Source organism: Rhodococcus sp. GA1, from assembly GCF_024321955.1.
GTDB classification, from domain to species: domain Bacteria; phylum Actinomycetota; class Actinomycetes; order Mycobacteriales; family Mycobacteriaceae; genus Rhodococcus; species Rhodococcus pyridinivorans.
In genome coordinates, this window is record NZ_CP097186.1 from 1,665,017 (window position 1) to 1,895,702 (window position 230,686).

Here is a 230,686-nt window from a genome sequence, read left to right on the forward strand (position 1 = left end):
AATATCACTGCTCGGCATGGTCCGCGCCGGGACCGGAACGGTAAACTCTGGACTTCGAGGAGGACATGTGGATTCTGCGTCGCCGATTTCCCGAGCGGTCTCACCCGCCTCCCTACCGCCCCCTGCCGAATCGGCGTCGTTGCTGGAACGTGCCTTTCAGGACGCACTTCTACTCCCGGACGAATCCGTCATGGGTACCGAGATCGACGAGACCCGCGTGCGCCTGCTCGATGCCGCTTACGAACAGTTCTGCCGAACCGGCATCCAGCGCTCCTCGATGGAGGAGATCGCCCGCCGCGCGAAACTGTCGCGAATCACCGTGTACCGTAAGTTCGAATCGAAGGATGCCCTCGTCGACGAGGTCATCATGCGCGAGTTCCGCCGCTACTTCCTGCGTTTCCTCGAGGACATCGCCCAGGCCGACACCGTGGCCGACAGGGTGGTCCTCGGATTCGTCAGCGCGCTGCGCGTCATCCGCACGAACAGGCTGATCGGCAATCTGCTCGAGACCGAACCGGTGCTGTTCGCCGGTGCGATCGGAGGCGACGACGGAACGATGCTCGCCGCTGTCCGCCGGTTCGTCGCGGGGCAGTTGCAGCGAGAGCAACGCGCGGGAACGGTCGCCGCCGATCTGAACACCGATCTGGTGGCGGAGATGATCGTCCGCATCTCGGCATCGTTCCTCACCACACCGAGTCAGGTCGTCGACATCGACGACGACGACGCCCTGGCGTCGATCGCGCGGCAGTTCCTCGTTCCGATGGTGCTGCCGGGCTACGGGTCGACGCGGTAGTACCGCCCTTCTTCGTCCAATCGCGCCCGCAGTGCTTCCAACACCGGCCGCTGCCCCTTGATCAGTTTCGTCTCGGCGTCCGCCGCGACGATCCAGCGCGCATCGTCGACCTCCGGGATCGTGATCCGCTTACCGGACTTCGGCGGCCATTCGACCTCGCACGTGTTGCTTTCGACGAATTCCAACTCGTCCGTCGTCTCCCCCGCGTAGATGCTGACGATCTTGCCGGACGACTGCCGGTAGCGACCGAGCAACGACAGCGGCACGTCCGGCGGTTCGATCCCGCACTCCTCGGTGAACTCGCGCAGGGCGACCTCCCGGGGATCCTCCTCCGGGCCGTACTCCCCCTTCGGCACCGACCAGGCCGCTTCGTCCTTCCCCTTCCAGAACGGCCCGCCGGGGTGGACGAGCCACACGCTGAGCAGACCGGTGTCGTCGACGCGGTAGAACATCAGACCTGCGCTGGTGACGGCCATCATCGCTCCTGTATGCCTGCGACAGGTTGACGCAGAATGGTTTTCAGCTTCTCGGGAGCCGCGCGGCGAGGGTCGGACAGGTAGATCTCGTGGTGGTCGCCGGCGAACGTCACCCCTCGTTCGGGCATCACCTGCGTGTGCAGGCGCAGCAGGACAGGGCCTTCGTCGTCGTACGGTCCGATGTGCAGGATCTGCAGCGCCCTGCCCTCCGTCAGCCGGAACGGCCGCACACGCGGCAGGGACGGGAGCGGCTTCTTCTTCGCTTGGGTCTTGTCACCCGCAGCCTCGATCGCGTCGTTCACCATGTCGTCGGTGATCCAGGGAGGCTGCGCGATGAGCATGCGCCACGACCAGGAGTCCTTGTCCCGTGTGAGGAAGGTGGTCATGTCCTCGCTCCACCACAGACCCTCGAGAGGTCCGACGACGAAATCCCGGCCGAGTTCCTTCTTGGAGGTGAACTTCAGGGTGTACGCCACCGAGTAGAGGGCCTCGACGGCGTCGGCGTACTCGTCGGAACCGTTCGGATCGCCCTTGCCGTCCACGGCGAGGTAACCGAACTCGGGGACACGCACCTCGGTGAAATCCTCGGTCGAGCACGAGTACAGCTCGCGGTGCTCACGCTTGATGTCGTATTTGTCCACGGCGCCCCTTCCGTTCGAGGACGAGAATAGGCGCCCGACAGCATCCGTACGCGCGATCGACACCCCTTCGCCCCGCAGCCGATCGCGTCTAGCATCGTCCCCATGCTCGACGAGAGCACCCAGAAGACATTCGAGGAGAACCGCACCCACCTGCTGTCGGTGGCGTACCGCCTCACCGGCAGCATCGCCGACGCCGAGGACGCCGTGCAGGACGCATGGCTGCGACTCGTGGGCGCGGATGTCTCCGAGGTGCGCGACCTGCGTGCCTGGCTGACGACAGTCGTAGGACGGTTGTGCCTCGACAGACTGCGCTCGGCCGCGGTGCGCCGCGAGACCTACGTGGGCCAGTGGCTGCCCGAACCCGTCGTGGCGCCCCTCGGCTCCCTCGCTCCCCCGGACCCGCTCGACGAGATCGTGCGCGACGAGGACAACCGCCTGGCCGCGCTCGTCGTCCTCGACAGCCTGACACCGGCACAGCGCGTGGCGTTCGTGCTCCACGACGCGTTCGACATCTCGTTCGACGACATCGCCCGCATCCTCGGCGTCGCCACCCCGACCGCCCGCCAGCTGGCCTCCCGCGCCCGCCGTACGGTCTCGGCCGTTCCACCGCCGAGTTCACCGGCCGAACACGAGGAGGCCGTCGGGCGGCTCGTCGCGGCCTTCGCGGGCGCCGACCTCGACGCCGTCGTCGCCGCGCTCCATCCCGACGCCCGCATGATCGGCGACGCCGGCGGCACGACCCGTACGGCGCTGAACGTCGTGGTCGGAGCCGAGAAGGTCGCGCGGTTCATCCTCGGACTGCTGCGGCTCTACGGAGCCGAGGCGTTGACGGCCTTCGAACCGGTCCTCGTCAACGGCGAGATGGGTCTGTTGAACCGCGGTCGCCCGGCCGAGGACGGTCGGCCGGGCTTTCCTCCGCGCGTGACGGCGTGGACCGTGCGGGACGGACGGATCTGGGCGGCCTACGACATCGCGAACCCCGAGAAGCTCGGACGCGGAGTGCTCCTGCCCTACAGCATCTTCGACTAGGCGTCATGCGTTCCCGGCTTCGTCGGCCCAGGGTACCCGGCAGGCGTCCGTGCTGAATCCCTGATCGTGGATGCCCAGCGCCGAGTTCATGCGCGCACGCATGTTCTCGAGCGCGATCTGATAGGTGAGTTCGACGACGCCCGCCTGCCCGAAACGACGCTCGAGGTCGGCGACCTGTTCGTCGGTGACCTCCTTCGCCACGTCGCCGGTCATCGCATCGGCATAGGCGATCGCGGCTTTCTCGTCGTCGCTGTAGAGATCGGAGGTCTCGTACTCGGCGATGTGGGCGAGTCGTTCGGTGTCGAGTCCGTCCAGTCGCTGCAGCATCGTCCCGAAGTCGATGCACCACGAGCATCCGACGGTCCACGCCACGCGGTAGACGGCGATCTCCCGGACCGCGGCGGGCAGGACGGTGGAGGCGCGTTGGGCGAGCATCTCGTGGACTCCGCTCGTACGCATCAACCGCGGATGGTGCGCGGCCACCGCGAAGGGTTCGGGGACCGAACCGAACCTGCGGCGGGCGAGCGCATACATCGCACGGGTCATCGGACCGGTGCGGTCGGGAGCGACGGCTTCGAGTCGTGCCATGACGGTGTCCTTCCGGTGCGACCGACGGATACTCCGCCGGTTCGAGGTGGCCTACATCATGGAGACGAGGCAGACCTCACGGATGTGACACCGCGGGCGCTACGCTGCAGGAATGGCTGATTCGACGACTTCGGGACGAGTTCGTACGGTCTCCCGGTTACGACCGTTCGCCTCGACGATCTTCGCCGAGATGACCGAACTCGCCGTCCGGCACGGCGCGATCAACCTCGGGCAGGGATTTCCCGACGTCGACGGCCCGCCCGCAATGCTCGAGATCGCCCGCCGCGCCATCACCGAGGGAGTCAACCAGTACCCGCCCGGGTCCGGCATGCCGGTCCTGCGCGAGGCGATCGCCGCCGACCGCGCCGCACGGTACGGCCTGCACCACGACCCCGAATCCGAGGTGCTCGTCACCGTCGGTGCCACCGAGGCGATCAGCGCCGCCATCCTCGGGCTCGTCGAACCCGGAGAGGAGGTGCTCCTCACGGAGCCGTACTACGACTCGTACGCGGCCTCGGTGGCGCTCGCCGGCGCGACGCGACGGACCGTGCCGCTGACCCGTTCCGGGAACGGTTTCGTGCTCGACGTCGACGCCCTGCGCGCCGCCGTCACCGACCGGACACGGATGCTGGTCGTCAACAGCCCGCACAATCCCACCGGCACCGTCCACGACCGTGAAGCGCTGACCGCCCTGGCCGAGCTCGCCTGCGAACGCGAACTGCTGGTGCTGTCCGACGAGGTGTACGAGCATCTGGTCTTCGACGGCCGCACGCACATCCCGCTCGCATCGTTGCCCGGCATGGCCGAACGGACGATCACGGTCTCGAGTGCCGCCAAGACCTTCAACGTCACCGGATGGAAGATCGGGTGGGCGATGGGCCCGCGCGAGCTGATCGACGGGGTGCGCGCCGCGAAACAGTTCATGACGTTCGTCGGTGGGGCGCCCTTCCAACCGGCGGTCGCACATGCGTTGACGCACGAACAGGAATGGATCGCGTCGATGCGCGCCGACCTCGAGCGCAAGCGAACGTTCCTGTCCCACGCACTCTCCGAGGCCGGCCTGAAAGTGTTCGACTCCGCCGGAACGTATTTCGTGTGCGCCGATCTGACACCCCTCGGCCGGACCGACGCGGTGGCCTTCTGCCGGGAACTTCCGGGCCGCATCGGGGTGGCCGCGGTACCGGTGAGCGTCTTCGTGGACGACACCGCGTCATGGAACCATCTGGTGCGCTTCGCGTTCTGCAAACGGGACGAGGTGCTCACCGAAGCGGTGGCACGTCTGAACGGATTGCAGGAGGCGCGCTAGATGTTGCGACCGACCATCCCGTCGGACTTCGTGTCGCGAGCGGTACAGGTGGGAGCCGAGGAGGGCATCGATCTGCAACCGGCCCTCGAGGCAGCACGCATCAGCCGCGCGGTGCTCACCCATCCCCATGCCCGGCTCACGCCCGCCCAGGTCAGTCGTTTCACGCAGGTGGTCTGGCAGATCACCGACGACGAACTCTTCGGCATCGCAGCGGCTCCCGTGCCCCGCGGCACCTTCCGGGTTATGTGCCTGACCCTCATCCACCGACCCGATCTCGACCACGCTCTGCAACGGATGATCGAGGTGAACCATGTCATCCGGTCCCTGCCGCAGTTGAGCCTGACCCCGGGTGCGTCCACCACCTTCCTGGACGTGGAACTGCCGGAGGTCGTGGACGACAAGACCCGCGTGGTGGTGGATTTCCTTCTCATGCTGCTGCACCGCTTCGCCGCGTGGCTGGTGGGTGGGCGTGTCCCCCTCGGGTCGGTGTTCCTGCCGTACACCGAACCCGATCCCGTCCTGGCCCGCAGTTACGACGCGATCTTCGGCGTGCCGGTGACCTTCGGTGCGGGACGGGCCGCGCTCGAGATCGACAATGCTGCACTGAAGTCGCCACTCGTGCAGACCGAGGAATCACTCGAGGAGTACCTGCGGGATTCTCCGAATCTCATTCTCTCCGAACGTGAATACGAGTCGACGGTGTCGTCCCAGGTGCGGCGGATCTTCGAATCGGGCATCGACGGCCGGACGGCGACCGCCGAGGACATCGCCGGCAGGCTCGCGGTGAGCCCTCCCCATCTGCGACGCCTGCTCCGCCAGGAGGGCACGTCGCTGGGGCAGTTGCGCGAGGAGGTCCTCCGCGACCTCGCGATCGCGGGCCTGAGACGCGGTGAAGCGGTCGACGATCTGTCGTCCCGGCTCGGTTTCTCCGAGCCGAGCGCCTTCCGCCGTGCGTTCAAGAGGTGGACCGGAAACACCCCTCGCGCATACCGAGAGCACCGCTGACGCGCATCGGCTGCCGACCGTCGCGACGCCGCCGGATACCCGGCCGGTTCCGGAACGAAACTCGATTCGACCAGGAGTTATGGGCGAGGAGTCGGTACGCGGACATGTCGGGGCCCGGCTTGCATTCCTGCATTTTCAGTGGGAACGTCGGAAGTGAACCGTCATCGACTTTCGAGAGGGTGATCTACGAGCTATGCGCACGACCGTTCGCGACGACTATCCGACCCGCGGTCGCACCGCCTGCGAGTCCGTCGAGAGGAAGGATCCCGTCGTCTGGGGTTCGGCTGCCGGCGGGCCGCTCGACGCCGAGGCCGTGATCGAGTACGACCGCCGCGGGTTCCACACCGCCGAAGGACTTCTCGCCGCCCACGACGTCGGGAACCTTCTGGAGGAGACCTCACGACTCGGCCGGGAACTCGGCGACGACGACCGTGTGGTCCGCGAAAAGGGCAGCGGCGACGTCCGCTCGGTCTTCGACGTGCACCGGCTCAGCGATCTTGTGGACTCGATCGTCCGCAGGCCCGAAATCGCCGGAATCGCACGGCAACTGCTGGGATCCGAGGTGTACGTCCACCAGTCGCGGCTCAACGTCAAGCCCGGCTTCCGCGGTGGACCGTTCTACTGGCATTCGGACTTCGAGACGTGGCACGCAGAGGACGGCATGCCCAAGCCGCGTGCTCTGAGCATCTCGATCGCCCTCACCGAGAATTACGGCTACAACGGCGGTCTGATGATCATGCCGGGTTCGCACAAGACGTATGTTTCGTGTGCCGGTGAGACGCCCGACGACTACTACCGGGAGTCGCTGGTCACCCACGTTCCGCCGACAGGTTCGCCCGACGAGGACACCCTCACCCGTTTGGCCGCCGAGCACGGTATCGCGACCTTCACCGGCCCGGCGGGGTCGGCGACGGTCTTCGATTCGAACTGCATGCACGGTTCCAACGGGAACATCACGCCGTTCCCGCGCTCGAATCTGTTCGTCGTGTTCAACAGCGTCGAGAACACGCTCGTCGAGCCGTTCGCCGCCTCGAGGCCGCGTCCTCCCTATCTCGGTAGCCGCGATTTCACGCCGCTGAGGTGACCTGAGGCGAGAAGATCCCACGATGGTGGCCGGGACGGTCCTGCGGCGTCCCGGCCACCCGTCGTCAGGGGGACGGCGTGCGGCCCTTCGTGTCGATCGGCATCGCACGTCCGCCGGAGCCGAAGATCGCTCGCCGGAGGGTGAATCTGCCCAGGTCGGGGTCGTAGGGCCGGTATGCCGCATACACGAGAACGTGGAGACGTGACTGTAGACGGATGAGCCTGAGGATCTCCGGCGTCAGGCGGCCGTGCAGTTCGAAGGTGTCGATTCCCGACTGGATATAGGCCGCGTACTCACGGGGCGGGGTGTAGGCCCGACGCGGCGACAGGTCGGCGTACAGATCGGTCAGCTGGGCGATCTCGATGTCCACCTCACGCAGACACAGTGCCAGATCCAGATCCTCGTGGATTCTCGGGTCCGTACTGACGACGTCCCGGACACGCTCCCACGCCGAGCGTCGCAGTGCCATGTTCGCGCCGTGCAGATTGTCGATCCGCCGTTCCCCGCCGAATGTTCCTTGCGCGACCCGTTTGTCGATGTACCACTGTTTGAGCCTGCGGTAGGGGGAATCGTAGGAGTTGCTGAGTCCGCTGATCGCTCCCACCTCGGCGGTGTCGTCGCGGGCGAAAAAACTGCGGACGGTGTGCGCCCAATCGGGACGAACCCGCGTGTCCGCATCGATCCGTCCGATGAGATCTCCTGTGGCCGCGTCGTATCCGGCATTGCGCGCGAATGCGACACCCGGTCTTGACTCGACGATCCGTCGCACGAGGGGCTCGCCGGCGGCGATGGCTTCGATGATCTGCGCAGTGCGATCGGTCGAATTGTTGTCAACGACCAGGATTTCGTGGATCTCCGACTTCTGGGCGAGCAGCGCCGCAAGGCATTTCGCGATGTAACGCTCCTCGTTGTGGGCCGGCACGACGATCGACAACCTGTTCGTAGTCATGGAAACGACGCTACCGAACCGACGAGGGCCGGCGGTTCGTCATCGCTGACGACTCCGCCGACCCTTCGCGCCGCAGACGGTTCAGCCGCGACGGGTGCGCACGGCCTGCGCGAGGCGGTCGAGCTGCGCGGCGGTGGTGTCCCAGTCGATGCACGCGTCGGTGATCGACTTGCCGTAGTCGAGCTTGTCGGCCTCGCCGAGGGTCAGGTCCTGACGTCCCGCCTCGATGAAGCTCTCGAGCATCAGTCCGACTATGCCCTTCTCGCCGGCCTCGATGCGCTCGGCGACATCGGTGACGACGTCGACCTGCTTGTTGTGGTCCTTGCGGCTGTTGCCGTGGCTTGCGTCGATGACGACACGCTCGGGCAGACCGGCCTTGCGCAGGCGGGCCATCGTGTCGGCCACGGTCTCGGCGTCGTAGTTCGGCCCCGCGCTGCCACCGCGCAGGATGACGTGGCAGTCCGGGTTGCCTACGGTCTCGATCAGCGCGGCCTGACCGTCGAGGTCGGTGCCGGGGAAGACGTGGCTGGCCGCTGCGGCACGGGTGCCGTCGACCGCGACCTGCACGTCACCTTCGGTGGAGTTCTTGATGCCGACGGGCATGGACAGCGCGCTGCACAGCTGGCGGTGAACCTGACTCGCGGCGGTGCGGGCGCCGATGGCTCCGTAGGTGACCAGGTCGGCGTAGTACTGCGGAAGGATCGGGTCGAGGAACTCGCAGCCGACGGGCAGGCCGAGACCGGAGACGTCGAGCAGCAGCTTACGGCCGATGCGCAGACCGGTGTTGATATCGAAGGTGCCGTCGAGGTGCGGGTCGTTGAGCAGGCCCTTCCACCCGAGCGTGGTGCGCGGCTTCTCGAAGTACACACGCATCACGACGTGCAGGTCGTCGCGCAGCTCCTCGGCCTTGGCGGCCAGACGGCGCGCGTAGTCCATCGCGGCGGCGGGGTCGTGCACGGAGCAGGGGCCGACCACGACGACGAGACGGTCGTCGGTGCCGTTCAGGATGTCGACGGTGCCGGCGCGGCCCGAACGGACGGTCGCTGCGACGACGGCGTCGGGTGCGTACTCGGCACGGATCTCGGAGGGTGCGACGAGAGGGCTGACCTTGACGGTGCGCTGTTCGTCGAGATTCGACGTGGAGATTCCGGTGGTCGCGGTTCCGGTGCTGGGGCTCATCGATGATTCCTGTTCTCGGTGGTTCGGATTCCGACCCGAGAGAACCTGAGATTCCGACGAGCCGGTCTGGATCCGGCTCGTAGGTGAAGAAGTCAGCGCGCGGTCACGCCGACCGACCCACCCCGGGCCGGCCTGCTAAACCAGAAATATGCACGCTGCATAGCCCCGGACTGTACCAGGAAGGCCGATGCGCCTGTCAAATCGCCCCCGCACGGGAACGAAGAGGTGCCCCGTCAGCGTGGGCCCGTGGGCAGGACGACACGCCCGAAGGTCGTGCTCAGCACCCCTGCAGCGGAGGTGTACCAGGCGCCGGCGGCAGCGGCGAGCCCGAAATAACCCCCGACCCTCGTCGGACCGGTCTGCTCCAGTAGCGCTCCGAGGGCGAGGAAGACGAAGACGAAGACGGCGAGGAGTACCGAGAAGGTGACGAAGGGGGCCGCGCCGATCCCGGGTACCGGCTGAACGCCGTCGCTCCGAAGACGTTGCGCTTCAGGAACTCCCACATTCCGACGGCGATCGACCTCCCGAACTTCTAATGTGGCGAGCATGAGCACGCACGTCGTCCGCAGCCGCCATGTCGCTCGGGTCGTCCGATGCCCACCGCGCCGGGTCTACGAATTCGCCGCGGATCCCGACAACCTGCCGAAGTGGGCGGCCGGTCTGGCACAAAGCGAGGTGCGGCGGATCGGCGACGCCCTCGTCGCGGACTCCCCGATGGGCGAGGTCACCGTGCGGTTCGTCGGCGCCAACGATTACGGGGTGCTCGACCACGAGGTGACACTGCCGTCGGGTACGACGGTGCACAACCCGATGCGGGTACTCCCCCATCCGGACGGTGCCGAAGTCGTCCTCACCGTCCGGCAGATCGAACTGACCGACGACGAGTTCGACCGCGACACGCGCATGGTGGAAGAGGACCTCGCGCGACTCGCGGCGCTCCTCGAGTCGTGACCCTTCGGAACAGGAGAACGTGAATGGCCCGCAAGATCGCCACCAACACCGCAGTCGGCCTGCAGGAACTGCTGGACTTCGTCCGGCCCCGGCACCGAATGATCCTCATGACGCAACGCGACGACGGCACACCGCAGGCCTCCCCCGTCACCGGCGGCGTCGACGACCGCGGACGCATCGTGATCGCGACCTATCCCCGGCGCGCCAAGACCCGCAACGCCCGCAGCCGGCCCGAGGTCGGTGTCGTCGTGCTGTCCGACGACTGGAACGACGCGTGGGTGCAGGTCGACGGAACCGCGGAGGTGATCGATGCCCACGACGACGTCGAACCGCTCGTCGAGTACTTCCGCAACATCGCCGGGGAACATTCGGACTGGGACGAGTACCGGCAGGCCATGCGCGATCAGCGCAAGTCGCTGATCCGGATCACCCCGACCCGCTGGAGCCCGGTGGCCACGGGAGGCTTCCCGCCCGAACTGGCATAGATACCTCACCGCCCGCGTCGACCACGTGCCCCGCGATCCGTCGCAGGGGCACGTTGCGTTCCTCGGACAACTTCCGGAGCAGGACGAACGCATCGTCGGCACCCACCGCGAAGCGTTCCATGAGATCACCCTTCGGACCGCGCGCCGCTCGACCGCTCCCTGTTGCCGACCTCCCCCGATGCCACGCCACATACTTGCATCGACCTCCCGGCGTGCCGAAGAACCCTAGTGCGAAGAGCAGGTCGCACCGGTCACGAGCGGCCGGCGGTCTACCGCCACGGCACGCGTTCCGGGTCGCGCAGCATCCGCCGTGCCGTGGACATCCGGTGCACCTCGTCGGGGCCGTCGTAGATACGGGCGTAGCGCGCCCGCCGGTACATCCCCTCGAGCGGCGTGTCGGCGGTGAGACCGAGCGCCCCGTACACCTGGATCGCACGGTCGACGACATCGTGCAGCATCTGCGCGCCGCGGAACTTGATGAGCCCGATCCGGACCCGGGCGTCCTCCCCCGCATCCATCACCCGCGCGGCGTCCAGCGTCATCAGACGGGCGGCCTGGATGTCGGCGGCGGATTCGGCGATGTAGCGCTGGAGCTCACCCTTCTCGGCGAGCAGCGATCCGTGGGCGAAGCGGGAGTTGGCGCGCGCACACATGAGTTCGAAGGCCCGTTGGGCCTGGCCGAGCCACCGCATGCAGTGGAAGATCCGTCCCGGCCCGAGCCGGTCCTGCGCGACGACGAAGCCGTTGCCGCGTTCACCGAGCACGTTCTCCTCGGGAACGCGCGCACCGTCGTACCGCACCTCATAGTGATCGCTCGGGTCGTGCCCCATCGTGGGGATCGCCCGCACGATCTCGAGTCCGGGGGTGTCGATGGGCACGATGATCGCGCTGATGCTGCGGTGCAGCGGAGTCGACTCGGGTTCGGTCCGGGCGAAGACCGTGCAGTAGCCGGCCTGCGCGGCGCCGGTGGTGAACCACTTGTGCCCGTCGATCACCCATTCGCCGTTCTCGAGCCGGGCGGTGGTCTGCACGAGCACGGGGTCGGATCCCGCCACCTCCGGCTCGGTCATGCCGACAGAGGGCAGGATGTCGCCGGAGACGAGCCCTGGGATCCAGCGCTCGCGTTGTTCGGCGGTGCCGTGCCGCTGGATCATCAGGGCGTCCTGCATGGACACCGATCCCACCGCGAGCTGACCGTACTCGGAGCGGCCGATGATCTCGTTGAGGTAGACGAAGTCGAGGAAGGGAACCCCGCCCCCTCCCATCTCCTCGGGATGCCCCAGAGCCCACAGCCCGAGTTCCTTCGCCCTGGCCTTCAGCCCGACGAGCGCCTCGGCGGCCTTGTCGTCGTGACGGCTCAGGACGGGTTCGAGAGGAATCACCTCGTCGTCGATGAACGAACGCATGCGGGAGCACAGCTCGGCCACCCGCCCTTCGGGCCGGTTCGCAGTCATGCCCGCCAATCTATCGGCGCACACGTGCACTCACATAGCGTTCCGTCCTGTCCGGGTGTGGAAATCCGTCCGCCGGGGCATTCTGGGGCGAGTCCATCCTGCGACGCGACGAGCACGGAGGTGCCATGCCGGATCCGTCCGACCGAGTACCCGAATACGAACACACCGAAGACGGTCATCTCGTCGAGAGCCGGGCGGAGGACTTCGCCCATGCGCGCAGCCTGCCCGTCGACCCGGACTGGTTCAAGACCGCGGTGTTCTACGAGGTTCTCGCCCGCGCTTTCAACGACTCGAACAACGACGGCACCGGCGACCTGCGGGGGCTGACCGAGAAACTCGACTACATCGCGTGGCTCGGCGCCGACTGCATCTGGCTGCCGCCCTTCTACGATTCACCGCTCCGCGACGGCGGCTACGACATCCGCGACTTCCGGGCGGTGTTACCGGAATTCGGCACGGTCGAGGACTTCGTCACCTTCCTCGACGAGGCGCACAAACGCGGTATCCGCGTCATCACCGACCTCGTCATGAACCACACGTCCGACACGCACGCGTGGTTCCAGGAATCCCGGAGCGACCCCGACGGGCCGTACGGCGACTTCTACGTGTGGTCGGATGTCGACGACCGATACCAGGAAGCCCGCATCATCTTCGTCGACACCGAGACGTCCAACTGGACGTGGGATCCGGTGCGCAAGCAGTACTACTGGCACCGGTTCTTCTCGCACCAGCCCGACCTGAACTACGACAACCCCGAAGTACAGGACGCGATGCTCGACGTCCTGCGGTTCTGGCTCGATCTCGGCATCGACGGGTTCCGCCTCGACGCGGTCCCCTATCTGTTCGAGCGTGAGGGGACCAACTGCGAGAACCTCCCCGAGACGCACGCCTTCCTCAAGAAGTGCCGTGCGGTGATGGATGCCGAATATCCCGGCCGGGTGATGCTGGCGGAGGCGAACCAGTGGCCCACCGACGTCGTCGAGTACTTCGGCGAGCCCGAGATCGGCGACGAGTGCCACATGGCTTTCCACTTCCCGCTGATGCCGCGCATCTTCATGGCGGTGCGGCGACAGAACCGTTTCCCGATCTCGGAGATCCTCGCCCAGACCCCGCCGATCCCGAAGACCGCCCAGTGGGGCATCTTCCTCCGCAACCACGACGAGCTGACCCTCGAGATGGTGACGGACGAGGAACGCGACTACATGTACGCCGAGTACGTCACCGACCCGCGGATGCGCGCGAACATCGGCATCCGCCGTCGTCTGGCGCCGTTGCTGGAGAACGACCGCAACCAGCTCGAGCTCTTCACCGCTCTGTTGCTGAGCCTGCCGGGTTCCCCCGTCCTGTACTACGGCGACGAGATCGGCATGGGCGACAACATCTGGCTCGGCGACCGCGACGCGGTGCGGACCCCGATGCAGTGGACCCCCGACCGCAACGCGGGCTTCTCCCGCGCCGATCCGGGCCGGTTGTACCTGCCGGTGATCATGGATCCCACCTACGGGTACCAGGCGGTGAACGTCGAATCGCAGATGAACTCGACGAACTCGCTGTTGCACTGGACGCGGCGGATGATCCAGGTCCGCAAGCAGCATCCGGCCTTCGGTGAGGCCTCGTTCACCGAACTCGGCAGCGCGAATCCCGCGATCCTGTCCTATCTGCGCGAGATGTCGCCCGGCCCGGAACGCAACTACAGCGACGTCATCCTGTGCGTGAACAACCTGTCGCGCTATCCGCAGGCGGTCGTCCTCGATCTGTCGCGCTTCGCCGGGTGGATCCCGGTGGAGCTGACCGGGTCCGTCCCGTTCCCGACGATCACGGAGGAGGGTTACATGATCACCCTGCCCGGTCACGGATTCTTCTGGTTCGCGCTGCAACCCGATCCGTCCAAGGAGGGACCGGGCGAGCACCCGGTGAGCAGCGAAGCGGAAGCGGCGGTGCAGCCGTGACGACCAACAACGAGCTCTACCCGGACGAACGGCTCGTCGAGGATCTGCGCGAATGGATGCCGCACCAGCGATGGTTCGCGGCCAAGGGCCACACCATCACCGGGATCGGTGTCGTCCTGCGTCATCCGCTCGTGGAGGAGTCCGGTTTCGGGGCCGACCATCTGATCGTGAAGGTCTCGTTCGACTCGACCGCGGACCAGATCTATCAAGTGCCCCTCGGTTTCCGTTCCCATCTCCCCGAGGAACTGCAGTCGTGGAGCGTGGTCGGCCCCGACGACTCCCACGACCACGGCCTGCACGTCTACGACGGCCTCCGCGATCAGGAGATCCTCGACCGGTATTCGCGCAATCTGGCGAGCGGCACCCCCGCCGGCCCGGTGGATCTCCACACCGTGCCGGGTGCGGTCATCGAACCGGGCCTGCGTGGGCGTGCGCTGAGCGCGGAGCAGTCCAACACCTCCGTGGTCCTCGGAGAGAAGTTGCTGCTCAAGATGTTTCGTCGGCTCACGCTCGGCATCAATCCGGACGTCGAACTGCCGCTCGCGCTCGGCGAGGACGGATGTCGGTCGATCGCCCCGATCCGGGCATGGATCGAAGCGGAGGTCGACGGGGTCCGCACCACGCTGGCGATGGTGCAGGACTTCGCGGCGAACTCGGCCGACGGCTGGTCGATGGCACTCGGCAGTGTCCGGGACCTGCTCCTGGAAGGAGACCTGCGCGCCGACGAGGTGGGCACCGACTTCGCCGGGGAATCCCATCGCATCGGTGCGGCCGTCGCGGATGTGCACGCCCATCTCGGCTCCGCGCTCGGCACCGACGAGCGCGCCGCCGCCGAACTGGCCGAGGGCATGATCCGCCGGCTCGAGGGTGCGGCGGCCGAGGTCCCCGAGCTCGCCGAACTCACCGACGCGGTCCGGGCCCGGTTCGATGAGGTTGCGGCGCTGGGTCAGGTTCCGGTGCACCGCATCCACGGCGACCTGCATCTCGGGCAGGTGCTGCGTACCCCCGAGCGCTGGTTGCTCATCGACTTCGAGGGCGAACCCGCGAAGTCGCTCGAGGAGCGCCGCAAGCCCGACAGTCCGTTCCGGGACGTGGCGGGAATGCTGCGGTCGTTCGACTACGCCGCGCATCATTCGATCCGTGAATCCGAACAAGGCACGGCGGTGGAGTCGCAGCGGGAGTTCCGGGCCCGGGAGTGGGCCGAACGCAACTGTGCCGCCTTCTGCGACGGCTACGCAGCTGCCTCGGGCACGGATCCACGGGGCTCCGACGTCCTGCTGCGTGGTTACGAGCTCGACAAGGCGGTCTACGAGGTGGTCTACGAGGCTCGGCACCGTCCCTCGTGGCTTCATCTGCCGCTCGAGGCGATCCGTCGTCTCACCGCCCGCTGACCACCCCCCGAACGCGGGAAGGGGAGAGATGCCGTGGCATCTCTCCCCTTCCTCGTCGTGCGGGTCAGCTCACCTGGAGCAGCAGTTCGTCTTCCACGACGTCCGCCGTGACCCGGTTGCCCTCGGCGAGCGCGTCGTCGAGCAGCATGTCGGCGATGCGGTCGTCGACCACCCGGGAGATCGAGCGGCGCAACGGACGGGCACCGAACTCGGGCTGGTGACCGTTGCGGGCGATCCACGCCACCGCGTCGGCGGTGAACTCGAGGTCGATCCCCCTGCTCTGCAGCCGCTTCCGGCTGTCGTCGAGCAGCAGCTCGGTGATCCGGTGCAGCTGGTCGTCGTCGAGCTTGCGGAACATCACGATCTCGTCGATGCGGTTGAGGAACTCCGGCCGCATCGATTCGCGCAGCCGTCCCATGACCCGGTCACGCAGCGGCTTCTCGGCCGCCTCGGCGTCACCGGTGGTGAAGCCGAGCGCGCCTCCGCGGCTCGAGATGATGTCCGAACCGAGGTTGCTGGTCATGATGACGACGGTATTGGTGAAGTCCACCGTGCGTCCCTCACCGTCGGTGAGGCGACCGTCGTCGAGGACCTGCAGCAGTGTGTTGAACACGTCCGGGTGCGCCTTCTCGATCTCGTCGAGCAGCACCACCGAGTAGGGGTGGCGACGCACCTGTTCGGTGAGCTGTCCGGCCTCGCCGTAACCGACGTAACCGGGAGGGGCGCCGACGAGACGGCTCACGGTGTGGCGTTCGCCGAACTCGCTCATATCGATGCGCAGCATGGTGCGCTCGTCACCGAAGAGCACCTCGGCGAGGGCCTTCGCGAGCTCGGTCTTGCCGACGCCGGTGGGACCGAGGAACAGGAAGCTGCCCACCGGACGACGCGGGTCGCTCATGCCGGAGCGGCTGCGCCGCACGGCACGTGCCACGGCGTGGACGGCTTCGTCCTGTCCGACGACGCGCTTGTGCAGCTCGTCCTCGAGAGTGCGCAGCCTCTCCTTCTCGGCGCGGGTCATCCGCGATGCGGGGACTCCGGTGGCCCGCGAGACGATCTCGGCGATCAGCTCCGGGTCGACGGTCGGAGTTCCCTCTCCGTTGCCCTCGCTGTCGCCACCGTCGATCCGAGCCTGGACGCGAAGGATCTCGTCGCGGATGCGCGAGGCATCCTCGTACTGTTCGGCCTCGACGGCGCGATCCTTCTCCGCTTCGAGTTCGTCCAGCCTCGAACGCAGTTCGGTCACGTCGGTGCGCGGCACCCGCAGGCGCAGTCGTGCACCGGCCTGGTCGACGAGGTCGATCGCCTTGTCCGGCAGGTGCCGGTCGGGCAGGTACCGCATCGACAGGTCGACGGCCGCTTCGAGCGCTTCGTCGGTGTACCGGACCTTGTGGAACTCGGCGTACCGATCGGCGAGACCCTTCAGGATCGCGACGGCGTCGTCGCGTGCTGGCTCGTCGACCGTGACGGGCTGGAAACGGCGTTCGAGCGCCGGATCCTTCTCGATGTGCTTGCGGTACTCGTCGAGGGTGGTCGCACCGACGACATGCAGTTCACCGCGGGCGAGCTTCGGCTTGAGGATGTTCGCCGCGTCCATCGCGCCCTCGTTGCCGGCGCCTGCGCCGACGACGGTGTGGATCTCGTCGATGAAGACGATGATCTTGCCCTGCTGGGCGGTGATCTCGTCGAGCGCTGTGGTGAGACGTTCCTCGAAGTCGCCCCGGTATCGGGTTCCGGCGACCATCGCCGTCAGGTCGAGCTGGACGATCCGCTTGTCCTGCAGGATGTCCGGGACGTCCCCGTCGACGATGCGCTGGGCGAGTCCTTCGACGATGGCGGTCTTGCCGACGCCGGCCTCACCGACGAGCACCGGGTTGTTCTTGGTGCGTCGCGCGAGGATCTCGATCGTCTGCTCGATCTCGTCGGTACGGCCGATGACGGGGTCGATGCCGCCGCCGCGCGCCCGCTCGGTGAGGTCGACGCCGAATTTGTCGAGCGTCGGCGTCGGGGTCTCCTCCGCGGCGGGAGCTGCGGGGGTGGGCTGCAGTGCGGTCTGCAACGCCTGCGGGGTCACGCCCAGGGACGCCAGCAGGCGTCCGGGAGCGCGGGTCTGGTCGGCCGCGAGCGTGAAGAACAGGTGCTCGGGGTCGATGTAGGTGGAGCCGAGCGCACGCGAGAGCTGGTGCGCTTCGAGGAGTGCGGTCTTCACGGCACCGGTCAGTGCGGGTGCGGAGACGGCCTCACCGGGGCGGCTCTGCGGCAGCCGCTGGTCGACGGCGGCAGCGACGTCGGCGGGGTCGGCTCCGGCGCGCGTCATGACCGTGCGGGACGGATCCTGCTCCGCCATCGCGCGGAGGAGGTGCAGCACGTCGAGTTCCGCGTCACCACGGTCGGTGGCGTAGCGCGCTGCGTGGGCGAGGAGGTCCTGGGTACCGCGGCTCATGAAACGAGTGATGTCGATTCGGCCGGGGTCACCAGGCCCGAAGAATGCCGGCATTCCGAAGCCTTTCTGTCGAACTTGAGCCATTCTCACTCAACTAACGTGCCCAGAGCGCTCTCAATTCCCACATGGAAGTGATCCGGAACACGTATCGAGTTGTGGCCATTAATGTTGTGTACAACAAAACGGGGCGCTACATTCATTCCCGTGCCGTCTCCACTCGAACTCGACCAGCAGGTGTGCTTCGCGCTCTACCGCGCCTCCCGCACCATCACGGCCGCATATCGGCCACATCTCGATCGGCTGGGCATCACCTACCCGCAGTACCTGGTGCTCCTGGCGCTGTGGGAACGCGATGCGCGAGGCGTGCAGGATCTGTGCGACTCGCTCGATCTCGACACAGGCACACTCTCCCCCCTGCTCAAACGGCTCGAGGCCGCCGGATACGTCGAACGACGCCGGCAGCAGACCGACGAACGTCGTGTCGTCGTCCACCTCACCGAAGCGGGAGATGCACTCCGGACAGAGGCCACGGACATCCCCGGCTGCGTGACGCGGGACAGCCGGTTCGACGTCGACGAACTGGTCGCGCTGCGCGAGACGCTCCACCGCCTGACCGCCGCGTTGCAGGAAGCACCCGGCGCACTCTCGAAGAAAGGCAGGACATCGTGAACATCATCTACACCGCCGAAGCACTCGCCACCGGAGCAGGCCGCGACGGCCACGCCCGCACCAGCGACGGCAAGCTCGACCTCGACCTGTCCATCCCCACCGAGATGGGCGGCAGCGGGAAGGGCACCAACCCCGAACAACTCTTCGCAGCCGGGTACGCCGCGTGCTTCCACTCGGCACTGCAGATGATCGCCCGACAGGAGAAGGCGGACGTCAGCGACTCCGCGGTCGGCGCCCGCGTCGGCATCGGCCCGACCGACGGCGGCGGATTCGGTCTCGCCGTCACCCTCGAGGTGACTCTTCCGAACCTCCCCCGCGAGCAGGCGCTCGAGCTCACCGAGAAGGCCCATCAGGTGTGCCCGTACTCCAACGCGACCCGCGGCAACATCGACGTCACCCTCGAGGTGACGGAGGACTGAGTCACCCTCGAGGTGACGGAGGACTGAGTCACCCTCGAAGGTGACGGAGGACTGAGTCGCCCTGCGCTGCGCACATGTCCGCGCCGACCCGTAGCGTGGACACGTGCGCACGCAGGACCGGTCGCAGCTCGCGCTGTTCGCGACCGAACTCGATTTCCCCCTCGACGACTTCCAGGTCGAGGCCTGCCGAGCCCTCGAGGACGACCGCGACGTCCTGGTGTGCGCCCCCACCGGGGCGGGCAAGACCGTCGTCGGTGAATTCGCCGCCCGTCTCGCGCTCGCAGCGGGCGGACGCTGCTTCTACACCACCCCCATCAAGGCGCTGAGCAACCAGAAGTACTTCGACCTGTCGCGTCGCTTCGGCGACGACCGCGTCGGTCTGCTCACCGGCGACATCTCGCTGGACCCGCACGCGCCCGTGGTCGTCATGACCACCGAAGTGCTGCGCAGCATGCTGCACGGCGGCTCCCCGCTCCTGCACGGACTCACCCACGTCGTCATGGACGAGGTGCACTATCTCGCCGACCGCGAGCGCGGTGCGGTGTGGGAGGAAGCGATCCTCTCCCTTCCCGGTGACGTGCGGCTGACCAGCCTGTCGGCCACGGTGAGCAACGCCGAGGAGTTCGGCGGCTGGCTGCGCGGCGTCCGTGGCGACCTCGCGGTCGTCGTCGAGGAGACCCGGCCCGTCCCGCTCACCCAGCACATGCTCGCCGGCGGGCGGCTGTTCGACCTGTTGTCCCCGTCCGGCACCGTCGACGAGACCCTCGAGCGGTACATCGCCCACCGCCAGCTCGTCGAGGCCGCGCCCGGCCCCGCGACCGGCCGTGGACGACGACGGCGACGTGCGCGCGGAGCACCCGGACCGGCCGGTGCCGACCTGCCCGAGGTCGTCGCCCGGCTCGAGGCCGAACAACTGTTGCCGGCCATCTGGTTCCGGTTCAGCCGCAACGGGTGCGACGGCGCCGTCGCCGAATGCCTCGAATCGTCGGTTCGGCTCACCGAGGCGGCCGACGTCGCCGAGATCCGCGCGGTCGCCGACCGGCACACCGCAGCGCTGCCGCCCGCAGATCTCGACGCCGTCGGTCACGCCGAGTGGCTCGAAGGACTCGAACGCGGTTTCGCCGCGCACCACGCCGGTCTGATCCCGGCCTTCCGTCACACCGTCGAGGAGTTGTTCGCCCGCGGTCTCGTGCGGGTCGTGTTCGCCACTGAGACCCTCGCCGTGGGGGTGAACATGCCGGCGCGCACCGTCGTCCTCGAACGCCTCGTCAAACCCACCGCCGACGGACCGGTGCGCCTCTCCCCCGGCGAGTACACCCAGCTCACCGGTCGCGCCGGTCGGCGCGGCATCGATGTCGAAGGCCACGCCGTCGTGCTGTGGAGTCCCGAGGCCGCCCCCGCGACCGTCGCCGGCCTCGCCGGCGCACGCTCGTACCCGCTCCACAGTTCGCTGCGCGTCGGCTACAACACCGCGGTCAACCTGGTCGCCGGTCGCGGCATCCCCGGCTCCCGCGAGTTCCTGCGACGCTCGTTCGCCCAGTTCCAGGCCGAACGATCCGTCGCGGCGCTCACCGACGCCGTCCGCGCGAACACGACGGCGCTGCGTGATCTCGACACCGAACTCGGGGACGCCGAGGGCTTCACCGAGTACCGGCACTTGTGCGACCGGCTCGCCGAGGCACGACGCTCCGGTTCGGCCGAGCTGGTGACGTCGCTGGCACGGGCGGTGCGGTCGCATCCTGCACATCGACGCGGCGATAGGGAGCGCCTCCTCGCCCTCTCTGCGCGACGCGCCGCGGTGCACGGCGACACCGAACGGATGCGGTCGCAGATCGACACGGTCACCGGACGCCTCGTCGAGACCTTCGATCGCACACTGGATCTGCTCGAGGAGCGGGGTTATCTGCTCCGCGACCCGATGGGCGGGTCGGCCTACGTCACCGACGACGGTCGTCGTCTGGGCCGGATCTACTGCGCGAACGACCTTCTCGTCGCCGAATGCGTGCGGACGGGCGCGTGGTCGGGGCTGACACCGGCCGAGCTCGCCGCCGTCGCCTCGAGCGCTCTGGGCGAGACCCGGCGCCGCACCGTCGGAGTCCCGGGACGCACCACCCCGGCGATCGACGAGGCGCTGCGCGCCACCTCACGGCTGTGGAGCGAACTCGCCGGACGCGAAGAGCGTCTCGGCCTGGAAGTGGGGCCGGATCCGGATCCCATCGCCGTCGCCGCGATCCACCGCTGGGCACGCGGGGACGGACTCGCCGCCGCCCTGCGCACCGCATCGGATGCGGGGCTCTCGGCAGGCGATCTGGTCCGGCGTTATCTGCGCACCCTCGACCTCGTGGATCAGACCGGACTGTGCCGACGCGACGATCTGCCGCCGGTCTCGTTCACCCTGACCTGAGAACTGCAGGATCTACGATATCGAAAGATCTAGGGCATCGAGTACTCGACGGAGCACACCCGCTCCGACAGTTCCCACAACCTCCGCGCCAGGATCTCGTCGCATGACCGCGAGGTGGACTGCACCCGCTTCGGCCGGCCGCGCATCTCGAAGAAGGAATCCGGCCCGTAGTAGCCACCCGGCTCCGCATTCGGTGAGGTCGCCGCGTAGAGCGTCGGGAGCGCACCCTGCTGCGGGGACTGCCCGATGATCGGGGTGACGAGTTCGACGATCTTCCCGTGCCAGGACTCGCTGCGGTACTGCAGATTCGTCGACGAATAACCCGGATGCGCGGCAAGCGAACTCACGCTCGATCCGGCTGCGGTCAGGCGTCGCTGCAGTTCGTACGCGAACAACAGGTTCGCGAGCTTCGACTGCCCGTAGGCGAGCCACCGCTCGTAGCGGCGACGTTCCCAATCGATGTCGTCGAGATCGATGCTGCCGATGCGGTGCATCGTGCTGCTGACCGTCACCACCCGGTCGGTGATGCGGTCGAGCAGCAACCCGGTGAGCGCGAAGTGGCCGAAGTGATTGGTACCGATCTGCATCTCGAAACCGTCGGCCGTCCGCCGCAGCGGTACCGCCATGACGCCGGCGTTGTTGACCAGGACGTCGATACGCTCGTGCTCGGCACGCACCTCGTCGGCGAACGCACGGATCGACGAGAGATCCGCCAGGTCCAGACGGCGCACGGTGGCGCGGTCGCCGAGATCGGCCGCGACCGACTCACCCTTGGCGACATCGCGGCACGCGAGCACCACCTCGGCACCGGCGTGCGCCAGCGCCCGGGCGGTCTCTGCACCGAGTCCGCTGTTGGCCCCCGTCACGATCATCGTGCGTCCCGACAGATCCGGAATATCGTTCGTGGTCCACCCCATGCCCGCCACCCTACGGACGCGCGCCGCGTGGCGACACTCCCGTTTCCGGCGTCGACGGTCCCGATGGATCGCATCCTCGCCGTGGGGCGCACCTGCTCGTAGACTTCCCCGGAACTCACGACCGCAGGCGCGCGGGGGCGCATGCACGACAGGGAGGTTCCATCGATGGGGCACCACCCCGGACGTCCGGACCGCGAACTCGCCGCAGCGTTGCGGAACGGGGAGCCGGACGCCACGGCAGCGGTCTTCGACCGTTTCGCCCCCGGCCTGTACGCGTACGCGTGCGGCTTCGTCGCCGTGTCATCGGCCTCGGACGTGGTGTACGACGCGGTCTGGACGGCGACCGCGCGGATCCGGTCGCTGCGCGACGAGAGTCTCCTGCGGGCCTGGCTCTACGCCGTGGTCCGTGCCGAATGCATCCGCGTGCTCGAGCGCACCGGCTCCGCCCTCGAATATCTCCCCGCGGCCGACCCCGCCTATCAGGCCGCTTCCGACGTGCTCGACGTCCGTGAGGCGGTCCACCTGCTCGACGGCACCGCGCGCGAGGTCGTCGACCTGACGGTCCGGCATCACTTCTCGTCCCACGAGATCGAGGCGTTGCTCGGTTCCGCCGGCGAGGGACATGTCCTCGCCCATGCGCAGGACTTCGTCGACCGTGCGGTGCCCCGCGTGCCGAATGCGCTCGGAACGTTCTCGCTTCTCCCCTTCACCCCTCTGCCCGCGCACCTGCGTGGACGGCTGCTCACGGTGCAGCCCTCGGAGGCGGAACTGCTCGATCTCGGGCGCCGGCTCGAACCGCTGGACCGGGAGGGCTTCCCCCGTCGCGATCGTCGGGCGAAGCGCACCGTTCCCGTCATCGCGGCGTCGGTGGCGGTGTTCGCGGTGCTGGGCGTCGGTGCGTTGTTCGTGTTCCCGCAGGCCGAGCCCGTCGAGCGGCAGGTCCTGCGTCCTGCGGCCGAGCCGACGCTCGACATCGGGTCGCCGGTGGCGACGAGCACGACCGCAGCGACAACCGAGACCACGCCCACCGAGCCCGCGGAGACGACGACGGGGGAACCCGAGTTCGAAGCACCGGTGGTGACCCCCACCTCGGCAGCGACCGCCGAGCCCGCTGCGGAATCCACCGCCGCCCCCACCACCACGGCGACGTCGACCGTCGGTGGCTTCACCAGGCGCGGCGGGCCGGGTCGCGGGACCGAGCCGGACGAGGACCGCCCCCGCCGGGACACCGAGGAGAGCGACACGCCGAACACCGGGACGCCTCGCCCCACCACGGGGACGCCCACCACGCCGCGGCCGATGCCGACGCTGCCGACCTTCCCTCCGCGCGGCGGCGCATGAGGGCGCATCCCCGTCACACGGCGGAGACGAGGACGTAACACGACGGGACTACCTTCGCGGAGTCGAGCACTCGCATTCCGGGGACGAAGGAGGACCCGGTCGTGGCACCACGCCGTAGATCCGCGTTGCTGGACGAGCTCCGCGTCGACGTACCGGGCCGCCCGCAGGACGTGATCCTCGAGGAGCTGCGCCGCGCCTTACTCTCCGGAGCCGCACCCCCCGGGCACACCGATCCCCGTCGGGGAGGTCACGGAGCTGTTCGGGGTGAGTCGCATCCCGGTCCGGGAAGCACTCGAGACCCTCATCGGCGAAGGTCTCGTGACCCACCGGCAGAACCACGGATACATCGTCGCCCAGCTGACGATCGCGGAGCTGCGCGAGATGTACCTCGTCCGTGAGACTCTCGAATCGGCGTCGCTCGCCGCGGCCGTGCGCAACGCCACCGAGGAGGACGACCGGCGCGTCGAAGAGTCGCACCGTCTTCTCGAATGCGCTGTGCAGGAAGGCGACTCGCGTGGCTATCACCGCGAGAGCCGGGTAACTCTCCGGCAATATCGCTCCATTACGGTCTGCACATCGGAATTCACCACCGCCGTTGATGTTCCGTCGATCGATTCGACTCCGCCCACCGGGCTCGCACCGGGACACGGGCGGCTCCCCCTCGCACAGGAGCAGGCATGACCGAAGTGCTGACACCGAGCGCCGGCAACGTCCCCGCCGCAGCCCCGCCGCCCGCGACCGGATACGACCCGCGGTTGACCAACGACGACCTCGCCCCGCTGAAGAACCAGCGGTGGGGTTCGTACAACATCTTCGCGTTCTGGATGTCCGACGTCCACAGCGTGGGCGGGTACGTCACCGCCGGAAGCCTGTTCGCTCTCGGTCTGGCCAGCTGGCAGGTCCTCGTGGCCCTGCTCGTGGGCATCACGATCGTCTACTTCTTCTGCAATCTCGTCGCCAAGGTGTCGGCCCCCGAGACCGCCGGAACGCACTAGCCCAGCCAGGTCACGGGTGCGCCCTCTCCGGTGATCTGCCGCAGCGTCTTCGGCGTCCTCGGTGCGAACATCCCCGCGATCATCCGCGGTCTGATCGCGGTGGCGTGGTACGGGATCCAGACCTTCCTCGCCTCGGCGGCACTCGACGTGGTGCTGATCAAGCTGTTCCCCTCGCTCGCACCCTATGCGGTGGTCGAGGACTACGGGTTCGCCGGCCTGTCCGCACTCGGATGGGCCAGCTTCCTGACGCTCTGGGTGCTGCAGGCCTGCGTGTTCTGGCGCGGCATGGAGTCGATCCGGCGGTTCATCGACTTCTGCGGGCCGGCCGTCTACGTCGTGATGTTCCTGCTGTGCGGTTATCTGATCTCCCAGTCCGGTTGGAGCGCAATCGATCTGACCCTCGATGAGGTCACGCACGCCGGATGGGCGTCGGTGCCGGTCATGCTCGGCGCGATCGCCCTGGTGGTCTCGTACTTCTCCGGCCCGATGCTCAACTTCGGCGACTTCTCCCGGTACGGGATGTCCTACGCCGCCGTCAAGAAGGGCAACTTCCTCGGTCTGCCGGTGAACTTCCTGGTCTTCTCGCTGCTCGTGGTGATCACCGCGTCGCTCACGCTGCCCGTCTACGGCGAACTGATCACCCCGTGGAATCTGTACGACAACCCCGAGGTCATCCACTACACCCTGAAACCCTGGGCGCGTTCATCGGTCCGCTGTTCGGCATCCTCATCGCCGACTACTACCTCGTGCGCAAGCAGAAGGTGATCGTCGACGACCTGTTCACGATGTCGGAGAAGGGCGCGTACTTCTACCGCAAGGGCTACAACCCGGCCGCGGTGATCGCGACCGTCGTCGGCGCCGTGGTAGCGATGATCCCTGTGCTGTTCAACGATGCGCCCGGCATGGGAACCGCCGCCCAGTACAGCTGGTTCATCGGCTGCGGTCTCGGTTTCGTCGTCTACCACCTGCTCGCGACCCGTACCCGCCTCGCAGTCCGTCTCCCCGACCGGGTCGCACAGGAAGCAGCCTGATCCTCCATGTTCATCAAGGTCGTCAACCCGAACACCACGTGGTCGATGACCGCCACGATGGACCCACCCTCGATCGAGAGCCACTACGACGAGGCGCTCGCCGTGCCGGGCATCCTCACCGAGATCGAGAAGGGCGAACGCGACAGCGTCGACGGCTATGTCATCGCGTGCTTCGGCGATCCCGGACTGGACGCGGCGCGCGAGCTCGCCGGTGGGCCCGTCGTCGGCATCGCCGAGGCCGCCATGCGCGCCGCCGCGGTCCTGGGGCGCGGCTTCTCCGTCGTCACGACGCTGGCCCGCTCGACCGGACGCGCGTGGGACCTCGCGCACCGCTACGGTATGCGCGACGCGTGCCGGGGCGTGCACGCGTGCGACCTGCCGGTGCTGGCCCTCGACAGCGATCCCGACGCACGCAGGATCGTCACCGAGGCGTGCCTCGACGCCCTGAGCGAGGACGGTTCCGACACCATTGTGCTCGGCTGCGCCGGGATGGCCGACCTGTGCGCCCACATCTCCGCGGAGATCGGGGTGCCGGTGGTCGATGGTGTCGCGGCCGCGACGCTGACCGTGCCGTCGCTGGTCACGATGGGCCTGGCGACCGGCAAGCGAGGAGAGTTCGCGCCGCCCCCGCCGAAGCGCTATGCGGGACTGCTCGACGGGTTCACGACGGGCGGGTGAAGCCCGCCCCACCGTCACAGCCGGGTGAAGCCCGCCCCCTACGATCGGGACGTGCTGTCCATCCACCATGCCCCGTTGAGGAAGACCGACCCCGAGAGTCTGTATCGGATCGTCGCTCTGCGGACCGATGTGTTCGTCTTCGAGCAGGGCATCACCAGCGAACCGGAACTCGACGGCCGCGATCTCGACCCGACCACCGAACTGTTCTGGACGCGGGAGGGTGACGAGGTCCTCGCGACGCTGCGCGTGCTCCACGACGACGGGGACGTCGCCCACATCGGCCGTGTCGCCACCGCCCGGCACGCACGCGGGCGCGGCCTCGCCGCGGAGCTGATCGAGGCGGCGCTCGGGACCTGCCCGGGGGTGGTCGACATCTCGGCGCAGGCGTACCTGGAGCACTGGTACGCGCGATTCGGGTTCGTGCGCACCGGAGCGAACTACCTCGAGGCGGGGATCGACCACGTGCCGATGCGCCGCACCCCGTGACCGCGGGGCGCCCGTCGGGCGGCGGTCACGGGGTGCGGGCGACGACGCTATCAGCCGATCTCGAAGTGCACTCCGGTGAGCTTCTCCGACAATTCCCACAGCCGCGTCGCGGTCTCGCGGTCGCGGGCCCGACGCCCCACGGTGGCGACACCGGGCGCTCCGTAGAGCAGGAGACTCGGACCGATGTAGCCGCCCGCAATGCCCGGATCGGAAGCGGCGAGCACGACCGATTCGGCTCCCTGATCCGGGGTGCGCTGCAGGATCGTCTTGCCGAAACCGAACAACCGGTCGAACCACGTCCCCGTGTGGCTGCCCACCTCGGTGGCCGCGTAGCCCGGATGGGCCGCGACGGCGCGCAGCGGTGAGCGGGCGGCGGCGAGGCGTCGTTCGAGCTCGAGCGCGAACAACAGGTTCGCGAGCTTCGACTGTGCGTACCCCGCGGCGCGGTTGTACGGGCGGCGCTCCCAGTTGAGGTCGTCGAGATCGATCCGGCCTATCAGGTGGGCGGCGCTCGACACCGTGACGATGCGGCCGGTGATACGCGGCAACAGCAGTCCGGTCAGGGCGAAGTGTCCGAGATGGTTCGTTCCGATCTGCATCTCGAACCCGTCGGCGGTGCGACCCAGCGGCACCGCCATGACCCCGGCGTTGTTGACCAGGACATCGATCCGGCGATCGGCGAAGGCGTCTGCGAAGGCACGGATCGCCGAGAGGTCGGCGAGATCGAGCGACATCATCTCGGCCCGGGGGCCGATCTCGTCGGCGATGCGCTTGCCCCGGTCGGCGTTGCGACCGGCGAGGACGACGGTGGCGCCGGCAGCCCCGAGGGCGCGGGCCGTCGCTTCGCCCACACCGCTGGTGGCCCCCGTCACGACGACGGTGCGGCCGACCAGCGATGTGGTGGCGTCAGGCGCCAATCGAGGACTTGAGCATCGGGAGCATCGCCCACAGCTCGTCCTGCCAGTAACCCCACGAATGGGTACCGACGATCGGGAACGAGAAGTGTGCGGTATCGATACCCAGGGTCAGCAGGCGCACCTGGAAGGCGCGGTTCTGCGTGCGGGCGAGCGCTTCGAGACCCATGGCGTTGGTCGTGTTGAAGCTGCCCACGAGCGAGTTCGGCCGGTCGTACTGGCCGGGCAGACCGCTCGCCGCGGAGACCCACATCGGCAGTCCGCGCATCTGCGGCGCCGCGACGAACGGGTCGTGACGCAGCCACGCCGAGTCCCAGGGCGGTCCCCACATCGCGTCGGCGTTGTATCCGCCGGCGTCGAGCATGGCGAGACGGATGGCCTCGCGCATACCGGGGGCCGAGAGGTTGAGGTAACCCGAGAGGGAGCCGGCGAACTTGAACTGGTCGCGGTGGTAGGCGGCCAGGATCAGCGCCGCGTTACCGCCCATCGACAGGCCGACCACCGCGTTGTTGTTGCGGTCGATGCCGTAGACGTTCGCGAGATGGTCGGGGAGGTTCTGGGTGAGGAAGGACTCCCACTTGTAGGTGTAGGGCTGGCCGTTGAAATTGCTCGGCGCGTACCAGTCGGCGTAGAAGCTCGACTGCCCGCCCACCGGCATGATCACGTTGACGCCGTGATCGGCGAGCCACGCCGCGTTTGTCTCGTGTTCCCAGCCGCTCACATCGTCGGTGGCGCGCAGACCGTCGAGCAGATAGACGGCCTTGTTGCTGCCGTTGTTCGCCCGCCAGATGCGTACCTTGATCGCCCCGACCCCACCCGGGGCGGCGACCATGTCCTCGTGGAAGCGATCGTACGGATCGGCCGCAGCCGTGCCGGCGCCGAGCCCACTGAACGCGAGCGCCAACGGAAGGACCAGTGCCGCCACCAGCAGCCGCACGAGAGCGCGTCCCCCCCGCCGACGTGTTCCGGTTTTCGCCGACATCGTCACAACATGCTCCCCTTGCACTCCAGTAACATTCTTCACTTCCGTCCCAGGGTATCGACGGTGCAGAAACCTTAAGCAGGCTTGCACACAATCGTTATCGTGGAAAGTCCGGCAGCGTTATCGTCGGGCCTTCGGCGCTCGCATTCCGGGCGCACCGCTAACCTCCGACCCGTGCCCGAAGCTCCCCTCCCCGTTCGCGACGGCCTGAACCCCACCCGCCTGCGACTGCCGGAAAATCCCAGCTGGGAGACCATAGCGGAGTTCCTGCTCACACGCTTCCCGAACGATGCGGCGCGCATCGCGGAGAAGATCGAATCCGGCGAAGTGGTCGTACAGGACGGCACAGCGGTCACATTTTCGACCCCGTACGTCCCACGCGAATTCGTGTATCTCTACCGTGATCCGCCCGCCGAACCGCGCGTCCCCTTCGAGATCGACGTCCTCCACCGTGACGAGAACCTACTCGTCATGGACAAGCCGCACTTCCTGGCGACCACCCCGCGTGGTTCCTGGGTGACGGAGACCGCCGTGGTCCGGTTGCGCAAGGATCTGGACCTGCCCGAACTGTCCCCCGTTCATCGGCTCGATCGGCTCACGGCGGGCGTCCTGGTGTTCACCGTCCGGCGCGAGGCGCGACGCGCGTACCAGACGCTGTTCGACCGGCGTCTCGTCGAGAAGGAGTACGAGGCGATCGCCCCGGCCGCGCCGCGCCTCGACTTCCCTCGCGAGGTCCGCAGCCGCATCGTCAAGGAGCGCGGCGTGCTGCAGGCCCGCGAGGTCGACGGTCCCGTCAACGCCGTGACCTCGATCGAATTGGTGGACACGGCCGACGACCGTGCGCGTTACCGTCTGCGTCCCGAGACCGGCCGGACGCATCAACTCCGGGTACACATGAACTCGCTCGGAATCCCCATTCTCGGCGACAACCTCTATCCGGAGGTGTACGAGCTCGAGCCACAGGATTATTCGAATCCGCTGCAGCTTCTGGCCAGATCCTTGTCGTTCCACGATCCGATCACAGGTCGGCCGACCCGCTTCGTAAGCCGACGAAACCTGGCAGCATGGAGTAACAGCACACCAGGACCCCGCTGACCGGCGAGTTCTCGTCTTGGAGGTTTCCATGGAAATCGGCAGCATCTCGCGTACCTATGACGGGCGGGTGGCCCTGCGGTTCGAACGCTCGTTCCCCCACCCGCCGGAGAAGGTGTGGCGGGTCCTGACCGATCCGCAACATCTCCGCGCCTGGTTCCCTGCCGACGTCGAGTTCGCGCTCACACCCGGCGCCACACTCGAATTCCGCTCGACGCAGGAACAGACCCGCCGTTTCGGCCTGCCCGAAGGGCACACCAGCATGGGCAGTGTCCTCACGGTGCGGCCCGCACGGATCCTGGAATACCTCTGGGACACCGACGTTCTGCACTGGGAACTCACTCCGGACGGCTCCGGCGGGTGCTGGCTCACCCTCACCCACACCACCGACGACGAGGAGGACGCCCTCGCACACGGCGCCGCCTGGCACGCCGGGTTCGAGGTGGTCGAGGCCCAATTGGAGGAACGCCCGGTCGACTGGTCGATCTGGGACCGCGCAGCCGAACTGAGCACGCACTACCAGGGCAGCTCGGGCTGATCGACCGGCTCGGGACTCGGGCCGATCACCCGGGTGGAATATCCGCCTAGCGGCGCGCCCCACGTCGCGCGGGAGCCGAACCGATGCCGTCGAGGTCGCGCTCCCGCGCGGTCGTGCGCGCCACGATGCGCGCACCCCAAGCACCGATCGCGTCCCAGTCCCGGAAGTCACCGGAAGGGGCGCCGACCATCCTGACGACCATCCGTTCGCCGGTGCCGAGCACCGCCGGATCCAGCTTCCCCGGGAAGGTGCGATGTTCGACGGCCTCGATGCGTTCGGCGACGACGCACGCGTCGTAGCACGTGTTCACCGACCTCCCGCCCGAGGCGACGGGACCCGACGAGAACAGGTAGACGTCGCGTTCGCGCAGTTCGGCCGCGTGCCGGTCGGAGAACTCCCGCGCGCTGCGCAGCCAGCGACTGCGGTAGACGGCGCTGCCGAGCACCACGACGTCGTACGCGTCGACCTCGTCGACGTGCTCGGGCGCGTTCACGTCGACCTGCGCGCCGTGGTGGCGCATCGACGCGGCCAGCGCAGTCGCGATCTCCGCGGTCGAACCGTGCCGACTGGCCACCGAAACAAGAACCTTCATCACTACCTCCGGACCCGCGTCGAACCATGATCACCCCGAAACCGGGCCTTGACCAGGGCCGAAGTGCTCTTTGCCCGGTATCGGCAGATCACAGTCGGACGAATCCCCTCATATCGGACCGCGTGGCAAGGTGGAGGCAACGCGCACCGAGAGGAGCAGATGGATGCCCAGCACATCGTCGGCGACCGTCGCGGAGGAGGCGGAACGCAAGTACTCCGCCACCGGCGACCGGCCGCTTCCGGACCTGACGGGACTGCCGTCCGTCGATGCGATCGACGTCGACCGGTTCGAATTGTCGGCCCAGTACTACGACACCGCCGACCTGTGCCTGCTGCGCTCGAAGATCACGCTCCGCAGGCGCGAGGGCGGCGACGACGCGGGATGGCATCTCAAACTGCCCTCCGGTGTCGACACCCGCACCGAACTGCACTTCCCCCTCGGCGACGACTCGGCCGAGGACGTTCCCGCAGACCTCGGATCCCTGTTGCGCGGCATCCGCCGTGGCGCCCCGTTGAGCCTGGCCGCTCTGCTCGTGACCCGACGACATCGGCACCGGCTCCGGTCGTCCGACGGCGGCTTCGTCGCGGAGGTGGTGGTCGACGACGTCGACGCCGTGCGCAGCGCCGACGGATCCGAGATCCGCTGGAAGGAGATCGAGGTCGAGTGGAATTCCACCCTCGGCGACAAGACGATCGGCCGATTCCTCACAGCACTCGAGGAACGCTTCGCGGCCGTCGGGATCACCCGTTCGGAGAGCCCGTCGAAGCTCCACCGCGTGCTCGGCGACCTGCTCCCCGCCCGCCCGCCGATCGCGAAGGGCCTGATCCCGGTACGCGACTATCTCTCGAGCGAACTGCACACCCTGGGTTTGTCCGACATCGCCGTCCGCCGCGACGCACGCGACGCGGTGCACAGCATGCGCAAGGCCGCGCGGCGTCTGCGCAGCGCACTGCAGACCTATTCCGACGAGATCGTCGTGGATCCCGATCTCGTCGACGAACTCCGTTGGCTCGGAAGACGTCTCAGCCCGTCACGTGATCTCGAGGTCCAATGGGAACGGCTCACGGATCGCGTGGCCGACATCCCGGTCGAATCGCACCGGGAAGCGACGAGAGCCCGTATCGACGAGTACTTCTCGGCACGGTCGGAGGCCGCCCGCCTCGAAGCAGTCGACACACTGGACTCGGACCGGTACGTCGGGCTGCTCACCCGCCTCGACGCGGCGATCACCGACATAGCGCCCGCCACAGAAGCGGCGGGGGCACGGCCGAAAGTGGCACGGAAGGAACTGTTGCGCGCGGTCGCAGCGCTGTCGAAAAAGGTCTCGCGCCGCGTCGACAGCGTCGGCGACGCCGAGAACCCGGCGGAGCGCGACGCGCTGATGCACCGGGCACGCAAGGGCGCCAAACGGATGCGGTATGCCATCGAGGTGATCGCGCCGCTGCATCCGAAGCGTTCCGGGCGGATCCTCGACCGATTCGACGACTTCCAGGATCTGCTCGGTGAATTCCAGGACTCCGTCGTGGCGCGGGAACACCTCCTGGACATGCTCTCCGAGCAGGGCCACACCGCCGAGACCAGTTTCGGGCTCGGGATCCTGTTCCGGATCGAGACCGAGATCGGCGACGCGCAGGCCGCACATCTGGACAGCGGATGGCGGAAGGCATACCGCGCCGCTCGCCGATTGTGGACCTGATCGAGGCCGGAAGGCTCTGGTCGGGGCCTCCCCGATCGGGGATCATGAAGATCGTCGACACCGGGTCACGGCCGCGTCGTGGCGGTAACGTGGCCTCGGGCCGACCTGCGCGCGGGAAGCCGCGCGTCGCAACGAGAAGGAGACATCCATGAGCACACCGAGCACCCGCAAGGCAGTCGTCGCAGGCGTCGACGGCTCCGAAACGGCTGTAGCGGCAGCGCGGTGGGCCGGTGCCGTCGCGTCGCGCATCGGAGCACCCCTCCACCTCGTGCACTCGATGCCCCCGGAGGGCATCTTCTACAGCGAGGCCGCAGTGCTCGTGCAGTCGCAGATGATCCAGCAGCTCGAGGAGGACGGCAAGAAGCTCCTCGCCGACGCCGCCGAGCGAGTCCGCGCAGATCACCCCGAGCTCGAGATCAGCAGCTTCATCGGTCCCGGTCCCGCAGCCAAGTCGCTGCTCGAGGCCGCCGAGGACGCACGCCTGGTCGTCATGGGCGCCACCGGCGCGGGTGCGCTGGAGAACTTCCTCCTCGGCTCCACCGTTCTGCGCGTCGCGAACCATGCGCCCTGCCCGGCGGTCGTGTGGCGCGGCAACACCGATTCTCCGCTGCCCGATTCCCGGCCGATCGTCGTCGGTGTGGACGGTAGCGAATTGTCCTCTGCCGCAGTCACTCACGCGTTCCATCTCGCGTCGGCCCTCGGGGTTCCGCTGCGGGCAGTGCACTCCTGGCTCGGTGACGCCGCACTCGGTGTCGGCGCCACGGCTGCGCTGGTCGATTGGGATGCCGTGGAGACCTCGGAGACCGCGGTTCTCGCCGAGACGCTGGCCGGCTGGAGTGATCGCCACCCCGAGGTCACCGTCGAGCGTGTGATCGACCGGGGCCCGGCCTCGAAGGTCCTGCTCGCGCACCTCGACGACGCCCAACTCGTCGCAGTCGGAAGCCACGGACGTGGCCAGTTCCGCGCCGCCCTGCTCGGATCCACGAGCCAGAACCTGCTGCACAAGGCTCCGTGCTCGGTGCTCATCGCCCGCAAGGTCTAGAACCGATCGTTCCGGTCCGACGGGGATCGCTTCGACGAAGCGATCCCCGTTCACTGTTCTCGGGGCGCGATCACCAGGGCGCTGGACCGAGCATGCTCTCCAGTCGCGCCGCGTCGACGGTCTCGACACCCGTATCGATCGCCGCTGCCTCCGGCCACGGATCCCGCCGGCGGAGTTGCTGTTCGAGCACGGCAGGGGTCGCATCGGAGGCATCGTCGCCGCGCTCGGCTCGGGATGCCATCCGTTGCAACAGGATTCCCTTGTCTGCACGGCACTCGATCTCGATCACATCCACGGAAGCACCGTCCGCGACCTTGCGGGCCGCGTCGCGCTGCCCGGACGACAACCAGGTCGCGTCCAGCACGACGGATCGTCCCCGGGCCAGAGCGGTCTCGGCACGGCGCAGCAGTTCGCGGTAGGTCGCCTCCGAATGCGTCGGTGCGTACAGACCGGCATCCGTACCGTCGCCGGTGCGGTCGGTGGGTTGCAGACCCGCCAACTCCTTGCGGACGATGTCGCTGCGCACTACGTCCGCTCCGAGATACGCACCGACCGTGCGCGACAGTGTCGTCTTGCCGGTCGCGGAGACACCACCGACGAGCACCATGCGCACGCGTCCCCGGTCGAGATGTCCCTCGAGCAACTCGACGAGACCGGTCGCCGTTTCCCGCGCCGCTGCATCACCCTGCTCGTAGCGTAGGGCGGTCACCTTCGCGCGCACCAACGCTCGATAGGCGATGTAGTGGTGCACGAGAGAGGAGGGCGGGTGATCGCCCGAGACCTCACCATATTGCTCGAGCAACCGCCGTGCTGCGGGTTCGGCACCGAGACGTTCGAGATCCATTGCGAGGAAGGCGAGATCGAGTACTGCGTCGCCGTAGCGCAACTCGTCGTCGAACTCGAGGCAGTCGATGATGCGCGGACCGTCGTCGAGACAGAAGATGTCGTCGGCGAGCAGGTCGCCGTGTCCGTCCACGGCCCGGCCCGCCGCGATGCGTTCGTCGAACAGCACCGCCCGGCCGGCGAGGTAACGGTGCACGGACTCCCGGATCCGCGTCAACGCCCCGGCACGATCCGCCCCTACCTCCAGCCGGCCGAGATGGTCGAGACTGAGATCCCACAGCTCGGCGACGAAATCCGCGGAGGCACACCGGTCGATCTCGGGACCGTGCGGCGAGGAGGCGTGCAGTGCGGCGACCTGCTGTGCCACCTCGTCGATCACCACCGACACGTCCTCACCTCGGCGGACCGCGGCGGCCAGGCGCCGGTCGTCGGGCAGCCGCACCATTTCGACGAGGTGCTCGCACAACTGTCCGTCCGGGCCGTGGACGTCCGCGACGCCCAGATAGACGTCCGGTGCGAGACGCCGGTTGAGCTCCACCTCCCGGTGGCAGATCCGTTCACGGGCCTCACGCGTGCGGTTGTCGAGGAAGCCCAGGTCGAGCGGCTTCTTCAGTTTGTGCACGCGCTCGCCGACGAAGAAGACCACCGACGAATGCGTCTCCCTCACCCCCGCGTAGCCGACACCCTCCGGTCCGGCACCTGTGGTCACTGCGCCCTCCCTGTCGTCGGCGGCTCCCACCGAGTCCTCTCGTCCACCATATTGTCGTTCAGACACTCCCCCGGTGCATCTGCACAGCGCCCACCGGTGCATCCGCACAGTGTGTGTTCTCCTCCGGATCGCCCGAACGAACCGGCCGCGACAGGTAGCTTTCACACCGAGGTGACTTCTGGACGGGGTGAGATGAGAAACGATCAACAGAGCCGGGTACGAGGAGACGACACCGTGCGGGCGGACGACGGACCCACGGTGGCGGTCCTCGCGTACACGACGGCTCTCGAACGAACGATGATCGAGGATTGGCTGCGCTCGGACGAGCTTCCCGCCGAGTACCGCACGCCGACCCGCCCCGAGTCGCTCGACCTCGACTCACGGGTGCTCACCGAGGAGCTCGTGACCCGCACCGACGATCCGCTGATCCTGCCCTTGCGGATCGTGTGGCTCCCGGCGGAGCGCGACGGTGCGCGGCGTATCCGGTTCGCCGACGTCCTCGCCCTCACGAACCCACGCAATCCGAATCTGCTGCTGCAGAAATGGCTCGTGCGCAAGGGTGCCGACCGCTACCGGATCGTCGTCGCGAAACCGGCCCGCCTGTCCGAACTGCGGGACGCGCTCAGGGCGGAGGGCGGTGACGGTGACGACGGGGCACTCGCGCGGTACGTGACCCGTCGCGCCGTCGTCGCGCTCGAACGCGCGGAGCGAGCGGTGATCGGCGACCGCTACAAGGTCCCGCGGCTCGTCGCCGCCCAGATCATGGACTCGCCGATCTTCCGGCGCCGTCTCGACGAGATCGCCGCCGAGCACGGCCTCTCGCGCGCCGAGGTCGAGTCGCGGGCGCGCAGTTCCCTCGACGAACTCGTGGCCGTGCAGTCACGATTGGTCACCGACCTGTTCACGCAGGCGATGCGGCCGTTGCACGCGTCGGCATGGACCGTGCACGCCGACGAGGCCGGTCTGCGCGCACTGCGCGAGTCCAACCGCCGGTACGCCCTGGTCTTCCTCCCCTCGCACCGGTCCTACGCCGATGCCTTCGTGCTGGGCGACATCCTGGCGGCGAACGATTTTCCCGGCAACCACATCATGGGCGGGGCCAACCTCACCTTCTGGCCGATCGGTCCCGTCGCCCGCCGCACCGGCACGGTGTTCATCCGGCGCAGCTTCGCAGACGACGACGTCTACAAGGCCGCGCTCGAGGAGTACTTCGCGTTCCTGCTGAGCAAGCGGTTCAACCTCGAGTGGTACTTCGAGGGCGGCCGGACCCGCACCGGCAAGCTCCGGGCCCCGCGCTACGGATTGCTCAGCTACGTCGCCAACGCGATCCGCGGCGGACGCGTCGAGGACGCGATGCTGGTGCCGGTCTCGATCACCTACGAGGGACTCGCCGAGGTCGCGGCGGTCGCCGCCGAACAGACCGGCGCGACGAAGAAAACCGAAGGCCTGGGGTGGCTGGTGCGCTACGCCCGCAATCAGCGCAAGCGGGCCGGGAACGTGTACGTGCGGTTCGGCGATCCCGTGTCGATGCGCGAACTGCTGGTCGCCGGTGGGGATCCGGACCTGACCGCACCGGCGCCGGCAGCCGACCCGTCCGCGGCGCCGACGGATTCCGAGGAGATACGGGTGCTGCGCCGCAAGGCGCTGCAGAAGGTCGCCTTCGAAGTCGCGGTCGGCATCAACTGCAACACTCCGGTGACGGTGAACTGCCTGGTCACCCTGGCCCTGCTCGGTGTGCGCGACCGCTCGCTGACGCTCGAGGAGGTGCGGGCCGTGATCGCACCTGTCCGCCGTTATCTCGATCGCCGCGGTGTCCCGCAGGGCGGGCTCCACATCCTCGACGTCGAAGGTGGGCTCGAGGACGTGCTCTCGTCGCTCACCCACGCGGGGGTGGTCACCACCTACGCCGGCGGGGAGGAACCGGTCTACTCGATCCAGCCGGGTCAGCATCTCGTCGCGGCGTTCTACCGCAACAGCGGCGTGCACTGGTTCGTCAACCGGTCGATCATGGAGCTGGCCATCCTCTACGCGCACGCCAATCTCGGTGACGATCCTGTCCGGGTGGCGTGGGAGGAGGCGAAGAACCTGCGCGACCTGCTGAAGTTCGAGTTCTTCTTCCCCGACCGAGACACCTACGAGACCCAGATGCGCGACGAGCTCGCCTTGCTCGTCCCGTCCTGGGGCGACACGCTGCCGACGAAGGACGAAGCGCTGACCGGTCTCGTCGAGACCGGCTTCTTCATGTCGCACCGCACGCTGCGGTCGTTCTTCGACGCGCAGCTCGTCGTCGCCGAGCGCCTCGCCGTCCGGGATCCGGAGCTCGAGGTCGACCGCGCCGCCTTCCTGTCCGAGTGTGTGGCGGTGGGCCGGCAGATGCTGCTGCAGCGCCGCCTGTACGGGCCGGAATCGGTGTCGTCGGAGTTGTTCGCGTCCGCGCTCGACCTGGCGCGCAATCGAGGATTGCTCGACCACGACGAGGACCCCGAGACCGTCCGCGAGCGCAGGAAGGCATTCGCAGCGGAGCTGTCCGAGTTGGCCCAGCGGGTCGCGCTGGCCGAGTCGCTCGACGTGTCGAACAGAAAGGTGGAACGGTGAACCTCGAGCAGGCCCTCGAACGGGTGCGTACGGGTCCGCAGGGACCCGAGGTGGCGGCCTTCTTCGATTTCGACGGCACCATCGTGCACGGCTTCTCCGGTGTCCACTTCTTCCGCGACCGGGTGCTCGCCGGGAAGGTCTCCGCATCCGAACTGGCCGCGACGATGATCAACGGGATCCGCGGGACGGAGACCGAGGAGGACTTCGAACGCTTCGTCGCGATCGCCTTCAAGGCGTGGCGCGGTCACACCGAGGACGAGCTCTACGAGATCGGCCGCCGGCTGTTCATGACGACGATCGCCGGACACCTCTATCCGGAGGCGTGGCAACTCATCGGCGCGCACCAGAACGCGGGCCACACGGTGGTGATCGCCTCGTCGGCGTCCCGCTACCAGATCCAGGCCGCCGGGGACGCGCTGGGCGTCGAGCACATCCTGTTCACCCCACTCGAGGTCGAGAACGGTGTGCTCACCGGACGGGTCGACGGGAAATCGTTGTGGCGCAGCGGCAAAGCGGAGGCGGCACGCAATTTCGTCGAGACACACGGCATCGACGCCGAGGCCAGCTACACCTATTCCAACGGTGGTGAGGACGTGGAGTTCCTGGCCGTCGCCGGCAACCCCACGGCCACGAACCCCGATCGCACTCTCACCCGATTCGCCATCGAACGCGACTGGCCGATCATGCGGTTCCGGCCGCGCGGTACGCCGGGCGCCCGCGAACTCGTCCGCACCGCCGCCGCCTACGGCGGGATGTTCGGCTCGGTGTGGACGGGTCTCGGTCTCGGTCTGATCAACCGCAGCCGCAAGACCGCGCTGGACTCGATCATCAGCATCGGCACCGAGGTCTCCCTGGCCCTCGCCGGAGTGAACGTACGCATCGTCGGGGAAGCGAATGCGTGGGCCGCCCGGCCGGCGGTGTTCATCTTCAACCACCAGAGTCAGCTCGACCCGGTGGTGCTGGCCAAGGTCCTGAGGCAGGACTTCACGGGCGTGACGAAGAAGGAGATGGCCAACGACCCGTTGTTCGGGCCGCTTCTGCGGTTCGTCGGCGCCACCTTTGTCGACCGCACGAACACCGAGCGGGCGGTTGCGGCGCTCGGACCCGTCGTCGACACCCTCCGCGAGGGGACGTCGATCGTCATCGCCCCCGAGGGCACACGCTCGCTGACCCCGGCGATCGGCAGGTTCAAGAAGGGCGCCTTCCACATCGCGATGCAGGCCGGTGTCCCGATCGTGCCGGTCGTGATCCGCAACGCCGGCGAGATCCTGTGGAAGCACTCGACCCTGCTGCGGTCGGGCACCGTCGATGTGGCGGTGCTCGAACCGATCGACGTGAGCGGCTGGTCGCGGGAGGACCTCGGTGAGCACATCGCCGAAGTCGAGGACCTCTACCGCCGCACGCTGTCGAGCTGGCCCACCGACTAGATGACGAACGAGACCGTGACACCCGAGGAGCCGGACGACGGAGCCGACGAGAGCCCGCACGGTGAGAGCGGGCCGCTCACCCCGAAGCGACGCCGGTATCTCAAGTGGATCGTCGGTGCTCTGCTCGTCGTGGTGCTCACCGTCGAAATCGTGCTCGTGTGGCCGGAACTGTCCGACAGCGTCCGCGGCCTCGGGCATCTTCACTGGGGCTGGGTCGCGGCAGCGGTGTTCGCCTCGATGGCGGAGATGTCGACCTTCGCACGGGTGCAGCGGGCGCTACTGTCCGCGGCGGGTGTGAAGGTCTCGCAATGGCAATCGCTTTCGGTGGCCCTCGCGGCGAACTCCATGAGCGTGACCCTGCCGGGCGGACCGGTGGTCGGGACGACCTTCACCTACCGACAGATGCGGCGCTGGGGCGCACCCCCGGTGGTGGCGACCTGGCAGCTGGTCATGGCCGGGCTCCTCCAGGCCGCCGGACTCGCACTGCTCGGCATCGTCGGCGCTCTGCTCGTCGGCGCCAGCAACAACCCGTTCTCGCTGATCTTCTCGCTCGGCGGTCTGCTGCTGCTGGTCGTGCTCATCCAGTACGCGGCCGGCAATCCTGGTTCGTTCGAATCGATCGGCCTGATCGCCCTGCGGAGCCTGAACCGGTTGCGGAAGAAGCCGGAGCAGGCGGGTGCGCGAGCGTGGCGGAAGATCGTCGGCCAGCTGAGCGCGGTGCAACTCGATCGTCCTCATGCGGCCCGCGCGTTCGGCTGGTCGCTGAGCAACTGGGTATGCGACGGTGCGTGCCTGGCGTTCGCCGCATACGCGGTCGGTGGCGCGCCGAGCCTGGCCGGTATCGCGGTCGCCTACGCGGCCGGAACCGCCACCAGCCGTGCCATCCCGCTGCTCCCCGCCGGTCTGGGTGTCATGGACGCCGTGCTCGTGCCGGCGCTCACCGCATCCGGCATGACCGGCGCGCAGGCCCTGTCGGCGGTGGTCGTCTACCGGTTGATCAGTTTCGTGCTCGTCGCCGCGGTCGGCTGGATCGTCTTCGCATTCCGCTACCGGAACGTCGGCGAGGAGGGGGACGAGGACGAAACTCCCCCGGACCTGCGGCTCTGGGACGACGGCTGAAGGCGCCGACCCGAAAAGATCGCCCGCGCGCCGGTCGGGGCGCTAGCGTTGTCCTCCATCCGGATGAATGGAGGGACGAGGTTCGTGGCACAGCACGAGGTCACACGTAAACGGGAAGTCTGGTCGGGCCGGTCGGTGTTCATCATGGCCGCGATCGGCTCGGCGGTCGGACTCGGCAACATCTGGCGCTTCCCGTACATCGCTTACGAGAACGGTGGTGGCGCATTCCTGATCCCGTATCTGGTCGCGCTGCTGACCGCGGGTATCCCCCTTCTCCTGGTCGACTACGCGATCGGGCACAAGTTCCGCGGATCGCCGCCGCTGGCCTTCCGCAGACTGCGCCGCGGCGCCGAATTCATCGGCTGGTGGCAGGTGCTGGTGTGCTTCGTCATCGGCGTGTACTACGCGGTGATCGTGGCCTGGGCCGCGCGGTACACCTTCTTCTCGATCACCGAGGCCTGGGGCGACGACCCCGAAGGCTTCTTCATGAGTTCGTTCCTGAACCAGGACACCGATGCGACCTTCGGCCTGAGCTTCGTGCCGGGCGTCGCGTGGACGCTGCTGCTGGTCTGGATCGCGACGCTCGCGGTGCTCGCTCTCGGCGTCCAGCGCGGTATCGGCAACGCCAATCGGTTCTTCGTGCCGTTGCTGGTCCTGCTGTTCGGTGCGCTCGTCGTCCGGTCGCTGACCCTCGACGGCGCGACCGCCGGTCTCGATGCGTTCTTCACCCCGAACTGGTCGGCGCTGACCGACACCGGGGTGTGGATCGCGGCGTACGCGCAGATCTTCTTCTCGCTGTCCGTCGCCTTCGGCATCATGGTGACCTACGCGTCGTACCTGAAGCGCAAGACGAACCTCACCGGTTCGGGTCTCGTGGTCGGGTTCTCGAACTCGAGCTTCGAGGTGCTCGCCGGCATCGGCGTCTTCTCCGCTCTCGGCTTCATGGCCCAGGCGCAGGGTGTCGAGGTCGGTGAGGTGGTCGCGGGCGGTATCGGCCTCGCCTTCATCGCTTTCCCCACGATCGTCTCGGAGATGCCCGGCGGCCCGCTCTTCGGTGTGCTGTTCTTCGGTTCGCTGGTCTTCGCCGGGTTCACGTCGATGATCAGCATCATCCAGGTGACCGTCTCGGCCTTCCAGGACAAGACGGGCCTCGGCCGGGTGCCGGCGGTACTCGCCATCGGTGGTGTGTCGGCAATCGTGTCGCTGCTGCTCTTCCCCACCACCACCGGCCTGAACACTCTCGACGTGGTGGACCGCTTCGCGAACCAGTTCGGCATCGTGGGTGTCGCCTTCGTGGCGCTCGTGGTGGTCGCGTGGATCTATCGTCGTCTGCCCGAACTCCGCGACCACCTCAACTCGGTGTCGTCGTTCAAGGTCGGCACGGGCTGGATGGTGTTCACGGGCATCATCACCCCGCTCGTCCTCGGCTACATGCTGTTCAGCGAGATCCGCGACCGTGTCCGCGACGGCTACGGCGGTCTTCCCGACAGCCTGGTCACGGCCTTCGGCTGGAGCGTGCAGGCCGGCGTGATCATCCTCGCCGTCCTCCTGACGTTCATCCCCTGGCGCAGGGGAATCGACGAGGAATACGAGCTGGACGAGAACCGTCCGCCCGCATCCGCCCAGGCGCCTGCTTCGTCCGGTGCTCCCTTACCCGGACCCGACTCGTCCACAGGAGGTACCCGATGAGCACAGCGGCCGTCGCCATGATGATTCTCGCCCTCGTCACGCTGTGGGGCGGTCTCCTGCTGAGCATCCTGCATCTGCGTAAGCATCCGGACGATCCGGACTGATCATCCGCACCACCGACTCACATGGGTGTCGGTTCGGTAACACCACGGGGCGGCGCTCTGGCCGGAGCGCCGCCCTTGTGGTCTCCTGGAGCGGTCATACTCTAAACCTCTAGTTTAGAGTTAGGTAAAGCCCGTCCGGGTGTCACGACCCACAGGAGGAGAACCCCATATGAGCCGCAGACACCGCAATCGGATGCGTCGCATCTCGGCCGCCGCAGCCCTGACCGTCGCCGCAGGTCTGGCGCTTCCCACCATCGCCGGCGCCGAACCCGCACCCACGGACCCGGCAGCACCGGCGGAAGCGCCCGCCACGAGCCCGCTCGTGAGCTCGCTCGAGGCTCTCCGCGCGCTGCCCGGCGTCGATCCCACGACTCTCGCTGCCGCCGAAGCGATCGCGAACGCACGCGGAAGCGCTGTCGACGCGGCCGAAGCGACACCGCTCGGCGCCTACGAGGACGGCATGGAGTTCCTGCGTCGCCTCGGCGTCGAACCGTTCCTCTACATTACCGGCGCACCGTTCTGCACGGCCGACGGCGACCTGCCGCTGGGCACCGTGCCCGCCGTTGCGGGTGCTCTGCCCGGGCCATGGCCGAACCGCAGCCTGTCGCCGCTGCCGGGCACCCTGAACGTCGTCTCGCCCGGTGAGACGCTCTTCGCGTTCGTCCCCGTCGGCCTCGAGGAGGACGCCGACACCTCGGGCATCCAGCTCGCGTGGTTCAACGTCAACACCTTCCAGGGTGGCTTCGTCCCGATGGGCACGCCGGAGGAGACCGCGGCGGGAGCCATTCCGGCCGGCCTTCCCGTCCAGGCCCGCGGCATCGTCGAGCAGGCCATCACGACCTTCATCGCCGACACCCTGCCGCTGGGTGGCGTGCGGGTCGCGCCGGTCGAGACGGGGTCGGGCACCGTGCTCTCGGCCGTCTTCGGCAACGTGCGCAACGGCGACACGCAGTGCTTCTTCCTGCCCACGATCGGCATCGTGGACGTGCCGGCCTGATCGAACCAGAGCTCCCGAGCGGAGCCCAGAACTGCAGCGGGTGGGCGTCAGCTCGCCCGCTGCAGTCGGTTCAGCCGGTCGAACACGAGCGTGACGGCGGTGTCCATGTGCGCGAGCACATCGTCGACCGACTGCCGGCCCGCCACCCAGGCGACCAGCGCCGACATCCACACGTCGGCGATGATCCGCACGGCGTTGAGCACCTCTTCGGTGACGATGTCGATGCCTGCCGCCTGCGCGAACAGTCGGGTGAGCACCTCACCGAGACGGTCGAGTTCGGGCGCCGAGGACGCGTCGGCGAACATCGCCGCCCGGATGAGCGCGTCGTAGCGCAGCGGATTCTCGGACAGACGCGGCATCACTCCGCGCAGGACGCCCATCAGGCGCTCGGCGGCACTGTCGCCAGGGATCTCCACGGTGGTCACGGCTTCGGCGGCGGTCTCGAATTCGAGTACGAGCGCCACGACGAGCAGGTGGTTCTTCGAGGGGAAGTAGCGGTAGACCGTGCCGAGAGCGACACCGGATCGGTCTGCGACCGCCCGCATCTGCACGGCGTCGTATCCACCCTCGGAGGCGAGCTCCTCGGCGGAGGCGATGATCCGCATGTACCGCGCCCGCTGTGCCGGTCGCAGGCCCGCACCGGGCGACCGGGTGGACCCGAGGGCCGGCCGCGAGGTCTGCGTCGACGCCGACTCCTCGCCCGCGGTCTCCGTCGTCGACTGCTCCGTCATCACGCCACCTTCCGTTCATGCCCGTTTCGAGGATAGTTCAGCGTGGGACGACTGCCTTTTCGTACGGCCGACCGGCCGCAACCGGACAGGTGTCCGGAAATCTCTTCCCTCCGGATGTAGAACGCGTTACATTTTCTCCGTCACCGTCTGGAGAGGGGCTGTTGTGCGCCACGGAATCACCCTGTTCACGAGCGACCGGGGAATCCGGCCCGAAGTCGCTGCCTCGACCGCGGAGAGTCGCGGTTTCGACAGTTTCTACGTGCCCGAACACACCCACATCCCGATCCGCCGCGAATCCGCGCATCCGGGAACGGGCAACGAGACCCTTCCCGACGACCGTTACATGCGCACCCTCGATCCGTGGGTGGCGCTGGGGCTCGCAGCCGCGGTGACGTCGACGATCAAACTGGGCACCTCCGTCGCACTGCCCCTCGAGCACGACCCCATCACGCTCGCCAAGACCATCGCGAGCCTCGATCACCTCTCCGGCGGCCGGGTGAACTTCGGTGTCGGATTCGGTTGGAACGCAGAAGAACTCGCCGACCACGGCGTACCGCCGAAGAAGAAGCGCACCGCCATGCGCCAGTATCTCGAAGCGATGCAGGCGCTGTGGACCGAGGAAGAAGCCTCCTACGAGGGAGACTTCGTCGCATTCGGGCCGAGCTGGGCGTGGCCGAAACCCGTGCAGCAACCACGGCCCCCGATCTTCCTCGGCGCCGGTTCCACCGACCGCAACTTCGACTGGATCGTCCGCCACGCCGACGGCTGGATCACCACCCCCACGGAGAACAACGTCGTCGACAACGTCGCCCGTCTCCACAAGGCCTGGGCCGACGCCGGTCGTGCCGGAACTCCCGAGATCCTCGCTCTGGCAGGCCGTCACGACGCCGAGCAACTGAAGATCTGGGAGGACGCCGGGGTCACCGAGGTGATCTTCGGTCTGCCCGACCGCGCCCAGGACGACGTCGTCGCGTACATCGGCCGACTCGCCTCGAAACTCGACCACTGATCACCGACCCCGAACGGACCCCGATGAGCACCGATCTCCACCCCCTTCCCGCCGGCAGCGTCTCCACCTGGGACCACGAAGCCGACGTCGTCGTCGCCGGTTACGGCATCGCCGGTGTCTCGGCGTCCATCGAGGCCGCCCGCGCGGGTGCCGACGTGCTCGTGCTCGAGCGGACCGGCGGTTGGGGCGGTGCGGCCTCACTGTCGGGCGGCATCGTCTACCTCGGCGGCGGCACCCCGCTGCAGAAGGCCCTCGGATTCGACGACACGCCCGAGAACATGAAGGCGTTCATGCTCGCCGCGCTCGGGCCGGGCGCCGACGAAGCGAAGATCATCGAGTACTGCGAGGGCAGCGTCGAACACTACGAGTGGCTCGTGGACAACGGCGTGGTGTTCAAGGAGAGCTTCTGGGGCGAACCCGGGTGGGAGATCCCCGGTGACGACGGCCTGATGTACTCCGGCGGCGAGAACTCCGCGCCCTTCAACGAGATCGCGACGCCCGCCCCGCGCGGCCACGTCCCGCAGATGACCGACAAGCGGACCGGCGAGAAGGGTGGCGGGTACATGCTCATGCAGCCGCTCTCCCAGGTCGCCGAAAGCCTCGGTGTGCGTGCCGAATACGACGTGCGGGTGCAGCGGTTGATCGTCGACGGCGACGGACGCGTCGTGGGCCTGACGGCCAAGCAGTACGGCAAGGACGTCCACATCCGGGCCCGCAGCGGCGTCGTCCTCGCGACCGGCAGTTTCGCGTACAACCAGGAGATGGTCGAGTCGTACGCGCCGCAGCTCAGCGGTCGCCCGGGTGCGGCGATCGAGGAGCACGACGGCCGTGCGATCCGCATGGCGCAGGCGCTCGGCGCCGATCTCGCGCACATGGACGCCACCGAGGTCGCCTTCTTCGGCGACCCGCAGTTGATGGCCCGCGGCATCCTCGTCAACGGCCGCGGTCAGCGGTACGTCCCCGAGGACACCTATCCGGGCCGTATCGGTCAGCTCACGCTGCTGAAGAACGACAACCAGGCCTATCTGATCATCGACGAACAGGCGTACGAGGAGGGTTGTGCGGCAACGAGTTCGACGCCCTTCTTCCGGTTCCGTCCGAAGTGGGTCGCGGAGACCGTCGCCGAACTCGAATCCGACATGGAACTGCCTGCCGGGACGTTGCAGGCGACCGTCGAGGTCTACAACAGGCACGCGGAGAACGGCAGCGATCCGGTGCTGGGCAAGAAGAGCGAGTGGGTCAAGCCCATCGGCAGCCCGATCGCCGCGCTCGATCTCCGAAACTGCACAGCAGGTTTCACGCTCGGCGGTCTGCGCACGTCGGTGAACTCGGAAGTGCTGCACGTGTCCGGCGATCCGATCCCCGGCCTGTTCGCCGCCGGTCGCTGCACGTCGGGCGTGTGCGCGTGGGGTTATGCGAGCGGCACGTCGCTGGGAGACGGAAGCTTCTTCGGTCGCCGCGCCGGTCTGTCGGCCGCGAAGGGCTGAGACCGAACGGGTGGTTCCGGCGGCCGAGCCACCGGAACCACCCGTCAGGTCAGAACACGCGATCCAGGTCGCGTGAGACGATCCGATCGGCGCCGTACTCGGCGAGTGCCGCGATCGTCATCGACGGATTGCACGCCCCGGTCGATCCCGAGATCTTCGCGCCGTCCACCACATACAGGCCGGGCTGGCCGTGCACGCGACCGGCGTCGTCGCACACCGCCCCGAACGGCGCACCCCCGAGCGGATGGAAGGTGTTGATGTCGACGGCGTTGACGTCGATGACGATCGAGGCCGGTCCCGCGATCCGCCGGATGCGGGCCTCGATCGCGCGGGTGAGTTCCCGGTCGTAGGCCTGATCCCAGTTCAGGACCGCATCGTCGCGGCCGGCGTCGTAGTGCCAGGCTCCTCGGCCGTCGACGATCCCCAGACCGATCATCGTGGTCGTTCCCACATCGTCGGGGAACGGCACCGGGCCGGTGACGATCATCAACGGTCCGGCGGGATCGGTGTAGTCGCGCATACCCACACAGGCGGGGCCGCCCTGATGGTCGCCGGGGCTGACGAGCGGACTCGTCACGGCGAACACTCGGTCGCCGTTGTTGCCCCATCCCGTTCCGACGCCGTCGGGAAGATCGGGGACGAACCCCTTCGCCTTCGCCTTCACGAGGAGACGGGTCGTGCCGGCCGATCCGGCACCGAGGAACAGCGACTGTGCGAGGATCCGCTTGCGTTCGAGAACCTTCCCATCCGTGTGGATCCGGTCGACGTGCACGATCCAGGTGCCGTCCGGAGCGCGCTCGATGTCGCCGACCCGATGCAGCGGCTCGACCGTGACGTGCCCCGTGCGTTCAGCTTCGGCGAGATAGGTGACGTCGACCGAGAACTTACCGCCGTTGTTGACTCCGTAGATGACGTCGCCCGTCGTGTAGGACGGTTTCAGTTCCCCGGTCAGCTCCCGTCGCGCGAAGTCCCAGTCGATGCACATCGGCACCCTGAACGTGTCGTAGCCCTCCGAGCCTGCACGGTCCAGGAACTGTCGTGAGGACCGGTACCGATCGTGGTCGAGCAGATCGTCCGGGATGGTCGCGACCTGCAGCATCCGCGCCACCCGCCGGTAGTGGTCGGAGGCCAGCAGGTCGTAGTCGATACGCGAGGACACCGAATCGGAGAATCGCTGCCCGTCGGGCTGCACGGTCATGCCGTGATAGGCCAGCGAACTCCCGCCGACCCCCGCGCCGCACATGACGTCCATGCCGTTCCCCGGAACCCGTTCGATGAGCCCGGTGAACGGTTCGGTCGGGATCGGCGGAGTACCGGTCATCACCGGGGCGGACGACAACCACGACATCCGCCGGTCCGGTTGCAGCATGTGAGGGAACGTCTCGGCATTCGGTCCCGTGGGCCAGCGGATGCCCCGTTCGAGGACCAGGGTCTGCACACCGGCCCGGCCGAGATGCAACGCGGTGATCGCACCGCCGAATCCGCTGCCCACGACGACCGCCCGATGGCGCTCCTCGGTGACCTCGGCGCGTGCGCGTGGGATCGGGGACAACGACAACGCGGCAACGGCCGCACCGCCGACGACGGTTCCCCGCAGGAAGGTACGGCGGGACAGCGCAATATTCACGAAGGGCTCTCCTGGAGCGTGGTCAGACAACCGTGAGCGGGAGTGGGATTCCCCGATCTTCGAAGACGAAGGACGAACCCGTGCTGAAGCGCGTGATGGCGACCTCGTCGCACTCGTTCGCCGGGGATTCGGCACGGAACACCTCGACGACGAGAGCCTCTTCGGTCGCGGAGACCAGGCGGGTGGTGAAGTGCGGGTCCACACCGCGCACCAGAGCGTCGAGCGGACCGAGGTGTTCGGGGTCGATCAAAGTGGGCCAGGACCCGTCGTCGAAGGCGCCACCTCGCCGGTTGATCCGGAGACCCAGCGCGTCGTCGTCGAAACAGATCACCCGATCGACATACCGGTCCGGTGCCAGCATCGGGTGTACGTCGAGCACCGCGGACAGGCCGGCGAACGAGCGCGGCAATCCCAGCGCGGTACGGATGCGCTCGGACGTGATGCCGGCGATACCCGTGAGCTGCTTGCGGGTCAGCTCGATCGCGGACTGCTCGTCGGTTCGCTTGCGCACACTCATGAGGAAGCCCAGAGCGAGCAGGTGATGCTGCAGGCACACCTCCTCGGCGATGCGTACCAGGGCCGACTTCGAGAACTCGTCGAACCGGAGGTCTGCGAGGAGGGGACCCGAATAGTCGTGTCTCCCTTCGCCGTCGCGGTCGATCGGGCTCAGCTCGAGTGCCACGGCCGCGGACCGGCCGAGCGCTTCGGTGTGAGGTGCGACAGCCGGTGGTTCGTACGAGGGGTCGATGGTGACCGTCCACGCGCAGTGCGGGTGCCGATCGGCCGGCGCGCGGGGCGGCCGATGGATCGGCCGCACCCGGGCGTGCGGATTGGTGGCGAGCGCGGTGGCGTCGAAGGTCGGGTCCTCGATGTCGTGGCACATCGCGGTCACGTAGGCGTCGCCGAGGGGCTCGACGTCCATCAGCGCCCCGCAATGGTCGAGCGAGAACTCGCCGTGGTCGCGGTCGTCGACGCGATAGCGGAAGTCCATGAACTGCGGGGGCGCCCCGATATCGAGTTGCATGCCCTTGAAGATGGTGACGACGTCGTCGCCCTCGAACTTCAGGGCACGCTGCATGCGGCGCGTGTACCACGGCGACGACGCCTGCCATTCCTCGATGGCCACCTCCGCCATGCCCTCCCGACCGAACGCCGAGATCAGATGCGCCATCCCCGAACGGTCGATGAGCTGACCGCACAGCAACAGTTCGGGGACGAGCGCGGCGAGGTCGGTGCGGGAGAGCGCGGCGAACGATCCGCCGGTGTCCACGCCGGTCACCACAACGGAACCGGCGACTCGCCGACCCGGTACCAGCCGGGAAGACGCTTCTTCCCCGTCGATCGCTCGATCCGCTTCTGCATGCCGTCGGACAGCGCATCCGCCGTGATCATCTCGAGGAACAGGTGCGAGACGTTGCCGAAGTCGAAGAAGTCGCGCTGCCACGACCACTGGAAGTTGCCGCCGTACCGGAACCAGCTCCCGCCGATGCCGTGCACGGAGTAGTGCTCGCCGTTCTCGCGGGTCGCGTCGGCGATCTGCTTCCAGAACCCGATCACGTCGCCGGAGCGTTCGTCGACGACGAACTGCTGGTAGGGATACTGCCAGCCTTCGAGCCCGTCCATCTCCTGGCCCAATGCGAGGTCGCGGATCTCCTCGCGGCCCACGGCCATGAACTCGTCCTTCGGACCGTAGTTCCAGCCGTAGGTGGCGTCCTCGGTGTACAGGTCGGCCAAAGGCTTCCAGTCGCCTTCGGCCTCGGCGCGTTTGTTGGCGTCGACCCAGCGGGTGATCATCTCGTCGAGCTCGGCACGATCGAACGTGGCCATCCTGTCTCCTGGTCCTCAGTCTTCGACGATGCGAAGGGCTTGGGTGGGGCAGTACTTCACAGCTGCTCGTACGTCGGCGTGCATCTCCTCCGGCACGGGGTCGAGGAGGATCTCCACCTCACCCCGTTTGGCGACCGTGAAGGCGTCCGGGGCTTCCATCGAGCACATCGCGTGTCCTTGACACAGATCGAGATCTGCTTCGATCCTCATCCGAACCTCACTCCTGCGTTGCCGTGCCGGTGCCGGACGCCGCGCGGGTGCGACGCCGGTACCGCACAGCACACGGCTGTTCGAGCTGGACCACCATCTTCGAGTGATCGTTGCGGTAGGTCTCGGGCGGCTGGGACAGTTCGAACTCGAAGTCGCGCAGCAGAACCGAGAATATCGCCTTCAGCTGCATGAGCGCGAACGCCGCTCCCACACAGCGGTGCCGGCCCGCCCCGAACGGGATCCAGGTCCACCGGTTGACGATGTCCTCCTGGTTCGGGTCGATGTAGCGGCCGGGATCGAAGGCGTCGGGATCCGGGAAGTCCTCCGGGATCCGGTTGGAGATCGCCGGTGTCGCACCCACGAGATCGCCCTCCGAGATCCGGTATCCGGCGACCTCGAAGTCGTCGCGCGCGACCCGAAGAAGCAGGATCAGCGGCGGGTGCAGGCGCAGCGTCTCCTTGAGCACCGCCTCGAGTACCGGGATCTGCCGCAGTGCATGGAAGCTCACGCTCTCGCCGTCGGAGTACAGGACGTCGAGTTCTGCCGTGACCTGCTGCATGTACTCGGGGTTGCGCAGCAGTTCGATGAGCGCCCAGGCCGCCGTGCCGGAGGTGGTGTGGTGGCCGGCGAACATCATCGAGATGAAGATGCCGGTGATCTCGTCGGCGCTGAACCGCTCCTTGCCGTCCTCGTCCTTGATCGAGACGAGGACGTCGAGCATGTCGCGGTCCTCCTTGCCCTGCGGCGGGTTCGCGATGCGTCCGTCCATGATCTCCTGCACGAGCTCCACAAGCCCGCGGCGGGCCTCGTCGCGTCGCCGGAAACTCTCGATCGGCGCGTAGGGATCGACGAATGCCAGTGCGTCGGTGCCCTTCTCGAGGTCGTGGTAGAGGTGGGCGAACCGTCCGTCGAGCTGGTCGCGGAACTTCTTGCCGATCAGGCAGGCCGACGACGTGTAGATGGTCAGCTCGGCGAAGAATTCGAGCAGGTCGATCTCGCCTTCGTCGCCCCACCGGGCGACCATGTCCTGCACTTCGCGGTCGATGGTCGCCGCGTGACCGCGCATCTGTTCGCCGCGCAGCGCCGAATTGTGCAGCATCTCCTTGCGGCGTTCGGGGCTGGCGTCGAAGACGACACCCTCACCGAAGACCGGCTTCATGAACGGATAGGCGGCCTGCTGATCGAGATCCTCGTCCGCGGCACGGAAGAAGAACTCGTTGGCCTCCGCACCGGAGAGGAGTACGACCTTCTTGTCGGCGAGCTGGAAGACCCCGACGTCGCCGCACTCCTCGCGCACCCGGCGCATGAGCGCAATGGGATCGGTGCGCAGTTCCTCGAGGTGGCCGTGTTCGTGTTCGCCGCCGGACACACGCCGGGGCTCGACGAGTGTGGTCATGGATTGTCCTTCCGCAGGGGTGCTTCGGGTTGAACCTCGATGAGCACGATGTGGGCGCCGCGGGGGGCCGAGACGACCGAGAGCGCGGCCGCGGCGATGTCGGATGCGCGAAGGAAGTAGGGGTGTCGGGCGAAACCCCATGTGCCCCAGTCTTCGAGCATCGGTTCGAGCACCTCCGCCGGCGCGGTCATGCCGGCACCGGTCTGCGTCGGTCCGGGGCGCACGACCGACGCGCGGACACCCGTACCCTCGAGTTCCATCCGCATCTCGCGGACGAGCGCTTCGAGGCCGGTCTTGGCGGCGTTGTAGGCACCCATCCAGGGCCGGGGAAGCACGGCACAGTCGGATCCGATCACGACGAAGTCGCCGCGCTTGCGTTCGATCATGCCGGGGAGCACGCGATGGGCCAGGCGTTGGGTGCCCATCAGGTGCACGTTGACCTGGAAGGCGAACCGGTCGGGGTCCATCTCGTGGGGCAGCGCGAAATCCATGTCGCCCGCTCCCGAGACGACGATCTCCGCGGCGCCGAGAGCCTCTTCCGCTGCGGTGACGAACTCGTCGACGGATTCGGTGGACGACACGTCGAGGAAGTGGGCGAAGGCCTCGCCGCCCTCACCGCGGATCTTCTCCGCGATCGCCGCGCACTCCTCCACGCGGCGCGCCCCGAGCGCGACGGGGTGCCCGGCCTCGGCGAGCGCGTAGGCGGTGGCGGTACCGATTCCGGAGGAGGCTCCGGCGACCAGCGCGGGACGGCGTTCGGGATGGGGTTCGAATCTAGGCATGTCGTTCGGTGACCTCTACAGGAAGGGCCGCGAAGCCTCGGACGTTGGTGGAATGGACACGTTCGCAGCGGTCCTCGTCGATCTCGTAGTCGGCGACGCGCCGGGCGAACTGTTCGAGCGCGATGTTCGCCTCGAGGCGGGCCAGATGTGCACCGAGGCAGAAATGCACTCCCCCACCGAAACTGGCGATCTTCTGGGAGCTGTCGCGTCCGATGCGGAAGTCGTCGGCGGTGTCGAATACGTCGGAATCGCGGTTGGCGGATCCGATGAGCAGCAGCACCTTGTCGCCGGACCGGATGGTGGCGTCGTGCAGTTCGATATCGGCGACGGCGGTGCGGGCGACGATCTGGCTCGAGGTGTCGTAGCGGAGGGTCTCCTCCACCCACTGCGGTGCGCGAGCCGGATCGCGGAGGACCTGCGCCACCTCGGATTTGTTGTGCGCGCCCCAGTAGAGGGCGTTACCGAGGAGTTTCGTGGTGGTCTCGTTGCCCGCGACCACCATGAGGAACATGAACCCGATGATCTCGTCGTCGGTGAGCCGGTCGCCGTCGATCTCGGCTGCCAGCAACGCCGACGTGAGGTCGGAGGTCTCCTTCTTCCGGCGTTCGGCGAGCATGTCGGCGTAGTAGCCGACGAGGTGCAGCGATGCCTCCATCGCGGCGACCGGCACGTCGAGCACGCCCTCCTCGCGGTGGACGACGAGGTCGGCGAGACGGCGGATCTCGCTGCGGTCGGATTCGGGCACGCCCATGAGTTCGGAGATCACGTCCATGGGCAGCTTGCCTGCGAACTCCGAGATCCAGTCGAATTCCCCTGCTTCTGCAGCGGGTTCGAGATAGCGCAGGGTCAGTTCGAGGATGCGTTCCTCGAGGTCGGCGACGCGCCGCGGAGTGAATCCCTTGGAGACGAGCCGGCGCATGCGCATGTGGCGCGGGTCGTCCATCGCGAGGAAGGACATCACCTTGTGGGCGTTGGGCCCGTAGGCGGACGGATCGAGCGAGACACCGTTCGCACTCGAGAGTCGCGTGTTGTCGCGGAAGGCCGCGACGACGTCGGCGTGACGGGACAGGGCCCAGAACTCGAGGTCGGGGTTGTGGTAGACCGGCGCCTCTTCACGGAGGCGGCGGTAGGTGGGATACGGATCTTCGTGGAAGGCGTAGTCGTACGGGTTGAAGATCACGGGGCCGAGCGTCGGTGGATCGGGCGAAGCGGGCCCTGCGTGCGACGCGGAGCCCGGGGATGCCTGGATCATGGCTCACTCCAATAGAAGTCGGGCGGATGTCTCCAGCCTGTCGGCGAGTTTCTCGTAGGTGCCGTAGCCCATGCCGGCCCGGACCAGCGCGCCGGCGTAGAGCAGTTCGAGTGCTTCGAGTTCGTCGGGATCGGAGTCGGCGCCGAGCGCTGCCGAGATCCGGTGACGGATGTCGAGTCCGATGCGCGCACGCAGGTGTTCGACATCGGGGTCGTGACCGAGCAGTGCACTGGTGACGGCGGCGGCGAGTTCGGGTTCGTCGGCCAGCAACAGCGCGATTCCCCGCAGCACCGCGACCACCCGATCGGCACGGCTCGTGCTCTCGGCGTCGGCCGTGGGAGCGTTGGCCAAGCGACGCCAGAACACCTCGGCGACGAGGTGTTCCTTCGACGAGAAGTAGGTGTAGGCGGTGGCCGGGGCGACACCGGCGCGGGCGGCGACCATACGCACCGTCAACCCCGTGAATCCCTCCTCGCGGAGCACCTCGACCGCGGCCTGCGTGAGCCTCGCAACCGTGTCGGCCTGCTTCTCGGTCAGGCGGCGACGGGTCGATTCGAGATTCACGTTTCTGGACACGTGTCTGGACATTACTACGGTTGGAGGGGGTCGGCAATGCCCGCAGCGCGTTCATTCGGCGAATTCAGCGCTCTCGGGGGTGGATACGGACGGGCATGGACTTGATGCCGTTGATGAAATTCGATCGCAACCGCCGCGGTTCACCCGCCGGCTCGACCCGGTCGATCCGGGCGGCGAGGGTCTCGAACATGATCCGCAGTTCGAGTCGCGCCAGATGTGCCCCGAGGCAGAAGTGCACACCCGTCCCACCGAAGGCGACGTGCGGATTGTGCTCGCGCCCGATGTCGAAGACGTGCGCGTCGCCGAAGACCTCCTCGTCGCGGTTCGCGCTCGGGTAGTAGACGATCACCTTGTCGCCCCGTTCGACCTGCTGGTCGCCGATCGCGGCCGGACAGGTGGGCGTGCGGCGGAAGCCGACCACGGGCGTGACCCAGCGCAGGATCTCCTCCACGGCGCTGTCGATCAGACCGGGATCGTCCTGCAGCCGGCGCCATTGTTCGGGATGATCGACGAAGGCCTGCATCCCGCCCGAGATCGCGTTGCGCGTCGTCTCGTTGCCCGCGATGACGAGCAGGACGAAGAACATGTCGAACTCCATCTCGGAGAGCGTGTCGCCGTTCTCGCCGGGACACCCCAGCTTCGAGACGATGTCGTCGCGCGGTTCGATGCGTCGTTGCGCGGCAATCTCGTTGGCGTACAGGAAGATCTCGGCGGCGGCGAGCTCGCCGTCCTCCTGGGTGGTGCCGTATTCGGGGTCGTCCCAGCCGATCATGCGGTTCGACCAGTCGTAGAGCTTGCTGACGTCCTCGGCCGGTGCGCCGAGCAGCGCTGCGATCACCTCCAGCGGCAGTGGAGCCGAGATCGCCGGGACGAAGTCGATCACCGTGCCGTCGCGTGCGGCCTCGATCGCGGCGTCGACGGTGCGTTCGCACGTCCGCCGGATACGCTCCTCGAGCGTCTTCACCATGCGCGGGGTGAAGCCACGGCTCACGAGTTGCCGAAGGCGGGTGTGCTCCGGCGGATCGAGGTTGAGCAGCATGGACGCCTGTTTCAGGCGTGTCTCCTCGTCGAAATCGTCGATCTGGGTGGTCCCGAGGGCCGAGGAGAAAGTCGTGCTGTCGCGGGAGACCGCGATGACGTCGGCGTGCCGGGTGACGGCCCAGAAGCCTGCGCCGCCCTCCTCGGGTTGGCGGTGGACCGGACAGGTGCGCCGGAGTTCGGAGAAGTAGCCGTGCGGGACCCCCTGGGCGAAGACGTCGGGGTTCTTGAGATCTATGGGTGAAGTCGTCATGAAGCCGCTCTCGTGGGATTGTACGAATGGTATTCGTTTACAAACTACTCACCTTCGTTTGGAATGGAAGCCCCTTAGACTGCTTTCATGGCAGACGACAACTCCCGACCCGTGCGTCGGCGGACACTGACCCGCGACAAGGTCGTCGCAGCCGCGCTCGGGATCGTCGACGAGCTGGGATGGGAACAGCTCACGATGAGCACCCTCTCGTCGCGCTTGGGAATCGTCACGGCCTCGCTGTACAACCACGTCCGCAATCTCGACGATGTGCGGGCGACCGTGCAGATCCGCGCGATGAGCGATCTCGGAGCGCATCTGCGGGAGGTCGCGATGGGCCGCAGCGGCGTCGACGGGTTGCGCGCGCTGATCGACGCCCACCACATCTGGGCCGTCGAACATCCCCGCCGCTACGAAGCATTGACCACTGCACCGGTCGATCGCGACGGTCTGCTCGCCGCCGCACTGGACGCCAACGTCGCTCTGCGAACGATGCTCGCATCCTGCGGCGTTCCGGAGGAGGAGACGCTCGAGGCCGCGGTCGGCATGTTCGCCGCCCTGCACGGTTTCGCGGTTCTCCAGAGCAGCGGCTTCCTGGGCGACGAGCTCGATCTCGACCGCATCTACGAAGCGGTCGTGCGCGGAGTTCTGGCCGGCGCCTCCCTCGACCCCACGAAGACACGCTAGAGTGGCACGCATCAACTGAACACGTCCGTCTTCAGATGGAGGGGTCATGCGGACGATCGACACTCTCGGCGATCTCGTCTCACCGCTCGGTGGCACGATCAACGCCGCCAACGTCATCATGCAGCTCGCCCATCCCGGCGTCGGCCAGGGCGTCGTCGACAGCACGGTCGATACCGGCCGCGCCGATCTCCATCCGGTCAAGCGGGCCCGCACGACCGGCACCTATCTGGCGGTCGCGGTGTTCGGTAACGACGCCGACCGCGATTTCGTCCGCGAGTCGGTGCGGAAGATCCACGCGCGGGTCACGTCGCCACCCGGCGCGGAGGTCCGCTACAGCGCCAACTCCCCCGCCCTGCAGTTGTGGGTCGCGGTCTGCCTGCTCGAGTACTTCATCGACCAGCACGAATTCCTGTACGGCCCGCTCACCGAGGAGCAGTACGCCCGCATCCTTCGCGACGGCGCAACCCTCGCGACGACACTGAACGTCCGACCGGAGTCGTGGCCCACGACCCGCGAGGAGTACGAGGAACTGTGGAAGGCCGGCGTCACCGACATCTCCATGAACGAGCAGGTGCGCGAGTACCTCACCGAACTCTGCAATCTCGCGTTCCTCGAGGTGCGTCTCGGACGACTGGGCCGCGGGATCCACCGGGTGCTCGGCAGGTCGTTCGAACTGATCACGCGCGGTGCGCTGCCGCCGGAGTTCCGCGACCTCATGCACTACCCGTGGACCGCCGACGACCAGCGGCGTTTCGACCGCTATCTCGTGGCGGTCCGGCGCCTGCACCGCGTCACGCCGTGGGTGTGGCCGTTGCTGTGGAAGGCATATCTGCTCGATCTGCGCACGCGGCGACACCTCGGACTGCGCGTGTTCTGACCGGAGACCACCGGACCCTCGTCGAGACCGGTGTTGTGTGCGAGATTCGTCGAATTCCTCGCACACGACACCGGTTTCGTCCGTTTCGGACGAACCGTTGCATTCGATCGCGTCGCCGAACTATAGTCCAGACACCTGTCCAGAACCGAGGGAACGTCTGATGACACTTCGCCCTACCGACAGCTCCACCCTTCTGATCGACGGCAAGCTCGTACCCGGCAGCGGAGGCACCTTCGCGATCACCGATCCGAGCACCGAAGAACTGCTCGGCCACGCGGCCGAGGGCACCGCCACCGACATGGACGCCGCGATCGCGGCCGCGCGTCGCGCCTTCGACGACACCGACTGGTCACGCGACCACGCCTTCCGGGCCCGCTGCCTCCGTCAGTTGCGCGACGCTCTGCGCGAGCACATCGAGGAACTGCGGGAGATCACCATCGCCGAGGTCGGCGCTCCCCGATTCCTCACGAGCGCCGCGCATCTCGAAGGCCCCATCGACGATCTGCTCTACTTCGCCGACCTCGCCGAAAGTTACGCGTGGACGCAGGATCTCGGCAACGCCTCCCCCATGGGTATCCCCACCCACCGCTATCTGCTCAAGGAAGCGGTCGGGGTCGTCGGCGCGATCACGCCGTGGAACTTCCCGCACCAGATCAACTTCGCCAAGCTCGGGCCCGCTCTCGCCGCCGGGAACACCGTGGTGCTCAAGCCCGCCCCAGACACCCCGTGGTGTGCGGCCCTGGTCGGGCGGATCGCGGCCGAGGAGACCGACATCCCGCCGGGAGTGCTGAACATCGTCACCTCGAGCGACCACAGGCTCGGCGCACAGCTGAGCGAGGATCCGCGCGTCGACCTGATCTCGTTCACCGGTTCCACCGCGACCGGCCGGGCCGTGATGCGCGCGGCCTCAGAGAACCTCAAGAAGGTCTTCCTCGAACTCGGCGGCAAGTCGGCGTTCATCGTCCTCGACGACGCCGACCTGCGCGGCGCCTGCTCGATGGCGGCCTTCACCGTGTGCACGCATGCCGGCCAGGGCTGCGCGATCACCACGCGTCTGCTCGTTCCCCGCGAACGGTACGACGAAGCGGTGGCCCTGACCGCGAAGTCCATGAGCGGCATCCGGCCCGGCGACCCGCGCGATCCCGGCACGGTGTGCGGGCCGCTCATCTCCGAGAAGCAGCGACAGCGGGTGGAGGGCTTCATCCGCGTCGCCGTCGAGGAAGGCGGCACGATCGTCACCGGCGGCGGACGTCCCGCCGAACACGAGCGGGGATTCTTCGTCGAACCCACCCTCATCGCCGGCCTCGACAACTCCGCGCGTACAGCGCGGGAGGAGATCTTCGGCCCGGTGCTCGTGATCATCCCTCACGACGGCGACGACGACGCGATCCGCATCGCCAACGACTCCCCCTACGGCCTCTCGGGTTCGGTGTACGGCACCGATCCGGACCGCATCGCGCGGATCGTCGCAGGTGTACGGACCGGCACGCTCGGCGTCAACGGCGGCATCTGGTACGCCGCCGACGCCCCGTTCGGGGGCTACAAGCAGTCCGGGATCGGCCGCGAGATGGGTGTGGCCGGTTTCGAGGAATACCTGGAGACCAAGCTCGTCGCCGAACCCGCGAGCTGACCCGAACTTCCGAAAGGACTTTTCCGATGGCACGTTTCACCGGTCGCACCGCGATCGTCACCGGCGCCGCCCAGGGGATCGGCGAGGCGTACGCGCGTGCGCTCGCCGCCGAGGGCGCGAACGTGGTGGTCGCCGATATCGATGCCGAACTCGGCGAGCAGGTTGCCAAACAGATCGTCGCCGACGGCGGCATCGCGAGCTTCACGTCGGTCGATGTCTCCGACCCCGCCTCCGCCGAGGCACTCGCCGTGTCGACCGTCGAGACCTACGGCGGCATCGACCACGTGGTCAACAATGCCGCCATCTACGGCGGCATGAAACTCGATCTGCTGCTGACGGTTCCGTGGGACTACTACAAGAAGTTCATGAGCGTGAACCTCGACGGCGCCCTCAACGTCACCCGCGCAGTGTGGCCGCACATGACCAAGAACGGCGGGTCGATCGTCAACCAGTCGTCGACGGCGGCCTGGCTGTACTCGGGTTTCTACGGGCTCGCGAAGGTCGGGATCAACGGTCTCACACAGCAACTCGCCGTCGAGCTCGGCGGGTCGAACATCCGCATCAACGCGATCGCCCCCGGCCCCATCGACACCGAGGCGACCCGCACCACCACCCCCGCGAACATGGTCGCCGACATGGTGAAGCAGTTGCCGCTCAAGCGCATGGGCACTCCCGACGATCTCGTCGGCATGTGCCTGTTCCTGCTCTCCGACGAGGCCGCCTGGGTCACAGGGCAGATCTTCAACGTCGACGGCGGGCAGGTGATCCGCTCGTGACCGGCTCCACGATCGGCCGGGTCGGTTACATCGGGCTGGGCAACATGGGGGCACCGATGGCCGAGCGGCTGTTCACCCGACCCGGAGGCCTCACCGTGCTCGACGTGGTGCCCGAGGCGATGAGCCCGTTCACCGACAAGGGTGCCGCCGCGGCGTCGAACCCGGCGGAGCTGGCCGCCGACTGCGACCTCGTGTGCGTGACGGTCCTCGACGACGCCCAGGTCCGCGACGTCGTCACCGGTCCGGACGGACTTCTCGCGACGGCCCGGCCCGGCACGGTCGTCGCGGTGCACTCGACGATCTCCGACACCACCGCCGTCGAACTCGCCGCGAAGTGCGCCGAGAAGGGAGTCGACTTCGTCGATGCACCGGTCAGCGGCGGCGCCGGCGGTGCGAAGAACGGCACTCTCGCAGTGATGGTCGGCGCGACCGACGACGGCTTCGCCAAGATCGAAGAACCGTTCGGCACCTTCGCGTCGCTGGTCGTGCACGCCGGTCCCGTCGGCGCGGGAACCCGGATGAAGCTCGCCCGCAACCTGCTCCACTTCATCGCGTTCACCGCGGCGACGGAGGCACAGCGACTCGCCGAGGCCGCGGGCATCGACCTCACCGAGCTCGGCAGGGTCGTCCGGCACACCGACGCGATCACCGGCGGCGCCGGTTCGATCATGTGGCGCGACACCACATCTCCCCTCGCAGAGGACGACTCCTGGTTCCCGATCGTCTCGCGCGTGCGCGCCCTGGGTGAGAAGGATCTCGCGCTCGCACTCGATCTCGGCGATCGCCTCGGAATCGCCCTGCCGCTCGGAGCCCGGGCGCTGTCCGACCTCGGCCCCGGCCTCGGAGTCGGCACGGGCGAGATCGCACGGACCCGTTCCCGGAAGGAGCACGCATGACCGACGAGACCCGCCGCCGCGGCCTGGAGATGATGTCCAAGGTCTACGGCTGGGAAATGCAGGACGGTCCCGGTGAGCACTTCGCCGTCACCGCCGACCACTTGTTCGCGAACATCTGGACCCGGCCCGGGCTGACCATTCGTGATAGGCGACTGCTGCTGCTCGGGGCACTCACCGCACAGGGGGCCCCCGACATCGCCGAAATCCAGATCGAAGCGGCGCTGAAGAACGAGGAGCTCGACGAGCAGCAGCTCCGCGAGATCGCCCTGTTCCTGTGCCACTACGTGGGCTGGCCGCTGGGCTCGAAGCTCGACAACGCAGTGGGCAGCGTGCTGCAGCGACGGAAGGCGGCGGCCCGCTCGTGAGCATCCCCGGCGGATCCGTACCGGAGCCGGACTGTCCGGAACTCGGATTCTACGGCCTCGCCGGGCACGCCGACGACCCGAGGGCGCTGCTCGACGAGATCGTCGTCGCCGAACGCATCGGTCTCGGCTCGGCCTTCCTGTCGGAACGGTTCGACACCAAGGACGCAGCAGCGCTGGCCGGTGCGGCCGCCGCGACGAGCCGCACGCTCGGGATCGGCACCGCGGCGACCAATCCGCACACCCGCCATCCCCTCGTCACAGCGACGATGGCGACCACACTGCACCGGTTGAGCCGCGGCCGCTACGCCCTCGGGCTCGGCCGCGGCTTCGACGTGCTGTTCGCTCTCATGGGTCTGCCTCGCGTGACGTCGGCGCGGCTCGAGGACACCGTCGATCTGCTCCGGACGCTGTGGCGCGGTGACGCGGTCGTCGACCGGCACGGCCCAGCCGGCGACTTCCCGTATCTGCGACGCACCGCCGAGGACGTCGACCGCATCCCGATCCTCATGGTCGCGCTCGGCGAGCGCACGCTCGACCTGGCGGGACGCGTGGCCGACGCCGTCGTCCTGCACACAGTCTTCACCGGACCAGCGACCCAACCAAGGCCGCTGCGCGCCCAACCCCCGATTTTCTGCTCGATGTACGTCCTTCCGGGCCATATGGCAGGTAATCGACACCACGTCGGGATCAGCGACAACAGTTCGGGTCCAGCACCATCCGCAGGGCTTCGAGAGACTCGGCGCGAGGGCGGTAGAAGACGTTCATCCCGCGGCGTTCGGATACGACCATGCCGGCCTTGCGCAGTTGCCCGAGGTGGTGACTGACGGTGGATTCGGTCAGGTCGACGCCGGTGGCGAGATCGCAGGTGCACACTTCGCCGTCGTCGGCGGTGAGCAGGATCGACATGAGCTTGATGCGGACCGGGTCCGCCAGCGCCTTCAGCCGCAGGGCGAGTTCGAGAGCTGCGTTGTCGCTCATCGGCGCGGCCGAAACCGGTTCGCAGCAGATCGGGGCGCTGACGTCGATCACAGGCAGAGCTTTCGGCATGGTTCGAGCTTATCCACTTACTTGACATATGTCGAAAAGGTGGCGCATCCTGTACCCGTCCAGAGTTTCGACATATGTCACACAAGTGGAGGATGTCATGTCCCGCGCACAACTCGCCCTCAACGTCGACGACCTGCAAGAAGCGGTCGCCTTCTACTCGAAGCTGTTCGGCACCGAACCGGCCAAGGTCAAGCCGGGCTACGCGAACTTCGCGATCGCCGAGCCGCCGCTCAAGCTCGTGCTGCTGGAGAACCCCGGCAAGGGCGGCACCATCAACCACCTGGGCGTGGAGGTGGAATCGAGCGAGAAGGTCCATGCCGAGATTGCCCGCCTGACCGGCGAAGGGCTGTTCACCGATGAGGAGATCGGCACCACCTGCTGCTTCGCTACCCAGGACAAGGTGCGGGTCACCGGCCCGGCTGGGGAGAAGTGGGAGGTGTACACCGTCCTCGCCGATTCGGAGACCTTCGGCTCGAGCCCACAGCACCTCGACGATTCGGCCACCGCCGGGGGTGGGGTGTGCTGCGGCACCGCTGCGGCCCCGACCGAGGACAAGCAGGAGGCGCCAGCCGCACCGTCCTGCTGCTGAACAACACCCCTCGATGTCGGCCACCGGATTCGGATGGCCGACATCGGTGTCTTCAGCGACGGAGCCGGTCGGCGAGGTCGGTGACACGAGCGGCGATGTCGTCGCGGACCAGCCGCATCCGTTCGATGCCGTCGATGCCGCGCTCGGACGGCTCGTCGGTGTCCCAGTTCTCGAACTGTGTCCCGGGCACCGGATCGAGACGGGCTTCGCGGCCGAGGGTGACCACGAGATCGACGTCCCGAACCAGCTGGGGGTCGACCAGTGTCGGAGTCTCGCCCGCGATGTCGACACCGACTTCGAGGAGCACTTCGGCCGCCAGGGCATTGATACTGGTGCCGGGCTTCGTACCGGCGGAGTGCACCGCGACGGTGTCGCCGGCGGCGGCCCGCATCAGGCCGGCGGCCATCTGGGATTTTCCGCCGTTCTTCACACAGACGAACAGCACCGAGGGTGTGCTCACGGTCGAGGTCCTTTCACGCAGGTCGGGTGTCGAGGTCGAGGTCGAGGTCGGCGACAGCGGCCTTGGCGGTGCGGCCGACGCCGAGGAGGGTGGCCGAACCGGGTCCGGTCCAGTCGCCGTAGCCGAGCAGGTGCAGGCGCGGTTCCTTGAGTGCGCGGGTGCCGGCGACCGGCACCGTGCCGGTGTGATCGCGCAGCCGCAACGGGCGCAGGTGTGCGAGGGCGGGCCGAAATCCCGTCGCCCACACCACGACATCAGCCCGCTGGTGACGCTCACCCCAGGCGATGCCGTCGACGGTGAGCCGATCGAACATCGGCAGCGCGGTCAAGACGCCGCGCTCACGGGCGGCAAGCACCTCCGGGACCATCACGATGTCCCCCAGGGCGGCGATGCCGCCGGGATCAGTCCGTCCGGCAGCCAGGGCCACTGCACGGCGGGAGGCGAGCTCGAACAAGGCCCGGCCGTCGACGCCATCCGGCAGGAACCGCGGGGGCCGGTTGGTGACCCAGATGGTTCTCGCGGTGGTGGAGATCTCGGCGACGAGTTGAGCCGCGGAGTTGCCACCCCCGACCACTACGACGTCCGAGCCGGTGAACTCGGCCGCGCTACGGTAGTCGACGGTGTGCAACTGCCGCCCGGTGAACACATTTATGCCCGGATAGCTCGGCAGAAACGGTCGCTGCCAGGTACCGGTGGCGCTGATCACCCGCCGCGCCCGCCACTGCCCGCGGTCGGTGTCGACCAGCAGATCAGGGCCGTCGCGGCGTACCGCCTGCACCCGCACCGGCCGCTCGATCGGCAGGCCGTAGCGGGTTTCGTAGGCGGTGAGATAGTCGACGACATGCCGTGCCGGCGGGAATCCGTCCGGCCAGCGGGGCATCGGCCACCCGGGCAGGGATGCGAATTCCGCCGGGGAGAACAGATGCAGCGAGGACCACATGTGCGGCCACGCCCCACCTGGCCGTTCCTGGTCGTCGAGGATCACGAAGCGGTGCCCGGCCCGGCGCAGGTAGTAGCCGGCAGCCAGACCCGCCTGCCCACCGCCGATCACCACGACATCGACGTTCGTCATCGGAGAGCCTCGGGTCAGCGCGGGGTGGGCGGGGCGGTCAGCTCGGCGATGAGGGCTTCGACCTTGGCGCGGATCTCATCGCGGATCGGACGCACCGCCTCGAGGCCCTGCCCGGCCGGGTCGTCGAGCACCCAGTCGCGGTAGGACGTGCCGGGAAAGACCGGGCAGGTGTCCCCGCAGCCCATCGTGATGACCACATCCGATGCCTGCACCGCCGCGGTGGTGAGGATCTTCGGGTTCTCGGTAGAGATGTCGATGCCTACCTCGGCCATCGCCGCGACCGCGGCCGGGTTCACCTGTTCGGCCGGGGCGCTGCCGGCCGAACGCACCTCGATCCGGTCCCCGGCCAGAGCGGTGAGGAACCCGGCGGCCATCTGCGAGCGGCCGGCGTTGTGGACACAGACGAACAACACACTCGGTGTGCTCACGGATCAGACCTTTCGTGGCGCCGGCACCTGCGCCGACTCGTGACGGGTGAAGCGCTTCCGTAGGGCGAGGGAGACGTAGACCAGGGCGACCAGGACGGGAACCTCGATGAGCGGTCCGACCACCCCGGCCAGGGCCTGCCCGGAGGTCACGCCGAAGGTGCCGATCGCCACGGCGATGGCGAGCTCGAAGTTGTTACCCGCCGCGGTGAACGCGAGGGTGGTGGTGCGTTCGTAGCCGAGGCCGATCGCGGCGCCGAACAGGTATCCGCCGACCCACATGATCGCGAAGTACGCCAGCAGCGGCAGCGCGATCCGCACCACGTCCAGCGGGCGGGAGGTGATCTGCTCGCCCTGCAAGGCGAACAGGATCACGATGGTGAACAGCAACCCGTACAGGGCCCACGGTCCGATCTTCGGCAGGAAGGTGTCCTCGTACCAGGTGCGGCCCTTGGCCTTCTCGCCGAAGTGTCGGGTGAGGAACCCTCCGACCAGGGGAATGCCGAGGAAGATCAGCACCGATTTGGCGATCTGCCATGGCGATACGTCCAGGGCGGCCTGTTCGAGGCCGAGCCAGCCGGGGAGCACCGACAGGTAGAACCAGCCGAGCACGGCGAACATGATCACCTGGAACACCGAGTTGATCGCCACCAGCACCGCCGCGGCTTCCCGGTCGCCGCAGGCGAGGTCGTTCCAGATGATGACCATGGCGATGCACCGGGCGAGACCGACGATGATCAGGCCGGTGCGGTACTCGGGCAGATCCGGCAGCATCAGCCAGGCGAGTGCGAACATCAGTGCGGGTCCGAGGATCCAGTTGAGGATCAGCGACGAGACCAGCAGTTTGCGGTCGCCGGTGACGGTGTCGAGGCGGTCGTAGCGCACCTTCGCCAGCACCGGGTACATCATGATCAGCAGACCGAGGGCGATCGGCAGGGAGATGCCGTCGATCTCGATGAAACTCAACGCTTCACCCAGTCCGGGGATCAGGCGGCCGAGCAACAGACCCACCACGATGGCGGCGCCGATCCACACGGCCAGATACCGGTCGAGGGTTGACATCTTCCCGACGACAGCCGGGTGTTCGGTGTTCGTCGCGGTCATCGGGCCGACTCCACGGCATCGCTGGCCGGGGCACAGTCCGAACCCGGCAACACCCCTACCTCGGCGGAGAGCACGGCCGACAACTGCGCCAGGGCTGACGGGATCACCCGGTAGTACACCCAGGTCCCGCGTCGTTCGCACTCGAGCAGACCGGCCTCGCGCAGCACTTTGAGGTGATGCGAGATGGTCGGCTGGGACAGATCGAAGGCAGGGCTGACGTCGCACACGCAGCTTTCGCCGCCCTCATGGCTGGCGATCAGGCTCAGCATTCGGAGGCGCACCGGATCACCGAGAGCCTTGAACATCCGGGCCAGGTCTGCGGCCCAGTCCTCCGTCAGAGGTTCCCGTACCAGTGGTGCGCAGCAGAGGTCACCACTATCAGTTTGAATCGACACACATCAATATTGACACTGATCGAATCAGCCTGGCAAATCGTCTTGGCACGCCTGGTCAGGGCAGACCTCCTCCCACAGAACCTGACGGTTCACCTCCCTAGGATCACCGCCCATGACAATCAGCACCCAGTCCACGCCCTCTCGTGAACGACTCCTCGAGCTCATCGACGAACTGTGGGACGGATGGAATCGGTTCTTGCATCGGGACCCCAATCGTTGTGCCGACCGCGGGATACCGAACATCCACTGACCACAGCCGTGGTCATGGCCTATGAAACAGCGATCACCGCGCATTGGCTCGCCGAGGTGGGAGATTCGCGGTGATCTCCGTCAGTCCCCCGTACAACGAGTCCGGTGGCGGCGGCACGGCGTGTCCCGTCGTAGCCCGGTCGACAGATCGCATCTGGTCGGTCCTCGCGACCGTCGACGAGTCGACGCCCGAGGATCTTTCGTTCGCGGAAGCTGACCGGACGGCTCGCGACCTACCTGCAGGGCTGTGGTGACGTGCTCGTGCGTGCGAACAGCTGGGATCCTCAGGTACTGCACCGTTTCAGGGACGACGCGCAGGTCCGTGCTCATTCCGGACCGATCGACGCGGCGCCCACCGAAACGGCGCCAAGCCCACCGAGCTCGCCCCGGTCGCCGCCGCGTGGCGGACGACCCGCGACCCCGAGCGTTTCGCACCTCTACCCGCAAACCCCGGCCGGAGCGCACGATGACCGATCTGTAGTTGTCGGTGGACGACCTGACTCCCGAACGACTCTCGGCCGTGCTCGGTGGCACGGTACGCACGTGCAGGTCGAGCGGATCGGAACGGGCCGGATCGCCACGAGGACCGAGCGCGGCGACCGCATGTTCGCGGTGATGGTCGAGCGGTCGTGCGCCGCGATCCGCGATCTCGACAGTCTCACCGTCGTGTCCGAGAGCATCGGACGCCGCGATCGGTCGGTAGGGTGCTCGGGATACACCGCATCACGCGAGAAGAACGGAGATCCATCCGATGTCCCGCACCACCCTGCCCCGTGAGGCGATCGAACTCGCTGAGGCGACACCGGGTTTCATGCCCCAGGACGAGGGAACCGCACTGCACGAGGCTGCGGTGCAGTATCTCGGTGACGGCGTCGGCATCGAGATCGGCACCTACTGCGGCCGCTCGACCGTGTATCTCGGCGCTGCGGCCAAGGCGACCGGCGGCACCATCGTCACCGTCGACCACCACCACGGTTCGGAGGAGCATCAGCCCGGCTGGGAGTACCACGATCCGTCGCTGGTCGACCCGCACACCGGCCGCCTCGACACGGTCGGCGCGCTGCGGCACACCCTCGCCGACGGCGACCTCGAATCGCACGTCGTCGCGGTGGTCGGCAATTCTCCTGTGGTGGCGTCGTTCTGGCGCACCCCCGCCTCGTTCGTGTTCATCGACGGCGGACACAGCAGCGAGGCGGCCCGGGCGGACTACGACGGCTGGGCGAGATGGGTGCGCATCGGCGGCGCCCTGATCATCCACGACGTCTTCCCCGACCCGAAGGACGGCGGCCGGCCTCCGTACGAGATCTACTGTCTCGCACTGGAGAGCGGGGAGTTCGTCGAGAAGTCGGTGACGTCCTCGCTGCGGGTTCTCCAACGCACCGCCGGCACGGTCGGATCACGGCCCGGCAGCTGAACTACCGGACGAGCACCGGGCAACGCTCGGTGCAGCGGTCGGCGCCCACCTGGTCGGCGGGTGCCGCCGCATCCCGGAAGATCGCGTTTCCTCCCGTCGTGCGCGAGAGCGCGTCGGCGGCGAGGATCACCGCTGCGCTGGTCCAGGAACTGACCTCCACCGGCCAGCGCTTGCCGTCGGCGTAGACCAGACCGGTCCAGTACGAACCGTCCGGGTCGCGCAGATGCTGCATGGCCGCGAACAATTCGCGGGCACGCCCGGCGTGTCCGAGTGCGTCGAGCGCCAGGACCAGTTCGCACGTCTCGGCTCCGGTGACCCACGGACGATGGTCGACGCACCGGATCCCGAGACCGTCGACGACGAAATCCGACCAGCGTTCGCGGATCCGTTCGTGCGCATCGGTGCCGCGCACCGCTCCCCCGAGGATCGGGTAGTACCAGTCCATCGAGTACTCGGGCTTGGGCGTGAACGCCTCGGGATGCCGACGCAGAGCGTGGCCGAGACGGATCAGCGCGACCTCCCATTCGGGTTGCGCCTCACCGATCAGATAGGCGATCCGCAGACCGCACCACAGGCTCTGGTGGATACTCGAACAGCCTGTGAGCAGCGCTTCGTCGAACATCCCGCCGTCGCCTCGCGCCCAGGAGATCTGGCCGCCCGGCAACTGCATGTCGACCACGAGGTCGAGCGCTGCCCGCACCGTCGGCCACATGTGCTCGACGAACCCGCGATCACCCGTCACGAGATGGTGGTGCCATACGCCAACGGCGATGTAGGCCGTGAAATTGCTGTCGGTGTCGTGGTTCTCGACGATGTCGCCCCGGAACTGGATGGGCCACGACCCGTCGGCGCGCTGCGTCCGCCGTGACCACTCGAAGGCGGCGTCTGCCTCTTCGCGTAAACCGATGACGGTCAACGCCATCGCGGATTCGATGTGATCCCACGGGTCGATGTGCCCACCGGGGAACCACGGGACGGCGCCCGAGGGCTCCTGCATCCGCGCGATGGCCCGGCCCGTCGCCAGGCTCTGTTCCGGCGACAGCACACCCGGCACCGACGGCACCGTCACGCGCGCGGATTCACCGCGCCGCACCGGCGTTTCCCGGCTTCTCGAGGTAGAACACGACACTCTTCCCGATGACGGGATCGAGGATCTTCTCGGCCGTGCGAGTGATCCACGGGGCCTTCATAAGATCCCAGACCAGCAGCCGGTGGTACGCCTTCGTCAGCGGATTGTCGTCGTTGTCGACGCCGACGGCGCACTTGAGCCACCAGTACGGTGCGTGCAGTGCGTGGGCGTGGTCGGTGCCCGAGACCGTCAGACCGGCTGAGGCGAGTTTCGCGGCGAGTTCGTCGGCCTTGTAGATGCGGATGTGCCCGCCCTCCACCTCGTGGTAGGCGTCCGACAGGGCCCAGCAGATCTTTTCCGGCAGCCAGCGCGGCACGGTCACGGCCGCGACACCACCGGGTTTGAGGACCCGGACGAGTTCGGCGATGGCCCGCTCGTCCTCCGGCACGTGCTCGAGCACCTCGGAGATGAGCACGAGATCGAAGGTCGCGTCGTCGTACGGCAGCGCGAGCGCGTCGCCGACCTCGGCCCGGGCCAGCGCACCCTCGGGGACCTCGCCTTCGAGTTCCATCGCGACGAACATGTCGGCGACGGCCTTCATGTCGTCGGCGTTCTGGTCGAAGGCGACGACATCCGCGCCGCGGCGGTACAGCTCGAAGGAGTGGCGCCCCGCGCCGGCCCCGATGTCGAGAGCGCGTATCCCCGGTACGACGCCCAGGCGGTCGAAGTCGACGGTCAGCATCCGTTCTTCCCCTCTCGATGCGCGGCGATCGCCTTGTCGTAGATCGCGGCGGTCTGCGCGGCCACGGCCGCCCAGCTGTAGCGTTCGAGCACACGCTCGCGGCCCTTCGTGCCGAGACGCCGACGCTCGGCCGGGTCGTCGAACAGGCCCGCGAGCCCTGCTGCAAGCTGTTCGGCGTCGCCCGGAGGCACCAGCCGACCGGCGTCCCCGACGACCTCGGGGATGGCCCCGGCGCGGCTCGCGACGAGCGGTGTTCCGCACGACATCGCCTCGATGGCCGGCAGCGAGAATCCCTCGTACAGCGACGGCACCGCCGCGATCTCGGCGGAGGCGAGCAGGTCGGCGAGTTCGGTGTCGTCGATCCCGGAGACGGTGCGCACGACGTCGCCGATCGCGAGTTCGTCGATGAGCTTCTCGGTGGCGCCGCCCGGGGCGAGCTTCGAGACGAGGACCAGTTCGATCTCGCGTTCGGTGCGCAGCTTCGCGACCGCCTCGAGCAGGGTGGGAACACCCTTGAGCGGGGCGTCGGCGCTCGCGACGCAGACGATCCGACCGGGAACTCGCTCGTCCTTCCGCGGCGCGAACACCTCCGTGTTCACGCCGAGCGGGATCGTGTGGATGCGTTCGGATTCGATCCCGAAGGCGGTGCGGATGTCGTCGGCCGAGTTCTCCGACACCGTGAGCAGCGTGGGAATCTGCTGGGCCACCTTCTCCTGCATGCGCAGGAATCCGTACCAGCGCCGGAGCGTGACCTTACGGCTGAGGGTGGTCGCGGAGGCGAGATCGAGTTCGCGGTCGCGGGTGATCGGATGGTGGATCGTCGCGACGAGAGGAAGGTCCTCGGCGATGCGCAGCAAGCCGGACGCGAGCGACTGGTTGTCGTGCACGACGTCGAAGTCGCCGAGGCGGTCGCGCAGCAGTCGTGCGGCGCGCAGACCGAAGGTGCGTGGTTCGGGGAAACCGGCGGTCCACATGGTGGCGACCTCGAGGACGTCGATCCAGTCGCGGTATTCACCCAGCTTCGGGGTGCGGAACGGATCGTCGTCGCGGTAGAGATCGAGACTGGGCACCTTCGTGAGCGTCACGCCGGGGTCGAGCTCGGGGTACGGCTGCCCGGAGAACACCTCGACGGTGTGCCCCTGGGCGACGAGTTCGCGACTGAGATGGCGGACGTAGACCCCCTGACCCCCACAATGCGGCTTGCTCCGGTACGACAACAGAGCTACGCGCACATTCCACCTCGGGGTTCGCTCGGAGGGCCAGGTCACTCGGACAGATGTCCACTAGTTGTGTAGGGCACACACTAGAACATGTTTTGTGTCCTCACGATAGCGAGCCGGACCGCACCCGGTGCGGATCGGCGGTACGAGTGGGACCACGACGCAGACACCGGACCGCGAACAGGTGACGACGACGAAGCCCCGGTATCGATGTGATGCCGGGGCTTCGCCTGGAGCGACCCTGACGGGACTCGAACCCGCGACCTCCGCCGTGACAGGGCGGCGCGCTAACCAACTGCGCCACAGGGCCATGAGGAACCGGAGTTCCCACAGCTCGACCCACCGCAACCGGTGGGTCGAAGATATGAAATTGATGGTTGTTCGCCGGACAACCGTGGTGGCCAGGGCCGGGATCGAACCGGCGACCTTCCGCTTTTCAGGCGGACGCTCGTACCAACTGAGCTACCTGGCCGGACGGCACCCGAACCGAATGCCGATCGAAACTCTGGAGCGACCCTGACGGGACTCGAACCCGCGACCTCCGCCGTGACAGGGCGGCGCGCTAACCAACTGCGCCACAGGGCCATATATATTCACTTCTCACACCAAGATACTGCACACTTCGACGAGGTCGAAGCGTACCCCCTACGGGATTCGAACCCGCGCTACCGCCTTGAAAGGGCGGCGTCCTAGGCCGCTAGACGAAGGGGGCCCGATCGGATTTCTCCGAACCGCACCCTCAACGGGTTTGGCGTTCCGTTGGGAGCTTGGACAGCTTATGCCACGGCATTCGCGAATCACAAATCAGCAGGTCAAGTGGCTGATTCGTCGTTGTTGGGCCTGCTCGGCCAACCCTTCTCCCGCCACTGCGCGAGCCACTGCTCCGATGCCATCGCCTCGAGCGGCACCTCCACGCAGGCCTCGAAACGGGCGCGGACGTCGGTCTCCGGCGACGTGAGGTCGGCGAGATAGCGTTGACCGGCGAGTGACGACGCGATGGCCTCGACGAAACGCTGGAGGTCGACATCGGGCCGGAACAGGCCCTTCTCCTGCGCTTCGCGCGCCAGCTGGTAGCCGGCCCGCCCCCACAGGACGCTGCCGCGCAGCCTGACCTCCTCCGCGAACTCGGGTTCGGTGACCAGACGGAACTCCGCGGCGATGACCACGTCGTCGTGCAGAGCCGCACCGAGATCACCGACGAGACCGTGCAGCCGCTCGAAGGGGTCGAGATCGGGGACGTCCATCCACCTGCCGACGATGGCACGGTAGTGCTCGAGTCCTTCGTCGAGCACCGCCCGGGCCAGATCCTCCTTGGACGCGAAGTGAAAGTACATCGCACCCTTGGTGGCGTTCGACTGCTCGAGGATGGCGTTGATCGATGCTGCGGCGAAACCTCGCCGCGCGAATTCGGTGGCTGCCGATCGGACGATCGCAGCCCGCGTACGACGCGCACGCTCCTGTTGACGAGGCATGGGGAAATTCGGCCTTCCACGTTCCTGTGTTCCCCCACGAGACAACTCTAGTCTGCCCCCTCACAACCCCGCTTCCAGGCCGTGTTCCACCGGGTGAAATGTGAAACTCCACCCCCGACACCCGGGTTTCCACAGAACACACCGAGTGGTACGCTTTGTCCGGCTCGGGTGCGGAGCAGGGGGTGGGCACCCGAGCCTCTTTCCATTCGTCACGGGTGGCGTCCGCACCGCCGGATGTCCGATATCATCGATCGCGCAGCGTGGCTCACCCTGTGATGTGGTCACCGGACCATGCGGTCTGATCACTGCGGTGTGGTTACACTGTGCGCCCATGCCCCTATAGCTCAGTTGGTAGAGCTACGGACTTTTAATCCGCAGGTCGTAGGTTCGAGCCCTACTGGGGGCACCGGCAACGCCGGCGTCGTACACGACGCCGGCGTTCGTCGTTCCGGAACGTCCCACGGTCCTTCGTCGGAGTCCGGGTCCTTCGTCAGAGACGGTGGGAGCCGGGCGGGACGTCGTCGGTGTTCCGGCCGAGTTCCTTCTCCGCCTCACGGCGCGCCTCGAGGCGCTCCTGCTCGATCCGGCGCTGCTCGAGATCCGTGCGGGCCTGCTTCAGATCACGTCCGCGCTTGCGGTAGCGGGTGAGCGCGACGACGAAGATCACCGCGAACAGAGCTCCGACGATCGCGCCGATCAGCGTGGCGCCGCGGAAGCCGGGCGCGTCCACGTCGAGGATCCGCTCCCCCGCGTGCGCACCGTTCCCCGTACCCAGCACGACCGCCAGGGTCATGAGGTTCGGCAGGGCGACCACCAGCGCGAGCACGCCGAAGGTGATCTGCAGCCCGCGGCTGTACCGCCAGTTGCGGACCTGCCAGATCCACGCGAGCAGCGCGATGGGGATCGCCGTGCACAGGATGCCGAAGAGCAGACCCCACAGCACTCCGCGCGCGAAGCCGCCCTCGGCGAGGTTTGCGATCCGCTGCGCCCACCAGCGAGGAACGAACGCCGCCAGGGTGTAGTAGGCGATGACGAGCACGATCAGCGCCACGACCACGGCGATGGTCTTCTTCGCCCACGGCGGCAAGCCTTTCCGCGAACCGGTCTCGTCGACATTCATGTCCGTCATTTCGAACCTTCCTGGCCGATCGGTCCATGTGCACCTTCCGTGCGCATCTCACCCTACGGACCACCGCATTCGGAGCAGTGCATTCGGGCAGGTCTCTTCGCACTGCGAATTTCACCCGGTGCGGTTGCCCGTCTTTGTATACGGTGAGCCGCAGGGGTAATCGAATGTTCATCGTCCGGGGAGGAACATGCGCAGTTTCGTGGACCTGGGCCTGTTCCTGGCCGCCGTCGCTCTGGGAATCGGGTCGGTGTTGCCGGTGGTCGGCGGAATACGACCCACCGAGATTCCCCTGTCGGCGCTGCGCGACGGTTTCCCCGAGGGCGATCTCGCCGGTGTCGCGGTCCCGGGTCTACCGCTGTACGAGTCCCTCGCGGTACCGCTGGTCGTGGCCGCGATCCTGCTCCTCGCTGCCGCACTGTTCGACTCGGTGGCCGTCGGCTGGGCCGGGACGCTGATCGGTGTCGCGACGGCCGCGGTGTTCTGGACGCGTCTGTTCCAGACCCACGGCGAGTACGTCGAACTCAACCGCAGTACGACCCTGACCAATCAGAACGGGACAGTGCTCCTGCTCAGCGGCACGCTCGTCGCACTGCTGTGTTGCCTGATCGCGTTGCGCCGTTCGCCGACGAGCGCCGCCTCGCTCGACTGACGCCTCCCGCTGCAACGGGCTTCGTCCCGATACCCTCTCGGCACCGGGTGGCCACTTCGGGGCACCCACGAGCCAAGGCAGGAACGATGGCAAGTCTCGACGATCTGATGTCCCGCATTCCCGTCGACCAGGTGGCGCAGCGACTCGGTGTCGACAACGCGACGGCGGAGACGGCCGTCCGCGCCGCACTCCCCACCCTCGTCGGTGGTCTCGACGCCAACGCCCAGAATCCGACCGGGGCGGCCTCGCTGCTCTCCGCGCTGGGCAAGCACTCCGAGTCGAACCTGGCCGAAGGTCAGGTCGACGTCGACGGGATCGACACCGAGGACGGCGACAGGATCGTCTCCAATGTCTTCGGCGACAAGAAGGATCAGGTGATCTCGACCCTCGGTTCCGTGAACGGCGCCGGTGGGAACGATCTGATCGCCAAGGTCCTGCCGATCATCGCCCCCATCGTGCTGTCCTATCTCGCCAAGCAGATCGGTGGCGGTGCGGGAACGAACACCGCGAGCGCTCCGCAGGGCGGAGGTCTCGCCGATCTCCTCGGGGGTCTGCTGAAGAACGCCGGTGGTGGATCGGTCGGCTCCGGCGGTGGGATCGGCGACGTCCTCGGCAGCGTGCTCGGCGGCAGTTCGGGTGGTGGACTCGGCGGTCTCCTCGGGGGACTTCTCGGTGGAGGCAAGCGCTGAAACCCTCCGGAACCGCACGTTCCGCTCGTCCGTGTGATACGGCACGAGCGGGACGGTACTGTCCTCGAGCCGCTCGGACCTGTACCGTGATCCGGGCGAATGTGGGGGGGCCACCGGTGCACCGCGTGCCGCGGCGACGAACGGCCGGGCTCCCCTCCTCCGTAGGCCGGCGGAATACACGGACACGATGTGAGGGGTAGAAGAGTATGACGCGAGTCCTGACTCAACTGGAGCTGCTGCGAGAGTTGGAGCCTGTGGCCGAGGCGAACCTCAACCGGCATCTCTCGATGGCGAAGGACTGGCACCCCCACGACTACGTGCCGTGGGACGAGGGCCGGAACTTCGCCGCGATGGGCGGTGTCGACTGGGAACCCGAGCAGTCGAAGCTCGACGAGGTCGCCAAGGCTGCCATGATCACCAACCTCCTCACCGAGGACAACCTGCCCTCCTACCACCGGGAGATCGCCGAGAGCTTCTCGCGCGACGGCGCCTGGGGCACCTGGGTCGGCCGGTGGACCGCGGAGGAGAACCGCCACGGCATCGTCATGCGCGACTACCTGGTCGTCACGCGCGGTGTCGATCCCGTCGCACTCGAGAACGCCCGCATGGAGCACATGACGAACGGCTTCGCGTCCCCCAACTCGACTGGCATGCTCCACTCCGTCGCCTACGTGACCTTCCAGGAGCTCGCGACCCGCGTGTCGCACCGCAACACCGGTCGTGCCTGCGACGACTCGATCGCCGACAAGATGCTCCAGCGCATCGCCGCCGACGAGAACCTGCACATGATCTTCTACCGGAACATCTGCGACGCGGCGATCGACATCGCTCCGGCCCAGACGCTCGCCGCGATCGTCGAGGTGCTCGAGAACTTCCAGATGCCGGGTGCCGGCATGCCGAACTTCCGTCGCAACGGTGTGTTGATGGCCAAGCACGGCATCTACGACCTGCGTCAGCACCTCGACGACGTCGTGATGCCGGTGCTGCGCAAGTGGAGGATCTTCGAGCGAGGTCTCGGCAGCGAGGCGCAGCAGGATCTCGACAAGCTCGGCAACTTCCTCGACGAACTGGAACGTCAGGCGGGGCGGTTCGAGGAGATGCGCGATCGCTCCCTCGCCCGCGAGGCTGCCAAGCGCGAGAAGGTGGGCGCGCACGCCTGAGTCCGGATGCACACAGCCGCCCGAGTCCGGATGCACACAGCCGCCCGAGTCCGGCGGAGGTTATCCTGTGCCCGGTGCCGTTTTCGGTGCCGGGCACAGTCGTTTCCGCGGCCCATCACTGACGGGCACGCTATTTCTTTGTCACACAACGTTTTCCAGAGGTACCCATGTCTTCCCTCCGTATCGGCCCGCTCGAACTGAACAGCCCGGTCGTGCTGGCGCCGATGGCGGGAGTGACGAATGTCGCATTCCGCACGCTGTGCCGCGAACTCGAACTCGAACGGGCCGGCAGCACGTCGGGCCTGTACGTCTGCGAGATGGTCACCGCCCGCGCCCTCGTCGAGCGGCACCCGGTCACCATGCACATGACGACCTTCGGCCCCACCGAGACGCCGCGGTCGCTGCAGCTCTACACCGTCGATCCCGGCACGACCTACGCGGCGGCGAAGATGATCGTCGACGAGAACCTCGCCGACCACATCGACATGAACTTCGGATGCCCGGTCCCGAAGGTGACCCGCAAGGGCGGAGGGTCGGCCCTCCCTTACAAACGCCGGTTGTTCGGGCAGATCGTCGCGGCCGCCGTCCGCGCGACCGAGGGCACCGACATCCCGGTCACGGTCAAGTTCCGCATCGGGATCGACGACGAGCACCACACACATCTCGACGCCGGTCGCATCGCGGCCGCCGAGGGTGCCGCGGCCGTTGCCCTCCACGCCCGGACCGCTGCGCAGCGGTACTCCGGAGCGGCCGACTGGGACGAAATCGCGCGGCTGAAGGAGCACGTCACCGACGTGCCCGTGCTCGGCAACGGCGACATCTTCGACGCCTCCGACGCCGAGAAGATGATGGCGCAGACCGGTTGCGACGGCGTCGTCGTCGGTCGCGGTTGCCTCGGACGTCCGTGGTTGTTCGCCGAACTGAGCGCCGCGCTCGGCGGTCGCCCGATCCCCACCCCGCCGAATCTCGGTGAGGTGACGCAGATCATGCGGCGGCACGCCGAACTGCTCGCCGATCACCACGGCGAGGATCGCGGTCTGCGCGACATGCGCAAGCACATCGCCTGGTATCTGCGTGGTTTCCCTGCGGGTTCGGAGATCCGCAACGGCCTCGCCCGCGTGTCGACGCTCGCCGAACTCGACGACCTGCTGGGCAAACTCGACCACGACGTACCCTTCCCCGCCGATGCCGAAGGCCCGCGGGGACGTCAGGGCTCCCCGAGCAGCGTCGCTCTGCCCGACGGCTGGCTCGACGATCCCGAGGACACCTGCGTGCCCGAGGGCGCCGACATGATGCACTCGGGCGGGTAACCCGTCCCGGCATGTAGTCCCGGACGATAGACGGATCGACCGGTGGATGTCGTGCGACACAGCCGCGTCACCGTCACATGAAACAGACGATCAGTATCATTGCGGAGTCCTCGCGACGGTCGCCGGTGAGCGATCACGTGGACGACGACGGATCCGAGGCGGTGCGACCGCGGAAAGAGCAGGTATCGGTGGACGAGGAGCACGAGACAGGATCCCCGGATCCTCGCGCTCCCTGGGAACGGCCGATCGCCGACAGCAGCTACCGCGAATCCCGCTCGTCCCGCCGCAGCCGCTCGGGTGGGGTGCACCGCTCCGACGACACCGATCCCGATTCGCGTCGCCACGAGAGTGCACGCAACCGCCGGGCCGCGGACTCGGACGATCCGGAGCAGCTCACGGTCGCCGAACTGCTCGACAAGATGGGACGACGATCCGATCCGTCCCCCCGGTCGGATCCGCCCCCGGCCGATCCGCCGCACACGTCCACCTCGTCGTTGCCCCCGGCCCGTCCCCGCGACCCGGAATCCGCCCGGCACGTCGCGACCGAGGACGATGCCGGTCGAGCGGAACTCCCGCGCAGGACGCCGCCTCCGGCTGCGCCGCCGACTCCGTCGGGACCTCCCAGCCCTCCGGTGCCGCCGGCTTCTTCGGGACCGCCGACCACGGTCGCCCCCCCGGTGCAGCCCGGTGCTCCCCGGGTGCCCCCGGGACCGTCCCGGCCCCGGCCGCCGGAGAAGCCCGCCCCGCCGCACATCCAGGCTCCCGATCGGATGGCGGGCCTCCCGTCCGTTCCGCCCCCGGTACCGACTCCCCCGACCTCGGCGCAGCCCCCTCGAGCAGTGCCTCCCGCGGACTCGCGCCCGGTGCCTCCCGCGGACTCGCGCCCGGTGCCTCCCGCGGACTCGCGCCCGGTGCCTCCCGCCGGGTCGCCGCAGACCGTCAGACCGCCGCAGACGCCTCCTCGACAGCAACCGCCGATCGCGGACGAACAGCCGACCGTCAAGATCGATGCGGTGTCCCCCGAGGGCGCTGCGACGCCCGCCGAGGACGAGAACGACGACCGGACGACGGACGAGAAGGCGCACGGCTCCGCTCGGCCCCGCACGGTGGGCAACGCGACTCTCGGCCGGCTCGCGCAGAGCAAACAGCGCAAGCGGAAGCGTCTGAGGTTCGCGGCGAAAGCGGCGGTGGCGTTCGTCTCGGTCCTCGCGCTCCTCTGTAACGGTGCGGTGTGGGGATACGTCCGGTCCACGGAGGCCGGCTTCTCCCAGATCGCCGCGCTGGACACCGAGTCGGAGGACATCGTCGACCCGGTCGGTCAGACCGGCGACGAGACCTATCTGATCATCGGCACCGACACCCGCGCCGGTGCGAGCGGTGAGATCGGCGCCGGGACGGCCGACGACGCCGAGGGCGCTCGTGCCGACACCGTCATCCTCGTCAACATCCCCGCCGATCGCAGCCGCGTGGTCGCGGTGTCGTTCCCCCGCGATCTGGACGTCGATCGACCGGTCTGTCGCGGATGGGACAGTACGACCGGCGAATACGATTCCGAGCTCTATCCGGCCGCCGAAGGCGACAAGCTCAACGCGACCTACGCCCTCGGCGGACCGAAGTGCCTGGTCAAGGTGATCCAGAAGATGTCCGGATTGAGGATCGGCCATTTCGTGGGCATCGACTTCGCCGGCTTCGAATCGATGGTCGACGAGATCGGCGGCGTCGAGGTGTGCACCTCCATACCGTTGTACGACAACGAACTCGGTCCCCTGATCGAGACTCCCGGCACCCACACACTCGACGGCAAGCGGGCACTCGACTACGTCCGCGCCCGCAAGATCGACCAGGAGGGCAACAGCGACTACGGCCGGATCAGCCGGCAGCAGAAGTTCCTGTCGTCGCTGCTGCGCTCGACGTTGTCGAACAAGGTGCTGTTCGATCCCGTGAAGCTCAACGGCTTCATCAGCGCCTTCACCCGCGCGACCTTCGTCGAGAACGTCAACGCCGAGTCGCTCGTCAAACTCGGGCGTTCGATGCAGAACGTCGAGGCGGGTGCGGTGTCCTTCCTGACCATCCCCACGGCCGGTACCAACGACTGGGGCAACGAGATCCCGCGCACGGACGACATCAAGGCGATCTTCACCGCGATCATCGACGATCTCCCTCTGCCGGGTGAGAAGCGGGGGGAGGACCCGACGGAGGTCGCGTCCGCTCCCCCGGCCGAACCGCTGCCCGCCCAGCTCGCTGTCGATCCGTCGACGGTGTCGGTGCAGGTCTCGAACGCGTCGGGTCTGTCCGGGCTGGCGGCCGGCACCGCCGAGGAGGTCGCCGCCTACGGCTTTCCGGTCTACTCGATCGGTAACTATGCCTCCGGGACGAGCAAGCAGACCGTGATCCGCTTCAGCGAAGGACAGGAGACCGACGCTGCGACGGTGGCCTCGGCCTTCCCCGGTGCGGTGCTGCAGGAGGCTCCGCCCTCGGCCCAGCTGGGCAGCATCGTGGAGATCGTCCTGGGTACCAGCTTCGACGGCACCGTCGTCGCTCCCACCCCCGCGGGCACGACGCTCGCCCCGATGCAGATCCGGACCCGGTCGGAGTCGTCGGTCGAGCTCCCCGCCGATCTCGCGATCACCAACGCCGCCGACGATCTGTGCACGTAGACACCACTGTTCGGCCGTCGACGTTCACCTCTGGTTCATCCGACGCTCGCCGTTCGGACCGCTCGAGGTCGTAGGCTGTGCCACTATGCGCGTCGTCTACAACGAACAGATGGGCGAACTCGGCGATCTCCTCGGGGAGATGGCCGGGCTCGCCGGGACCGCGATGGAGCGGTCCACCAGAGCTCTTCTCGAAGCCGATCTCGCTCTCGCCGAGCAGGTGATCGACGAGCACGAGAAGATCACCGAACTCGTCACGATCTGCGAGGAGAAGGCGTTCCAGCTGCTCGCCCTGCAGGGTCCGGTCGCCGGCGATCTGCGTGCCGTCGTCAGCGGCATCCAGATCGTGGCCGACATCGACCGCATGGGTGCGCTCGCACTGCACATCGCGAAGGCGACCCGCCGACGTCATCCCAAGCACGTGCTCCCCGACGAGGTGAAGGGCTACTTCGCCGAGATGGGACGGATCGCGGTCGCCCTCGGTGCCGCCACACGGGAGATTCTCGAGACCCGTGATCCCGCCCGGGCCGCCCGCCTCCACCACGAGGACGAGGCGATGGACGATCTGCACCGACACCTTTTCACCGTGCTCATGGACCGCGAATGGGCGCACGGCGTCGCAGCCGCCGTCGACGTCGCCCTGCTCGGCCGCTTCTACGAGCGGTTCGCCGATCACGCCGTCGAGGTGGGCCGCCGCGTCATCTTCCTCGTGACCGGCAAGCTCCCCACCGAGGAGGAGATCCGTCAGCTCGTGGAGAAGGTGGACAGTCTGACCGTCTACCCGGAGCACCACCGAGCGCAGAACCCCTGAGCCCACGACTGTCGAGTGCAGTAAGCACACGAACGACGAGACCCCGACCGGACGGATCCGGTCGGGGTCTCGTGTAGGTAGTGGCGGCTCAGCCGAAGCGGCCGGAGATGTAGTCCTCGGTGGCCTTCTTGCTCGGGTTCGAGAAGATCTTCTCGGTGTCGTCGATCTCCACCAGACCACCCGGGCGGCCGGTCGCCTCGAGGTTGAAGAAGGCCGTCTGGTCGCTCACGCGCGCGGCCTGCTGCATGTTGTGCGTGACGATGACGATGGTGAAGTCCTTCTTCAGCTCACCGATCAGGTCCTCGATGGCCAGCGTCGAGATGGGGTCGAGGGCCGAGCACGGCTCGTCCATGAGCAGCACGTCGGGCTGGACCGCGATGGCGCGGGCGATGCACAGACGCTGCTGCTGACCACCGGAGAGGCCACCGCCCGGCTTGTCGAGACGGTCCTTGACCTCGTTCCACAGGTTGGCGCCGCGCAGCGACTTCTCGGCGATCTCGTCGAGGGTCTTCCGGTCGCGCACACCCTGCAGCTTGAGGCCGGCGACGACGTTGTCGCGGATCGACATCGTGGGGAACGGGTTGGGACGCTGGAAGACCATGCCGATCGTCTTGCGCACACCGACCGGGTCGACGTTCTGATCGTAGATGTCCTCGCCGTCGAGGAGGATGGATCCCTCGACACGGGCGCCGGGCGTCACCTCGTGCATGCGGTTGATCGACCGGAGCACGGTGGACTTGCCGCAACCGGACGGGCCGATGAAGGCGGTGACGTTCCGCGGCGGCACGGACAGCGTCACGTCGGCCACGGCGTGGAACTTGCCGTAGTAGATGTTGACGTCCTTGAGATCCAGACGCTTAGCCATTACCGGCTCCCTACTGGTGTATCGATGTGAGAAGAGGTCTGTGGGTTACTTCTTGCCGACCTGCGAGTACCGGCTGATCAACTTGGCCGCGATGTTGAGGACCGCGATGACCAGGATCAGGGTGAGCGCGGCGCCCCAGATGCGCTGCGAACCGGCGTCGGTCGGGTTGTTCATCTCGGCGACCATGACGCCCGGGAGGGTGCCTTGCTCACCGCCGAACAGGTCGAGATTGATGAAGGGCGCGTAGCCGACGAGGATCAGCAGCGGCGCCGTCTCGCCCATGACGCGGGCCAGGGCGAGCATGATGCCGGTGATGATGCCGGCGAGCGAGGTGGGCAGCACGATGCGCGCGATGGTCTTCCACTTGGGGACACCGAGGGCGTAGGACGCTTCGCGCAGGTCCTGCGGGACGATGCGCAGCATCTCCTCGGTGCTGCGCACGACCACCGGCACCATGAGCAGAACGAGCGCGAGCGACACCGCGAAGCCCGACTTGGGCATCCCGAAGGTCGACACCCACAGTGCGTAGATGAACAGTGCCGCGACGATCGATGGGACACCGCTGAGGATGTCGACCATGAACGTCGTGATCCGGCCGAGCCGCGACCGGCCGGCGTACTCGACGAGGTAGATCGCAACGAAGACGCCGAGCGGGATGGAGATGATCGCGCAGACGAGTCCCTGCAGGAGGGTGCCGACGAGGGCGTGGTAGATGCCGCCGCCCATCGACGAGGACGTCAGTCCGCTCAGCGAGTGCGTGAACCAGGTCGGCGAGGTCAGGGCCGGCAGGCCCTTGGCGACTACGGTGAACAGCACCCAGGCCAGGGGAATCAGCGCGACGACGACCGACAGCGTGACGAGCACGGTGGCTGCGGTGTCCTTGATGCGGCGACGCCCGCTGACCCGCTGGAAGGCCGGAGGCTTGACCGGCGAGGAGAGCGCGGTGGTCGACGTGGTGGTGGTCGACATGGATCAGTCCTTCTTTCCTGCGACGATCATGCGCGCGGCGGCGTTGACCACGAAGGTGAGCACGAAGAGCACGAGACCGGCGGCGATGTAGGCGCCCGCCTGGATGTCGTTGTTGAATTCGGCGTATCCCAGCGCAATCTTGGACGCGATGGTCGCGCCGCCGTCGAACAGCGACCAGGAGAACGCCTGCGAGGTGGTGCGCAGGATGAGGTACAGCGCCATCGTCTCGCCGAGCGCGCGGCCGAGACCGAGCATCGAACCGCTGATGTAGCCGGACTTGCCGAACGGGATGACGGTGGTCCGCACGACCTCCCAGCGGGTCGCGCCGAGTGCGAGCGCGCCCTCGATGTGGGCCGTCGGGGTCTGCACGAACACCTCGCGGCTCACCGCGGCGATGGTCGGCAGGATCATCACGGCGAGGACGATGCCGGCGGTGAAGATCGTTCCGCCGCCCACGATGGACCCGCTGCCGGTGGCGAAGAGCGGGAACCAGGCGAGGGTGGTATTGAGCCATTCCGCGACGGGGCGCAGGAACGGGGCGAGGACGAGCATGCCCCACAGGCCGTAGACGATCGACGGGACCGCGGCGAGCAGGTCGATGACATACGCCAGCGGTTTCCGGAGCCGGTCGGGGCAGTACGAGGTGAGGAAGATCGCGATGCCCAGCGCGACCGGCATGGCGAGGAACAGCGCGAAGAAGGAGACGAGCACCGTCACCTGGAACAGGTCGAGGACACCGAACGCCATGTCGGTGATGTCCTGCGTGATCCAGTCACGGCTGGTGAGGAAGTTGACCTGGTTGCGCTGCAGCGCCGGGACGGCACGCCAGACGAGGAAGACTGCGATCGCGCCGATGATCACGGAGATCAGGACGGCGGAGCCGGAGGCGAGCGAGCCGAAGATTCTGTCTCCCGGCCGCACGACTGTCTTGCGTGCCCTGTCCGGGGATGGGGGTGGGGTGCTGATCGTGTCCTCCGTGATGCCGGTTGCACCGCCCGTTCCTGAGCGGGTCGGTTCGTCGGTCGCGGTAGAGACCGACGTGTTGTGCGCGTCACTCATGTGCGCTCGCAATCCTTCTCAGCGTATTCCTCAGGAACGGGCGGGTCGATGATCCCTCGGTTACTCACCGGACCGAGGGATCGGCGGGTCATCCGGCGGCGATGGCGTCGATCGACTCGGTGAGGCGGGTCTTGAAGGCGTCGGGCAGCGGGACGTAGCCCTGCTCGGACAGGCCTTCCTGGCCCTCGTTGGCGGCGGAGATCAGGAACGACTTGACGGCCGCGGCGGTGTCGGCGTCGTAGCCGGCCGAGCACACGATCTCGTAGGTGGCCAGCACCAGCGGGTAGGCACCCTCTTCGGAGCTGCCGAAGATCGACGACAGGTCGAGCGTGAGGTCGCCCTCGGAGGCCGGGACGAACTCGGCGCCCTCGATGGCCTTGCCGGCGGTCTCCTCGGTCAGTTCGACGGGTCCGGAGCCGTTGTCGATCTGCGCGATGCTCAAACCGTTCTGGTCGGCGAAGGACTTCTCGACGTAGGTGATGGAGTTCGGCGAGCCGGAGACGGCCTGCGCGACACCCGCAGAACCCTTCGCGCCCTCACCGACACCGCCGGTGAAGTCCGAACCGGCACCGGAGGTCCATGCGCCGTTCGACGCGGTCTCGAGGTACTGCTGGAAGTTGTCGGTGGTGCCCGACGAGTCCGAGCGCACGATCGGGGTGATGTTCGCGTCGGGCAGCTCAGCGCCCTCGTTGAGAGCGGCGATGGCCGGATCGTTCCACGTGGTGATCGAGCCGTTGAAGATCTTCGCGGCCGTCTCGGCGTTCAGCACGAGCTCGTCGACACCCTCGACGTTGTAGGCCAGTGCGACCGGGCCGAAGACCAGCGGCAGGTTCCATGCGGGATTGCCGGCGCAACGCTCGGCGGCCTGTGCCGCCTGCTCGTCCTTGATGGCCGAGTCCGAGCCGGCGAAATCGATCTGGTTCGCGATGAACTGCGTGCGGCCGTCACCGGAACCGGTGGGGTTGTACGCGACGTTGACGTTCGTGCCCTTCTCGGAGCACACCGCGATGTAGGTGGAGACGAACTGGTCCATCGCGTTCTTCTGGGCCGACGAGCCGGCACCCGAGAGGTTGGACTTGCCGTCGCAGGCTGCAGCGGACGCGGACGCATCGACGTCGACCGACCCGGCATTGTTGTCGGTACCGCACGCGGCGAGCGTGAGGGCTCCAGCGGCCACAACACCGAGCAGGGCGCCATTGCGCTTGAGGTTCACCTGTTCTCCTCCGGAAGTAACTTCACACGACCGCGGCGCCGAGCGGCGGCGGCATCGAGGCGCGGGCGACGCCGGCGCCGGGTCTGCGGCACTCGACCCGCTAGTGAAGTTAGGAGGAGACGGTGGACACTCGGACTACCGAAGGTTAACGCCGGATGAACACGCCGGATACACCTGGCGATGGTGTTACGACCATCACTCGAATCCTGACCGCGATCGGCGTGTCGGGTGGCAGAGTCCACCCTTCACGCCGTTCGTCCACCCGATCGGAGAGGGTCACGCCCGGGCGTAGGCGACGTCCACGTGGAACCGCTCGAAGCCGAGTTTGCCGTAGGTGTTCAACGCCGCGGTGTTGTCGCCCTCGACGTAGAGCAGGACACCGGGCAGACCCCGATCGCGCAGATAGTGCAGACCCGCGAGGGTGAGCAGGCGACCGAGCCCTCTGCCCTGCGCGGACGAGTCGATACCCACGACGTAGACCTCGCCGAGCTGCGGGTCGGACGCCGTGGCCGGGTGCACCTTGGTCCAGTGGAATCCGAGCAGCTTGTCGGGCTCGGCGGGATCGAACGCGAGGAACAGGCCTTCGGGATCGAACCACGACTCGCGTCGGCGTTCCTCCACGTCGGCGGCCGTCCAACGCCCCTGCTCGGGATGCCACTCGAAGGCCGCCGCGTTGACGCGGAGCAGTTCGGCGTCGTCCTGCGGGCCGCCGTAGGTGCGCAGCAGCACCGAGTCGGGCACCTCGAGGGCGGGAAGATCGTCCTGCTCGAGGGATCGACGCAACTGCAGGAGTTCGCGGACACCGGTCAGACCGAGACGGCGCGCCACCGCCTGCGCGGCGGGCAGGTCGCCGTGTGCCCACACGCGGGTGCCGTCGCCGCCCTCGGTGAGTGCACGCTCGACGAGTTCGCGGCCGAGTCCGTGCCCGCGCTGCGGCGGGTCGACGACCACCTCTGCCATCGCCGGATGACCGTCCTGGGCAGGCACGACGTTCGCGTAGCCCGCGACCTCACCGTCCTCTCCGAACGCGACGAGATGCCGGGCCGCGCCCTCCCGTCCGAGGGAGTGCACCGCCTGTTCGGAGATCGGCGCGGTGCCGTCGGTCTGCGTCGCCCGCGACACCACGGCGCGTACGGCTTCGGCGTGGTCGGTGGACGGGTGGTCGACGAATTCCGTATCGGTGCTCACGGAACGAATTGTGCCCCGGACTCCCCTGCGCCCGAGTCACCCGCGCCGGATTCCTCCGCACGGGGGTCGTCGAGAAGCGTGTCGTCCACATCGTCGTCGTCGACATCGGGAGTGGCATTGCCACCCTTGCCCACGCGGTTGGAGGGACGCACCGCCTTGTAGCCGACGTTGCGGACCGTTCCGATCAGCGCTTCGTGCTCGGGGCCGAGTTTCGCTCGCAGACGTCGGACGTGGACGTCGACGGTGCGGGTACCACCGAAGAAGTCGTAACCCCAGACCTCCTGCAGCAGCTGGGCGCGGGTGAACACCCGACCCGCGTGCTGGGCGAGGTACTTGAGGAGTTCGAACTCCTTGTAGGTGAGGTCGAGGGGACGTCCGCGCAGGCGGGCGGTGTAGGTGCCCTCGTCGATCGTGAGTTCCCCGAGAGTGATCTTGCCGGTGTTCTCCGGTCCCACCGCGACACCCGAGCGGCCCATGAGCAGGCGCAGGCGCGCGTCGAGCTCGGCCGGTCCGGTGCTGGACAGCAGGATGTCGTCGAGTCCCCATTCGGGGTTGACGGCCACGAGTCCGCCTTCGGTGAGCACGGCGACGACGGGCAATGCCGACCCGGTGCTGCCGAGCAGTCGGCACAGTCCTCGCGCGGCCGCGAGATCGGAGCGGGCATCGACGATGGCGACATCCGCCGAACCCGCCTCGAGCAGCGACGAAACTTCTGTAGGAGCCGGCCTGACCGAATGCGGGAGCAGCGCCAAGGACGGCAGGACCGCATCCGGATTCGGGTCGGAGGTCAGAAGGAGCAGCTCCACCGGGCCTCCAGTTCTTCGCGCGACCAGCGCGGATAGGTGTCGTAAACGTCGTGCAACAGACTAACGCCCCGATTGTTACCGCTATGTAAGCACGAGAATTCCGTGGACGGCCTCGGAACGGACGGGCGCGGCCCGACCGACGGCGCGTCCGACACAATGGTGGGCGTGCGCAAACTGATCTTCGGTCTCGTAGTCCTGCTCGGACTCGCAGTCCTCGCCGACTTCGGCGCGGCGGCGTGGTCGGAATACCGCGTCTCGCGTGCGCTGCGGGAGGGTGGCGTTCTCGAATCCGATCCGGCGGTGACCATCCACGGCTTCCCCTTCCTCATCCAGGCCCGCGACGGTCACTACGAGAACGTCGAGATCGTGGCCGACAACGTCCACACCGATCTGCTCGGGGACATCACGGTCGAGGCCAATCTGATCGGTGCGCACGCCGAGGCCGGTGAGCTGCTCGACGGGTCGATCCGGTCGGTGCCCGTCGACCTGCTGTACGGCCGCGTCATGCTCGACGCCACCGAGCTCGGACAGCTCTACGGCATCCCCGACCTGCAGGTTTCCGCTCCCCCGGCGAGCAAGTCCGACGGGACGGGCGGATCCGGCGGGTCCGGTCCGACGACCGCCGGCGGGGTCGTCCTCACGGGGACGGTGCCGGTCGGACCGGTGGAGGCGACGGTGAGTGTCCAGGCCGATCTGGTGCTCGACGGCGACCGCGTCCACATCGTCGCGTCGGATCTCTACTTCGGCCCCGAGGGACGCGCCGACTTCTCGGTTCCCGACGTCCTGAAGCCGGCGGTGCTCGGACTGTTCACGACGACGATCGAGCCGCAGAATCTGCCGTTCGGCGTGCGGCCCACCTTCGTCGAGGCGCGGGGCTCCCGGATCGTCATCGAGGGCGAGGCCCGCGACGTCGTCATCGATCTGCAGGAAGTGCAGACGCCCGCATGATCGCAGTAATCGTCCTCGTGGTCGTGATAGTCGCCACACTGGCGGTGGGAACGGCCCTGCGCACCCGTTCCGGCAAGCTCCGCACCACCGGCGCCGGCGCCTCGGCGGGCACCCACGAACTCCATCCCGCGCTGGCCACAGCGGGTGTCGGTGACGGCGTACCGGTGATCCTGCATTTCTCCGCGCCGTGGTGCGGACCGTGCGCGGCCGTGCGACGGGTCGTCGTGCAGGTTCTCGACCGCGATCCCGGTCGGGCACGCGAGGTCGAGCTGGATCTCGACGAAAATCCGGTCCTGGCACGGAAACTCGGGGTGCTGTCGCTGCCCACTACCTTCGTCTTCGACGGCGAGGGGCGCGAACGGTTCCGCGCGTCCGGCGTTCCGTCCGTCGACGACCTGCGCACAGCCCTGTCGTCGTTGTGATCCCGGGGGTCCACCCCCGAGGGGACGTGCGTTAAACTCCCTCGCGTGCAGAACCGCCACGAGCTGATGCTCACCCGACGCCGCGCAGTCGATCTGTGCCGCCTCGGTGGCTGTTGTTGTCCCTGCTGAACGCATCGACGAGCTGGCCCCGATCCTTGCGGCACCGATGCCGCCGAACCGATGCGTCGCCCCGCGGTCGTATGAATACCCTCCGCCCAGCGAATCAGAATCCAGCAGGAGATTCCCCATGCCCGTATCCACTCCCCGCACGTCCGGTAGGCAGGTCGACGTCCGTGGCCCGCGTTTCGCGGCGTGGATCACCACCGGCGTCCTCGTCCTCGCCCTGGTCGTCGCCACCTTCTCTCCCGTCGCAGCGGCCGTGATCCTGGCCCTGCAGACGATCGTGTTCGCTCTCGGAGCGGCACTCGGCCCGCGACGCAGCCCGTACGGTGCGCTGTTCGCGAGGCTCGTCGCTCCCCGCCTCGGTGCTCCGATCGAGACCGAGCCGGTGGAGCCGCTGCGGTTCGCGCAGCTCGTCGGATTCGTCTTCGCCCTCGTCGGAACGGTCGCGTTCTTCGCCGGCGCCATCGTCGTGGGCTCGGTGGCCGCAGGCTTCGCGCTGTTCGCGGCGCTGCTCAACGCCGCCTTCGGCGTGTGTCTCGGCTGCCGGATCCACCCGCTGGTCGCTCGAATGCGTCGCGTGCCCGCCTGACCGGCGGTCACCGAACTCGACATCCCACACCTCACCCTGGCACGGACCCTCGCACGGGTTCCGGTCACGGAAACCTCCCGGATTCTCTCACCGAAAGGAACACCCATGGCTCGCTCCGACGTCCTGGTCTCCGCCGACTGGGCAGAGCAGAACCTCACTGCGCCGAAGACCGTCTTCGTCGAGGTCGACGAGGACACCTCCGCCTACGACGGCGGCCACGTCGAAGGTGCCGTCAAGCTCGACTGGCGCAAGGACCTGCAGGACGCCGTCCGTCGCGACTTCCTGAACCGTGAGCAGTTCTCCGAGCTCCTCTCACGCAAGGGCATCGCCAACGACGACACGGTCGTGCTCTACGGCGGCAACAACAACTGGTTCGCCGCCTACGCCTACTGGTACTTCAAGCTCTACGGCCACCAGGACGTCAAGCTCATCGACGGCGGCCGCAAGAAGTGGGAGCTCGACGGCCGTCCGCTGTCGAAGGACGAGGTCACCCGCCCGGCCACCGAGTACAAGGCCGCCGAGCCCGACTACTCCATCCGCGCCTTCCGCGACGAGGTCATCGACTCGATCGGCACCAAGAACATCGTCGACGTGCGTTCGCCCGACGAGTTCTCCGGCAAGATCCTCGCCCCGGCGCACCTGCCGCAGGAGCAGGCGCAGCAGCGCGGCCACGTCCCCGGCGCCATCAACATCCCGTGGAGCACCACCGCCAACGAGGACGGCACCTTCAAGTCCGACGAGGACCTCGAGAAGCTGTACGCCGAGAAGGGCTTCGACGACAGCAAGGAGACCATCGCCTACTGCCGTATCGGTGAGCGCTCGAGCCACACCTGGTTCGTGCTCCAGGAGATCCTCGGCAAGAAGAACGTCAAGAACTACGACGGCAGCTGGGTCGAGTACGGCTCGCTCGTCGGTGCACCCATCGAACTGGAGGTCAACTGATCATGTGCGGCGCCCCTGTCCAGACCCAGACCCTGCCCGCCGGCGTGGACACCGAGAAGGAGACGGTCATCACCGGCCGTGTCCTGAACGCCGACGGCGAGCCCGTGGGCGGTGCGTTCGTGCGCCTGCTCGACGGCACCGACGAGTTCACCGCCGAGGTCGTCGCCTCGGCGACCGGCGACTTCCGTTTTTTCGCCGCCCCCGGCGACTGGAAGATCCGCGCCCTGTCGAGCTCCGGCAACGGCACCTCCACCGTGAGCCCCACCGCTCCCGGCGTGCACAACGTGGACGTGACGGTCGCCAAGTAATCCGGCCGGAACACCCCGACGAAGGGCTCTGCTCCACCAGGAGCGGAGCCCTTCGTCGTACCGGAAAAGGGGTTGTCTAGAATGACCGCGTGGTCATCTTCTTCGAAATCCTGCTGGTCGCCGCGGCGCTCCTCATCACCTGGTTCGCGCTGTACACCATCTACCGCGTGGTCTCCGACGGATCGTGACGAACGACGGATCGGACGCCCAGCGGCGTAGCGGCGACGAGGCGATCGCCCGGGCCGCCGAGCGCGCTCGCGCCACCGCCGAGCTGAACCTTCCCGTCCTGGCCGGGCTGCCGGGCGCCGAGGACACCGCGAACCTGCGGCTCGGCCCCGACCTGAGCCCTGCCCTGCTCGCCGTCCTTCCCTTGGTCGGTGTGTGGCGCGGCGAGGGTGAAGCCAACGATCCCGAGACCGGCGACTATCCGTTCGGTCAGCAGATCACCGTCGCGCACAACGGCGGCGCGTATCTGGTGTGGGAGTCGCGCACGTGGCGTCTCGACGACTCGGGTGAATACGTGGGCGAGGATCGGCGCGAGAGCGGCTTCTGGCGCGTGTCCGGAACGGGCGCGCCCGACAGCGACGATCCCGAGACGCTCGAACTGCTGCTGACGCACAGCTCCGGCGTCGTCGAGCTGTACTACGGCACCGCACTCACCCAGTCCTCGTGGGAGCTCGCGACCGACGTCGTGATCCGCACCAAGTCCGGTGAGGTCGTCGGTGGCGCCAAGCGCCTCTACGGCATCGTCGACGGCGGCGACCTCGCCTACGTCGAGGAGCGCGTCACCGCCGACGGCGAACTGAAGCCCCGGATGTCCGCCCGCCTGTCACGCCACATCGGCTGACCAGGCCTCTTTCTTCCGAGACTCGAACGGTCCGGGTCTGTTCCCCTGTGAGGGAACAGACCCGGACCGTTTTTCTCAGTTCTCCTCGACGACCGTCGTGCCGGTGGCACTCTTCTTGTCGGCATGTTCACCGTCGCCTCGTACACGGAGCGCATCGGGTTCGCCGGCATGGACCCGGTGGATCCCGGCGTCCTCGGCATCCTCGGCTGCGTTCTCGCCGTCCTCGCACTCGTCCGGGATGGCCCGCGTGTGGATGACGACCTCGGGTGCGGGTAGTTCCTGAGCAGCCTCGAGTTCCTCGGCCGACCGCACCTCGGGCCACTGACGGGTGATCGGCTCCGGCCGCTCGCCCAGGTCCTCGCGGATACCGCGCACCAGGCTGTACATCATGATGAAGCCCATCACGAAGAACGGCAGACCCACCACGGTGATGACCTGTTGCAGGGCGTCGAGCCCGTCCTTACCGGTCGCGACGAGCATGGTCGCTGCGACCAGGCCCATGAGCACCGCCCAGAACAAGCGCTGATGGATGGGCGCCTTCCCCTCGTGACCGGCCGCCATCATGTCGAGCACCATCGCGGTCGAGTCCACCGAGGTGACGAAGAAGATCACCACCAGGATGATCGCGATGCCGGACACCAGGCCGGTGAGGGGGAAGTTGCCGAGGAATTCGAACAACGCACCCGGGATGTCCCCGTCGCCCACGACCCGCTCGACGAGACCACCGTTGCCCTCGAGTTCGATGTGGAACGAGCCCATCCCGAAGATGCTGAACCAGATCACCGAGAACAGCACGGGCAGACCGAGGACACCGCCGACGAACTCGCGGATGGTGCGGCCTCGCGAGATGCGCGCGATGAAGATGCCGACGAAGGGCGACCACGTGATGGTCCACGCCCAGTAGAAGACCGTCCAGGTGTTCTGCCAGCCGGAGTCGGCGAAGGTGTCGTTCCAGAACGCCAGGCGCGGCAGGGCCTCGGCGTAGATACCGGCCGACTCGATCATGCCCTTGAGCAGGAACAGGCTCGGTCCGGTGACGAGCACGAAGACCAGCAACATCACGGCCATGCCGATGTTGATGTTCGACAGGCGCTTGATGCCCTTGTCGAGACCGAGAGCGACCGAGATGCCGGCCATCACCGTCACGATCGCGATGAGGGCGATCTGGACGATCCCGGATTCCTGGATGTCGAACAGCTGCGCGAGACCGGCGTTGATCTGCAGGGTGCCCAGGCCGACCGAGGTCGCGACACCGAAGATGGTGCCGATGATCGCGACGACGTCGATGGTCTTGCCGATCGGGCCGTAGATGCGACCTCCGAGCAGGGGCGCGAAGATCGAGCTGACGCGCGGCGGCAGGTGCCGCTTGTAGATGAAGTAACCGAAGCCCAGGCCGGGCAGGGCGAAGATCGTCCAGGTGTGCAGTCCGAAGTGGTAGAGCGCGAAGCCCATGGCTTCTTCCGCGGCCTCCACGGACTGCGGCTCGACATCTTGCATGGGCGGGTTCGCGAAGTGGGAGATCGGCTCGGCGACGCCCCAGAACATGAGGATCGTGCCGATACCGGCGGCGAACAACATGGCGAACCACGCCAGGGTCGAGTGCTCGGGCCGTTCGTCGTCGCCGCCGAGCCGGACCCGGCCGTAATGGGTGAAGGCGATTCCGACGAGGAAGAGCAGGAAGGTCGTGACGCCCAGGATGTAGAACCATCCGAGGTTCGTCATGATCCAGTTGGACGCGGTACTGAAGATGGAATCGACGCCGTCGGTGAACGCGATCGTCACGACGACGAAGAGCAGCGCGATGAGCGCAGAAGAGAAGAAAACCCCCGGTGACGTGCGCAATCTTAACGAATCGTGAGCTTTTTGAAGTATCGGCACCAAACCGGTGTACCCAGAACGGACGAACTTGTACACCCGAAACGCCGATTTTGCACGAATGCGAACAGCCCCCGAGCCGCACCGCCGCACGGATCGCTCCGTGGACCGGCGGTCCCGATCGGACGGACCGGGAGCTCGGGGGCCGGGTGACTACCTGGGATTCGCCAGCCGCGCGCGGTCGGTGAATTCCGTCGTCTCGAGCAGCTAGCGGGTAGCCACCTCACGCGTCCGAATATCAATCACTTCCAGACCACCTCCTTCCTCGTGTACCAGCGAAACTACGCTTCGTTCACGAGGCGGGCAACGCATTTTTCTCGACGCGAACGACCAGGTCGGCGGCGGTATCCGCGGGCAGGCGGTGGGTGACCACCACGACGGTGCGCTCGGGGCCGACCAAGCGTGCGTCGCGGTCCAGGAGGAGTCGCTGCATCAGGTCGGCGCTCTCGTCGTCGAGATGTTCCGTGGGTTCGTCGAGCAGCAGGATCCGTGCGGGCGACAGCAGAGCCCGGGCCAGCAGGAGGCGACGGCGCTGCCCACCGGAGACCGTGCGGGCTCCGGCCCCCAGGACGGTGTGGACTCCCTGCGGGAGTCCGTCCACCCACTCCCCCAGCCCCACGGCGCCGAGGGCGGCCAGTGCCTCGTCCTCGTCCACGTCGCCCCGCGCGACACGCAGGTTCTCGAGGATCGACGTGTCGAACAGGTGGGCGTCCTCCGCGAAGAAGCCGATCTTGCGGCGCAGGGCCGCGGGATCGATGTCCGCGAGGTCGACACCGTCGAGCGTCACTGCGCCTCCGCGTGGGGCGAGCAGACCCGCGAGCGTCATGAGCACGGTGGTCTTGCCGCTGCCGCTGCCGCCCACGATCGCGACGCGACAGCCCGGCCTCAGGTCGAGGTCGACCGGTTCCGTGGACGGTCCGCCGGGCCATCCGCCTCGCAGACCCACCGCACGTAGCCGGCCGGGTCCGTCGGCCGGTTCGATGCCGTGCGGCACCGTCCTGTCGGCGCGGTCGAGCATCTCCGTGACGCGACCGGCCGCCAGGCGTGCGCGGTTGAGGGTCTGCGCGGCTGCCGGGAGGACGGCGGTGGCCTCGAACGCCGACAGCGGCAGCAGGACGAGGATGCCGAGTGTCGTCGGGCTCATGGCCGCCGGACCGGAGCCGAAGACGGCGATACCGACGAGGAGCGCACCGAGCACACTCGCGCCGACCGCGAGGGGTGCGGCCGCGTCGGCGAACGCCGCGGGGACCGCGGAACGGTCGGTGGCACGGATGGAGGCGACGTTCGCGGCGCGGGCCCGCCGGGTGAGCGTGTCGAGCCGTCCCGCGACCCGCAGTTCCGCCGCGTGGTCCAGCACCGTGACCGCGTCCTCGGTGAACCGGGTCCGTGCGGCGTTCGCATCGGCGTCCGCACGGGCCGCGGCGCGGGCGGACAGCCACGGTGCGAACAGTCCGGCAACGAGCAGCGCCGCGGCGAGGACCGCGCCGGCAGCGGGAGCGATGACGGTGAGGGTCACGACCGCCGCGAGGGAGAGCACGGCCGCGACGGCGATGGGCACGAGTGCGCGCACCACGACGTCGCCGAGAGCGTCGACGTCGGCACCGGTGCGCGCGAGCAGGTCGCCGCGTCCCACGCCCAGGGCGGCGGCCGGGTCGCCGTCCGCGAGTCGCCGGTAGAGATTCGCGCGGGCCGAGGTGGTGCCGCGCAGCGCGGTCTCGTGCGTTGCGAGTCGTTCGAAGTAGCGGAACAACCCGCGGGAGATTCCCAGCGCCCGCACCGCGACGACCGCGACGGTCAGGTCCAGGACGGGCGGCATCTCCCATGCCCGCACGATCAGCCACGCCGAGAGACCGGCGAGCAGCAGGGCACTGCCGAGGGTCGCGACACCGGCGAGGACGGCGAGCAGCACTCGGCGCGGCTCGAGCTCGAGCAGGGCCATCGCCCGGCGCAGATCCTTCACCGGGACACCTCCGTCGGTGCTGCGTGGACGGTGACGACCTCGTCCGCGATGGCGAGCAGGGTGGGGCGATGCGCCACGACCACCACGGTGCGGCCGGCCGCGGCGAGCCCGCGCAGCGTGGACAGGACGGTGGCCTCGGTGTCCTCGTCGAGGTGGGCCGTGGGTTCGTCGAGCAGCAGGACCGGGCGCGGGGAGGCGAGGGTGCGGGTGAGCGCCAGTCGCTGACGTTGGCCGAGCGACAGGCCCGTGCCGCCGGCCCCCACGACGGTCCGCCAGCCGTCCGGGAGTTCGGCGAGCACGCTGTCGAAGCCGGTGGCGGCGCAGACGTCGTCGAGTTCGGTGGCCTCCGGGTCGACACCGGTGAGTCGCAGATTGTCGGCGAGCGTGCCGGGCAGCAGCACCGGCCGCTGCGGAAGCCACGCCATCTGCGACCACCAGTTCTCGTCGCCCGCGACGGGACGTCCGTCGACGGTGACGGTCCCCTCGCTCGGCTCGGCGAGCCCGAGCAGCGCCAGCAGGGCGGTGGACTTGCCGGCCCCGTTGGCGCCGGTGAACGCGGTGATCCGGCCGGGACGGCAGATCGCGTCGAGCCGGTGCGGGGCGCAACCGTCGCGGCCGGGCACGGAGACGCCGTCGAAGACGATCTCGCAGTTCGCGACCCGGTCGGTGCCGATCGTGTCCGTGGAGGTGCGACGCGAGGAGGCGCGGCGAGAGGAGGCGGCGTCCGGCACCGAGTCGAGCACGGCGAATGCCTTGTCGGCCGCCGCCATCCCGTCCTCGGCGGCGTGGAACTTGCTGCCGACGGTGCGCAGCGGGAGGTAGGCCTCCGGCGCGAGGATCAACGCGATGATGCCGGCTTCGAGGGGCATGGATCCGTAGACGAGGCGCATACCGATGCTCACGGCGACGAGGGCGACGGACAGCGTCGCGAGGAATTCGAGGACCGTGCCGGACAGGAAGGCCACGCGCAGGGCCGACATCGTAGTCGCGCGATGCTCGTCGCCGAGTTCGCGCACGCGATCGGCGGGCCCCTTCTCACGACCGAGGGCGCGCAGTGTGGGAAGACCCGCGAGGAGGTCGAGCAGTTGTGACGACAGTGTCGTCATCGCGCGCAGGGTGCGGTCGGCCTTGCCTTTGGTGAGCAGGCCGATGAGGATCATGAAGATCGGGATGAGCGGCAGCGTGATCACGACGATGACCGCCGAGGTGAGGTCGTGCAGGGCGATCACGACGATCGTCACCGGGGTGAGGATCACGGCCAGCAGCAGCGCCGGCAGATAGCCGGTGAGATATTCCTTCAGCCCGTCGAGTCCGCGGGTGAGAACCACCGCGATCTCGTCGCGTCGCGGGTCGAGTTCGCGCGGGGGCAGATTCGCCGCGGAATCGAGGACCTCGTGTTCGAGTTCGGCGACCACGCGGGTCGCGGACCGGTGCGCGTACCGCGACTGCAGCCACGTCACCGCGACCCGCACGACGATCGCCACGGCGAGGATCGCCAGTTCGGTCGTCCAGTCGCCGACGGACCGGGCGTCGGTGGTGATGACGCCCGCGAGGACCCGTCCGATCATGAGTGCGGTGACGACGACCATCACGACATCGACCACCGAGGTGACCACGGTCAGGACGAGATATCCGCGGGCTGCGGCCGAGTAGCGCCACAACCGCGGGTCCACCGGCCCCCGCCGACGCGCGGGCGCGTCGGCGGGGGCTGCGGACTGCGTCATGCTCACTTCGAGCCGATCTTCAGACCGATCGAGTGCGGGATGTGGTCGGTCGACAGACGCTGACGGAACACCCAGTACGTCCAGCCCTGGTAGGCGAGGACGACCGGGGTCATGAACGCTGCGGCCCACGTCATGACTTTCAGTGTGTACGGGCTCGACGACGCGTTCTCGATCGTCAGCGACCAGGACGGGTCGAGGGTCGACGGCATGACGTTCGGGAACAGCGACGCGAACAGCAACACCGAGGTCGCGGCGATCGCGACGGTGGTGAACACGAACGCCCAGCCCTCACGCGCGACGATGGTCAGCGCGACCACCGCGAGCAGGGAGATCGCCGCCACGGCGACGAGCGCGATCGTCCAGCCCTTGCCGTAGGCGAGTTGGGTCCACACCACGAACGCACCGGCCACGAGGACGGCGGGCACGGCCAGCTTCCGCGACATCGCCACGGCATCCGTCCGGACCTGTCCCTCGGTCTTGAGCGCGATGAACACCGCGCCGTGCAGCGCGAAGACCAGCGCCGTCGTCGCACCGCCGAGCAGGGCGTACGGGTTCAGCAGGTCGAAGAATCCGCCGACGTACTGCTTGTCGGCGTCGATCGCCACGCCGCGCACGATGTTCGCGAACGCCACACCCCACAGCACGGCGGGCACCCACGAGCCGAAGATGATCCCCCAGTCGCAGCGGCGACGCCAGGTCGGATCGTCGACCTTGCCGCGCCACTCGATGGCGCACACCCGCACGATCAGGGCGAGCAGGATCAGCAGCAGCGGGAGATAGAAGCCGGAGAAGAGGGTCGCGTACCACTCGGGGAACGCCGCGAACAGCGCACCACCCGCGGTGATGAGCCAGACCTCGTTGCCGTCCCAGACCGGACCGATCGTGTTGAGCAGCACCCGGCGCCGGGTGTCCGCCTCGACGGTCCTACCGCGGCCGAGCACCGGGAAGTGCATGCCCACACCGAAGTCGAACCCCTCGAGGACGAAGTAGCCGGTGAACAATACTGCGATGAGAATGAACCAGATTTCCTGAAGCCCCATGTCCGCCCACTCCTAGTACGCGAAGGACAGCTGTTTCGGCTGCGTGTCGTCGGTGTCGTCGTCGGAGCCCGGCGGTTGCGCGTCGTGCTCCTGCGGGCCTTCCATCGCGTACTTGCGGATGAGCCAGAACCACACCACGCCGAGCGCTGCGTAGACGAGGGTGAAGGCGATCAGCGAGGTGAGCACCGTTCCTGCCGCATGATCGGAGACACCCTGGTCGACGGTGAGCCGGATCCTGTCCACGCCCGTGGGATTCGGATGCACCACCCAGGGCTGCCGGCCCATCTCGGTGAAGATCCAGCCCGCACTGTTGGCGAGGAAGGGCGTGGGGATCGCGACGAGCGACAGCGTCGAGAACCACCTCTGGTCGGGCACCCGGCCGCCGCGGGTGACCCACAGCCCGGCCAGGGCCAGGGCCGCGGAACCGGCGGCGAGGCCGATCATCGCGCGGAACGACCAGTAGGTGACGAACAGGTTGGGCTTGTAGTTGCCGGGGCCGAATTGCTGTTCGTACTGCGCCTGCAGGTCCTCGACGCCCTGGAGGGTCACGCCGCTGAACTCGCCCTGCGCGAGGAAGGACAGCACGTAGGGCACGTCGAGGACGTGGATCACGCCGTCGCAGTCGTTGTGCGTGCCGATCGTGAGGATCGAGAAGTTGGGGTCGGTCTCGGTGTGGCACAGCGACTCGGCCGAGGCCATCTTCATCGGTTGCTGCTCGAACATGAGCTTGGCCTGGACGTCACCGGTGACGAACAACCCGATGCCCGAGATGATCATGACCATCAGGCCGAGGCGGGTCGCGGGGCGGAACAGTCCGCGGGCGTCGTTCTCGAGGCGCTGGGCCTCCTCGGGTTCCGAGGTGCGGATCTCGGCGGCGCGTCGCATGTTGCGGACCATCCACCAGCCACCGATGCCGGCGACGAAGGTTGCGGCGGTGAGGAATCCGCCGGCGACCGCGTGGGGGAAGGCTGCGAGCGCGGTGTTGTTGGTGAGCAGTTCCCAGATGCTCGTCAGCTCGGCGCGGCCGGTCTCGGGGTTGTAGGTGGCCCCGACGGGATGCTGCATGAACGAGTTCGCCGCGATGATGAAGAAGGCGGAGGCGTTCACGCCGATCGCGACGAGCCAGATGGTCGCGAGGTGCACGAGTTTCGGCAGGCGCGTCCAGCCGAAGATCCACAGGCCGAGGAAGGTCGACTCCATGAAGAAGGCGACGAGACCTTCGAGGGCGAGGGGTGCGCCGAAGACGTCGCCGACGAAGCGGGAGTACTCGCTCCAGTTCATGCCGAATTGGAATTCCTGCACGATGCCGGTCGCGACACCGAGCGCGAAGTTGATCAGGAACATCTTCCCGAAGAACTTCGTGAGGCGGTACCAGTGATCCTTGCCGGTGACCACCCACATCGTCTGCATGATCGCGACGAGCGGCGCGAGGCCGATCGTCAACGGCACGAGGATGAAGTGATACACCGTCGTGATCCCGAACTGCCACCGGGACAGATCCAAGACGTCCATTGCCACTCCGAGTGAGGCCCGGTCGATACGGAGATCCAGAGCGGGGCCGACGCTGCGGTTCTCGTTCGCGAAGACACGCCGGTAGTACTGCTCCGGCCTTGCTACTACCGAATGTAGTAGCGATTGCGCGAAGTGGGACAGGTTCGTGTCGCCCGACACATCGGACTCACGTCACATCGGATACGGATCACCCGCGGGGGCACACCCGCCGCCACTCAGGAAGCTGTATCGACCGATTCGCTCACGAAGCGGCGTCGACCGCCTCGTCGACGAGGCCTTCGATCTCGCCCTCCTGGACCCGCGAGACCAGCGCGTGCCCGTTGAGGGTGTGCACCCGCACCGCGAGCGCCACGCTGGAGATCAGCCAGAGACCGTCGGCGACGACGAGATCCGCCGGGCGCAGCGGCTCGTACCGGACCGTGAAGTCCCGCTCCCCCGCCAGGTCGAACAGTGCCTGCTGCGTGGTGCCGGGGAGGATCCCCTGCTCCGGCGGCGGAGTGAGCAATGTCCGGCCACGCGCGACGAGCACCGTCGACCGCGGACCCTCGAGCACGTAGCCCTCGGCACTGACGAAGATCACGTCGTCGGCGCCGACCGACTCGGCGTGACGCAGTGCCGCCATGTTCGTCGCGTACGACAACGTCTTGGCACCGAGGAGCTGCCACGGCGCCTTCTGCGCCAGATCGGTCGAAAAACCCCGTTCGAGGGTCACCACGGACACGCCGTCGCGCCGTGCGATGCCGACACGCTCGGCCACCGGCGTCACGAGCAGGAAGGCCGTCGGCGTGTCGGCGCCCTCACGACCACGCGTGTAGACCAGGCGCAGCACGCCCTCCTGCTCGGCGCCCCACTGTTCGAGTGCCACGTCGACGGCGAGCCGCCAGTCGTCGCGATCGGGTTCGGGCAACTGTGCGGCGGCCGCGGACGCCGCGAGCCGGGCGAGATGCAGTTCGAGCGCACGCGCCCGGCCGCCTCGCACGAGCAACGTCTCGAACACCCCGTCGCCACGAAGAACACCGAAATCGTCGGCGTGCAGAAGGGGTGCGTCCGCATCCCTCACCTCGCCGTCCAGCGTCACCAGCACCCGCTCAGCCATGGCGCTCAGCCTAGCCACTGGCAGACCTGTCGGCCGGTTCCCCATAGACTGGTGTCGTGACCGAGTCTCCGATCGTGTCCGAAAGCGCCCTTCTCGCACTTCCCGGCGCAGTCGCCTCGCCTTCCGGCGGGCCCGATGCCGGACTTCCCTGGCATTACGGCGACCCGCTCGGCGAGCAACGTGCCGCCGCCACGTCCGCCGCCGTGGTCGACCGTTCCACCCGCTTCGTCCTCGCTGTTCCGGGCGACGAACGCCTGAGCTGGCTGCACACCATTTCCAGCCAGCACATCGCGTCGCTCCCGAACGGCACCTCCGCCGAGAACCTGAGCCTCGACGCGAACGGCCGCGTCGAACACCACTTCGTGCAGACCGACCTCGACGGCGTGACGTGGATCGACACCGAAGCCGACCGCGGACCCGACCTGCTGGCCTTCCTGAAGAAGATGGTGTTCTGGGCGAAGGCAGAACCCCGCGACGGCAACGAACTCGCGGTCCTGAGCCTCCTCGGGCCGGATGCCGGCAGCCCCGCCGTGCTCGCCGTGCTCGGGATCGACGCGCTGCCGGCCGAACACTATGCCGCCGTCGCCCTGCCCGCCGGTGGCTTCGTCCGCCGCATGCCGTGGCCCACCGAGCACTCCTTCGACCTCCTGGTGCCACGCGAGTCGCTCACCGCGATCTTCACCGCCCTGCGGGACGCCGGCGCGCGTCCGGCCGGCAGCTGGGCGTTCGAGGCCCTGCGCGTCGAAGCGGTCCGTCCCCGGATCGGTGTCGATACCGACGAGCGCACCATCCCCCACGAGGCCCGCTGGGTCGGCGGACCCGAGCAGTACGGCGCCGTCCACCTCGACAAGGGCTGCTACCGCGGTCAGGAGACCGTCGCGCGGGTCCACAACCTCGGCAAGCCCCCGCGACATCTCGTCCTTCTCCATCTCGACGGCTCGGCCGACGGACGACCCGAGACGGGCGACGACATCACCGCCGGAGGTCGCGCGGTCGGACGCATCGGCACGATCGTCGACCATCACGAACTCGGGCCGATCGCGCTTGCGCTCGTCAAGCGCACCATCACGCCCGACACGGCCCTCGTCGCAGGACCGTGCGCGGCGTCCATCGACCCCGACTCCATCCCTCCCGACGACGGCATCCAGGCAGGAAGGGCGGCGGTCGACCGATTGCGCGGCCGGTGACCGCCGAGACGGCCGGCACGCGGCCGGCGACCTCGGGGACCGTCGCAGCGGTCTGCGTCGTGCACACGCTGCACGAGACCGGACTGCGGCGTAATCCCGTCACCGCGATCGACAAGCGTCCCGTCGACGGGCCGGTGCACGTCGGCGAGCTCGGCTTGACCGGCGACCGCCAGTGCGACACCGCCAACCACGGCGGCGTCCACAAGGCCGTCTACGCCTTCTCTCAGGACGAGTCGCGCCGCTGGGGCACCGAACTCGACCGGGAACTGCCCATCGGCTGGTTCGGCGAGAATCTGCACGTCGCCGGGTTCTCCCCCACCGACGCCGTCATCGGCGAGCGGTGGCGCGTCGGCGACGGCGGTCTGCTCCTCGAGGTGACCGGCCCCCGTACCCCTTGCCGCACCTTCGCGATCCGTTCGGAGGAGGGCGACTGGGCCACCCGGTTCGTCGCTCGCGGCGATTGCGGCGCGTACCTGAAGGTGATCTCCGAGGGACCGGTGGCCGCGGGCGACCGCATCGTCGTCGAGCACGTCCCCTCCCACGCGGCCACGGTGCGCGATCTGTTCACCGGGCAGGGCCACGAGCGGGTCGCCGCGATGCTCGAGCAGCAGGCCGACATCGCTCCCAGCGTCGCCGACAAGGCCCGCCGCCTCGCCGGACGACCACAGGAGGGGCGGGCACGGAAGGGAGAGAGTCGTTGAGCGTCGAACTGGTCGAGGTGGTGCGCTCGGGCTTCCGGGAGTGCATCCACCGCGGCTCGCTGATCGTTCTGGACCCGGACGGCGAGGTCCTCGTCTCGCTGGGCGAGGTGCACACGCCGATCTATCCGCGGTCGTCGAACAAGCCGATGCAGGCGGTCGCGCTGCTGCGCGCCGGCTTCGTCCCCCGCGACTCCGCCGAACTCGCGATCGCCACGGCGTCGCACGAAGGTGAGGCCGACCACGTGGAGGCCGTCGAGCGGATCCTGTCCGGTGCCGGTTTCACCGAGAAGGACCTGCGCTGCCCGACGGATCTGCCCGGCAACGAACTCACCCGCGCCGAGGTGCTCGCCGCCGGACGCACGCCGCGGTCGATCTACATGAACTGCTCGGGCAAGCACGCGGCGATGCTCGCGGCGTGCGCGGCGAACGGCTGGGACACCGACGGCTACACCGACGCCGGCCACCCGCTGCAGCAGCTGGTGACCGAGACGATCCTCGAACTGACCGGCGACATCGAGGACACCGATCTCGGAATCGACGGCTGTGGTCTGCCGATCGTGCCCGTCCCCCTGTTCAATCTCGCCCGCGCCTACTCGCGGCTCGCGACGGCGGAGGTCGGCACGCCCGAGCGCGCCGTCGCCGACGCGGTGCGCGAGCATCCGTTCCTGATCTCCGGCACCGGCAAGGACGATCTGAAGCTCATGCGCGCGGTGGGCGGTCTGCTGTGCAAGGCGGGCGCCGACGGGATCCACGCCGGCGCGCTGCCGGACGGCACATCTTTCGCTTTCAAGATCGACGACGGGCACGAGCGGGCACGCCTCCCGCTCACCGCGGCCCTGCTCCACCGCCTCGGAGCGGGTGCCGCCGCGAACGCCGCGACCTTCGATTCCGAACGGCTGGCGGTGCTCTCGTCGGCACCGGTCTTCGGTGGTGGCGTGCGAGTCGGCACCGTCCGGGCCGTCCCGGGGGTGTTCTGAAGGGCATCTCTATCACATTTCAACAGCATTCATGCAGGTCGGGTCGTTATGAGGCGTAACGGACACCGGCCCAGCCGGGTGTGTGGAGGCGCAACCGAAGTTTCCACGCTAAAGTGGGCGTCAGGAAAATACTCAACACACCGGGGCCGCCACTTTTCCCCAGGCCGCCCCGTCAAAGCGCGAGGGGGTTGGCCATGGGCCGCGGCCGGGCTAAGGCAAAGCAGACCAAGGTTGCACGGCAACTCAAGTACAGCTCGCCGTCCACCGACTTCGAGAGCCTCCAGCGAGAGCTGTCTGGCGGAGCAACCAACTCGCAGCGGGACGAAGTCTTCGCCGAGCAACGTTCCGGTTGGGACGACGACTACGACGACGACTGGCGTCGCTGACCTGATATCACTCTCCGACGGAGGGGGAGGCCGACTTTCGGCTCCCCCTCCGTCGGTGGCGTGGTCGGCGTTCGACGCGAGGCCGGACGGCGCTCGTCACCGTCCGCAGCCTTCGAGCCTGTGACTTCCGAGTTCACAACACGGCAGTAGCCGAAAGGCCGGTTCCCCCATTCATCCTGGGGGAACCGGCCTTTCGTCGTGTTCGCGTCGGGCGACGCGCGCCCGTCAGAAGCGCGGGTGGTCTCCGAGCAGCACCGCGCGCTCGTCGGCGCCGTCCTGCGCCTTGCGGACCGTGCCGAGCGTCCAGCAGTCGATGTGCCGGGCGGTGAGCACCGCCAGAGCCCGGTCGACGTCCTCGGGGGCCACGATGGCCACCATGCCGACGCCCATGTTGAAGGTCTTCTCCATCTCGACCCGCTCGACCCGTCCGCGCTGCGCGATGAGGCCGAAGACCGGAGCCGGGCTCCAGGTGGTGCGGTCGAGCTCTGCGACGAGCCCCTTGGGCATCACGCGCGCGAGGTTCGCGGCGAGACCACCACCGGTGACGTGGCAGAAGGTACGCACCTCGGTCTCGGCGGCGAGCGCGAGGCAGTCCTTGGCGTAGATACGGGTGGGCTCGAGCAGCTCCTCGCCGAGGGTGCGACCGAACTCGTCGACGTGCGCCGTCAGGCTCATCTTGCCGATGTCGAGCAGCACCTTGCGGGCGAGCGAGTAGCCGTTCGAGTGCAGACCCGAGGCGCCCATCGCGATGACGACGTCGCCGGGGCGCACGCGGTCGGGTCCGAGCAGCTTCTGGGCCTCGACGACACCCACGCCGGTCGCGGACAGGTCGTAGTCGTCGGCGGCCATGACGCCCGGGTGCTCGGCGGTCTCGCCACCGAGCAGCGCGCAGCCGGCCTGGACGCAGCCCTCGGCGATGCCGGCGACGATCTCCGCGACCCGCTCGGGCACCACGCGGCCGACGGCGATGTAGTCCTGCAGGAAGAGCGGCTCGGCGCCGCAGACCACAAGGTCGTCGACGACCATGGCGACGAGGTCGAGACCGACCGTGTCGTGCTTGTCGAGTGCCTGCGCCACCGCGAGCTTGGTGCCGACACCGTCGGTGGACGCCGCGAGCAGCGGCTCCTTGTATCCGTCCTTGAGCGCGAACAGACCGGCGAACCCACCCAGGCCGCCCATGACCTCCGGGCGGGTGGCCCTCTTCGCGTGCGGGGCGAACAGTTCGACGGCTCGGTCACCGGCCTCGATGTCCACGCCCGCCGCGGCGTAGGAAGCTCCGGGGGTTGCGTCCTCGGTCATGAGTTGTCGGCTCCAGCCTCGAGTTGTGTCTTGTCGTGAAATATCTGGCTACATGCGGGCAGGCACACCTGCGTCCGGGCATGCGAAACGCACGCCGAACCGTGCCGACCGCGGCACTTACGGTACCCGACCAGCTTCTACGGCCGACTGAGAACGTCCGCGTTGTCGTTGTCCAACACGGTCGGGGTGGCCGAATCGGTGTCGACGACGCCGGCGAGGACGTCCTTGCCCGCCTGGTGTTCGCTGGGGAGGGCGATCGGGTAGTGGCCGTCGAAACATGCAGCGCACAAACGGGATGCGGGCTGCTCGGTGGCGCCGATCATGCCGTCGATCGAGATGTAGCCGAGCGAGTCGGCACCGATCGACCTGCGCACCATCTCGACCATCTCGTCGTAGTCGTGCCCCTCCTCGACGGTGTCGCGGGTACCTGCACCATTGGCGATCAGCTCGGCCGGCGACGCGAAGTCGATGCCGTAGAAGCAGGGCCACTTGACCGGCGGCGAGGCGATGCGCACGTGGATCTCGAGAGCACCGGCCTCGCGCAGCATGCGGATCAGGGCGCGCTGGGTGTTGCCACGCACGATCGAGTCGTCGACGACGACGAGGCGCTTACCGCGGATCACCTCGCGCAACGGGTTGAGCTTGAGCCGGATACCGAGCTGGCGGATGGTCTGGCTGGGCTGGATGAAGGTGCGGCCGACGTAGGCGTTCTTCATCAGGCCCTGGCCGTACGGGATCCCCGAGCCCTGCGCGTAACCGACGGCGGCCGGGGTGCCCGACTCGGGTACCGGGATGACCAGATCGCCGTCGATCGGGTGTTCCTTCGCGAGCCGGCGGCCGATCTCCACGCGGGTCGCGTGGACGGAGCGACCGGCGATGGTCGAGTCGGGGCGCGCGAGGTAGACGTACTCGAAGACGCAGCCCTTGGGTTCGGGGTTCGCGAAGCGCGACGAGCGCACACCGTCCGCGTCGATCGCGAGCAGTTCGCCGGGCTCGATGTCGCGAACGAAGGAGGCACCGACGATGTCGAGGGCGGCGGTCTCGCTGGCGACGACCCAGCCGCGGTCGAGGCGTCCGAGGCACAGCGGGCGGATACCCCAGGGGTCGCGGGCCGCGTAGAGGGTGTGCTCGTCCATGAAGGTCAGGCAGAACGCGCCGCGCAGCTGCGGGAGCAGCTTCATCGCGGCCTCTTCGATCGTGCTGTCCTTCGCGCCGTGAGCGAGCAACGCACCGACGGTGTCGGAGTCGGAGTTCGCCGCACCGGGCCGTGTGGGATCGAGCACGCCGAGACGACGTCCGCGTTCGGCGAGTTCGGCGGTGTTGACGAGGTTGCCGTTGTGGCCGAGCGCGACGCCCGAGCCGGCGGCGGTGGTGCGGAAGATCGGCTGCGCGTTCTCCCAGGTCGTCGACCCGGTTGTGGAATAACGGCAGTGGCCGATGGCGATGTGGCCGGTCATCGCGGCGAGCGTCTGCTCGTCGAAGACCTGGCTGACGAGACCGAGATCCTTGAACACGAGCACCTGCGAACCGTCGGCCACGGCGATGCCCGCAGCTTCCTGCCCTCGGTGCTGCAGCGCATAAAGACCGTAGTAAGTGAGCTTCGACACGTCCTCGCCGGGAGCCCACACTCCGAACACTCCGCACTCTTCGCGGGGTTCGTTCTCGGGTTCGGTGGAGGCGAGAAGATTACGTGTGTGGACCGACAGATCGGCACTGGTCACGGACGTGCTCCCTGAGGCTGGACAAGCGGGGCTCCCCCCATTCTACGGGCAGCGCGGGGTGCTTCTTCCCGGACGCCCGGCGTGAACCCCGGCAAACGTCAGAGTCGGGCGATCGGGAGCAGCCGTCCGATCTCCGCTGCGCGCCCACCCGACGCCTCCACCGCACCCGAGTCCACGGCCCCGGCGAAATCGATGCTGCCGACCACCAGACGCAGCCACGTCCGCGGATCGGTCTCGACGACGTTCGGTGGTGTCCCCCGCGTGTGACGCGGGCCTTCGATGCACTGGACGGCCACGAAAGGCGGCACCCTAACCTCCACACTCGACCCAGGGGCTATCTGCTCGAGGCTGCGGGCACTGAGCCGCACAGCGGCGGCGAGATCGGAGCGCGGCGGTTTCTCGTCGCTCTCCCCCCTCATCCACGGACCCACCCGTTCGAGAGCTGCGCGCAGTTCGGCGGGATCGACGGGTCTCCGGGGTGCCATGGCAGCACACCCTAGCGACGCGCGTCGCGCTCGGAAGTACGCAGCCTCGTCGCGATGCCCACGGCGACGGCCCCGCCGGCGTTGATCGCCAGGTGCAGGAGCATCGGCGCGACGACGCTGCCGGTCCGTCGTCGCAGTTCGTCGAACACCACCCCGCTCAGGGCGGTGAGCGCGACGGTTCCGGGCACCGAGTCCCCGGCGTGCCGGGCGGGGGCGACGTGCCAGAGCCCGAAGGCTACCGAGGTCAGCACCCGGTGCCACCTCCGTGACTCGCGGCGGGTCAGTGCGTACAGAACCGATCGGAACAGCAGCTCCTCGGCCAGGACCGTCCCGAAGGGGATGTGCACGAAGACCCACTCGGTGTGGTCGGCGCGTCGCGCTCCGGCGGCCATCCGCCGTCGTACGGGTGGGACGGCGAGCATCACCGTGTAGGCCGCGACGGGCAGGACCACCGACGCGGTCCCCCACCGCAGGCCCTTCCCTGCCCCGCGCCAGCCGAGCTCGGTTGCGGAGACCCCGGCCGCGCGGGTCGCCGCGGCGAGCGCGACTCCGAATCCGGCGTTCGCTGCGGCCCGGCCGCGCGGACCGAGATCCATCGCCGGGAGGACGAGGTTGTTCCACGCGACCAGCGCGGCGGCACATCCCGCAGCGGTGCAGCTCACGGCGGTGCCGGTCACTGCAGCGACTCGCGATGTCATTTCTCGGGCCCGTCGTCCTCCGCGAACGCCTCGAGGGCGATGCGCACCCGCTCGGTGTCGTTCTCGGTCCAGCCCTCGGGCTGGGTGATCTCGATCCATCCCTCGAGCACCGCCGACCCGTAGTTGTGGCCGTGTCCGTCGGGGACGCCGGCAGCGTTGGTGAGGTCTGCGGAGACCTGCCAGAAGGTGACGAAGGGGAACCACCGCATCTGCGGCAGCCGGTCGCGTCCGGGCGGCTCCGACAGCCAGTCGGGGCGGGAGAACAACAGGTCCGGCGACCACCAGACGACGGGATCCGAGGCGTGCTGGATGTAGAGCACGCGCGGCGACAGCCACGGTGTGTCGGGCTCGTGGATCGCCTCCCGGCTGTCTGCGAAGCGCACGACGAGACCGTCCGCGTACACCGGTTGCACCTCGGTCGTGCCGGGATCGCGGCGCTCGACGAGCTGCCGCCACAGACGGTTGGAGTTGGGCGGGCCCACCCACAACACCCCGTCCATCTGGGCGCGGATCTCGGCAAGGCTGTCGAAGGCACCCTCCCCCGACTGCGTGCCGAGGCTCTCGCCGTAGAGGAACAGATCGGGGCGGTCGTCCTCGGGCAGCTGCGACCAGCGTTCGTGTACCCGCTCGATCAGCATCTTGCCTGCGGCCGCAGCCTTCTCACGGTCGGCGAGGAAGGAGATCCAGCTCGGGAGGTAGGAGTACTGCCAGGCCACCATCGCCAGGTCGCCGTTGTGCACGAGCTCCATCGCGCGGGCCGCGGTGGGATTGACCCAGCCGGTGCCGGTGGTGGGGATCAGGACGAGCGTCGAGCGGTCGAAGGCACCGGTCCGCTCGAGTTCCGCGAGGACGAGGTCGATGCGTTCTTCCGGGGTGGGTGCGGTGTCGAGACCGACGTACACGCGGATCGGTTCCGGTGCGGGACTGCCGTTGACGGCGGTCAGTTCCTCGGCGTCGAGTCCTCGCGAGACGAAGTTGCGACCCTCGAATCCGAGCGTCTCCCAGGCCGCGAGGGACTCGGGACTGCCGGACTTTGCGGGGTCGACCGGTTGGATCGCCCCGGGACGAGTGGTGTCGTCCTCCAGGCCGAACGCCTGATTGACGATCGCGTAGGAGCCTCGGACGAGCACGCCGTCGATGAGCATGAAGGTCGCCAGCACGACGACGAGAACGCCGAGCGTGCGGGCGAGACCGAGCGGCATCCGGGTGCGGCGCATGAGCAGCATCGACACCCAGCGGACGATGTCGCGCAAGCCGCGCCACAGAGCGATGAGGGCGGCAGCGACCGCGACGCTCAGCACGATGGTGCGCAGATATCCCGAGGTCGTGGTGCCCTCGACACCCATCAGGGCGGCGAGCTGGCGTTGCTCGCCGGCGGAGAGCACGAGCGCGACGAGCGACGCGAGAACGGCCGCGACCGGAACCGCGACCTTGATGGCACGCAGCACAGGCAACGGCGGCGGCCACCATCGCCACGCGGGGAGCAGGAAGCGGGCCACGGGCCAGCCGACGACGCATCCGACGCCGTACCCGATCGTGGCGTTGATGCCGCCGATCAGGCCCTGGAAGAGCCAGTCGCGCGGAAGCAGCGACGGCGTCAGCGACCAGCAGAAGAACAGCGCGGCGAAGGCGACGCCCGTGAAGTCCAGGCCGAGCCACCCCCACACCCGCGCGGTGAGGGGGTGGCGCTCACCGAAGTCGGTGACCGCGGCGATGATCCGGCCCTGCCGGGCCTCGAACGCCGCCAGTCGATCGACCTGGGTGGCCGGCACGGTTACCCGAACAGGGCAGGCAGGGTCCCTTCCCACACCTCGCGCAGCTCGGTCATGGGGATCGAGAACAGGCCCTGGATCTCGACGGAGTCGGATCCCTCGTCGACGACGCCGATGCGCACCCACGGCATGTTGCGTGCGGTGCACATGCCCGTGAAGCGCGATTCCTCGGTGCGCGGCACGGCCACGAGCACGCGGCCGGCCGATTCGGAGAACAACGTCACGAACGGATCGGCGCCCTCGGGGAGCAGCACGCGGCAGCCGGTCTCGCCTGCGAGTGCGGCCTCGACGACGGCCTGCGCGAGACCACCCTCGGACAGGTCGTGTGCGGCGGAGATCAGGCCGTCGCGCGAACCGGCGGTGAGGATCTCCGACAGCAGCCGCTCACGGTCGAGATCGACCTTCGGCGGGACACCACCGAGGTGGTCGTGTTCGACCTGCGCCCAGATGGAGCCGTCGAACTCGTCGCGGGTCTCGCCGAGCAGGATCAGCGTCTCGCCCGGCTCGAGGCCGACGCCGGTGGGGATGCGACGGTGCACATCGTCGATCACACCGAGCACCGCGACGACCGGGGTCGGCAGGATCGCGGTGGCGCCGGTCTGGTTGTAGAAGCTGACGTTGCCACCGGTGACGGGGATGCCGAGCTTCGCGCAGCCGTCCGCGAGGCCGCGCACGGCCTGCTGGAACTGCCACATCACGCCGGGGTCCTCGGGCGAACCGAAGTTCAGGCAGTTCGAGACGGCCTTCGGCGTCGAACCGGTGACGGCGACGTTGCGGTAGGCCTCGGCGAGGGCGAGCTGGGCGCCCGTGTACGGATCGAGCTGCGTGTAGCGGCCCGAAGCGTCGGTCGCGAGCGCGATGCCGCGGCCGGTCTCCTCGTCGATACGGACCACACCGGCGTCGGCGTTCTCGGCGAGCACCGTGTTGCCGCGCACGTAGCGGTCGTACTGCTCGGTGATCCACTTGCGGCTGCACAGCGCCGGCGACGCGAGCATCTTCAGCAGCGTCTCGCGCAGCTCGTCGGCGGTCTCCGGACGCTTCAGGCCGGCGGTGGTGTTCGCGATCAGCTCGTCCTGCGAGGCCGGGCGCTCGACGGGGCGCTCGTAGACCGGGCCCTCGTGCGCGACCGTGCGCGGCGGCACGTCGACGACGGTCTCGCCGTGCCAATCGATGACGAGGCGGTCGCCGTCGGTGACCTCACCGATGACGGTGGCCAGGACGTCCCACTTCTTGCAGACGTCCATGAAGGCGTCGACGTTGTCGGGCGTGACGACCGCGCACATGCGTTCCTGCGACTCCGAGGACAGCACCTCGGCCGGGGTCATGCCCTTCGCGCGCGTCGGGACACGCTCGAGGTTGATGTGCATGCCACCGTCGCCGGCGGCGGCGAGCTCGGAGGTCGCGCAGGACAGACCGGCACCGCCGAGGTCCTGGATGCCGACGACGAGCTTCTCGCGGTAGAGGTCGAGGCAGCACTCGATGAGCACCTTCTCGGTGAAGGGGTCGCCCACCTGCACGCTCGGGAGCTTCTTGGGGCGGCCGCCGGCGCTGTCGTCGAAGGTCTCGGAGGCGAGGACGGACACGCCGCCGATGCCGTCGAGGCCGGTGCGGGCACCGAACAGGATGACCTTGTTGCCCGTGCCGGAAGCGTGGGCGAGGTGCAGGTCCTCCACGCGCATCGCACCCGCGCACAGCGCGTTCACGAGCGGGTTGCCTTGGTAGGAGGCGTCGAAGACGGTCTCGCCACCGACGTTGGGCAGGCCCAGGGAGTTGCCGTAGCCGCCGACACCGCGCACGACACCGTCGACGACGCGACGGGTGTCGGGGTGATCGGCGGCGCCGAAGCGGAGCTGGTCCATCACGGCGATCGGGCGGGCGCCCATGGCCATGATGTCGCGGACGATGCCGCCCACGCCGGTCGCGGCGCCCTGGTACGGCTCGATGTAGGACGGGTGGTTGTGCGACTCGACCTTGAAGGTGACGGCCCAGCCGTCGCCGATGTCGACGACGCCGGCGTTCTCACCGATGCCCGCGAGCATCGACTCACGCATCTCGTCGGTGGTGGTCTCGCCGAAATAGCGCAGGTGCACCTTCGACGACTTGTACGAGCAGTGTTCGGACCACATCACCGAGTACATGGCGAGTTCGGCGTCGGTGGGGCGACGGCCCAGGATCTCCTTGATCCGGGTGTACTCGTCTTCCTTCAGACCCAGCTCCCGATAGGGCTGAGCGGCGTCGGGGGTTTCGGCGGCGTGGGAGACGGTATCCACGTGCGGTGACACTGGGCGTCGGGTCCCTTCACTCTGGGATCGAAAACGGCAGGCCGGGCGGGAACTGCCGCGGATCAGTCTATCGTTGTGCAGGCGCGACGGGGTTCACCGGTGCGGGCACGAGCCCCGACGGTGTGACGGCCACCTCGGTGCCCAGCGCATCGAGGGTGACGGTGCCCGAGTGCTCCCCGTCGAATCGGTACCACCCGTCGACGAGCGTGAAGGTCGCGATCACCGGCGGTCCGCCGAGATCGACGATCCAGTACTGCGGGACGCCGGCCTCCGCGTATTCGGAGAACTTCGTGACGCGGTCGGTGCGGGCCGTGCCGTCGACGGTGACCTCCACGACCAGCTTCACCTCGGAGATCGGCGCCCGATCGGGATCGGCGTCGACGAGGGAGCGTCCCACGACGATCACGTCGGGGCACCGCACCGTCAGCGGCTTCTCCGCGACCAGCACCTCGACGCCTCCGAGCGCGCACCATTCGTCGGGCAGCTTCTCGTCGAGGAGCAACGCCAGGGTCACCGCGGCATGATCGTGCGCCGCCCCCGGCGCAGGCGCGGCGAGGAGCACGCCCTCGCACACCTCCACATGGTGCCCGTCGGATTCGGGCAGGGCCGCCCACTCGTCGAGGGACAGCAGATGATCGGGGTAGGACGGGACGTCCACTGCATTCCCCCGTTCTCTCCGACCGGACACGACCGTCTTCAGTGTGTCACCGGCGGGTGCTTCGGGGCGGGCGAACGCGGTCACGATGCCGGGGTCAGGAAAGCGGTCAGCGCCTGCGCATAGCTGGCCACGTCGTCCGCGCCCATGAACTCGCGCGCCGAGTGCATGGCGAGCTGCGGGGCGCCGACGTCGACGGTCGTGATGCCGGTCCTCGACGCGGTGATCGGGCCGATCGTCGAGCCGCACGGCAGGTCGGCGCGGTGCACGTACCGCTGCAGCGGGACCCCCGCCTGCTCGCAGGCCAGCGCGAAGGCTCCGGCGCCGGTCGCGTCGCTCGCGTAGCGCAGGTTCTGGTTCACCTTCAGGACCGGTCCGCCGTTGACCGCGATGCGGTGGGCGGGTTCGTGCCGCTCGGGGTAGTTGGGGTGCGTGGCGTGCGCCATGTCGCCGGACGCGACGATCGAGCCGGCGCGGGCGCGGAGGAACTCCTCCCGGCCGCCACCCCGGAGCAGGACGATCCGTTCGAGGACGGTGTCGAGCAGTTCCGAGAAGGCGCCGCGGTCGGACATGCTGCCGACCTCCTCGTGGTCGAACAGGGCGAGGAGCGGCATCGGGCCACCGTGCGCTGCGACGTGTGCCACGGCGGCGAGAAGGGCGTGCAGTCCGGCGTAGCAGGTGCCCTGGTTGTCGAGACGCGGTGCGCTGACCAGGTCGCGGCCCGGCCCGACGACCGCGCTCGGTGCGAGGTCGTGGGTCATCAGTTCCCAGCCGAGCACCGCGCCCGGGTCGATTCCGTGCTGCTCGGCGACCCACGCGATGAACGAGCGCGGTTCGGTGCCGACTCCCCAGACGCCGTTGACGTGGCGCTGCGGGTCGAGCTGGACGCCCTTGCGGTCCTCGGACAGGTGGATGGCGAGCTGCGGGACACGCAGGACCGGCGCGTCGACTCGGACGAGGACGTCCTCGGTCGTCTCCGCCGCGCGCACGGTGAAGCGGCCGGAGATGCCGAGGTCGCGGTCGAGCCACGAGTTGAGCCACGCACCGCCGTACGGTTCGAGTCCCACCATCCGCCAGCCCGCCGATGTGAGGTCGGGATGCTGCTTGACGCGCAGGTTGGGGCTGTCGGTGTGCCCGCCGACGATGCGGAAGGGTGCGGCCGGATCGTCGGCGACACCCTCGGTGCTCCATGCGATCAGCGACCCGCCGCGTATCAGGAAGAAGCGTCCCGGTTCGGCGGGCCAGGCCTGCTGCTCGTGCAGTTCGACGAAGCCCGCCTCGGTCAGCGCCGCGGCGACGGTGGCGCAGACGTGGAACGGCGACGGCGACAGGTCGACGAAATTACAGAGACCCCGAGCATCGGCACGCGTGGAAGACATGACTGCATCTTCGCATCACGGACAGCGGGAGCGCCGACCGAAAGCGCCGGCCCGCTCTCCTCGTACCGAGTGTCAGTGCCCCTCGGCGACGCAGAACAGGTTGCCCTCGGGGTCGGCGAGCGTCACCCAGCGGAAGTCGTCGCCCATGTCCTCACGGTGGACCTCCTTCGCGCCGGCCTGCACGAAGCGCTCGACCTCGGCGTCGAGGTCGGGGGCGGCGAGATCGAGGTGCACGCGGTTCTTCCCGGGTGTCGGATCGGACACCTTCTGGAAGCCCAGCCTGATGCCCTGTGGCAGGGCGACGATGAAGAACCAGCCGTCGTTCTCCTGCTCGATGCGGCCGCCCGTACGCTCGGCCCACCATCTCGCGATCGGAGCCGGATCGGTCGTGTCGAAGGTGATCATCGCAATGGTCGCTGTCATGGCGCGACGGTACCGCCGGGGACCGACACGCAACGCCCGTCGACGGACAGGTCCGATTTGGGTAGTCCTACTCAGGACAGGACGATTCGGCTCCGGCAGACTGATCCGCGATGTCGCGCATGGGGGATGACGACGACATCGCGCCCGGGACTTGATCGGGGGGTCGAGCTCCGGGTTGTAGGGACGAGGGATTCCGCAGCCGATCGGGACGGTGGCGGGGTCCCTCGTTCCGTCTCTCCTGTTCCGGAACTTCGGTTCGAAGGATTCCTCGAGCCCGCCGGAACGAGCGACGCCCCCACGACCCGGGAGGGTCGATGGGGGCTTCGCCGGAAAATTCCGGTCAGGCGGTCACGCGTTGACGACCGCGTCCAGCACGCTGTAGAACATGCCGAGTCCGTCATCGCTGGGGCCGGTGAGCGCCTCGGTGGCGTGCTCGGGGTGCGGCATGAGACCGACGACCCGGCCGTTCGCCGACGAGATGCCGGCGATGCCGCGCTGCGAACCGTTCGGGTTGTCGCCCGCGAAGCGGAACACCACGCGACCTTCACCCTCGAGCTCGTCGAGCACCTTCTCCGATGCCTGGTAGCGGCCCTCACCCGACTTGAGCGGGATGAGGATCTCGGCGCCGGCCTCGTAGCGCGAGGTCCACGCGGTGGTGTTCGACTCGACCTTCAGCCACTCGTCGCGGCAGACGAAGTGCAGACCGGCGTTGCGGGTGAGCGCGCCGGGCAGCAGACCCGCCTCGCACAGCACCTGGAAGCCGTTGCAGATGCCGAGGACGGGCATGCCCTTCTGCGCGGCCTCGACGACCTTGCCCATCACCGGTGCGAACCGTGCGATGGCACCGCAGCGCAGGTAGTCGCCGTAGGAGAAGCCGCCGGGCACGATCACCGCGTCGACCCCCTTGAGATCGGCGTCCCCGTGCCACAGGCTCACGGCCTCACCACCGGCGAGCTTCACCGCGCGGGAGGCGTCGACGTCGTCGAGCGTGCCCGGGAAGGTGATGACTCCGATGCGTGCGCTCATGCGTCACCGTCGATCCGCCGGATGGCCCAGTCCTCGATCACCGTGTTGGCGAGCAACGACTCGGCGATCTTCTCGAGCTCCTCGTCGCCGACGCTGCCGTCGACCTCGAGCTCGAAACGCTTACCCTGACGGACGTCGGTCACGCCCGCGAAGCCCAGCCGCGACAGCGCCCCGGTGATGGCCTGACCCTGGGGGTCGAGAATCTCGGCTTTGGGCATGACTTCGACGACGACACGCGCCACGTGCTGCTCCTCGGTAGTAGTGCTGGCGCCCGGGGACGGACACCGGACATCCAGCAGTTTACCGGCCGTGGCCACCGGGAAGGGCATCGGCCGAGGTCCCGCTCGTGCGAGACCCGTCACCCCCGTTCAACGCCGCTCGGCAGCAACGAGTTCGCGCACGCGGGGCGCGACCTCACCGGCGAAACGTTCGAGGTCGGACCGCGACCCGTCCGCGGTCTCCGCGAAGGTGCCGGAGATGTTGTAGAGCCGGCGGATCGCGGCGGGATCACGCCCGGCACGGTGCGCACCCTCGTCGACGCGGGCGCTCATCTCCCCCAGCTTCTCGGGCCCGGCGGCGAACGAACTCGGCAGCCATCCGCCGGCGAAGCGGCCGGTGACGTCGAGCATCCGCTTGCCGTAGGCGCCGAGCCAGATGCCGAGAGCGTGCGCGGGGAACGGGCCCCGCTTCGCGCCGGTCAGCCGGTAGTACGTGCCGTCGATCCCGGCCGCGCCCTTCTCGTCCGACCACAGAGCACGGATCACCTCGATCGCCTCGATCAGTGCGTCGACCGCTTCGCCGGGGCTGCGATGCGGTCCAGGCGCTCTCCGACACCACGGCGAGGTCGACGACGCCCGCCGGATCGGCAGCGGACGGCGTGACGAAGCTGCCGAAGCGGAGTTCCTGTCCGTAGTCGGTCATCGGGCTCCTCCCGACGGCATACTCGACGACATGCAACTGACCCATTTCGGCCATTCCTGCATCCTCGTCGAACACCTCGGCGCGAAGCTCCTTTTCGACCCCGGAAATTTCTCCCACGGGTTCGAGGGCATCACCGGACTCGACGCGATCCTCGTGACCCACCAGCATCCCGACCACGCCGATACCACCCGGTTACCCGCGCTCCTCGAGGCCAACCCCGGAGCGCAGTTGTTCTCCGACCCGCAGTCGGCGAACCTGCTCGACGACGACTGGACCGCGGTGCGTCCCGGCGACGCCTTCTCGGTGGGTTCGCTGACCGTACGCGGCACCGGCGGACGGCACGCGGTGATCCACCCCGACATGCCCGTCATCGACAACACGGCCTTCCTCGTGGGCGACGACGAGAATCCGTCGCGGCTGCTGCACCCCGGCGACTCGCTGTACATCCCGCACGAGCGCGTCGACGTGCTGGCCCTGCCGTCGACCGCGCCGTGGCTCAAGATCTGGGAGGCGATCGACTACCTGCGCGCGGTGAACCCGCGGGTCGCCGTGCCGATCCACCAGGGCATCGTCAACGACAACGGTCGCGGCATCTTCTACGGCCGGTACAGCGAGATGGCGCCGGAGGGCACCGAATTCCGCGTGCTGCCGCACGAAGACGGCGTCGAGGTCTGACGCTGCGGAGCGCGAAACGGTCGTCGGCGCGGGATGTTTCGCGCTCCTACGACCGTTTCGCGCTCTGCTGTCCCAGTCGACGCCGACGGGAGGTTCAGCGGGCGGCGGCGCGACCCGCCGCCCGGCCCGAGAAGATGCATCCGCCGAGGAAGGTGCCCTCGAGCGACCGGTAGCCGTGGACGCCGCCACCACCGAAGCCGGCGACCTCACCGGCGGCGAAGAGGCCGTCGAAGACCGACCCGTCCGACCGCAGCACGCGCGACGACAGGTCGGTCTCGAGCCCGCCGAGCGTCTTGCGGGTGAGCAGGTGCAGCTTGACCGCGATGAGCGGTCCGGCCTTGGGGTCGAGGATCCGGTGCGGCGCCGCGATGCGGACGACGCGGTCGGGTGCGTAGGCCCGCGCCGAGCGCACCGCCGCGACCTGCAGGTCTTTGGTGTACTTGTTGTCCATCTCGCGGTCGCGGGCCTCGACCACCGAACGCACCTGCTCGTAGTCGAGCGGCGCCTCGGGGGTGAGTTCGTTCATGCCCGCCACGAGATCGGCGAGCGTGTCGCGGACGACGAAGTCGACACCGCGCTCCTTGAAGGCCTCGACCGGTCCGGGAGCACCCGACCTGACCCGCTGCAGCAGCAGGCGGAGGCTGCGCCCGGTGAGGTCGGGATTCTGCTCGGAGCCGGAGAGCCCGAATTCCTTCTCGATGATCTTCTGGTCGAGCACGAACCAAGTGTGGTCGTAGCCGGTGCTCACGATGTACTCGAGGGTGCCGAGCGTGTCGAAGCCGGGGAACAACGGCACCGGCAACCGCTTGCCGGTGGCGTCGAGCCACAGCGAGGACGGGCCGGGCAGGATGCGGATGCCGTGATCGGGCCACACCGGGTCGTAGTTGGTGATGCCCTCGGTGTAGTGCCACATGCGGTCGCGGTTGACGATGTTCCCGCCGGCCTTCTCGGTGATCTCGAGCATCCGGCCGTCGACGTGCGCGGGCACACCGCTGAGCATGTGCTTCGGCGGCTCCCCCATCCGCTTCGGCCAGTTCTTCTTCACGAGGTCGTAGTTGCCGCCGATACCGCCGGAGGTGACGATGACGGCTCCGGCGGAGAACTCGAACTCCCCGACGACGGTGCGGGAGGACGCCACGCCGCGCGCCGCGTCGGCGGGCTCGAGGATCGCTCCGCGCACACCGGTGGCGGCGCCGTCGGTGACGACGAGTTCGTCGACCCGGTGGCGGTGCTTCAGCGTGACGAGACCGCGTTCGACGCCTTCGCGGAGCTTGCGCTCGAAGATCTCGACGAGGCCCGGACCGGTACCCCAGGTGATGTGGAATCGCGGGACCGAGTTGCCGTGCCCTGCAGCGTCGTATCCGCCGCGTTCGGCCCAGTTGACCATCGGGAAGATCTTCAGCCCGCGCTGCTTGAGCCAGGCGTGCTTCTCCCCCGCGGCGAACTCGACATAGGCCTGGGCCCAGCGCCGCGGCCAGCGGTCCTCGATCTCGCGGTCGAAGCCGGCGGTCCCCATCCAGTCCTGCAAGGCGAGTTCGTAGGAATCCTTGATCCCGAGTCGTCGCTGTTCGGGACTGTCGACGAAGAACAACCCACCGAACGACCAGAAGGCCTGCCCACCAATGTTGTTCGAGTTCTCCTGATCGACCAGCAGAACGTTGCGACCGGCGTCGATCAGTTCACCGACCGCCACGAGCCCCGCGAGTCCCGCCCCCACCACGATCACGTCAGCATCCATGGCCGCCAACATTACCGAGCGGATGCGGCGACCGGGAGCACCGGCGGGCCAGGCGGGATCACGCCACGCGGCTGTTCGACGGACGCGGCCGCCAGGCGTGGACGGTCGGTTCGGCACCGTGGTGCAGCGCGAGGTCGACGGCGTCGAGGATCGCCTGCCGGGGTCCGGACTCGGCGAGCCGGGGAGCGGCGATCGCCAGACGCAGCAGCTCCCCGCGCCGCGCCGTCCGCGACGCGCCCATCACCATCGCGCGGCAGCGCCACACGTCCGACCCCGCACCGTCACCGAGCGCGTACAGCCGCGTCTTCGTCACGGTGCCCGCCACCAGATCGTGGATCCCCGCGTTGTCCGCCATCATCCGGAAACCGACCTGCGGAAGTGCTGTCACTGCGCCCGGCGACGCGCGCCATCGCGGTGGTGCGAACAGCCGGGTGCGCAGTCCGGTCTCCTCGAGCACACGGTCGGCGGCGAGCAGGCGCAACCGTGCTTCGTGCTCGGGCAGCGTCGCGAACTCGGCGCGACGTCGCTTCGTCGCCGCCTGGTCGTAACCGTGCAGCACGATCGCGTCGCCGCCCTCGCGTCGCTCGAGCAGCCACTCCTGCGTCGCCGGATCCCGCACGAGGCGGTAGTGGTCTTTCAGGCGGGGTGCGACGAACAGCGACAACGGCACCCCACGCGCGTCCGTCTCACGGGCGAAGGCGTCCACGAGGTCGCGCGTGACGTCCCGGATCCCCGACACCGACACGATCATCCGTCCGCTCATGCCCCCGAGCCTGCTGCACTCGGGTGAACGGCGTCCTGCCCGACCGGGAAGTCCGGATGAAGACTCGGGCCGGCGATCCGCATCCCGTTCATCGGGACAGTGTCGACGGCCACACGGAGCCGGGCATACCGTCCGGGCGTGGCAGTCCCGAACCAGACCTATACGCGCCTTCTCTCCCCCGGCACCATCGGGCCGATCACCCTGGACAACCGCGTGGTGATGCCCGCCATGGACATGAACCTCTGCGAGGACGGGGAGATCGAGCAGGGCGACATCGATCATTTCGTCGCCCGCGCGGCCGGAGGCACCGGGCTGATCGTCACCGGATGCTGCGCGGTCGCCTATCCGGCGGGATGCACCAGCACGAAGGAACCCGGCCTGTCCGAGGACCGGTTCATCCCCGGCCTCCGCGCACTGACCGACGCCGTCCACGAGGCCGGCAGCAAACTGTGCGTGCAGATGGTGCACCACGGCAAGGTCGCCCGTATCGACACCCTGCAGGGCCGGACGCAGCTCGTGCCGAGCATCCCGAAGCCGCCGAGCGACATGAGCGCCATGGCCGACTGCACGCCCGCGGAACTGCAGCGCATGGCATCGATCCAGGGTGGCGCGCAGGCCACCTACAACGAGGCCTCCGAGAGCGACATCGAATGGTTGATCCGGATGTTCGCCGAGGCCGCGGGCCGGGTCGCCGCCGCCGGAGCGGACGCCGTCGAGATCCACGCCGCCCACAACTACGTGCTCGGCGCCTTCCTCAGCCGCTACACGAACCAGCGCACCGACGGATACGGCGGGTCGCTGGAGAACCGGGCCCGGCTGACCTGCGAGGTGATCCGCGCGGTCAAGGCCGAGGTCGGCGACCGCCTCGCCGTCATCGTGCGGCTGGCAGGGCAGGAATACGGTGAGACGGACGGCCTGACCGTCGAGGAATCCGCTGCTGCCGCAGTGCTGTTCGAGCAGGCCGGTGCAGATGCCCTCCACGTCACTGGCACCGCGCTGAACGCGTTCGCGAATTTCACCGACGGCCCGTTGCCGGACAAGGTCGGCTACTACACCCACAACGCGGCGGTCATCAAGCGTGCGGTGTCGATCCCCGTCATCACCGTCGGCCGCATGCTGCCGGAGGTCGGCGAGCGAATGATCGCCGAGGGCGTCACCGACTTCGTCGCGATGGGACGTCAGTTGCTGGCCGATCCCGCGCTCGTCGCCAAGCTCAAGCAGGGCCGCAGCGAGCAGATCCGCCCGTGCATCAACTGCTATGTGTGTGTGCAGGAGAACTTCTGGGATGCCACGCCCATCTGTGCGGTCAATCCGGCGCTGGGCAACGAGACACTCGTGCCGTTCGTCCGCACTGCGGCGCCGAAGCACGTCGTCGTGGTGGGTGCCGGGCCGGGCGGCCTCGAGACTGCGCGGGTCGCCACCGAGCGCGGGCACCGCGTCACCGTCCTGGACAAGACCGACCGGCTGGGCGGGACCCTGTGGTTCTCGACCCTCACCACCCCCGACAACGAGCGGCTGCTGAAATGGCTGACGGCCGAGGTCACCCGCCTCGGCATCGACGTGCGGCTCGGCGCCGAGGCCACCTCCGCATCGATCCGCGCCCTGGAGCCGGACGTGGTGGTCGTCGCGACGGGCGCCGTGCGGGAACGTCCCACCGTGCCGGGCGGGGACTTGCCGCACGTGCACACCGGCGACAGCATGCGTGCGCTCATGACGGGTGCGGGCGACGTCTCCGATCAGTCCCCGGTGCTGCGGGTGATGGGCCGGGTGGGCAGGCTCGCCGGTATCACCACGAGCCCTCGGAGGATCCGTGATCTGAGCCGGCGGTTCCTGCGTTTCCTGCCGATGGCGAAGGACGTCGTCGTGATCGGCGGGTCGCTCGTCGGGCTCGAACTCGCGGAGTTCATGGCCGAGCGGGGAAGCCGGGTGACGCTGCTCGCCGAGGGGAAGCAGCTCGGGGTGCCGATGGCGATGCCGCGCCGGTGGACCGCCGTCAAGCACGCGCGCGAGGTCGGCCTCGAGGTGCATCGTGGTGCGACGGTTCAGCGCATCACCCCGAAGACGGTGGAGTTCACCGTGGATGGCGAGACGAAATCGGTACGCGCCCGCATGGTCGTGGTCGCGTCCGATGTGTCGGCGGCAGCACCGCTCGCCGACGAACTGGCCGGCTCGGACATCGATGTCCGCGTCGTCGGGGACGCGGGTCGGGTCGACTACATCGAGGGCGCCATCCACAGTGCCTGGAAGGTCGCGACCGAACTCTGAAAACAGGCAGGTGGCGACCGATCTGTGAAACAGCGGGTGGCGGCCGGCTCGCGCACTCACGAACCGGTCGCCACCCGTCGGATCAGGCTTCCCGGTCACCCGGCGCCGCGAACCTGTCGCGGTGCACGGCCTCCTCGAGCCGGCGCCCCTTGCGCCAGCCGAACCGTTCGAGGTCGGGTATCTCCTGGAGCCGCGTGACCGGGCCGACACACAGCCACGCGATGGGACGCACGGGTGCGCTCACTCCGACGAAGTCGGCGAGGAAGTCCTCCTCGTAGAACGACACCCATCCCACGCCGAGACCCTCGGCGGTCGCGGCGAGCCACAGGTTCTGGATCGCCAGCACGGCCGAGAACAGGCCGGATTCGTCGATGGTGTGACGGCCGAGGATGTGCTTGCCGCCGCGTTCGGGGTCGTAGGTGACGACGACGCCGGTCCCCGATTCGACGATGCCTTCGATCTTGATGGGGTCGAAGGTGCTCTTCCGGTCCTCGGGGAGCGAGTCGGCGAACGCCTGCCGGCAACCGGCGACGTGCTCGGCGAACTCCTTCAGCCGCTGTTCGTCCTGTACGACGACGAAGTCCCAGGGCTGGGTGTTGCCGACACTGGGTGCGTGATGGGCGGCCCGCAGGATGCGCATCAGCGTGTCCTCGTCGAGCCGTTCCCCGCTGAATTCTGCACGGACGTCGCGACGCATGCGGATGATGTCGTACAGCGCGTCCCGCGCTTCTGTGCCGAACATGTCAGGCCGGCAGGATCTCTTCGAGGGCGTCGAGGATCTCGGGCGCATCCGGTTCCGTGCGGGGACGGAAGCGCGCGGCGACCGTGCCGTCGGGAGCGATGAGGAACTTCTCGAAGTTCCACTGGATGTCGCCGGCCTCGCCGGAGGCATCCGGGTGCTTGGTGAGCTCGGCGTAGAGCGGATGCCGGTTCTCGCCGTTGACCTCGATCTTCTCGAGCAGCGGGAAGGTCACGCCGTAGGTGGCGGAGCAGAACTCCTGGATCTCCTCCGGCGTTCCGGGCTCCTGACCCATGAACTGATTGCACGGCACGCCCACGACGAACAGTCCGCGGTCGCGGTATTCCTGCGCGAGCTTCTCGAGTGCCGTGTACTGCGGGGTCAGGCCGCACTTGGACGCGACGTTCACGACGAGTACCGCGTGGCCCTCGTACGAGCCGAGATTCGTGGGTTCACCCGAGAGGGTGTTGATCGGGATGTCCTGGAGAGGCGTGGTCATGCATCCAAACTATCGTGTGCCCGATCACTCCCCCGAACATCGGCGTGCTACATCTTCTCCCCCGGCAGCGCGGCGGCCTGTCTCACCCACTTCCGGACCTTCTCCTCGTCGAGGTCCTCGAGCCGGCGGATGTCGTGATAACGCCGCCGGCGCGTAGTCGCTACAGAAATAGCTGTCCGCTACGGAAAATTTCCGTAGCGGACAGCCATTGTCGTAGCGGATGCCGGATCAGACGGACACCTTCTCCAGCTTCGCCGGTTCGCGCTCGGGAGCGGGCTCGTGATCGTCGATCATCATGCTCTCGTCGAACGGCAACCGTCCGCTGAGCACCTCGTCGACGCGGTCACGGTCCACCGACTTGGTCCACGTGCCGATGAGCAGGGTCGCGATGGCGTTGCCGGAGAAGTTGGTGACGGCACGCGCCTCGGACATGAACCGGTCGACACCGACGATCAGGCCGACACCGTCGAGCAGGTCGGGGCGGTGGCTCTGCAGACCGCCGGCCAGCGTCGCCAGACCGGCACCGGTGACCCCGGCCGCACCCTTCGAGGCGACGATCATGAACAGCAGGAGCGAGATCTGCTCACCCATGTTCAGGGGACTGCCCATCGCGTCGGACACGAACAGGGCGGCCATCGTCAGGTAGATCGCGGTGCCGTCCAGGTTGAACGAGTAACCGGTGGGCACGACCACGCCGACGGTGGTGCGCTGGACACCGAGGTGCTCCATCTTGGCGATCAGACGCGGCAGCGCGGACTCCGACGACGACGTCGCAAAGATGAGGAGGTACTCGCGGGCGAGGTACTTCGCGAGCTTGAACACCGAGACACCGGAGACCGCTCGCAGCAACGATCCGAGAACACCGAAGACGAACACGACGCACGTGAGGTAGAAGGCGATCATCAGAACACCGAGCTGCAGGACCGCGCTCAGACCGGTCTGGCCGACGACGTTGGCGATGGCACCGAAGGCACCGATCGGGGCGAGCCACAGGATCATCGTCAGGATGCGGAAGACCAGCTTCTGCAGGTGGCCGATGCCCCGCAGGATCGGTTCACCCGACTTGCCGATGCCCTGGATGGCGAAGCCGACGAGCAGCGCCACGAACAGGGTCTGCAGGACGCTGCCCTCGGTCAGTGCGGACAACAGGGAGGTGGGGATGATCGACGCGATGAAGTCGACGGTGCCGCCGGCGGCATGCGCCTTCTCGGCGAGTTCGGCACCCGAGCCGGCGTTGGCCGGATCGAGGGTGAGCCCCGAACCCGGGTCGAGCAGGTTGCCCACACCCAGGCCGATCGCGAGGGCCACGGTCGACATGCCCACGAAGTAGATCAGCGCGAGTCCACCGATCCGGCCGACGCTCGCCGCTGCCCGGACCGACCCGATGCCGAGCACGATGGTGCAGAAGATCACCGGGCTGATCATCATCTTGATCAGGTCGACGAACATGGTGCCGAGGACACCGAGCGACTTGCCCGTCTCGGGGGCCAGCCATCCGACGGCGATACCGGCGACGACGGCGATGATGACGCCGATGTACAGCCAGTGGGTACGGTCGCGGCGTTTCTCGCCCCGCACGGTTGTGGTGCTCATGGAGTGCCCTTCGATCATGCGCGGGCTCGTCGCGCGATGTTCACGGATAACGGGATGCGGTGACGCACCGGCGAGGACTCGGGAATCGACCGTGGTTCGGTCGGGTACTACGGGACCCTGGTAGGGGCCGCTCCGCGCCCGGGTGGTGACCGGCATCACGTCCACATAAGGACATGGTGGTGGCCGGGTCGCCGCGGGAGAAGTTTGTGTACATAGTGTTCACGGGAGGTGAACGGTGAACCGTCGCCAGGCGAGACCGCCGATGAGCGTGGCGGGCCAGCTGCTCATCCTCCAGCTGGTGGTGTTCACGGTGATAGCGATCGTGGCGGGTGCGCTCATCGTCGTCGACGAACGCCGCGACGCCGACGAGGCCACGCGCCGCACCGTGACGGATATCGCAGTGACAGCCGCGCTCTTCCCGGAGGTCGCGGACGGGTTGCTCTCCCCCGATCCGACCGCAGCGCTCCAGCCCCGCGCCGAGCAGATCCGCGAGGCGACAGGGGTGGACTTCGTCGTCGTCGTGGACCCCGAGGGCATCCGCGTGACACATCCGGTGCCGGAGCAGATCGGGTTGCCGTACACGGGCCACACCGATGAGGCCCGTTCGGGCACGCCGTTCACCGAGACGTACACGGGCAGCCTCGGATCGTCGATCCGCACCATCGCGCCGGTCTACGACGACGGCACGCTCGTCGGATTCGTGTCGGTCGGGGTGACACGGGAGAGGATCGCCGAGAACTTCGTGCGGAGCCTTCCGGGCATCGTCGGCCTGGTGGCGGCCGGGCTCGTGGTCACCGCGGCGGGCGGATACCTGATCGCGCGGCGCCTGCGCCGTCAGACCCTCGGGCTCGATCCCGACCAGCTGCGGCGCATGTACGAACACCACGACGCCGTCCTGCACTCGATCGGTGAAGGGCTGCTGGTGTTCGGTGGAGCACCCGGCGCCTCACCGCAGGTCGACGTCGTCAACGACGAGGCACGCCGCCTGCTCGGCCTTCCCCCGACCGGGCCGGTCCCCTTCGACGCCCTGCCCGAGACACTGCGCGAACTCGCAACCACCGGCGAGGCACGCGACGAGGTGCACCTGACGCGCGACCGCACCCTCGTCGTCAACAGCGACGCGGTGAACTGGAACGAGCGCCGCATCGGCACCGTCGTCACCCTCCGCGACCACACCGAGTTGCGCGGTGTCCTCGGTGAACTCGACTCGGTCCGCGGATTCGCCGAGTCGCTGCGGGCGCAGGCCCACGAGTCGGCGAACCGTCTGCACACCATCGTCACGATGGTCGAACTCGGCCGGACGGAGGACGCGGTCGCGTTCGCGACGCAGGAACTGGCGGTCTCCCAGCACCTGATCGACAGGTTGACAAGTGCCATCCACGAGCCGGCGCTGTCGGCGTTGCTGCTCGGCAAGATCGACGAGGCGGCCGAGCGAGGTGTGGAACTGACCGTCACCGACGACACGGAACTGGGCCCGGTTCCGTCCATCCCGGCGCGCGATATCGTCACCCTCGTCGGGAATCTCATCGACAACGCCATCGACGCCTCCCATGCGTCGGACGACCCATGGGTGGAGGTGACTGTGCGTCGGGACGATTCGTCGATGATCGTCGAGGTCGCCGACAGCGGGCCGGGGATGTCGCCGGAGGTGCTGGCCCAGGCCATGCAGCGCGGCTACTCCACCAAGTCCGAGCAGCGCGGCCTCGGACTCGCACTCGTCGCCCAGGTCGTGGCGCGTCACGGGGGAACTCTGCGCACCGAACCGTCGCTGGGTTCGATGATCGTCGCCGTGATCCCCTTGGAGAGCCGGTCGTGATCCGGGTGCTCGTCGTCGAGGACGAACCGCTCATCGCCGAGGCCCACCGCGAATACGTCGGGAGGGTGGACGGGTTCGAGGTGGTAGGTGTCGCGCACACGGGTAGCGACGCCGTGCGGGCGGTCGCGTCGGCTGCGCGGGTGGGCACACCGGTGGATCTGGTGCTGCTCGACATCGGGCTCCCCGACACGAGCGGCCTCGAAGTGGCTGCACGCCTGAGCGCCGGTCGTCCGAGTCCCGACATCATCGCCGTCACGTCGAACCGCGATCTGGAGGTCGTGCGGACGGCGGTCGCGCGGGGTGTGGTGCTGTATCTGCTCAAGCCGTTCACCTTCGCGGCACTGCAGGACAAGCTCGAACAGTACGTGGCCTACCGCTCGGCGTTGCGCGACGCCGAGACCGCGGCGGGCCAGCACGATATCGATCGCGCCATGTCGGCTCTGCGCACGAGCAGTTCCCGTCCGTCCACACCCAAGGGCATCTCCCCCGACACGCTGTCGAAGATCACCGATTTCCTTCATCACGCCGACGGGCCGCGAACCGCTGCGGAAGTCGGATCGGCCGTGGGGGTCTCACGCGTGACGGCGTGGCGTTACCTCGAACGGCTCGCCGACGACGGAGCCGCGACCCGCATCACCGAGTACGGCCGCGCCGGCCGGCCTCAGGTCCGGTACGAACTGCGCAGGTGAGCGGTCTGCTATCGGCTACACAGTTCGTCATTCGCGTCGGCAATTCGGAAGTTGTCAACCTGTCTGAGACAGATGGGTGATGTTGATTCCGGTCGGTCGAGGTAGTGGTGGTGCCAGCGGCCGGCGCTGGAACCGCTGCGGGTGCCGGGCATGGATCCGGTCGAGTCGGTCCTGCCGGCGTCGGTGTTCCTCGACGGCGGTGCCGAGGAACACCGACGCGGGGGTGTGTCGACCCAACCCACTGTGGCGGTGTTCGAGGGCGTATCGGGTCATGAATTCCTCGGTCCACCGCCGGGCATGGTCGATGCTGTCGAACCGGTGCGGACACGACAGGTCGTACTTGATGGTTTTGAACAACGACTCGGAAAACGGATTGTCGTCACTGACCCGCGGCCGTGAGTACGAGGGCAGGACCTGCTGCTCGTCGAGCGCATCGAGCAGTGCGGTCGAGCGCATCGAGGCCCCGTTGTCGGCGTGCAGCACCGTCGGTGCCCCGAACGCGGTGAACGCTTCGGTGAACATTTCCACCGCCGCAGCGGCGGTCTCGGCGTACTCGATGCGCCAGGCCACCGGGAACCGCGAATACACATCGATCACCAGATACAGCAGATACCGGTCCTGGGTGCGTGGCCCCTTGAGCACAGTGATGTCCCACGACCACAATGTGCCCACCGCCGGAGCCGGAACGACCGGTTTGCGGCGGCTGATCCCCGATCCCGGGCCGCCGCTGCGGCTGCGGCGTCGGTCCCCGACCAGGTTCTGCGAGTGCGCCACTCGATAGAAACTCGACTGGGAACACTCCACCAGCCCTTCATCGAAGGACCGCCAATACAGTTGGCACACAGACAGATGGGTGTTCCCCTCGGCGAGGATCACCTCGACGATGGTGTCCTTCTCGGCCGGTGACAACGCGGCCGGCTGGTGCCGGTCCCGCTGCCGGATCGGATCGGACACCGGCCGATAGTGCCGATACCCGCGCACCTCCCGGTAGTAGCGGGCCCGGGGGATCCCCAGCAATGCGCAGCCACGCACGATCGGCACGCCGGCTGCGGCCAACGCGGTGACGGTGTCGGTCAGGACAGTCCTCGGCGTTCGAGCCATTGCGCGTACTCGCGGGCACTCATCAACGACGGCGGGATCTGCGGGTCCTCGTCGGTCGAGCTCTTGGTGATCCCTTGCAAGAGCTCGAATGCTTTTCCCAGGATTTCCACGGCGGCGTCGCCCTGGGCGACCTTCTCGCGGAGGCGTTCGTTCTCTTTGCGGAGTTTGGCCAGCTCCGCACGGTCTCGACTGTCCACTCGGTCCCTCGACTTGTCTGCTGCGGTCACCATCGACGCTTCCAAGTCTCCCGAATCCCGGGCGTGGATCCAACGTGCGATGGTGGCGTAGTCGAGGTTGGTCTCGCGCAGTAGGCGGGTCTTGGCACCGACTTCGATGCATTGGTCCCACTGCCGTAGGAACTCGATCTTGTAGGCGATGGAGAACGCGCGTTTGCCGGTGCGGGTCCGCCCAACAGGGATGTCGATCATTGGTGTGCTCCGATCCCCGCGCTGATTGCCAGGTGTCTCACGAACATCCTGACAACCAGCGAATTGCTGCGGCGAATAGCGAGAACGCGAGCGGATACCGAGCTCAGCCCGCAGCGGTCTCCGCGCGGCAGGCGCCCGACGTCTCGAGCACCCACGCGAACTCGAACGCGACCTCGCGCCACTTCTCGTACCGGCCCGACACACCGCCGTGTCCCGCGCTCATCTCCGTCTTGAGCAGCAACGGCGCATCGCCGGTCTTCGTCGCGCGCAGCTTGGCGACCCACTTGGCGGGTTCGACGTAGAGCACGCGCGTGTCGTTGATGCTGGTGATCGCGAGGATCGCCGGGTAATCCTTGGCCTCGACGTTCTCGTAGGGGCTGTACGAGCGCATGTACTCGTACACCTCTGGGTTCTCGAGCGGGTTGCCCCACTCGTCCCATTCGATCACCGTGAGCGGCAAGGACGGATCGAGGATCGACGTGAGCGGGTCGACGAACGGGACGTTCGCGAGGATGCCCGCGAACAGCTCGGGTGCGATGTTCGCGACCGCACCCATGAGCAGGCCACCGGCACTGCCGCCGTCGGCGACCAGCTTCTCCGGGCTCGTGACGCCGGCGTCGATCAGGTGCCGCGCGCACGCCACGAAGTCGGTGAAGGTGTTCTTCTTCGTCAGCGACTTGCCGTTCTCGTACCAGTGCCGGCCCATCTCGCCGCCGCCGCGCACGTGCGCGACCGCGAAGACCATGCCCCGGTCGAGCAGCGACAGGCGTGCGACGGAGAAGGCCGGGTCGATGCTCGCTTCGTACGAGCCGTAGCCGTACAGCAGCGTGGGCGCGTTCTCGGGGGTGCCCTTGCGCGCGACGATCGACAGCGGGATCTTCGTGCCGTCCTCGGCGGTCGCCCACTCGCGGCGCTGCTCGTAGAGCGTCGGGTCGAACTCGCCGAGCACCGGCTGCGACTTGAGCAGCTTCAGCTCACCGGTGCTCACGGTGTAGTCGTAGACCCGGCTCGGGGTGATGAACGACGTGTAGCCCAGACGCAGTGTGGGCTGGGTCCATTCGGGGTTCGCGCCCGGTCCGACGGCGAAGAGTTCCTCGTCGAACTCTAGTTCGGTGAGCTTGCCGTAACCCTCGTCGGTCAACGGCCACACCGCGAGTCGGGTGAGGGCTTCGCGGCGGTAGCCGAGCACGAGGTGTCCCTCGAACGCGTCGACGTCCTCGAGGCGCACGTCGTGCCGGTGCTCGATCAGGGTGCGCAGCGCGGACGGGTCGTCGACGGGAGCCTCGGCGAGGACGAAGTTCTCGGCCTTCTTCCCCGTCTCGGGGTCGACGTCGTTGTGCAGGATCAGGAAGCGGTCCTCACCGGCGATCACGGCGTGCTCGGCACCGTACTCGACACCTTCGCGGCGCGGCAGGATCACACGGAATTCGCCTGTGGGGTTCTCGGATTCGAGCACCCATCCCTCGGTGGTGATCTTCGAGCCGACCCAGATCATGAGGTACTTCTCGCTGCGGGTCGAACCGATCGACACCCAGTACCGCTCGTCGGGTTCGTGGAAGACCTTCACGTCCTCGTCGACGGAGGTGCCGAGCTTGTGCCGCCAGACGGTGTCGGGTCGCCACGACTCGTCGACCGTCTGGTAGAAGACGTGGCTGTGGTCGAGCGCCCACGTCGCTCCCGGTGCGGTGCCGGGGATCTCGTCCGCCCGCATCTCACCGGTGGTGAGGTCCTTGATGCGCAGGGTGTAGCGCTCGTCGCCCACGACGTCGGTCGAGTACGCGAGCAGCGTGCCGTCGTGGCTGATCGAGAACGCCCCGAGCGAGAAGAACTCGTGCCCTTCCGACTCGACGTTGCCGTCGAGGAGCACCTGCTCGCCGGGGAGTTCCACACCAGGCGTGACGTCGGGCGGTGTCCAGTCGTCGGCGTCGGCGATCGGGCACCGGCACTGGATCGCGTACTGCTTGCCCTCGACGGTGCGGGCGTAGTACCACCAGTCACCCATCCGGGTGGGGACCGACATGTCGGTCTCCTGGGTGCGCGACCTGATCTCCTCGAAGATCGCCTCACGCAGCGGAGCGAGATGTTCCGTCTGCGCCTCGGTGTACGAGTTCTCCGCTTCCAGGTACGCGACGACCTCGGGGTCGTTCTTGTCGCGCAGCCATTCGTAGTCGTCGACGAAGGTGTGCCCGTGATGGGTGCGCTCGAGCGGCACCTTCTTCGCGACCGGCGGAGTGATCTTCGAGGAGGTCATATGCGGTCAGCCGATCCAATCGTCGAAGGACAGTCCCGAAATACGTTCGTACGCCTCGATGTAGCGAGCTCGCGTCTTGTCGACGACGTGCTGCGGCAGCGGCGGGGGCGGGGTGTCGGAGGCGCGGTCCCAGCCCGATTCGGGTCCGGTGAGCCAGTTCCGGACGATCTGCTTGTCGAAGCTGGGCTGAACCTTGCCCTCCTCGTACTCGTTCGCGTCCCAGTAGCGGGACGAATCCGGGGTGAGGACCTCGTCGGCGAGCACCAGATTGCCGGCCTTGTCGAGACCGAACTCCAACTTGGTGTCGGCGAGCAGGATGCCGCGGTCGGACGCGTACATGGCGGCGCGGTCGTAGATATCGAGCGTGTCCTGACGCAGCTTCATCGCCAGGTTCAGACCGACCTTCTCGACGACGTCGTCGAAGGAGATGTTCTCGTCGTGGTCGCCGAGCGCAGCCTTGCTGGCCGGGGTGAAGATCGGTTCGGGCAGTCTGCTGGCCTCGACGAGCCCCTGGGGCAGGGTGACACCGCAGACGGAGCCCGTGGCTTGGTAGTCGAGCAGGCCGGAGCCAGTGAGGAAGCCTCGGGCGACGCACTCGACGGGCACCATCTCGAGGCGCTTGACCACGAGTGCGCGGCCGAGGACCTCCTCGGGGATACGCTCGTCGTCGGGTTCTCCCGCGAGGTGGTTGTTGGTGGCGTCGAGCAGCTTGAAGAAGAACACGCTCATCGCAGTGAGGACCCGTCCCTTGTCGGGGATCGGGGTCTCGAGCACGTGATCGTAGGCCGAGATCCGGTCACTGGCGACGAGGAGCAGGTGCTCGTCGTCGATCACGTACAGATCACGCACCTTGCCGCCGGCGAGGTGTTGGTAGGACTCGAGTGAAGGACGCACGCTGACACCCTAGTGCTCATCGAGTGGGCGTACCGCACCCCGTGGCGGATATCCCACTCGTTCACCGCCGGGTGGAACAACGAACGTATGAGTGGGAACAGGAGTGGCATGGCCGCATCGTCGCGAGTGGACGTCGGGTTCGGGTCCGAGCGGGGCCCGATCCTCATCGCTCTGATGCTCGCCACCTCCCTCGTGGCGCTCGAGAGCACCATCCTGGCGACCGCGATCCCGACGATCGTCGCGGACCTGGGCGGCTTCACGCAGTTCCCGTGGTTGTTCTCCGCCTATCTGCTCACGCAGGCGGTGCTCGTCCCGGTCTACGGCAAACTCTCCGACGTCTTCGGCCGCACTCCGCTGTTGTTGTTCGGGATCGGGGTGTTCGCGGCGGGTTCGGTGCTGTGCGCGGTGGCGTGGAGCATGCCGGCGCTGATCGCGTTCCGCGCGGTGCAGGGACTCGGCGCCGGTGCGGTGCTGCCGATGGCACAGACGATCGCCGGGGACATCTACACGGTCGCCGAGCGCGCCAAGGCGCAGGGCTATCTCGCCAGTGTGTGGGGCATGTCGGCGGTGATCGGCCCGGCCGTGGGCGGTGTCTTCGCAGACTTCCTGTCGTGGCGGTGGATCTTCTGGATCAACCTGCCGTTGTGTGCCCTCGCGGCGTGGGTGCTCGTCCGCAACTTCCGCGAGGACACGCCGTCGGGACCGCGACCGCGCGTGGACTGGGCCGGCGCGGCGACACTCGCGGTAGGCGCCGCCCTGCTGATCCTCGGCCTGCTCGAGGGCGGGCAGTCATGGGCGTGGACGTCGGCGACCGGGATCGGCATCTTCGCCGCCGGTGCAGCCCTGATCGCGGTGTTCGTGTGGATCGAGTCCCGCGCCGCCGAGCCGATTCTGCCGATCCGGCTGTTCACGCGACGTGTGCTGGTCACCACCAGCGCGGTGTCGTGCCTGGTGGGCGCGGTCGTGCTGGGCCTGACCTCGTACGTTCCGTCGTTCGTGCAGGGCGCGCTGGGGACCACGGCGCTCGTCGCGGGCTTCACGCTGGCGACGATGACGATCGGCTGGCCGATCGCGGCGGCGCAGTCGGGCCGGCTCTATCTGCGGATCGGTTTTCGCAACACCGGTCTGGTGGGTGCGGTGCCGCTGTTGTGCGGCGCGGCGCTGTTGACGCAGGTCGGGGTGGATTCGGCTCCCGGGGAGGTGGCGCTCTGCTGCGTGCTCGTGGGACTCGGGATGGGGTTGATCGCCAGTCCCGCGCTGATCGCGGCGCAGTCCAGCGTCGACTGGTCCGAGCGGGGCGTCGTCACGGGCGCGAACGCCTTCGCACGTGCGATCGGCAGCGCGGTGGGCGTGGCGGTGTTCGGTGCGCTGGCCAATGCAGCCCTCGGGGGCGCAGCGGCGGACGAGACCGTCACCGGAACTCCCGGTGCGGCGCAGTTGGCGGACTCGGTGGCGCCGGTGTTCGTCGCCGTTCTGGTCTGCGCCGTCCTGCTGGTGTCGTGCGTGTGCCTGATCCCGAACCGTCCGGCGGCGGCCGGGTAGGCGACACGCCGCGTGCCTATACCGTTACCTACGAGCTGTTTCGTATTCGCTCGAGATCGGGCACCATCTCTGCGGTGAGAACGACAAGCGGCGGCAAGGACACCATCGACGACGTGACGTACTTCCCCGTCGGAGCTGCGGAGCATGCTCTGCAGCGACTGGCACACGCTACGGCGATGCAGGACACGACGGATTACGAGTCGCTGCGCTCTGCCATGGACGCGGAGTTTTTCTGGCGCGGTGTCGCCGAGACCTTCCGGATCGCCGACGAGGCGTTCCGGATCGTGTCGTCCGCGACACGCGACCGGCAGGACATCTGCGCGCACGTCATGGCACGCGCTGCCGACTGGGTGGGCACCATCGAGCTCGCCACCGAGGGATCCCGGTTGTACGGCGCGCTCGTCGCTTACACCCAGGGCGTCAGCGAAGGGTATTCGGCCGTGGAGGCCTGGGCGCGCGACGGACGGGTATGACGCGAAAGCGCTGATCGACGCGAAGGCGGGGCCGGGGATCACCCCGGCCCCGCTCGTCGACCCGCAGGTCAGCCCACAGCTTCGAGATCGCCCGTGTCCTCGAACCGCCGTAGCGTCGGGGTCGCAACGAACATGATCGCGATGATCACCACACCGGCCACGCCGTAGATGGTCAGGGCCATCGAGATCGGCACCAGCGAGGCCACGACGCCCGCCGCGACCGCGCCGACGGAGGTACCGGCCGTCACCTGCGCGCCCCACACGGCCGCGATCCGTCCGCGGTACTCGTCGGAGGTGTTGCGCTGGACGGTCGCGTACCGCACGACGTCCGCGAGCGAGTCGCCGAAACCGTGCGCGGCCAGACCGAGCAGCACGACGGCGAGGACGCCGGTCGCGCCGGCACCCACCAGACCGGCGGCGGAGACCGCCATGAGCAGGTACACCACCAGCCCGTACCGGCGGATCGAGCCGGTCCAGCCGCTGGTCAGCGAGCCGACCACGGCTCCGACGGCGGGTGCGGTGTAGAGCAGGCCGACCACCGACGGTCCGACGCCGAGCACCTCGTCGGCGAACTCCGGGATCAGCACGGCCCAGCCGGACAGCAGCATCGCGAGGAATCCGACGATCAGCACCTGCCCCACCACGCGGTTGTGTGCCGCGTACCGGAAACCCGACACCACCGACTTCAGCGGTGATTCCTCCGCCACGTGCGTCGGCGGCAGCGACGGCAGGCGGGTGATGCAGAAGGTGGTGATCGCCGTGGTGAACGCCGCGAGCGCGTAGGCCACACCCACACCACCGGCGGCGATGACGACACCGCCGAGCGCCGGGCCGATCATGGATCCGAGGTCGGCGGTCAGCGCCATGAGCGCGCCGGCCGCGGCGAGCTTGTCGCGCGGGATCAGGCTGGGGGTGACCGCCATGAGCGCGGTCGACGAGATCCCGCCCGCGATGCCGTCGACGACGGCGAGCACGTAGATCGCCCACATCTGCGGTTCGGGCAGGAACGCGTTGATCGCCAGCAGCGCGAAGGCGACGCCCGCGGTGCCGCGGGCGAGGGCGATGACGTTCCGCCGGTCGTACCGATCGGCGAGCACCCCGCCCGCGAAGGTGGCCCCGAAGGTGGTCACACCGATCACCGCGGAGACGGCGGCGACCTGCGCCGTCGAGCCGGTGAGCTGGTACACCTGCACGGGCACGGCCACGATGAGGAAACCGAGACCGAACAGCGACACGACGCGTGCGGTGAACAGGTACCGGAACTCGCGGCTGGTCCGCAGCGGGTCGAGGTCGATGAGGAGCTTCTCGAAGACGGCCACGATCACCCGCTCATCCGCGGGTGAGCAGCGCGATCCACTGCTCGAGGTCGGGGGCGGAGGCGAGGTCCACGAAGTCGACCTCGACGCCGGCGCTACGCCACTGTTCCACGAGGGCCATCAGCCGGACGGAGTCGAGTCCCTGGTCGACGAGGCTCACCGAGGGGTCGAGTTCGTCGACGTCGATGTCCAGGATCCGGGCGGTGTCGGCGAGGACGGTAGTGCGATCGAGCATGGTGTTCTCCTTGTTTCGATGTGTGCAGGCGCTGTGCCCTGGTAAGCGGTGCCGGTGAGTTCTTTCGCGGCGACGACGACCTGCACCGTCTCCTGCCAGATCCGCGCGATCTCGGCGAGCGTGTCCGCGTCGATCACGTCCGCTGCGGCGGCGAACTCGCATTCCAGAACCGCGCCGTCCGGGGTGTCCTCGGTGATCGCGTCCACCTGCAGGACGTGGTCGAGCGGCATGTCCGGATCCACCGAACCCCCGATCGCAGCGGCGCCCGGTGCACCCGACCACGGGCTGCCCGACGCCTCGCCGAGCGTGAGCCGACCGAGGTAGTTGAAGACGACGGCCGGCGGCACGTACCGGGCGAAGCGGTCGCCGAAGTCCGGGTTCAGTCGACGCAGCAGGCCGAAGCCGATGCCGTTGTCGGGTCGTTCCCGCGACGCGCGGGCCACCGCACGCAGCACCGCGCCCGCGGCGTCGGTGTCCCGGGACGCGGACGCCACGTCGACCTCCGCCAGATCCACCGTCACCGGATACATCGACGTGAACCAGCCGACCGTGCGCGACAGGTCGGCACCGGGGACCACCTGCTCCTCCCGGCCGTGTCCCTCGAGGTCGATGCGGACCTGGTCGCCACCCCGGACCGACGCCACCGCGACGGCGAGGGCCGAGAGCAGGATGTCGTCGACGACGTTCGCGGCCAGGACCCGCTCGGTGACGTCGACGGGCAGTTGCACGCGGGTCGACCGGGTCGAGAGGACGGTGTCGCGTGCCGGGTCGAGCGGGCGCGAACCGAGCATCGGTTCGTCGGCGTCGACGGCACGCTGCCAGGCCGACCACGACGCGGTGATCCGCTCCGAGCGTGCCGCCTTCGCGAGTTCGTCCGCCCACACCCGGAAGGATGTGCCGCTCGACGACAGGGTCACCGTCTCCCCGCGTTCGGCCTGTTCGACGGCGTCGGCGAGGTCGGGGACGAGGATCCGCCACGACACGCCGTCCACCACGAGGTGGTTCACGACGATCAGGACGCGTCCGGCCTGCTGCGGCCCGAAGTCGAACCACACGATCTGCACCATCGTCCCGTTCTCGGGATCGAGTGCGGCGTACGCGTTCTCACGCTCCTCGTCGAACAACTCGTCCCAGTCCCGGCCCGTGGCGTCGACGCGCCGCACGGCTGCGGTGAGGTCGGGAACGGTCTCGGGGACCGTCCACGACGGCCGTCCCTCGTCGTCGATGCGGAAGGTCGAACGCAGCATCGGGTGGGCGGCCACGAGCGCCTCGACCGCGGTCCGCAGAACGCCGAGCGTGAGTCCGACCGGCGCGACGAGCAGGCGTGCCTGTGAGAACCGGGACAGGCCCGTCCACTGCTCGAGGGTGTCCCACACGATCGGCGTGACGGTCACCTCCCCCGTCGCCTCGCCGACGGCAACAGGGTGGGTGTCTCCCGTGTCGTCGTCCACGGCGGCCGCGAGCGCTTCCACGGTGCGCAGTTCGATCACCTGGCGGGTGGTGATCCACAGCCCGGCGGCCCGGACCTTCGACACGAGCTGGATCGAGACGATCGAATCGCCACCGAGCGAGAAGAAGTCGTCGTCGATCCCCACCCGGTCGAGCCCGAGCACATCCGCGACGAGATCGGCGAGGACCCGCTCGGTGCCGGTGCGCGGCGCACGCGCCCCGACCAGCGACGAGAAGTCCGGTTCGGGCAGGGCCTTGCGGTCCACCTTGCCGTTGGCGGTGACGGGGAAGGTGTCGAGCACCAGCACCACGGCGGGCACCATGTAGTCGGGCAGGCGCTCGGCGACCGCGGCACGGACCACCGCCGGATCGACGTCGCCGTCGGGGGTCACGTAGCCGACCAGGCGTGTCACGCCGCGACTGTCGGTGTGCGCGTCCACGACCGCGTCCCGCACCCCGCGCACCGCGGTCAGCGCGGCCTCCACCTCACCGAGTTCGACCCGGAAGCCGCGGATCTTGACCTGATCGTCGCCGCGGCCGAGGAATTCGAGCACGGGCCGGCCATCGGCACCACGCACCCGCCGGACGAGGTCGCCGGTGCGGTACATACGGGTGCCGTCGTCGGCGAAAGGATTCGGCACGAACCGCACCGTCGTGAGGTCGGGTCGGCCGAGATATCCGCGGGCGACACCGGCACCGGAGACGTACAGTTCGCCGACCACACCCATCGGGACGGGCCGGAGCATCGCGTCGAGGACGTACGCGCCGGCGCCGTGCACGGCCCGGCCGAGGCACGGTGTGTCGGCGTCGGTGACGGCCCCGATGAGAGAGTCCACGGTGCATTCGGTCGGTCCGTAGAGGTTGAAGGCGCGCCCGTCGGTCAGCTCCCGCAGTCGCTGCCACGACGCCGGATTGACTGCCTCGCCACCGAATCCGACGGAGGCGGGGCGGTGTCCGCTCTCGTACAGTCCGGCAGCGAGCATGCGGTCGAGGAAGGACGGGGTGACCTCGAGGAAGTCGAGTTCGTGCTCGAGCGTGTATGCGACCATCCGTTCGGGATCACGCATGGTGTCCTCGTCGAAGACGTGCACCGTGTGTCCGTCGAGCAGCCACAGGGTCGGCTGCCACGAGGCGTCGAAACCGAACGACCACGCGTGCCCGACGCCGACGGAATCGCGTCCGGACGCCGCTACGGTCGGGACGTAGAGATCCGCGCGGTGGCTCTCGAACAGGTTGAGCAGGTTCGCGTGCGTGACCGCGACACCCTTCGGCAGTCCGGTCGAACCGGAGGTGTAGATGACGTACACGCCGTTGTGCGGGCGCAGCGCACCGCGGCGGTCGGCATCCGTCAGTGGGGCGGTGGAGAATTCGCCGAGTTGCAGGTCGGGGTCGTCGAGCACCACGATCCTCGTGTCGCCTGCGATGGGGACGATACCGTCGAGAACCGAGGCGACCGTGACGATCACCTGTGGTCGAGAGTCGGACACCATGTGCGCCAGTCGATCCTGCGGATAGGACGGGTCCATCGGCACGTACACGCCACCCGACGAGATCGCCGCCGCGATCGCGACGACCATGTGCTCGGACCGCGGCAGCGCGAGTCCCACGACCGTCTCCGGTCCGACTCCGGCGTCGACGAGGAGCCGCGCGAGTCGCGCGGAGCGCCCGCCCAGTTCCGCGAACGACAGTGTCGTGCCGTCGGCAACCACCGCAGGTGCGTGCGGGGTGCGGGCGATCTGCCGCGCCAGGAGATCGGCGACGGTCGCCGCTCCGCTCGACGGGGCCGCGGGGGTCGTCGACCGGTCGCTGCGCAGACCGGCCCGCTCGGCGGTCGTGAGCACATCGAGTTGCGCCACGGTGCCGGGGTTCTCGGCGACGAGCTGGTCGAGGATGCGGACGAGGCGCTCCCCCAGTGCGGTGGCGTCGTCCTCGGTGAACAGATCGGTCCGGTACTCGAGGCCGAGGTGCAGTTCGTCCTCCAGTCCCGCGACCAGCACGAGCGGGAAGTTCGTGGCGTCCGAACCCCCGACCGATCCGACCCGCACGCCGCCGTCCCGTTGCGCCGCGCCGAGGGCGTCGCGGTCGACGGGGTAGTTCTCGAAGACGAGGAGGGTATCGAACAGTTCGCCGATCCCGACGGCACGTTGGATGTCGGCGAGACCGACGTACTGGTGGTCCATCACGCGGTTCTGGGTGCCGTGCGTGCGAGTGACGAGATCGGTGATCGACTCCCCCGCCTGCGTGCGGACGCGTACCGGGACGGTGTTGATGAACAGGCCGATCATCGATTCCACGCCCGGCACGTCGGGGACGCGCCCGGAGACGATCGCACCGAAGACGACATCGGTTCTGCCGGTGAGCGACCCGACGAGAAGGCCCCAGGCGGTCTGCACGAGTCCGTTGACCGTGACGCCCTGTGCGCGGCTCGCTTCGACGAGCCGCCGCGACAGCCCGTCGGGCACGGCGACCGTCAGTTCGGCGGGAAACTGCGGTCGCAGCGCCGTACCGGACGGTGTGACGAGGGTGGGTTCGTCCACGCCGTCGAGCAACTCGCGCCACACTTCGACACCGGCCGCGACGTCCTGTTCGCCGAGCCAGTCGAGGTAGTCGGAGAACGACACGACCGGCGCGAGTCCGGCGGCGGAACCCCCGGCGGCGTAGATCTGCAGGAGTTCCTGCACGAGCAGCGGGGTGGACCAACCGTCGGAGACGAGGTGGTGCATCGTGAACAGCAGTCGCGCACGCGTCGGTCCCGCGACCACCAGCGTGAAGCGCACCAGGGGTGCGGCCGCGAGATCGAATCTGCGGGTGCGGTCGGCGGCGAGCAGTTCCGCCACCCGCGTGTCGAGTTCGCCGGGCTCGACGGTCCCGAGATCGACGACCTCCCAGTGCGGCTCGGCGGCACGACGGACGACGCCGATCGGTTCGCCCGCTGCGCCGAGTCGATAGCCGGTGCGCAGAACGGCGTGCCGGTCGACGAGTGCACGCACCGAGCGCTGCATCGTGCCGGCGTCGACGCGGCCGTCGAGGGCGAGGTCGGTCTGCATCGTGTAGACATCGACACCCTCGGCGACACTGCCCGATCCCGACGGCTCGTCCAGTCCGGCCAGGAAGTACATGCCGCGCTGCAGGGGTGTCAGCGGCACGACGTCCTCGATGCCGTCCGGATTTTCGGCGTGCAGTGCGAGCACCTCGTCGACGGACAACCCGGACGCCGTGAGCACCGACGGCACGGGGACGCCCACGGCACCGCCGGAGACCGTGTCGGTGAGAAGGTGCAGTGCCGCGAGCCAGCGCTGCCCGATCCGGCGGGCCCGATCGGCGTCGAGAGCACCGGTGGCGTAGGTGAACACCGCCGAGAGAGCGGGTCCGTCCGGTCCGTCCTCCGTGATCGCGTTGACGTCGAGGACGTGGTCGAGGGGCATGGCCGGATCGACGGAACCACCGAGCGCGGCCGCCTCGGGTGCGGCCGACCACGCGGAGTCGGCGGTATCGCCGAGGGTCATCCGGCCGAGGTAGTTGAACATCACCTCCGGGGTCCGGTAGCCATCGAAGCGGTCGCGGTCGTCACCGAGGAAACGCAGGAGACCGAAGGAGATTCCGTTGTCGGGAATGCGTTTCAGCGATTCGGTCGCGTGGGCGACGGCCCGGAGCGGAGCACCGCCGTCGAGTGCACGGTCTCCGCCGAGTTCGACCGTCACGGGGTACAGGGAGGTGAACCATCCGACGGTACGCGACAGGTCTGCACCAGGCACGATCTGTTCCTCGCGTCCGTGACCCTCGAGATGCACTCGCAGGGCGGATCCGCCGCAGACGTCGGTGACGGCGAGTGCGAGGGCCGCGAGCAGCACATCGCCGGTGCCGATACCGAGGGCGGACGGCACCGCGGTGAGGATGCGTTCGGTGACGTCGACCGGTACGTCGATCTCGACGGACGCCGAGGTCGACACGATGTCGCGCTGCGGGTCCAGGGCGCGGCTTCCCACCGCGGGCGAACTCTCGGCGGCGAGGGCGGATTCCCAGAGCGGCCACGATCCGGTGATCCGCTCGGACGAGGCCGCTTCGACGAGCGATTCCGCCCACTCCCGGAAGGACGTCCCGGTGTCCTCCGGCGCTGGCGTCTCCCCGCGGGTGGCCGCGGAGACGGCACCGGCGAGGTCGGGCACCAGGATCCGCCACGACACGCCGTCGACGACGAGGTGGTGCGCGACCACGACGATCCGTCCGGCCTGCTGCGGTCCCGGGTCGAGGAAAACCACGCGGAGCATCACCCCGGCTTCGGGGTCGAGTGCGTCGACAGCCTCCGCCGACGCTTCAGCGATGAGGTCGTTCCACGAAATTTGTTCCGTGGTCGAGTGATCCACTCGCCGGACGAGCGTCGCGGCCTCCGGGATGTCCTCGGGCACGATCCATGTCGCACCGCGACGAGTACGCCCCGACGGTCCCGAGTCGCCGACGGTGAACCGCGAGCGCAGCATGGGGTGGGCCGCGAGCAGTGCCCGCACACCCGTGACCAGATCCGTCTCCCGCAGGCCGACGGGGGCGACGAGCGTCCGGGACTGGGTGAATCGGCGCAGCAAGTCGAACGATCCGGACGCGAGGGATTCGTGCACGATCGGCGTGACGGGCACCGGGCCGGTCGCCGCCGTCCGGGCTCGCCGGGGTTCCTCGGCGGGTGCCTCGCACGCTGCGGCGAGTGCGGCTGCGGTGCGCAGTTCGAAGACCTGACGGGCGGTCACGCGCAGGCCGGCCGCGCGTAGACGCGACACGAGTTGGATGGAGACGATCGAATCGCCCCCGAGGGTGAAGAAGTCGTCGTGGACACCCACGCGGTCGAGGCCGAGGACGTCGGCGACGGTGGCGCACAGCGTCCGCTCGGTCTCGGTGCGCGGTTCGCCGGCACCCGCCAGGGACGAGAAGTCCGGTTCGGGCAACGCCGTCCGGTCGACCTTGCCGTTGGCCGTGATCGGAAGGACGGGAAGAGCGACGAGCACCGCCGGGACCATGTAGTCGGGCAACCGGTCGGCGAGCGCGGCCCGCACCTCAGCGGTGTCGGGTCCGTCGCCGACGATGTACCCGACGAGGCGGGTGGTCCCCCGGTGGTCGGTGTGTGCGACCACCACGGCGTTCCGCACGGCCGGATGCGCGGTGAGCGCGGTCTCGATCTCGCCGGGTTCCACTCGGAATCCGCGGATCTTGACCTGGTCGTCGTCGCGGCCGACGTATCCGAGTGTGCCGTCGTCCGTCCAGCGCACGACATCACCCGTGCGGTACATGCGGGCACCCGCGACCCCGTAGGGATCGGCGACGAAGCGTGCTGCGGTCAGGTCGTGGCGGCCGAGATATCCGCGGGTGACACCGTTTCCGGAGACGTACAGTTCACCGGCCACTCCGATGGGCACGGGACGCAGCCAGTGGTCCAGGACCCGCACGCTCGTCCCGGGAGTGGGACCGCCGATCGTCACGGTGTCCCCCGCGATGTGCGCGGAAGTCGCATCGACGGTGCATTCGGTGGGTCCGTAGCAGTTCGTCGCCACCACGTCGCTCGCGGTGAGTCGCTGCCACAGCGCGGTGCTCACCGCTTCGCCGCCCACGGTGACGATCGCGGGAACGTGCCCACCCGGTTCGAGGAGACCGGCGTCGAGCAGGCGGTTCATGAGCACGGGCACGGTGTCGACGTAGTCGATGCCGTGAGTGCGCACGTAGTCGACGATGCGGTCGACGTCGGCACGGTTGTCGTCGGGAAGCACATGCAGCACATGGCCTTCGAAGAGCCAGGTGAGCGCGGCGACCGCCGAGTCGAAGGCGAACGGGTAGGTGAGCAGGACGTGCCACTGCCCGTCGCGCGGCGCACGACCGGCGGCGTGCATGGGCCCGGCGGCCTGTGCGGCGTGCAGGTCGGCGAGATTGGCGTGCGTGACGGCCACGCCCTTCGGCAGACCCGTGGAGCCGGAGGTGTAGACGACGTAGGCCAGATGATCCGGGCGGAGCGGAGCGCGCCGGTCCGCGTCCGTGAGCGGAGCCGACGACAGCGCCGACAGTGTGGACTCGACATCCGGGTCGTCGAGGACCAGCACGTCGACCCCGTCGAGCACCTCACCGAGACCCGCGCGCACAGCGTCGGTGGTGATCACCAGACGCGGTGCGGCATCGGTGATCATGTGCTTCAACCGGTCGGCGGGATAGGACGGGTCGAGCGGCAGATAGGCGCCTCCGGCGGTGAGGACGGCAACGATCGCGTCGACCATGGCGCCGGTCCGGGAAAGCGCGAGACCGACCCGGTCGTCGGGTCGCACGCCGCGGTCGACGAGCAGCCTCGCCAGTCGCGCCGAGGCCGTGCCTAGTTCACCGAACGACGATTCCTGCTCACCGCACACCACTGCGGGTCGGTCGGTGCCGGTGGTGAACCGGTGCGCGAGCAGGTCGGCGACGGTGCCGCTCGACGGTGCGGCGGGTGCGGTGGACCAGGTGCCCAGTACACGTTCCCGTTCCGAGGACGGCAGGACGTCGAGGTCGGCGACAGGCGCATCGGGCCGGGCACACAGGGCCTCGAGGATCGCGACGAGGCGGGCGCCCAGGGCGGCGGCCTCGTCCGCGTCGATCAGCGACGGGCGGTGGTCGAGCTTGACGACGAGCCGATCGGACATGCCGGCCGTGAGGACCAGCGGATAGTTGGTGGCGTCGCGTCCGTCGACGCCGGTGATCGTCACTCCCCCGGCGCGTTGCGCTCGCTCGAGGGCGTCGCGGTCGACGGGATAACTCTCGAAGACGGTGAGGGTGTCGAACAGTTCACCGATCCCGACGGCGCGCTGCACCTCGGACAGGCCCAGGTACTGGTGATCGACGGTGCGCGACTGCTCGAGCTGTACGCGTCGCAACAGTTCGGTGACGGTCGCGGCGGGATCGAGCCGCACCCGCACCGGAACGGTGTTGATGAACAGCCCGATCATCGATTCCACGCCGACGAGTTCCGGAGGGCGGCCCGAGACCGTCGCGCCGAAGACGATGTCGTCGCGGCCGAGCAGACCGGACAGGAGCATCGCCCACGCGGTCTGCAGCACCGTGTTGAGCGTGACGCCGCTCGCGCGGGTGAGCTCCGCGAGCTTCGCGCCGAGCCCGTCGGGGACCGGAACCTCGAGTTCGCCGCAGCGTTCCGACGAGCGGGTCGCTCCCGGCGGTGCCACGAGCGACGGCTCGCTCACACCGTCGAGCGCCTCCCGCCACAGCGACCGGGCGGCCTCGTGGTCCTGGCGCCCGAGCCACGCGAGATAGTCGCGGTAGGGGCGCACGGACGGCAGGCCCGACGCCGATCCCCCGGCGGCGTAGATCTCGAGCAGCTCGCGCACGATGATCGGGGACGACCAGCCGTCGACGACGATGTGGTGGGCGGTGAGCAGCAGGCGCACCTCGTCGGCGCCGAACCGCACGAAGGTCCAGCGAACGAGCGGCGGTTGCGTCAGGTCGAACCAGTCGTGCAGGTCGTCCTCGACGATCTGCTCGAGCCGGCGTTCCGCCTCGGCGCGTTCGAGACCGGACAGATCCTCGCTGCGCCAGGGATTCTCCACGCCCGACACGACGAGACCCGCCGTACGGCCGTCCTTACGGGGACGGAAGCACGTGCGCAGCGCCGGATGACGGTCGAGCAGCGCCTGCGCGGAGGCCGCCATCCGCTCCTCGTCGACCGCCCCCGAGAGTCGCACCACCGATTGCACCGTGTAGGCGTCGGGATCGGCCCCAGCCGTGTCGTCGGATGTCGAGCCGGTCGGCGCCGCAACGGTACTCAGGTAGAGCAGGCCCTGTTGCAGCGGCGAGAGCGGAACGATGTCTTCGAGCGCAGTGGAACGGGTCATCTGTCGCTTTCGGTATGGACGGTCATTTCGGGCACGGACGACGAACGGCCCCCGCGCCGGGACGTCGGGGGCCGTTCGGTCGGTGGTGCGGGGCGGGCCCGCAACAGCGACTACTCCTGGCTCTGGTTGGCCGGAAGTTTCGCCAACTCGGCATCGATGGAATCGAGTGCCAGCAGAGCGGTTTCGTAGGTCGCTGCACTGGAGTGCTTGACGGCGACGAGGTTGCCGGCCTTCACGGCGGGAAGATCCTGCCACAGCGGGGAGGCGAACAGTTCCTCCAGCTCGGGCGGCAACGAACCGTCGGCCTCGACACCGTAGACGATCACGTCGGCCTCGCCGAGGTTCTCGGGCAACTGCTCGACCGACAGGTACTCGGCGTGAACTCCCTCGGGATCGGTCGGCTCACCGAAGAAGTCGAACCCGAGATCGTCGAACAGGTTGGTGGTGTACGACGAGGCGTATTCGCGGGAGAACTCACCGGGCTCGGTACCGCACACACCGCAGACGCCGGCGAACTTCAGGCCCCCGAGCGAGTCGGCGTACTTGTCGGCGATCTCGGCAGCGCGAGCCTCGTACTCCTCCTTGAACTCCCCGTAGGAGTCGCTGACGTTCGCGGCATCGGCGTACTGCTCACCGAGTTCGCGCCACTCGCCCGGAACCGTGAGCCCGACGAAGACCACCGGGGCGAGCGCCTCGAGCTTGGCCACGTCGACCTGCTCCTGCACGCGGGCCGGGACGCCCATGATGATGAGGTCGGGATCTGCGGCGGTGACTGCCTCGTAGTTGAGCTCCGAGACGGCGCCGTCGGGAGCGACCTTCGGCAGCGCCTCGTAGGCGGCCAGGGTCTCCTCGTCCATGTTGTCGAGCTCGCGGCTCCACTCGCATACGGCGGCGAGGTTCGCGCCGGCCTGGATGAGCGGGAGGGTTGCGTAGCCGCAGGACACGATCCGCTGGGGGTCGGCCGGGATCTCGATGCTGCCGTTCTGCGCTTCGAAGGTGCGCGTCGCGGCGGAGTCGGTGCCGCTCTCCGCGCTGCTGCTGTCGCCGTCGCTCGAACATCCCACAAGTCCGACGGCCAGCAGGGCTGCCGCGCCGAGCGCCGCGGCGCCCCGCGCGCGCTTGCGTTCCAGAACGCGCATCGTTGTTCTCCCAGAGTCTCCCGCCGGGGCGCGTTGCCCCGGTCATGATTGGTTAGGCTAACCGAAAGAGACCGCCTCGCCAAGCGCTTCGTCCTCAGCCGAATTCGAGCGCGAAATCGTCGATCTCCGACTGGTCGAGGTCGTCGAGCGTGAGGTCGGACGGTGTGAACCCGCCCGCGTCCTCGTCCGACGCGTGCCCGGCGAGCGCACGCAGCGCCGCGATCCACTCGTCGGCCAACGCCGACACTCTCTCCGCAGGAACGAGATCGGGGCTGTACCCGAACATCCCGCGCAGCACCGGCTCGGCACCGGAATCGTCGGTGAGCACACCGATCTCGACGGCGTGCGCCACGGGCATGTCGGCTTCGGTGGCCCCACCGAGCGCCGAACCCTCCGGAGCACCGGCCCACGCCTGCCCTTCGGTCTCGCCCAGCGTGAACCGGCCGAGATAGTTGAATCCGATGTCCACAGCGCCGACGCTCGCGAGTTCCGGGCCGCCCACTGGGTCGAGATGCCGCAGCATCCCGAATCCGATTCCACTGTCGGGGATCTCCCGCAGCTGTTCCTTCACGCGTTTCAGAGCGTCACCCGCGCTCGCTCCGCCGGCATACGCGTCGGCGACATCGAGTCCCGCGACGTCCAGGCGCACCGGATAGAGCGTGGTGAACCACCCCACCGTGCGCGACAGATCCGCCCCCGGAACGGCCTGTTCCTCACGGCCGTGCCCTTCGAGGTCGACCGCGACCGCCCCTTCGCCGCACACCCGCGCGGACGCCAGCGCCAATGCTGTGAGCAGGACGTCCTCGACACCGGCGTGGAACCGCTCGGGAACGGTCGTGAGCAGCGCGTCGGTGAGCTCGGAAGGAACCTCGACCTGCACCCTCGCGGTTTCTGCCATGGTGTGCCGCGTGGGATCCGGATCACCGGACGCCAGACGCACGCGTCCCGCCGGGGCGAGGATGCGCCGCCACAACGACAATTCGGATCTGCGCGCCGGCACTCCGTCGAGCAGTCCCCGCGCCCAGCGGCGCAGCGACGTGCCTGCGCGCACCGGGGCGACACCGTCGACCGCACCGGCGAGATCGGGCACCAGGATGCGCCACGACACACCGTCGACGACGAGGTGGTGCACCGCGACGAACACCCGTCCCGGCGCGTCGGGACCGGCGTCGAAGAAGATCACGCGCACGAGCGCGCCGGCGGCGGGATCGAGTTCGGCATAGGCGATCCCGGTCGCGGCGACGATCGCCTCCTGCAGGTCGACCGAGTCCGAGACGTCCACGCGGGTCACGACATCGACGGCGTCGACGGAACCGACCGGGCGGACGTCGAGCACCCGTGCCTGCGGATCGAAGACGGCCCGCAACGCGTCGTGCGTGTCGAGCAGGGCCTGGACGCCGTCGGTCAGCCGGTCGAGCGTCAGCCCTGCGGGCGCGAGGAGCAGCCGCGACTGCGCGTAGCGGGCGTACGGTCCACCACGGTCGAGCATGTCGTGGACGATCGGAGTCGCCGGGACGTCCCCGAGTGCCGCCTCGACGTCGACCGTCCCGGGCCCGTCCTCGATCTCCGCGACGCGGGCGAGTCCCGCCGGGCTGCGGTGTTCGAAGACGTGCCGCGCGGTGAACCGGATCCCGGCGGCGCGCGCCGCGGACACCAGCTGGATGGACACGATCGAATCGCCACCGAGAGCGAAGAAGTCGTCGTCGGGGCCCACGGCATCGAGTCCGAGCACCGACGCCGTCAGCTCGCACAGGCGTTGTTCGAGTTCGTCCGCCGGCAGGCGACTCTCGGTGGCCGGCGTGAAGACCGGCTCGGGAAGTGCTCTGCGGTCGATCTTTCCGTTGCGGGTGACCGGGAGCTCGTCGAGCACGACCGTGACGGCGGGGACCATGTGGTCGGGCAGCCGGTCGGCGACGTACATCCGGAGGGTGTCGGGGTCCGTCGTTCCGGCCGCGTAGGCGACGAGCCGCTTTCGACCCGGTTCGTCCTCGCGGACCACGACCGCCGCGGCACTCACCGCGGGATGGCCGCCGAGCACGGTCTCGATCTCACCGAGTTCGATGCGGAAGCCGCGGATCTTCACCTGGTCGTCGGTGCGGCCGAGGTAGTCGAGCACCGGGCCGTCGGTGCCGGAGATCCTCCAGCGCACCAGATCGCCGGTGCGGTACAGGCGCTCGCCGCCGGTGCCGAAGGGGTCGGCCACGAACCGTCCCGCGGTCTGCGCGCTCCGGCCGAGATAGCCGCGGGTGACGTGCGGGCCGCCGACGTACAGTTCGCCGGGCACGCCCGGGGGCACCTGCCGCAGGTGCGCGTCGAGGACGTACACCCGGCCGCCGTGGATCGGCGTTCCGATGTTCGGGGTGCTGCCCGGGGTGAGTACGACGCCGGTCGCGTCGACGGTGCATTCCGTCGGACCGTACATGTTGCTCACGCGCACATCGGTTTCCGCAGCGAGCTGCGACCACAGCTCACCCGGTACCGCCTCGCCGCCGAGCACCATGGACTCGGGACGGTGCGGCGCGGCGGGGTCGAGGAGCCCCTCGGTGAGCAGGCGACCGGCGAGCACCGGACCGCAATCGAGTGCGTCGATGCGGTGCCTCCGGACGTACCGGACGATCCCCTCGGCATCGGCCATGAGGTCCTCGGCGAGCACGTGCACGGTGTGGCCGCCCAGCATCGCGAGGAGAGGCTCGACGGACGAGTCGAACGCGAAGGTGTAGCTCAGCAGCACGGTGCGTCGGCGCGTCGCGGGATCGCCGACGGTACGGGTGCGCACCGTCTCCCACAGGTTCACGACACCGCGGTGCGGTACCACCACACCCTTCGGGGTGCCGGTGGATCCGGAGGTGTAGACGAGATAGGCGGTGGTGTCCGGGTGCACGTCCGGCAGGTGCACGTCCGGGCCGGGGCCGGTGATCGATCCGGCCGCGTCGACGTCGAGCACGACGCCCACACCCGCGTCGCGGAGCATGAACTCGTTCCGGTCGGCCGGTTGCTCCGGGTCGAGCACCAGATAGGCCGCTCCCGACTTCCACACGCCTAGGATCGCCGCGACCAGCACGGATTCGCGCGGAAGACTCAGTCCCACGACGTCTTCGGGACCGATCCCGTTCGCGACGAGGTGACGGGCGATCCGGTCGGACCACGCATCCAGGTCACGGAAGGTCAGACGGCTCGACGACGTGACCAGCGCGGTCTCCTCGCCGTAGCGCTCCACGGTGCGAGCGAACAGTGCGGGCAGGCTCCGCGGTCCGGAGCGATCCGGGAGCGCGGTCGCATCACCGGCGCGCAACACCTCACGCTCGGAGGCGGTGAGCAGAGCGAGCTGCGAGAGCCTCGCGTCCCGATCGGCGCACACCGCGGCGAAGGCCCGCTCGACCCGCGCGGCGAAGGCCTCGGCGGACGACTCGTCGAACAGGTCGCGGGCGTACTCGACGCGCACGCACAAACCACCGTCGGATTCCTCGATGACGCCGAAGGTGAGGTCGAACATCGCGGTGTCGTTCGCGACGAACGACGGTGTAGGCGTCAGGCCGTCGAATCCCGTGATCGCCGGCGGGCTCTGGTACTGCACCATCACCTGGAACAGGGGGTGCCGGGCCGCGCTGCGCTCGGGGTTGAGGGTCTCCACGACGCGGTCGAACGGGACGTCCTGGTGCGAGTACGCCGCGACGTCGGTGTCCTTGATCCGGGCGAGCAGCTCCCGCACCGTGGGGTCGCCCGAGAGGTCGGTGCGCAGCACCACCATGTTGACGAAGAAGCCGACGAGGTCCTCGAGTTCGGGTGCGGGCCGTCCCGCGGTGGGCGATCCGAGCGGGATGTCCTTGCCCGCGCCGCTGTGCGACAGTGCGACCGCCACCGCCGCGTGCACCATCATGAACATCGTGGTGCCGGTCGTGCGCGCGGCCTCCCGGATCGTCGCCGCGCGGTCGGCGGGGATCCGGTGCTCGACACCGCCACCCGCGTAGGAGGCCACGGTCGGGCGCGGGCGGTCGACGGGGAGGTCGAGTTCGGCCGGGAGACCGTCGAGCTCCTTGCGCCAGAACGCGAGTTGCCGTGCGGAGAGCGAGTCCTCGTCGTCCTGGTCGCCGAGGAGTTCCCGTTGCCAGATCGCGTAGTCGGCGTACTGCACGGGCAGCGGTGCAGGCTCGTGGGAGTCGCCACGTACGTGCGCGGAGTAGAAGGTGCCGAGATCGCGCAGCAGCAGCGGCGTGGACAATTCGTCGCTCGCGATGTGGTGGGCGAGCACGAGCATCACGTGCTCGTCGGGCGCCATCGTGAACAACCGGATCCGCAACGGGATCTCGCGTTCGAGATCGAACGCGTGCCGGGCCTCGGAATGCAGGCGCCCGGTGAGCGCGTCGCGGTCGACGGCCTCGACCGCGAAGGGAACTGCGACCCCGGCAACTTCTTCCACTCCGCGCACCTGCTGCATCCCCACGCCGTCGCGTTCGACGAGAACGGTGCGCAGACTCTCGTGGCGCGCGAGCACGTCGGAGACCGCCTGCCGCAGTGCATCCGGGTCGATCGGTCCGTGCAGGTCCACCGTGATGGGGACGTTGTAGGTCGGACTGGGCCCTTCCATGCGGTACATGAACCACAGCCGCTGCTGCGCATACGACAGTGGTGCAAGGGACAGGGCCGCCGGATCGTTCTCACCGCGCGGGACGAGCGCCGGTCCGGCCGGAGCGGCGGTCGGGTGGTCTCCACAGTGCGCGGCGAGCGCGACGACCTGCGGATGATCGAAGACCGTCCGGATCGGCAACTCCACACCGAGCTCGTCACGGATGCGGGCGAGCAGTGTCGCGGCGCTGAGCGAGTGCCCGCCGAGCGCGAAGAAGTCGTCGTCCGCGCCCACCGTGTCGAGACCCAGGATGTCGGCGTAGATCCGGCACAGCGTCCGTTCGGTCTCGGTCTCCGCGACGCGGGACGAGACCATCGACGAGAAGTCCGGTTCGGGCAGCGCCGTGCGGTCGAGCTTGCCGTTGGAGGTCAACGGCATCTCGTCGAGGACGACGAGGGCCGCGGGAACCATGTACCCGGGCAGGAACTCGGCGACGAGACGGCGCGCCTCGACCGGTTCGGGCACGTCCTGCCCCACGAGATAGCCGACGAGCTGCGCAGCACCGGAGGGATCGGTGCGCACCACCGTCGCCGCACGGGACACGCCGGGGATGCGCAGCAGAGCGGCGTCGACCTCACCGAGTTCGATGCGGAATCCTCGGACCTTGACCTGGTTGTCGACCCGGCCGCGGTAGACGATGCGGCCGTCCTCGGTCCACTGCACGAGGTCGCCGGTGCGGTACAGGCGGGCGTACGGACCCGAGGAGTCCTCCGAGTACGGATTCGCGACGAACCTCGTGGCGGTGAGTGCAGGCGCGTCGAGATATCCCCGGACCACACCCGGCCCGGCCACGTACAGCTCACCTTCGGTTCCGGCGGGCACGGGTGCGAGTCCCGCGTCGAGGACGTGGACGCGCAGGTTGGCGACGGGACGGCCGACGACCGGTGTCTCGGCGTCGGCGACCTCCGCGACGAGGACGTCTACGCTGCACTCGGTGGGGCCGTAGAAGTTGAAGGCCGCACCCCGGCGTTCGCGCAGGCGGCTCCACAACCGCTCGGAGACGGCGTCGCCGCCGAAACCGAGGGTGGGCACGGTGCCGTCCGGGAACAGGCCGTCGTCGACGAACTGCTCGAGCCGGCTCGGTGAGAACTCGACGAAATCCCATCCCTCGTCGAGGGCGCGGCGTGCGAGTGCCGCCGGGTCGCGCTGAGTCGCCTCGTCGACGATGTCGACGGTGTGCCCGGCGAGCATCCACAGCAACGGCTGCCACGACGCGTCGAATGCGAGCGACCAGGCCAGTCCGAGGCGGACGGATTCGCGGCCGGCCTCGCGGGCGGCACGGGTGAACACCTGGGCGCGGTGGCTGTGGAACAGGTTGACCAGCCCACGGTGGGGTACGACGACGCCCTTCGGTCTGCCGGTGGAGCCGGACGTATGGATCACGTAGGCGATCGAGTCGGGTGTCAGCGGGCCGCGCTCCGAGTCGTCGAGCGGAGCGTCGGACACGGCGTCGAGGTCGAGATCCTCGAGCACGACGCGCTTCGGCACCCCCGTCACCTCGGCGACCCGGTCGTCGGTCGTGCGGGTGGTGAGGATGCAGACGGGGTCGGTGGAGCCGAGGATGTGGGCGAGGCGTTCGAGGGGCTGATCGACGTCGAGCGGGACGTAGGCGGCGCCGGTCTCGAGGACGGCGTGGATCGCGATCAGCGCGTCGACGGTGCGGGGCAGCGCGAGGGCCACCCGCGCGTGCGGCCGGCCGAGATCGAAGCTCGAGACGAGGTGGCGGGCCAGGCGGTGCACCCGCGCGCCGAACTGTGCGTAGGTGAGCGTCACATGGGCGTCCGCCGCTGCCGGTGCGTCGGGGGCCGCCTCGATCCTCTCCCGCAGCAGGTCGACGAGGGTCAGGCCGGGGTCGAACGGGATGTCCGGGCTGCGGCTCCAGTCGTCGAGGATCGTCCGTCGCTCGTCGGCGGTCAGGACGGACACCTGCGCGAGCGGGGTGTGCAGATCCCGCTCGGCCACCGAACCGAACAGCATCTCCAGCCGCTCGGTGTGGATCGTCAGATCCGCCTCGCTGTAGACGTCGGCGTCGACGTCGACGAACACTTCGAGTCCGGCACTGCCGTCGAGGGGCCGCACGGTGACCATGAAGTCCTGCAGGGGTCCTCGGGCGACCGAGTGCACGGCCGCACGCATGTCGCCGAACCGGAGCGAGTCGCCGAACGGTTTGACGTTGACCGACGGGCCGATGACGCCGCGGGATCCGGTCGGTAGTCGCAGGTCGCGCTGTATGTCCTCGGTGCGGTAACGATAGTGGTTGCGGCACAGCGTCACTCCGTCGCGCACCTGCGCGACGAGCTCGACGAGCGTGGCCGATGCGGTCGGATTCAGGCGCAGCGGAACGACATTGACCGCGGTGATCGGCACCCGCAGTGCGGCGCTGCCGAGCCGGTTCATGACGGGGAAACCGAGCGTGAGGTCCTCGCGGCCGGTAACTCCGCGCAGGTAGGCGGCGACGAGCGCGGTGACCGCGTCACCCCAACTCGCGCCGACCTCCTTGCCGAGAGCCACCAGACCGCGCTGCCGGTCGGCGTCGAGGGTGAAGCGCGTGCCACGGGAGCGCCGCGCGATGCCACCCGGGCCGGGCCGCAGGGCGACCGCTTCGTCCACGCCGTCGAGGTACGCGTTCCAGAAGTCACGGTCTGCGTCGAAGTCGGCCGAGTCGCGATAGTCCGATTCTTCCCGTATCACCGATTCGACCGAATCGAACCGTGCGGCAGCAACTTCCGTACCGGCGACCGCGGCGCTGTAGCGCTCGGCGATGCGCCGGTTGAACAGCGAGAACCCGAAGGCGTCGAGGACGATGTGATGGGCACGCAGGTAGAGCAGGACGTGATCGTCGGCGAGTCGCAGGACCGCGGCCCGGACGCACGGATCCACCGACAGGTCGACGGGCCGCTCGAGGTCGCGCGCCATCCACTCGTGGGCCGCCTGCCAGGGGTCCGCCGCGGAGGTGAAGTCGACGGTCGGGGCGAGATCGAGTGTGCGCGCACCGGGAATCCGGACGACTGTACCGTCGGCGAGGGTCTCGAACCCCGCGACCAGCACCTCAGCCTCGGATGCCGCCTTGGAAACCGCTGTGACCAGCGCTTCCTCGTCGACCGCGCCTCGCAGTTCGATGCATTCCGAGGTGTTGAACAGCGGGTTGTCGGGGTTCAGTTGCTGGGCGAACCATACGCCCGACTGTGCGCGCGACAGAGCGAGCCGTGAGGCGTCCGGTCCGGCTAGGGGCACTGGAGATCCTCTTTCCTTCGATCGAAACGATTGGCTGGGAACGGAATCCGCTGATGTGCGCGCTGCGGCGCCGGAGGGCACAGTACCAAAGGTTAGGCTTACCGTATATGTTGCTCAGTGATCATGTGTCCTGTGGCGCGGTCCTGCCAGCAGACCTCCTCAACCGGAAGGTACGAGAATGCAAGTGCCGGTCCTCGGCGCAACCGCTACCGACCGGGCCGAGCGGCCCGTCGCGCACCCGTTCGTCCTGTCCCGCCCGCACGGCACGGTGATCGCCGAAGGCGTGAGCGAACACTTCGACCGCGCGTCCGCCGCCGCCGACGCCCTGCGCACCGGACAGGTCGCCGCGATCGTCGGAGCACTGCCCTTCGCACCCGACGGTCCGGCCGCACTGACCGCTCCGAACACACTCCATCACTCCCCCGCGCACTACGACGCACCGGCCGCCGACCTGCCCCCGATCACGATCACGGGCGCATTGCCGTCGGAAGGCGAGCACATCGATCGGGTCGAGACCGTACTGCGCCTGCTCCGCTCGGACGACAACGACCTTCTCAAGGTGGTCCTGGCCCGGGCACTCGCCCTGCGCGCCGACCGGCCCGTCACCCCGCACGACCTCCTCGTCGCTCTCACGCGAAACGATCCGCTGCACAACGGCTTCCTCGTCGACCTCACAGCAGCCGGTGGCGTGTGGACGGGACGTCACCTGGTTGGGTCGAGCCCGGAGGTGCTCGTGCGCCGTCGCGGAGATCGGGTCACCGCTCACCCCCTCGCCGGATCCGCACCGCGGCATTGCGACCCCGGGATCGATCGGGCGACGGCCGACAGGCTCGCCGGCTCCGCGAAGAACCTCGCCGAGCACGCGCACGTGATCGATGCGATCCGCGCCGCGCTCGAACCGTTGTGTGTCGACCTCGACATCCCCGAGCAGCCGACCGTGACGAGCACGCGCCAGCTGTGGCATCTCGGCACTCCCATCGAGGGTCGCCTGCACGATCCGGGTGTCACGGCCCTCGATCTCGCACTCGCGGTGCACCCCACCCCCGCGATCTGCGGCACGCCGACCGCGGCCGCCCGCGATCTGATCCTCGCGACCGAGGGTGACCGGGGCTTCTACGCCGGTGCCCTCGGATGGTGCGACGCCGCGGGCGACGGCGAATGGTTGGTCACGATCCGCTGCGCCGTCCTCGATGCCGACGGTGTCGGGCTCACGGCCTACGCGGGGGGCGGTATCGTCGCCGACTCCGACCCTGCCGACGAACTGGCCGAGACGACCGTCAAGTTCGGCACCGTCCTCGATGCACTGGGAGTACTCCGATGACCGAGGCCGCACCATCCCCCGTCACGCTCGTCGTCGGAGCCGCGCAGGGTATCGGCCGCGCGACCGCCGAGGCCCTGGCGCGTGCCGGTCACCGTCTCGTGCTCGCCGACCGCAACGCCGAAGGACTGCGCAAGACTGTCGCGCTGCTCGGCGGCTCCGTCCCCACCTACCCCGTCGACATCCGCGACCACGACGCCGTCGCCTACCTCGTCGAGAACATCGAATCCGAGCACGGACCGATCGAGCATCTCGCGCACGTCGCAGGTGTCTTCACCACGGGCTCGGTGCTCGACTCCGATCCCGAGGACTGGCAGCACATGTACGACGTCAACGTCACCGGCCTGCTGTCGGTCCTGCGTTCGGTCGGACGGGCCATGCGGGAGCGGAGGTCGGGTTCGATCGTCGTCGTCGGATCGAACTCCGCGGGCGTGCCGCGCATGGGCATGGGCGCCTACGGATCGTCCAAGGCCGCGTCCACGATGATCGTCCGGATCCTCGGACTCGAGCTGGCGCAATACGGGATCCGCGCCAACATCGTCGCGCCGGGTTCCACCGACACCGCCATGCAGCGCTCGCTGTGGGAGGACCCCAACGACGACGCCGGCGCACGCAGCGCCATCGAAGGTGACCTGTCGCAGTTCAAGGTCGGCATCCCCCTCGGCCGCATCGCCGAGCCCGCCGACATCGCCGAGGCCATCGAGTTCCTGCTGTCCGATCGTGCTCGTCACATCACCATGCAGGCGCTCTACATCGACGGCGGCGCCACCCTCCGCGCCTGACCGGCAGACCTGCATCGACCCTGATCCCGAAAGGAAACGTTCCGTGACAACCGGTTTCGAGCGCACGCCGCTCGCCGACACCGCCCGCTACCCCGAGGAGTTCGCCGAGCGGTATCGCGCAGCCGGTTACTGGACGAACGAGACCTTCGGCGAATTCCTCCCGGCCCGCGCCGCCCGGTTCGCCGGTCGCATCGCCGTCGTCGGACACGACGCGACGGGCACCTGGCGGCGCATCACCTACCGCGAACTCGACGACGCCTCGGCCCGCGTCGCCGCCGGTCTCGCCGACCTCGGGGTCCGGAAGGGCGACCGAGTAGTCCTGCAGTTGCCGAACATCGTCGAGTACACCGAAGTGCTCTTCGCGGTCTTCCGCCTCGGTGCGCTCCCCGTCTTCTCCCTGCCCGCGCACCGCGCGTCGGAGATCGGCTACTTCTGCCGGTTCAGCGACGCCGCAGCGTACGTGATCGCCGCCGAACACGGCGGATTCGACTACCGCGTGCTCGCCCGGCAGGTCGCCTCCGAGATGGAGAATCCGCCGGTGGTCGTGGTCGCCGGTGAGGCCGAGGAATTCACTGCGCTCGGGTCGTTGCGCGACCGCGAAGCGGCGCCGATCACGGAGAACGACGCCGGAAACGTTGCCTTCCTGCAGCTGTCGGGTGGCACGACCGGAACGTCGAAGCTCATCCCCCGCACCCACGCCGACTACCTGTACTCCGTGCGCGAATCCGCGGTGATCTGCGGAGTGGACGAGAACACCCGCATGCTGGTCGCGCTGCCGGCGGCGCACAACTTCCCGATGAGCTCGCCGGGCATCCTCGGTGTGCTGCACGCCGGCGGCACCGTCGTCCTCGCTCCGGATCCGAGCCCCGACACCGCGTTCGCCCTCATCGAGAGCGAGGGCGTGACGATGGCGTCGCTCGTCCCGCCCCTCGCGCAGGCGTGGCTGTCGGCGCGGGCCCGCACCGAACGCGACCTGTCGTCGCTCGAGGTGCTGCAGGTCGGTGGTGCGAAGTTCCCGGCCGAGGCCGCCAAACGCGTTCGCACCGAACTCGGCTGCACCCTGCAGCAGGTCTTCGGTATGGCGGAGGGTCTCGTCAACTACACCCGGCTCGACGACGACGAGGACACCATCGTCACCACCCAGGGCCGGCCGATCAGCCCCGACGACGAGATCCGCGTCGTCGACGATACGGACGAGCCCGTCGCCGCGGGCACCACCGGCCACCTGCTCACCCGCGGCCCGTACACGATCCGGGGCTACTACAATGCGCCGGAACACAATTCGATGGCATTCACCCCGGACGGCTTCTACCGCACCGGCGACATCGTCCGGCTCACCGAGCACGGCTACATTGTCGTCGAGGGACGCGCGAAGGACCAGATCAATCGCGGTGGCGAAAAGATCGCGGCCGAGGAGGTCGAGAATCATCTGATCGCGCACCCGGCCGTGCTCGACGCGGCGGTGGTGTCGATGCCCGACAAGTATCTCGGCGAGCGCACCTGCGCCTTCGTCGTCACCGAGGGGGAAGCGCCGAAGGCCCTCGCGCTCAAGAAGTTCCTGAGGGAGCGAGGGCTGGCCGAGTACAAGATCCCCGACAAGGTGCAGTTCGTCGACGCCTTCCCGGTCACGGGAGTGGGCAAGATCAGCCGGAACGAACTGCGGCGCGCCCTCGCGGCCACTCTGAAGGACTGATCTCGTTCCGCGACGACGGGATGACTTCACCCCGTTCGGCTCGAGCGTCGAGGATTGCGTAGCGGCCACCGCGGGCGACGAGGTCGTCGTGCGTTCCGCGTTCGACGATGTGGCCCCGGTCGAGGACCACGATCTCGTCGGCGTTCCGCACGGTCGAGAGCCGGTGCGCGATGGTGATGGTCGTGCGTCCGCTGCGCGCGGCGTCGAGGGCCTGCTGCACGGCGTGCTCGGTGTCGTTGTCGAGGGCGCTGGTCGCCTCGTCGAGCACGAGGACGCGCGGGTCGCGCAGGAGCGTGCGGGCGATCGCCAGTCGCTGTTTCTCACCACCCGAGAAGCGGTATCCGCGGGCGCCGACGACGGTGTCGTAGCCGTCCGGCAGCGAGACGATCAGGTCGTGGATGTGTGCGGCGCGGGCCGCGGCCTCGATCTCGTCGTCGGTCGCGTCCGGCTTCGCGTAGCGCAGGTTCTCCCGGACGGTCGCGTGGAGGAGGTAGGTCTCCTGCGACACCACGCCGACCAGTCCGGCGAGATCGGCGAGCCTCATGTCGCGCAGGTCGACACCGTCGATGCTCACGCGTCCCTCGACCGGGTCGTACAGTCGTGCGACGAGCGAGCCGAGCGTGGTCTTGCCCGAGCCGGTCTCGCCGACGAGCGCGACCTGCGCCCCCGCCGGGACGTCGAGATCGATGCCGTCGAGGGCGTTGCGGTGCGCTCCTTCGTAGCGGAAGCTCACGTTCTCGAACCGCACCCGGCCGGCGACGGTCGCAGGGTCGACGGGCACCGGATCGCGCGGGTCGTCGATGTCGACCGGAAGGTCGAGGTATTCGAAGATGCGGCTGAACAGGGCCAGCGAACTGGTGACGGAGACACCGACGTCGAGCAGGCTCATCAGCGGCCGGAACAGCGCGCCCTGCAAGCCGGTGAAGGCCACCAGGGTGCCGATCGTCATGCCGCCCGAGGTGGCCGGCAGACCGGCGACGAGATAGAGGACGGCGGGGATCGCCGCGAAGACGATGTTCATCGTGGCCATGCGCCAGCGGCCGGACAACTGCGCGTGCACCTCGAGATCGGCGAGTTCCTCCGACGTGCGGGCGAACTTGTCGGACAGTGCCGGGCCGGTGCCCAGCGTCTTGACGAGCAGCACGCCGCTGACCGACAGTCCTTCGTCGATCTGCGACTGCATGTCGGCGAGGCGCCGTTGCTGACGGGCGGTGACGGCGCGGCGCATGAGCGCGACCCGGCGCGTGAGCCAGATGGCCGGCGGGAGCACGATCAGGGAGAGCAGAGCCAGTCGCCAGCTGAGGACCGCCATGGCGATCGCCGTGCCGACGACGGTGGTGACGTTGGACGCCAGTGAGGTCGCGGTGTTGGTGACCACGGACTGCATGCCACCGATGTCGTTGGTCAGCCGCGACTGGATCTCACCGCCGCGGGTGCGGGTGAAGAAATTCAGCGACTGTCGCTGCAGGTGGGAGAAGACCCGGGTACGCAGACCGTGCATGACGTTCTGGCCGACGGTCGTGGAGATCCAGGTCTGGACGACGGACAGGAGCGAGCTCGCGACGGTGACGGCCAGCATGCCGCCGACGGCCCACAACAGCAGGCTCACGTTCTGGTGCGGGATGGCGTCGTCGATGACGGCGCGGACGAGGAAGGGCGTCGCGAGGGAGATCACCGACGAGGCGATGATGAGCGCGACGACGAGGGTGATCTTCCACCGATAGGGCGCGAAGAGGGCGCCGATACGGCGCAGGCTCACCGGGGCCTCGCGGAGCTGCTCGAGATCCTTCTTGTCGATCCTGCCGCGGCTGCCCGGCTTGCCGCCGAGAGTGGGTGGGGGCTGCATCATGTGCGCCACCTCGATTCGTGGTTCGTGACTCGTACTTGTTGAGGTTGCCTCATTGAGTGTCAACCGTCAAGTGAGGTACTGTGACCACCATGCCGGATTCACCCGTCGCACTGCGCGATCTCCTCCTCACCACCACGCGTACGCTGCGCCGACGCTGGCACGACCTCCTCCAGCCGTGGGGATTGTCACCCCACGAGTACCGGGCGCTCGACGTCATCGGACGCGCCGACGACCCGATCCGCCTCGGCGTCGTGGCCAAGGAACTGCGCATCGTCCCCCGCTCGGCCACCGAGGTCGTCGATCGCCTGGAGTCGCGGGGTCTCACCGAGCGACTCCCCGATCCCGCCGACCGACGCGCGGTCTGCGTGCGGCTGACCGACGAGGGCCGCAGGATCCGGGCCGAGCTGGCCTCGGCCCGCGATGCCGACGCCGTCGAGATGTTCGACCGGCTCGACGCCGAGGAACGCGCACGACTGTCCGATCTGCTGCACAAACTCGTCGACGACCGGCCGCGCTGATCCCTTCCGGTTCCGGGTACTCACATTCCCGACGGCAGCGACGTCTTCCCTACGAGTGTCCGTGCCGATCGAGGAGAGCCCTGTGAAGACCATCGACAGTCTGCAGTCGCGCGTCGACGCACTGAACCTGCCCGAGCTGACGAGCGAGCTCGACGAGAACGGCTGCGCCCTCACCGGGCCGCTGTTGAGCGACGACGAATGCACCGAACTCGCGGCCCTGTGGGACGACGACGCCCGCTTCCGCACCACGGTCGACATGAGCCGCTACGGGTACGGGCACGGCACCTACAAGTACTTCGGCTCACCCGTCCCCGACGCCGTCGCACACCTGCGCTCGGCGTTCTACCGGCAGCTGCTCCCCGTCGCGCGCTCGTGGGCCGAACGCCTCGGCGATCCGGCACCCTGGCCCGACGACTTCGACGACTGGCTCAACATGTGCCACGCGGCCGGCCAGACCGACCCCACCCCGCTGATGCTGCGCTACACCACCGGCGACTGGAACGCCCTGCATCGCGATCTCTACGGCGACCTCGTGTTCCCACTGCAGGTCGTGATCGGGCTCGACCGGGCGGGCGTCGACTACACCGGCGGCGAGTTCCTGTTGGTCGAACAACGGCCCCGCGCGCAGTCGCGGGGCACCGTCACCGTGCTCGAGCAAGGCCACGCGCTGATCTTCACCACCCGCGACCGACCGATCCGGTCGGCGCGCGGATGGTCGCGGGCGCCGGTCCGGCACGGCGTGAGCACCGTCCGATCGGGCCTGCGTCGCACGCTCGGCTTGGTACTGCACGACGCCGTCTGAGCGTCCTCGGTGCTACCCGACGCGACCTACGCCGCTTCAGCGTTCGAAGATCCGCCTCGGATTGTCCACGAGCATCGTGGTGATCTGCTCGTCGGTCACGCCCCGTTCGCGCAGGGCCGGCAGCACCTCGTCGCTGATGTGGTTGTAGTTCCAGTTGGGCACGGCGGTCTGCTTCACGTCGTGCGGGAACCAGTCGATGAAGCACGACGCATCGTGCGAGAGCACCATGCGCTCGGTGTAACCGGCCTCCACGAGCGCGACCACCGTGTCGACGCGCTGCTCGAACGGCAACAGCAGATCGAGGCCGAAGCGGTCCATCCCGAGAATCGAACCGGCGTCGGCAATGCGACGCAGGTAGTCCAGATCGGTCGAATCACCGCTGTGCCCGATCACCACCTTGGTGAGGTCGACACCTTCCTCCGCGAGCACCCGCTGCGCCACCTGCCCCGACCCGGTATGCGGATTGGTGTGCACCGTGATCGGCACACCGGTCTCGACGTGCGCCTGCCCCACCGCTCGCATCACGCGCTCGACGCCCGGCGTGAGTCCCGGAATCTCGATGGCGCACTTGAGCATTCCTGCACGCACCCCCGTCCCGGCGATGCCCTCGCGGATGTCTTTCACGAACAGTTCGGTGAGCGGCTCCGGTCCGTCCACCAGCAACCCCGGCCCGACGTTGTGGAACTGGAACGGCAGGTCGTTGTAGGTGTACAGGCCCGTCGCGACGACGATGGAGATGTCCACCCGTTCGGCGACGCGCTGGATGCGCGGAATGTACCGGCCGAGACCGACCACCGTGGGATCGACGATCGTGTCGATGCCGCGCTCCGACAACGCCTTCAACTTCGCGACCGCGTCGTCGACGCGTTCGTCCTCGTCCCACGGGCTCGGGTAGTCGGGAAAGTTGGTGCGGATCTCCTCGCCGAGTACGAAGACGTGCTCGTGCATGAGGACTCTGCCCAGACGGCCCGTGTCGAGAGGACCGCGAACGGTGTCGACGGATGTCATGACCGGTGACGCTAGGACACCAACGTGGGCAGAGGCAATCGATTTCACGAATCGGTGGGAGTCGACTCCTCGAGGGCCTGACGGTAGCGACGCATGCCGCGCAGCCACCGGTCGTAGTCGGCGCCCTTGTTCCGGTACATCTCGAGGACCTCCGGGTGCGGAAGGATCAGGAAGTGCTCCTCCTCCATTGCCGCGAACACCGTCTCCGCGACGTCGACGGGTTCGAGCACCGCACCGGCGGTCGTGACGGCCCGGGTGGCGAGTTCACCGAGTGCGTGCCCGGATGCGTCCCCCGAGTACAGCAGAGGTGTGTTGACGCCCATCGGGCACAGGCAACTCACCCTCACACCCTTGTCGCCGTAGGTCACCGACAGCCACTCGGCGAAACCGACGGCCGCGTGCTTGGTGACCGAGTAGGTGGCCGAGCCGATCTGTGTGAGCAGGCCGGCCGCCGACGCCGTGCTGACGAAATAGCCCTCGCCACGTTCGACCCATCGGGGTACCAGCAGTCGCGCCGCACGGATGTGTGCGCGCAGGTTGACGTCGAAGGACTGCTCCCAGACCGAGTCCTCGATCTCCAGGCCGGGCACACCGGTGACACCCGCGTTGGCGAAGTACAGGTCCACGGGACCGAACTCCGCTTCGGCGCGCTCGACGAGGCCGCGGATGTGTTCGTCGTCGGAGACGTCCGCCGCCACCGCGACGGCGCTCCCCGGCGTCTCCTCCTCGAGCGTCGCGACGACGCGCTGCGCCGCGTGTTCGTCGAGGTCGGCGACCACCACTCGTGCACCTCGCTCGACGAGGCCGGCAGCGATGGCGCCGCCGATTCCGCCGCCCCCGCCTGTCACGACGGCCACTCTGCCTTCGACCTTCATCGCTGATACCTCCCCGTCGAATCGCAGTGCCGTCCCGTGCGGCACAGTTGGTACTGAACCTGTCTACACGTATCACCGGCTGTAGGTACCGCTCACACGCACGGAGGTCGAGCACCCGGGATGGACGAATTGTTCTCCGTCTCCCGTCCGCGACGCGAGATCGCGCCGGGCGCCGTGCATGTGCCCGACTGGCTCGACCCGGGCGAACAGCGCGAGCTCGTCGAGCTGTGTCGTGATTGGGCGCGCCCGCCGGCGCCGATGCGGCACACCCTGCTTCCGGGTGGCGGACGGATGTCGGTGAGCACGGTGTGCCTCGGATGGCACTGGTCGCCGTACCGCTACACCCGCACCGCGGTCGATGTCGACGACGCTCCCGTTCCGCCGCTTCCCGACCGGCTCGTCGAACTCGGGCGGCGTGCCGTCGCCGATGCCTACGACGATCCGGCAGCCGGGGGCGGGTACGAGCCCGATACCGCTCTGATCAATTTCTACGACCGCGACGCGCGGATGGGGATGCATCAGGACAAGGACGAGCGGGTGAGCGCGCCGATCGTGTCGCTCAGTCTCGGGGATGCCTGCTTGTTCCGGTTCGGCAACACCGAGTCGCGCGGCCGGCCGTACACCGACGTGCGTCTCGAGTCCGGCGATCTGTTCGTCTTCGGCGGTCCGTCGCGGTTCGCCTATCACGGGGTGCCGGTCGTGTATCCGGACACCGGCAGTTCCCGCTGCGGACTCACCGCGGGGCGCCTCAACATCACCCTGCGGAGTACCGGACTTACTTGATCGAACCGCTCGAAAATTCCGAACGTTCGGTCTGTGACTTTGTAACCAACTACACTCGGAGTAGCGTTTCGCCGGCGAGAAATACGTCAAATCGGACGATATTCTCGTGCGGTAGTCATCGGTGTCGGGGTCGATCACAGGAGACTGCCATGCCCGACTTCGCTTGTCGTCGTGTCCTGGCGATCATCGCAGGACTCGCCCTCGGCCTGACCGGACCCGTCGTCGCCGCCGCCGCCACTGACGGCACCGCGCCCACCGCCGGCGCGGAGACCTTCCGTCCGTGCCCGGAGCGGTTCGTCATCGCGGTCGACGGAACCCGCAACATCGACACCCCGGATTCGATCGATCCCGATTCACCCCTCGCGAAGATCTCGGCGCGGTACGCGGCACCCGGCACGGTGGTCGAGCACATCCGCTATCCCGCCGTCGTGGTTCCGGTGCCGGAGTCCGGGTCGAGCGAGGGATCGGGGCGACTCGCGTACGACGAGTCCAAGAGGATCGGGCATCAGCGCCTGCGCGAGACGATCACCGTCCGGCACGGTTCGTGCCCCGACAGCGAGCTCGTCGTCCTCGGTTACTCGCAGGGCGCGTCGATCGCCGGCGACGTCCTCGCCGAGATCGCGGCCGACGGTTCGGTGCCGCCGGAGCGGATCAGCGGTGTGCTGTACTCCGACCCGCGTGACACCCGGGGAGTCGAAACGCTGTTCCCGGGCGAGGTCGTCCCGGGCATCACGCTCGGTGGCGGTCGCGACGACTTCGGCACGATCGCCGTCGAACGGATCTGCATCGAGGGCGACGCGGTCTGCGACGGCGTGACACCGGAGGAGAGCGAAGGGTGGTTGGGCGAGAACGTCACCGGCTACCTGAGGCTGCACACGACCTATCCCGACTACGACCCGTGAGGATCGTCGCACCCGGGAGAACCCGGGCCGGGATATACCGGTTCGGTATCGTCGGTTCATGAGCGTCGAGTCCCCGGCCACCCACCTTCCTGCTTCCGGTGATGATCCTCTCGCGCTGGAGCGGCAGGTGTGTTTCGCTCTCGCCGTGGCGAACCGCGCCGTGCTCGCGGTCTATCGACCGATCCTCGACAGGCTGGGACTGACCCACCCGCAGTACCTGGTGATGCTCGCCCTGTGGGAACGCTCGCCGCTGACGAGCAAGGAAGTGGGGCAGTTACTCCAGCTCGACTCGCCCACGCTGTCTCCCCTGCTCAAGCGACTCGAGGCGCTGGGCCTGATCACCCGCGCGCGCAGCGCGGCCGACGAACGGCAACTCGTCCTCGAGCTCACCGACGCCGGCCGGGCGCTGCGTGCCGAGGCCGAGTCGGTGCCGGGACAGGTCGTCGATGCCCTCGGTGTCGGGCTCGACGAACTCCAGGACCTGCACGCCGCGCTCGTGCGCGTCAACGCGGCGGCGTTGAAGGCCGGAGCACTCTGACAGCTCGGTAGCTGCCGCAACCCCGACGGCTCGCGGCAGCACTGTCCGACTGTCTTCTATCGATACGCATCGGCACGGTGCGAAATCGCGGTGACCTCGACCGTGCGGTTCGCATCATCGATCAGATACAGGACGCGATATTCACCTCGCCGGGCGCTGTACGCCGGCGCAAGAGGCGGATTCAACGGCTTCCCCACCCGCTTCGGATTCTCGAGAAGGGGTCCTGTGACGAACTCGTATACCGCAGTTGCTACTTTCTCCGGCAACGACCTCGCCATGGCGCGTGCAGCCGACCTCGCCATCACCAGCCGATACGGGTGGTCCGGCGTGCTCATTCCTCGGACGACCGAGCATCACGCATCAGCTGCGTCAATTCCTGTACATCGACGACGTCTCCCGACTCGACCTCCGTTCGGCCCTCGACGTGCGCCCGCAGCAGATCCGTATCCGACAACACCGCGATCGTCTCCTGCATCGCGTCGTAATCGTCGGCACCGAGAAGCACCGCGGCGCGGTGCCCGTTGCGGGTGATCTCGAATCGCTCGTGTGTGCGCTCGGCCTCATCGACCAGTCGTGACAATTGCGCCCGCGCGTCGGCAACAGGAAGAGTCGTCATGTACATAATTCTAGCGAATTACTTATGAGAAGTCTCAGGTCATTCCGTTCGCGCCGGTTCCGACACCGGCTTTCGACGGGAGGCCACGAACGCCAGGACGAGGCCGAAGGCCGCCCAGCACAGCAGGACGATCGTAGGTAACCCGCGCCGGCGCCGTCGTGATCCGGCCCCGGACGGTCGGTGACCCGGGGCGCCGCACGCGCGGACGCCCCGGGACCGGCTCAGTGCGGGAGTTCGAGCGTCGTCGGCACCAGCGGAACCGAGGCCTCGCCGGTGTAGACGAGGAAGGTGAACGACTCCTGGAAGTACAGGTTCACCGTCTCTGCGTCGTGCGAGAGGTAGCCGATCGACAGATCCTGGCCGACCTGCAGGTCGTAGTCGCCGCCGCGCGTGGTCAGCACGAACGCGCCGTCGATCGCCGGGGCCCAGATGAGGTCGCCGTCGATGAGGCGGCGCAGTTGTTCGCGGATCGGGTAGCCGTGATCGGACGTCTCGCTGACCTTGGTGTACTCGTCGGCGCCGAGCAGGATCGAGTACGGGCCACCCACACCCGCCAGTCGCAGCTGCGACAGCGCCTGGCTGATGATCTCCGGGAAGTCGCGGGGATCCTCGGGCAGCTGCAGGGACGGGTTCGACGACGACGCCCGGATGCCCTCGATACCCGCGGCCGCGTAGCCTTCGAAGATCGCGCGGTCCTCGGCGAAGGCGATCTGGCGGGCCGCTTCCTTGACGGGGTCGAGGTCGATGTCGCGGGAACCGCGCTCGACGCTGTCGATCTCCTCGCGCGACAGCGTGAACGGCACCCGCAGTTCGACGACCGGCGCGACGCGGTGCTGACGCGCCCGCACTCCGGCGGCCGGGGGTTCGATCTCGCGGGTGCGGCCGAGACCCACCGCCGCGAAGTCGGTGCCGTGCGGTCCGGAGAAGTCGACGACGGTGCGCCCGGCGACGTGTCGCTTGAAGGTGCGTGCGGCCTCCTCCTCGATCTCGGTCCATGCTGCCTCGGAAATCGGGGCGAGGTCGCGATACAGATTGTTCACAGGGTCGAACTCCTTCGCAGAGCGCCAACTCCGAGTGATCCGTCGGCAGGCCGGCCGGCGGTCGAGGCACTCGGATCTTCGTGGGAGGGAATTTCCGCCGGTGACGGCGGAAGATCTTCGAGGAACTCCAGCGAGGGGCAGAAGAACAGCGATCCCGTCACCGCGGTGGAGAAGTCCAGGATGCGGTCGGTGTTGCCGGGCGGGCTGCCCAGGAACATGTTGCGCAGCATCTGCTCGGTCACCTCCGGGGTGGCCGAGTAACCGATGAAGTAGGTGCCGAACTCGTCGGCGCCGAAGCTGCCGAACGGCATGTTCGCGCGCACGATCTGCTGCTCGACCCCGTTCTCGTCGACGATCACGTTCAGTGCGACATGCGAATTCGCGGGTTTGGTCTCGTCGTCGAGCTCGATGTCGTCGAGCTTGGTCCGGCCGATCGCCCGCTCCTGCTCCTCGACGGTCAACGAGTTCCACGACGCGAGGTCGTGCAGGTATTTCTGGACGACGACGTAGCTACCGCCGGCGAAGTCCGGATCCTCGCCGGAGACCAGGGCCGCCTCGACGGCCTCGTCGTCCTCGGGGTTCTCGGTTCCGTCGACGAAGCCGAGCAGGTCGCGGCGTTCGAAATAGCGGAAGCCGTGCGTCTCGTCGACGACCCGAGCCGCACCGCGCAGCCTATCGTTGATCTTCGCGGCGAGTTCGAAGCACAGGTCCATCGTCGACGCGCGGAGGTGGAACAACAGGTCGCCGGGGGTCGAGGGGGCCTGGTGCCGACCGCCGTCGAGCGGGACGAACGGATGCAGTCCGGCGGGCCGGGGGCCGTCGAACAGCCGGTCCCACATATCCGAGCCGATGCCGGTGACGACCGACAGGCCGCCCTCCGGGATGCGGAAACCGACCGAGCGGCGCAGGCCCGAGAGATCTTCGAGCAGATCCCGCACGGTGTCCTCTGCGCCCTCGTCGACGGTGACGACGAGGAAGATCGCCGCTTCGGTGAGCGGGGTCAGTATCGGTTGTGCACGAACCACTCCGACAACGCTAGTGCACCCCGCACGAAACAGGCGTTCGCGGCACGCCGACGTTCGTCACTGCACAACTGCAGCGTCAAGGCACCATCCAGCCCAGCACCGAGGTGGACTGCAGCCACACGAGGACGGCGAGCACCGCGAGACCGGCGATGCTCAGCGGCCAGATCCGGCGCATGAGCAGCCCGTCCTTGCCGGACAGTCCCTTCACCGACGCCACCAGCGCGAGGTTCTGCAGTGCGATCGGGGTGCCGGTGGTGCCGCCGGCCATGTTCCCGGCGACCAGCACGGTCGGGTCGAGTCCCGACTGCTGGGCCGCGGCGACCTGCAGGCTGCCGAACATCGCGTTGGAGGCGGTGTTCGAGCCGGTGACCACGACGCCGAGCCAGCCGAGCACCGGCGACAACAGCGCGAACGCCACGCCCGCACCGGCGAGAAAACCGCCGATCGTGGCGGTCTGCCCGGACAGGTTCATCACGTACGCGAGGGCGAGGACCGCCGTCACCGTCGCGAACGACCACCGCAACTGCACGACCGCCGCGACGAAGCATCGCACCGCGTCGGCCACCGCGACCTTCAGCACCGGTATCGACAGCAGCGCGGCGACGAAGACGAGGCTGCCCGGGGCAGTGAGCAGATCGATGGTGAAGGTCTCCGCGGTGGGAACGTCCCCGTCGGCCGTAGTCACGTCCACACCCGGCCAGGGGAACGACAGGCTCGCGTTCGACAACAGCGACGCCACCGGACCGAACCGGCTGACGAGGAAGACGACCACGATCAGGGCGTAGGGGGCGAACGCCTCGACGACGCGTCGACGCGAGTCGTGGATCCGGTCGGATGCGGCCCGGCGGGCCTCCCGATGCATGGGGTGCACCTTCACCGCGACCAGCAGCACGAGCAGACCGGCCACGGCACCGGCGATGTTGCTCAGCCCCACGGTGAGATAGCTCGCGCACACGAACTGGGCGGCGCCGAAGGCAAGTCCGACGACGAGCGCGACCGGCCACGTCTCGCGAACTCCGCGCCATCCGCCGACCACCGCGACCAGCACGAGCGGAACGAACACCGCGAGCAGGCAGACCTGACGCGCGACGACCGGTCCGATCTCGTCGATCGGGATCTCCGAGACGCGCGACATCGTCAGGATCGGTGTGCCCATGACGCCGAGCGGGGTGACGACGGAGTTGGCGAGCAGCGACGCCGCAGCCGCACGCACCGGCGGCAGACCGGCACCGATGAGCACGACGGTCGCGACGACGATGGGGGTGCCGAAACCGGCGACCGCCTCGAGCAGCGCGCCGAACAGGAAGGCGATGACGATGGTGAGGATCCGCGGATCCGGGGATATTCGCCCGAAGGCGCGGGTGAGGACGTCGAAGTGCCCGGATTCGACGGTGAGCCGGTACACCCAGACGGCGTTGACCACCGTCCACATGATCGGGAAGAGACCGAAGACCGCACCTTCGACACCGGCACTGAGCGCGGACCCGACCGGCATGCCGTAGACGGCGGTGCCCACGATCAGGGCCACGACCACCGCGATTCCCGCGGCCGAATGCGACCGCAGTCGGAAGACGGCGAGCAGGACGAGCATGGTCAGCAGCGGGAGTACCGCCACCAGTGCCGACCACGCGAGCGACCCGCCGACCGGCGCGATCGGCTGAACGTATGCACCTGTCACTGCATCACGACCGGTGTGTCTGCACGGCGGTGCGGATGGTGGCGGCCGTGCCGTCGAGCACGGTCCGGTTCGGTGTCCGCCAATCGGCTCGGATCCCGAAGCCGTCCCCGGCGCTGCGCGGCACGAGGTGCAGGTGCACGTGGAAGACCTCCTGGCCGGCGGCGACGCCGTCGGCGAGGAACATGTTCACGCCCTCGATCGGGAGTCCGGACGCGCGCATCGCCGTGGCGATCCGTTGCCCGGCGGCGAACACCTTCGCTCCGTCGTCGGGATCGAGTTGTGCCAGTCCGGAGGCGTGCCGCTTCGGAATCACGAGCAGATGCCCGGGAGTGAACGGGCGGATGTCCATGAACGCGAGCACGTCGGGTTCGTCGAGCACGACGCTGGCCGGCGACTGCCCGGCCACGATGGCGCAGAAGATGCAGTCCGTCACTGTGGCGTGGACTCCTCCGCACGTGCGGGTCCGCGGGCGGTTTCGAGCAGGCGTAGCAGTTCGCCCTGCACCGTAGGACGGGCGCGCACCGGGTCGTCGCTGTGCGCGAGACACAGCATCGCTTCCTCGACGGCCGCGACGAGCAGGTGCGCGAGCACCGACGTCCGCGTGGGCGACGCCTCGTAGGTCTCGGGATCGAGGGTGACGAGCATGCGCTCGATGGCCTTCAGCGAGGAGTGCCGGTGGGTCTCGCGGACCTCGGCCCAGCCGAGGACCGCAGGGGCTTCGATGAGCAGCAGCCGGCGGGTCGCGGGGTCGTAGACCGCGTCGAGCGAGGCGAGCACGGCCTGGGTGAAGCCCTCCCAGGCGTCCTCGACCGGTTCGGCCGGGACCAGGGAGCTCTCCGCTTCCGACTGGAGTCGTTCGATGACACCGCGGAACAGATCCCGCTTGTCGGCGAAGTGGTGGTAGAGCGCACCGCGCGTCACCCCCGCAACCGAGACGATCTCCTCCGTGGCCGCCGCCGCGTATCCGTCGCGCAGGAACACCTCGCGCGCTGCATCGAGCAGCGCGGTGCGTGTTCGCGCTGCGTCACGCAACCGACCCGTATTTCCCGGTTTCACCGACACTTCGTTCTCTCCTGCTGATACCGCCACCCCCATCGGACACTCCCCCCGGCAGTCGGTTCCCGTGATTCCTGTCGAATCGGCTTCCTACAGAATCGGCGCCGGCGTGTACTTCGCTGCTTCCGGATACTGCGTCACGAGGTCCTGCACCGCCGCGACGACCGCTTCGACCTGCGCGACCGCAGCTCCGGCGAAGACCTCCCGGTCGGCCAGTGCCGCGTCGAGCGCGGCGCGGTCGAGCGGCAGCCGGTCGTCGGCGGCGAGACGGTCGAGCAGATCGGGTTCGCGACCCTCCTCGCGCATCGCGAGTGCGACGGAGACCGCATGCTCCTTGATGACCTCGTGTGCGGTCTCGCGACCCACCCCGGCCCGGACCGCGGCCATGAGGACCTTGGTCGTCGCGAGGAACGGCAGGTACCGCACGAGTTCCTTCTCGATCACCGCCGGGTAGGCACCGAACTCGGCGAGGACCGTCAGGAAGGTCTCCATCTGGCCGTCGATCGCGAAGAAGGCGTCGGGAAGGGCCACACGGCGGACGACGGAGCAGAAGACGTCGCCCTCGTTCCACTGCGCGCCGGCGAGCTCGGCGGCCATGGAGGCATAGCCGCGCAGGACGACCTGCAGGCCGTCGACGCGCTCGCACGAGCGGGTGTTCATCTTGTGCGGCATCGCGGACGATCCCACCTGGCCGGGCTGGAAGCCCTCGGTGACGAGTTCGTGGCCGGCCATGAGCCGGATGGTGTGGGCGAACGACGCGGGACCGGCGCCGACCTGCACGAGCGCGGAGAGCACGTCGTGGTCGAGCGAACGCGGATAGACCTGGCCGACGCTCGTGAAGACGTTCGCGAAGCCGAGATGCTGCGCGACCTTCTGCTCGAGCTGCGCGAGCTTGGCGGAATCACCGCCGAGCAGGTCGAGCATGTCCTGTGCGGTGCCCATCGGGCCCTTGATCCCGCGCAGGGGGTAGCGGGCCATCAGTTCCCGGACGCGCTGCAGCGCGATGAGCAGTTCGTCGGCGGCCGACGCGAAACGCTTGCCGAGGGTGGTGGCCTGCGCCGCGACGTTGTGCGAGCGACCGGCCATGACGAGCGAGGCGTACTCGGTGGCGCGCTCGGCGAGGCGTGCGGCCACGGCGACACCGTGGGAGTGGACGTGCTCGAGCGACCGCAGGATCTGCAGTTGCTCGACGTTCTCGGTGAGGTCGCGGCTGGTCATGCCCTTGTGGACGTGCTCGTGACCGGCGAGGGCGTTGAACTCCTCGATGCGGGCCTTGACGTCGTGGCGGGTGACGCGCTCGCGCTGGGCGATGGACTCGAGGTCGACCTGCTCGATCACGCGTTCGTAGTCGGCGATCGCCTCGGCGGGAACGTCGATCCCGAGTTCGGCCTGCGCCCGCAGCACCGCGAGCCACAGCTGCCGCTCGAGCACGATCTTGTACTCGGGCGACCACAGGTCCCGGAGTTCGGGGCTGGCGTAGCGGGTGGCGAGGACGTTGGGGATGTGGCTCACACAAGTGAGTTTACGGTCCGGGTCTGCTCCCGTATTCCCCGACCTCAATCCTCGACCGGGGGCGCGACGGTCTCGACGACGTCGAGCAGGATGCCGCGCGCGAGCGAGCGCGGGTCGGGATCGAGCTCGCCCAGTCCGCCGAGGACCGCGCCGTCCACGACCGCCACGAGCCGACGCACCTCGCGGGGCCGCACCGATCGGCAGCAGCGTTCGAGCAGGTCGGTGAGCAGGTGGTCGATCTGCTCGCGCATGCGGACCTGCACGTCACGCAGTTCCGGATAGCGGGCTGTCGCGACGCACCGCTCGTACCGGGAGATCAGGCGTTCGCGGTCGATGCCGCCGTCGCAGTCCCGCGGTCCGATGAGCAGTTCGACGATGAGATCGGCCGTGCCCTCGAGACTGCGCGGGAGCGGCTCGATGTCGCGGACGCGCTCCCGCATCGCGTCGAGTTCCCGCTCGCTGTTGTAGTCGACCGCGCATGCGACGAGGTCGTCGAGCGATTCGAAGTAATAGGTGGTCGATGCGAGCGGCAGGCCCGCGCGGGTGGCGACGGCCCGGTGGCGGACGGCGTCGATCCCCCCTTCGAGGATGAGGTCGGCCGCTGCCTCGACCAGCGCCTGACGGCGCCGTTCGCCCTTCGGAGTCGCAGCAATCGACACCTTCTCATGGTGACAGTCCCGACCGTCTCACCAGGGGAAAACGGAAGTGGAGACCAACCGGTACCATTGCGCCCGCCCGCGCGTGTCGAGTCCTCGGCGAGCGCAGCCCCGCGAGTAGATCATCGAACGATCGGAGCCGTACCGGATGAGACGTCGACGCTTTCTGCAGGCATCGCTTCTCGGGGCCGCCCTGGCGGGTGCCGGCGCCGCGGCGCCGGGCATGTCCGGTATCGGCCTCCCGCGTGCGGACGCGCTGCCCGTCGGGGTCGACGAGTACCGCCGACTCGTGCCCGAACTGTTCGTTCCGCCGCCCGCCCCGCCGGAGCATTCCGAGGTCGTCGTGGTGGGCTCCGGTTTCGGTGCGAGCGTCGCCGCGCTGCGCCTGGCCGAGGCCGGGAACCGGGTCACGATGCTCGAGCGCGGCATGCGCTGGCCCCGCGACCCGCACCGCGAGATCTTCACGACCGACCTGCTCGCCGATGGTCGCGGCTACCACCACCGCACCCATTTCACCGGACCGACGGGCATCCCGGTGGTGTGCGACGACTTCGCCGGTGTCCTCGATGTGGTCGACTACCCGAACATGTCGGTGTGGCGCGGCGCGGCGGTGGGTGGCGGATCGATCGTGTTCACCGGAGTGATGATCGCTCCCGAACGGCACCTCTTCGAGCACGTCTTCGGCGGCCGTCTGTCCTACGACGAGATGACCTCCACCTGGTACCCGAAGGTGCGCTCGATGCTGCGCCTCGACCCGATGCCCGACGACATCTACAACGCCGCCGAGTTCACGCACTCGCGGCGATGGGACGACGACGCGCGCGCCGCCGGTTACAGCCCGCACCGCATCGACGGCATCTGGGATTGGGACGTCGTGCGCGCCGAACTCGCCGGCTCGGTCCGCCGATCGGCCGTCGCGGGCGAGAGCAATCTCGGCAACTCGAACGGCGCGAAGTTCGATCTCACGCAGAACTACATCCCGGCGGCAGAGGCGACCGGGCGCACCCTGGTGTGCCACGGTCACCGGGTGCTTGCGATCGGTCAGAACGGCGACGGCCGCTACCGGCTCGACGTGCAGGCCGTCGACCCGACGGGGGTGGTGCTGCGCACTACCACGATCACGTGCGACCGCCTCGTCCTCGGCGCCGGATCGATCGGCACGACCGAACTGCTCGTCAAGGCGCGGCACACCGGTTCGCTGCCGAACCTCGACGAGCGCGTGGGCCGGGGCTGGGGCACCAACGGCGACGCGGTGCTCGTCCGCTCGTTCGCGCTCACCGAGGGTTTCGGCGGCGACCAGGGCGCGCCGTCGGCGTCGCGGATCGTCGACGAGTCCGGTCTGCCGCTGAGCCTCGAGAATTGGTTCGTCGCGGGCACCGCGAAGGACGTCGGGATGCTCGCCTCCCTCGGCATGACCCTCGACCCCACCCGTGCCGACTTCGCGTACGACCCGGGTGCCGATCGGGCGGTTTTGAACTGGCCGACCGGTGGCGAACGCGAGAGCGTCGACGCCCTGCGGGCCGTGCACAACGCGATGGCGCAGGCCGGTGGCACGATCCCGGGCGCATCGCCGATGGCCGAGGACGTCAACGCGACCTTCACTGCGCATCCACTCGGTGGTGCGGTGCTCGGCGAGGCGACCGACGGTTACGGCCGCGTGCACGGCCATCCCGGTCTCTACGTCGTCGACGGCGCGCTGATCCCGGGCAGCACCGGCACCGCGAACCCGTCGCTGACCATCGCGGCGCTGGCCGAACGGAACATCGCGCGGATCATCGCCGACGGGCGGTGACCCGGCCGCGGCGGTCCGGCACGGCGTTCAGGAGACGGGCAGCCAGGCCGCGAGCCGGTCGAGCGCCGCGGTGACGTCGGCAGTCGAACCCGCGAACGACAGCCGCACGGTCTCGCCGCCGCGCACGGTGTCGAAGTCGACGCCCGGTGCGAGCGCGAGCCCGGTGTCGTGGAGCAGCCGCGCGCACCACGCCGTCGAGTTCTCGCCGTCGAGCAGATGGCCGATGTCGGCGTAGACGTAGAAGGCGCCGTCTGCCGGTGCGAGTTTCGTGATGCCGAGATCCGGCAGCCCTTCGAGCAGCAGTTCCCGGTTCACCGCGTAGCGGGAGACGTGCCCGTCGAGTTCGGTGCGGGCCTCGGTGCCGAACGCCTCGACCGCCGCGAACTGCGAGACCGACGGCGGGCACACCGTCATGTTCGACGCGAGTCGCTGCAGAGCCGGACGCATCGTCTCGGGCGCGAGCATCCAGCCGAGCCGCCAACCGGTCATCGAGAAGTACTTCGACACCGAGCCGATCACCACCGAGTCGCGCGAGGTCGCCCACGCCGTCGAGGTCGCCGGTGATCCGGTGCCCTCACCGGTCTCGGACCGGACGGTGCCGAACTCGATGCCGTGGTAGATCTCGTCGGAGATGAGCAGGCTGCCGTGCTCGTCACACCAGCGCGCGAGCGCCGCGAGCTCGGACGGTTCGATCATCGTGCCGGTCGGGTTGGCGGGGCTGGCGACGACGATTCCCGCAGGCGGAGCGTCGAGTTCCTCGAGCATCGCGACGGTGGGCTGGTAGCGGGTCTGCGGACCGCAGTCGAGTTCGACGACACGACAACCGAGCGCGGCGAGGGTGTTGCGGTAGGCCGGGTAGCCGGGGCGGGCGACGACCACGGTGTCGCCGACGTCGAAGGCCGCGAGGAACACCAGGGTGAAGGCGCCGGACGAGCCGGTGGTGACGACGACGTCGTCCGCGTCGACGTCGATGCCGTACTTGTGGCGGTGGTACGCCGCGATCTCCTCGCGCAGCGGCAGGATGCCGAAGGTCTCCGTGTAACCCAGCAGTTCCGCATCGATCGCCAGGTTGGCGGCCCGGAGCACGGGAGCGGGTGCGGGGGTCGACGGTTGTCCGGCGGCGAGACTCAGGACGTCGCCGTGGCTGCGCTGCCGCTCGGCGGCCGCCTTCCACACATCCATGACATGGAACGTCTCGATACCGGAGCGTTGGGATTCGGGGCGCACGTCGACGACGGTAGTACGCCCCGCGTCGTTCGTCAGAGCCGGACGCGCTGAAGTCGGGTGAGGGCACCCCACGCGATCGGATAGTCCTGACGATCGACGACCTTCACCTGCGTGGCCTCCGCGTCGGTGGCCTCCGCGTCGGTGGCCGCCGCGTCGGGTTCCGGCGTCGGTTGCGGCACGACCGGCAACAGCAGATGCGAGTCGAACTGTCCGCCGGCGTGCACGATGTGGAAGCCCTTGTTGATGGTGCGATCGTGCCCGACGCGTGGGTTCTCGTCGAGGTCGTGGCCGGCGATGACGAGCACGAGGCTCGATCCGGCTTCGAAGAAGGTGCTGTGCGGCATGATCTCGATGTCGACGGGCACGATCTGGTCGGGCAGCAACGGCCAGTACTTCGTCTGGTCGTGGACGGGCCGGTAGGCGGTGGAGGCCTCCGGGTCCAGCGCCCGCCGCGAGACCCGCATCCACCCGTGGGCGACGAATCCCTTCTCGTAGCCGCCGTGGCCTTCGAACCACACGTCGCGGCCGTGCTCGTCGCGCTTGGCGAGCCCGACGAACAGGTCCATGTCGTTGGCGTCCTTCGCCTGCACCCACAAACGCAGCGCCGCGTGCCCGGTGATCTCGGTGTCCTCGTCGAAGGTGTGGGTGAAGACGAGTTCGTCGCCCGCGACGGGGAAGGTGCGGCGGAACTGGCTGCTCTCGCACGGGGTGGTGCTCAGGTCGGCGTTCGCGTGGTCGAGGTGGAATGCGACGTAACGGGTGTCGGGGACCGGCCACTCGGATTCGAAGCGTTCGGAATAGGTGCGCAGGTCGTGGCGGGTCTCGAGACGGATGCGCGGGGTGTCCTCGAAGCCGTTGTCCTCGTCCTTGAGGAAGCGGTCGAAGAATCGTCGCTGGTAGTCGAGGGCCTCGTTGCCGTAGAAGGTCTGCCACATCTTCCGGCCGTGGGTGTAGAGCCACTTGTGCTCCGACGCGATGCGGCGGTAACCCTCGACCGACCCGCGGGCGCGTGGGCCCTGATCGGACCACGAGACGCCGACGAGCGCGGGCACGGTGACGTCCTCGAGCCGGGGCGGCGGGGCGAGGTGACGGAAGAAGTCGGGGAAACGGCGCCGCAACCACGCAGTGAACCGCCGGAGGGAGGCGGCGCCGCAGCGGGCCCCGGTGTTCATCGCGCTGTACCAGAACTCGCTGTAGCGGGTCTCGGGGATGCCGCCCTGGGTGAGGATGTCGCGGCAGGGATCGCTCACACCTTCCCAGGGTGCGATGGCCGCGAGACAGGGCGGGTTGAGCGCGGCGGTGTACCACTGCAGTGTGGCGAGATAGTCGGCGCCGGCGAGGCCGACGCGGCCGTTGCTCCACTCCTGACCACCGGCCCATTCCACGACGGACGCGCAGTCGAGCGCGGCCCGGCCGAGCAGCAGGCGGGGACGGCCGCCGCTAGCGTGATGACCGCGCATGTCCGCGACGACGAGGACGTAGCCGCGAGGAACCCAGTAGGCGGGGTCCGGTGCTTCGAAGGAGGTGCAGTCACTGATCTCGAGATCGCCGACGTGGTTGCCGGATTCGGCGAGGTCGTCGAAGTCGACGGGATACCGGTCGACGCCGGCGTCCTTGCCGTAGGGGGTGACGGCGACCAGCACGGGGCAGCGGTCGTGCTCACCGGAGTCGGCAGGACGGTAGACGTCGGCTCTCAGTACGGTGCCGTCGCCCGTGCGGATGGGCACGTCGCGCTCGACGAGGACGTCGTCCGGCAACCCGTGGACGACGACGTGGTGGTGCCGTAGCGGTGTCGGGTCCGGCGTCGGCGTTCGTCTTCGAGAAACCATGCAGTCACCCCTGGCGGCATCGAAATGCACCGAGTGTGCAACATACACCCGGTAGGTGCAAGGGTGAAGGACGAGAGTGAAAGGCTAGACCGAGATCCGGCCCTCGACGGCCGCCAGACCGATGTCGCGGCGGAAGTGACCGCCCGGCAGCTTGACGTCGGCGAGCCGATCATAAGCGGCCTCGCGCGCGGACGCGAGATCGGCACCCACACCGATCACGTTGAGCACGCGCCCACCTGCGGAGACCAGCGCGCCGTCCTCGCGACGCTTCGTGCCGGCGTGCAGCACCGTGTCGCCCTCGGCGCCGGTGATCACATCGCCGGTGCGCGGGGTGGACGGGTAGTACTCGGCGGCGAGCACCACGGTCACCGCGGCGCCGTCCTTCCAGCGCAGCGGCGGAAGCTCGGCGAGCGTGCCGGCGGCGACCGCCTTCAGGGCCTCGCCCAGCGGGGACTCGAGCAGAGCGAGCACGGCCTGGGTCTCCGGGTCGCCGAAACGGCAGTTGAACTCGACCACGGCCGGGCCCTCGGCGCCCATCGCCAGACCCGCGTAGAGCAGTCCGGAGAAACCGCATCCGCGGCGCACCATCTCGGCCGCGACGGGCTCCACGACCTCGGAGACGATCCGCTCGACGCTACCCTCGGGCAACCACGGCAGCGGCGTGTAGGCACCCATGCCACCGGTGTTGGGGCCGGTGTCGTCCTCGCCGACGCGCTTGTGGTCCTGCGCCGGGAGCAGCGGCACGACCGTCTCGCCGTCGACGAGGCAGAACAGCGAGACTTCGGGGCCGTCGAGGAAGGACTCCAGCAGGACGGGGTGCCCGTTCTCGAGGATCTCGGCGGCGTGGTCGCGGGCGGCGGCGCGATCGGTGGTGACGACGACGCCCTTACCGGCAGCGAGACCGTCGTCCTTGACCACCCAGGTCGGTCCGAACCGGTCGAGCGCCTCGTCGAGGGTCGCGGGTGTGTCGACGACCTCGCTGTGGGCGGTGCGCACACCGGCGGCGGCCATGACGTCCTTCGCGAACGCCTTCGATCCCTCGATGCGTGCGGCGGCGGCGGACGGTCCGAAGCAGGGGATGCCCGCGGCGCGGACGGCATCGGCGACCCCGAGGACGAGCGGAACCTCGGGACCTATGACGACGAGGTCGGCCTTCTGCCCGGTGGCGAGGGCGACGACGTTGTCGGCGGAGGCCGCATCGACGGGGAACAGCTCGGCGACGTTCGCGATACCGGGGTTGCCCGGCGCGGCCAGCACGGCGGTCACGCCGGGGTCGCGGGACAGGGCGAGAGCAAGAGCATGTTCACGGGCACCGGAGCCGATAACGAGTACGCGCACGCAGGACAGACTACGGGACCGGTCTCCACACGAGATCGGCGCGGGAACGCGTGCGCTGAACGGCTTCCGCATTGGGCAGATCGACGGTCCGCACCCATTCGCGTGCGCCGTCCTCGTCCCGTCCGTGGTGGCGGTGCCGGCGCACGAGACGTCGCGTGAGCGTGCGGCGGGGTGCGTCGATGTAGATGACGAGGTCGAGCAGCGGGCGGATGTGTTCCCATCCCCCGGTCTCGAACATCAGGTAGTTGCCCTCGGTGACGATCACCCGGGCATCGGCCGGCACAGCGTGCACCGCCGCGATCGGTTCGTCGAGCGGCCGGGAGAAATCCGGGGCGTAGATCGTCTCGTCGCGGCACTGCCGCACCCGACTCAGCATGTCGCGGAAGCCGGCCACGTCGAAGGTGTCGGGCGCCCCCTTCCGGTCCCGCGCGCCGAAGGTGTCGAGCTGCCGGTTGGACAGGTGGTAGCCGTCCATCGGCACCTGTCCGGTGGAGACCCCCGCGCATCGGAGGGCGTAGACGAGCAGCGCCGTGGCGCGACTCTTCCCGGCACCCGGCGGCCCGCACAGACCGACGACCGTGCGCCGATCCGCGGGAAGCCCGACGAGGACGTGTGTGACGAGTTCGTCCACGAGCACGCGCAGCGGCGCCTCCCGCACGCTCCCGTCACCTTCCATGAGCCCGACGATACGACCGCCCGCGACCGTCGGAGTCGCCGTGAGCTCTCGACACGCCCACCCGACTGATCTATCGTTATTTCGAAAGTTCGGAATTTCGAACTGTCACCCCGACACGGACGGATACCGCCATGCCGAACAGGATCGGAACCACCCTCGCCGCGACGAGCGTCGTGATCGCTCTGGCCGGATGCGGGCAGAGCACTCCACCGGAGTCCGACATCCCTGCACCGGTCGGGGCGGACGCGTCCGCCCCGGCCGGTGAATGCATGCCCACCCCCGCCGCGGACGTGAGCACCGCCGAAGGCTGGATCGGCTACCTCGCCGAGAACCCCGACACGGTCGCCATCGCGGTCGACGACGGCAACGGCGGGACCTTCGAACAACGACCCGACGAGCGGCAACCGCTCGCGTCGGCTGTGAAGGTCGTGCATCTCGCCGCCTATGCCCGCGCCGTCGCAGCCGGTGAACTCTCCCCCGACGAGCGCGTACCGCTCGCCGACTGGGAACGCTGGCATCTCCCGGGCACCGACGGCGGCGCACACCCCCGGGCTCTCGAACGGCTCGGTGTGAACGACCCGGAGGACACCGTCACTCTCGACGAGATGGTGTCGGCGATGATCCAGGAGAGCGACAACGCGGTCCCCGACTACCTGCGCGACCGCCTCGGCGACGACGCGCTGCGCGAGGCCGCCGCCCAGGGCGGCTGGGACGACTTCACGCCGCCGACGATGCTCGGCAACACGCTCGCGCTGCTCGACCCGACACTCGACGATTCGTCGGCGGTCTGGGACGCCGCGCGCCGCTACGCCTCCGAACCCGCCTACCGCGCCGAAGCGGTGCAGCACCCGGCGCCGGAGGATTTGTTCGCCCGGGTCGACCGCGTCCAGCGTTTCGACAACACCGGATCGGCCGCCGAGCTCACCGCCCTGCATCGCGCGATCGCCGACGGTTCGTTCGGTGCCGGCGGCGACCTCGCGCGTACCCACCTCGAATGGCAACCGTCCACGGTTCCGGGATTCGAGGGAGTCGGATTCAAGGGCGGTAGCCTGCCCGGCATCCTCACCGACGCAGTCACCTTCCGCCGCGATGACGACACGATCGCGACCACGGTGATGCTCGCGTCCGGCATGTCGGACAGCGACTACGCGGAAGCCCTCGAATCGTTCGCCCATCAGGAGATGCTCGCCGCGGCAGCGAACGATCCCGATTTTCTCGAGCGGATACGCTGCGCGATGTGAGCGACGGCGACGTGAACGACGAGTACGAGGCCCGGCTCGCGGATCTCGAACGCCGTGTGCGGATCCTCGAGGGCGACGCGACCCGCCGGGGCGCCGGGGACGGTCCCGGTGGCACCGGTCCCGTGGCGGACGTGGCAGGAAGCACGGGGTCCGTGACCTACGGGGGCTTCGTCTCCCTGCACGGCCACGTCCGCTGGAACATCGAGTACGACGCGGGCGCATCCCTCGCACTCGATCCCGTTCCCGTCGCCGCCGTCCTCGACGCCTTGGGCAACCCCGCGAGGCTGGCGATCGTGCGGACTCTGCTGCGCGGGCCCGCCACCGCCACCGAACTCCAGGAGGCCACCGACCTCACGTCGACCGGCCGGCTCTACCACCATCTCCGGGCTCTGTCGGCTGCGCGGGTGGTCGAGCAGGGAAGCCGAAACCGCTACCGGATCGCGCCGGAGAAGGTCGTGCCGCTGCTGGTCCTCACCGTCGCGGCGGCCGATGTCGGGGAACAGCTCCGGTGAACCCGGTGTCCCTTATCCTCCCGGTATGACTTCCGTGTTCAGCAAGATCATCGCCGGTGAACTGCCGGGCCGTTTCGTCTGGCAGGACGACGACGTCGTCTCCTTCCTGACCATCAACCCTTTCACCGAGGGGCACGTGCTGGTCGTGCCACGGCAGGAGGTCGATCACTGGCAGAGCGTGGACGACGACCTGTGGGCGAAGGTGAACGACGTCGCCCGCATCCTCGGTCGCGCCGTCACCGCCGCCTTCGACGCCCCGCGCGCCGGCCTGATGATCGCCGGCCTGGAGGTCCCCCACCTGCACCTGCACGTCTTCCCCGCCTACTCCCTCGGCGACTTCGATTTCGCGACGGCAGAGAAGGATCCGTCGCCCGAATCGCTCGACCGCGCGCATCGCAAGATCAAGGACGCCCTGCGCGAACAGGGTCACGGCGAGCACGTCCCCGACTGATCCGCTCGACGGGATATCGGCGGAACAATTCCGACCGGTATCCCGTTGTGTTCCTCGTGTCTTCTACTCCACCGAGTTCCCCAGCCCCGGCCGGTACGGCCGAGCCGCAGGCCGCTGCCGCACCGCGCGCCGGTCTTCTGATCGCCGTTCTCGTCGGGGCCGCATTCGTCGTCATCCTCAACGAGACGATCATGAGCGTCGCGCTGCCGAAGCTGATGGTCGAGTTCGACGTCGGCGCAGCCACCGCCCAATGGCTCACCACGGCGTTCATGCTGACCATGGCCGTCGTCATCCCGATCACGGGTTACCTGCTCACCCGGCTGTCGCTGCGCACGGTCTTCGCGATCGCGATGGGCAGCTTCCTGCTCGGCACCCTGATCGCCGCGAGTGCCCCGATCTTCCCGGTCCTCGTGCTGGGTCGTGTCGTCCAGGCCGTGGGCACCGCGGTGATGTTGCCGCTGCTGTTCACGACGGTGCTCAACCTGGTTCCCGCCGATCGTCGCGGTCGCACGATGGGCGTGATCTCGATCGTCATCGCGGTCGCTCCCGCGGTCGGCCCGACCATCGGTGGCGTCGTGCTCGACCAGCTGAGCTGGCGGTGGATGTTCTGGCTGGTGCTGCCGATCGCGGTCGTCGCGACGGCGCTCGGCCTGAGCTGGATCCGCAGCGTCACCGAACCGGTCGCGGTTCCGCTCGACGCCCCGTCGGTGGTGTTGTCGGCCCTCGGGTTCAGCGGTCTCGTCTTCGGTCTGAGCAGTCTCGGTGAGGCCGCCGAGGGCGATCCGCTCATGCCGCCGTGGCTGCCGCTGGTCGTCGGCATCGCGTCGCTGACGGTCTTCGTCCTGCGTCAGATCCGCCTCGGCGACGGCGCCCTGCTGGACATGCGAGCGTTCCGTACCCCGGCGTTCTCGCTCGCGGTTGCACTCGTCTCGGTAAGCATGATGTCGCTGTTCGGCACCCTCATCCTGCTGCCGATCTACCTGCAGAACGTGCTGGGTCAGTCGACGCTGACCACCGGCCTGATGCTGCTGCCCGGTGGTCTGGTCATGGGTCTGCTCGGCTACATCGTCGGACGCCTGTTCGACCGGTTCGGTCCGCGGCCGCTCGTCGCACCGGGCGCGATCATCGCCTGCGTCGCGATGTGGGGCATGACGACCTTCGACGCGACCACCACGATCGGCACGGTCATCGCCTGGCACGTGCTGCTCAACATCGGCCTCGCGTTGATGTTCTCGCCGCTGCTGACCTCGGCACTCGGAGCGCTGCCGCGGCGGTTGTACTCCCACGGCAGCGCCATCGTCAGCACCATGCAGCAGATCGCCGGTGCGGCCGGTACGGCGTTGTTCATCACGGTGCTGACCCGCACGACCGTCGCGGGCGCCGAGAGCGCGGGCGATCCCGCCGGTGCGCTCGCGGACGGTGTCCACGGCGCGTTCACGGGGGGCGCGGCGATCGCGGTGATCGCAGTCGTCGGCTCCCTGTTCGTCCGACGGGCCCCGGAGCCCGAGGCGGATGCGGTGGAGGTGTCGGCCCCCGAGACCGCCGGAACGCACTAGCCGGCAGTACACACCGCCCGGCACTCACGCGCCGGTCGTCACGACTTCCCTGTTCGACGGGAAGCGTGGCGGCCGGCGCGTTGCTGTCCGCACACGGTTCGTGGAGGAAGGCGTCCAGTTCGACCCACGAGGTGTCGCGTGCGGCGCTGCCGGACGGATGCTGGATCTCGCGTTCGATCGCGGTGAGGCGGTAGGCCGTGCGGACGATGGGTGCGGGCACCCCGCCGAAGACGGCGTCGAGCAGGCCGAGTGCGGGCTCGGCGACGAACAACGACCACGCGTTCCGCGGGGCCTTCCCGACCACGTCCGTGATCCCCATGTATGAGCTCGGAGAACCTGTCCGACGGCAGTGCTATCAAGTGATGCATGACGTGTTCACAGTGCAACCACGATGTCGACCACTGCCACGGCACTCTCGTGCTCCACGCCGATACTCGGGTCGACTGCACCGAACCCGACTGCGTCGACTTCGAGATCGTGCGGCACACCCTCGTTCTCGACTGCATCGAACTGGACGGCGGATGTTCGTGCACGGTGATTGCGCAGGAATCGCAGCTACTGCGCGTGTCCTGAGCAATTTGCCAATACTCGCCCGGAATTCCTAACCTCGACGGAGGTGGCCGCCGGTCGGCCTCCCGGACGAGCGCACCGTACCCGGCCAGCGACAAGACGGTGCAGGAGCGTTGTACGTCATGGCCTGGATCGTTCTCGTCCTCTCCGGTGTGCTCGAAGCCGTGTGGGCTACAGCCCTCGGCAGATCTGCCGGTTTCAGCCGGCTCACCCCGACACTGGTGTTCGTCGTCGCCCTCGTCCTGAGCATGGCCGGGCTCGCGTATGCCCTGCGCACCCTGCCGGTCGGGACGTCCTACGCGATCTGGGTGGGTATCGGCGCCGCTCTCACGGTCGGATATGCGATGGTCACCGGCACCGAGACCGCCTCGCTGCTGAAGCTCGCACTGATCGCGGGCATCGTGCTGTGCGTGGTCGGTCTCAAACTCGTGCACTGACGTTCTCGGGCCTCACGTTCTCGGACTGACGTTCTCGAGCACTGACCGTTACAGTCGGTTCCATGAACCTCGGGTCCGTACTCGTGATGCCGGTGCGTGTGGGTCTGACCGCCGCAGAGGTCGCCCTGAGCGTCGCCGAGACGGTCGTCGGCACCGTGCGGGTCGCGGTGTCGCCCACCACCTACTCCGCGCTCGGCGCGGTCGGCCTGCCCGACACCCGCAGTTCGGTGGGTCTGCTGCAGCAGATCTCGAAGCTCACGTCGGAGGACCGTGGACTCGGTCACGCGTTGCGTCCCGGCGGTCCCCTCGACCGGCTGCTCGCGCCGGGCGGTCCCGTGGATCGGCTCACCGAGCCGGGTGGCCTGCTCGATCGGTTGCTCGAACCGGGCGGACCCGTCGACCGGCTCACCGCACCGGGTGGTCCCCTCGACCGGATCCTCGCCGACGACGGTGCCCTCGACCGTCTCGTGTCGGAAGGGGGTCTGCTCGATCGCCTCACCGCGCACGACGGCCCGCTCGAACGGCTGCTCGCCCAGGACGGCGCGGTGGAACGGCTCACCGCGCCGGGCGGCATCGTCGATGTGGCGATCCGGCCCGGTGGGGTCGTCGAGCGGGCCCTCGCCCAGGGCGGCGTCCTCGACGTCCTGCTCTCCGAACGGGGCGCTCTCGAACGACTGCTCGCCGAGGGCGGTCCGCTCGATCAGATCGTCTCGCTCTCGGAGACCCTCGCGCATCTCACGCCCGGCATCTCGCAGATGAACGCGAGCATCGACATGTTGCAGGAAACGGTCGAGCTGCTGCGCGGGGCCGTCGGTCCGCTCGGCGACCTCGCCGGCCGGCTTCCCGGGCGCTGGTTGCGCAGCGGCAAGGGCGAGCTGCTTCCGCCGCCCTGACGTGGTTCCTCGCCGTGTCAGCGATCGGAGCGGCGGGATGCGACCAGCCGGGCAGCGTCGGCCGATGCTCGGCGCGCTGCCGCGAACAGGTCCTCCCCCGTGCCGAGCAACGCGGCGAGCGTGCCGGCGAAATGATCGCCCGCCCCCGTCGTGTCGACGACCTCGACCTGCGGGACCCGCAGATGTTCGATCGCGTCCTCGGTTCCGACCACGACGTCCTCCCCACCACGGGTGATCACCACGGTGCGCACCTGTTCGAGCAGGCGGGTCACGATCGCGTCGAAGGGGGTCCCTGCGGGAAGACCCGCGTAGTGCAGGGCTTCCTGCTCGTTGAGTACGAGCGGATCGGCGCCGGCGAGAACGTATTCGTCCAGGTCGATCACCGGGCTCGGATTGAGCACGAACCGGCGGTCGTGATCGCGCGCCCACTGGGCGGCGGCCCAGGTCACTGCGGGGAGCAGCTCGAGTTGGGTGAGCACCACCGCGGGATCGAGGGCATCGAGTGCTGCGGTCACGTCCTCGGCCTCGAGCAACGAATTGGCCTCGGGTACGACGACGATCCGGTTCTGCCCGTCGTCGGAGACGAGGATGACGGCCCGGCCGGTCGGGCCCGGTGTGGTGCGCAGATGGGAGGTGTCGACCCCTGCCCTCTGTTGCACGCCGCGCAGTACGTCAGCGGCATGATCGCTGCCCACCGCGCCGACGATGGCGGTGGGAGCCAGGCGGGCAGCACCGATGGCCTGGTTCGCGCCCTTGCCTCCCGGATAGGTGCGCAGATGCCGGCCGAGTACCGTCTCACCTTCTTCGGGAGCACGTGCCACGACGACCGTCAGGTCGAGGTTCAGCGATCCCACGACCGCCACCACGCATCGACTCGACTCGGTCACGGGTCGAGCCTACGACCGATCGACCTGCGGGGCGGGCCTACGATCGATCGACCCGAAGGGCGGGCCTACGATCACTGCGCCTGCGGGTCCGGTTCCAGTTCGGGGCAGACGATGTGGACGACCTCGTCCGCCCAGGACTCCCCCACCTCGCCGTGACGCAGGTAGGCGCCGAGATACGCGCCGACGAGCATCGAGACGGCGGTGTCGACGTCGATGTCCTTGCGGATCGCGCCCGACTCGATCGCGGTGCGGAGCACGTCGGCGACGACCTCGCTCCGGGCGTTGATGATCTCCCGGATCGACTCGGTGAACTCGGGTTCCTGGTCGGTGAGCAGTGCGCCGACACTGCCCATGCCCACTTCGTTCGACAGTCCGCGACGGATCAGCTCGAGGGTCCATTTGACGCGGTCGTAGACGCACAGCCCGTCGGGCACGCACGGGGAGGCGACCTGCGAGTGCAATGCCGCGTCGAGGATCTCCTCACGGTTCGCGTAGCGCCGGTAGATCGTCGTCTTCGCGACGCCCGACAGCGCCGCGACCGCCTCGACGGTGACGCGGTTGGGCCCGTGAAGCCGCAGGATCTCGAGCGCGGCCTTCACGATGCGCGCGTCGGTCCCGGCACGCTCCTTGACGGGGCGCCGCGACGTCAGGGCCACGGATTCCGTCTCGACCTCGCCCACCATGTCTACATCCTCCTCGCGCGGGCATACACCCGCAGGATTCCCGAGTCTCCCCGACAAGGCGACCCCGAATCAAACACTACGAAACGATACGCTACGATGAGCGTATCGTTCCAATCGTCGACGAAGGGGAACGCATGACAGATATCTACGCACCGACACCCGGGCACTACACCGAATCCGAAACCGTCCTCGAGAGCTACCGCACCTACGACGCCGTCGAGAGGGCCATCGACCACCTGTCCGACGAAGGCTTTCCCGTCGAGTACCTGCGGGTCGTGGGCCAGGGAGTCACCACCGTCGAACACATCGAAGGCCGCATGACCAACGGCAAGGCCGCCCTTCGCGGCGCCGCCGCAGGCGTCTGGACGGGCTTGCTCTTCGGTCTGCTCCTGGCACTGCTCCTGCCTGCCACCGGCATGGCCACCGTGATCCTCACCGCTGTCGTCTTCGGCGCGGTGTGGGGCGGATCACTCGGCTTCTTCACCCACTGGAGCACCGGGGGACGCCGCGACTTCGTCTCGAGAAAGAGCATCGAGGCCTCGCGCTACGACCTCATGGTCGATTCCGAGTTCGTCGATCAGGCGCGCGAGAAGCTCGCACTGCGCTGACCGGCCATTGTTTCTCCGATTCGAGAACCTCTTCGCCCACGCCGACCGGCGTGGGCGAAGTCGTTTCTGGTGGAAAGAACAACACGAAAGGGATATTCCACCCGAATCGCCACATTCGTCCGATGCGGATAATCCGTGTTTGCCCGGTCGATTCTTTCCACTGATGGCATGATTCGAGTTATGGCCGGATCGTCGAATACTCCCCCGAAGCCTGCTGTGGGCTCGAAGGTCGTCGTACGCGCGGGTGTCGCGGGCACCAGGGCCTGTCCCGGCACGATCGTCGAAGACTTCGGTCCAGCACAGGAAGCCGTGGGCGACAAGCTGGGTCGCGACTGGGCGCGCGTGCGCCGCTGGGCTGTGGCGCTCGACGACGGACGGCTGATATTCGTCGATATGGACGCATTCGAATCCTCGAAGTCCTGATATCCGATCCATTTCGTCACTTCCGTATTCACACGCCCCTGCAGTGACATGCGGAGGGTGAACAACCGGGTGAACTGCGGCGGATCCGTTGACGCTCCGTGCGCCCGAACCGTTCTCCGGATATGACCTGGATCGGTTGGCCGCTGCTCGGATGGCCCGCGGCATCCCCGGTGGTCGCCCTCGCATTCGGGCGCGTCGCCGCGGCGCACGACCTCCACGAGGCGCCGCACACGATTGCGCCGGTGATCGACCTGTCCGAGCGCCGAGCACGCCGCCTCGGTGAACACCACCGGCCGGAGCAGGACGGCAACGGCCCGGCAACCCTCCCGGAGCCCCGTCTTCCGATGTAAATTGTCCTTCTCGCCTTCGACGGGACAGGGATCCGGTCCGGGCGAACACCCGCCCGTGCATGTGTGCCTCCCGGATCGAGGGACGATGACCGCAGACCGCTTCACCCCGGTCCCGCCCCGCAACGGCGCCGGAAACACGGCACTGACCGCAGGGATCGTCGCGCTCGTCTTCGCCTTCGTACCCGTCATCGGCGACTTCGTCGCGATCCCCGCAGGTCTGGTCGCAGTGGTGTGCGGATGGATCGGTCTCGAACGGGTCGACAGGGGCACGGCGACGCATCGCCGCGAAGCTCTGTTCGGTGCGTGCCTCGGCGTCGCGGCACTGTTCGCCGTGTTCGTGGTCTTCGCAGCGGTTCACAGCAGCACCGGATGAAACAGGCCCGCGCGGTACGCGACGGGCCCTACTGGAGCCCCCTGTCAGGATTGAACTGACGACCGCTCGCTTACAAGGCGAGTGCTCTACCACTGAGCTAAGGAGGCACAGAACTCGACGGTCGCGGACGACGCGTGAGCGACGCCATCATATAGCGCGTCACACTCTCGGCGCGCACCCACCCGCCTTCGTTACGGTGGATTGCATGCCCACCCTCCCCGTTTCCCCCAGCCGTACCGGAGGCCGCGGACGGTGAGCCGCTTCGACGACTTCCTCGATCGGGTTCTCGGTACCCGCCGCGCGACCATCGACGCGGTCACCGAGGCGCCGGCGCCACTGCAGCCGATCGATCTGACCGACGATGCAGTGGTCGCCGAGGCGCTCGACGTCGCCGTGCGTGTCGGTGAGGTCCTGCTCGCCTCGGGCACCGGCGCGATCGACACCGCCGAACAGGTGCGGTTCGTCGCTGCCACCTATGGTCTGGCGCAGTGCGACGTCGACGTCACCTACAACTCGATCGTGCTGTCGGCCTATCGCGGACCGACCATGCCGCCGTCGAGCACGATGCGGGTGGTGCACTACCGCTCGATGGACTTCACGCGGCTCGCGGCCGTCGACCGTCTGACCCGCCGCGTCCGCCGCGACGCGATCTCCCCGGCGCAGGCGCACGAAGAACTGCTCGCCATCACCACCAAGGCGCATCCGTACAACCGTTGGGTGGCGACGATCGCGTGGTCGGCGATGGCCGCCTCGATCTCCGTGCTCCTCGGCGGCGACGCGCTGGTTGCGCTCGTCGCCTTCGGTTCGACGTTCGTGATCGACCGCGTCAACCGCAAACTCAACGCGGCCGGGTTGCCGTTCTTCTTCCAGCATCTGGTGGGCGGCATCGTCGCGACAGCCCCGGCGATCACGCTGTACGGGATACGGGAGACGATCGGGATCGAAGTGTCACCGGGACTGATCATCGCGGCCGGCGTGACGGTGCTGCTGTCCGGTCTGTCGCTCGTGGGTTCGGTGCAGGACGCCATCACCGGGGCCCCCATCACGGCGTCGGCGCGTTTCTTCGAAGTGCTGATGATGACGGGCGGCATCGTCGCGGGTGTCGCGACGACCCTGCGGGTCGCGTCGGTGTTCGGCGCCGAACTCCCTCTCATCAGTTACGAGGCACTTCCCGACCTCACACAGCTGCCGACGAAGATCCTCGCCGGTGCCGCGGCGGCGTTGTTCTACGCCGTCGCCTGCTACGCCGAACGTCGCGCTCTCACGGTCGCCGCGCTCGCCGGCGCCACCGGCAGCCTCGGCTACCAGCTCGCGCTCGGGTTGTCGCTCGGTCCGATCATCTCGTCGGCGCTGGCCGCGACCGTCATCGGTTTCGCCGGTGGTCTGATGGCCCGCCGCGCGCTCACGCCACCGCTGGTCGTCGCGGTCGCCGGCATCACGCCGCTGCTGCCCGGTCTCGCCCTCTATCGCGGCCTGTACGCGATGCTCCGCAATCAGATGGCCACCGGCATGACGGCGCTGTTCTCGGCGTTCGGTATCGGGTGCGCGCTCGCCGCGGGTGTCACGCTCGGTGAATGGCTCGCCCGCCGCACGCGCAACCCGCGCGGTGTCCTCCGCGTCGGCGCGCTGCGTCGCCCGCAGCTGCGGCGGATCCCCCGGATCCGGCTCGACAAGAACCGCCCGGTGTGGCGTCCGGCGCCCGGCCTCGCCACGGGTCCCATCCCGGTGGGATCGCTGCACACCGGCCCGATACCCACAGCTCCCGCGACGGGCCCCATCGCGACGGGTCCGATCGCCACCGGTCCGATCGCCACCGGCCCGATCGCCACCGGCCCGATACCGACGGGCCCGATACCGACGGGCCCGATCGCGTCGGGTCCCCTGGCCACGGGCCCGATACCTCTCGACCCACACGGGTCGTCGTCGGGCCGGGAGGCAGGATCGTCCGTACAAACGACGAGAGCCACGCTGCGCTTTCGGCGCGGGCGTGACTCTCGGCGGATCTGACGGAAGCGTTCAGCTGCCCTGGCGGGCCTTCTCGTCGGCTTCCATTGCGTCGCGAAGGCTCTTCGGACGCATATCGGTCCAATTCTGCTCGACGTACTCGACGCAAGCGGCGCGCGACTCTTCGCCGAATACCACCCGCCACCCCTGCGGAACCTCGGCGAAGGTCGGCCACAGCGAGTACTGCTCCTCATCATTGATGAGGACGTAGAAGCGGCCGTCTTCGTCGTCAAATGGATTCGTGCTCATCTCGCCTCACTTGTTGCGTAGGTGTGATGGTCCGATATCCTACCAAGCTCGTCGATTCCTCCCCCGGCTCCGGGCAGACGGAGCTCTCGGCGTTCGACGATCGAGGTCAGGATCTCACCCGCGCGGATCGCTGCGTTGGACAGCAACGACGCGGTCAGACCGTGTGTCTTCTCGGTTCCGCCCTGCAGGTAGACGTCGGCCGTGACGTTCTCGGGCAGCGGCAGACGGTAGTCGCGGGCGACGGACAGAACGGGTGCCTCGGGCGCGAGATCACCCAGCAGCGGCGCGAGAGGCGTGGGCTCGAAGCCGGTCGCGAGGACCACCGCATCGCACTCGAGGGTCTCGGTGTCGCCTTCGAGATTGTCGCGGATCTCGACGGTGACTCCCGCCTCGCTCTCGATCGCCGACACGACCTCCGAGGCACGACGCATGAACAAGCGGCGACGACCGCTCACCCGTTCGCGGTATTCGGTCGCGTAGAGCGCCTCGATGAGTTCGGGCGAGACGACCGAGTAGTTGGTGCTGCGGTGCAGGGCGAGCAGACGCTCACGCTCGGACAGCGGGGCCGCGTGCAGTTCGTCGACGACCTGCGGGTCGAAGATGCGGTTCGCGTACGGGCTGTCGTCGGCCGGGCTGTACCCGAAGCGGTTGAAGACGTTGTGGACCTCGGCCTGCGGGTAGTGCGTGTGCAGGTACTGCACGACCTCGGCCGCGCTCTGCCCGGCACCGACCACCACGAAGCGCTGGTGCTGCGGCTCCGGCATGTCCTCGATGTGGAAGAGGAAGTGGTGGTTGTGGAAGCAGCGGGCGGACTCGGTCGCCCACTTCGGGAGCCGGGCACGCAGTCCGACTCCGACCACGACGCTGTGCGCGTACACGACGGCGCCGTCGGCGGTCCGCACGGCGAACAGATCGGCGACCCCGTTGTGGTTGCGGACGGTCTCGACCGAGACGACCTCGGTTCCGTAGCGGACGTCGGCGTCGACGCGCGTGGCCGCCCACTGCAGATAGTCCTGGAACTCGTGACGTGTGGGGAAGAACGTCTGGTGGTTGACGAAGTCCACGAGACGGCCACGGTCGTGCAGGTAGGAGAAGAAGCTGTACGAGCTCGCGGGGTTGCGGAAGGTGACCAGATCTTTGGGGAACGCGATCTGCATCGTGGCGCCCTCGAGCAGCATGCCCGGGTGCCAGGCGAAGGCCGACCGACGTTCGAAGAAACGTGCCCGGATCGCCGAGGAGCGGTTGTCGGTGTTGTGCTCCTCGACGGCGATCGCGAGCGCCAGGTTCGAGGGGCCGAAACCGATACCGACGAGGTCGAAGACGTCTCCTTGCGAGTTGCCCTCCGACCTCCCCGCGTCATCGGCGACAAGGCTGGAACGGTCGGTCATCACTCAACTTCCGTACTAGGGGGTCCGGAGGGGCCCGTGATCGGTTCGTACGAGACTCGAAGGTAGCTCAGGCTAACCTTTGTTCGGTGAGCGTACCAGTGCCCGACGGTCCGCGGGACGTCCCGATCTCCCGGATCACAGGGACCTTCGTCGCATTTCGACGACGGCGGGCGCGGTGGATCGTCGCCGATCCCACCGCGCCCGCCTGCCGATTTCCCGTGTGAAGGGACTCCTCTAGGAAGCCAGGAAGTCCACCAGGATCTTGTTGACCGCCTCGGGCCGCTCGAGATAGCCGTAGTGCCCCGCGTCCGGGATCTCCTCGTAGCGCGCACCCGGAATGGCGTCCGCCACCTCGCGCGACAGATAGGCCGGGATCATCCGGTCGTCGGCGAATCCGACGGCCAGGCACGGCACGGTGATGCCGCGGTAGGCCGCGCGCCGATCGAACTCCCGGTCCATGCCGAGCTGCGCGCGCACGCCCGCCGACACCTTTCCGCCGCTGAACTCGAAGACGTCGAGCCAGTCGCGGGCGGTGTGCTCGTCGGCCAGCGAGGCCGGCGACAGATTCATCACGGCCGTGACGGCGGCCTGATACTTCGGCGGCAGTTCGACGCCGCTGTCGTAGAGCTGCCGCTCGCCCTCGGTGAGCGTCAGCTGGAATTGGTCCATGCGGGCGTGACCGGCCAGGAAAACGGCCTTGCGGACGAGTTCGGGACGGGCGAGCGTCAGCTCCTGCGCGACACGCGCACCCATCGACGTGCCGATCACGTAGGCGGGGCCGCCGAGCAGTTCGATCAGGCCGGCGGTGTCCTTCACCAGGTCGTCGATGGTCATGCCGCCGAGGCTCTCGCCCGACGGTGCGATGCCGCGGTTGTCGAAGGTGGCGACCCGGTAGCCGGCCTCGACGAGCGCGGGCACCTGGTGCAGATCCCACACGCGCCCCGGACTACCCGTTCCCATGATGAGGACGACGAGATCGCCCGTTCCCTTGACCTGGTAGTTCAGCGGGATGCCGTTCACGGTGGCAATGGGCATGAATACCTTCCTCGACGAGAGCGCGGTTGTGCGCCGCGGGTCGGCGCTGTGACGTCGTGCGCCGGAAACACACACGGTGTACCTACTGCACGACCGTCCTACGGTACCGCGACGTAGACGTGCAGGACCGTGCCAGGACCGCCCTCGGAAGGCGGGTGGCGGCGAGCTGTCCGATTCTCCTAGAGTCGAAGGACGATGCGTGCTCGCACAGAGCAGCGACCCCGGGAGGACATCATGGCCGCGGACCCGACCACCGCGAACGACATCGCCGACGAGGATCTCGAACCCGTCGCCGACGAAACCGCACGACAGGCGCAGCGAGTCGTCGCTGCCTACGCAGAGAACGCGGACGAGTGCCGCATGCTGCTGTCGATGCTCGGCATCGGTCCCAGCGACAAGCACTGACGAGCTCGACACCCATCCCGGTGCCGATGTCGGCACCCACACTGCCGGGCCGGCGACGGCACCGGCCCCGAAAGAGGACCACAACGTGACAGCAGGCGAAGCGGACGCAGCGGGGAACCACGACTCGCACGCCGGGTCGGACTTCGTGGTCGTCGCCAATCGCCTGCCGGTCGACCTCGAACGGCTTCGCGACGGCACCACCCGCTGGAAGCGCAGTCCGGGCGGGCTCGTCACCGCACTCGAGCCGATCCTGCGTTCGAACAACGGCGCCTGGGTCGGCTGGGCCGGCGTGGCCGACGCCGAGTCAGGCGTCATCGTCGAGGACGGGCTGACCCTGCACTCGGTGCGGTTGAGCACCGAGGACATCGCCGAATACTACGAGGGGTTCTCCAACGCCACGCTGTGGCCGCTCTACCACGACGTGATCGTGCGTCCGGAGTACCGGCGCGAATGGTGGAACTCCTACGTCGAGATCAACCGCCGCTTCGCCGAGGAGACCGCGAAGGCCGCCTCGGAGGGCGCGACCGTCTGGATCCAGGACTACCAGCTGCAGCTGGTGCCGAAGATGCTGCGGATGCTCCGTCCCGATCTGACGATCGGCTTCTTCCTGCACATCCCGTTCCCGCCGATCGAGCTGTTCATGCAGCTGCCGTGGCGCACCGAGATCGTGGAGGGTCTCCTCGGCGCCGACCTCATCGGCTTCCATCTTCCCGGGGGTGCCCAGAACTTCCTGTATCTCGCCCGACGTCTGGCAGGTGCCCAGACCTCACGCGGTAACATCGGCATCCGGTCCAAGCTCGGCGTGGTCCAGGTCGGCTTCCGCTCGGTGCGCGTCGGCGCTTTCCCCATCTCCATCGAATCGGGCCGGCTCGACCAGCAGTCGCGGAGCAAGGCCATCCGCGATCGCGCCAAGGCGTTGCGCAAGGAACTCGGCAACCCGAAGACGATTCTGCTCGGCGTCGATCGCCTCGACTACACCAAGGGCATCGACGTGCGGCTCGATGCGGTGCACGAACTTCTCGCCGAGGGTCGCATGGACCCGAAGGACACCGTGATGGTGCAGCTCGCGACCCCGAGCCGGGAGCGCGTCGATTCCTACGTCCACATGCGCGGCGAGATCGAGCGGACGGTCAGTCGCATCAACGGTGAGTACGCCGAGGTGGGGCGTCCGGTGGTGCACTACATCCACCGCCCGGTCCCCCGCGACGAGCTCATCGCGTTCTTCGTCGCGGCCGACGTCATGCTGGTAACCCCCTTGCGCGACGGCATGAACCTCGTCGCCAAGGAGTACATCGCGTGCCGCAGCGATCTCGGCGGCGCGTTGGTGCTCAGCGAGTTCACCGGTGCCGCAGCCGAACTGCGGCAGTCGTTCCAGTGCAATCCGCACGACCTCGAGGACGTCAAGGACAAGATCCAGGCCGCGATCGAGGTGCCGCGCGAGGACGGCCGCAAGAGGATGCGTGCGCTGCGCCGTCAGGTGCTCACGCACGATGTGGATCGCTGGGCCCGTTCGTTCCTCGACACCCTCGCCAACACCGGCGCCGCCGGACGCGCGCTGATCGCGCCGGGTGAGGCCGGCGAACCCGACCCCACCTGACGGCTCTCTTCTAGATCGGGGTCAACCGGCTGACGAGCCAACGCCCGTCCTGCTTTTCGAGTTCGACGCGCACCCGACTGCCGCTGCTCACCGCTTCGGGGTTCTCCGAACTCGTCGTGATCTGGTTGAGGAACAGCAGGGTCACAGCGTTGTCGGCGTCGGCGGAGACCACCGACGACGCCTGCACGCTCACCTGCACGCTGATCGCTTTCTCCTTGGCGCCCGGCGCGATGATGTTCTTCATCAGATTCGTGTACTCGTCGCGGAAGTCGCCGGTGAGACCCTCCGCGGCGGCGTCGGTCTGCGCGTCCACCTGGTCGTGGGTGTAGGCGAGCATCGCGACCGCCTGTTCCTCCGCAGCGACCCTTGCCTCCGTCCGTGCCGTCTCGGCGGCGGACTGCTGGACGGTGCCGTAGGCGAGCCATCCCACCAGGACCGCGAAAACCACTGCCACGAAAGACAATCCGATCGCGATGTGTGGCAGGTACGAGGCCTTCGGATCCGAAATCGCGTCCGGGACGGAGGTGTCGGCGGCCGAGGTCTCGGCGGCGGTGGATCCGTCCTTCTCTGCGGTCCCACCGGCCACAGTGTCGTCGGTCGTCTTGTCGAGCGTCACGCGATCGTCCTTCTCGTCGGTCACGGCACGAACTCCACCTTCGACGCCAGCAATCTGCCGTTCTCGTCGCAGATCGTCACCCGCAGACGGAAGTCGCGTGCTTCGGGTTCGGTCTGGTCGGCGTTGCTCACCATCGCGCGGGAGGCGACGAGCGACGACGCGCACGTGCCGTCCTCGTTCTGGATCCCCGCTTCGAGGACCTCACCGGTGGTGTCGACGCCGGCCTGTTGCACGACCTCCACGAAAGGCCCTTCGCGGCCCTCGAACTCGGCCTTGAAATCGCCCGTCGCGCCTTCGAGCAGACGTGCGACGTCGGCGTCGGCGGTATCGGCGTTGATGGTGGTCAGGTTGAGCACCGTCTGCCGCGCGGCCTGCAGGTACGCCTCCCGCTTCTCGTCGCGTTCGTTCGCGGACTGCCTGTCGACGATGAGCCAGGCACCGGCCGCGACGAGCGCGATGACCAGTACGGACGCGATGATCGCGACCGGCTTGGCCCATGCCGGCTTCGTCTTCTTGTCGATCTCGTCTGCCATCAGCCCTGCTGCGCCTTCATGTAACTCTCCAAGCTCCGATCTCCACCGAGATCGGCGTGCGTGTACACGGTGCCGTCGGGACCAATGTACGTCCCGGTCTGCGGATCGATCCGTCGCGCCGCGACCCCCGCGGGAGCCGTGTCGCCGCGCTCACCGTAGGAAGCGGGTGTGGGTGCGACGTTCTCCGAGGCCACCGGTGTCGGCGGCCCGGTCCACGGATTGTCCGAATAGGTAGGGCTGTACCCGGTGCGGCACGTGTCGGGCGTCGGTGCGCGACGGCCCGGGTACTCCATGCACGGCAGGTTCCGGGCACCGCGGATCGCGTTCGGATAGTCCTGCGGCAGTTGGCAGAAGACGTCGCCCGGGGTGTCGACCATGGACGTGTCGGCCGGGCTGCGCCACTGTTCCGGCGGCACGAAACCGGCCAGACACGGCGGCGGATCGTGCAACTGCAGGTGGAAGTCCACCACGGCACCGTCCTCGGGCGGGCCGTCGCCGGCCGCGGTGATCAGGGCCGTCGTCATCGGCGGGTACAGCACCAGGATCTGCTCGATGCCGGCGTTGTAGATGACGCCCACCTCGCCGACGCTCACCAGATTCGCGAGCAGCAGCGGCAGCGTCGGTTTCAGGTCCTGCAGTAGCGATTCGGCTTCGGCGGCAGCGCCCGGTCCGATGTCGAGCAGGGCCCGCAGGTCGGGGTCGCTCTCGCGCAGACGATCGGTGAACGTCACCATGTCGCGTGTCCACGACCGGATGGCGTCGCTCGTGACCACCTGCGTGTCGAGCAGCGGACCGATCTGGTCGATCAACTGCCGTGTCTCGGCACTGTTCGCCGAGGCCTCCTGCACGAACAGGCGCGTCGAGTCGATCAGTTCCTGCAGTTCGGGTCCGGAACCGTTGAAGGCGTCGAACGCCTCGTCGACCACGGTCTGCAGTCGCGTGTCGCCGATCGAGGCGAGCAGCACGTCGGCCTGGTCGAGCAGGGCACCGACCTCCTGCGGCACCGTCGTGCGGTCGATCGGGATCACGTCGCCGTCGGCCAGACGTTCGCCGCCCGAGCCGTCGGCGCGGGGCACGAGATCGACGTACTGCTCACCGACCGCCGAGACGCTGCGCACGGCCGCGTCGACGTCGGCGGGGATCTTCGCATCGCTGTCGAAGGACAACGTCGCCTCGACGCCCGTCGGCGACAACGAGACGCTCCGGACGGTGCCGACGGTGTTGCCGCGGTAGGTGACGTTCGAATGCGGGTACAGGCCACCGGTCGACTGGAGTTCGACGACCACCTCGTACCGCCCGACCCCGAACAGAGCGGGCAGCCGCACGTACATCAGCGACATCACGACGAGTCCGACGACCGTGAGGATCGCGAAGATCGTGAGCTGGATGCGGACGAACCGCGTGAGCATCATGGCGCGGGCACCCCCAGGGGCAGGCCGGGAATGGTGATCTCACCGATGCCGGGGATCGTCAGTTTTCCTTCGGGACCGGGCGGTGGCGGCGGTGGCGGCTCGAGCGGCGCACGGAACGGATCGGTCGCCTGTGCGGCGAGTCCCGCGTCGCGGCCGAGGATGCCTTCCGGGCCGGCGAGGCGTCCCGCGAGCGGCGTCCCGGACAGGAAGTTCAGGTCGAGGCGGTCGAGGGTGAGGTCGATCGTCATCGCGAGGTTCGCGTAGTCGCCGCGGATGATGTTGTTGATGCCCGCCTGCGGGAAGGGATAGGTGAGCAGCACACCGAGCACCTCGGTCAGGGCACTGCCCGAATCGGCCAGGGCCTTCAACGTCGGCGCGAGCCCTTCGAGATTCGCCTTCAGATCGTCGTTCGAGGTCTCGACGATCCGGCTCGCCACGGTGCTCAGCTCGCCGAGCGAACTCATCGCGGCCGTGAGGTTCGAGCGCTGATCGGCCAGCACCTCGATCGCGGGCGGCAGTGCCTCGAGAGCCCGGACGAGTGTCGCGTTCTGGTCGTTCACGGTCGCCGCCAGACGGTCCATGCCCTCCAGCGCGGCGATGATGTCACCGCGCTGCGTGTCGAGGGTGGAGACCAGTTCGTCCAGGCGCGGGAGCAGGTTCCGGATCGAGTCCTCCCGGCCGACGAGCGCCGCGTTCAGTTCGGTGGTGATGTCGTTGATCTGCGCGAGTCCACCACCGTTGAGCACCACCGACAGCGACGAGAGTGTCTGTTCGGTGGTCGGATACGCACCGGCGCGTTCGAGCGGGATGACGTCGCCGTCCTCGAGCCGGCCCTCCGGGGGTTCGCCGACAGGCGGAATCAGTTCGAGGTGCTGCGATCCGAGCAGGCTCGTCTGCCCGATCCGGGCGAGCGAGTTGGCCGGAACGATCACGCCTTCGTCGAGCGAGACCGTCACGAGCGCGTGCCAGCCGTCGAGTTCGATCCCCGAGATCGACCCGACGGTGACGTCGTCGATCCGCACGGGCGAGTTCTGGGTCAGGGTCGTCACGTTGGGCATCTCGATCTGCACCTCGTAGGCACCCTCCCCGCGGCCGGCGCTGCCGGGCATGGGAATCGAGTTGAGTCCGTCCCACTCGCAGGCGGTGAGCGTCGTGCTCACCGCGACCGCGGTGGCCGCGACGCCCAGGCGGCGGAACATCGAGCGGCCGGTCATCGCACTCCTCCCGGCTGCAGCAGAGAACCCAGATCCTGCGGGACCTGCAGCGACGGCAGGCCGCCGAGGATCCCGTCGAGCGGCGACGCCGCTTCCGACAGCGACGGACCGGGTGCGGTGCCGCGTCCTTCCGACGCCCCTTCGAGCCAGGGTTCGGTGTAGACGATGTCGTCGGGGAAGGCCTGCACACCGGCGAGCGGATTGACCAGCAGCGGAAGGTAGTTGGCGTTGATGGACGACAGCACCGGGCCGAGTTGCTGGCGGCACAGTTCCTCGCTGCGCTCGGAGGTCGCGTTCGCGGCGGCCGCGACCGACCCGCACATCCACTCGACGGGGTTGGCGAGGTTGTTGATCGCGAGTGCGCCCGTGAGCGAACCCTGCGCGGGCTTGTAGATGTTGTAGAAGTTCGCGAGGGAGGTCGGGCCCGAGTGCAGCACCCGCTCGATCTCGGGACGTTTGCGGACCAGCACCTCGGTCGCATCGGCCAGCCGCTCCACCGATTCGGTGAGCTCGGCCCGGTTGTCCTGCACGAACCGCTGTACGTCGCCGACGGCGATGTTCAACTCGGACAAGGAGACACCGAGCTGGTCGGAGCTCTGCGCGAGCACGTCCGAGACCGACGCGAGACGACCGCCGAACTGCACGATCTGTTCGTTGCTCGACGAGAGGACCGACACGAAGGTCTGCAGGTTGCGGATCGTCGAGAACAGATCGGTGCGTCCCTCCGAGAGCGTGCGCATCGTGTCCGACAGCTCCCGAAGGGCCTCGCGCACGGTCTGCCCGTTGCCCTCGAGATTCTCGGCCGCGGTGTCGATGAACCGGCCGAGAGATCCCTGCGGATCGAGTTCCTCGGGACCGAGCGCTTCGGACAATCGCATCAGTTCGGTCTTGATCTGGTCCCACTCCACGGGAGAGGCCGTGCGCTGCATCGGGATCGTCGCGCCGTCCTCGATCGTCGGGCCACCCGAGTACACAGGGGTGAGCTGGACGAAGCGCGCCGAGACGAGACTCTGCGCGATGACGACGGCACTCGCATCGGACGGGATCTCGACGCCGTCGTCGACCTTCATCGTCACCTGTACGAGGTCGTCGCGGGGTTCGATGTCGCTGATGCGCCCCACCGAGACGCCGAGCACCCGTACGTCGTCGCCCTCGTACAGGCCGCTGGTGGACGCGAATTCGGCGTGGATCGTGCGTTTGCCGAGGTCCGGCAGGACGAACACGGCGAGGGCGCCGAGCACGAGCACGACGACGGCGCCGATGATCACCGGCACCAGCAGGGGTGGGCGACGGCGGGCGGTCGTCGGGGCGGTATCGGTACTCATTCGCCGTCCCTCTTGATAGTCGGGGGCCCGTCCGGGATCACGTCCTGGAGATCCTCGGGGAGAAGATCGGGCGCGACCTGGCTGTCCACGATGGCCTTCCACCACGGCGCCGGCAGGATGTTGGACACGTAGGCGTTGAAGAACGGTCCGCTGGCGACGGATTCCCCGAGTGCGCTGATGTACGGGCCCAGGCCGTCGAGCGCCCCGGCGATGTTCTCCTTGTTCGCCTGCAGGTTGGCCGTCACGAGGTTGAGCTTCTCGAGTGTCGGTGCCATCTGCGCCTGGTTGTCCTGCACGAGCCCGGTGAGCTGACGTGAGACGGAGGAGATGTTCGCGATCAGTTCGGTGATGGCGTCGCGGCGCAGGCTCAGTTCGCCGAACAGGGCGTTCGCGTCGACGATGAGCGCGTTGACCTGGTCGCTGCGCTCGGCCAGGATGCCCGTCACGCTCTCGGCACGCTCGAGCAGTTGGTGCAACGACTCGTCGCGGGCGTTGATCGACTGCGACAGGCGGGTCATGCCCTCCAGGGCGCCCTGGATCTCGGGCGGGGTGTTCTCGAGGGTTTGCGACAGCGCGTCGAGCGAGTCGTTGATGCGATCGGTGTCGAGTTCGGAGACGGTCGTCGTGAGATCGCCGAGTGCGTCGGTCAGTGAGTACGGCGAATTGGTGTGCTCGATACCGATGATCGAGTTCGGGCGCATCACACCGTCGCCACCGGGGCGCAGCGCCAGCGATTTCCGGCCGAGCACGGTGTTGGTCTTGATGTCGGCTCCGGTGGTGTCGCCGAGCCCGATACCGTCCCGGATGCGGAAACTCACCAGCACGGCCTGACCGTCGAGGCGCACCTCGGTGACGTCGCCGACGTTCACGCCGGCGAGCATGACGTCGTCGCCGGGCACCAGACCGCCGGCGTCCTGGAAGCGCGCCGAGTAGCTCAGGCCCCCGGAGAGGAAGTGCAGCTGGTCGTACTGCAGACCGGCGAGAACGATCGCGGCGGACACGGCCAGGCCGATGATGCCCGTGCGGATGTAGTTGGGGTCACGGGGTGCACTCATTCGACCTTCGCACACCTTCCCGTGTCGTGGTTCGCCGTGGTGTACCGGATGGTGGTGCCGTCCGGTCCGGAGAACTTGAAAGTATTGGCACAGAGGAAGAATTGGAAGAAGTTTCCGTATGCACCCACGCGGATGAGTTTCTTGTAGTCGGAGGGCAGGCGTTCGAGCGTGCGGTTGATGTCATCCTTGCCGAGGTCGAGCTGGGTCATGGTGCGGTTCGTCTCGGCGATGACCGTCTGCAAGTCGGGCCGGTTGTTCTGCAACAGCGCGGCGAGATCCGCGGTGCCGGAGGCGATCGGCGGGATCGACGCGCCGATGGGATCACGATCGGCGGACAGCCCGCCCACCAGGGTGTGCAGCTGTTCGATCGTGTTCTCGAACTCGCGGTCGTGATCGTCGATCGTGCCGAGGACGGCGTTGAGGTTGTCGATGACGTCGCCGATCAGCTGGTCGCGGTCGGCGAGTGAGTTGGTGAACGAGTTGGTGTTCCCCAGCAGCGACACGAGCGTGTCGCCCTGCCCCTGGAAGACCTGCAACAGAGCTCCGGAGAGGTCGTTGACCTGCTGCGCGTCGAGGCCCTGCAACAGCGGCTTGAACCCGCCGAGGAGCAGGTCGAGATCGAGGGCGGGTTCGGTCTGCTCGATCGGGATGTTGCCACCGGCGGGCAGGACGTCGACGCTGCCGGCACCTTCGAGCAGTTCGAGATACCGGTCGCCGACGAGGTTCTCGTATCGCACGGTGGCGCGGGTGCCGGTGAACAACGTGTGTTTCGCGTCCACGTCGAACTCGATCTCGGCGGTGTTGTCGCGGCCGATGTCGACCTTCTTCACCGAACCGACCTGCACCCCGGCGATGCGGACCTTGTCGCCGGCACCGAGACCGGAGACGTCCGTGAAGGTGGCCCGGTAGTTCTCGGTGCCGGTGAACCGCGCCTGGCTGAACACGACGGCCAGCCCGGCGAAGATCAACGTCATCGTGACGGCGAAGATCAGGAACTTGACGGTGGTCGCTCTCATGGTCACCGCCCGCCCGCGAGATGGTCGCCGAACAGGTACTGGAAGATCGTCGGGTAGCGGATCCAGGCTTCCGTTGCGGGCTTGTAGGGCGTTTCGCCGGTGTTCGACACGACGAACGGCGCGTGACCGTCGCGGCGCGGGTCGAAGTTCGGCAGGCCCCAGCAGTTCGGTCCGCCGGTCGCGCCGACCACGGGCAGATCCTGGGCGTCGTTGTACGGCGTCGCGCCACCCATGAAGCTGGTGCTCAGCATCAGCGCGGCGTACTCCCCGGTGCCGGCCATCGGTTCGAACGCCACCCGGGCGTCGTTGAGACCGACGATGAAGCAGGTCAATTGCGGCGAGTACTCACCGAGCAGACCGGTGGTGCGGCTCAGGCTGTCGAGTGCGGTGGTCAACTGTGTTTCGTTCTCCCCCAGGACGTCCCGTCCGGTGTTCGCGAGACCGGTGAGGTTCATCAGTAGCAGATCGAGTTGCTGTTGTTCGTCGACGACGGTGTTGCCGACGTCGGTGGCGTTGCCGATCGTGGTCATGAGGTCGGGGGCCGTGTCGGCGTAGACGTCGGTCACCTGCGCAGCCGAGACGAGGTCGGCCTGCAGTTGCGGCAGCGACGGATTCATCTCGGCGAGATGCGCATCGGCCTCGGCCAGGGCGGCACCGAGGGCGTCGCCGCGTCCGTTGAGCGCTTCCGACAGCGCGCCGAGGGTGGCGTTGAGCTTCTCGGGCTGGATCTGGGCGAGCACGTCGGACAGGTGCTCGAAGACCGTGTTGAACTCGACGGTGACGTTGTCGGCCGCGATTACGGCGCCTTCCTGCATCGGAACAGAGGACGGATCGTCGGGGACGACGATGTCGACGAACTTGGCACCGAAGACGGTGGTGGATTCGATCGCCACCCGTGCGTTCGACGGGATGAGCTGCATCTGCCCGGGCTGCATGTCGAGATGCAGGACCGCACCGGCCGGTGTGTGCTCGATCGACGCCACGCGGCCCACCTCGACGCCGCGCATCGTCACCTTGGCGTCGGGTTCCATCACCAGACCCGACCGGGTCGAGGTGACGGTGAGCGGGACCGTCGAGGTGAACCCACCGGCGAACATCGTCAGTGCCACCGCGACGATCGCGGCGAGGCCGCCCACGAGACCGAAGGCGGCGAACTTCTTCTTCCACGAAGGAGTGTCCATGTCGCGCGCCCTACCCCGACAGGTTGAAGTTGCCGGTCGCGCCGTAGACGGCGAGCGAGATGAGCAGGGTGACGGTGACGACCGCGACGAGCGAGGCCCGCACCGCGTTGCCGACCGCGACACCCACACCGACGGGGCCGCCACCTGCGGTGAAACCGTAGTAGGTGTGGATGAGCATCACGGCGATCGCCATCACGATGGCCTGGACGAACGACCACAGGATGTCGGTGGGTATCAGGAAGGTCGTGAAGTAGTGGTCGTACACGCCCGCCGACTGGCCGTAGAGCACCACCGTCGCGAAGCGGCTCGCGACGAACGAGGCGATCACGGCGAGCGAGTACAGCGGGACGATCGCGATCATCCCGGCGAGCACGCGCGTGGACACCAGATACGGGATGGACGGGATCGCCATGGTCTCGAGCGCGTCGATCTCCTCGGAGACACGCATGGCGCCGAGCTGGGCGGTGGAGCCGGCGCCGATGGTGGCCGCCAGCCCGATGCCGGCGATCGTCGGGGCCGCGATACGCACGTTGATGAAGGCCGCGAAGAAGCCGGTGAGCGCTTCGACACCGATGTTGCCGAGTGAGCTGAAGCCCTGCACGGCGATGATGCCGCCGGTGAAGAGCGTCAGGAAGCCGACGATCACGACGGTGCCGCCGATGACGGCGAGTGCGCCGGTGCCCATGCTGATCTCGGCGACCAGACGCACCGTCTCCTTGGGGTAGTGCATCAGCGCCCGGGGGACCGTCGCGAGGGCGCGCCCGAAGAACAGCGCCTGCTCCCCCACCCGGTCCACCGTGGACGACGCACGTGTCATGCGCCGAACCGCACGGGGGAAGCGCCAGGACATCACTGCCATGAAATCTCCGCTCCCCTCATCCCGCGGTCAGCTTGATGCCGACGGCCGTGACGAGGAGGTTGACCACGAACAGCGCCATGAACGCGAACACGACCGTCTGGTTGACGGCGTCGCCGACACTCTTCGCTCCACCTTTGACATTGAGACCGAGATAGGACGCGACCAGCCCCGCGATCATGCCGAACAGCCCCGCCTTGACCTGGGAGATCATCAGTTCTCCGAAGCCGGTGAGCAGGGTGATGCCGTTGATGAACGCGCCGGGGTTGACGTCCTGGAGGAAGACCGAGAAGGCGAACCCGCCGAGGATGCCGATCGTGCACACGAGACCGTTGAGCAGTAGGGCAACGACGGTGGACGCGAGCACCCGGGGCACGACGAGACGCTGGATCGGATCGATGCCGAGCACACGCATCGCGTCGATCTCCTCGCGGATGGTGCGCGCCGCGAGATCGGCGCAGATCGCGGTGGCGCCGGCACCGGCGACGATGAGCACCGTGACCATGGGACCCACCTGCGTCACCGCGCCGAGGGCCGCACCCGCTCCGCTGAGGTCGGCCGCGCCGATCTCCCGGAGCAGGATGTTGAGGGTGAAGCTCACCAGAACCGTGAACGGCACCGCGACGAGCACGGTGGGCACGAGCGAGACGCGTGCGACGAACCATGCCTGGTCGACGAACTCGCGCCGTTGGAAGGGGCGACGGAAGGCCGCCCGGGCGGTCTCGCCGGTCATGGCGAACAGTCCGCCGACGGCCCGTAAGGGAACCTCGAGGAGGTCTACCATCGTGTACCCCCTTCGATCCTCACGTCGTCGGCGCGCGGCCGATCGATGGCGTGTGCTGTGACCCGGGTCATATTAACTAGAACGTGTTCACCTGTCAAAGATCCGTCGAGGGGCATCTCGATCCATTTCCGTCCGAACGGACACACGGGCGTCGACCGACGCGCATCGACACGCTCATAAGTGGTTTTACCCTGGGGTTTCGGTGAGATTCTCGACGCCGGGCCCGAGCTCGATCACCTCGGCACGAGAGGCCGTCACGGCCCGACCGTGTCGTCGCAGGAGGGGAAAAAATTAGAACACGTACCAGGCCAAAACGCGGGGCCGGGCGAGAGCCGGAGGAACGGCCCGAGTGGGCGTGACGCTACCGGAACCCCGGTGTCCGTCACCCGTAGTTGCAGGATCCCGGCCCGGAGACGAAGACACGGCATCCCCTGCTGTCCCCGAACAGGAACAGCAGGGGATGCCGGAACTACAGATCGAGAGCCGCCGAGGCCGAGAATGTCCGGCCCGGATCACGATCGGCGAAGTAACCGCCGAGCTCGTCGGCGAGCGCTGCGGGGGTCCACTGCCCGTCGGCGTCGAAACGCTGCTCGACGACCGGCGCGGCCATCAGGGCCACCATGGGCCCGTAGACGATGAAGACCTGCCCGTTGACGCGATCGGCCGCCGGGGAGGCGAGATAGGCGACCAGATTCGCGACGTGGTCGGGCGAGAGCGGATCGATGCCGTCGTCCGGCGCGTCGCCGAAGACCGCCTCGGTCATCGACGTGCGCGCGCGGGGGCAGATCACGTTCGCCCGGACCCCGTACCGCTCGAGACCCCGGGCGGCCGAGAGGGTGAGCGCGGTGATGCCGGCTTTGGCGGCACCGTAGTTGGGTTGCCCGGGCGGCCCGAGCAGACCGGCCTCCGAGGACGTGTTGACCAGACGCCCGTAGACGGGGCCACCCTCCTGCTTCGACCGGTCGCGCCAGTAGGCCGCGGCATTGCGGGACAACAGGAAGTGACCACGCAGGTGCACGGCGACCACCGAATCCCACTCGTCGTCGGACATGTTGGGCAGCATCCGATCCCGCGTGATGCCTGCATTGTTGACGACGATGTCGAGACCACCGAACTTGCCGTGCGCCGCGGCAAGCATCGCATCGGCCGTCTCACGCTCGGCGACGCTGCCGGGCACGAACTCCGCCTCGGCACCGAGATCGCGGATCCGCGCGAGGGTGTCCTCCACCGCGTCGTTCTCCACGAGATCGTTGACCACCACCGATGCTCCGGCCCGCGCGAGCGCGAGCGCCTCGGCACGTCCGAGTCCCGCTCCGGCTCCCGTGACGACGGCGACCCGCCCTTCGAGAGACACCCGATCGTCGTTCTCCGCGCCACCGTTGGCGTCCGCACTCATCCACGTACTCCTCGAGATTCGGGCCGATTGCCGGCCGCACGCCGGTACTCTCCCACCAGGACCCGGGGGCACCGAGAATGTAGAACTTGTTATTTTTCCCGACAAGGGTCGGTGCCGGTCACCGTCCGACGCTCATGCCTCGGCGAGGGCCGCACGCGGGCACTGGGCGACGGCCTCGCGGACGACGTCCTCGCTACCCTCGGGTACGGGATGCGTGACGATCAGCTCGTCGTCGTCGTTGAGATCGAAGACGTCGGGCGCCAGCCCGACGCACACGCCGTTCGCTTCACAGCGGTCGAAGTCGACCTTGACATCCATTCCGGGACCTCGCTTCACATTCGCGCCGACCGATCGAGTCCAGACTAGAACGCGTTCCAATTCTGTGCAATGATTCGCGATGATCCCACAGAGACGATTCGCGGGGACACGCAGCGACGAAACGGAGCGTTCGTGGACATCTCCTACACCCCCGGGCAACAAGCCCTCCGCGAGGAATTGCGGGCCTATTTCGCACAGATCATGACACCCGAGCGCCGCGAGGCGCTCGCGGCCACGACCGGGGAGTACGGCGTCGGCAACGTGTACCGCGAGGTCGTGCAGCAGATGGGCAAGGACGGATGGCTCACCCTCGGCTGGCCCGAGGAGTACGGCGGCCAGAACCGTTCCGCGATGGACCAACTGATCTTCACCGACGAGGCGGCCATCGCCGGCGCGCCCGTCCCGTTCCTCACCATCGACTCGGTCGCGCCGACGATCATGCATTACGGCACGGACGAGCAGAAGGAGTTCTTCCTCCCCCGCATCTCCGCAGGGGAACTGCACTTCTCGATCGGCTACTCCGAGCCGGGCGCCGGCACCGACCTCGCTTCCCTGCGCACCACCGCGGTGCGCGACGGCGACGAGTGGGTCATCAACGGGCAGAAGATGTGGACGAGCCTGATCGCCTACGCCGACTACGTCTGGCTCGCCGCGCGCACCAACCCGGATGTCAAGAAGCACAAGGGGATCAGCGTCTTCATCGTGCCGACCGACACTCCCGGATTCTCGTACACCCCTGTGCACACCATGGCCGGTCCGGACACCAGCGCCACCTACTACCAGGACGTACGCGTCCCGGCGTCCGCACTCGTCGGCGAGGTCGACGGCGGCTGGGCGCTCATCACCAACCAGCTCAACCACGAACGGGTCGCGCTCACCTCCGCCGGCCCCGTGCGCACCGCACTGACCGAGGTCCGGCGCTGGGCGCAGGAGACGCATCTGCCCGACGGGCGACGGGTGATCGACCAGGAATGGGTCCAGATCAACCTGGCACGCGTCCACGCCGAGGCCGAATACCTGCAGCTGATGAACTGGGACATCGCCTCGAGCGCCGGCACGACCCCGCTCGGCCCGGAGGCCGCCTCCGCCAACAAGGTGTTCGGAACCGAATTCGCGACCGAGGCCTACCGGTTGCTCATGGAGGTCCTCGGACCCGCGGCGACTGTACGGCAGAACTCGGCCGGCGCGCTGCTCCGCGGACGGATCGAACGCATGCACCGCAGTTCCCTCATCCTCACCTTCGGTGGCGGCACCAACGAGGTCCAGCGCGACATCATCGCGATGACCGCTCTCGGCCAGCCGCCCGCCAAGCGTTAGAAAAGGACGCGCACCGTGGACTTCACCCTTACCGAGGCCCAGCAGGATCTCGCAGAACTGACCCGCAGCATCGTCGCGGACATCGTCACCAACGAGCACCTGCGCACACTCGACGCCTCCGAGGACCGCCTCGACCGCACCCTGTGGGACACGCTCGCATCGTCGGGCGTGCTCGGCGCCGCTCTTCCCGAGTCGCTGGGCGGAGACGGTTACGGCCCGCTCGAGCAGGCGAGCATCCTGCGCGAACTCGGCCGCGGCGTCGCCGCCGTCCCGTACATCGGCTCGATCGCCGCGTGCGCGTCGGCGATCGCGGAGTTCGGCGCCGCCGAGCAGCAGGCCGAGTGGGGACGCCCTGCGGCGACCGGCGAGCAGATCCTCTCCGCCGCGCTCGCCGAGGAACTGAACCCCGATCCCACGACCCCGGCGACCCGGGCGCAGGCCACGGGCGACGGTCACGTGCTCGACGGCGTGAAGATCGTCGTCGACTCGGCGCCGGTCGCCGACGGTTTCCTCGTCCCGGCCACCATCGGCGACTCGGTGTCGGTCTTCCTCGTGCGACCCGACGATCCGGGTGTCTCGATCACCCGTCAGCAGACCACCGACTTCGACAGTCGCGGCATCGTCACCCTCGAGCAGGTCGCGCTCCCGGCCGATCGTGTCCTCGGCACCGACGGCCTCGCCGTGGCGACGTGGTTGCGCGACCGCAGCCTGCTCGGCTCCGCCGCCTACCAGTGCGGCGTCCTCGAGCAGGCGCTCGAGCTCACCGCGCAGTACGCGCGCGAACGCGTCCAGTTCGACCGCCCGATCGGCAGTTTCCAGGCCGTCTCCCAGCGACTCGCCGACGCCTATATCGACGTCAAGGCGGTGCGTCTGACGTTGTGGCAGGCCGCCTTCCGCATGGTTTCGGGTGAGCGTCACGACGACGCCCTGCGCACCGCGGCCTTCTGGGCTGCCGATGCGGGACACCGTGTCGCGCACACCACCGTGCACGTGCACGGCGGTGTCGGACTCGACGAGGACCATCCGGTGCACCGCTACTTCCTCGCGGCCAAGCACCACGAGTTCCTGCTCGGCTCCGCCACCGACCAGTTGCGCGCGCTCGGACGCGAACTCGCCGACGTCCCGGCCTGATCGCATGACCGCCTTCACCGTCACCGAACTGCTCGAACGACTCGCCGACGTCGACGATCGAGGACTGCGCTTCGAGGAGACCGAACTGTCCTGGCGCGAACACGTCGCACAGTCCCGGCGACGCGCCGCATTGCTGCGCGACCTGCTCGACGGCCCGGCACCGAAGCACATCGGGATCCTCATGGACAACGTCCCGGAGTTTTCGTTGCTGCTCGGCGCCGCGGCCTTCTCCGGTTCGGTGGTGGTGGGCCTGAACACGACCCGGCGCGGTGCGGCGCTCGCCCGCGACATCGCGCTCGCCGACTGCCGGGTCGTGTTCACCGAGGCCGCACATGCGTCCCTGCTCGACGGTGTGGATCTCGGCGACGTGCGGGTGATCGACGTCGACTCCCCCGAGTGGACGGCGATGCTCGCCCCGTTCGCCGGCACGGTCGTGGAGACTGCCGCGCATTCCCCCGACGACCTGTTCATGCTGATCTTCACGTCGGGCACGAGCGGCGACCCGAAGGCCGTGCGGTGCACGCACCGCAAGTTCACCGATCCCGCGACGATGCTCGCCACGCGGTTCGGTCTCGGCTCCGACGACACCGTGTACGTGTCGATGCCCCTGTTCCACTCCAACGCGATGATCGCCGGCTGGTCGATCGGACTCGCCGCGCGCGGCAGCATCGCCCTGCGTCGCCGGTTCTCGGCGTCGGGTTTCCTTCCCGACGTCCGCCGTTACGGTGTGACCTTCGCGAACTACGTCGGCAAACCACTGTCGTACATCGTGGCGACTCCCGAGCAGCCCGACGACCACGACAACCCGCTGCGCATCATGTACGGCAACGAGGCGTCTGCCACCGCCGTCGCCGAGTTCACCCGCCGTTTCGGCGCGCGGGTGGTCGACGGCTTCGGCTCGACCGAGGGCGGCATCGCGATCGCCTCGGCTCCCGACGCCCCGGCCGGATCCCTCGGCAGACTTCCCGAGGGCATCGAGATCCTCGATCCCGAGACGGGGCAACGCTGCCCGGCAGCGGTGTTCGACGCGAACGGCAGGATCACCAACGCCGACGCCGCGACGGGCGAGCTCGTCAACGTGCGCGGTGCCGGTCTGTTCGACGGCTACTACAACAATCCCGAGGCCGACGCCGAACGCCTCCGCGACGGGCGCTATCACAGCGGCGACCTCGCCTACCAGGACGAGAACGGTTTCGTGTACTTCGCCGGGCGCAGTTCGGGCTGGCTCCGGGTGGACGGTGAGAATCTCGGTGCGGCGCCCATCGAGCGCATCCTGATGCGGTACGAGGGCTTCGCTCAGGTCGCGGTGTACGGGGTGCCCGATCGCAACGTCGGCGACCGGGTGATGGCCGCGGTGATCCCTGCGGCGGGCTCCGACTTCGACCCGGTCGCGTTCGCGCGTTTCCTCGATGCACAGACCGATCTCGGCCCCAAGCAGATGCCCGGTCTGATCCGTGTCTGCAGCGAGTTCCCCCGCACCGCGACCTTCAAGGTCCTGACCCGTTCTCTGGCCGCCGAACGCTGGTCCTGCAGCGATCCGGTGTGGCTTCGGGAACGTGGCGATTCCGAATTCCGGTTGTTGTCGGACGAACTGGTGCAGCTTCTCGAACCGGCCTCCCTCGGCACTTCTGCGCGATAGCGTCGTCGCCCCTCGGCCGACGCGCTCCCGCGCGTACAGTTGTGCCGCGACGGTGGTTGTTCGGCGACAAGTCCGGAAGGACTTCCGTCGCCGTCGAGTCGAGTGACGGGCGGGACCGATGGACACCGACGGGTCATCCGGAGGGGCGGAGCGCACGCCGGACGGCAGATATGTGGTGGTGAACGGGCGGCGCTGGCGTGCCACCGATCCCACGATTCCTGAACCGTTGCAAAAGCAACTCGTGGCGGAGTTGATGCGCGCTCGGCGTCTCGTGAAGAGCGACGGCGACTCCGCACGGCACCGCGTCCAGGACGCGAAGGTCGCGCTCGGTGAACGCGGGCATCCGTGGTGGGAACCACGCGACGAGTATGCGGATCGTGAACGGCTGGCGGCCACGATCTGCGCGCTGCTCCGGGAACGGGATCCGTCCACCATCTGTCCCAGCGACGCCGCGCGGGTCGCGGGTGGCGACTCGTGGCGCGACCTCATGGACGCCGCACGCTCGGTGGCCGCCGAACTCGAACGCAGCGGCCACGTGGTGATCACGCAGAAGGGCGAGCCGGTGGACATGGAGACGGCACGAGGCCCGATCCGGATTGCACCCGGACCGAACCTCGAGCACCCTCGTCCCTCCCGGTGAGACGAATCCGAGCGGATCAGACGCTCGCGGCCTCGTTCAGCTTCTCCAGCGTGCCGGTCGCCTCGAGGTACTCCTGCACCCAGCGTTCGATGACCGCGGAGGTCTTGTCGACCTTCGTGAACTGCCCGACGACCTGACCGACGGGGTTGAACGCGACGTCGACCGACTCGTCGGGGTACTTGTGAGTGGCGGCGACGGCCATGACGGCCATGCCGGAGACCATGTACTGCAACGGCATTTCGAGGGGCTTCGGGTTGCCCTCCTGCTCCCACGCCTCAGTCCAGTCGTTGCGGAGCATGCGGCAGGGCTTGCCGGTGAACGAGCGGCTGCGGACGGTGTCGCGGCTGCTCGTCTTGATGTAGGCCTCCTGCTGCACCGGGGTGTTCTCGGCCTCCTCGACCATGAGCCACTGCGAACCGGTCCACGCACCCTGGGCGCCGAGCGCGAGCGCCGCGGCGATCTGCTGGCCGCTGCCGATATCTCCGGCCGCCAGCACCGGGACCGGCGCGACCTCCTTGACGACCTGCGGCCACAACACGATCGAACCGACCTCACCGCAGTGCCCGCCACCTTCGCCGCCCTGGGCGATGATGATGTCGACACCGGCGTCGGCGTGCTTGCGGGCCTGCTTCGGCGAACCGCACAGCGCCGCGACCTTGCGACCGGCTTTGTGGATGTGCTCGATCATGTCGGCCGGCGGGGTGCCGAGTGCGTTGGCGATGAGCGTGACCTTCGGATGCTGCAGCGCCACCTCCACCTGCGGGGTGACCTTGCGCGGAAGGTACGCAACAACGGACGAAGGCTCGCAACACCGGTAGTGACTGCCGACGTTGCGAGCCTTCGCCTCGCGTTGCGTACCTCAGATGATTCCGCGCTCGCGCAGTTCCTTCTGCTCGATGTCGCTCAGTCCGAGGATCTCGCCGTAGACCGCCGCGTTGTCGTATCCCGCGACGGGCGGGCCGGCACGACGCACCGAACCCGGCGTCCCGGTGAGCGTCGGCACCACACCGGGGCCGAGTACGTCTGCGCCGGTGCGCTCGTCGTGATGCGGAACGATCATGTCCCGTGCCTGGAACTGCGGATCGGCGACGACCTCCGCGACGGTGTTCACCGGCCCGGACACCACACCCGACGACGACAGGTGCGCCAGCAGGTCGTCGAGCGTCCACGTCGCCGCCCACTCGCCGATGAGGGCGTCGAGCTCGTCCTGGTTCACGCCGCGCGCGAGGTGGTCGGCGAAGCGCGGGTCGTCGGCGAGCTCGGGGCGCTCCATCGCCGCGCACAGGCGACGGAAGACGGTGTCCTGGTTGGCGGCGATGACGATCCACATGTCGTCGGACGTCCGGTACAGGTTCGACGGGGCGATGCCCTCGAGCCGGGTGCCGGAGGGGCCGCGGACGACGCCTGCGACGTCGTAGTCGGGGATCACCGATTCCTGGATCGCGAGGCACGCCTCGGTGAGCGCCACGTCGACGACCTGCCCGCGTCCGGTCCGTTCGCGGCCGAGCAGCGCGGCGAGGATGCCCTGCACGGCGAACATCCCGGCGAGGGAGTCGCCCAGGGAGAGCGCGAGTCGCGGGGGCGCCTGCCCGGGATAGCCGTTCAGGTGCCGCAGACCGCTCTCAGCCTCGGCCACGGACGCGTAGCCGGCCTGCCCGGCCTTGGGACCGGTCTGCCCGTATCCGGAGACGCGAGCCAGCACGATGCCCGGATTGATCTCGGAGAGCAGGTCGTAGCCGAGCCCCCACTTCTCGAGCGTGCCGGGACGGAAGTTCTCGACCACCACGTCGGACTCGGCGACGAGACGCCGGAACAGTTCCTGCCCGTCGGGCGCCCGCAGATCGAGGGTGATGCACCGCTTGTTGCGGGCGTGCACCGTCCAGAAGAAGCGGTGCCCGTCCCGTTCGCCCTGCCCCCAGGTGCGGAGCGGGTCGGGCCGCTTCGGGTCCTCGATCTTGATGACGTCGGCGCCCATGTCGCCGAGCAGGCGTCCTGCATACGGCCCGGCGATCAGGGTGCCCAGTTCGAGCACCCTGATGTCCGTGAGCGCTCCGGTTGCCTGCGACTCGGCCTGTGTCACTGCGTCTTCCGTCCTCTGCTCGGTAACCGAGGTGAACGGCCTCCTCCTCGGTGAACGCTTCGAGTCCGCTGCGGTGCGGTTCACGACCGGTACCGCTCGCGTCACGTCCACCCCAGGGTAGTGCCGGATCGGACACACCTCAGCCGTCGACCCCCACCCCCGACCGCTGCTGCCCCCCCTGTCCGGCGACACCCCGGCCGACGCAGATCCCGGAAAGGGACGGTGCCCGGGGCGGATCACTCCACCCCGGGCACCTGCCACCCCACCACTGTGGTCCTATCGCGCCTCGTTCAGCCGATCGACGGCCTCGTCGTAGCCCCGCACGAGGTCGGCCATGATCTCCGCGACGGGACGGATCTCGTTCATCCGCCCCACCACCTGCCCGACCGGCATCGCGACGGCCTCGGGGTCATCGGCCGCCGACATGCGCTGATGCGCCTCGCTCACCAGGATGTTCTGTAGCGGCATCGGCAGCGGTTCGGGCGCACCGGGTTTCGACCAGGCCTCCGTCCACTTGGTCTTGAGCAGACGCGCGGGCTTTCCCGAATAGATCCGCGACCGCACGGTGTCGGACGAGCTCGCTCCGAGCAACGCGCGCTGGATCGACGACGGACCGTGCGCGGCCGCCCCGAGTTTGTACTCCGAGGTGGTGAGCCAGTACGAACCCATCCACACACCGGAGGCGCCGAGGGCCAGCGCCGCCGCGACCTGCCGTCCCGATCCCACACCACCGGCGGCGAGCACTGCCGCGGAATCGCCGAGCGCGTCGACGATTTCGGGCCACAGCACCATCGATGCGATCTCACCCGTGTGCCCGCCGGCCTCGTAGCCCTGCGCGATCACGATGTCGACACCGTTCTCGACGTGCCGCTTCGCGTGCTCGACCGCACCCGCGAGTGCCGCGACCGGCACTCCCTTCTCGTGCGCGAGGTCGATGACGTCCTTCGGCGGCGACCCCAGGGCGTTGGCGATCAGGGCGGGCCGGTGTGCGAGTGCCACGTCGACGTGCGAACGCGCGACCGAATGCAGCCAGCCCAGAACACCGCTCGCCTTGCCGACGTCGTCGGACAGCGGCGGCACACCGAGTTCTTCGAGCGTGCGGTTGACGAAGGCACGGTGTTCGGCGGGGATCAGTTTGTCGAGGTCCACCGCGGTGCCCTCGGTGGGCACCTTGGCGGGCATCACGATGTCGACGCCGTACGGTTTGCCGTCGGTGTTCTCGTCCATCCAGGTCAGGACGGCGTCGAGTTCCTCCGGGTCGTTGAACCGCACACACCCGAGGACACCGAGTCCACCCGCGCGGCTGATCGCCGCCGCGACGTGTTCGGAAGGCGTGAATCCGAAGATCGGATACTCGATACCGAACTTCTTGCTGAGGCCGGTTTGCATGCGTCCTTCTATCCCGTCGCCGCGGCGCCGTTGCCGTCGCCGTTGTTGTAGACCTCGTCGGCCGGACGCAATCCGGTCTGGTCCTTGGCCCACCGGTAGTCGGGCTTGCCGGCCGGCGACCGCTTGATCTCGTCGACGAACCACACCGCGCGCGGCACCTTGTACCCTGCGATCTTCGACCGTGCCGTCGTCATGAGTTCGTCGAGCGTCGTCTGCTCGCCCTCGCGCAGGGCGACGACGGCGCAGACCCGCTCGCCGAAGCGCTCGTCCGGCACACCGACCACCAGGGCGTCGAAGACCGCCGGGTGCTGCTTGAGTGCGCCCTCGACCTCTTCGGGGTAGACCTTCTCGCCGCCGCTGTTGATCGAGACCGAACCGCGGCCGAGCATTGTGACGGTGCCGTCACCCTCGACGCGCGCGTAGTCACCGGGGATCGAGTAGCGGATCCCGTTGTACTCGCGGAAGGTCGCCTTGGTCTTGGCTTCGTCCTTGTAGTAGCCGAGCGGGATGTTGCCGGTGCGCGCGACCATGCCGACCTTTCCGGAACCCGGTTCGATCGGGTTGCCGTCGTCGTCGAGGACGGTGGTCGACTCGTCGATCTTCACCGTGGGGCCGCCGCCGAGGGTCTTGCCCTTCTCGGCGATGCCGATGCCACCGAAGCCGGTCTCGGACGAGCCGATGGAGTCGGTGATGATCTTGCCGGGCAGCAGGTCGAGGAAACGGTCCTTGATGGACGGGGAGAACAGGGCCGCACTCGATGCCATGGCGAACAGGGTCGAGAGGTCGTAGGGCTGACCGGTGGCCGGGTTGTCCTCCTCCAGTGCGTCGAGCATGGGGCGGGCCATGGCGTCGCCGGTGATGAAGATGACGTTGACCTTGTGGTCGTCGATGATGCGCCACACCTCGTGGCCCGAGAACTCGGGGTGCATGACGACCTTGCCGCCGCTGAACAACGACTGGAACAGCGCCCACTGGGCGCCACCGTGGATCATCGGCGGGATGGGATAGCGCACGAGACCGGGATTCTCGGCGCCCTCCTTCGCCAGCTGCCATTCGTCCTTGACCCATTCCCCGGTCATGAAGTTGATACCGCCGCCGAGGACGCGCCACACGTCCTCGTGACGCCACATCACGCCCTTGGGGTGACCGGTGGTGCCGCCGGTGTAGAGCATGTAGATGTCGTCGGCGCTGCGGTCTTCGAAGTCGCGTTCCGGGTTGCTCTGCGCCAGTGCCGCTTCGTATTCGATGCCGCTATAGGCCGAGAAGTCGACGTCGGTGCCGTCCTCGACCACCACGACGGTCTTCACCAGCGGAGTGTTCGGCAGGACGTTCGCGACCTTGTCGGAGTAGCGACGTTCGTGGACGAGCGCGACCATGTCGGAGTTGTCGAAGATGTACTGCAACTCGTTCTCGACATAGCGGTAGTTGACGTTGATCATGATCGCGCGGATCTTGAAGACCGCGATCATCGCCTCTACGGCCTCGATGGTGTTGCGCGAGTAGATGCCGACCTTGTCGCCCGGCTTCACACCTTGTTCGCGCAGGTAATGAGCAAGTCGGTTGGCTCGTTCCTCCAGCTGTGCGTAGGTGACCTCACGTCCGTCCGAGGCCAGCGCGACGCGCTCGGGAACGAGGTCGATTGCGTGTTCGACGAGGTCTGCGATGTTTAGGGCCACGCTGACAAAAGTAGAACGTGTTACCGTTTCTGACAAGACCTGAATATGATCCAGTTCACAATCCTGCGAGGAGTCCCGCCAGTGTCCGCTACCGAAGCCCCCGGCGCAGCCGATTCGGACATTTCGTCCCGCGCACCGCATTGCCTCGTCGAGCAACGCGGCCACGTTCTGATCGTCACTCTCAACCGCCCCGAGGCACGAAATGCGCTGTCCGGCGAAATGATGGCGATCATGAACGAGGCCTGGGATCGCGTCGACAACGATCCCGAGATCCGCGTCGCGATCCTCACCGGCGCCGGTGGAGCGTTCTGCGCGGGTGCCGATCTCAAGGCCATGAATGCAGCGCCTCCCGGAGACAAGTTCGAGCAGGGCGAGCGGAGCAACGGCGGTGGGTGGGATCTCAGTCGGCTCCCCGCACTACTGAAGGGCCGCCGTCTGACGAAGCCACTCATCGCGGCCGTCGAGGGTGCCGCCATCGCCGGTGGCACCGAGATCCTGCAGGGCACCGACATCCGTGTCGCCGGCGAGAGCGCGAAATTCGGCGTCTCCGAGGCGAAGTGGGGATTGTTCCCGCTCGGCGGATCCGCCGTGCGCCTCGTCCGGCAGATCCCGTACACGATCGCCGCCGACATCCTGCTCACGGGCCGCCACATCAAGGCCGCCGAGGCCAAGGAGATCGGGCTCATCGGCTACGTCGTCCCCGACGGCACCGCACTCGACAAGGCCCTCGAGATCGCCGAGACGATCGCGAACAACGGCCCGGTCGCCGTGCAGGCCATCCTCCGGACCATCCGCGACGCGGAAGGTCTGCACGAGGAGGAGGCGTTCCGGATCGACGCCGAACTGGGCGCCGCCGTCTTCAAGAGCGCCGACGCCAAGGAGGGGCCGCGGGCGTTCGCGGAGAAGCGTGCCCCGAAGTTCTCGGGTTCCTGACCTGCGCCACTGTGGACCGCACTCCCACCCGTGAGAGCACGGTCACAACCATCTCCTTAGCTCTGCTACATTGTCGGCCGTGATCCAGACCACAAGATCACAGTGTTCGTCGAGGCGATGTCGAGGCAATGAGGAGCCCCCATGTATCCAGGAGTGCACGCCCGAACCGCCCCGGACAAACTCGCCGTCGTCCTGGCCGACAGTGGCCGGAGCCTGACCTACCGCGAACTCGACGACCGGTCAGCGGCGCTCGCCCGAGTGCTGCACGATGCCGGGCTCCGCCCCGGCGACGTCGTCGCCCTCCTCACCGACAACCGGCCGGAGGCATTCGAGGTGTTCTGGGCCGCAATGCGGTCCGGGCTGTACATCACGGCGGTCAACAGCCACCTCACCGCCGGCGAGGTGGCGTACATCGTCGAGGACAGCGGCGCGAAGGCCCTGATCGTCTCGACGACGCTGGGTGAGCTTTCCGAACAGGTCGGCGAGAAGGTCACGATCGGTTCCGCGCGACTCGCGTTCGGCGGCGCCGTGCGCGGTTTCGAGTCGTACGAGGACGCCCTTGCCGGGGCCGGTCCGCGGCTCGAGGAGGAACCGTGCGGCGCCATCATGCTGTACTCGTCCGGAACCACGGGCTTCCCCAAGGGAATCCAGCCGGATCTCCCGGAACGTCGCGTCGACGAACCCGGTGAGCCGCTGGTGACGGTGGCGCAGTTCCTCTTCGGCCTCACCGACTCCGACGTCTACTACTCCCCCGCCCCGATCTATCACGCAGCGCCTCTGCGCTGGGGTGGGGCGATCCACGCGCTCGGCGGCACGGTGGTCCTGGCCGAGAAGTTCGACGCCGAGACCGCGCTCCGGCACATCGAGGAGCACAAGATCACCGCCGGGCAGATGGTGCCGACGATGTTCGTCCGCATGCTCAAGCTCGACGACGAGATCCGTGCCCGCCACGACCTGTCGAGTCTGCGCGTGCTCGTCCACGCCGCCGCGCCGTGCCCGCCGGAGGTCAAGCGGTCGATGATCGACTGGCTCGGACCGGTGATCTACGAGTACTACAGCTCCACCGAGGCCAACGGGATCACGTTCATCAACAGCCAGGAATGGCTCGAACACCCGGGTTCGGTCGGCAAGAGCGTGCTCGGGCCCGCGCACATCTGCGACGAGGAAGGGCGGGAACTCCCGGCCGGTGAGGTGGGGACCATCTACCTCGAGTACGAGAAGGTTCCGTTCTCGTACCACAACGATCCCGAGAAGACCGCGGCGTCGCAGCATCCCGAGCATCCCACATGGACCACGGTCGGCGACCTCGGTTACCTCGACGAGGACGGTTATCTGTATCTGACCGACCGCAAGTCGTTCACGATCATCTCCGGCGGAGTGAACATCTATCCGCAGGAGATCGAGAACGTGCTCGCCCTGCACCCGGCCGTCGAGGACGTCGCCGTCATCGGCGTACCCCATCCGGAGATGGGCGAGGAGGTCAAGGCCGTCGTGCAGGTGTCGTCCGGTGCCGCCACATCACCCGATCTCGCCGACGACCTCATCGCGTACGTCCGCGAGCGGGTCGCCCACTTCAAGGTGCCGCGGTCGGTGGACTTCGTCGACGAACTGCCCCGCACCCCCACGGGCAAGCTGGTGAAGGGCAAGCTGAAGGCGGCCTACGCCTCCTGACGCCCCGCCCGCGGCGGCATCTAGCGCAGCACCACCTCGGCGATCGTGCGCACCTGGTCGACATCGCGACAACCGACCAGCAGCATCGTCACGCCGGCCGCCTCCCAGCGCTTCACACCCTCGCGTACCTCGTCGGCGTTCCCGGCGATCATCGTCTCGGTGACCATCTCGTCCGGGATCACTGCCGCCGCCTCGTCCTTACGGCCGGCACGGAACAGCGCGGTCACCTCGTCGACCACGGCCTCGTATCCCATCCGCCGGTAGACCTGCGCGTGGAAGTTCAACTCCGGCGCGCCCATTCCCCCGACGTACAGTGCCGTCACCGGTTTCATCGCGGCGATCGTCCCTGCGCGGTCGTCCGTGATCACCACCTGGCAGGTCGCCGCGATCTCGAAGTCCTCGCGGGTGCGCCGGGCGCCCGGCCGGGCGAACCCCTCGTCGAGCCACTCGTCGTACATCGGCGCCAGGCGCGGGGTGTAGTAGATCGCGAGCCAGCCGTCGGCGATCTCGGCGGTGAGCGCGACGTTCTTCGGACCTTCGGCACCGATCCAGATCGGGATGTCCGACCGCAGCGGATGCGTGATGGGCTTGAGCGGTTTACCGAGCCCGGTGGATCCGGTGCCTGCGTAGGGCAGCGGGAAGTGCGGTCCGTCGCCGGTCACCGGCGCTTCGCGCGCGAGCACCTTGCGGATCACGTCGACGTACTCGCGGGTCCGTGCGAGGGGCTTGGCGAACGGTTGCCCGTACCAGCCCTCCACCACCTGTGGCCCCGAGACGCCGAGGCCGAGGATGTGCCGGCCACCCGAGAGGTGATCGAGCGTGAGCGCGTGCATCGCGCAACTCGTCGGAGTACGCGCGGAGATCTGCACGACGGACGTGCCGAGCCGCACCCGTTCGGTGGACGAACCCCACCAGGCGAGAGGAGTGAATGCGTCGGACCCCCACGATTCGGCAGCGAAGACGGCGTCGAATCCTTCGGCCTCGGCCGCAGCAACAAGTTCCGGCGCGTTCGGAGGTGGCTGGGCACCCCAGTAACCGAGTTGCAGTCCCAGTTTCATTGGACGCCTTTCCTGTCGGACGAATTGTGGCGAGGTGCAGTTCGCGTGCCGCTCTTGCCAGCACCACTAGAACCTGTTCTACTCGAAATTGTGAGCCTGGGAAAGAGCGCGGTTGCCGAGCCACCGCTGAGCGCACCGCTGAATCTGAAGTTCGACTACACACGATCCACCGGGCCGACCGTCGGAGCCTTCGTCACCGGGCTGCGCGACGGCCGCATTCTCGGCGCGCGCGGATCCGACGGACGGACCCTCGTCCCGCCCCCCGAATTCGACGCGGTCACCCATGAACCGCTCACCGATTTCGTCGAGGTCGGGCAGACCGGCACCGTGGTGAGCTGGACGTGGAACGCCGAGCCGTTGCCCGGACAGCCCTTCGACCGGCCGTTCGCATGGGCGCTGATCCGCCTCGACGGAGCCGACACGACGCTGCTACACGCGGTCGACGTCGCGTCGCCGGACGAGATCGCGACGGGTCTGCGTGTGCGCGTGCGCTGGGCGGCCGAGCGCACCGGCGACATCCACGACATCGAGGCGTTCGAACCCGGCGAGGCGACGATCACCGTCGCAGCGGCCGAGGGTGATCCGGTCACGATGATCACCACTCCCGTCGACCTGGACTACCGGCACTCCGCCTCCCCCGAGGAATCCTGGTACCTGCGAGGGTTGAAGGACGGCAGGATCATCGGTGGCCGCACCGGCCCGGGCGGGAAGGTCTACGTGCCCCCGCGCGGTGCGAGCCCCACCGACGGTGTACCGACGAAGGAACCCGTGGAAGTGTCCGACAAGGGCATCGTCACCACCTTCTGCATCGTGAACGTGCCGTTCCTCGGCCAGCAGATCGAGCCGCCCTATGTCGCCGCCTACGTACTGCTCGACGGTGCCGACATCCCGTTCCTGCACCTGATCCTCGAATGCGATGCGTCCGAGGTGCGGATGGGCATGCGTGTCGAAGCGAAATGGCGTCCTCGCGAGGAGTGGGATCACACGCTGCGCAACATCGAGTACTTCCGTCCCACCGGCGAACCCGACGCCGACTACGACACCTTCGAACACCACCTCTGAGAGCGGCGGACACATGACAGACATCGCAGTCGTCGGCTTCGCGCACGCTCCGCACGTGCGCGAGACGTTCGGCACCACCAACGGCGTCGAGATGCTCGTCCCGTGTTTCCAGGAGCTGTACGGCAAGCTCGGCATCACCAAGTCCGACATCGGTTTCTGGTGTTCGGGTTCCTCCGATTACCTTGCCGGACGAGCATTCTCGTTCATCTCGGCGATCGATGCGATCGGCGCCGTCCCGCCCATCAACGAATCGCACGTCGAGATGGATGCGGCCTGGGCGCTCTACGAGGCGTGGGTCAAGCTCATCACGGGTGAGGTCGACACCGCCCTCGTGTACGGCTTCGGCAAGTCCTCGGCCGGCACTCTGCGCCGAACCCTGTCCCTGCAGCTCGATCCGTACCTCGTGGCCCCTCTGGGCGTCGACTCCGTCTCGCTCGCGGGCCTGCAGGCCCGCCTGGGTCTCGAATCCGGTAAGTGGACCGACCGCGAGATGGCGGAGGTCGCGGTCCGTAGCCGCGCCGCCGCCAAGGACAATCCCAAGGCGCAACTCTCCGGCGACTTCGACATCGACGAACTGCTCGCCCAGCCGTACATCGCCGACCCGTTGCGCAAGCACGACTGCGCCCCCGTCACCGACGGCGCGGCCGCGATCGTCCTCGCGACCGGCGACCGGGCGCGCGAGCTGTGCGAGAACCCGGCGTGGATCACCGGGATCGAGCATCGCACCGATTCACCGAACTTCGGCGCACTCGATCTGACCGTCTCACCCTCGACCCGGGCCGCAGCGCAGGCCGTCACCGGCGGGGACACCGCCTTCGACGTCGCCGAGTTGCATGCACCGTTCACGCACCAGGAACTCATCCTGCGCGAGGCGATCGGCCTGGGCGAGTCGACGACGATCAACCCGTCCGGTGGGCCGCTGACGGGCAACCCGATGTTCTCCGGCGGTCTCGAGCGCATCGGTTACGCAGCGCAGGCGATCATGGACGGCACGGCCGGACGTGCACTCGCGCACGCGACGAGCGGTGCTGTGCTGCAACAGAATCTGGTAGCCGTTCTGGAGGGACGCAACTGATGGCGAAGCAACCCGCAGCTGTCCTCGGAACCGGGCAGACCCATTACGTCGCCAAGCGGCACGACGTGTCGATGTCCGGCCTCGTCCGCGAGGCGATCGACCGCGCCATGACGGACGCCCAGGTGGGCTGGGACGACATCGACGCCGTGGTGATCGGCAAGGCCCCCGACCTGTTCGAGGGCGTCATGATGCCCGAACTGTCGATGGTCGACGCCATCGGCGCCACGGGCAAGCCGATGCTGCGCGTGCACACCGCCGGGTCCGTCGGGGGCTCGACGGCGAACGTCGCGGCAAGCCTCGTCCAGGCCGGCGTGCACCGCCGGGTACTCGCGGTGGCCTGGGAGAAGCAGTCCGAGTCGAACGCGATGTGGGCGCTGTCCACACCGGTCCCGTTCACCATGCCGGTCGGTGCCGGCGCGGGCGGCTACTTCGCGCCGCACGTCCGTTCGTACATCCGCCGGTCCGGTGCGCCCGAGCACATCGGGGCGATGGTCGCGGTCAAGGACCGCCTCAACGGCGCGAAGAATCCGTACGCGCATCTGAAGCAGCCCGAGATCACCCTCGAGAAGGTGCAGGCCTCGCAGATGCTGTGGGATCCGATCCGGTACGACGAGACGTGCCCGTCGTCCGACGGTGCGTGCGCGGTCGTGCTCGGCGACGAGGACACCGCGAAGGCCGCCGAGCAGGCCGGCCGCCGGGTGGCGTGGATCCATGCCACGGCGATGCGCACCGAACCCACCACCTACGCCGGGCGCGATCAGGTGAATCCGGAGGCCGGACGGGTCGCTGCCGCAGCACTGTGGAAGCAGGCCGGTATCACCGATCCGCTCGGCGAGATCGACTGCGCCGAGATCTACGTGCCGTTCTCGTGGTTCGAGCCGATGTGGCTCGAGAACCTCGGTTTCGCGTCCGAGGGGTCGGGGTGGAAACTCACCGAGGCCGGCGAGACGGCGATCGGCGGTCGGCTTCCGGTCAACATGTCCGGCGGCGTGCTCTGCTCCAACCCCATCGGGGCATCGGGCATGATCCGGTTCGCCGAAGCCGCGATCCAGGTGATGGGCACGGCGGGAGATCACCAGGTCGACGGCGCCCGCAAGGCACTCGGACATGCCTACGGCGGTGGATCCCAGTACTTCTCCATGTGGGTGGTGGGCTCCGACCGGCCCACGAATTAGGAGGCATCATGGTCTCGTTCACCGTCGGGGTCGCGATGACCCCACTCGACCAGCTCACCGGCATCGCGCAGACCGCCGAGGAGTGCGGATACACCTCGATCGCACTGCCCGACTCCCTGTTCTACATGGAGAAGCAGACGGTCGACTATCCGTACACCCCCGACGGTTCGCGGATGTGGACGCCCGACACCCCCTGGGTGGATCCGCTCATCGCCGCGGCGTCGATGGCGGCGAGCACGTCGACGATCCGGTTCTACACCCAGGTGCTCAAGCTCGGCTCCCGCAATCCGGTGCTGCTGGCGCGGCAGGTCGGATCCGTTGCGAACCTCACCGGGAACCGGTTCGGACTGGGTGTCGGAATCGGCTGGGCGCCGGAAGAATTCGAGTGGTGCGGTGTGCCCTACGCGAAGCGCGGCAAGCGCGTCGACGAGATGATCGACGTTCTGAAGCTGATCCTCGACGGCGGCATGGTCGAACATCACGGCGAGTTCTACGACTTCGACCGGCTGCAGATGAGTCCCGCGCCCACCGCACCGGTACCGCTCTACGTCGGTGGGCACACCGAGGTGGCACTGCGTCGTGCGGCCCGGGTCGGTGACGGTTGGACGTCGGCGATGATCGGGTTCGACGATCTGGTCGGGGTCATCACCCGACTGCGCGAATTGCGGGCCGAGTACGGCCGCAGCAACCTGCCGTTCGAGATCCAGACGGTGTGTGTCGACAGGTTCGGTGGTTCCGGTTACGCCGAACTGGCCGACGCCGGGGTCACCGACATCATCGTGGTGCCGTGGATCTTCGACGGCCACGGTTTCGACTCCCCGCTCGAGGCGAAGCAGGAATCGCTGCGGAAGTTCGCCGACAAGTACATTCCCGGAAGGGATGCCGCATGAGCGAGGAACACCCGGCGCGTATCGCAGCGAAGGCGTCGCAGGCGGCGGCGAGCGGGAAACGCAAGGACGAGTGGCTCGCGCTGTTCGCGGAGAACGCGTGCGTCGAGGATCCGGTGGGTCCGTCCGGCTTCGATCCCGAGGGCAAGGGGCATCACGGTGCCGAGGCGATCGCGAAGTTCTACGACATGACCATCGCGAACACCGACAAGCTCGAATTCCTCGTCGACGACGTGCTGGTCTGCGGCGACGAATGCGTCAACATCGGCACTATCCGTACGACGATGGCAGGCAATCTGATCGATGCGGAGGGCGTGTTCGTCTACCGCGTGGACGACGACGGGAGGATCGTCTCGCTGCGTGCGTTCTGGGAAGTGGACCGCGCGATGAAAACCGTGCGCCCCGTCTCGTAGAGTCGGGCCATGGGCACAGCCGGGATCGTTCTTGCGGCAGGGGACGGCTCGCGACTGGGCGGACGGGCGAAAGCGCTGCTCCCCCACCGCGGCCGTCCCCTGCTGCATACCGTCGTCGAGGCACTGCTCGAAGGTGGTTGTGACGACGTGATCGTGGTCGTGGGCGCATTCGGCGACGATGTGGCCGCCGCGTGCCCTACCGGAGCGACAACGGTCTACAACCCCGACTGGACCGTCGGCATGTCGACATCCCTGCGCCGCGGGGTCGACGCGGCACGAGCCCACCAGAGGGTTGCGCTCACCGTCGTCGATTTTCCCGGCATCACAGCCGAATTGGTCCGCCATCTCCTGGATGTGCACCACACGGGGACGGTGACGCTCCCCGTCTTCGGAGATCACCCCGGTCACCCGGTGGTCTTCGACATCGCCGATGCGCTGGGCGCCGCCGCCGACGCCACCGGCGACGAGGGCGCGCGGTCCTTCCTCGCCCGCAATCGTGAACGCGTGCGGCGTCTCGACTGCACCGGGCTCGCCGACCCCGGAGACGTCGATACCCCCGAGGATCTTCGCCGCCTGACCTGATCGCATCGTCGCCCGGCGTGTCGGCGCCGCGTCCCGGTGACCGCTCGGAGAAGGTAGGGGGTGCCCTCCTGGATTCTCTACGCACTCGCAGCCGTCGGCAGTTTCACCGCCGGAACCGTCCTCGCCGCGCCGAGCGTCGACACCTATCCACTCGATACCGGGTTCGGTTTCGGTGCCGTGGAGACTTCGGGTATCACCGCGTCTGCCACGGGAGCGCTCGTCGCCGCGTCGATCGCGCTGTGGTTACGCCACCGGGTGGGCGCGCTCGGCGCCGTCGTGGCCGGAGCCGCACTCGTGGCGGTCGTCGCCCTGCCGGGTGCGTGGCGGTTCGGCATGTACGTCTCGGCGGTCGGTGCAGGCCTGGTGCTCGGTGCCCTCGTCGTCTGCTGCGCCCGAACTGCGGGCACCCGGCTCCCCGCGGTGATGACCGGTGGCGTCGTTGCCGCGCTGCTCACCGCGGAACCCGTCGCGGAATACCGGGAGTTCGCGGCCTCCTCGTCCGGAAGCGCCGTGTACCTCGAGGTGTCGGCGCAGCCCGCCAACACAGTGTGGACGGTTCTCTCGGTGACTGTCATCGCGGTGGCAACAGCGGCTCTCGTGATGCGTGCCGGTGCTCCCGATTCGGTCGACGAACGACGATGGGATGTGAGGGAAACGGTGGTCGGTATCGGCCTACCGCTCGTCGCCGTCGTGCTGTATCGGTCTCTTCACAGTGCCGTGTGGTCTCCGGATGCGAGTCCCGGCGGGAACGGGCGATGGCTGTGGGGCATCGTCGCTGTCCCACTCGTGATCGGTGCTGCCCTGTGGCTGCGCGAGAGAAGCGGAGCGGTCCTGCTCGCCGCCTTCGCGGTGGCCGTCGCCGCGGGTACCGCTCCCTCGTGGATTCCCGGCGGATGGTTCCTGCCGGCCGTGATGGTCGTGCTCGCCGCCGTCGGCGCGTGGCTGGGCCGTCGCGCGCCGAGGCCGACGGCCGGAGTGGGCGTGCTCGCGTTCGTCACGATCACGGCGATCTTCACTCGTGCGCCCTGGGACAACGTCCACCTCCTGGCGACCTTCTTCGTTCTTCCGGTGGCAGCCGCGTACACGATCAGCGCGGCACTACCGTCGACGAGCGCAGTCACCGCCGCGTCCTTCTCGCTGCCCGCCGTGATGGCGTTGCCTCTGCTCACCCGATTCGGATGGACCGCCTACACGCCTCTCACCGATTCTCCGTCCGGGTGGACGCCGGACTCGTGGACGGTTCTCACGACCGGTGTATCGGTAGCCGGTGTGCTCGCGGCGGGGGCCGCGATGTGGTGGATCGGCCGCAGGTCCGAGGTCCTGTAGACGACACGGGATGTGCGAGGTCCCCGGGCGCGCAGGGGCGGCCGGGGACCTCGATGTTCGGTTCGGTCGGTGTTCGGTTCGGTCAGTGCTGGACCGGGCACCCACCCGAGGTCTTGTAGTCGACCTGGAATTCCTTGATGCCGTTGAGCCAGCCCGACCGCAGACGGTGCGGGTCGCCGATCTTCGTGATGTCCGGGATGTGATCGGCGATCGCGTTGAAGATCAGGTCGATCTCCATACGCGCGAGGTTCGCGCCCAGGCAGTAGTGCGCGCCCGTTCCACCGAATGCCAGGTGCGGGTTGGGATCACGAAGGATGTCGAACTCGCGGGGGTTGTCGAACACTTCTTCGTCGTTGTTGGCCGACGCGTACAGCATGACGACGCGATCGCCCTTCTTGATCGTCTGCCCGCCGAGTTCGGTGTCCTCGAGGGCGGTGCGCTGGAACGACGTGACCGGGGTGGCCCAGCGGATGATCTCGTCGGCGGCGGTCTTCGGCCGGTCGCGCTTGAAGATCTCCCACTGCTCCGGATTGTCGAGGAACGCCGCCATGCCGTGGGTGATCGCGTTGCGGGTGGTCTCGTTGCCGGCCACCGCGAGCACGATGAAGAAGAAGCCGAACTCCTCGGGAGCGAGTTCGTCACCGTCGATGTCGGCCTCGATGAGGGTGGTGACGATGTCGTCGGCCGGGTTCTCCTTGCGGGCCGCGGCCATCTGGTAGGCGTACCCGAGGACTTCCATGGACGCTGCCGCCGGATCGGCGGTGTTGTCCGGATCGTCGTAGCCCGTCATCTGGTTGGACCACTCGAAGAGCTTGGCGCGATCCTCCTGCGGCACACCGATGAGGTCGGCGATGGCCTGCAGCGGCAGTTCCGCGGCGATCTGCGTGACGAAGTCGCCCCGACCGGCCTGGCAGGCCTCCTGGACGATCATCTTGGAGCGACGGTCGAGCTCGTCGCGCAGGCCGTTGATCGCACGGGGCGTGAAGCCTCGGGCGACGAGTTTGCGCAGCTTGGTGTGCTCGGGGGCGTCCTTGTTGAGCAGGACGTGACGTTGCAGCTCGACGGCCTCACGAGGAATGTCGTCGTTGAACCGCGGAATCGCAGTGTTCTCCCAGTTGGAGAACACGTCGCTCCGGCGGGAGACCTCTCGGACCTCCTCGTGCCGGGAGACAACCCAGAAACCCTCGTCGTGGAAACCACCGACGTCGGGAGACTTCTTGTTCCACCACACCGGTGCCGTCTTACGCAGTTCCGCGAACTCTTCGAACGGCATACGGTCTGCGTACAGATCGGGGTCGGTGAAGTCGATGTCTTCGGGGATGTTCGGCTGCGCCACTGATATCTCTCCTGCCCTGGCGAGTACCGCTCGCGTGATTTGTAACACGTTCTAGAACCATTCAAACACAGGCGCGCCGCGCGACCAAGAGATCTGCACGTCCCGTGGATAATCGAGTTCTGTTGCCTCTCGGAGAAACCTGTTCTATTTTGCGAAGAACGTAGGAGAAAGGAGCCCGAAGTGGGCACACCAGTCATCGTCGAGGCCGCACGGACCCCGATCGGCAAGCGGGGTGGATGGCTCGCGGGCCTGCACGCTGCCGAGATCCTGGGCGCCGTCCAGGCCGGACTCGTCGAACGCGCCGGCATCGACGCCGAGCTCGTCGAACAGGTCATCGGTGGCTGCGTCACCCAGGCGGGCGCCCAGTCCAACAACATCACCCGCACCGCATGGCTCAACGCGGGGCTGCCCTGGCAGGTCGGCGCGACCACCATCGACGCCCAGTGCGGATCGGCGCAGCAGGCCAATCACCTCATCGCAGGCCTCATCGCCACCGGCGCCATCGACGTGGGCATCGCCTGCGGCATCGAGGCGATGACCCAGGTGCCCCTCGGCGCCAACGTCGGCGACCAGGCGGGCCCGCGCCGGCCGGAGTCCTGGAGCATCGACATGCCCAACCAGTTCGAGGCCGCCGAACGCATCGCGCGGCGCCGCGGCATCACCCGCGAGGACGTCGACGCACTCGGCGTGCGCTCACAGCAGCTCGCGAAGCAGGCCTGGGACGAGGGCCGGTTCGACCGCGAGGTGCTGCCGGTCGTCGCACCCGTCGTCGACAAGGAGGGCAACCGCACCGGCGAGAAGGCGACCGTCACCCGCGACCAGGGTCTGCGCGAGACGTCGGCCGAGTCGCTGGCGAAGCTGAAGCCCGTGCTCGAGGGTGGCATCCACACCGCCGGCACCTCGTCGCAGATCTCCGACGGAGCCGCGGCCGTGCTGCTCATGGATTCCGACCGCGCGAAGGCACTCGGACTGAAGCCGCGGGCGCGGATCGTCGCGCAGGCTCTCGTCGGCGCCGAACCCGAGTTCCACCTCGACGGCCCGGTCCAGGCCACCGCGAAGGTTCTCGAGAAGGCGGGCATGAGCGTCGGCGATCTCGACCTGTTCGAGGTCAACGAGGCGTTCGCGTCGGTGCTGCTGTCCTGGGCCCAGGTGCACGGACCCGACATGGACAAGGTCAACGTCAACGGTGGCGCGATCGCGCTCGGCCACCCCGTCGGATCCACCGGCTCCCGCCTCATCACCACCGCGCTGCACGAGCTCGAGCGGCGTGACGCGTCGACCGCTCTGATCTCGATGTGCGCCGGTGGAGCGCTGGCGACGGGCACCATCATCGAGCGCATCTGACATGGGCACCGAAGCGGCGCCGAAGGGCCTCGACTCGAAGGCCACGATCTCGATCATCAAGTGGATGTCGCGGTTCAACGTCGCGGCGTACCGGGCGACCGGCGGTCGCATCGGCGGGAAGTGGCGCGTGGGAAACGCCTTCCCGTGGGGCATCCCGGTGTGCCTGGTGACCACGATCGGGCGGAAGACCGGGCAACCGCGAACGGTCCCGCTGCTGTTCCTCGAGGACGGCGACAAGGTGGTCCTCGTCGCCTCCCAGGGAGGACTGCCCAAGCACCCCTTGTGGTTCCGCAACATCCAGGCGAACCCGGAGACCACGGTGCAGATCAAGTCGCGCATCCGGACCATGCGGGCGCGGGTCGCGAGCGACGAGGAACGAGCGGCCTACTGGCCACGTCTGACGGCGATGTACCCGGACTTCGACAACTACCAGTCGTGGACCGACCGTGTGATTCCCGTCGTCGTGTGCGAGTGAGCGTCCCGCCCGGCACGGCTCGCCGGGACGGTCCCGTGCGGGAATACTGAGTCTCGTACGTCCAGGTTCTCGACGAAGGGATGTCGCACGATGGAAACCACCGATCACGACAAGGTGCTCGACCGGCGGGAAATCGCGGCCGCGCTGCTCCGGGCGCTCGAACGACGCCACGAGGTGCTCGACGTGATCGTCGAGAGCAAGGATCGGGGCGACGCGGTCGCGAAGCTCGCCTCGCTGCTCGACACCGACGAGTTCTGCGCGGAGGCCGTGCTGAACCTTCCGTTCCGCCGTCTGACCCAGGCGGAGCGGAAGAAGATCCGTGAAGAACTCGACGATCTCGATACGGTGCTGCAGTGGACGACGGCGGCGCGTCCGTACGCGACCGGCGCGCATTTCCGGTTGCGGCCCATTTCCCACAGCGCGGCCGACACGGCGCTGTTCAAGCAGCGCTGCGCCGACCAGCTGGGTGACGACAGCGACGAACAGGTCGAATCCGAGCGGCAGCGCGGCAGCGAGCTGATGGACGACGAGTCCGGCATGTGGCTTGTGGCCGAAGATCTTTCGGGCGACGAGCCGAAGGCCATCGGGTTCGCGTTCGGCGAGCTGACCGGCAACGAGGTCGAGGTGCGGATCTGGGTGCATCCCGAGTTCCGCAAGCAGGGTTACGGCACCGCCACGCTCAAGCAGGCACGTTCCGAACTCGCTGCCTACTTCCCCGGCTCCACCCTCATCGTCCGCACGCCCGCCTAGAGCGGCGACGCCGTCCGTGCGCGTTTCCGGTGATGACCACCGGAAACGCGCGGGGACATCACGCTCCGTAGACCGGCGTCGGCGGCTGCGACGCTGCGATCAGCTTCTCGACGACGGGACCGAGTTCCTTCGGATCCCAACGGTCGCCCTTGTCGATCGCCTCACCGTGGCGCCACCCGTCGGCCAGCGACACCTTGCCGCCCTCGGCCTCGAACACGCGACCGGTCACGTCCTTCGCTTCGGCACTGCCGAGCCACACGACCAGCGGCGAGACGTTCTCCGGCGCCATGGCGTCGAAACCCTCTTCGGGTGCGGCCATCATCTCGGCCATCGCGCCACCGGCCCCGACGGTCATGCGGGTGCGCGCCGAGGGTGCGATCGCGTTGACGGTTACCCCGTAGCGGCCGAATTCGGCTGCGGCCTGGATCGTGAGCGTCGCGATACCGGCCTTGGCGGCGGCGTAGTTGCCCTGGCCGATGCTGCCCATCAGGCCGGCACCCGAGCTGGTGTTGATGATGCGGGCGTCGACGGGGTTGCCGGCCTTGGCCTCGGCGCGCCAGTAGGTCATGGCGTGACGCATCGGCGCGAAGTGCCCCTTGAGGTGCACGCGGATGACCGCGTCCCACTCCTCTTCGCTCATGTTGGCGAGCATGCGGTCGCGCAGGAATCCGGCGTTGTTGACGAGCACGTCGAGCCGGCCGAAGTTGTCGAGGGCGGTCCTGACGAGGTTCTCGGCGCCGGCCCAGTCGGCGACGTCGTCGCCGTTGACGGCGGCCTCTCCCCCGGCCGCACGGATCTCCTCGACGACCAGCTCACCGGGGCTCTCCCCCGTGGCGGTTCCGTCACTGCCGACACCGATGTCGTTGACGACGACCTTCGCACCCTCCGCGGCGAATGCCAGGGCATGCGCGCGACCGAGGCCGCGTCCGGCGCCGGTCACGATGACGACGCGCCCGTCCATCAGTCCACTCACTTCGTCTCCTTCGTTTCGGCCGCTGCCATGTAGGCAGGGCGTTCACCGCCGCCGTGGACGGTCAATGTCGATCCGCTGACGTAGGCC

General features: G+C 68.3%; 212 protein-coding genes, 6 tRNA genes, 4 pseudogenes and 1 riboswitch (1 of these 223 only partly in view). Of the genes and pseudogenes, 103 read left to right on the plus strand and 119 right to left on the minus strand.

Annotated features, from left to right (window positions below; all coding sequences use genetic code 11):
* Positions 1-190: 190 nt before the first annotated feature.
* Positions 191-793, plus strand: a complete 603-nt coding sequence (locus tag M3330_RS07755; protein WP_083543549.1) for a TetR/AcrR family transcriptional regulator — start codon at positions 191-193, stop codon at positions 791-793.
* Here the strand turns inward: M3330_RS07755 and M3330_RS07760 are convergent.
* Both M3330_RS07760 and M3330_RS07765 read right to left on the minus strand, forming a co-directional pair.
* A complete protein-coding gene (locus M3330_RS07760; RefSeq protein WP_039587624.1) occupies positions 775-1,269 on the minus strand; it encodes an NUDIX domain-containing protein in 495 nt (164 codons plus the stop codon). The two genes, M3330_RS07755 and M3330_RS07760, sit on opposite strands and share 19 nt — an antisense overlap.
* Positions 1,269-1,910, minus strand: a complete 642-nt coding sequence (locus M3330_RS07765) for a GyrI-like domain-containing protein (RefSeq protein WP_255028219.1) — start codon at positions 1,908-1,910, stop codon at positions 1,269-1,271. The genes M3330_RS07760 and M3330_RS07765 overlap by 1 nt, the downstream gene beginning before the upstream one ends.
* Before the next feature lie 102 nt (positions 1,911-2,012).
* On the opposite strand from M3330_RS07765, the gene M3330_RS07770 reads away from it, so the two are divergent.
* On the plus strand, positions 2,013-2,939 hold the full coding sequence (locus M3330_RS07770) for a sigma-70 family RNA polymerase sigma factor (RefSeq protein ID WP_006551713.1): 927 nt from the start codon (positions 2,013-2,015) through the stop codon (positions 2,937-2,939).
* 3 nt (positions 2,940-2,942) lie between these two features.
* Here M3330_RS07770 and M3330_RS07775 read toward each other — a convergent pair whose 3' ends face one another.
* Positions 2,943-3,527 (minus strand): carboxymuconolactone decarboxylase family protein, encoded by a 585-nt coding sequence (locus tag M3330_RS07775; protein ID WP_255028222.1) that lies wholly within the window; start codon positions 3,525-3,527, stop codon positions 2,943-2,945.
* 112 nt (positions 3,528-3,639) lie between these two features.
* On the opposite strand from M3330_RS07775, the gene M3330_RS07780 reads away from it, so the two are divergent.
* The 3 genes from M3330_RS07780 to thpD all read left to right on the plus strand — a co-directional run bounded on the left by M3330_RS07780 (position 3,640) and on the right by thpD (position 6,922).
* Positions 3,640-4,833, plus strand: a complete 1,194-nt coding sequence (locus M3330_RS07780) for a pyridoxal phosphate-dependent aminotransferase (protein WP_255028224.1) — start codon at positions 3,640-3,642, stop codon at positions 4,831-4,833.
* Complete coding sequence (locus M3330_RS07785; RefSeq protein WP_006551717.1) at positions 4,834-5,838, plus strand: AraC family transcriptional regulator; 1,005 nt, start codon at positions 4,834-4,836, stop codon at positions 5,836-5,838.
* 193 nt (positions 5,839-6,031) lie between these two features.
* On the plus strand, positions 6,032-6,922 hold the full coding sequence (gene thpD, locus M3330_RS07790; RefSeq protein ID WP_006551718.1) for an ectoine hydroxylase: 891 nt from the start codon (positions 6,032-6,034) through the stop codon (positions 6,920-6,922).
* Positions 6,923-6,986: 64 nt separating this feature from the next.
* Here the strand turns inward: thpD and M3330_RS07795 are convergent, their stop codons facing one another.
* The 3 genes from M3330_RS07795 to M3330_RS07805 all read right to left on the minus strand — a co-directional run bounded on the left by M3330_RS07795 (position 6,987) and on the right by M3330_RS07805 (position 9,553).
* Positions 6,987-7,871 (minus strand): glycosyltransferase family 2 protein, encoded by an 885-nt coding sequence (locus M3330_RS07795; RefSeq protein WP_255028228.1) that lies wholly within the window; start codon positions 7,869-7,871, stop codon positions 6,987-6,989.
* 81 nt (positions 7,872-7,952) lie between these two features.
* Positions 7,953-9,050, minus strand: a complete 1,098-nt coding sequence (locus M3330_RS07800) for a 3-deoxy-7-phosphoheptulonate synthase (RefSeq protein ID WP_006551720.1) — start codon at positions 9,048-9,050, stop codon at positions 7,953-7,955.
* Between the two features lie 233 nt (positions 9,051-9,283).
* Positions 9,284-9,553: a GPR1/FUN34/YaaH family transporter gene (locus M3330_RS07805; protein WP_255028231.1), complete on the minus strand. Its 270-nt coding sequence runs from the start codon at positions 9,551-9,553 to the stop codon at positions 9,284-9,286.
* 43 nt (positions 9,554-9,596) lie between these two features.
* Here M3330_RS07805 and M3330_RS07810 point away from each other — a divergent pair, with 43 nt between their 5' ends.
* The gene (locus M3330_RS07810; RefSeq protein ID WP_024103059.1) at positions 9,597-10,001 is read left to right on the plus strand and encodes an SRPBCC family protein; all 405 of its coding nucleotides are present in this window, start codon (positions 9,597-9,599) and stop codon (positions 9,999-10,001) included.
* 23 nt (positions 10,002-10,024) lie between these two features.
* Positions 10,025-10,486: a PPOX class F420-dependent oxidoreductase gene (locus M3330_RS07815; protein WP_006551722.1), complete on the plus strand. Its 462-nt coding sequence runs from the start codon at positions 10,025-10,027 to the stop codon at positions 10,484-10,486.
* Here M3330_RS07815 and M3330_RS07820 read toward each other — a convergent pair.
* Together M3330_RS07820 and M3330_RS07825 are read right to left on the minus strand one after the other, a co-directional pair.
* Positions 10,428-10,607 (minus strand): ANTAR domain-containing protein, encoded by a 180-nt coding sequence (locus M3330_RS07820; RefSeq protein ID WP_232512404.1) that lies wholly within the window; start codon positions 10,605-10,607, stop codon positions 10,428-10,430. The two genes, M3330_RS07815 and M3330_RS07820, sit on opposite strands and share 59 nt — an antisense overlap.
* Positions 10,608-10,755: 148 nt before the next feature.
* Entirely contained in the window at positions 10,756-11,940 is a 1,185-nt protein-coding gene (locus M3330_RS07825; protein WP_219129951.1) for an acyl-CoA dehydrogenase family protein, read from the minus strand.
* A 125-nt stretch (positions 11,941-12,065) separates the two neighbouring features.
* On the opposite strand from M3330_RS07825, the gene treS reads away from it, so the two are divergent.
* Both treS and M3330_RS07835 read left to right on the plus strand, forming a co-directional pair.
* Complete coding sequence (gene treS / locus M3330_RS07830) at positions 12,066-13,889, plus strand: maltose alpha-D-glucosyltransferase (protein WP_033096804.1); 1,824 nt, start codon at positions 12,066-12,068, stop codon at positions 13,887-13,889.
* Between the two features lie 56 nt (positions 13,890-13,945).
* Positions 13,946-15,280: a phosphotransferase gene (locus tag M3330_RS07835; RefSeq protein ID WP_228045099.1), complete on the plus strand. Its 1,335-nt coding sequence runs from the start codon at positions 13,946-13,948 to the stop codon at positions 15,278-15,280.
* 64 nt (positions 15,281-15,344) lie between these two features.
* On the opposite strand, the gene M3330_RS07840 is transcribed toward M3330_RS07835, so the two are convergent.
* Positions 15,345-17,774, minus strand: a complete 2,430-nt coding sequence (locus M3330_RS07840) for an ATP-dependent Clp protease ATP-binding subunit (protein ID WP_039587633.1) — start codon at positions 17,772-17,774, stop codon at positions 15,345-15,347.
* Positions 17,775-17,924: 150 nt separating this feature from the next.
* Between M3330_RS07840 and M3330_RS07845 the strand changes: the two genes are divergently transcribed.
* From M3330_RS07845 to M3330_RS07855, 3 genes are all read left to right on the plus strand, one after another.
* A complete protein-coding gene (locus M3330_RS07845) occupies positions 17,925-18,389 on the plus strand; it encodes a MarR family winged helix-turn-helix transcriptional regulator (protein ID WP_006551726.1) in 465 nt (154 codons plus the stop codon).
* Positions 18,386-18,808 carry an organic hydroperoxide resistance protein gene (locus M3330_RS07850; protein WP_006551727.1) on the plus strand — a complete coding sequence of 141 codons (423 nt, stop codon included), beginning with the start codon at positions 18,386-18,388 and terminating at the stop codon, positions 18,806-18,808. Before M3330_RS07845 ends, M3330_RS07850 begins: the two co-directional genes overlap by 4 nt.
* 103 nt (positions 18,809-18,911) lie before the next feature.
* Positions 18,912-21,212, plus strand: a complete 2,301-nt coding sequence (locus M3330_RS07855) for an RNA helicase (protein WP_033096807.1) — start codon at positions 18,912-18,914, stop codon at positions 21,210-21,212.
* A 29-nt stretch (positions 21,213-21,241) separates the two neighbouring features.
* On the opposite strand, the gene M3330_RS07860 is transcribed toward M3330_RS07855, so the two are convergent.
* Positions 21,242-22,129, minus strand: a complete 888-nt coding sequence (locus M3330_RS07860; protein ID WP_255028242.1) for an oxidoreductase — start codon at positions 22,127-22,129, stop codon at positions 21,242-21,244.
* Positions 22,130-22,294: 165 nt separating this feature from the next.
* On the opposite strand from M3330_RS07860, the gene M3330_RS07865 reads away from it, so the two are divergent.
* From M3330_RS07865 to M3330_RS07885, 5 genes and pseudogenes are all read left to right on the plus strand, one after another.
* Positions 22,295-23,470 carry an RNA polymerase sigma factor gene (locus M3330_RS07865; protein WP_255028244.1) on the plus strand — a complete coding sequence of 392 codons (1,176 nt, stop codon included), beginning with the start codon at positions 22,295-22,297 and terminating at the stop codon, positions 23,468-23,470.
* A 101-nt stretch (positions 23,471-23,571) separates the two neighbouring features.
* A pseudogene (locus tag M3330_RS07870) lies at positions 23,572-24,007 on the plus strand (GntR family transcriptional regulator); the annotation flags it as partial.
* Between the two features lie 140 nt (positions 24,008-24,147).
* A pseudogene (locus M3330_RS07875) lies at positions 24,148-25,496 on the plus strand (NCS1 family nucleobase:cation symporter-1).
* Positions 25,497-25,502: 6 nt separating this feature from the next.
* Complete coding sequence (locus M3330_RS07880; RefSeq protein WP_255028246.1) at positions 25,503-26,174, plus strand: aspartate/glutamate racemase family protein; 672 nt, start codon at positions 25,503-25,505, stop codon at positions 26,172-26,174.
* Positions 26,175-26,225: 51 nt separating this feature from the next.
* Complete coding sequence (locus tag M3330_RS07885) at positions 26,226-26,660, plus strand: GNAT family N-acetyltransferase (protein WP_072740567.1); 435 nt, start codon at positions 26,226-26,228, stop codon at positions 26,658-26,660.
* A gap of 50 nt (positions 26,661-26,710) precedes the next feature.
* Here M3330_RS07885 and M3330_RS07890 read toward each other — a convergent pair whose 3' ends face one another.
* Complete coding sequence (locus M3330_RS07890; RefSeq protein ID WP_255028249.1) at positions 26,711-27,577, minus strand: oxidoreductase; 867 nt, start codon at positions 27,575-27,577, stop codon at positions 26,711-26,713.
* Complete coding sequence (locus M3330_RS07895) at positions 27,567-28,556, minus strand: alpha/beta hydrolase family protein (protein ID WP_051121583.1); 990 nt, start codon at positions 28,554-28,556, stop codon at positions 27,567-27,569. The genes M3330_RS07890 and M3330_RS07895 overlap by 11 nt, the downstream gene beginning before the upstream one ends.
* Positions 28,557-28,730: 174 nt before the next feature.
* Between M3330_RS07895 and M3330_RS07900 the strand changes: the two genes are divergently transcribed.
* Positions 28,731-29,651, plus strand: coding sequence for a pseudouridine synthase (locus tag M3330_RS07900; protein ID WP_255028252.1), 921 nt, complete (start codon positions 28,731-28,733; stop codon positions 29,649-29,651).
* Between the two features lie 28 nt (positions 29,652-29,679).
* Positions 29,680-30,186 carry an SRPBCC family protein gene (locus M3330_RS07905; RefSeq protein ID WP_006551738.1) on the plus strand — a complete coding sequence of 169 codons (507 nt, stop codon included), beginning with the start codon at positions 29,680-29,682 and terminating at the stop codon, positions 30,184-30,186.
* 46 nt (positions 30,187-30,232) lie between these two features.
* On the opposite strand, the gene M3330_RS07910 is transcribed toward M3330_RS07905, so the two are convergent.
* Positions 30,233-30,778, minus strand: a complete 546-nt coding sequence (locus M3330_RS07910; RefSeq protein WP_255028255.1) for a flavodoxin domain-containing protein — start codon at positions 30,776-30,778, stop codon at positions 30,233-30,235.
* 163 nt (positions 30,779-30,941) lie between these two features.
* Here M3330_RS07910 and M3330_RS07915 point away from each other — a divergent pair, with 163 nt between their 5' ends.
* Positions 30,942-32,474: a CYTH and CHAD domain-containing protein gene (locus tag M3330_RS07915; protein ID WP_255028264.1), complete on the plus strand. Its 1,533-nt coding sequence runs from the start codon at positions 30,942-30,944 to the stop codon at positions 32,472-32,474.
* Positions 32,475-32,622: 148 nt separating this feature from the next.
* On the plus strand, positions 32,623-33,516 hold the full coding sequence (locus M3330_RS07920) for a universal stress protein (RefSeq protein WP_006551741.1): 894 nt from the start codon (positions 32,623-32,625) through the stop codon (positions 33,514-33,516).
* Between the two features lie 70 nt (positions 33,517-33,586).
* On the opposite strand, the gene M3330_RS07925 is transcribed toward M3330_RS07920, so the two are convergent.
* Complete coding sequence (locus tag M3330_RS07925; protein ID WP_230826407.1) at positions 33,587-35,068, minus strand: bifunctional aminoglycoside phosphotransferase/ATP-binding protein; 1,482 nt, start codon at positions 35,066-35,068, stop codon at positions 33,587-33,589.
* A 192-nt stretch (positions 35,069-35,260) separates the two neighbouring features.
* Here M3330_RS07925 and M3330_RS07930 point away from each other — a divergent pair, with 192 nt between their 5' ends.
* The 6 genes from M3330_RS07930 to M3330_RS07955 all read left to right on the plus strand — a co-directional run bounded on the left by M3330_RS07930 (position 35,261) and on the right by M3330_RS07955 (position 42,999).
* A complete protein-coding gene (locus M3330_RS07930) occupies positions 35,261-37,663 on the plus strand; it encodes a glycerol-3-phosphate 1-O-acyltransferase (RefSeq protein ID WP_052227413.1) in 2,403 nt (800 codons plus the stop codon).
* Positions 37,660-39,090: an HAD-IB family hydrolase gene (locus tag M3330_RS07935; protein ID WP_033096812.1), complete on the plus strand. Its 1,431-nt coding sequence runs from the start codon at positions 37,660-37,662 to the stop codon at positions 39,088-39,090. The genes M3330_RS07930 and M3330_RS07935 overlap by 4 nt, the downstream gene beginning before the upstream one ends.
* Entirely contained in the window at positions 39,091-40,209 is a 1,119-nt protein-coding gene (locus M3330_RS07940) for a YbhN family protein (RefSeq protein WP_219129943.1), read from the plus strand. It abuts the gene before it with no gap.
* Positions 40,210-40,293: 84 nt separating this feature from the next.
* Positions 40,294-41,898 (plus strand): sodium-dependent transporter, encoded by a 1,605-nt coding sequence (locus M3330_RS07945; RefSeq protein ID WP_019289992.1) that lies wholly within the window; start codon positions 40,294-40,296, stop codon positions 41,896-41,898.
* Positions 41,895-42,002 carry a methionine/alanine import family NSS transporter small subunit gene (locus tag M3330_RS07950; RefSeq protein ID WP_006551747.1) on the plus strand — a complete coding sequence of 36 codons (108 nt, stop codon included), beginning with the start codon at positions 41,895-41,897 and terminating at the stop codon, positions 42,000-42,002. The genes M3330_RS07945 and M3330_RS07950 overlap by 4 nt, the downstream gene beginning before the upstream one ends.
* Positions 42,003-42,171: 169 nt before the next feature.
* Entirely contained in the window at positions 42,172-42,999 is an 828-nt protein-coding gene (locus M3330_RS07955) for a hypothetical protein (RefSeq protein WP_255028276.1), read from the plus strand.
* Positions 43,000-43,046: 47 nt separating this feature from the next.
* On the opposite strand, the gene M3330_RS07960 is transcribed toward M3330_RS07955, so the two are convergent.
* Positions 43,047-43,730: a TetR family transcriptional regulator gene (locus M3330_RS07960; RefSeq protein ID WP_006551749.1), complete on the minus strand. Its 684-nt coding sequence runs from the start codon at positions 43,728-43,730 to the stop codon at positions 43,047-43,049.
* Positions 43,731-43,893: 163 nt separating this feature from the next.
* On the opposite strand from M3330_RS07960, the gene M3330_RS07965 reads away from it, so the two are divergent.
* Positions 43,894-44,739 (plus strand): LLM class F420-dependent oxidoreductase, encoded by an 846-nt coding sequence (locus M3330_RS07965; protein ID WP_024103036.1) that lies wholly within the window; start codon positions 43,894-43,896, stop codon positions 44,737-44,739.
* A 23-nt stretch (positions 44,740-44,762) separates the two neighbouring features.
* Positions 44,763-46,226: an FAD-dependent oxidoreductase gene (locus M3330_RS07970; RefSeq protein ID WP_247848547.1), complete on the plus strand. Its 1,464-nt coding sequence runs from the start codon at positions 44,763-44,765 to the stop codon at positions 46,224-46,226.
* A 49-nt stretch (positions 46,227-46,275) separates the two neighbouring features.
* Here M3330_RS07970 and M3330_RS07975 read toward each other — a convergent pair whose 3' ends face one another.
* The 9 genes from M3330_RS07975 to M3330_RS08015 all read right to left on the minus strand — a co-directional run bounded on the left by M3330_RS07975 (position 46,276) and on the right by M3330_RS08015 (position 55,187).
* On the minus strand, positions 46,276-47,853 hold the full coding sequence (locus M3330_RS07975; protein ID WP_255028279.1) for a GMC oxidoreductase: 1,578 nt from the start codon (positions 47,851-47,853) through the stop codon (positions 46,276-46,278).
* A 22-nt stretch (positions 47,854-47,875) separates the two neighbouring features.
* Complete coding sequence (locus M3330_RS07980) at positions 47,876-49,135, minus strand: hypothetical protein (protein ID WP_006551753.1); 1,260 nt, start codon at positions 49,133-49,135, stop codon at positions 47,876-47,878.
* Positions 49,129-49,680 (minus strand): nuclear transport factor 2 family protein, encoded by a 552-nt coding sequence (locus M3330_RS07985; protein ID WP_006551754.1) that lies wholly within the window; start codon positions 49,678-49,680, stop codon positions 49,129-49,131. The genes M3330_RS07980 and M3330_RS07985 overlap by 7 nt, the downstream gene beginning before the upstream one ends.
* Positions 49,681-49,695: 15 nt before the next feature.
* Complete coding sequence (locus M3330_RS07990; RefSeq protein ID WP_006551755.1) at positions 49,696-49,890, minus strand: ferredoxin; 195 nt, start codon at positions 49,888-49,890, stop codon at positions 49,696-49,698.
* Positions 49,891-49,897: 7 nt separating this feature from the next.
* Positions 49,898-51,286 carry a cytochrome P450 gene (locus M3330_RS07995; RefSeq protein WP_219129939.1) on the minus strand — a complete coding sequence of 463 codons (1,389 nt, stop codon included), beginning with the start codon at positions 51,284-51,286 and terminating at the stop codon, positions 49,898-49,900.
* Entirely contained in the window at positions 51,283-52,068 is a 786-nt protein-coding gene (locus M3330_RS08000; protein WP_006551757.1) for an SDR family oxidoreductase, read from the minus strand. The genes M3330_RS07995 and M3330_RS08000 overlap by 4 nt, the downstream gene beginning before the upstream one ends.
* Positions 52,061-53,248 carry a cytochrome P450 gene (locus M3330_RS08005; protein WP_006551758.1) on the minus strand — a complete coding sequence of 396 codons (1,188 nt, stop codon included), beginning with the start codon at positions 53,246-53,248 and terminating at the stop codon, positions 52,061-52,063. Before M3330_RS08005 ends, M3330_RS08000 begins: the two co-directional genes overlap by 8 nt.
* Positions 53,249-53,323: 75 nt before the next feature.
* On the minus strand, positions 53,324-53,884 hold the full coding sequence (locus M3330_RS08010) for a TetR/AcrR family transcriptional regulator (RefSeq protein WP_016693012.1): 561 nt from the start codon (positions 53,882-53,884) through the stop codon (positions 53,324-53,326).
* Between the two features lie 76 nt (positions 53,885-53,960).
* Positions 53,961-55,187 (minus strand): cytochrome P450, encoded by a 1,227-nt coding sequence (locus M3330_RS08015; protein WP_255028299.1) that lies wholly within the window; start codon positions 55,185-55,187, stop codon positions 53,961-53,963.
* Between the two features lie 87 nt (positions 55,188-55,274).
* Between M3330_RS08015 and M3330_RS08020 the strand changes: the two genes are divergently transcribed.
* From M3330_RS08020 to M3330_RS08050, 7 genes and pseudogenes are all read left to right on the plus strand, one after another.
* Positions 55,275-55,871 (plus strand): TetR/AcrR family transcriptional regulator, encoded by a 597-nt coding sequence (locus M3330_RS08020; RefSeq protein ID WP_019290002.1) that lies wholly within the window; start codon positions 55,275-55,277, stop codon positions 55,869-55,871.
* A 46-nt stretch (positions 55,872-55,917) separates the two neighbouring features.
* Positions 55,918-56,748 (plus strand): oxygenase MpaB family protein, encoded by an 831-nt coding sequence (locus M3330_RS08025; RefSeq protein ID WP_019290003.1) that lies wholly within the window; start codon positions 55,918-55,920, stop codon positions 56,746-56,748.
* Between the two features lie 160 nt (positions 56,749-56,908).
* Positions 56,909-58,378 carry an aldehyde dehydrogenase gene (locus M3330_RS08030; protein WP_255028333.1) on the plus strand — a complete coding sequence of 490 codons (1,470 nt, stop codon included), beginning with the start codon at positions 56,909-56,911 and terminating at the stop codon, positions 58,376-58,378.
* Between the two features lie 26 nt (positions 58,379-58,404).
* Positions 58,405-59,154 carry an SDR family oxidoreductase gene (locus M3330_RS08035; RefSeq protein ID WP_006551764.1) on the plus strand — a complete coding sequence of 250 codons (750 nt, stop codon included), beginning with the start codon at positions 58,405-58,407 and terminating at the stop codon, positions 59,152-59,154.
* Positions 59,151-60,050, plus strand: coding sequence for an NAD(P)-dependent oxidoreductase (locus M3330_RS08040; RefSeq protein ID WP_006551765.1), 900 nt, complete (start codon positions 59,151-59,153; stop codon positions 60,048-60,050). Before M3330_RS08035 ends, M3330_RS08040 begins: the two co-directional genes overlap by 4 nt.
* Entirely contained in the window at positions 60,047-60,415 is a 369-nt protein-coding gene (locus tag M3330_RS08045; protein ID WP_006551766.1) for a carboxymuconolactone decarboxylase family protein, read from the plus strand. The genes M3330_RS08040 and M3330_RS08045 overlap by 4 nt, the downstream gene beginning before the upstream one ends.
* Positions 60,412-60,930, plus strand: a pseudogene (locus M3330_RS08050) (LLM class flavin-dependent oxidoreductase); the annotation flags it as partial. The gene M3330_RS08045 and the pseudogene M3330_RS08050, both read left to right, overlap by 4 nt.
* 172 nt (positions 60,931-61,102) lie before the next feature.
* Here M3330_RS08050 and M3330_RS08055 read toward each other — a convergent pair.
* On the minus strand, positions 61,103-61,462 hold the full coding sequence (locus M3330_RS08055; protein ID WP_006551768.1) for an Rv2640c family ArsR-like transcriptional regulator: 360 nt from the start codon (positions 61,460-61,462) through the stop codon (positions 61,103-61,105).
* A 97-nt stretch (positions 61,463-61,559) separates the two neighbouring features.
* Between M3330_RS08055 and M3330_RS08060 the strand changes: the two genes are divergently transcribed.
* The gene (locus M3330_RS08060; RefSeq protein WP_255028338.1) at positions 61,560-62,051 is read left to right on the plus strand and encodes an ArsI/CadI family heavy metal resistance metalloenzyme; all 492 of its coding nucleotides are present in this window, start codon (positions 61,560-61,562) and stop codon (positions 62,049-62,051) included.
* A 52-nt stretch (positions 62,052-62,103) separates the two neighbouring features.
* Here M3330_RS08060 and M3330_RS08065 read toward each other — a convergent pair whose 3' ends face one another.
* The 5 genes from M3330_RS08065 to M3330_RS08085 are packed head-to-tail and all read right to left on the minus strand — an operon-like array spanning position 62,104 to position 65,507.
* On the minus strand, positions 62,104-62,511 hold the full coding sequence (locus tag M3330_RS08065; RefSeq protein ID WP_217580170.1) for a low molecular weight phosphatase family protein: 408 nt from the start codon (positions 62,509-62,511) through the stop codon (positions 62,104-62,106).
* A gap of 13 nt (positions 62,512-62,524) precedes the next feature.
* Positions 62,525-63,583 carry an ArsO family NAD(P)H-dependent flavin-containing monooxygenase gene (locus tag M3330_RS08070; protein ID WP_019290008.1) on the minus strand — a complete coding sequence of 353 codons (1,059 nt, stop codon included), beginning with the start codon at positions 63,581-63,583 and terminating at the stop codon, positions 62,525-62,527.
* A 14-nt stretch (positions 63,584-63,597) separates the two neighbouring features.
* On the minus strand, positions 63,598-63,957 hold the full coding sequence (locus tag M3330_RS08075) for an arsenate reductase ArsC (protein ID WP_050993518.1): 360 nt from the start codon (positions 63,955-63,957) through the stop codon (positions 63,598-63,600).
* A 57-nt stretch (positions 63,958-64,014) separates the two neighbouring features.
* Entirely contained in the window at positions 64,015-65,112 is a 1,098-nt protein-coding gene (arsB, locus tag M3330_RS08080; RefSeq protein ID WP_255028348.1) for an ACR3 family arsenite efflux transporter, read from the minus strand.
* Positions 65,109-65,507 carry a helix-turn-helix transcriptional regulator gene (locus M3330_RS08085; protein WP_064852786.1) on the minus strand — a complete coding sequence of 133 codons (399 nt, stop codon included), beginning with the start codon at positions 65,505-65,507 and terminating at the stop codon, positions 65,109-65,111. The genes arsB and M3330_RS08085 overlap by 4 nt, the downstream gene beginning before the upstream one ends.
* A gap of 792 nt (positions 65,508-66,299) precedes the next feature.
* Between M3330_RS08085 and M3330_RS08090 the strand changes: the two genes are divergently transcribed.
* On the plus strand, positions 66,300-66,533 hold the full coding sequence (locus M3330_RS08090; RefSeq protein WP_064061892.1) for a hypothetical protein: 234 nt from the start codon (positions 66,300-66,302) through the stop codon (positions 66,531-66,533).
* Positions 66,508-67,170, plus strand: a complete 663-nt coding sequence (locus M3330_RS08095; protein ID WP_247848543.1) for a class I SAM-dependent methyltransferase — start codon at positions 66,508-66,510, stop codon at positions 67,168-67,170. The genes M3330_RS08090 and M3330_RS08095 overlap by 26 nt, the downstream gene beginning before the upstream one ends.
* 1 nt (position 67,171) lies before the next feature.
* Here M3330_RS08095 and M3330_RS08100 read toward each other — a convergent pair whose 3' ends face one another.
* The 8 genes from M3330_RS08100 to M3330_RS08135 all read right to left on the minus strand — a co-directional run bounded on the left by M3330_RS08100 (position 67,172) and on the right by M3330_RS08135 (position 71,673).
* Complete coding sequence (locus M3330_RS08100; RefSeq protein ID WP_255028353.1) at positions 67,172-68,263, minus strand: prenyltransferase; 1,092 nt, start codon at positions 68,261-68,263, stop codon at positions 67,172-67,174.
* On the minus strand, positions 68,250-68,981 hold the full coding sequence (locus tag M3330_RS08105; protein ID WP_024103028.1) for a class I SAM-dependent methyltransferase: 732 nt from the start codon (positions 68,979-68,981) through the stop codon (positions 68,250-68,252). Before M3330_RS08105 ends, M3330_RS08100 begins: the two co-directional genes overlap by 14 nt.
* Positions 68,975-70,213, minus strand: coding sequence for a glycosyltransferase family 4 protein (locus M3330_RS08110; RefSeq protein ID WP_024103027.1), 1,239 nt, complete (start codon positions 70,211-70,213; stop codon positions 68,975-68,977). Before M3330_RS08110 ends, M3330_RS08105 begins: the two co-directional genes overlap by 7 nt.
* A gap of 224 nt (positions 70,214-70,437) precedes the next feature.
* Positions 70,438-70,511: transfer RNA gene (locus M3330_RS08115), tRNA-Asp, on the minus strand.
* A gap of 85 nt (positions 70,512-70,596) precedes the next feature.
* Positions 70,597-70,673: transfer RNA gene (locus M3330_RS08120), tRNA-Phe, on the minus strand.
* A 39-nt stretch (positions 70,674-70,712) separates the two neighbouring features.
* A tRNA-Asp gene (locus M3330_RS08125) sits at positions 70,713-70,786 on the minus strand.
* A gap of 54 nt (positions 70,787-70,840) precedes the next feature.
* Positions 70,841-70,913, minus strand: a tRNA-Glu gene (locus M3330_RS08130).
* 100 nt (positions 70,914-71,013) lie between these two features.
* Complete coding sequence (locus tag M3330_RS08135; RefSeq protein ID WP_006551782.1) at positions 71,014-71,673, minus strand: TetR/AcrR family transcriptional regulator; 660 nt, start codon at positions 71,671-71,673, stop codon at positions 71,014-71,016.
* 333 nt (positions 71,674-72,006) lie between these two features.
* Between M3330_RS08135 and M3330_RS08140 the strand changes: the two genes are divergently transcribed.
* A tRNA-Lys gene (locus M3330_RS08140) sits at positions 72,007-72,079 on the plus strand.
* An 84-nt stretch (positions 72,080-72,163) separates the two neighbouring features.
* Here the strand turns inward: M3330_RS08140 and M3330_RS08145 are convergent.
* A complete protein-coding gene (locus M3330_RS08145) occupies positions 72,164-72,802 on the minus strand; it encodes a hypothetical protein (protein ID WP_024103026.1) in 639 nt (212 codons plus the stop codon).
* A gap of 187 nt (positions 72,803-72,989) precedes the next feature.
* Between M3330_RS08145 and M3330_RS08150 the strand changes: the two genes are divergently transcribed.
* From M3330_RS08150 to phoU, 6 genes are all read left to right on the plus strand, one after another.
* A complete protein-coding gene (locus M3330_RS08150; RefSeq protein WP_006551784.1) occupies positions 72,990-73,451 on the plus strand; it encodes a hypothetical protein in 462 nt (153 codons plus the stop codon).
* 86 nt (positions 73,452-73,537) lie between these two features.
* Positions 73,538-74,140, plus strand: coding sequence for a DUF937 domain-containing protein (locus M3330_RS08155; protein ID WP_019290016.1), 603 nt, complete (start codon positions 73,538-73,540; stop codon positions 74,138-74,140).
* A gap of 206 nt (positions 74,141-74,346) precedes the next feature.
* On the plus strand, positions 74,347-75,300 hold the full coding sequence (locus M3330_RS08160; protein WP_006551786.1) for an acyl-ACP desaturase: 954 nt from the start codon (positions 74,347-74,349) through the stop codon (positions 75,298-75,300).
* 167 nt (positions 75,301-75,467) lie between these two features.
* Positions 75,468-76,610, plus strand: coding sequence for a tRNA dihydrouridine synthase DusB (gene dusB / locus M3330_RS08165; protein ID WP_024103024.1), 1,143 nt, complete (start codon positions 75,468-75,470; stop codon positions 76,608-76,610).
* A 770-nt stretch (positions 76,611-77,380) separates the two neighbouring features.
* On the plus strand, positions 77,381-79,267 hold the full coding sequence (locus M3330_RS08170; protein ID WP_255028863.1) for an LCP family protein: 1,887 nt from the start codon (positions 77,381-77,383) through the stop codon (positions 79,265-79,267).
* Between the two features lie 85 nt (positions 79,268-79,352).
* Entirely contained in the window at positions 79,353-80,075 is a 723-nt protein-coding gene (gene phoU / locus M3330_RS08175) for a phosphate signaling complex protein PhoU (protein ID WP_006551790.1), read from the plus strand.
* Positions 80,076-80,163: 88 nt separating this feature from the next.
* Here phoU and pstB read toward each other — a convergent pair whose 3' ends face one another.
* From pstB to M3330_RS08205, 6 genes are all read right to left on the minus strand, one after another.
* Positions 80,164-80,940 (minus strand): phosphate ABC transporter ATP-binding protein PstB, encoded by a 777-nt coding sequence (gene pstB, locus M3330_RS08180; protein WP_006551791.1) that lies wholly within the window; start codon positions 80,938-80,940, stop codon positions 80,164-80,166.
* A 45-nt stretch (positions 80,941-80,985) separates the two neighbouring features.
* Positions 80,986-81,909, minus strand: coding sequence for a phosphate ABC transporter permease PstA (gene pstA / locus M3330_RS08185; RefSeq protein ID WP_006551792.1), 924 nt, complete (start codon positions 81,907-81,909; stop codon positions 80,986-80,988).
* A 3-nt stretch (positions 81,910-81,912) separates the two neighbouring features.
* Entirely contained in the window at positions 81,913-82,968 is a 1,056-nt protein-coding gene (gene pstC, locus M3330_RS08190; protein ID WP_033096963.1) for a phosphate ABC transporter permease subunit PstC, read from the minus strand.
* An 88-nt stretch (positions 82,969-83,056) separates the two neighbouring features.
* Positions 83,057-84,181, minus strand: a complete 1,125-nt coding sequence (gene pstS, locus M3330_RS08195; RefSeq protein ID WP_006551794.1) for a phosphate ABC transporter substrate-binding protein PstS — start codon at positions 84,179-84,181, stop codon at positions 83,057-83,059.
* Between the two features lie 276 nt (positions 84,182-84,457).
* Entirely contained in the window at positions 84,458-85,369 is a 912-nt protein-coding gene (gene mshD / locus M3330_RS08200; protein ID WP_033096825.1) for a mycothiol synthase, read from the minus strand.
* Complete coding sequence (locus tag M3330_RS08205; protein ID WP_033096826.1) at positions 85,366-86,175, minus strand: response regulator transcription factor; 810 nt, start codon at positions 86,173-86,175, stop codon at positions 85,366-85,368. Before M3330_RS08205 ends, mshD begins: the two co-directional genes overlap by 4 nt.
* 165 nt (positions 86,176-86,340) lie before the next feature.
* Between M3330_RS08205 and M3330_RS08210 the strand changes: the two genes are divergently transcribed.
* The 7 genes from M3330_RS08210 (at position 86,341) to M3330_RS08235 (ending at position 90,354) form a co-directional block, all read left to right on the plus strand.
* Positions 86,341-87,123, plus strand: coding sequence for an LmeA family phospholipid-binding protein (locus M3330_RS08210; protein WP_219129928.1), 783 nt, complete (start codon positions 86,341-86,343; stop codon positions 87,121-87,123).
* Positions 87,120-87,545: a co-chaperone YbbN gene (locus M3330_RS08215; protein ID WP_033096827.1), complete on the plus strand. Its 426-nt coding sequence runs from the start codon at positions 87,120-87,122 to the stop codon at positions 87,543-87,545. Before M3330_RS08210 ends, M3330_RS08215 begins: the two co-directional genes overlap by 4 nt.
* Positions 87,546-87,611: 66 nt before the next feature.
* Positions 87,612-87,674 carry a putative leader peptide gene (locus M3330_RS24470; protein ID WP_350247722.1) on the plus strand — a complete coding sequence of 21 codons (63 nt, stop codon included), beginning with the start codon at positions 87,612-87,614 and terminating at the stop codon, positions 87,672-87,674.
* A gap of 118 nt (positions 87,675-87,792) precedes the next feature.
* Positions 87,793-88,257 (plus strand): DUF4395 domain-containing protein, encoded by a 465-nt coding sequence (locus tag M3330_RS08220; protein ID WP_006551799.1) that lies wholly within the window; start codon positions 87,793-87,795, stop codon positions 88,255-88,257.
* A gap of 105 nt (positions 88,258-88,362) precedes the next feature.
* Entirely contained in the window at positions 88,363-89,199 is an 837-nt protein-coding gene (locus M3330_RS08225) for a sulfurtransferase (protein WP_006551800.1), read from the plus strand.
* A 2-nt stretch (positions 89,200-89,201) separates the two neighbouring features.
* Positions 89,202-89,507 carry a DUF1416 domain-containing protein gene (locus M3330_RS08230; RefSeq protein ID WP_006551801.1) on the plus strand — a complete coding sequence of 102 codons (306 nt, stop codon included), beginning with the start codon at positions 89,202-89,204 and terminating at the stop codon, positions 89,505-89,507.
* A 184-nt stretch (positions 89,508-89,691) separates the two neighbouring features.
* A complete protein-coding gene (locus tag M3330_RS08235; RefSeq protein ID WP_006551803.1) occupies positions 89,692-90,354 on the plus strand; it encodes an FABP family protein in 663 nt (220 codons plus the stop codon).
* A gap of 75 nt (positions 90,355-90,429) precedes the next feature.
* Here the strand turns inward: M3330_RS08235 and M3330_RS08240 are convergent, their stop codons facing one another.
* The gene (locus M3330_RS08240) at positions 90,430-92,136 is read right to left on the minus strand and encodes a BCCT family transporter (protein WP_228045097.1); all 1,707 of its coding nucleotides are present in this window, start codon (positions 92,134-92,136) and stop codon (positions 90,430-90,432) included.
* Between M3330_RS08240 and M3330_RS08245 the strand changes: the two genes are divergently transcribed.
* Entirely contained in the window at positions 92,075-92,212 is a 138-nt protein-coding gene (locus tag M3330_RS08245; RefSeq protein WP_228045205.1) for a hypothetical protein, read from the plus strand. The genes M3330_RS08240 and M3330_RS08245 overlap by 62 nt on opposite strands.
* Positions 92,213-92,521: 309 nt before the next feature.
* Here M3330_RS08245 and cydC read toward each other — a convergent pair whose 3' ends face one another.
* The 5 genes from cydC to M3330_RS08270 all read right to left on the minus strand — a co-directional run bounded on the left by cydC (position 92,522) and on the right by M3330_RS08270 (position 99,561).
* The gene (gene cydC, locus M3330_RS08250) at positions 92,522-94,168 is read right to left on the minus strand and encodes a thiol reductant ABC exporter subunit CydC (protein ID WP_197539146.1); all 1,647 of its coding nucleotides are present in this window, start codon (positions 94,166-94,168) and stop codon (positions 92,522-92,524) included.
* A gap of 17 nt (positions 94,169-94,185) precedes the next feature.
* Positions 94,186-95,913, minus strand: a complete 1,728-nt coding sequence (gene cydD / locus M3330_RS08255; RefSeq protein WP_019290026.1) for a thiol reductant ABC exporter subunit CydD — start codon at positions 95,911-95,913, stop codon at positions 94,186-94,188.
* 2 nt (positions 95,914-95,915) lie between these two features.
* On the minus strand, positions 95,916-96,953 hold the full coding sequence (cydB, locus tag M3330_RS08260) for a cytochrome d ubiquinol oxidase subunit II (protein ID WP_006551807.1): 1,038 nt from the start codon (positions 96,951-96,953) through the stop codon (positions 95,916-95,918).
* Between the two features lie 12 nt (positions 96,954-96,965).
* Complete coding sequence (locus tag M3330_RS08265; RefSeq protein WP_024103014.1) at positions 96,966-98,465, minus strand: cytochrome ubiquinol oxidase subunit I; 1,500 nt, start codon at positions 98,463-98,465, stop codon at positions 96,966-96,968.
* Between the two features lie 241 nt (positions 98,466-98,706).
* On the minus strand, positions 98,707-99,561 hold the full coding sequence (locus tag M3330_RS08270; RefSeq protein WP_024103013.1) for an aminodeoxychorismate lyase: 855 nt from the start codon (positions 99,559-99,561) through the stop codon (positions 98,707-98,709).
* 56 nt (positions 99,562-99,617) lie between these two features.
* Between M3330_RS08270 and M3330_RS08275 the strand changes: the two genes are divergently transcribed.
* The 4 genes from M3330_RS08275 to M3330_RS08290 all read left to right on the plus strand — a co-directional run bounded on the left by M3330_RS08275 (position 99,618) and on the right by M3330_RS08290 (position 102,812).
* The gene (locus M3330_RS08275) at positions 99,618-100,748 is read left to right on the plus strand and encodes a folate-binding protein YgfZ (RefSeq protein ID WP_019290027.1); all 1,131 of its coding nucleotides are present in this window, start codon (positions 99,618-99,620) and stop codon (positions 100,746-100,748) included.
* Complete coding sequence (locus M3330_RS08280; RefSeq protein ID WP_024103012.1) at positions 100,745-101,449, plus strand: MOSC domain-containing protein; 705 nt, start codon at positions 100,745-100,747, stop codon at positions 101,447-101,449. Before M3330_RS08275 ends, M3330_RS08280 begins: the two co-directional genes overlap by 4 nt.
* Entirely contained in the window at positions 101,446-102,426 is a 981-nt protein-coding gene (locus M3330_RS08285) for an asparaginase (RefSeq protein WP_006551812.1), read from the plus strand. Before M3330_RS08280 ends, M3330_RS08285 begins: the two co-directional genes overlap by 4 nt.
* A 194-nt stretch (positions 102,427-102,620) precedes the next feature.
* Complete coding sequence (locus tag M3330_RS08290; RefSeq protein WP_006551813.1) at positions 102,621-102,812, plus strand: DUF3073 domain-containing protein; 192 nt, start codon at positions 102,621-102,623, stop codon at positions 102,810-102,812.
* Between the two features lie 225 nt (positions 102,813-103,037).
* Here the strand turns inward: M3330_RS08290 and purM are convergent, their stop codons facing one another.
* The 12 genes from purM to M3330_RS08350 all read right to left on the minus strand — a co-directional run bounded on the left by purM (position 103,038) and on the right by M3330_RS08350 (position 115,316).
* A complete protein-coding gene (gene purM / locus M3330_RS08295; RefSeq protein ID WP_006551814.1) occupies positions 103,038-104,111 on the minus strand; it encodes a phosphoribosylformylglycinamidine cyclo-ligase in 1,074 nt (357 codons plus the stop codon).
* Between the two features lie 137 nt (positions 104,112-104,248).
* Complete coding sequence (purF, locus tag M3330_RS08300; protein ID WP_006551815.1) at positions 104,249-105,832, minus strand: amidophosphoribosyltransferase; 1,584 nt, start codon at positions 105,830-105,832, stop codon at positions 104,249-104,251.
* A gap of 98 nt (positions 105,833-105,930) precedes the next feature.
* Positions 105,931-106,317, minus strand: a complete 387-nt coding sequence (locus M3330_RS08305) for a sterol carrier family protein (RefSeq protein ID WP_024103011.1) — start codon at positions 106,315-106,317, stop codon at positions 105,931-105,933.
* An 11-nt stretch (positions 106,318-106,328) separates the two neighbouring features.
* Entirely contained in the window at positions 106,329-107,015 is a 687-nt protein-coding gene (locus M3330_RS08310) for a CPBP family intramembrane glutamic endopeptidase (protein ID WP_064255954.1), read from the minus strand.
* Positions 107,012-108,787 carry an alpha/beta-hydrolase family protein gene (locus M3330_RS08315; RefSeq protein WP_006551818.1) on the minus strand — a complete coding sequence of 592 codons (1,776 nt, stop codon included), beginning with the start codon at positions 108,785-108,787 and terminating at the stop codon, positions 107,012-107,014. The genes M3330_RS08310 and M3330_RS08315 overlap by 4 nt, the downstream gene beginning before the upstream one ends.
* A gap of 2 nt (positions 108,788-108,789) precedes the next feature.
* Positions 108,790-111,069: a phosphoribosylformylglycinamidine synthase subunit PurL gene (purL, locus tag M3330_RS08320; RefSeq protein WP_024103009.1), complete on the minus strand. Its 2,280-nt coding sequence runs from the start codon at positions 111,067-111,069 to the stop codon at positions 108,790-108,792.
* 67 nt (positions 111,070-111,136) lie between these two features.
* Entirely contained in the window at positions 111,137-111,727 is a 591-nt protein-coding gene (locus M3330_RS08325; protein WP_024103008.1) for a Uma2 family endonuclease, read from the minus strand.
* Between the two features lie 80 nt (positions 111,728-111,807).
* The gene (locus tag M3330_RS08330; protein WP_024103007.1) at positions 111,808-113,103 is read right to left on the minus strand and encodes a M18 family aminopeptidase; all 1,296 of its coding nucleotides are present in this window, start codon (positions 113,101-113,103) and stop codon (positions 111,808-111,810) included.
* A 72-nt stretch (positions 113,104-113,175) separates the two neighbouring features.
* A complete protein-coding gene (locus M3330_RS08335) occupies positions 113,176-113,526 on the minus strand; it encodes a VOC family protein (protein ID WP_024103006.1) in 351 nt (116 codons plus the stop codon).
* A 348-nt stretch (positions 113,527-113,874) separates the two neighbouring features.
* Positions 113,875-114,552, minus strand: a complete 678-nt coding sequence (gene purQ / locus M3330_RS08340) for a phosphoribosylformylglycinamidine synthase subunit PurQ (protein WP_006551823.1) — start codon at positions 114,550-114,552, stop codon at positions 113,875-113,877.
* Positions 114,549-114,794, minus strand: a complete 246-nt coding sequence (gene purS, locus M3330_RS08345; RefSeq protein ID WP_006551824.1) for a phosphoribosylformylglycinamidine synthase subunit PurS — start codon at positions 114,792-114,794, stop codon at positions 114,549-114,551. Before purS ends, purQ begins: the two co-directional genes overlap by 4 nt.
* A gap of 126 nt (positions 114,795-114,920) precedes the next feature.
* The gene (locus tag M3330_RS08350; RefSeq protein ID WP_006551825.1) at positions 114,921-115,316 is read right to left on the minus strand and encodes an LLM class flavin-dependent oxidoreductase; all 396 of its coding nucleotides are present in this window, start codon (positions 115,314-115,316) and stop codon (positions 114,921-114,923) included.
* Positions 115,317-115,503: 187 nt separating this feature from the next.
* Here M3330_RS08350 and M3330_RS08355 point away from each other — a divergent pair, with 187 nt between their 5' ends.
* On the plus strand, positions 115,504-116,148 hold the full coding sequence (locus tag M3330_RS08355) for an MBL fold metallo-hydrolase (protein WP_024103005.1): 645 nt from the start codon (positions 115,504-115,506) through the stop codon (positions 116,146-116,148).
* Positions 116,149-116,242: 94 nt separating this feature from the next.
* Here M3330_RS08355 and M3330_RS08360 read toward each other — a convergent pair whose 3' ends face one another.
* Complete coding sequence (locus tag M3330_RS08360) at positions 116,243-117,886, minus strand: FAD-binding dehydrogenase (RefSeq protein ID WP_024103004.1); 1,644 nt, start codon at positions 117,884-117,886, stop codon at positions 116,243-116,245.
* Between the two features lie 58 nt (positions 117,887-117,944).
* Positions 117,945-118,649 carry a DUF2334 domain-containing protein gene (locus tag M3330_RS08365; protein WP_024103003.1) on the minus strand — a complete coding sequence of 235 codons (705 nt, stop codon included), beginning with the start codon at positions 118,647-118,649 and terminating at the stop codon, positions 117,945-117,947.
* Positions 118,650-118,787: 138 nt separating this feature from the next.
* Between M3330_RS08365 and M3330_RS08370 the strand changes: the two genes are divergently transcribed.
* Entirely contained in the window at positions 118,788-120,914 is a 2,127-nt protein-coding gene (locus M3330_RS08370) for an FAD-dependent oxidoreductase (protein ID WP_024103002.1), read from the plus strand.
* 82 nt (positions 120,915-120,996) lie between these two features.
* Here the strand turns inward: M3330_RS08370 and bluB are convergent, their stop codons facing one another.
* The 3 genes from bluB to M3330_RS08385 form a co-directional block, all read right to left on the minus strand.
* Positions 120,997-121,656, minus strand: coding sequence for a 5,6-dimethylbenzimidazole synthase (bluB, locus tag M3330_RS08375; RefSeq protein WP_024103001.1), 660 nt, complete (start codon positions 121,654-121,656; stop codon positions 120,997-120,999).
* Between the two features lies 1 nt (position 121,657).
* Positions 121,658-122,152 carry a glutathione peroxidase gene (locus M3330_RS08380; protein ID WP_019290035.1) on the minus strand — a complete coding sequence of 165 codons (495 nt, stop codon included), beginning with the start codon at positions 122,150-122,152 and terminating at the stop codon, positions 121,658-121,660.
* 228 nt (positions 122,153-122,380) lie between these two features.
* Entirely contained in the window at positions 122,381-123,745 is a 1,365-nt protein-coding gene (locus M3330_RS08385; RefSeq protein ID WP_041803973.1) for a cation:dicarboxylate symporter family transporter, read from the minus strand.
* A 262-nt stretch (positions 123,746-124,007) separates the two neighbouring features.
* On the opposite strand from M3330_RS08385, the gene M3330_RS08390 reads away from it, so the two are divergent.
* Both M3330_RS08390 and M3330_RS08395 read left to right on the plus strand, forming a co-directional pair.
* A complete protein-coding gene (locus tag M3330_RS08390) occupies positions 124,008-125,561 on the plus strand; it encodes a sensor histidine kinase (protein ID WP_006551833.1) in 1,554 nt (517 codons plus the stop codon).
* A complete protein-coding gene (locus M3330_RS08395; RefSeq protein WP_006551834.1) occupies positions 125,558-126,250 on the plus strand; it encodes a response regulator in 693 nt (230 codons plus the stop codon). The genes M3330_RS08390 and M3330_RS08395 overlap by 4 nt, the downstream gene beginning before the upstream one ends.
* Before the next feature lie 54 nt (positions 126,251-126,304).
* Here M3330_RS08395 and M3330_RS08400 read toward each other — a convergent pair whose 3' ends face one another.
* The 4 genes from M3330_RS08400 to M3330_RS08415 form a co-directional block, all read right to left on the minus strand.
* Entirely contained in the window at positions 126,305-127,351 is a 1,047-nt protein-coding gene (locus tag M3330_RS08400) for a DDE-type integrase/transposase/recombinase (RefSeq protein ID WP_219129769.1), read from the minus strand.
* The gene (locus M3330_RS08405; protein WP_039583527.1) at positions 127,324-127,779 is read right to left on the minus strand and encodes a hypothetical protein; all 456 of its coding nucleotides are present in this window, start codon (positions 127,777-127,779) and stop codon (positions 127,324-127,326) included. Before M3330_RS08405 ends, M3330_RS08400 begins: the two co-directional genes overlap by 28 nt.
* Before the next feature lie 103 nt (positions 127,780-127,882).
* Positions 127,883-130,030, minus strand: a complete 2,148-nt coding sequence (locus tag M3330_RS08410) for a S9 family peptidase (protein ID WP_072740524.1) — start codon at positions 130,028-130,030, stop codon at positions 127,883-127,885.
* A 6-nt stretch (positions 130,031-130,036) separates the two neighbouring features.
* Positions 130,037-130,924: a phosphoribosylaminoimidazolesuccinocarboxamide synthase gene (locus M3330_RS08415; RefSeq protein WP_006551836.1), complete on the minus strand. Its 888-nt coding sequence runs from the start codon at positions 130,922-130,924 to the stop codon at positions 130,037-130,039.
* Positions 130,925-131,032: 108 nt separating this feature from the next.
* Between M3330_RS08415 and M3330_RS08420 the strand changes: the two genes are divergently transcribed.
* Both M3330_RS08420 and M3330_RS08425 read left to right on the plus strand, forming a co-directional pair.
* The gene (locus M3330_RS08420) at positions 131,033-132,466 is read left to right on the plus strand and encodes an MDR family MFS transporter (RefSeq protein ID WP_024102997.1); all 1,434 of its coding nucleotides are present in this window, start codon (positions 131,033-131,035) and stop codon (positions 132,464-132,466) included.
* A 74-nt stretch (positions 132,467-132,540) separates the two neighbouring features.
* Positions 132,541-132,939: a hypothetical protein gene (locus M3330_RS08425; protein WP_024102996.1), complete on the plus strand. Its 399-nt coding sequence runs from the start codon at positions 132,541-132,543 to the stop codon at positions 132,937-132,939.
* A 68-nt stretch (positions 132,940-133,007) separates the two neighbouring features.
* Here M3330_RS08425 and entS read toward each other — a convergent pair whose 3' ends face one another.
* The 5 genes from entS to M3330_RS08450 all read right to left on the minus strand — a co-directional run bounded on the left by entS (position 133,008) and on the right by M3330_RS08450 (position 152,786).
* Entirely contained in the window at positions 133,008-134,258 is a 1,251-nt protein-coding gene (gene entS, locus M3330_RS08430) for an enterobactin transporter EntS (RefSeq protein ID WP_024102995.1), read from the minus strand.
* A gap of 10 nt (positions 134,259-134,268) precedes the next feature.
* Entirely contained in the window at positions 134,269-134,490 is a 222-nt protein-coding gene (locus M3330_RS08435; protein ID WP_006551840.1) for a phosphopantetheine-binding protein, read from the minus strand.
* Complete coding sequence (locus M3330_RS08440; protein WP_255028456.1) at positions 134,412-143,789, minus strand: non-ribosomal peptide synthetase; 9,378 nt, start codon at positions 143,787-143,789, stop codon at positions 134,412-134,414. The genes M3330_RS08435 and M3330_RS08440 overlap by 79 nt, the downstream gene beginning before the upstream one ends.
* A 110-nt stretch (positions 143,790-143,899) precedes the next feature.
* A complete protein-coding gene (locus tag M3330_RS08445; protein ID WP_006551842.1) occupies positions 143,900-144,928 on the minus strand; it encodes an ABC transporter substrate-binding protein in 1,029 nt (342 codons plus the stop codon).
* A 94-nt stretch (positions 144,929-145,022) separates the two neighbouring features.
* Entirely contained in the window at positions 145,023-152,786 is a 7,764-nt protein-coding gene (locus M3330_RS08450) for a non-ribosomal peptide synthetase (RefSeq protein WP_255028459.1), read from the minus strand.
* A gap of 178 nt (positions 152,787-152,964) precedes the next feature.
* Between M3330_RS08450 and M3330_RS08455 the strand changes: the two genes are divergently transcribed.
* From M3330_RS08455 to M3330_RS08465, 3 genes are read left to right on the plus strand one after another with little or no spacing between them, the layout of a single operon-like run.
* Positions 152,965-154,107 carry an isochorismate synthase MenF gene (locus M3330_RS08455; RefSeq protein WP_024102991.1) on the plus strand — a complete coding sequence of 381 codons (1,143 nt, stop codon included), beginning with the start codon at positions 152,965-152,967 and terminating at the stop codon, positions 154,105-154,107.
* The gene (locus M3330_RS08460) at positions 154,104-154,886 is read left to right on the plus strand and encodes a 2,3-dihydro-2,3-dihydroxybenzoate dehydrogenase (protein ID WP_006551845.1); all 783 of its coding nucleotides are present in this window, start codon (positions 154,104-154,106) and stop codon (positions 154,884-154,886) included. The genes M3330_RS08455 and M3330_RS08460 overlap by 4 nt, the downstream gene beginning before the upstream one ends.
* A 43-nt stretch (positions 154,887-154,929) precedes the next feature.
* Positions 154,930-156,579 (plus strand): (2,3-dihydroxybenzoyl)adenylate synthase, encoded by a 1,650-nt coding sequence (locus tag M3330_RS08465; RefSeq protein ID WP_033096846.1) that lies wholly within the window; start codon positions 154,930-154,932, stop codon positions 156,577-156,579.
* Here M3330_RS08465 and M3330_RS08470 read toward each other — a convergent pair.
* Complete coding sequence (locus M3330_RS08470) at positions 156,530-158,428, minus strand: ABC transporter ATP-binding protein (RefSeq protein WP_255028462.1); 1,899 nt, start codon at positions 158,426-158,428, stop codon at positions 156,530-156,532. The genes M3330_RS08465 and M3330_RS08470 overlap by 50 nt on opposite strands.
* Positions 158,429-158,517: 89 nt before the next feature.
* Here M3330_RS08470 and M3330_RS08475 point away from each other — a divergent pair, with 89 nt between their 5' ends.
* Positions 158,518-158,946 carry a MarR family winged helix-turn-helix transcriptional regulator gene (locus tag M3330_RS08475; protein ID WP_033096969.1) on the plus strand — a complete coding sequence of 143 codons (429 nt, stop codon included), beginning with the start codon at positions 158,518-158,520 and terminating at the stop codon, positions 158,944-158,946.
* 82 nt (positions 158,947-159,028) lie between these two features.
* Positions 159,029-159,748 carry a 2OG-Fe(II) oxygenase gene (locus tag M3330_RS08480; RefSeq protein WP_255028465.1) on the plus strand — a complete coding sequence of 240 codons (720 nt, stop codon included), beginning with the start codon at positions 159,029-159,031 and terminating at the stop codon, positions 159,746-159,748.
* Between the two features lie 36 nt (positions 159,749-159,784).
* On the opposite strand, the gene M3330_RS08485 is transcribed toward M3330_RS08480, so the two are convergent.
* Both M3330_RS08485 and M3330_RS08490 read right to left on the minus strand, forming a co-directional pair.
* Positions 159,785-160,756: a phosphotriesterase gene (locus tag M3330_RS08485; RefSeq protein ID WP_006551850.1), complete on the minus strand. Its 972-nt coding sequence runs from the start codon at positions 160,754-160,756 to the stop codon at positions 159,785-159,787.
* Positions 160,757-160,800: 44 nt separating this feature from the next.
* Positions 160,801-161,631 (minus strand): SDR family oxidoreductase, encoded by an 831-nt coding sequence (locus M3330_RS08490; RefSeq protein ID WP_006551851.1) that lies wholly within the window; start codon positions 161,629-161,631, stop codon positions 160,801-160,803.
* Positions 161,632-161,751: 120 nt separating this feature from the next.
* On the opposite strand from M3330_RS08490, the gene M3330_RS08495 reads away from it, so the two are divergent.
* From M3330_RS08495 to M3330_RS08505, 3 genes are all read left to right on the plus strand, one after another.
* Entirely contained in the window at positions 161,752-162,414 is a 663-nt protein-coding gene (locus M3330_RS08495) for an alpha-ketoglutarate-dependent dioxygenase AlkB (RefSeq protein WP_255028468.1), read from the plus strand.
* A 149-nt stretch (positions 162,415-162,563) separates the two neighbouring features.
* Positions 162,564-163,316, plus strand: a complete 753-nt coding sequence (locus tag M3330_RS08500; RefSeq protein ID WP_064060432.1) for a cutinase family protein — start codon at positions 162,564-162,566, stop codon at positions 163,314-163,316.
* A 58-nt stretch (positions 163,317-163,374) separates the two neighbouring features.
* Entirely contained in the window at positions 163,375-163,854 is a 480-nt protein-coding gene (locus tag M3330_RS08505) for a MarR family winged helix-turn-helix transcriptional regulator (RefSeq protein ID WP_006551854.1), read from the plus strand.
* A gap of 56 nt (positions 163,855-163,910) precedes the next feature.
* Here the strand turns inward: M3330_RS08505 and M3330_RS08510 are convergent, their stop codons facing one another.
* The 9 genes from M3330_RS08510 to M3330_RS08550 form a co-directional block, all read right to left on the minus strand.
* The gene (locus tag M3330_RS08510; RefSeq protein WP_024102981.1) at positions 163,911-164,189 is read right to left on the minus strand and encodes a type II toxin-antitoxin system RelE/ParE family toxin; all 279 of its coding nucleotides are present in this window, start codon (positions 164,187-164,189) and stop codon (positions 163,911-163,913) included.
* A complete protein-coding gene (locus tag M3330_RS08515) occupies positions 164,186-164,476 on the minus strand; it encodes a type II toxin-antitoxin system Phd/YefM family antitoxin (RefSeq protein WP_006551856.1) in 291 nt (96 codons plus the stop codon). The genes M3330_RS08510 and M3330_RS08515 overlap by 4 nt, the downstream gene beginning before the upstream one ends.
* A 215-nt stretch (positions 164,477-164,691) precedes the next feature.
* Positions 164,692-165,510: a family 1 encapsulin nanocompartment shell protein gene (locus M3330_RS08520; RefSeq protein WP_006551857.1), complete on the minus strand. Its 819-nt coding sequence runs from the start codon at positions 165,508-165,510 to the stop codon at positions 164,692-164,694.
* Positions 165,507-166,535, minus strand: a complete 1,029-nt coding sequence (locus tag M3330_RS08525) for a Dyp-type peroxidase (RefSeq protein ID WP_033096849.1) — start codon at positions 166,533-166,535, stop codon at positions 165,507-165,509. The genes M3330_RS08520 and M3330_RS08525 overlap by 4 nt, the downstream gene beginning before the upstream one ends.
* A gap of 76 nt (positions 166,536-166,611) precedes the next feature.
* Positions 166,612-168,213, minus strand: coding sequence for an L-lactate permease (locus tag M3330_RS08530; protein ID WP_033096850.1), 1,602 nt, complete (start codon positions 168,211-168,213; stop codon positions 166,612-166,614).
* A 4-nt stretch (positions 168,214-168,217) separates the two neighbouring features.
* Positions 168,218-168,646, minus strand: a complete 429-nt coding sequence (locus M3330_RS08535; protein ID WP_024102975.1) for an HIT family protein — start codon at positions 168,644-168,646, stop codon at positions 168,218-168,220.
* Positions 168,643-169,269: a TetR/AcrR family transcriptional regulator gene (locus M3330_RS08540; RefSeq protein ID WP_231913210.1), complete on the minus strand. Its 627-nt coding sequence runs from the start codon at positions 169,267-169,269 to the stop codon at positions 168,643-168,645. Before M3330_RS08540 ends, M3330_RS08535 begins: the two co-directional genes overlap by 4 nt.
* A 90-nt stretch (positions 169,270-169,359) precedes the next feature.
* The gene (gene purB / locus M3330_RS08545) at positions 169,360-170,781 is read right to left on the minus strand and encodes an adenylosuccinate lyase (RefSeq protein ID WP_006551863.1); all 1,422 of its coding nucleotides are present in this window, start codon (positions 170,779-170,781) and stop codon (positions 169,360-169,362) included.
* 44 nt (positions 170,782-170,825) lie between these two features.
* Positions 170,826-171,440: a TetR/AcrR family transcriptional regulator gene (locus M3330_RS08550; protein WP_006551864.1), complete on the minus strand. Its 615-nt coding sequence runs from the start codon at positions 171,438-171,440 to the stop codon at positions 170,826-170,828.
* A 145-nt stretch (positions 171,441-171,585) separates the two neighbouring features.
* Here M3330_RS08550 and M3330_RS08555 point away from each other — a divergent pair, with 145 nt between their 5' ends.
* Positions 171,586-173,229, plus strand: coding sequence for a GMC oxidoreductase (locus M3330_RS08555; protein ID WP_006551865.1), 1,644 nt, complete (start codon positions 171,586-171,588; stop codon positions 173,227-173,229).
* A gap of 27 nt (positions 173,230-173,256) precedes the next feature.
* Here M3330_RS08555 and M3330_RS08560 read toward each other — a convergent pair whose 3' ends face one another.
* From M3330_RS08560 to M3330_RS08575, 4 genes are all read right to left on the minus strand, one after another.
* The gene (locus M3330_RS08560; RefSeq protein ID WP_019290068.1) at positions 173,257-174,456 is read right to left on the minus strand and encodes a pyridoxal phosphate-dependent aminotransferase; all 1,200 of its coding nucleotides are present in this window, start codon (positions 174,454-174,456) and stop codon (positions 173,257-173,259) included.
* Between the two features lie 32 nt (positions 174,457-174,488).
* The gene (locus M3330_RS08565; protein WP_255028486.1) at positions 174,489-176,285 is read right to left on the minus strand and encodes a CocE/NonD family hydrolase; all 1,797 of its coding nucleotides are present in this window, start codon (positions 176,283-176,285) and stop codon (positions 174,489-174,491) included.
* An 84-nt stretch (positions 176,286-176,369) separates the two neighbouring features.
* Positions 176,370-177,623, minus strand: coding sequence for a phosphoribosylamine--glycine ligase (gene purD / locus M3330_RS08570; RefSeq protein ID WP_219129911.1), 1,254 nt, complete (start codon positions 177,621-177,623; stop codon positions 176,370-176,372).
* A gap of 10 nt (positions 177,624-177,633) precedes the next feature.
* Positions 177,634-178,299: a nucleoside/nucleotide kinase family protein gene (locus M3330_RS08575; protein WP_024102972.1), complete on the minus strand. Its 666-nt coding sequence runs from the start codon at positions 178,297-178,299 to the stop codon at positions 177,634-177,636.
* A gap of 131 nt (positions 178,300-178,430) precedes the next feature.
* Here M3330_RS08575 and M3330_RS08580 point away from each other — a divergent pair, with 131 nt between their 5' ends.
* The 7 genes from M3330_RS08580 (at position 178,431) to M3330_RS08610 (ending at position 183,959) form a co-directional block, all read left to right on the plus strand.
* Complete coding sequence (locus M3330_RS08580) at positions 178,431-179,540, plus strand: serine hydrolase (protein ID WP_219129910.1); 1,110 nt, start codon at positions 178,431-178,433, stop codon at positions 179,538-179,540.
* Complete coding sequence (locus tag M3330_RS08585) at positions 179,537-180,052, plus strand: helix-turn-helix transcriptional regulator (RefSeq protein WP_019290073.1); 516 nt, start codon at positions 179,537-179,539, stop codon at positions 180,050-180,052. The genes M3330_RS08580 and M3330_RS08585 overlap by 4 nt, the downstream gene beginning before the upstream one ends.
* 25 nt (positions 180,053-180,077) lie before the next feature.
* Positions 180,078-180,503, plus strand: a complete 426-nt coding sequence (locus M3330_RS08590) for an HIT family protein (protein ID WP_006551872.1) — start codon at positions 180,078-180,080, stop codon at positions 180,501-180,503.
* 56 nt (positions 180,504-180,559) lie between these two features.
* Positions 180,560-182,059: an MDR family MFS transporter gene (locus M3330_RS08595; protein WP_255028500.1), complete on the plus strand. Its 1,500-nt coding sequence runs from the start codon at positions 180,560-180,562 to the stop codon at positions 182,057-182,059.
* Positions 182,060-182,425: 366 nt separating this feature from the next.
* Complete coding sequence (locus M3330_RS08600; protein WP_255028502.1) at positions 182,426-182,632, plus strand: hypothetical protein; 207 nt, start codon at positions 182,426-182,428, stop codon at positions 182,630-182,632.
* Positions 182,633-182,672: 40 nt separating this feature from the next.
* A riboswitch (guanidine-III (ykkC-III) riboswitch) is annotated at positions 182,673-182,738 on the plus strand.
* Positions 182,739-182,751: 13 nt separating this feature from the next.
* Positions 182,752-183,066, plus strand: a complete 315-nt coding sequence (locus tag M3330_RS08605) for a multidrug efflux SMR transporter (RefSeq protein WP_006551875.1) — start codon at positions 182,752-182,754, stop codon at positions 183,064-183,066.
* Positions 183,067-183,128: 62 nt separating this feature from the next.
* The gene (locus M3330_RS08610; RefSeq protein WP_019290078.1) at positions 183,129-183,959 is read left to right on the plus strand and encodes a hypothetical protein; all 831 of its coding nucleotides are present in this window, start codon (positions 183,129-183,131) and stop codon (positions 183,957-183,959) included.
* A gap of 17 nt (positions 183,960-183,976) precedes the next feature.
* Here M3330_RS08610 and M3330_RS08615 read toward each other — a convergent pair whose 3' ends face one another.
* Together M3330_RS08615 and M3330_RS08620 are read right to left on the minus strand one after the other, a co-directional pair.
* Entirely contained in the window at positions 183,977-184,846 is an 870-nt protein-coding gene (locus tag M3330_RS08615) for a ribokinase (RefSeq protein WP_006551877.1), read from the minus strand.
* A gap of 71 nt (positions 184,847-184,917) precedes the next feature.
* Entirely contained in the window at positions 184,918-185,529 is a 612-nt protein-coding gene (locus M3330_RS08620; RefSeq protein WP_006551878.1) for a TetR/AcrR family transcriptional regulator, read from the minus strand.
* Positions 185,530-185,663: 134 nt separating this feature from the next.
* On the opposite strand from M3330_RS08620, the gene M3330_RS08625 reads away from it, so the two are divergent.
* The 4 genes from M3330_RS08625 (at position 185,664) to M3330_RS08640 (ending at position 187,283) form a co-directional block, all read left to right on the plus strand.
* Positions 185,664-186,137, plus strand: coding sequence for a general stress protein (locus M3330_RS08625; RefSeq protein ID WP_006551879.1), 474 nt, complete (start codon positions 185,664-185,666; stop codon positions 186,135-186,137).
* A gap of 180 nt (positions 186,138-186,317) precedes the next feature.
* Positions 186,318-186,560, plus strand: coding sequence for a hypothetical protein (locus M3330_RS08630; protein ID WP_052227313.1), 243 nt, complete (start codon positions 186,318-186,320; stop codon positions 186,558-186,560).
* Between the two features lie 122 nt (positions 186,561-186,682).
* The gene (locus tag M3330_RS08635) at positions 186,683-186,910 is read left to right on the plus strand and encodes a hypothetical protein (RefSeq protein WP_255028516.1); all 228 of its coding nucleotides are present in this window, start codon (positions 186,683-186,685) and stop codon (positions 186,908-186,910) included.
* Between the two features lie 85 nt (positions 186,911-186,995).
* On the plus strand, positions 186,996-187,283 hold the full coding sequence (locus tag M3330_RS08640; RefSeq protein WP_255028518.1) for a hypothetical protein: 288 nt from the start codon (positions 186,996-186,998) through the stop codon (positions 187,281-187,283).
* Positions 187,284-187,315: 32 nt separating this feature from the next.
* Here the strand turns inward: M3330_RS08640 and M3330_RS08645 are convergent.
* Positions 187,316-187,390, minus strand: a tRNA-Thr gene (locus tag M3330_RS08645).
* Between the two features lie 145 nt (positions 187,391-187,535).
* Here M3330_RS08645 and M3330_RS08650 point away from each other — a divergent pair.
* Complete coding sequence (locus tag M3330_RS08650; RefSeq protein WP_255028520.1) at positions 187,536-189,290, plus strand: threonine/serine exporter ThrE family protein; 1,755 nt, start codon at positions 187,536-187,538, stop codon at positions 189,288-189,290.
* A 9-nt stretch (positions 189,291-189,299) separates the two neighbouring features.
* Here M3330_RS08650 and M3330_RS08655 read toward each other — a convergent pair whose 3' ends face one another.
* The 3 genes from M3330_RS08655 to M3330_RS08665 all read right to left on the minus strand — a co-directional run bounded on the left by M3330_RS08655 (position 189,300) and on the right by M3330_RS08665 (position 191,959).
* Positions 189,300-189,536 (minus strand): MbtH family protein, encoded by a 237-nt coding sequence (locus tag M3330_RS08655; RefSeq protein ID WP_006551884.1) that lies wholly within the window; start codon positions 189,534-189,536, stop codon positions 189,300-189,302.
* The gene (locus M3330_RS08660; protein ID WP_006551885.1) at positions 189,533-190,924 is read right to left on the minus strand and encodes a lysine N(6)-hydroxylase/L-ornithine N(5)-oxygenase family protein; all 1,392 of its coding nucleotides are present in this window, start codon (positions 190,922-190,924) and stop codon (positions 189,533-189,535) included. Before M3330_RS08660 ends, M3330_RS08655 begins: the two co-directional genes overlap by 4 nt.
* A 234-nt stretch (positions 190,925-191,158) precedes the next feature.
* The gene (locus tag M3330_RS08665) at positions 191,159-191,959 is read right to left on the minus strand and encodes an alpha/beta fold hydrolase (RefSeq protein ID WP_006551886.1); all 801 of its coding nucleotides are present in this window, start codon (positions 191,957-191,959) and stop codon (positions 191,159-191,161) included.
* Positions 191,960-192,154: 195 nt separating this feature from the next.
* On the opposite strand from M3330_RS08665, the gene M3330_RS08670 reads away from it, so the two are divergent.
* The gene (locus tag M3330_RS08670; RefSeq protein ID WP_016692417.1) at positions 192,155-192,364 is read left to right on the plus strand and encodes a hypothetical protein; all 210 of its coding nucleotides are present in this window, start codon (positions 192,155-192,157) and stop codon (positions 192,362-192,364) included.
* An 85-nt stretch (positions 192,365-192,449) separates the two neighbouring features.
* Positions 192,450-193,961 (plus strand): trehalose-6-phosphate synthase, encoded by a 1,512-nt coding sequence (locus M3330_RS08675; RefSeq protein ID WP_006551888.1) that lies wholly within the window; start codon positions 192,450-192,452, stop codon positions 193,959-193,961.
* A gap of 10 nt (positions 193,962-193,971) precedes the next feature.
* On the opposite strand, the gene M3330_RS08680 is transcribed toward M3330_RS08675, so the two are convergent.
* The 12 genes from M3330_RS08680 to M3330_RS08735 all read right to left on the minus strand — a co-directional run bounded on the left by M3330_RS08680 (position 193,972) and on the right by M3330_RS08735 (position 205,667).
* Positions 193,972-194,601, minus strand: a complete 630-nt coding sequence (locus M3330_RS08680; protein ID WP_006551889.1) for a hypothetical protein — start codon at positions 194,599-194,601, stop codon at positions 193,972-193,974.
* Positions 194,598-195,110 (minus strand): hypothetical protein, encoded by a 513-nt coding sequence (locus tag M3330_RS08685; protein WP_006551890.1) that lies wholly within the window; start codon positions 195,108-195,110, stop codon positions 194,598-194,600. Before M3330_RS08685 ends, M3330_RS08680 begins: the two co-directional genes overlap by 4 nt.
* Positions 195,110-196,522, minus strand: coding sequence for an MCE family protein (locus M3330_RS08690; RefSeq protein ID WP_255028527.1), 1,413 nt, complete (start codon positions 196,520-196,522; stop codon positions 195,110-195,112). Before M3330_RS08690 ends, M3330_RS08685 begins: the two co-directional genes overlap by 1 nt.
* Positions 196,519-197,736 (minus strand): MCE family protein, encoded by a 1,218-nt coding sequence (locus tag M3330_RS08695; RefSeq protein ID WP_255028528.1) that lies wholly within the window; start codon positions 197,734-197,736, stop codon positions 196,519-196,521. Before M3330_RS08695 ends, M3330_RS08690 begins: the two co-directional genes overlap by 4 nt.
* The gene (locus M3330_RS08700; protein ID WP_255028529.1) at positions 197,733-199,061 is read right to left on the minus strand and encodes an MCE family protein; all 1,329 of its coding nucleotides are present in this window, start codon (positions 199,059-199,061) and stop codon (positions 197,733-197,735) included. The genes M3330_RS08695 and M3330_RS08700 overlap by 4 nt, the downstream gene beginning before the upstream one ends.
* The gene (locus tag M3330_RS08705; protein ID WP_019290089.1) at positions 199,058-200,116 is read right to left on the minus strand and encodes an MCE family protein; all 1,059 of its coding nucleotides are present in this window, start codon (positions 200,114-200,116) and stop codon (positions 199,058-199,060) included. The genes M3330_RS08700 and M3330_RS08705 overlap by 4 nt, the downstream gene beginning before the upstream one ends.
* Positions 200,113-201,132 carry an MCE family protein gene (locus M3330_RS08710; protein ID WP_024102956.1) on the minus strand — a complete coding sequence of 340 codons (1,020 nt, stop codon included), beginning with the start codon at positions 201,130-201,132 and terminating at the stop codon, positions 200,113-200,115. The genes M3330_RS08705 and M3330_RS08710 overlap by 4 nt, the downstream gene beginning before the upstream one ends.
* Positions 201,133-201,134: 2 nt before the next feature.
* Positions 201,135-202,313, minus strand: a complete 1,179-nt coding sequence (locus M3330_RS08715) for an MCE family protein (RefSeq protein ID WP_255028530.1) — start codon at positions 202,311-202,313, stop codon at positions 201,135-201,137.
* A 10-nt stretch (positions 202,314-202,323) separates the two neighbouring features.
* Positions 202,324-203,172: an ABC transporter permease gene (locus tag M3330_RS08720; RefSeq protein ID WP_024102955.1), complete on the minus strand. Its 849-nt coding sequence runs from the start codon at positions 203,170-203,172 to the stop codon at positions 202,324-202,326.
* A 16-nt stretch (positions 203,173-203,188) separates the two neighbouring features.
* Positions 203,189-203,953 carry an ABC transporter permease gene (locus M3330_RS08725; RefSeq protein ID WP_016933360.1) on the minus strand — a complete coding sequence of 255 codons (765 nt, stop codon included), beginning with the start codon at positions 203,951-203,953 and terminating at the stop codon, positions 203,189-203,191.
* A 469-nt stretch (positions 203,954-204,422) separates the two neighbouring features.
* Positions 204,423-205,349, minus strand: a complete 927-nt coding sequence (locus M3330_RS08730) for a 3-oxoacyl-ACP reductase (protein WP_006551899.1) — start codon at positions 205,347-205,349, stop codon at positions 204,423-204,425.
* Between the two features lie 132 nt (positions 205,350-205,481).
* Positions 205,482-205,667, minus strand: coding sequence for a ferredoxin (locus M3330_RS08735; RefSeq protein ID WP_006551900.1), 186 nt, complete (start codon positions 205,665-205,667; stop codon positions 205,482-205,484).
* Positions 205,668-205,799: 132 nt separating this feature from the next.
* Here M3330_RS08735 and M3330_RS08740 point away from each other — a divergent pair, with 132 nt between their 5' ends.
* The 4 genes from M3330_RS08740 (at position 205,800) to M3330_RS08755 (ending at position 210,394) form a co-directional block, all read left to right on the plus strand.
* Complete coding sequence (locus tag M3330_RS08740; RefSeq protein WP_006551901.1) at positions 205,800-206,984, plus strand: acyl-CoA dehydrogenase family protein; 1,185 nt, start codon at positions 205,800-205,802, stop codon at positions 206,982-206,984.
* A gap of 15 nt (positions 206,985-206,999) precedes the next feature.
* Positions 207,000-208,115, plus strand: coding sequence for an acyl-CoA dehydrogenase family protein (locus tag M3330_RS08745; RefSeq protein WP_019290094.1), 1,116 nt, complete (start codon positions 207,000-207,002; stop codon positions 208,113-208,115).
* A 4-nt stretch (positions 208,116-208,119) separates the two neighbouring features.
* Entirely contained in the window at positions 208,120-209,754 is a 1,635-nt protein-coding gene (locus M3330_RS08750) for a long-chain-fatty-acid--CoA ligase (RefSeq protein ID WP_033096869.1), read from the plus strand.
* 241 nt (positions 209,755-209,995) lie between these two features.
* Positions 209,996-210,394, plus strand: a complete 399-nt coding sequence (locus M3330_RS08755) for a DUF3253 domain-containing protein (protein ID WP_255028531.1) — start codon at positions 209,996-209,998, stop codon at positions 210,392-210,394.
* A 16-nt stretch (positions 210,395-210,410) separates the two neighbouring features.
* On the opposite strand, the pseudogene M3330_RS08760 reads toward M3330_RS08755, so the two are convergent.
* The 4 genes and pseudogenes from M3330_RS08760 to M3330_RS08775 all read right to left on the minus strand — a co-directional run.
* A pseudogene (locus M3330_RS08760) lies at positions 210,411-211,160 on the minus strand (nitronate monooxygenase); the annotation flags it as partial.
* A 93-nt stretch (positions 211,161-211,253) separates the two neighbouring features.
* Positions 211,254-212,474 carry a CaiB/BaiF CoA-transferase family protein gene (locus M3330_RS08765; protein WP_230809667.1) on the minus strand — a complete coding sequence of 407 codons (1,221 nt, stop codon included), beginning with the start codon at positions 212,472-212,474 and terminating at the stop codon, positions 211,254-211,256.
* A 276-nt stretch (positions 212,475-212,750) separates the two neighbouring features.
* Positions 212,751-213,863 (minus strand): nitronate monooxygenase family protein, encoded by a 1,113-nt coding sequence (locus tag M3330_RS08770; RefSeq protein WP_024102947.1) that lies wholly within the window; start codon positions 213,861-213,863, stop codon positions 212,751-212,753.
* A gap of 8 nt (positions 213,864-213,871) precedes the next feature.
* The gene (locus M3330_RS08775; protein ID WP_255028532.1) at positions 213,872-215,539 is read right to left on the minus strand and encodes an acyl-CoA synthetase; all 1,668 of its coding nucleotides are present in this window, start codon (positions 215,537-215,539) and stop codon (positions 213,872-213,874) included.
* Between the two features lie 45 nt (positions 215,540-215,584).
* On the opposite strand from M3330_RS08775, the gene M3330_RS08780 reads away from it, so the two are divergent.
* Positions 215,585-216,472, plus strand: coding sequence for a crotonase/enoyl-CoA hydratase family protein (locus M3330_RS08780; protein ID WP_232333431.1), 888 nt, complete (start codon positions 215,585-215,587; stop codon positions 216,470-216,472).
* Between the two features lie 141 nt (positions 216,473-216,613).
* Positions 216,614-218,143, plus strand: coding sequence for an AMP-binding protein (locus tag M3330_RS08785; RefSeq protein ID WP_255028533.1), 1,530 nt, complete (start codon positions 216,614-216,616; stop codon positions 218,141-218,143).
* 20 nt (positions 218,144-218,163) lie between these two features.
* On the opposite strand, the gene M3330_RS08790 is transcribed toward M3330_RS08785, so the two are convergent.
* Positions 218,164-219,201, minus strand: a complete 1,038-nt coding sequence (locus M3330_RS08790) for an LLM class F420-dependent oxidoreductase (RefSeq protein WP_255028534.1) — start codon at positions 219,199-219,201, stop codon at positions 218,164-218,166.
* A gap of 90 nt (positions 219,202-219,291) precedes the next feature.
* On the opposite strand from M3330_RS08790, the gene M3330_RS08795 reads away from it, so the two are divergent.
* Genes M3330_RS08795 through M3330_RS08825 form a run of 7 tightly spaced genes read left to right on the plus strand, consistent with a single transcriptional unit; the run spans position 219,292 to position 225,721 of the window.
* Positions 219,292-220,263, plus strand: coding sequence for a Zn-ribbon domain-containing OB-fold protein (locus M3330_RS08795; RefSeq protein ID WP_255028535.1), 972 nt, complete (start codon positions 219,292-219,294; stop codon positions 220,261-220,263).
* A 13-nt stretch (positions 220,264-220,276) separates the two neighbouring features.
* Entirely contained in the window at positions 220,277-221,338 is a 1,062-nt protein-coding gene (locus tag M3330_RS08800) for a thiolase domain-containing protein (protein WP_019290103.1), read from the plus strand.
* Entirely contained in the window at positions 221,338-222,513 is a 1,176-nt protein-coding gene (locus M3330_RS08805) for a thiolase domain-containing protein (RefSeq protein WP_006551914.1), read from the plus strand. Before M3330_RS08800 ends, M3330_RS08805 begins: the two co-directional genes overlap by 1 nt.
* Before the next feature lie 8 nt (positions 222,514-222,521).
* The gene (locus M3330_RS08810; RefSeq protein WP_006551915.1) at positions 222,522-223,403 is read left to right on the plus strand and encodes a TIGR03619 family F420-dependent LLM class oxidoreductase; all 882 of its coding nucleotides are present in this window, start codon (positions 222,522-222,524) and stop codon (positions 223,401-223,403) included.
* On the plus strand, positions 223,400-223,813 hold the full coding sequence (locus M3330_RS08815; RefSeq protein WP_006551916.1) for a nuclear transport factor 2 family protein: 414 nt from the start codon (positions 223,400-223,402) through the stop codon (positions 223,811-223,813). The genes M3330_RS08810 and M3330_RS08815 overlap by 4 nt, the downstream gene beginning before the upstream one ends.
* A 9-nt stretch (positions 223,814-223,822) precedes the next feature.
* Entirely contained in the window at positions 223,823-224,395 is a 573-nt protein-coding gene (locus M3330_RS08820) for an NTP transferase domain-containing protein (RefSeq protein ID WP_016931884.1), read from the plus strand.
* A 60-nt stretch (positions 224,396-224,455) separates the two neighbouring features.
* Positions 224,456-225,721 (plus strand): hypothetical protein, encoded by a 1,266-nt coding sequence (locus M3330_RS08825; protein ID WP_255028536.1) that lies wholly within the window; start codon positions 224,456-224,458, stop codon positions 225,719-225,721.
* A gap of 82 nt (positions 225,722-225,803) precedes the next feature.
* On the opposite strand, the gene M3330_RS08830 is transcribed toward M3330_RS08825, so the two are convergent.
* Complete coding sequence (locus tag M3330_RS08830) at positions 225,804-227,057, minus strand: cytochrome P450 (RefSeq protein WP_033096884.1); 1,254 nt, start codon at positions 227,055-227,057, stop codon at positions 225,804-225,806.
* 180 nt (positions 227,058-227,237) lie between these two features.
* Here M3330_RS08830 and M3330_RS08835 point away from each other — a divergent pair, with 180 nt between their 5' ends.
* The 3 genes from M3330_RS08835 (at position 227,238) to M3330_RS08845 (ending at position 229,626) form a co-directional block, all read left to right on the plus strand.
* Positions 227,238-228,401, plus strand: coding sequence for a steroid 3-ketoacyl-CoA thiolase (locus tag M3330_RS08835; protein WP_033096885.1), 1,164 nt, complete (start codon positions 227,238-227,240; stop codon positions 228,399-228,401).
* Position 228,402: 1 nt separating this feature from the next.
* A complete protein-coding gene (locus tag M3330_RS08840) occupies positions 228,403-228,876 on the plus strand; it encodes a nitroreductase family deazaflavin-dependent oxidoreductase (protein WP_255028537.1) in 474 nt (157 codons plus the stop codon).
* A gap of 90 nt (positions 228,877-228,966) precedes the next feature.
* On the plus strand, positions 228,967-229,626 hold the full coding sequence (locus M3330_RS08845; RefSeq protein WP_255028538.1) for a GNAT family N-acetyltransferase: 660 nt from the start codon (positions 228,967-228,969) through the stop codon (positions 229,624-229,626).
* Positions 229,627-229,684: 58 nt separating this feature from the next.
* Here the strand turns inward: M3330_RS08845 and M3330_RS08850 are convergent, their stop codons facing one another.
* Positions 229,685-230,599 carry an SDR family oxidoreductase gene (locus M3330_RS08850; protein ID WP_024102934.1) on the minus strand — a complete coding sequence of 305 codons (915 nt, stop codon included), beginning with the start codon at positions 230,597-230,599 and terminating at the stop codon, positions 229,685-229,687.
* A protein-coding gene (locus tag M3330_RS08855; protein ID WP_006551924.1) for an SDR family oxidoreductase crosses the window boundary here: on the minus strand, positions 230,596-230,686 show its end. It continues 686 nt past the right edge of the window; only the last 91 of its 777 coding nucleotides appear in the window; the start codon falls outside the window, past its right edge; it ends in the stop codon at positions 230,596-230,598. Before M3330_RS08855 ends, M3330_RS08850 begins: the two co-directional genes overlap by 4 nt.

Coding starts and splice junctions, on each gene's coding strand:
- M3330_RS07755 (WP_083543549.1), top strand. CDS start 191: ATGGGTACCGAGATCGACGAGACCCGCGTGCGCCTGCTCGATGCCGCT.
- M3330_RS07760 (WP_039587624.1), bottom strand. CDS start 1,269: ATGGCCGTCACCAGCGCAGGTCTGATGTTCTACCGCGTCGACGACACC.
- M3330_RS07770 (WP_006551713.1), top strand. CDS start 2,013: ATGCTCGACGAGAGCACCCAGAAGACATTCGAGGAGAACCGCACCCAC.
- M3330_RS07775 (WP_255028222.1), bottom strand. CDS start 3,527: ATGGCACGACTCGAAGCCGTCGCTCCCGACCGCACCGGTCCGATGACC.
- M3330_RS07780 (WP_255028224.1), top strand. CDS start 3,640: ATGGCTGATTCGACGACTTCGGGACGAGTTCGTACGGTCTCCCGGTTA.
- M3330_RS07785 (WP_006551717.1), top strand. CDS start 4,834: ATGTTGCGACCGACCATCCCGTCGGACTTCGTGTCGCGAGCGGTACAG.
- thpD (WP_006551718.1), top strand. CDS start 6,032: ATGCGCACGACCGTTCGCGACGACTATCCGACCCGCGGTCGCACCGCC.
- M3330_RS07795 (WP_255028228.1), bottom strand. CDS start 7,871: ATGACTACGAACAGGTTGTCGATCGTCGTGCCGGCCCACAACGAGGAG.
- M3330_RS07800 (WP_006551720.1), bottom strand. CDS start 9,050: ATGAGCCCCAGCACCGGAACCGCGACCACCGGAATCTCCACGTCGAAT.
- M3330_RS07810 (WP_024103059.1), top strand. CDS start 9,597: ATGAGCACGCACGTCGTCCGCAGCCGCCATGTCGCTCGGGTCGTCCGA.
- M3330_RS07815 (WP_006551722.1), top strand. CDS start 10,025: ATGGCCCGCAAGATCGCCACCAACACCGCAGTCGGCCTGCAGGAACTG.
- M3330_RS07820 (WP_232512404.1), bottom strand. CDS start 10,607: ATGGAACGCTTCGCGGTGGGTGCCGACGATGCGTTCGTCCTGCTCCGG.
- M3330_RS07825 (WP_219129951.1), bottom strand. CDS start 11,940: ATGACTGCGAACCGGCCCGAAGGGCGGGTGGCCGAGCTGTGCTCCCGC.
- treS (WP_033096804.1), top strand. CDS start 12,066: ATGCCGGATCCGTCCGACCGAGTACCCGAATACGAACACACCGAAGAC.
- M3330_RS07835 (WP_228045099.1), top strand. CDS start 13,946: ATGCCGCACCAGCGATGGTTCGCGGCCAAGGGCCACACCATCACCGGG.
- M3330_RS07840 (WP_039587633.1), bottom strand. CDS start 17,774: ATGCCGGCATTCTTCGGGCCTGGTGACCCCGGCCGAATCGACATCACT.
- M3330_RS07860 (WP_255028242.1), bottom strand. CDS start 22,129: ATGGGGTGGACCACGAACGATATTCCGGATCTGTCGGGACGCACGATG.
- M3330_RS07865 (WP_255028244.1), top strand. CDS start 22,295: ATGGGGCACCACCCCGGACGTCCGGACCGCGAACTCGCCGCAGCGTTG.
- M3330_RS07880 (WP_255028246.1), top strand. CDS start 25,503: ATGTTCATCAAGGTCGTCAACCCGAACACCACGTGGTCGATGACCGCC.
- M3330_RS07895 (WP_051121583.1), bottom strand. CDS start 28,556: ATGTCGGCGAAAACCGGAACACGTCGGCGGGGGGGACGCGCTCTCGTG.
- M3330_RS07905 (WP_006551738.1), top strand. CDS start 29,680: ATGGAAATCGGCAGCATCTCGCGTACCTATGACGGGCGGGTGGCCCTG.
- M3330_RS07910 (WP_255028255.1), bottom strand. CDS start 30,778: ATGAAGGTTCTTGTTTCGGTGGCCAGTCGGCACGGTTCGACCGCGGAG.
- M3330_RS07915 (WP_255028264.1), top strand. CDS start 30,942: ATGCCCAGCACATCGTCGGCGACCGTCGCGGAGGAGGCGGAACGCAAG.
- M3330_RS07920 (WP_006551741.1), top strand. CDS start 32,623: ATGAGCACACCGAGCACCCGCAAGGCAGTCGTCGCAGGCGTCGACGGC.
- M3330_RS07930 (WP_052227413.1), top strand. CDS start 35,261: ATGAGAAACGATCAACAGAGCCGGGTACGAGGAGACGACACCGTGCGG.
- M3330_RS07940 (WP_219129943.1), top strand. CDS start 39,091: ATGACGAACGAGACCGTGACACCCGAGGAGCCGGACGACGGAGCCGAC.
- M3330_RS07950 (WP_006551747.1), top strand. CDS start 41,895: ATGAGCACAGCGGCCGTCGCCATGATGATTCTCGCCCTCGTCACGCTG.
- M3330_RS07955 (WP_255028276.1), top strand. CDS start 42,172: ATGAGCCGCAGACACCGCAATCGGATGCGTCGCATCTCGGCCGCCGCA.
- M3330_RS07960 (WP_006551749.1), bottom strand. CDS start 43,730: ATGACGGAGCAGTCGACGACGGAGACCGCGGGCGAGGAGTCGGCGTCG.
- M3330_RS07970 (WP_247848547.1), top strand. CDS start 44,763: ATGAGCACCGATCTCCACCCCCTTCCCGCCGGCAGCGTCTCCACCTGG.
- M3330_RS07985 (WP_006551754.1), bottom strand. CDS start 49,680: ATGGCCACGTTCGATCGTGCCGAGCTCGACGAGATGATCACCCGCTGG.
- M3330_RS07990 (WP_006551755.1), bottom strand. CDS start 49,890: ATGAGGATCGAAGCAGATCTCGATCTGTGTCAAGGACACGCGATGTGC.
- M3330_RS07995 (WP_219129939.1), bottom strand. CDS start 51,286: ATGACCACACTCGTCGAGCCCCGGCGTGTGTCCGGCGGCGAACACGAA.
- M3330_RS08000 (WP_006551757.1), bottom strand. CDS start 52,068: ATGCCTAGATTCGAACCCCATCCCGAACGCCGTCCCGCGCTGGTCGCC.
- M3330_RS08015 (WP_255028299.1), bottom strand. CDS start 55,187: ATGACGACTTCACCCATAGATCTCAAGAACCCCGACGTCTTCGCCCAG.
- M3330_RS08020 (WP_019290002.1), top strand. CDS start 55,275: ATGGCAGACGACAACTCCCGACCCGTGCGTCGGCGGACACTGACCCGC.
- M3330_RS08025 (WP_019290003.1), top strand. CDS start 55,918: ATGCGGACGATCGACACTCTCGGCGATCTCGTCTCACCGCTCGGTGGC.
- M3330_RS08030 (WP_255028333.1), top strand. CDS start 56,909: ATGACACTTCGCCCTACCGACAGCTCCACCCTTCTGATCGACGGCAAG.
- M3330_RS08035 (WP_006551764.1), top strand. CDS start 58,405: ATGGCACGTTTCACCGGTCGCACCGCGATCGTCACCGGCGCCGCCCAG.
- M3330_RS08045 (WP_006551766.1), top strand. CDS start 60,047: ATGACCGACGAGACCCGCCGCCGCGGCCTGGAGATGATGTCCAAGGTC.
- M3330_RS08055 (WP_006551768.1), bottom strand. CDS start 61,462: ATGCCGAAAGCTCTGCCTGTGATCGACGTCAGCGCCCCGATCTGCTGC.
- M3330_RS08060 (WP_255028338.1), top strand. CDS start 61,560: ATGTCCCGCGCACAACTCGCCCTCAACGTCGACGACCTGCAAGAAGCG.
- M3330_RS08070 (WP_019290008.1), bottom strand. CDS start 63,583: ATGACGAACGTCGATGTCGTGGTGATCGGCGGTGGGCAGGCGGGTCTG.
- M3330_RS08075 (WP_050993518.1), bottom strand. CDS start 63,957: ATGGCCGCCGGGTTCCTCACCGCTCTGGCCGGGGACCGGATCGAGGTG.
- arsB (WP_255028348.1), bottom strand. CDS start 65,112: ATGACCGCGACGAACACCGAACACCCGGCTGTCGTCGGGAAGATGTCA.
- M3330_RS08095 (WP_247848543.1), top strand. CDS start 66,508: ATGTCCCGCACCACCCTGCCCCGTGAGGCGATCGAACTCGCTGAGGCG.
- M3330_RS08105 (WP_024103028.1), bottom strand. CDS start 68,981: ATGCTGACCGTCGACTTCGACCGCCTGGGCGTCGTACCGGGGATACGC.
- M3330_RS08135 (WP_006551782.1), bottom strand. CDS start 71,673: ATGCCTCGTCAACAGGAGCGTGCGCGTCGTACGCGGGCTGCGATCGTC.
- M3330_RS08145 (WP_024103026.1), bottom strand. CDS start 72,802: ATGACGGACATGAATGTCGACGAGACCGGTTCGCGGAAAGGCTTGCCG.
- M3330_RS08150 (WP_006551784.1), top strand. CDS start 72,990: ATGCGCAGTTTCGTGGACCTGGGCCTGTTCCTGGCCGCCGTCGCTCTG.
- M3330_RS08155 (WP_019290016.1), top strand. CDS start 73,538: ATGGCAAGTCTCGACGATCTGATGTCCCGCATTCCCGTCGACCAGGTG.
- M3330_RS08160 (WP_006551786.1), top strand. CDS start 74,347: ATGACGCGAGTCCTGACTCAACTGGAGCTGCTGCGAGAGTTGGAGCCT.
- dusB (WP_024103024.1), top strand. CDS start 75,468: ATGTCTTCCCTCCGTATCGGCCCGCTCGAACTGAACAGCCCGGTCGTG.
- M3330_RS08170 (WP_255028863.1), top strand. CDS start 77,381: ATGGCGGGCCTCCCGTCCGTTCCGCCCCCGGTACCGACTCCCCCGACC.
- phoU (WP_006551790.1), top strand. CDS start 79,353: ATGCGCGTCGTCTACAACGAACAGATGGGCGAACTCGGCGATCTCCTC.
- pstB (WP_006551791.1), bottom strand. CDS start 80,940: ATGGCTAAGCGTCTGGATCTCAAGGACGTCAACATCTACTACGGCAAG.
- pstA (WP_006551792.1), bottom strand. CDS start 81,909: ATGTCGACCACCACCACGTCGACCACCGCGCTCTCCTCGCCGGTCAAG.
- pstC (WP_033096963.1), bottom strand. CDS start 82,968: ATGAGTGACGCGCACAACACGTCGGTCTCTACCGCGACCGACGAACCG.
- M3330_RS08215 (WP_033096827.1), top strand. CDS start 87,120: ATGATCGCAGTAATCGTCCTCGTGGTCGTGATAGTCGCCACACTGGCG.
- M3330_RS08220 (WP_006551799.1), top strand. CDS start 87,793: ATGCCCGTATCCACTCCCCGCACGTCCGGTAGGCAGGTCGACGTCCGT.
- M3330_RS08225 (WP_006551800.1), top strand. CDS start 88,363: ATGGCTCGCTCCGACGTCCTGGTCTCCGCCGACTGGGCAGAGCAGAAC.
- M3330_RS08230 (WP_006551801.1), top strand. CDS start 89,202: ATGTGCGGCGCCCCTGTCCAGACCCAGACCCTGCCCGCCGGCGTGGAC.
- M3330_RS08245 (WP_228045205.1), top strand. CDS start 92,075: ATGATCCAGTTGGACGCGGTACTGAAGATGGAATCGACGCCGTCGGTG.
- cydC (WP_197539146.1), bottom strand. CDS start 94,168: ATGGCCCTGCTCGAGCTCGAGCCGCGCCGAGTGCTGCTCGCCGTCCTC.
- cydD (WP_019290026.1), bottom strand. CDS start 95,913: ATGACGCAGTCCGCAGCCCCCGCCGACGCGCCCGCGCGTCGGCGGGGG.
- cydB (WP_006551807.1), bottom strand. CDS start 96,953: ATGGGGCTTCAGGAAATCTGGTTCATTCTCATCGCAGTATTGTTCACC.
- M3330_RS08265 (WP_024103014.1), bottom strand. CDS start 98,465: ATGGACGTCTTGGATCTGTCCCGGTGGCAGTTCGGGATCACGACGGTG.
- M3330_RS08270 (WP_024103013.1), bottom strand. CDS start 99,561: ATGGCTGAGCGGGTGCTGGTGACGCTGGACGGCGAGGTGAGGGATGCG.
- M3330_RS08290 (WP_006551813.1), top strand. CDS start 102,621: ATGGGCCGCGGCCGGGCTAAGGCAAAGCAGACCAAGGTTGCACGGCAA.
- purM (WP_006551814.1), bottom strand. CDS start 104,111: ATGACCGAGGACGCAACCCCCGGAGCTTCCTACGCCGCGGCGGGCGTG.
- M3330_RS08305 (WP_024103011.1), bottom strand. CDS start 106,317: ATGGCACCCCGGAGACCCGTCGATCCCGCCGAACTGCGCGCAGCTCTC.
- M3330_RS08310 (WP_064255954.1), bottom strand. CDS start 107,015: ATGACATCGCGAGTCGCTGCAGTGACCGGCACCGCCGTGAGCTGCACC.
- M3330_RS08330 (WP_024103007.1), bottom strand. CDS start 113,103: ATGTCTTCCACGCGTGCCGATGCTCGGGGTCTCTGTAATTTCGTCGAC.
- M3330_RS08335 (WP_024103006.1), bottom strand. CDS start 113,526: ATGACAGCGACCATTGCGATGATCACCTTCGACACGACCGATCCGGCT.
- purQ (WP_006551823.1), bottom strand. CDS start 114,552: ATGAGCGCACGCATCGGAGTCATCACCTTCCCGGGCACGCTCGACGAC.
- M3330_RS08355 (WP_024103005.1), top strand. CDS start 115,504: ATGCAACTGACCCATTTCGGCCATTCCTGCATCCTCGTCGAACACCTC.
- M3330_RS08360 (WP_024103004.1), bottom strand. CDS start 117,886: ATGGATGCTGACGTGATCGTGGTGGGGGCGGGACTCGCGGGGCTCGTG.
- M3330_RS08365 (WP_024103003.1), bottom strand. CDS start 118,649: ATGAGCGGACGGATGATCGTGTCGGTGTCGGGGATCCGGGACGTCACG.
- bluB (WP_024103001.1), bottom strand. CDS start 121,656: ATGTTCGGCACAGAAGCGCGGGACGCGCTGTACGACATCATCCGCATG.
- M3330_RS08380 (WP_019290035.1), bottom strand. CDS start 122,152: ATGACCACGCCTCTCCAGGACATCCCGATCAACACCCTCTCGGGTGAA.
- M3330_RS08385 (WP_041803973.1), bottom strand. CDS start 123,745: ATGAGCACCACAACCGTGCGGGGCGAGAAACGCCGCGACCGTACCCAC.
- M3330_RS08390 (WP_006551833.1), top strand. CDS start 124,008: ATGAGCGTGGCGGGCCAGCTGCTCATCCTCCAGCTGGTGGTGTTCACG.
- M3330_RS08400 (WP_219129769.1), bottom strand. CDS start 127,351: ATGGCTCGAACGCCGAGGACTGTCCTGACCGACACCGTCACCGCGTTG.
- M3330_RS08405 (WP_039583527.1), bottom strand. CDS start 127,779: ATGATCGACATCCCTGTTGGGCGGACCCGCACCGGCAAACGCGCGTTC.
- M3330_RS08410 (WP_072740524.1), bottom strand. CDS start 130,030: ATGACCTCCTCGAAGATCACTCCGCCGGTCGCGAAGAAGGTGCCGCTC.
- M3330_RS08420 (WP_024102997.1), top strand. CDS start 131,033: ATGGCCGCATCGTCGCGAGTGGACGTCGGGTTCGGGTCCGAGCGGGGC.
- M3330_RS08435 (WP_006551840.1), bottom strand. CDS start 134,490: ATGCTCGATCGCACTACCGTCCTCGCCGACACCGCCCGGATCCTGGAC.
- M3330_RS08440 (WP_255028456.1), bottom strand. CDS start 143,789: ATGACCCGTTCCACTGCGCTCGAAGACATCGTTCCGCTCTCGCCGCTG.
- M3330_RS08445 (WP_006551842.1), bottom strand. CDS start 144,928: ATGCGCGTTCTGGAACGCAAGCGCGCGCGGGGCGCCGCGGCGCTCGGC.
- M3330_RS08455 (WP_024102991.1), top strand. CDS start 152,965: ATGCAAGTGCCGGTCCTCGGCGCAACCGCTACCGACCGGGCCGAGCGG.
- M3330_RS08460 (WP_006551845.1), top strand. CDS start 154,104: ATGACCGAGGCCGCACCATCCCCCGTCACGCTCGTCGTCGGAGCCGCG.
- M3330_RS08470 (WP_255028462.1), bottom strand. CDS start 158,428: ATGATGCAGCCCCCACCCACTCTCGGCGGCAAGCCGGGCAGCCGCGGC.
- M3330_RS08475 (WP_033096969.1), top strand. CDS start 158,518: ATGCCGGATTCACCCGTCGCACTGCGCGATCTCCTCCTCACCACCACG.
- M3330_RS08485 (WP_006551850.1), bottom strand. CDS start 160,756: ATGACATCCGTCGACACCGTTCGCGGTCCTCTCGACACGGGCCGTCTG.
- M3330_RS08490 (WP_006551851.1), bottom strand. CDS start 161,631: ATGAAGGTCGAAGGCAGAGTGGCCGTCGTGACAGGCGGGGGCGGCGGA.
- M3330_RS08495 (WP_255028468.1), top strand. CDS start 161,752: ATGGACGAATTGTTCTCCGTCTCCCGTCCGCGACGCGAGATCGCGCCG.
- M3330_RS08500 (WP_064060432.1), top strand. CDS start 162,564: ATGCCCGACTTCGCTTGTCGTCGTGTCCTGGCGATCATCGCAGGACTC.
- M3330_RS08505 (WP_006551854.1), top strand. CDS start 163,375: ATGAGCGTCGAGTCCCCGGCCACCCACCTTCCTGCTTCCGGTGATGAT.
- M3330_RS08510 (WP_024102981.1), bottom strand. CDS start 164,189: ATGAGCACGCCGGACCACCCGTATCGGCTGGTGATGGCGAGGTCGGCT.
- M3330_RS08515 (WP_006551856.1), bottom strand. CDS start 164,476: ATGTACATGACGACTCTTCCTGTTGCCGACGCGCGGGCGCAATTGTCA.
- M3330_RS08555 (WP_006551865.1), top strand. CDS start 171,586: ATGAGACGTCGACGCTTTCTGCAGGCATCGCTTCTCGGGGCCGCCCTG.
- M3330_RS08565 (WP_255028486.1), bottom strand. CDS start 176,285: ATGGTTTCTCGAAGACGAACGCCGACGCCGGACCCGACACCGCTACGG.
- M3330_RS08575 (WP_024102972.1), bottom strand. CDS start 178,299: ATGGAAGGTGACGGGAGCGTGCGGGAGGCGCCGCTGCGCGTGCTCGTG.
- M3330_RS08580 (WP_219129910.1), top strand. CDS start 178,431: ATGCCGAACAGGATCGGAACCACCCTCGCCGCGACGAGCGTCGTGATC.
- M3330_RS08590 (WP_006551872.1), top strand. CDS start 180,078: ATGACTTCCGTGTTCAGCAAGATCATCGCCGGTGAACTGCCGGGCCGT.
- M3330_RS08600 (WP_255028502.1), top strand. CDS start 182,426: ATGACGTGTTCACAGTGCAACCACGATGTCGACCACTGCCACGGCACT.
- M3330_RS08605 (WP_006551875.1), top strand. CDS start 182,752: ATGGCCTGGATCGTTCTCGTCCTCTCCGGTGTGCTCGAAGCCGTGTGG.
- M3330_RS08610 (WP_019290078.1), top strand. CDS start 183,129: ATGAACCTCGGGTCCGTACTCGTGATGCCGGTGCGTGTGGGTCTGACC.
- M3330_RS08620 (WP_006551878.1), bottom strand. CDS start 185,529: ATGGTGGGCGAGGTCGAGACGGAATCCGTGGCCCTGACGTCGCGGCGC.
- M3330_RS08625 (WP_006551879.1), top strand. CDS start 185,664: ATGACAGATATCTACGCACCGACACCCGGGCACTACACCGAATCCGAA.
- M3330_RS08630 (WP_052227313.1), top strand. CDS start 186,318: ATGGCCGGATCGTCGAATACTCCCCCGAAGCCTGCTGTGGGCTCGAAG.
- M3330_RS08635 (WP_255028516.1), top strand. CDS start 186,683: ATGACCTGGATCGGTTGGCCGCTGCTCGGATGGCCCGCGGCATCCCCG.
- M3330_RS08640 (WP_255028518.1), top strand. CDS start 186,996: ATGACCGCAGACCGCTTCACCCCGGTCCCGCCCCGCAACGGCGCCGGA.
- M3330_RS08655 (WP_006551884.1), bottom strand. CDS start 189,536: ATGAGCACGAATCCATTTGACGACGAAGACGGCCGCTTCTACGTCCTC.
- M3330_RS08660 (WP_006551885.1), bottom strand. CDS start 190,924: ATGACCGACCGTTCCAGCCTTGTCGCCGATGACGCGGGGAGGTCGGAG.
- M3330_RS08665 (WP_006551886.1), bottom strand. CDS start 191,959: ATGCCCATTGCCACCGTGAACGGCATCCCGCTGAACTACCAGGTCAAG.
- M3330_RS08670 (WP_016692417.1), top strand. CDS start 192,155: ATGCGTGCTCGCACAGAGCAGCGACCCCGGGAGGACATCATGGCCGCG.
- M3330_RS08685 (WP_006551890.1), bottom strand. CDS start 195,110: ATGGCAGACGAGATCGACAAGAAGACGAAGCCGGCATGGGCCAAGCCG.
- M3330_RS08690 (WP_255028527.1), bottom strand. CDS start 196,522: ATGATGCTCACGCGGTTCGTCCGCATCCAGCTCACGATCTTCGCGATC.
- M3330_RS08695 (WP_255028528.1), bottom strand. CDS start 197,736: ATGACCGGCCGCTCGATGTTCCGCCGCCTGGGCGTCGCGGCCACCGCG.
- M3330_RS08700 (WP_255028529.1), bottom strand. CDS start 199,061: ATGAGTACCGATACCGCCCCGACGACCGCCCGCCGTCGCCCACCCCTG.
- M3330_RS08705 (WP_019290089.1), bottom strand. CDS start 200,116: ATGAGTGCACCCCGTGACCCCAACTACATCCGCACGGGCATCATCGGC.
- M3330_RS08710 (WP_024102956.1), bottom strand. CDS start 201,132: ATGAGAGCGACCACCGTCAAGTTCCTGATCTTCGCCGTCACGATGACG.
- M3330_RS08715 (WP_255028530.1), bottom strand. CDS start 202,313: ATGGACACTCCTTCGTGGAAGAAGAAGTTCGCCGCCTTCGGTCTCGTG.
- M3330_RS08720 (WP_024102955.1), bottom strand. CDS start 203,172: ATGGCAGTGATGTCCTGGCGCTTCCCCCGTGCGGTTCGGCGCATGACA.
- M3330_RS08725 (WP_016933360.1), bottom strand. CDS start 203,953: ATGGTAGACCTCCTCGAGGTTCCCTTACGGGCCGTCGGCGGACTGTTC.
- M3330_RS08730 (WP_006551899.1), bottom strand. CDS start 205,349: ATGAGTGCGGACGCCAACGGTGGCGCGGAGAACGACGATCGGGTGTCT.
- M3330_RS08735 (WP_006551900.1), bottom strand. CDS start 205,667: ATGGATGTCAAGGTCGACTTCGACCGCTGTGAAGCGAACGGCGTGTGC.
- M3330_RS08750 (WP_033096869.1), top strand. CDS start 208,120: ATGACCGCCTTCACCGTCACCGAACTGCTCGAACGACTCGCCGACGTC.
- M3330_RS08770 (WP_024102947.1), bottom strand. CDS start 213,863: ATGCAAACCGGCCTCAGCAAGAAGTTCGGTATCGAGTATCCGATCTTC.
- M3330_RS08780 (WP_232333431.1), top strand. CDS start 215,585: ATGATCCAGTTCACAATCCTGCGAGGAGTCCCGCCAGTGTCCGCTACC.
- M3330_RS08785 (WP_255028533.1), top strand. CDS start 216,614: ATGTATCCAGGAGTGCACGCCCGAACCGCCCCGGACAAACTCGCCGTC.
- M3330_RS08790 (WP_255028534.1), bottom strand. CDS start 219,201: ATGAAACTGGGACTGCAACTCGGTTACTGGGGTGCCCAGCCACCTCCG.
- M3330_RS08800 (WP_019290103.1), top strand. CDS start 220,277: ATGACAGACATCGCAGTCGTCGGCTTCGCGCACGCTCCGCACGTGCGC.
- M3330_RS08805 (WP_006551914.1), top strand. CDS start 221,338: ATGGCGAAGCAACCCGCAGCTGTCCTCGGAACCGGGCAGACCCATTAC.
- M3330_RS08810 (WP_006551915.1), top strand. CDS start 222,522: ATGGTCTCGTTCACCGTCGGGGTCGCGATGACCCCACTCGACCAGCTC.
- M3330_RS08815 (WP_006551916.1), top strand. CDS start 223,400: ATGAGCGAGGAACACCCGGCGCGTATCGCAGCGAAGGCGTCGCAGGCG.
- M3330_RS08820 (WP_016931884.1), top strand. CDS start 223,823: ATGGGCACAGCCGGGATCGTTCTTGCGGCAGGGGACGGCTCGCGACTG.
- M3330_RS08840 (WP_255028537.1), top strand. CDS start 228,403: ATGGGCACCGAAGCGGCGCCGAAGGGCCTCGACTCGAAGGCCACGATC.
- M3330_RS08845 (WP_255028538.1), top strand. CDS start 228,967: ATGGAAACCACCGATCACGACAAGGTGCTCGACCGGCGGGAAATCGCG.